The organism is Klebsiella ornithinolytica (assembly GCF_030505655.1).
Lineage (GTDB): Bacteria > Pseudomonadota > Gammaproteobacteria > Enterobacterales > Enterobacteriaceae > Klebsiella > Klebsiella ornithinolytica.
In genome coordinates, this window is the sequence record NZ_CP130153.1 from 3,301,276 (window position 1) to 3,530,012 (window position 228,737).

The 228,737-nt window shown below is 52.8% G+C and carries 230 protein-coding genes and 2 pseudogenes (2 of these 232 only partly in view); 80 read left to right on the forward strand and 152 right to left on the reverse strand.

What is annotated here, in order from left to right; translation table 11 throughout:
* The 3 genes from Q1L34_RS15775 to Q1L34_RS15785 form a co-directional block, all read right to left on the reverse strand.
* Positions 1-148, reverse strand: the beginning of a protein-coding gene (locus Q1L34_RS15775; protein WP_032717255.1) for a DASS family sodium-coupled anion symporter. 1,310 nt of this gene lie to the left of the window's left edge; the window shows 148 of its 1,458 coding nt (coding positions 1-148); its start codon is at positions 146-148; the stop codon falls past the left edge of the window.
* A gap of 98 nt (positions 149-246) precedes the next feature.
* A complete protein-coding gene (locus Q1L34_RS15780; protein WP_048024463.1) occupies positions 247-1,101 on the reverse strand; it encodes an aldo/keto reductase in 855 nt (284 codons plus the stop codon).
* Between the two features lie 124 nt (positions 1,102-1,225).
* Positions 1,226-1,972, reverse strand: coding sequence for a MipA/OmpV family protein (locus tag Q1L34_RS15785; protein ID WP_004860797.1), 747 nt, complete (start codon positions 1,970-1,972; stop codon positions 1,226-1,228).
* 427 nt (positions 1,973-2,399) lie between these two features.
* Here Q1L34_RS15785 and yeaG point away from each other — a divergent pair, with 427 nt between their 5' ends.
* From yeaG to Q1L34_RS15805, 4 genes are all read left to right on the forward strand, one after another.
* Entirely contained in the window at positions 2,400-4,334 is a 1,935-nt protein-coding gene (gene yeaG / locus Q1L34_RS15790; protein WP_004860792.1) for a protein kinase YeaG, read from the forward strand.
* 131 nt (positions 4,335-4,465) lie between these two features.
* Entirely contained in the window at positions 4,466-5,749 is a 1,284-nt protein-coding gene (locus tag Q1L34_RS15795; RefSeq protein WP_004860790.1) for a YeaH/YhbH family protein, read from the forward strand.
* A 135-nt stretch (positions 5,750-5,884) separates the two neighbouring features.
* The gene (locus Q1L34_RS15800; RefSeq protein WP_180553973.1) at positions 5,885-6,538 is read left to right on the forward strand and encodes a DUF1345 domain-containing protein; all 654 of its coding nucleotides are present in this window, start codon (positions 5,885-5,887) and stop codon (positions 6,536-6,538) included.
* Positions 6,539-6,931: 393 nt separating this feature from the next.
* Positions 6,932-8,263 (forward strand): carbohydrate porin, encoded by a 1,332-nt coding sequence (locus tag Q1L34_RS15805; RefSeq protein WP_064357156.1) that lies wholly within the window; start codon positions 6,932-6,934, stop codon positions 8,261-8,263.
* Positions 8,264-8,448: 185 nt separating this feature from the next.
* Here the strand turns inward: Q1L34_RS15805 and yajD are convergent, their stop codons facing one another.
* Together yajD and Q1L34_RS15815 are read right to left on the reverse strand one after the other, a co-directional pair.
* A complete protein-coding gene (gene yajD, locus Q1L34_RS15810) occupies positions 8,449-8,796 on the reverse strand; it encodes an HNH nuclease YajD (RefSeq protein WP_004860781.1) in 348 nt (115 codons plus the stop codon).
* Between the two features lie 268 nt (positions 8,797-9,064).
* Positions 9,065-10,240 carry a glycosyltransferase family 9 protein gene (locus Q1L34_RS15815; protein ID WP_237187990.1) on the reverse strand — a complete coding sequence of 392 codons (1,176 nt, stop codon included), beginning with the start codon at positions 10,238-10,240 and terminating at the stop codon, positions 9,065-9,067.
* 366 nt (positions 10,241-10,606) lie between these two features.
* Here Q1L34_RS15815 and Q1L34_RS15820 point away from each other — a divergent pair, with 366 nt between their 5' ends.
* Entirely contained in the window at positions 10,607-11,107 is a 501-nt protein-coding gene (locus tag Q1L34_RS15820) for a YbaK/prolyl-tRNA synthetase associated domain-containing protein (RefSeq protein WP_088402496.1), read from the forward strand.
* Between the two features lie 133 nt (positions 11,108-11,240).
* On the forward strand, positions 11,241-11,687 hold the full coding sequence (locus Q1L34_RS15825; RefSeq protein ID WP_004860772.1) for a DUF441 domain-containing protein: 447 nt from the start codon (positions 11,241-11,243) through the stop codon (positions 11,685-11,687).
* Here the strand turns inward: Q1L34_RS15825 and Q1L34_RS15830 are convergent.
* The gene (locus Q1L34_RS15830; RefSeq protein WP_162098178.1) at positions 11,671-12,465 is read right to left on the reverse strand and encodes an AraC family transcriptional regulator; all 795 of its coding nucleotides are present in this window, start codon (positions 12,463-12,465) and stop codon (positions 11,671-11,673) included. The two genes, Q1L34_RS15825 and Q1L34_RS15830, sit on opposite strands and share 17 nt — an antisense overlap.
* A 97-nt stretch (positions 12,466-12,562) precedes the next feature.
* Between Q1L34_RS15830 and Q1L34_RS15835 the strand changes: the two genes are divergently transcribed.
* On the forward strand, positions 12,563-13,747 hold the full coding sequence (locus Q1L34_RS15835) for a CynX/NimT family MFS transporter (protein WP_004860767.1): 1,185 nt from the start codon (positions 12,563-12,565) through the stop codon (positions 13,745-13,747).
* Positions 13,748-13,858: 111 nt separating this feature from the next.
* Here Q1L34_RS15835 and Q1L34_RS15840 read toward each other — a convergent pair whose 3' ends face one another.
* Positions 13,859-14,551 (reverse strand): CTP synthase C-terminal region-related (seleno)protein, encoded by a 693-nt coding sequence (locus Q1L34_RS15840; RefSeq protein ID WP_004860764.1) that lies wholly within the window; start codon positions 14,549-14,551, stop codon positions 13,859-13,861.
* Between the two features lie 191 nt (positions 14,552-14,742).
* Here Q1L34_RS15840 and Q1L34_RS15845 point away from each other — a divergent pair, with 191 nt between their 5' ends.
* Together Q1L34_RS15845 and Q1L34_RS15850 are read left to right on the forward strand one after the other, a co-directional pair.
* On the forward strand, positions 14,743-15,252 hold the full coding sequence (locus tag Q1L34_RS15845; protein WP_004860761.1) for a 2-thiouracil desulfurase family protein: 510 nt from the start codon (positions 14,743-14,745) through the stop codon (positions 15,250-15,252).
* Positions 15,239-15,604 (forward strand): DUF488 domain-containing protein, encoded by a 366-nt coding sequence (locus Q1L34_RS15850; RefSeq protein WP_004860757.1) that lies wholly within the window; start codon positions 15,239-15,241, stop codon positions 15,602-15,604. The genes Q1L34_RS15845 and Q1L34_RS15850 overlap by 14 nt, the downstream gene beginning before the upstream one ends.
* Here Q1L34_RS15850 and Q1L34_RS15855 read toward each other — a convergent pair.
* From Q1L34_RS15855 to Q1L34_RS15865, 3 genes are all read right to left on the reverse strand, one after another.
* Positions 15,594-15,845: a putative hemolysin gene (locus tag Q1L34_RS15855; protein WP_004860754.1), complete on the reverse strand. Its 252-nt coding sequence runs from the start codon at positions 15,843-15,845 to the stop codon at positions 15,594-15,596. The genes Q1L34_RS15850 and Q1L34_RS15855 overlap by 11 nt on opposite strands.
* Before the next feature lie 263 nt (positions 15,846-16,108).
* Positions 16,109-16,360 carry an ogr/Delta-like zinc finger family protein gene (locus tag Q1L34_RS15860; RefSeq protein ID WP_004213128.1) on the reverse strand — a complete coding sequence of 84 codons (252 nt, stop codon included), beginning with the start codon at positions 16,358-16,360 and terminating at the stop codon, positions 16,109-16,111.
* Between the two features lie 43 nt (positions 16,361-16,403).
* Entirely contained in the window at positions 16,404-17,543 is a 1,140-nt protein-coding gene (locus Q1L34_RS15865; protein WP_289180338.1) for a phage late control D family protein, read from the reverse strand.
* Positions 17,544-17,697: 154 nt separating this feature from the next.
* On the opposite strand from Q1L34_RS15865, the gene Q1L34_RS15870 reads away from it, so the two are divergent.
* The 7 genes from Q1L34_RS15870 (at position 17,698) to drt4 (ending at position 25,278) form a co-directional block, all read left to right on the forward strand.
* Entirely contained in the window at positions 17,698-18,870 is a 1,173-nt protein-coding gene (locus Q1L34_RS15870) for a phage tail sheath subtilisin-like domain-containing protein (protein WP_032442250.1), read from the forward strand.
* The gene (locus Q1L34_RS15875; protein WP_251354262.1) at positions 18,870-19,385 is read left to right on the forward strand and encodes a phage major tail tube protein; all 516 of its coding nucleotides are present in this window, start codon (positions 18,870-18,872) and stop codon (positions 19,383-19,385) included. The genes Q1L34_RS15870 and Q1L34_RS15875 overlap by 1 nt, the downstream gene beginning before the upstream one ends.
* A 45-nt stretch (positions 19,386-19,430) precedes the next feature.
* Complete coding sequence (locus Q1L34_RS15880; RefSeq protein WP_004131585.1) at positions 19,431-19,748, forward strand: hypothetical protein; 318 nt, start codon at positions 19,431-19,433, stop codon at positions 19,746-19,748.
* Positions 19,748-19,906, forward strand: a complete 159-nt coding sequence (locus Q1L34_RS15885; protein ID WP_032440702.1) for a GpE family phage tail protein — start codon at positions 19,748-19,750, stop codon at positions 19,904-19,906. Before Q1L34_RS15880 ends, Q1L34_RS15885 begins: the two co-directional genes overlap by 1 nt.
* The gene (locus tag Q1L34_RS15890; RefSeq protein ID WP_327204147.1) at positions 19,893-22,868 is read left to right on the forward strand and encodes a phage tail tape measure protein; all 2,976 of its coding nucleotides are present in this window, start codon (positions 19,893-19,895) and stop codon (positions 22,866-22,868) included. Before Q1L34_RS15885 ends, Q1L34_RS15890 begins: the two co-directional genes overlap by 14 nt.
* 15 nt (positions 22,869-22,883) lie before the next feature.
* A complete protein-coding gene (locus Q1L34_RS15895; RefSeq protein ID WP_065520898.1) occupies positions 22,884-23,375 on the forward strand; it encodes a phage tail protein in 492 nt (163 codons plus the stop codon).
* 292 nt (positions 23,376-23,667) lie between these two features.
* Positions 23,668-25,278, forward strand: coding sequence for an antiviral reverse transcriptase Drt4 (drt4, locus tag Q1L34_RS15900; protein WP_327204148.1), 1,611 nt, complete (start codon positions 23,668-23,670; stop codon positions 25,276-25,278).
* Positions 25,279-25,470: 192 nt separating this feature from the next.
* Here drt4 and Q1L34_RS15905 read toward each other — a convergent pair whose 3' ends face one another.
* The 17 genes from Q1L34_RS15905 to Q1L34_RS15980 all read right to left on the reverse strand — a co-directional run bounded on the left by Q1L34_RS15905 (position 25,471) and on the right by Q1L34_RS15980 (position 37,696).
* Positions 25,471-26,568, reverse strand: a complete 1,098-nt coding sequence (locus Q1L34_RS15905) for a phage tail-collar fiber domain-containing protein (RefSeq protein ID WP_065520900.1) — start codon at positions 26,566-26,568, stop codon at positions 25,471-25,473.
* Complete coding sequence (locus Q1L34_RS15910; protein ID WP_256797861.1) at positions 26,553-26,768, reverse strand: hypothetical protein; 216 nt, start codon at positions 26,766-26,768, stop codon at positions 26,553-26,555. Before Q1L34_RS15910 ends, Q1L34_RS15905 begins: the two co-directional genes overlap by 16 nt.
* Complete coding sequence (locus Q1L34_RS15915; RefSeq protein WP_256797863.1) at positions 26,765-29,791, reverse strand: phage tail protein I; 3,027 nt, start codon at positions 29,789-29,791, stop codon at positions 26,765-26,767. The genes Q1L34_RS15910 and Q1L34_RS15915 overlap by 4 nt, the downstream gene beginning before the upstream one ends.
* Positions 29,781-30,704, reverse strand: a complete 924-nt coding sequence (locus Q1L34_RS15920; RefSeq protein ID WP_256797864.1) for a baseplate assembly protein — start codon at positions 30,702-30,704, stop codon at positions 29,781-29,783. The genes Q1L34_RS15915 and Q1L34_RS15920 overlap by 11 nt, the downstream gene beginning before the upstream one ends.
* Position 30,705: 1 nt before the next feature.
* Positions 30,706-31,056: a GPW/gp25 family protein gene (locus Q1L34_RS15925; protein ID WP_040229558.1), complete on the reverse strand. Its 351-nt coding sequence runs from the start codon at positions 31,054-31,056 to the stop codon at positions 30,706-30,708.
* A complete protein-coding gene (locus tag Q1L34_RS15930) occupies positions 31,053-31,640 on the reverse strand; it encodes a phage baseplate assembly protein V (RefSeq protein WP_256797867.1) in 588 nt (195 codons plus the stop codon). The genes Q1L34_RS15925 and Q1L34_RS15930 overlap by 4 nt, the downstream gene beginning before the upstream one ends.
* Complete coding sequence (locus tag Q1L34_RS15935) at positions 31,637-32,272, reverse strand: phage virion morphogenesis protein (RefSeq protein ID WP_045854927.1); 636 nt, start codon at positions 32,270-32,272, stop codon at positions 31,637-31,639. The genes Q1L34_RS15930 and Q1L34_RS15935 overlap by 4 nt, the downstream gene beginning before the upstream one ends.
* On the reverse strand, positions 32,269-32,736 hold the full coding sequence (locus tag Q1L34_RS15940) for a phage tail protein (protein WP_256797870.1): 468 nt from the start codon (positions 32,734-32,736) through the stop codon (positions 32,269-32,271). The genes Q1L34_RS15935 and Q1L34_RS15940 overlap by 4 nt, the downstream gene beginning before the upstream one ends.
* Positions 32,737-33,012, reverse strand: a complete 276-nt coding sequence (gene lysC / locus Q1L34_RS15945; RefSeq protein WP_327204149.1) for an Rz1-like lysis system protein LysC — start codon at positions 33,010-33,012, stop codon at positions 32,737-32,739.
* The gene (locus tag Q1L34_RS28535) at positions 32,918-33,262 is read right to left on the reverse strand and encodes a DUF2570 family protein (RefSeq protein ID WP_491546668.1); all 345 of its coding nucleotides are present in this window, start codon (positions 33,260-33,262) and stop codon (positions 32,918-32,920) included. Before Q1L34_RS28535 ends, lysC begins: the two co-directional genes overlap by 95 nt.
* Positions 33,259-33,804: a lysozyme gene (locus Q1L34_RS15950; protein WP_256797874.1), complete on the reverse strand. Its 546-nt coding sequence runs from the start codon at positions 33,802-33,804 to the stop codon at positions 33,259-33,261. The genes Q1L34_RS28535 and Q1L34_RS15950 overlap by 4 nt, the downstream gene beginning before the upstream one ends.
* Positions 33,801-34,085: a phage tail protein gene (locus tag Q1L34_RS15955; RefSeq protein WP_200784037.1), complete on the reverse strand. Its 285-nt coding sequence runs from the start codon at positions 34,083-34,085 to the stop codon at positions 33,801-33,803. Before Q1L34_RS15955 ends, Q1L34_RS15950 begins: the two co-directional genes overlap by 4 nt.
* A complete protein-coding gene (locus Q1L34_RS15960; RefSeq protein WP_004131559.1) occupies positions 34,076-34,276 on the reverse strand; it encodes a tail protein X in 201 nt (66 codons plus the stop codon). The genes Q1L34_RS15955 and Q1L34_RS15960 overlap by 10 nt, the downstream gene beginning before the upstream one ends.
* Complete coding sequence (locus tag Q1L34_RS15965; RefSeq protein ID WP_256797879.1) at positions 34,276-34,791, reverse strand: head completion/stabilization protein; 516 nt, start codon at positions 34,789-34,791, stop codon at positions 34,276-34,278. Before Q1L34_RS15965 ends, Q1L34_RS15960 begins: the two co-directional genes overlap by 1 nt.
* 104 nt (positions 34,792-34,895) lie before the next feature.
* Entirely contained in the window at positions 34,896-35,762 is an 867-nt protein-coding gene (gene gpM / locus Q1L34_RS15970; protein ID WP_256797881.1) for a phage terminase small subunit, read from the reverse strand.
* A 49-nt stretch (positions 35,763-35,811) separates the two neighbouring features.
* Positions 35,812-36,846, reverse strand: a complete 1,035-nt coding sequence (locus tag Q1L34_RS15975) for a phage major capsid protein, P2 family (protein ID WP_020324085.1) — start codon at positions 36,844-36,846, stop codon at positions 35,812-35,814.
* 10 nt (positions 36,847-36,856) lie between these two features.
* Positions 36,857-37,696: a GPO family capsid scaffolding protein gene (locus Q1L34_RS15980; RefSeq protein ID WP_004131550.1), complete on the reverse strand. Its 840-nt coding sequence runs from the start codon at positions 37,694-37,696 to the stop codon at positions 36,857-36,859.
* A 156-nt stretch (positions 37,697-37,852) separates the two neighbouring features.
* On the opposite strand from Q1L34_RS15980, the gene Q1L34_RS15985 reads away from it, so the two are divergent.
* Together Q1L34_RS15985 and Q1L34_RS15990 are read left to right on the forward strand one after the other, a co-directional pair.
* Positions 37,853-39,580, forward strand: coding sequence for a terminase large subunit domain-containing protein (locus Q1L34_RS15985; RefSeq protein WP_256797888.1), 1,728 nt, complete (start codon positions 37,853-37,855; stop codon positions 39,578-39,580).
* On the forward strand, positions 39,574-40,635 hold the full coding sequence (locus tag Q1L34_RS15990; RefSeq protein WP_256797890.1) for a phage portal protein: 1,062 nt from the start codon (positions 39,574-39,576) through the stop codon (positions 40,633-40,635). The genes Q1L34_RS15985 and Q1L34_RS15990 overlap by 7 nt, the downstream gene beginning before the upstream one ends.
* A gap of 510 nt (positions 40,636-41,145) precedes the next feature.
* On the opposite strand, the gene Q1L34_RS15995 is transcribed toward Q1L34_RS15990, so the two are convergent.
* The 12 genes from Q1L34_RS15995 to Q1L34_RS16045 all read right to left on the reverse strand — a co-directional run bounded on the left by Q1L34_RS15995 (position 41,146) and on the right by Q1L34_RS16045 (position 52,575).
* Positions 41,146-42,942 (reverse strand): response regulator receiver domain, encoded by a 1,797-nt coding sequence (locus Q1L34_RS15995; RefSeq protein WP_256797891.1) that lies wholly within the window; start codon positions 42,940-42,942, stop codon positions 41,146-41,148.
* Complete coding sequence (locus tag Q1L34_RS16000; protein ID WP_251902154.1) at positions 42,935-45,904, reverse strand: ATP-binding protein; 2,970 nt, start codon at positions 45,902-45,904, stop codon at positions 42,935-42,937. Before Q1L34_RS16000 ends, Q1L34_RS15995 begins: the two co-directional genes overlap by 8 nt.
* Positions 45,901-47,112 (reverse strand): DNA cytosine methyltransferase, encoded by a 1,212-nt coding sequence (locus Q1L34_RS16005; protein ID WP_327204150.1) that lies wholly within the window; start codon positions 47,110-47,112, stop codon positions 45,901-45,903. The genes Q1L34_RS16000 and Q1L34_RS16005 overlap by 4 nt, the downstream gene beginning before the upstream one ends.
* Positions 47,113-47,278: 166 nt before the next feature.
* A complete protein-coding gene (locus Q1L34_RS16010; protein ID WP_327204151.1) occupies positions 47,279-49,315 on the reverse strand; it encodes a replication endonuclease in 2,037 nt (678 codons plus the stop codon).
* Positions 49,316-49,352: 37 nt separating this feature from the next.
* Complete coding sequence (locus tag Q1L34_RS16015) at positions 49,353-50,288, reverse strand: DNA adenine methylase (RefSeq protein ID WP_327204152.1); 936 nt, start codon at positions 50,286-50,288, stop codon at positions 49,353-49,355.
* Positions 50,285-50,512, reverse strand: coding sequence for a ParE family toxin-like protein (locus tag Q1L34_RS28485; protein WP_004131528.1), 228 nt, complete (start codon positions 50,510-50,512; stop codon positions 50,285-50,287). The genes Q1L34_RS16015 and Q1L34_RS28485 overlap by 4 nt, the downstream gene beginning before the upstream one ends.
* Positions 50,513-50,520: 8 nt before the next feature.
* Entirely contained in the window at positions 50,521-51,075 is a 555-nt protein-coding gene (locus tag Q1L34_RS16020; RefSeq protein WP_327204153.1) for a 3'-5' exonuclease, read from the reverse strand.
* An 8-nt stretch (positions 51,076-51,083) separates the two neighbouring features.
* The gene (locus Q1L34_RS16025; protein ID WP_004213098.1) at positions 51,084-51,308 is read right to left on the reverse strand and encodes a hypothetical protein; all 225 of its coding nucleotides are present in this window, start codon (positions 51,306-51,308) and stop codon (positions 51,084-51,086) included.
* Positions 51,309-51,376: 68 nt separating this feature from the next.
* Positions 51,377-51,649, reverse strand: coding sequence for a hypothetical protein (locus tag Q1L34_RS16030; RefSeq protein ID WP_004213097.1), 273 nt, complete (start codon positions 51,647-51,649; stop codon positions 51,377-51,379).
* A 15-nt stretch (positions 51,650-51,664) separates the two neighbouring features.
* On the reverse strand, positions 51,665-52,042 hold the full coding sequence (locus Q1L34_RS16035) for a hypothetical protein (protein ID WP_032432798.1): 378 nt from the start codon (positions 52,040-52,042) through the stop codon (positions 51,665-51,667).
* Positions 52,043-52,057: 15 nt separating this feature from the next.
* Positions 52,058-52,276: a hypothetical protein gene (locus tag Q1L34_RS16040; protein WP_004131515.1), complete on the reverse strand. Its 219-nt coding sequence runs from the start codon at positions 52,274-52,276 to the stop codon at positions 52,058-52,060.
* 20 nt (positions 52,277-52,296) lie between these two features.
* Entirely contained in the window at positions 52,297-52,575 is a 279-nt protein-coding gene (locus Q1L34_RS16045) for a regulatory phage cox family protein (protein WP_020806130.1), read from the reverse strand.
* Between the two features lie 120 nt (positions 52,576-52,695).
* Between Q1L34_RS16045 and Q1L34_RS16050 the strand changes: the two genes are divergently transcribed.
* The 5 genes from Q1L34_RS16050 (at position 52,696) to Q1L34_RS16070 (ending at position 55,930) form a co-directional block, all read left to right on the forward strand.
* Positions 52,696-52,995 (forward strand): helix-turn-helix domain-containing protein, encoded by a 300-nt coding sequence (locus Q1L34_RS16050; protein ID WP_004213095.1) that lies wholly within the window; start codon positions 52,696-52,698, stop codon positions 52,993-52,995.
* Between the two features lie 115 nt (positions 52,996-53,110).
* Positions 53,111-54,124 (forward strand): phage integrase, encoded by a 1,014-nt coding sequence (locus Q1L34_RS16055; protein ID WP_032414463.1) that lies wholly within the window; start codon positions 53,111-53,113, stop codon positions 54,122-54,124.
* A 234-nt stretch (positions 54,125-54,358) separates the two neighbouring features.
* Positions 54,359-55,372, forward strand: coding sequence for a sensor domain-containing diguanylate cyclase (locus Q1L34_RS16060; protein ID WP_327204154.1), 1,014 nt, complete (start codon positions 54,359-54,361; stop codon positions 55,370-55,372).
* A 115-nt stretch (positions 55,373-55,487) separates the two neighbouring features.
* Complete coding sequence (locus tag Q1L34_RS16065) at positions 55,488-55,589, forward strand: YoaK family small membrane protein (protein ID WP_004101234.1); 102 nt, start codon at positions 55,488-55,490, stop codon at positions 55,587-55,589.
* 215 nt (positions 55,590-55,804) lie between these two features.
* A complete protein-coding gene (locus tag Q1L34_RS16070) occupies positions 55,805-55,930 on the forward strand; it encodes a hypothetical protein (protein WP_088911622.1) in 126 nt (41 codons plus the stop codon).
* A gap of 42 nt (positions 55,931-55,972) precedes the next feature.
* Here Q1L34_RS16070 and Q1L34_RS16075 read toward each other — a convergent pair whose 3' ends face one another.
* The 3 genes from Q1L34_RS16075 to lpxP all read right to left on the reverse strand — a co-directional run bounded on the left by Q1L34_RS16075 (position 55,973) and on the right by lpxP (position 58,007).
* Entirely contained in the window at positions 55,973-56,236 is a 264-nt protein-coding gene (locus Q1L34_RS16075; RefSeq protein WP_004860746.1) for a DUF2534 family protein, read from the reverse strand.
* A gap of 126 nt (positions 56,237-56,362) precedes the next feature.
* Positions 56,363-57,001, reverse strand: a complete 639-nt coding sequence (gene leuE, locus Q1L34_RS16080; RefSeq protein WP_015584612.1) for a leucine efflux protein LeuE — start codon at positions 56,999-57,001, stop codon at positions 56,363-56,365.
* Between the two features lie 91 nt (positions 57,002-57,092).
* Positions 57,093-58,007, reverse strand: a complete 915-nt coding sequence (lpxP, locus tag Q1L34_RS16085; RefSeq protein WP_004860740.1) for a kdo(2)-lipid IV(A) palmitoleoyltransferase — start codon at positions 58,005-58,007, stop codon at positions 57,093-57,095.
* A gap of 790 nt (positions 58,008-58,797) precedes the next feature.
* On the opposite strand from lpxP, the gene fecI reads away from it, so the two are divergent.
* The 5 genes from fecI (at position 58,798) to Q1L34_RS16110 (ending at position 66,246) form a co-directional block, all read left to right on the forward strand.
* Complete coding sequence (fecI, locus tag Q1L34_RS16090; RefSeq protein ID WP_015584613.1) at positions 58,798-59,316, forward strand: ferric citrate uptake sigma factor FecI; 519 nt, start codon at positions 58,798-58,800, stop codon at positions 59,314-59,316.
* Positions 59,313-60,260: a ferric citrate uptake sigma factor regulator FecR gene (gene fecR, locus Q1L34_RS16095; protein ID WP_069476029.1), complete on the forward strand. Its 948-nt coding sequence runs from the start codon at positions 59,313-59,315 to the stop codon at positions 60,258-60,260. The genes fecI and fecR overlap by 4 nt, the downstream gene beginning before the upstream one ends.
* Before the next feature lie 98 nt (positions 60,261-60,358).
* Positions 60,359-62,689, forward strand: a complete 2,331-nt coding sequence (gene fecA, locus Q1L34_RS16100) for a TonB-dependent Fe(3+) dicitrate receptor FecA (RefSeq protein ID WP_064359537.1) — start codon at positions 60,359-60,361, stop codon at positions 62,687-62,689.
* 502 nt (positions 62,690-63,191) lie between these two features.
* The gene (locus Q1L34_RS16105; protein ID WP_104896265.1) at positions 63,192-64,379 is read left to right on the forward strand and encodes an HD-GYP domain-containing protein; all 1,188 of its coding nucleotides are present in this window, start codon (positions 63,192-63,194) and stop codon (positions 64,377-64,379) included.
* An 82-nt stretch (positions 64,380-64,461) separates the two neighbouring features.
* Positions 64,462-66,246 carry a diguanylate cyclase gene (locus Q1L34_RS16110; RefSeq protein ID WP_075808700.1) on the forward strand — a complete coding sequence of 595 codons (1,785 nt, stop codon included), beginning with the start codon at positions 64,462-64,464 and terminating at the stop codon, positions 66,244-66,246.
* Positions 66,247-66,272: 26 nt separating this feature from the next.
* On the opposite strand, the gene Q1L34_RS16115 is transcribed toward Q1L34_RS16110, so the two are convergent.
* Positions 66,273-66,881: a histidine phosphatase family protein gene (locus Q1L34_RS16115; RefSeq protein WP_032724345.1), complete on the reverse strand. Its 609-nt coding sequence runs from the start codon at positions 66,879-66,881 to the stop codon at positions 66,273-66,275.
* A 249-nt stretch (positions 66,882-67,130) separates the two neighbouring features.
* Between Q1L34_RS16115 and Q1L34_RS16120 the strand changes: the two genes are divergently transcribed.
* Both Q1L34_RS16120 and Q1L34_RS16125 read left to right on the forward strand, forming a co-directional pair.
* Positions 67,131-67,376 (forward strand): YmjA family protein, encoded by a 246-nt coding sequence (locus Q1L34_RS16120; RefSeq protein ID WP_004860717.1) that lies wholly within the window; start codon positions 67,131-67,133, stop codon positions 67,374-67,376.
* A gap of 186 nt (positions 67,377-67,562) precedes the next feature.
* Positions 67,563-68,039, forward strand: coding sequence for a cold-shock protein (locus Q1L34_RS16125; RefSeq protein WP_004860714.1), 477 nt, complete (start codon positions 67,563-67,565; stop codon positions 68,037-68,039).
* A gap of 141 nt (positions 68,040-68,180) precedes the next feature.
* On the opposite strand, the gene Q1L34_RS16130 is transcribed toward Q1L34_RS16125, so the two are convergent.
* From Q1L34_RS16130 to Q1L34_RS16160, 7 genes are all read right to left on the reverse strand, one after another.
* Positions 68,181-69,203: a C45 family autoproteolytic acyltransferase/hydrolase gene (locus Q1L34_RS16130; protein WP_285910457.1), complete on the reverse strand. Its 1,023-nt coding sequence runs from the start codon at positions 69,201-69,203 to the stop codon at positions 68,181-68,183.
* 21 nt (positions 69,204-69,224) lie between these two features.
* Complete coding sequence (gene glnQ, locus Q1L34_RS16135; protein ID WP_015584619.1) at positions 69,225-69,947, reverse strand: glutamine ABC transporter ATP-binding protein GlnQ; 723 nt, start codon at positions 69,945-69,947, stop codon at positions 69,225-69,227.
* 2 nt (positions 69,948-69,949) lie between these two features.
* Entirely contained in the window at positions 69,950-70,606 is a 657-nt protein-coding gene (gene glnP, locus Q1L34_RS16140) for a glutamine ABC transporter permease GlnP (protein ID WP_100662951.1), read from the reverse strand.
* 52 nt (positions 70,607-70,658) lie between these two features.
* Entirely contained in the window at positions 70,659-71,411 is a 753-nt protein-coding gene (gene glnH, locus Q1L34_RS16145) for a glutamine ABC transporter substrate-binding protein GlnH (RefSeq protein ID WP_064359540.1), read from the reverse strand.
* A gap of 150 nt (positions 71,412-71,561) precedes the next feature.
* Positions 71,562-72,116, reverse strand: a complete 555-nt coding sequence (locus Q1L34_RS16150; RefSeq protein WP_015584622.1) for a carboxymuconolactone decarboxylase family protein — start codon at positions 72,114-72,116, stop codon at positions 71,562-71,564.
* Positions 72,113-73,453, reverse strand: coding sequence for an aspartate aminotransferase family protein (locus Q1L34_RS16155; protein ID WP_048024547.1), 1,341 nt, complete (start codon positions 73,451-73,453; stop codon positions 72,113-72,115). Before Q1L34_RS16155 ends, Q1L34_RS16150 begins: the two co-directional genes overlap by 4 nt.
* Positions 73,454-73,583: 130 nt before the next feature.
* The gene (locus Q1L34_RS16160; protein WP_015584624.1) at positions 73,584-74,444 is read right to left on the reverse strand and encodes a MurR/RpiR family transcriptional regulator; all 861 of its coding nucleotides are present in this window, start codon (positions 74,442-74,444) and stop codon (positions 73,584-73,586) included.
* Between the two features lie 377 nt (positions 74,445-74,821).
* Between Q1L34_RS16160 and Q1L34_RS16165 the strand changes: the two genes are divergently transcribed.
* Positions 74,822-75,805, forward strand: a complete 984-nt coding sequence (locus Q1L34_RS16165; protein ID WP_004860711.1) for a DUF1852 domain-containing protein — start codon at positions 74,822-74,824, stop codon at positions 75,803-75,805.
* A 27-nt stretch (positions 75,806-75,832) separates the two neighbouring features.
* On the forward strand, positions 75,833-76,864 hold the full coding sequence (locus Q1L34_RS16170) for a methionine synthase (RefSeq protein WP_032717234.1): 1,032 nt from the start codon (positions 75,833-75,835) through the stop codon (positions 76,862-76,864).
* A gap of 172 nt (positions 76,865-77,036) precedes the next feature.
* On the opposite strand, the gene Q1L34_RS16175 is transcribed toward Q1L34_RS16170, so the two are convergent.
* The 3 genes from Q1L34_RS16175 to Q1L34_RS16185 form a co-directional block, all read right to left on the reverse strand.
* The gene (locus tag Q1L34_RS16175; RefSeq protein ID WP_004860706.1) at positions 77,037-77,513 is read right to left on the reverse strand and encodes a GNAT family N-acetyltransferase; all 477 of its coding nucleotides are present in this window, start codon (positions 77,511-77,513) and stop codon (positions 77,037-77,039) included.
* 105 nt (positions 77,514-77,618) lie between these two features.
* Positions 77,619-78,158 carry a DUF2058 domain-containing protein gene (locus Q1L34_RS16180; protein WP_004860702.1) on the reverse strand — a complete coding sequence of 180 codons (540 nt, stop codon included), beginning with the start codon at positions 78,156-78,158 and terminating at the stop codon, positions 77,619-77,621.
* 405 nt (positions 78,159-78,563) lie between these two features.
* Positions 78,564-80,108 (reverse strand): sensor domain-containing diguanylate cyclase, encoded by a 1,545-nt coding sequence (locus Q1L34_RS16185; protein WP_004860698.1) that lies wholly within the window; start codon positions 80,106-80,108, stop codon positions 78,564-78,566.
* 323 nt (positions 80,109-80,431) lie between these two features.
* On the opposite strand from Q1L34_RS16185, the gene Q1L34_RS16190 reads away from it, so the two are divergent.
* Positions 80,432-80,629, forward strand: coding sequence for a hypothetical protein (locus tag Q1L34_RS16190; RefSeq protein ID WP_015584626.1), 198 nt, complete (start codon positions 80,432-80,434; stop codon positions 80,627-80,629).
* Here Q1L34_RS16190 and Q1L34_RS16195 read toward each other — a convergent pair.
* Positions 80,620-81,258: a LysE family translocator gene (locus tag Q1L34_RS16195; RefSeq protein WP_044350709.1), complete on the reverse strand. Its 639-nt coding sequence runs from the start codon at positions 81,256-81,258 to the stop codon at positions 80,620-80,622. The genes Q1L34_RS16190 and Q1L34_RS16195 overlap by 10 nt on opposite strands.
* Before the next feature lie 1,294 nt (positions 81,259-82,552).
* On the opposite strand from Q1L34_RS16195, the gene Q1L34_RS16200 reads away from it, so the two are divergent.
* Positions 82,553-83,779, forward strand: a complete 1,227-nt coding sequence (locus Q1L34_RS16200; RefSeq protein ID WP_192225964.1) for an MFS transporter — start codon at positions 82,553-82,555, stop codon at positions 83,777-83,779.
* 245 nt (positions 83,780-84,024) lie between these two features.
* Here the strand turns inward: Q1L34_RS16200 and Q1L34_RS16205 are convergent, their stop codons facing one another.
* From Q1L34_RS16205 to Q1L34_RS16215, 3 genes and pseudogenes are all read right to left on the reverse strand, one after another.
* Complete coding sequence (locus tag Q1L34_RS16205; protein ID WP_164489316.1) at positions 84,025-84,828, reverse strand: MBL fold metallo-hydrolase; 804 nt, start codon at positions 84,826-84,828, stop codon at positions 84,025-84,027.
* A gap of 378 nt (positions 84,829-85,206) precedes the next feature.
* Positions 85,207-85,374: pseudogene (locus tag Q1L34_RS16210) on the reverse strand (isocitrate/isopropylmalate family dehydrogenase); the annotation flags it as partial.
* A gap of 152 nt (positions 85,375-85,526) precedes the next feature.
* Entirely contained in the window at positions 85,527-85,844 is a 318-nt protein-coding gene (locus Q1L34_RS16215; RefSeq protein ID WP_320431577.1) for a S24/S26 family peptidase, read from the reverse strand.
* A gap of 78 nt (positions 85,845-85,922) precedes the next feature.
* Here Q1L34_RS16215 and Q1L34_RS16220 point away from each other — a divergent pair, with 78 nt between their 5' ends.
* From Q1L34_RS16220 to Q1L34_RS28490, 4 genes and pseudogenes are all read left to right on the forward strand, one after another.
* Entirely contained in the window at positions 85,923-86,165 is a 243-nt protein-coding gene (locus Q1L34_RS16220; protein ID WP_320431576.1) for a DinI family protein, read from the forward strand.
* The gene (locus tag Q1L34_RS16225) at positions 86,165-86,407 is read left to right on the forward strand and encodes a hypothetical protein (RefSeq protein ID WP_320431575.1); all 243 of its coding nucleotides are present in this window, start codon (positions 86,165-86,167) and stop codon (positions 86,405-86,407) included. Before Q1L34_RS16220 ends, Q1L34_RS16225 begins: the two co-directional genes overlap by 1 nt.
* A 514-nt stretch (positions 86,408-86,921) precedes the next feature.
* A complete protein-coding gene (locus Q1L34_RS16230; RefSeq protein ID WP_327204155.1) occupies positions 86,922-89,003 on the forward strand; it encodes a hypothetical protein in 2,082 nt (693 codons plus the stop codon).
* Positions 89,004-89,268: 265 nt separating this feature from the next.
* Positions 89,269-89,483: pseudogene (locus Q1L34_RS28490) on the forward strand (IS3 family transposase); the annotation flags it as partial.
* A gap of 121 nt (positions 89,484-89,604) precedes the next feature.
* Here the strand turns inward: Q1L34_RS28490 and Q1L34_RS16235 are convergent.
* The 28 genes from Q1L34_RS16235 to Q1L34_RS16370 form a co-directional block, all read right to left on the reverse strand.
* A protein-coding gene (locus tag Q1L34_RS16235; protein ID WP_125041286.1) for an IS3 family transposase occupies positions 89,605-90,716 on the reverse strand; the annotation gives its coding sequence in 2 pieces (ribosomal slippage) (positions 89,605-90,455 and positions 90,455-90,716; 1,113 coding nt in all).
* Positions 90,717-91,017: 301 nt separating this feature from the next.
* A complete protein-coding gene (locus tag Q1L34_RS16240; protein ID WP_320431572.1) occupies positions 91,018-91,797 on the reverse strand; it encodes a hypothetical protein in 780 nt (259 codons plus the stop codon).
* 10 nt (positions 91,798-91,807) lie between these two features.
* Complete coding sequence (locus Q1L34_RS16245) at positions 91,808-92,542, reverse strand: hypothetical protein (RefSeq protein ID WP_327204156.1); 735 nt, start codon at positions 92,540-92,542, stop codon at positions 91,808-91,810.
* A gap of 151 nt (positions 92,543-92,693) precedes the next feature.
* The gene (locus Q1L34_RS16250) at positions 92,694-93,197 is read right to left on the reverse strand and encodes a peptidase M14 (protein ID WP_320431570.1); all 504 of its coding nucleotides are present in this window, start codon (positions 93,195-93,197) and stop codon (positions 92,694-92,696) included.
* A gap of 428 nt (positions 93,198-93,625) precedes the next feature.
* Positions 93,626-94,948: a tail fiber domain-containing protein gene (locus tag Q1L34_RS16255; protein WP_327204157.1), complete on the reverse strand. Its 1,323-nt coding sequence runs from the start codon at positions 94,946-94,948 to the stop codon at positions 93,626-93,628.
* Positions 94,949-94,964: 16 nt separating this feature from the next.
* Positions 94,965-104,594 (reverse strand): TipJ family phage tail tip protein, encoded by a 9,630-nt coding sequence (gene gpJ, locus Q1L34_RS16260; protein ID WP_327204158.1) that lies wholly within the window; start codon positions 104,592-104,594, stop codon positions 94,965-94,967.
* Between the two features lie 64 nt (positions 104,595-104,658).
* Positions 104,659-105,258 (reverse strand): tail assembly protein, encoded by a 600-nt coding sequence (locus Q1L34_RS16265; protein ID WP_327204159.1) that lies wholly within the window; start codon positions 105,256-105,258, stop codon positions 104,659-104,661.
* A 57-nt stretch (positions 105,259-105,315) separates the two neighbouring features.
* A complete protein-coding gene (locus Q1L34_RS16270; protein ID WP_327204160.1) occupies positions 105,316-105,723 on the reverse strand; it encodes a hypothetical protein in 408 nt (135 codons plus the stop codon).
* Positions 105,724-105,761: 38 nt separating this feature from the next.
* Positions 105,762-106,472 carry a C40 family peptidase gene (locus Q1L34_RS16275; protein WP_327204161.1) on the reverse strand — a complete coding sequence of 237 codons (711 nt, stop codon included), beginning with the start codon at positions 106,470-106,472 and terminating at the stop codon, positions 105,762-105,764.
* 1 nt (position 106,473) lies between these two features.
* Positions 106,474-107,229 (reverse strand): phage minor tail protein L, encoded by a 756-nt coding sequence (locus Q1L34_RS16280; RefSeq protein WP_327204162.1) that lies wholly within the window; start codon positions 107,227-107,229, stop codon positions 106,474-106,476.
* Entirely contained in the window at positions 107,226-107,564 is a 339-nt protein-coding gene (locus Q1L34_RS16285; protein WP_327204163.1) for a phage tail protein, read from the reverse strand. Before Q1L34_RS16285 ends, Q1L34_RS16280 begins: the two co-directional genes overlap by 4 nt.
* Positions 107,564-110,899 (reverse strand): phage tail tape measure protein, encoded by a 3,336-nt coding sequence (locus Q1L34_RS16290; protein ID WP_327204164.1) that lies wholly within the window; start codon positions 110,897-110,899, stop codon positions 107,564-107,566. The genes Q1L34_RS16285 and Q1L34_RS16290 overlap by 1 nt, the downstream gene beginning before the upstream one ends.
* Before the next feature lie 238 nt (positions 110,900-111,137).
* Complete coding sequence (locus Q1L34_RS16295; RefSeq protein WP_327204165.1) at positions 111,138-111,506, reverse strand: phage tail protein; 369 nt, start codon at positions 111,504-111,506, stop codon at positions 111,138-111,140.
* 63 nt (positions 111,507-111,569) lie between these two features.
* Positions 111,570-112,031 (reverse strand): phage tail protein, encoded by a 462-nt coding sequence (locus tag Q1L34_RS16300; protein WP_327204166.1) that lies wholly within the window; start codon positions 112,029-112,031, stop codon positions 111,570-111,572.
* A gap of 34 nt (positions 112,032-112,065) precedes the next feature.
* Entirely contained in the window at positions 112,066-112,458 is a 393-nt protein-coding gene (locus Q1L34_RS16305; RefSeq protein WP_434064502.1) for an HK97-gp10 family putative phage morphogenesis protein, read from the reverse strand.
* 5 nt (positions 112,459-112,463) lie between these two features.
* Positions 112,464-112,853, reverse strand: coding sequence for a hypothetical protein (locus tag Q1L34_RS16310; RefSeq protein WP_327204168.1), 390 nt, complete (start codon positions 112,851-112,853; stop codon positions 112,464-112,466).
* The gene (locus Q1L34_RS16315) at positions 112,834-113,172 is read right to left on the reverse strand and encodes a phage head completion protein (protein ID WP_327204169.1); all 339 of its coding nucleotides are present in this window, start codon (positions 113,170-113,172) and stop codon (positions 112,834-112,836) included. Before Q1L34_RS16315 ends, Q1L34_RS16310 begins: the two co-directional genes overlap by 20 nt.
* Positions 113,169-113,486 carry a head-tail connector protein gene (locus Q1L34_RS16320; protein ID WP_327204170.1) on the reverse strand — a complete coding sequence of 106 codons (318 nt, stop codon included), beginning with the start codon at positions 113,484-113,486 and terminating at the stop codon, positions 113,169-113,171. The genes Q1L34_RS16315 and Q1L34_RS16320 overlap by 4 nt, the downstream gene beginning before the upstream one ends.
* Complete coding sequence (locus tag Q1L34_RS16325; RefSeq protein ID WP_327204171.1) at positions 113,467-113,919, reverse strand: hypothetical protein; 453 nt, start codon at positions 113,917-113,919, stop codon at positions 113,467-113,469. The genes Q1L34_RS16320 and Q1L34_RS16325 overlap by 20 nt, the downstream gene beginning before the upstream one ends.
* 68 nt (positions 113,920-113,987) lie before the next feature.
* Positions 113,988-115,274 carry a phage major capsid protein gene (locus Q1L34_RS16330; protein WP_327204172.1) on the reverse strand — a complete coding sequence of 429 codons (1,287 nt, stop codon included), beginning with the start codon at positions 115,272-115,274 and terminating at the stop codon, positions 113,988-113,990.
* Positions 115,275-115,349: 75 nt separating this feature from the next.
* Positions 115,350-116,270, reverse strand: coding sequence for a S49 family peptidase (locus Q1L34_RS16335; RefSeq protein ID WP_327204173.1), 921 nt, complete (start codon positions 116,268-116,270; stop codon positions 115,350-115,352).
* Between the two features lie 36 nt (positions 116,271-116,306).
* On the reverse strand, positions 116,307-117,572 hold the full coding sequence (locus Q1L34_RS16340; protein ID WP_327204584.1) for a phage portal protein: 1,266 nt from the start codon (positions 117,570-117,572) through the stop codon (positions 116,307-116,309).
* Positions 117,550-117,747, reverse strand: coding sequence for a hypothetical protein (locus Q1L34_RS16345; RefSeq protein ID WP_159867254.1), 198 nt, complete (start codon positions 117,745-117,747; stop codon positions 117,550-117,552). Before Q1L34_RS16345 ends, Q1L34_RS16340 begins: the two co-directional genes overlap by 23 nt.
* Entirely contained in the window at positions 117,741-119,462 is a 1,722-nt protein-coding gene (locus Q1L34_RS16350) for a terminase large subunit (RefSeq protein WP_327204174.1), read from the reverse strand. Before Q1L34_RS16350 ends, Q1L34_RS16345 begins: the two co-directional genes overlap by 7 nt.
* A complete protein-coding gene (locus tag Q1L34_RS16355) occupies positions 119,462-119,896 on the reverse strand; it encodes a phage terminase small subunit P27 family (protein ID WP_128320805.1) in 435 nt (144 codons plus the stop codon). Before Q1L34_RS16355 ends, Q1L34_RS16350 begins: the two co-directional genes overlap by 1 nt.
* A 165-nt stretch (positions 119,897-120,061) precedes the next feature.
* Positions 120,062-120,472, reverse strand: coding sequence for a hypothetical protein (locus Q1L34_RS16360; RefSeq protein WP_327204585.1), 411 nt, complete (start codon positions 120,470-120,472; stop codon positions 120,062-120,064).
* Positions 120,469-120,819, reverse strand: coding sequence for a hypothetical protein (locus tag Q1L34_RS16365; protein WP_327204175.1), 351 nt, complete (start codon positions 120,817-120,819; stop codon positions 120,469-120,471). Before Q1L34_RS16365 ends, Q1L34_RS16360 begins: the two co-directional genes overlap by 4 nt.
* Positions 120,780-121,142, reverse strand: coding sequence for an HNH endonuclease (locus tag Q1L34_RS16370; RefSeq protein ID WP_327204586.1), 363 nt, complete (start codon positions 121,140-121,142; stop codon positions 120,780-120,782). The genes Q1L34_RS16365 and Q1L34_RS16370 overlap by 40 nt, the downstream gene beginning before the upstream one ends.
* Positions 121,143-121,418: 276 nt before the next feature.
* Between Q1L34_RS16370 and Q1L34_RS16375 the strand changes: the two genes are divergently transcribed.
* Entirely contained in the window at positions 121,419-121,826 is a 408-nt protein-coding gene (locus Q1L34_RS16375; protein WP_327204176.1) for a hypothetical protein, read from the forward strand.
* A gap of 72 nt (positions 121,827-121,898) precedes the next feature.
* Here Q1L34_RS16375 and Q1L34_RS16380 read toward each other — a convergent pair whose 3' ends face one another.
* The 5 genes from Q1L34_RS16380 to Q1L34_RS16400 form a co-directional block, all read right to left on the reverse strand.
* Positions 121,899-122,822 carry a hypothetical protein gene (locus tag Q1L34_RS16380; protein ID WP_327204177.1) on the reverse strand — a complete coding sequence of 308 codons (924 nt, stop codon included), beginning with the start codon at positions 122,820-122,822 and terminating at the stop codon, positions 121,899-121,901.
* A complete protein-coding gene (locus Q1L34_RS16385; protein ID WP_404684685.1) occupies positions 122,822-123,427 on the reverse strand; it encodes a DUF6932 family protein in 606 nt (201 codons plus the stop codon). The genes Q1L34_RS16380 and Q1L34_RS16385 overlap by 1 nt, the downstream gene beginning before the upstream one ends.
* 207 nt (positions 123,428-123,634) lie before the next feature.
* Complete coding sequence (locus Q1L34_RS16390) at positions 123,635-124,138, reverse strand: hypothetical protein (RefSeq protein ID WP_327204587.1); 504 nt, start codon at positions 124,136-124,138, stop codon at positions 123,635-123,637.
* A 17-nt stretch (positions 124,139-124,155) separates the two neighbouring features.
* Positions 124,156-124,695, reverse strand: a complete 540-nt coding sequence (locus tag Q1L34_RS16395; RefSeq protein ID WP_327204179.1) for a lysozyme — start codon at positions 124,693-124,695, stop codon at positions 124,156-124,158.
* A 1-nt stretch (position 124,696) separates the two neighbouring features.
* Entirely contained in the window at positions 124,697-124,945 is a 249-nt protein-coding gene (locus Q1L34_RS16400) for a phage holin (RefSeq protein WP_130573914.1), read from the reverse strand.
* Between the two features lie 284 nt (positions 124,946-125,229).
* On the opposite strand from Q1L34_RS16400, the gene Q1L34_RS16405 reads away from it, so the two are divergent.
* Positions 125,230-125,778: a hypothetical protein gene (locus Q1L34_RS16405; RefSeq protein WP_327204180.1), complete on the forward strand. Its 549-nt coding sequence runs from the start codon at positions 125,230-125,232 to the stop codon at positions 125,776-125,778.
* A gap of 187 nt (positions 125,779-125,965) precedes the next feature.
* On the opposite strand, the gene Q1L34_RS16410 is transcribed toward Q1L34_RS16405, so the two are convergent.
* The 15 genes from Q1L34_RS16410 to Q1L34_RS16480 form a co-directional block, all read right to left on the reverse strand.
* Entirely contained in the window at positions 125,966-126,475 is a 510-nt protein-coding gene (locus tag Q1L34_RS16410; protein ID WP_327204181.1) for a hypothetical protein, read from the reverse strand.
* A 145-nt stretch (positions 126,476-126,620) separates the two neighbouring features.
* The gene (locus Q1L34_RS16415) at positions 126,621-127,199 is read right to left on the reverse strand and encodes a DUF1133 family protein (protein WP_327204182.1); all 579 of its coding nucleotides are present in this window, start codon (positions 127,197-127,199) and stop codon (positions 126,621-126,623) included.
* A gap of 13 nt (positions 127,200-127,212) precedes the next feature.
* Positions 127,213-128,250: a DUF968 domain-containing protein gene (locus Q1L34_RS16420; RefSeq protein WP_327204183.1), complete on the reverse strand. Its 1,038-nt coding sequence runs from the start codon at positions 128,248-128,250 to the stop codon at positions 127,213-127,215.
* On the reverse strand, positions 128,250-128,453 hold the full coding sequence (locus Q1L34_RS16425; protein ID WP_327204184.1) for a hypothetical protein: 204 nt from the start codon (positions 128,451-128,453) through the stop codon (positions 128,250-128,252). Before Q1L34_RS16425 ends, Q1L34_RS16420 begins: the two co-directional genes overlap by 1 nt.
* Positions 128,450-128,842 (reverse strand): LexA family protein, encoded by a 393-nt coding sequence (locus Q1L34_RS16430; RefSeq protein ID WP_327204185.1) that lies wholly within the window; start codon positions 128,840-128,842, stop codon positions 128,450-128,452. The genes Q1L34_RS16425 and Q1L34_RS16430 overlap by 4 nt, the downstream gene beginning before the upstream one ends.
* A 341-nt stretch (positions 128,843-129,183) precedes the next feature.
* Positions 129,184-129,417: a DinI-like family protein gene (locus tag Q1L34_RS16435; RefSeq protein WP_327204186.1), complete on the reverse strand. Its 234-nt coding sequence runs from the start codon at positions 129,415-129,417 to the stop codon at positions 129,184-129,186.
* Between the two features lie 306 nt (positions 129,418-129,723).
* On the reverse strand, positions 129,724-130,128 hold the full coding sequence (locus Q1L34_RS16440; RefSeq protein WP_327204187.1) for a hypothetical protein: 405 nt from the start codon (positions 130,126-130,128) through the stop codon (positions 129,724-129,726).
* A gap of 18 nt (positions 130,129-130,146) precedes the next feature.
* Complete coding sequence (locus Q1L34_RS16445; RefSeq protein ID WP_327204188.1) at positions 130,147-130,761, reverse strand: hypothetical protein; 615 nt, start codon at positions 130,759-130,761, stop codon at positions 130,147-130,149.
* 661 nt (positions 130,762-131,422) lie between these two features.
* A complete protein-coding gene (locus Q1L34_RS16450) occupies positions 131,423-131,626 on the reverse strand; it encodes a hypothetical protein (protein ID WP_327204189.1) in 204 nt (67 codons plus the stop codon).
* Positions 131,623-131,889, reverse strand: a complete 267-nt coding sequence (locus Q1L34_RS16455) for a DUF977 family protein (protein WP_327204190.1) — start codon at positions 131,887-131,889, stop codon at positions 131,623-131,625. The genes Q1L34_RS16450 and Q1L34_RS16455 overlap by 4 nt, the downstream gene beginning before the upstream one ends.
* Before the next feature lie 2 nt (positions 131,890-131,891).
* Positions 131,892-132,332 carry a PerC family transcriptional regulator gene (locus Q1L34_RS16460; protein ID WP_327204191.1) on the reverse strand — a complete coding sequence of 147 codons (441 nt, stop codon included), beginning with the start codon at positions 132,330-132,332 and terminating at the stop codon, positions 131,892-131,894.
* 13 nt (positions 132,333-132,345) lie between these two features.
* A complete protein-coding gene (locus Q1L34_RS16465) occupies positions 132,346-132,891 on the reverse strand; it encodes a replication protein P (RefSeq protein ID WP_327204192.1) in 546 nt (181 codons plus the stop codon).
* Complete coding sequence (locus Q1L34_RS16470; RefSeq protein ID WP_327204193.1) at positions 132,803-133,786, reverse strand: DUF1376 domain-containing protein; 984 nt, start codon at positions 133,784-133,786, stop codon at positions 132,803-132,805. Before Q1L34_RS16470 ends, Q1L34_RS16465 begins: the two co-directional genes overlap by 89 nt.
* A gap of 54 nt (positions 133,787-133,840) precedes the next feature.
* Positions 133,841-134,395 (reverse strand): toxin YdaT family protein, encoded by a 555-nt coding sequence (locus Q1L34_RS16475; protein WP_327204194.1) that lies wholly within the window; start codon positions 134,393-134,395, stop codon positions 133,841-133,843.
* A 2-nt stretch (positions 134,396-134,397) separates the two neighbouring features.
* Positions 134,398-134,622, reverse strand: coding sequence for a helix-turn-helix domain-containing protein (locus Q1L34_RS16480; RefSeq protein ID WP_327204195.1), 225 nt, complete (start codon positions 134,620-134,622; stop codon positions 134,398-134,400).
* A gap of 106 nt (positions 134,623-134,728) precedes the next feature.
* Here Q1L34_RS16480 and Q1L34_RS16485 point away from each other — a divergent pair, with 106 nt between their 5' ends.
* From Q1L34_RS16485 to Q1L34_RS16505, 5 genes are all read left to right on the forward strand, one after another.
* Entirely contained in the window at positions 134,729-135,118 is a 390-nt protein-coding gene (locus Q1L34_RS16485; protein WP_128321250.1) for a helix-turn-helix domain-containing protein, read from the forward strand.
* Between the two features lie 659 nt (positions 135,119-135,777).
* The gene (locus Q1L34_RS16490; protein ID WP_327204196.1) at positions 135,778-135,972 is read left to right on the forward strand and encodes a DUF1482 family protein; all 195 of its coding nucleotides are present in this window, start codon (positions 135,778-135,780) and stop codon (positions 135,970-135,972) included.
* A gap of 173 nt (positions 135,973-136,145) precedes the next feature.
* On the forward strand, positions 136,146-138,194 hold the full coding sequence (locus Q1L34_RS16495; protein WP_327204197.1) for a 3'-5' exonuclease: 2,049 nt from the start codon (positions 136,146-136,148) through the stop codon (positions 138,192-138,194).
* Between the two features lie 52 nt (positions 138,195-138,246).
* Positions 138,247-138,492, forward strand: a complete 246-nt coding sequence (locus tag Q1L34_RS16500) for an excisionase (protein ID WP_131050564.1) — start codon at positions 138,247-138,249, stop codon at positions 138,490-138,492.
* A complete protein-coding gene (locus Q1L34_RS16505; RefSeq protein WP_325986111.1) occupies positions 138,473-139,600 on the forward strand; it encodes a site-specific integrase in 1,128 nt (375 codons plus the stop codon). The genes Q1L34_RS16500 and Q1L34_RS16505 overlap by 20 nt, the downstream gene beginning before the upstream one ends.
* A 119-nt stretch (positions 139,601-139,719) precedes the next feature.
* Here Q1L34_RS16505 and icd read toward each other — a convergent pair whose 3' ends face one another.
* The gene (gene icd / locus Q1L34_RS16510; RefSeq protein WP_004860652.1) at positions 139,720-140,970 is read right to left on the reverse strand and encodes an NADP-dependent isocitrate dehydrogenase; all 1,251 of its coding nucleotides are present in this window, start codon (positions 140,968-140,970) and stop codon (positions 139,720-139,722) included.
* Positions 140,971-141,203: 233 nt separating this feature from the next.
* On the opposite strand from icd, the gene rluE reads away from it, so the two are divergent.
* From rluE to Q1L34_RS16550, 8 genes are all read left to right on the forward strand, one after another.
* Positions 141,204-141,854 carry a 23S rRNA pseudouridine(2457) synthase RluE gene (gene rluE / locus Q1L34_RS16515; protein ID WP_015584629.1) on the forward strand — a complete coding sequence of 217 codons (651 nt, stop codon included), beginning with the start codon at positions 141,204-141,206 and terminating at the stop codon, positions 141,852-141,854.
* Between the two features lie 20 nt (positions 141,855-141,874).
* Positions 141,875-142,333, forward strand: coding sequence for an NUDIX hydrolase (locus tag Q1L34_RS16520; protein WP_004860645.1), 459 nt, complete (start codon positions 141,875-141,877; stop codon positions 142,331-142,333).
* Positions 142,334-142,389: 56 nt separating this feature from the next.
* Positions 142,390-143,496, forward strand: a complete 1,107-nt coding sequence (gene mnmA / locus Q1L34_RS16525) for a tRNA 2-thiouridine(34) synthase MnmA (protein WP_015584630.1) — start codon at positions 142,390-142,392, stop codon at positions 143,494-143,496.
* A gap of 59 nt (positions 143,497-143,555) precedes the next feature.
* Positions 143,556-144,197: a high frequency lysogenization protein HflD gene (gene hflD / locus Q1L34_RS16530; protein WP_004860640.1), complete on the forward strand. Its 642-nt coding sequence runs from the start codon at positions 143,556-143,558 to the stop codon at positions 144,195-144,197.
* 3 nt (positions 144,198-144,200) lie between these two features.
* On the forward strand, positions 144,201-145,571 hold the full coding sequence (purB, locus tag Q1L34_RS16535) for an adenylosuccinate lyase (RefSeq protein WP_004860634.1): 1,371 nt from the start codon (positions 144,201-144,203) through the stop codon (positions 145,569-145,571).
* 683 nt (positions 145,572-146,254) lie between these two features.
* Positions 146,255-146,929 carry a two-component system response regulator PhoP gene (gene phoP / locus Q1L34_RS16540; RefSeq protein ID WP_004860631.1) on the forward strand — a complete coding sequence of 225 codons (675 nt, stop codon included), beginning with the start codon at positions 146,255-146,257 and terminating at the stop codon, positions 146,927-146,929.
* Positions 146,926-148,392 (forward strand): two-component system sensor histidine kinase PhoQ, encoded by a 1,467-nt coding sequence (gene phoQ / locus Q1L34_RS16545; protein WP_032717229.1) that lies wholly within the window; start codon positions 146,926-146,928, stop codon positions 148,390-148,392. Before phoP ends, phoQ begins: the two co-directional genes overlap by 4 nt.
* A gap of 124 nt (positions 148,393-148,516) precedes the next feature.
* Complete coding sequence (locus tag Q1L34_RS16550; RefSeq protein ID WP_004860624.1) at positions 148,517-149,638, forward strand: ribosomal protein uL16 3-hydroxylase; 1,122 nt, start codon at positions 148,517-148,519, stop codon at positions 149,636-149,638.
* A 379-nt stretch (positions 149,639-150,017) separates the two neighbouring features.
* Here Q1L34_RS16550 and Q1L34_RS16555 read toward each other — a convergent pair whose 3' ends face one another.
* Positions 150,018-150,521: an REP-associated tyrosine transposase gene (locus Q1L34_RS16555; RefSeq protein WP_032717228.1), complete on the reverse strand. Its 504-nt coding sequence runs from the start codon at positions 150,519-150,521 to the stop codon at positions 150,018-150,020.
* A gap of 348 nt (positions 150,522-150,869) precedes the next feature.
* Positions 150,870-152,099: a peptidase T gene (gene pepT / locus Q1L34_RS16560; protein WP_004860623.1), complete on the reverse strand. Its 1,230-nt coding sequence runs from the start codon at positions 152,097-152,099 to the stop codon at positions 150,870-150,872.
* Between the two features lie 274 nt (positions 152,100-152,373).
* Here pepT and potA point away from each other — a divergent pair, with 274 nt between their 5' ends.
* From potA to Q1L34_RS16585, 5 genes are all read left to right on the forward strand, one after another.
* On the forward strand, positions 152,374-153,492 hold the full coding sequence (gene potA / locus Q1L34_RS16565) for a spermidine/putrescine ABC transporter ATP-binding protein PotA (protein ID WP_064357164.1): 1,119 nt from the start codon (positions 152,374-152,376) through the stop codon (positions 153,490-153,492).
* A complete protein-coding gene (gene potB, locus Q1L34_RS16570; RefSeq protein WP_004860619.1) occupies positions 153,476-154,333 on the forward strand; it encodes a spermidine/putrescine ABC transporter permease PotB in 858 nt (285 codons plus the stop codon). Before potA ends, potB begins: the two co-directional genes overlap by 17 nt.
* On the forward strand, positions 154,330-155,115 hold the full coding sequence (potC, locus tag Q1L34_RS16575; RefSeq protein ID WP_004860615.1) for a spermidine/putrescine ABC transporter permease PotC: 786 nt from the start codon (positions 154,330-154,332) through the stop codon (positions 155,113-155,115). Before potB ends, potC begins: the two co-directional genes overlap by 4 nt.
* On the forward strand, positions 155,112-156,158 hold the full coding sequence (potD, locus tag Q1L34_RS16580; RefSeq protein ID WP_004860611.1) for a spermidine/putrescine ABC transporter substrate-binding protein PotD: 1,047 nt from the start codon (positions 155,112-155,114) through the stop codon (positions 156,156-156,158). The genes potC and potD overlap by 4 nt, the downstream gene beginning before the upstream one ends.
* Positions 156,159-156,264: 106 nt before the next feature.
* Positions 156,265-156,786, forward strand: a complete 522-nt coding sequence (locus tag Q1L34_RS16585) for an isoprenylcysteine carboxylmethyltransferase family protein (protein ID WP_088884055.1) — start codon at positions 156,265-156,267, stop codon at positions 156,784-156,786.
* Between the two features lie 24 nt (positions 156,787-156,810).
* Here the strand turns inward: Q1L34_RS16585 and Q1L34_RS16590 are convergent, their stop codons facing one another.
* Positions 156,811-158,448 (reverse strand): long-chain fatty acid--CoA ligase, encoded by a 1,638-nt coding sequence (locus tag Q1L34_RS16590; RefSeq protein ID WP_327204198.1) that lies wholly within the window; start codon positions 158,446-158,448, stop codon positions 156,811-156,813.
* 305 nt (positions 158,449-158,753) lie between these two features.
* Complete coding sequence (locus tag Q1L34_RS16595) at positions 158,754-159,473, reverse strand: response regulator transcription factor (RefSeq protein ID WP_004860603.1); 720 nt, start codon at positions 159,471-159,473, stop codon at positions 158,754-158,756.
* 144 nt (positions 159,474-159,617) lie between these two features.
* Between Q1L34_RS16595 and Q1L34_RS16600 the strand changes: the two genes are divergently transcribed.
* Genes Q1L34_RS16600 through Q1L34_RS16610 form a run of 3 tightly spaced genes read left to right on the forward strand, consistent with a single transcriptional unit; the run spans position 159,618 to position 161,338 of the window.
* On the forward strand, positions 159,618-160,229 hold the full coding sequence (locus tag Q1L34_RS16600; RefSeq protein ID WP_064357789.1) for a cytochrome b/b6 domain-containing protein: 612 nt from the start codon (positions 159,618-159,620) through the stop codon (positions 160,227-160,229).
* A gap of 52 nt (positions 160,230-160,281) precedes the next feature.
* On the forward strand, positions 160,282-161,028 hold the full coding sequence (locus Q1L34_RS16605) for a molybdopterin-dependent oxidoreductase (RefSeq protein WP_434064503.1): 747 nt from the start codon (positions 160,282-160,284) through the stop codon (positions 161,026-161,028).
* A 49-nt stretch (positions 161,029-161,077) separates the two neighbouring features.
* The gene (locus Q1L34_RS16610; RefSeq protein WP_004860594.1) at positions 161,078-161,338 is read left to right on the forward strand and encodes a pentapeptide MXKDX repeat protein; all 261 of its coding nucleotides are present in this window, start codon (positions 161,078-161,080) and stop codon (positions 161,336-161,338) included.
* A 104-nt stretch (positions 161,339-161,442) separates the two neighbouring features.
* Here Q1L34_RS16610 and tkt read toward each other — a convergent pair whose 3' ends face one another.
* From tkt to pdxA, 7 genes are all read right to left on the reverse strand, one after another.
* Positions 161,443-163,446, reverse strand: a complete 2,004-nt coding sequence (tkt, locus tag Q1L34_RS16615) for a transketolase (protein ID WP_327204200.1) — start codon at positions 163,444-163,446, stop codon at positions 161,443-161,445.
* An 18-nt stretch (positions 163,447-163,464) separates the two neighbouring features.
* On the reverse strand, positions 163,465-164,415 hold the full coding sequence (gene tal / locus Q1L34_RS16620) for a transaldolase (RefSeq protein WP_004860586.1): 951 nt from the start codon (positions 164,413-164,415) through the stop codon (positions 163,465-163,467).
* 30 nt (positions 164,416-164,445) lie between these two features.
* Positions 164,446-164,904, reverse strand: a complete 459-nt coding sequence (gene rpiB, locus Q1L34_RS16625; protein ID WP_004860583.1) for a ribose 5-phosphate isomerase B — start codon at positions 164,902-164,904, stop codon at positions 164,446-164,448.
* 28 nt (positions 164,905-164,932) lie between these two features.
* On the reverse strand, positions 164,933-165,307 hold the full coding sequence (locus Q1L34_RS16630) for a PTS glucitol/sorbitol transporter subunit IIA (RefSeq protein ID WP_032717213.1): 375 nt from the start codon (positions 165,305-165,307) through the stop codon (positions 164,933-164,935).
* A 1-nt stretch (position 165,308) separates the two neighbouring features.
* The gene (locus Q1L34_RS16635) at positions 165,309-166,328 is read right to left on the reverse strand and encodes a 2-keto-3-deoxygluconate permease (protein ID WP_211843608.1); all 1,020 of its coding nucleotides are present in this window, start codon (positions 166,326-166,328) and stop codon (positions 165,309-165,311) included.
* A gap of 92 nt (positions 166,329-166,420) precedes the next feature.
* Positions 166,421-168,139: a four-carbon acid sugar kinase family protein gene (locus Q1L34_RS16640; RefSeq protein ID WP_088402228.1), complete on the reverse strand. Its 1,719-nt coding sequence runs from the start codon at positions 168,137-168,139 to the stop codon at positions 166,421-166,423.
* A 36-nt stretch (positions 168,140-168,175) separates the two neighbouring features.
* Positions 168,176-169,183: a 4-hydroxythreonine-4-phosphate dehydrogenase PdxA gene (pdxA, locus tag Q1L34_RS16645; protein WP_004860567.1), complete on the reverse strand. Its 1,008-nt coding sequence runs from the start codon at positions 169,181-169,183 to the stop codon at positions 168,176-168,178.
* A gap of 245 nt (positions 169,184-169,428) precedes the next feature.
* On the opposite strand from pdxA, the gene Q1L34_RS16650 reads away from it, so the two are divergent.
* On the forward strand, positions 169,429-170,223 hold the full coding sequence (locus tag Q1L34_RS16650) for a triose-phosphate isomerase (RefSeq protein ID WP_004860565.1): 795 nt from the start codon (positions 169,429-169,431) through the stop codon (positions 170,221-170,223).
* Between the two features lie 35 nt (positions 170,224-170,258).
* Positions 170,259-171,221, forward strand: coding sequence for a sugar-binding transcriptional regulator (locus Q1L34_RS16655; protein WP_004860563.1), 963 nt, complete (start codon positions 170,259-170,261; stop codon positions 171,219-171,221).
* A 182-nt stretch (positions 171,222-171,403) separates the two neighbouring features.
* On the opposite strand, the gene cobB is transcribed toward Q1L34_RS16655, so the two are convergent.
* The 5 genes from cobB to lolC all read right to left on the reverse strand — a co-directional run bounded on the left by cobB (position 171,404) and on the right by lolC (position 176,447).
* Complete coding sequence (gene cobB / locus Q1L34_RS16660) at positions 171,404-172,228, reverse strand: Sir2 family NAD+-dependent deacetylase (protein ID WP_004860561.1); 825 nt, start codon at positions 172,226-172,228, stop codon at positions 171,404-171,406.
* Between the two features lie 14 nt (positions 172,229-172,242).
* Positions 172,243-173,154 (reverse strand): N-acetylglucosamine kinase, encoded by a 912-nt coding sequence (gene nagK, locus Q1L34_RS16665; protein ID WP_004860559.1) that lies wholly within the window; start codon positions 173,152-173,154, stop codon positions 172,243-172,245.
* 155 nt (positions 173,155-173,309) lie between these two features.
* Complete coding sequence (gene lolE / locus Q1L34_RS16670; protein ID WP_004860557.1) at positions 173,310-174,554, reverse strand: lipoprotein-releasing ABC transporter permease subunit LolE; 1,245 nt, start codon at positions 174,552-174,554, stop codon at positions 173,310-173,312.
* Positions 174,554-175,255 carry a lipoprotein-releasing ABC transporter ATP-binding protein LolD gene (gene lolD / locus Q1L34_RS16675; protein WP_004860555.1) on the reverse strand — a complete coding sequence of 234 codons (702 nt, stop codon included), beginning with the start codon at positions 175,253-175,255 and terminating at the stop codon, positions 174,554-174,556. Before lolD ends, lolE begins: the two co-directional genes overlap by 1 nt.
* Complete coding sequence (lolC, locus tag Q1L34_RS16680; RefSeq protein ID WP_015584636.1) at positions 175,248-176,447, reverse strand: lipoprotein-releasing ABC transporter permease subunit LolC; 1,200 nt, start codon at positions 176,445-176,447, stop codon at positions 175,248-175,250. Before lolC ends, lolD begins: the two co-directional genes overlap by 8 nt.
* Before the next feature lie 565 nt (positions 176,448-177,012).
* Here lolC and mfd point away from each other — a divergent pair.
* Together mfd and ldtC are read left to right on the forward strand one after the other, a co-directional pair.
* The gene (mfd, locus tag Q1L34_RS16685) at positions 177,013-180,459 is read left to right on the forward strand and encodes a transcription-repair coupling factor (protein ID WP_032717210.1); all 3,447 of its coding nucleotides are present in this window, start codon (positions 177,013-177,015) and stop codon (positions 180,457-180,459) included.
* A gap of 169 nt (positions 180,460-180,628) precedes the next feature.
* Entirely contained in the window at positions 180,629-181,591 is a 963-nt protein-coding gene (ldtC, locus tag Q1L34_RS16690; protein WP_048023159.1) for a L,D-transpeptidase LdtC, read from the forward strand.
* Between the two features lie 213 nt (positions 181,592-181,804).
* On the opposite strand, the gene bhsA is transcribed toward ldtC, so the two are convergent.
* Positions 181,805-182,062, reverse strand: coding sequence for a multiple stress resistance protein BhsA (gene bhsA, locus Q1L34_RS16695; RefSeq protein ID WP_004860548.1), 258 nt, complete (start codon positions 182,060-182,062; stop codon positions 181,805-181,807).
* A 248-nt stretch (positions 182,063-182,310) separates the two neighbouring features.
* Here bhsA and Q1L34_RS16700 point away from each other — a divergent pair, with 248 nt between their 5' ends.
* Together Q1L34_RS16700 and Q1L34_RS16705 are read left to right on the forward strand one after the other, a co-directional pair.
* Positions 182,311-182,946, forward strand: coding sequence for a TetR/AcrR family transcriptional regulator (locus tag Q1L34_RS16700; protein ID WP_015584639.1), 636 nt, complete (start codon positions 182,311-182,313; stop codon positions 182,944-182,946).
* A gap of 244 nt (positions 182,947-183,190) precedes the next feature.
* Positions 183,191-185,377: a TonB-dependent siderophore receptor gene (locus Q1L34_RS16705; RefSeq protein ID WP_004860545.1), complete on the forward strand. Its 2,187-nt coding sequence runs from the start codon at positions 183,191-183,193 to the stop codon at positions 185,375-185,377.
* Between the two features lie 55 nt (positions 185,378-185,432).
* On the opposite strand, the gene Q1L34_RS16710 is transcribed toward Q1L34_RS16705, so the two are convergent.
* The 8 genes from Q1L34_RS16710 to hinT all read right to left on the reverse strand — a co-directional run bounded on the left by Q1L34_RS16710 (position 185,433) and on the right by hinT (position 191,574).
* A complete protein-coding gene (locus Q1L34_RS16710) occupies positions 185,433-185,972 on the reverse strand; it encodes a glycine zipper 2TM domain-containing protein (RefSeq protein ID WP_004860542.1) in 540 nt (179 codons plus the stop codon).
* 254 nt (positions 185,973-186,226) lie between these two features.
* The gene (locus tag Q1L34_RS16715; protein WP_004860540.1) at positions 186,227-187,531 is read right to left on the reverse strand and encodes an NAD(P)/FAD-dependent oxidoreductase; all 1,305 of its coding nucleotides are present in this window, start codon (positions 187,529-187,531) and stop codon (positions 186,227-186,229) included.
* A 240-nt stretch (positions 187,532-187,771) separates the two neighbouring features.
* Positions 187,772-188,314 carry an alpha/beta hydrolase YcfP gene (ycfP, locus tag Q1L34_RS16720; RefSeq protein WP_004860539.1) on the reverse strand — a complete coding sequence of 181 codons (543 nt, stop codon included), beginning with the start codon at positions 188,312-188,314 and terminating at the stop codon, positions 187,772-187,774.
* A gap of 26 nt (positions 188,315-188,340) precedes the next feature.
* Positions 188,341-189,363, reverse strand: coding sequence for a beta-N-acetylhexosaminidase (gene nagZ, locus Q1L34_RS16725; RefSeq protein ID WP_015584641.1), 1,023 nt, complete (start codon positions 189,361-189,363; stop codon positions 188,341-188,343).
* Positions 189,364-189,383: 20 nt separating this feature from the next.
* Positions 189,384-190,202: a thiamine kinase gene (gene thiK, locus Q1L34_RS16730; protein ID WP_097357549.1), complete on the reverse strand. Its 819-nt coding sequence runs from the start codon at positions 190,200-190,202 to the stop codon at positions 189,384-189,386.
* Positions 190,183-190,818 carry a penicillin-binding protein activator LpoB gene (gene lpoB, locus Q1L34_RS16735; protein ID WP_160873623.1) on the reverse strand — a complete coding sequence of 212 codons (636 nt, stop codon included), beginning with the start codon at positions 190,816-190,818 and terminating at the stop codon, positions 190,183-190,185. The genes thiK and lpoB overlap by 20 nt, the downstream gene beginning before the upstream one ends.
* A 21-nt stretch (positions 190,819-190,839) precedes the next feature.
* On the reverse strand, positions 190,840-191,214 hold the full coding sequence (locus Q1L34_RS16740; protein ID WP_015584643.1) for a YcfL family putative periplasmic lipoprotein: 375 nt from the start codon (positions 191,212-191,214) through the stop codon (positions 190,840-190,842).
* A gap of 3 nt (positions 191,215-191,217) precedes the next feature.
* Positions 191,218-191,574 (reverse strand): purine nucleoside phosphoramidase, encoded by a 357-nt coding sequence (gene hinT / locus Q1L34_RS16745; RefSeq protein WP_004860530.1) that lies wholly within the window; start codon positions 191,572-191,574, stop codon positions 191,218-191,220.
* A gap of 359 nt (positions 191,575-191,933) precedes the next feature.
* Here hinT and fhuE point away from each other — a divergent pair, with 359 nt between their 5' ends.
* Positions 191,934-194,129: a ferric-rhodotorulic acid/ferric-coprogen receptor FhuE gene (gene fhuE, locus Q1L34_RS16750; RefSeq protein WP_081351908.1), complete on the forward strand. Its 2,196-nt coding sequence runs from the start codon at positions 191,934-191,936 to the stop codon at positions 194,127-194,129.
* Between the two features lie 174 nt (positions 194,130-194,303).
* On the opposite strand, the gene ptsG is transcribed toward fhuE, so the two are convergent.
* From ptsG to yceD, 14 genes are all read right to left on the reverse strand, one after another.
* A complete protein-coding gene (ptsG, locus tag Q1L34_RS16755) occupies positions 194,304-195,737 on the reverse strand; it encodes a PTS glucose transporter subunit IIBC (RefSeq protein ID WP_004860526.1) in 1,434 nt (477 codons plus the stop codon).
* Positions 195,738-196,040: 303 nt separating this feature from the next.
* Complete coding sequence (locus Q1L34_RS16760; protein ID WP_004860525.1) at positions 196,041-196,826, reverse strand: metal-dependent hydrolase; 786 nt, start codon at positions 196,824-196,826, stop codon at positions 196,041-196,043.
* A 10-nt stretch (positions 196,827-196,836) separates the two neighbouring features.
* A complete protein-coding gene (holB, locus tag Q1L34_RS16765) occupies positions 196,837-197,841 on the reverse strand; it encodes a DNA polymerase III subunit delta' (protein WP_069476085.1) in 1,005 nt (334 codons plus the stop codon).
* The gene (gene tmk, locus Q1L34_RS16770; RefSeq protein WP_004860521.1) at positions 197,838-198,479 is read right to left on the reverse strand and encodes a dTMP kinase; all 642 of its coding nucleotides are present in this window, start codon (positions 198,477-198,479) and stop codon (positions 197,838-197,840) included. Before tmk ends, holB begins: the two co-directional genes overlap by 4 nt.
* Positions 198,469-199,491: a cell division protein YceG gene (yceG, locus tag Q1L34_RS16775; RefSeq protein ID WP_327204201.1), complete on the reverse strand. Its 1,023-nt coding sequence runs from the start codon at positions 199,489-199,491 to the stop codon at positions 198,469-198,471. Before yceG ends, tmk begins: the two co-directional genes overlap by 11 nt.
* Before the next feature lie 2 nt (positions 199,492-199,493).
* Entirely contained in the window at positions 199,494-200,303 is an 810-nt protein-coding gene (gene pabC, locus Q1L34_RS16780) for an aminodeoxychorismate lyase (RefSeq protein ID WP_004860517.1), read from the reverse strand.
* Positions 200,304-200,435: 132 nt separating this feature from the next.
* Positions 200,436-201,677, reverse strand: coding sequence for a beta-ketoacyl-ACP synthase II (fabF, locus tag Q1L34_RS16785; RefSeq protein WP_004860514.1), 1,242 nt, complete (start codon positions 201,675-201,677; stop codon positions 200,436-200,438).
* An 86-nt stretch (positions 201,678-201,763) separates the two neighbouring features.
* Positions 201,764-202,000, reverse strand: a complete 237-nt coding sequence (gene acpP, locus Q1L34_RS16790) for an acyl carrier protein (protein WP_000103754.1) — start codon at positions 201,998-202,000, stop codon at positions 201,764-201,766.
* 210 nt (positions 202,001-202,210) lie between these two features.
* On the reverse strand, positions 202,211-202,945 hold the full coding sequence (fabG, locus tag Q1L34_RS16795) for a 3-oxoacyl-ACP reductase FabG (RefSeq protein WP_004860512.1): 735 nt from the start codon (positions 202,943-202,945) through the stop codon (positions 202,211-202,213).
* Positions 202,946-202,957: 12 nt separating this feature from the next.
* Positions 202,958-203,887 carry an ACP S-malonyltransferase gene (fabD, locus tag Q1L34_RS16800; RefSeq protein ID WP_004860511.1) on the reverse strand — a complete coding sequence of 310 codons (930 nt, stop codon included), beginning with the start codon at positions 203,885-203,887 and terminating at the stop codon, positions 202,958-202,960.
* Between the two features lie 15 nt (positions 203,888-203,902).
* A complete protein-coding gene (locus Q1L34_RS16805) occupies positions 203,903-204,856 on the reverse strand; it encodes a beta-ketoacyl-ACP synthase III (RefSeq protein ID WP_004860509.1) in 954 nt (317 codons plus the stop codon).
* Between the two features lie 53 nt (positions 204,857-204,909).
* Entirely contained in the window at positions 204,910-206,007 is a 1,098-nt protein-coding gene (gene plsX / locus Q1L34_RS16810) for a phosphate acyltransferase PlsX (protein WP_071824628.1), read from the reverse strand.
* Between the two features lie 201 nt (positions 206,008-206,208).
* On the reverse strand, positions 206,209-206,382 hold the full coding sequence (gene rpmF, locus Q1L34_RS16815) for a 50S ribosomal protein L32 (protein ID WP_000290724.1): 174 nt from the start codon (positions 206,380-206,382) through the stop codon (positions 206,209-206,211).
* Positions 206,383-206,398: 16 nt separating this feature from the next.
* The gene (gene yceD, locus Q1L34_RS16820) at positions 206,399-206,920 is read right to left on the reverse strand and encodes a 23S rRNA accumulation protein YceD (RefSeq protein WP_004860507.1); all 522 of its coding nucleotides are present in this window, start codon (positions 206,918-206,920) and stop codon (positions 206,399-206,401) included.
* Positions 206,921-207,061: 141 nt separating this feature from the next.
* On the opposite strand from yceD, the gene Q1L34_RS16825 reads away from it, so the two are divergent.
* On the forward strand, positions 207,062-207,646 hold the full coding sequence (locus tag Q1L34_RS16825; protein WP_015584648.1) for a Maf family protein: 585 nt from the start codon (positions 207,062-207,064) through the stop codon (positions 207,644-207,646).
* 465 nt (positions 207,647-208,111) lie between these two features.
* Here the strand turns inward: Q1L34_RS16825 and rluC are convergent, their stop codons facing one another.
* Entirely contained in the window at positions 208,112-209,065 is a 954-nt protein-coding gene (gene rluC / locus Q1L34_RS16830) for a 23S rRNA pseudouridine(955/2504/2580) synthase RluC (RefSeq protein WP_015584649.1), read from the reverse strand.
* Between the two features lie 828 nt (positions 209,066-209,893).
* On the opposite strand from rluC, the gene rne reads away from it, so the two are divergent.
* On the forward strand, positions 209,894-213,190 hold the full coding sequence (gene rne, locus Q1L34_RS16835; RefSeq protein ID WP_327204202.1) for a ribonuclease E: 3,297 nt from the start codon (positions 209,894-209,896) through the stop codon (positions 213,188-213,190).
* 697 nt (positions 213,191-213,887) lie between these two features.
* On the opposite strand, the gene Q1L34_RS16840 is transcribed toward rne, so the two are convergent.
* Complete coding sequence (locus tag Q1L34_RS16840; RefSeq protein WP_160873617.1) at positions 213,888-214,916, reverse strand: LysR family transcriptional regulator; 1,029 nt, start codon at positions 214,914-214,916, stop codon at positions 213,888-213,890.
* Between the two features lie 16 nt (positions 214,917-214,932).
* Between Q1L34_RS16840 and Q1L34_RS16845 the strand changes: the two genes are divergently transcribed.
* Positions 214,933-216,147: an MFS transporter gene (locus Q1L34_RS16845; RefSeq protein ID WP_142631703.1), complete on the forward strand. Its 1,215-nt coding sequence runs from the start codon at positions 214,933-214,935 to the stop codon at positions 216,145-216,147.
* 54 nt (positions 216,148-216,201) lie between these two features.
* On the opposite strand, the gene murJ is transcribed toward Q1L34_RS16845, so the two are convergent.
* From murJ to rimJ, 4 genes are all read right to left on the reverse strand, one after another.
* Positions 216,202-217,737 carry a murein biosynthesis integral membrane protein MurJ gene (gene murJ / locus Q1L34_RS16850; RefSeq protein WP_015584653.1) on the reverse strand — a complete coding sequence of 512 codons (1,536 nt, stop codon included), beginning with the start codon at positions 217,735-217,737 and terminating at the stop codon, positions 216,202-216,204.
* Between the two features lie 112 nt (positions 217,738-217,849).
* Positions 217,850-218,773, reverse strand: a complete 924-nt coding sequence (locus tag Q1L34_RS16855) for a Gfo/Idh/MocA family protein (RefSeq protein ID WP_065906312.1) — start codon at positions 218,771-218,773, stop codon at positions 217,850-217,852.
* A 2-nt stretch (positions 218,774-218,775) separates the two neighbouring features.
* Complete coding sequence (locus tag Q1L34_RS16860) at positions 218,776-219,423, reverse strand: YceH family protein (protein ID WP_004860499.1); 648 nt, start codon at positions 219,421-219,423, stop codon at positions 218,776-218,778.
* Between the two features lie 9 nt (positions 219,424-219,432).
* Positions 219,433-220,017: a ribosomal protein S5-alanine N-acetyltransferase gene (gene rimJ, locus Q1L34_RS16865; protein ID WP_004860498.1), complete on the reverse strand. Its 585-nt coding sequence runs from the start codon at positions 220,015-220,017 to the stop codon at positions 219,433-219,435.
* Positions 220,018-220,246: 229 nt separating this feature from the next.
* Between rimJ and mdtH the strand changes: the two genes are divergently transcribed.
* From mdtH to Q1L34_RS16900, 7 genes are all read left to right on the forward strand, one after another.
* Positions 220,247-221,455: a multidrug efflux MFS transporter MdtH gene (gene mdtH, locus Q1L34_RS16870; RefSeq protein WP_004860497.1), complete on the forward strand. Its 1,209-nt coding sequence runs from the start codon at positions 220,247-220,249 to the stop codon at positions 221,453-221,455.
* A gap of 113 nt (positions 221,456-221,568) precedes the next feature.
* On the forward strand, positions 221,569-222,129 hold the full coding sequence (locus tag Q1L34_RS16875; RefSeq protein ID WP_004860496.1) for a lipoprotein: 561 nt from the start codon (positions 221,569-221,571) through the stop codon (positions 222,127-222,129).
* 122 nt (positions 222,130-222,251) lie between these two features.
* The gene (gene pyrC / locus Q1L34_RS16880; RefSeq protein WP_237184098.1) at positions 222,252-223,298 is read left to right on the forward strand and encodes a dihydroorotase; all 1,047 of its coding nucleotides are present in this window, start codon (positions 222,252-222,254) and stop codon (positions 223,296-223,298) included.
* 72 nt (positions 223,299-223,370) lie between these two features.
* On the forward strand, positions 223,371-223,622 hold the full coding sequence (gene dinI / locus Q1L34_RS16885) for a DNA damage-inducible protein I (RefSeq protein WP_004860494.1): 252 nt from the start codon (positions 223,371-223,373) through the stop codon (positions 223,620-223,622).
* A 386-nt stretch (positions 223,623-224,008) separates the two neighbouring features.
* Positions 224,009-224,263, forward strand: a complete 255-nt coding sequence (bssS, locus tag Q1L34_RS16890) for a biofilm formation regulator BssS (protein WP_004860493.1) — start codon at positions 224,009-224,011, stop codon at positions 224,261-224,263.
* Between the two features lie 125 nt (positions 224,264-224,388).
* The gene (gene solA, locus Q1L34_RS16895) at positions 224,389-225,507 is read left to right on the forward strand and encodes an N-methyl-L-tryptophan oxidase (protein ID WP_015584656.1); all 1,119 of its coding nucleotides are present in this window, start codon (positions 224,389-224,391) and stop codon (positions 225,505-225,507) included.
* A 76-nt stretch (positions 225,508-225,583) separates the two neighbouring features.
* Positions 225,584-225,697: a YceO family protein gene (locus Q1L34_RS16900; RefSeq protein WP_004860490.1), complete on the forward strand. Its 114-nt coding sequence runs from the start codon at positions 225,584-225,586 to the stop codon at positions 225,695-225,697.
* Here the strand turns inward: Q1L34_RS16900 and trhO are convergent.
* Complete coding sequence (gene trhO / locus Q1L34_RS16905) at positions 225,683-226,747, reverse strand: oxygen-dependent tRNA uridine(34) hydroxylase TrhO (protein ID WP_004860488.1); 1,065 nt, start codon at positions 226,745-226,747, stop codon at positions 225,683-225,685. The two genes, Q1L34_RS16900 and trhO, sit on opposite strands and share 15 nt — an antisense overlap.
* 210 nt (positions 226,748-226,957) lie before the next feature.
* Here trhO and Q1L34_RS16910 point away from each other — a divergent pair, with 210 nt between their 5' ends.
* Both Q1L34_RS16910 and mdtG read left to right on the forward strand, forming a co-directional pair.
* Positions 226,958-227,878 (forward strand): Kdo(2)-lipid IV(A) acyltransferase, encoded by a 921-nt coding sequence (locus Q1L34_RS16910; protein ID WP_004860485.1) that lies wholly within the window; start codon positions 226,958-226,960, stop codon positions 227,876-227,878.
* A gap of 150 nt (positions 227,879-228,028) precedes the next feature.
* Positions 228,029-228,737: the 5' portion of a multidrug efflux MFS transporter MdtG gene (mdtG, locus tag Q1L34_RS16915; protein ID WP_004860484.1), read on the forward strand. Its footprint extends 542 nt past the window's final position; the window shows 709 of its 1,251 coding nt (coding positions 1-709); it begins with the start codon at positions 228,029-228,031; its stop codon lies beyond the right edge, outside the window.

The window sequence follows — 228,737 nt, forward strand, 5'->3', positions numbered from 1 at the left end:
CAAAAATGGCAAACATTTGCCATGCGTGGAGGGCGAGTCCATCAGGCGGCGGAGTAAACCAGATAATCACGCCGAAGAGTATCGTGAGAATCGCTTTCCACAGCGGGAAAGCCAGCTTCACATCCAGAGGCTTGTTAAGTTCAGTCATGTAAATCTCCTTTTTCTTTTATCTTTAAGGAGATAATCACCACTGGACCTTGATGTTCATCAACTAAGCGCCAAAGTGTTTTGGCGAATAACTGTTCTTTACACCATATCGAGCGGGACTTTTTTGCCCGGCGCGGGAAAAGCACTATCCAGCCGCGCCAGCTCCTGCACGGTGAGCGTTATCGACAGCGCAGCGGCATTTTGCGTAACATGCTCTACGCTTGCCGCTTTCGGGATAGCCATAACGCCCGGATGACTGATGACCCAGGCCAGCAGAATTTGTGCCGCGCTCACCCCTCGGTCTTCAGCAATATTTTTCACAACGCTGTGATTTAAAAGTCCATCGCGCAGACGTCCGGCCTGAGCCAACGGGCTGTAGGCCATCACCGGCAGCGACCGTTGCTGACACCACGCCAGCAGGTCATGTTCAATGCCCCGCGACGCCAGGTGGTACAGTACCTGATTGGTCGCGCACCGTTGGCCCCCGGCAACCTGCCACAGCGTCTGCATCGCGGCAGTATCGAGATTCGATACGCCCCAACGGCGAATTTTTCCCTGCGCCACCAGCCTCTCCATGCCCTCAACGGTTTGCGCAAAGGAAAACTCGCCGGCCCAGTGCAGCAGGTACATATCGAGGTAATCGGTCCCCAGACGGCGCAGGCTGGCCTCGCAGGCATCCATCATCTGCTGTCCACCCGCATGCCACGGATAGACTTTAGAGACCAGTACGACGCGATCCCGCAGGCCGCGAATCGCCTCTCCCACCACCTCTTCCGCCCCGCCATCTGCATACATTTCGGCGGTGTCGATGACCGTCAGCCCGCGTTCCACGCCCGCTCGTAGTGCAGCCACCTCCTGCGTACGTCGGGCCCTGTCTTCACCCATATACCAGGTTCCCTGCCCGATAGCAGGAACCGCCGCACGATCGCCAAAAGATACTGTTTTTTCCATCATCGCCTCCTCCGGTTATGCCGTTGCACCACCGTAATGCAAAACAGGGCGTGACGCCCTGTTTTGATGCACGAATTTCTTCGTTATGGTGCACGATCGTCTGCTCGACGAACGCTATCGTGTGCGATCAGAAGGTGTAGGTAATCCCCGTGGAGATCAGACCGCTCCATGATTTGTCGACCATCGGACTGTCGGTGATTTCATTAGACAGGTGGGTGTAACGCGCCACGCCATACACGCTCCAGTCGCCGAGGAAACGATAGTTAGCCGACAGCTCAAGGTACGGGTTCCAGCTGCTATCCGGGTCGTAGCTACGCATGCCGCTACGATTAGACTCATGCTGAGAAACGCCGTAGTAGTATTCGTTCTGGTTATCGCTGTTCCACTCGAGGCCAATCCCCGGCGTCAAGGTCAGGTTGCCGTTGGTATAGCGATAAAGCCAGGCCGTATCCCAGGTGATACCGTTGCTGTTACCCAGCGTGTCGCCCGCAAGCGTCGTACGCAAGAAGCCGTACTGCGTGTTGTGGACATAAGAGAGCCCGGCCATCATGGTGGTTTTACGGCGATCCAGCTTGCGCATTTGCTCACTATCGCTGTCGCCCGGCTTGAAGTACATCGGCGACCAGTAGGCGGTCACGGACAGCTTATCGGTGTTGTCATTCCACAAATAGTAGCCGCCACCGAGGCCGTGAAACCAAAAGCTGTCGCTCTCATAGCTAATTGCCGGGACGGGGAAAACATCGGCATCGTATTGTTTATAAGGGTTCTCGACGATACCCACGCCGGCCCCTAACGTAAATTTCCCTTCCGCGTGGGCAGCCGAAACAGAGGCCGCAAGGCACACGCTGAGTGCCAGAGGTTTGATCTTATTCACAATCCATATTCCCGTTTGTCAATTAATACGCCGGGGCAGTTTACCGTCGTAGGCCTCATGCCTCAAATTCTTTACCCGTCATTACATAAACCATTCAATTTCTCATCAACAGATGACCATAAACTTGCAGCCGGATGACAGCCCCATGACGCGGCCTGGCAAGACGTGCGAAAAAGCGCCTTTTTTCCGGATGAGTTATTGATATGTCATTGAAATTGATTTTTGCCGGCATGCAAGTTTTCTAAATGCATCTACGCTTTAATTTAGAAGAAGTGATTTTGGCGCACGTTGTCTGTGTCGCTTCGTCAACCTGGCATAAGGGTTGCTGGAGAATCGATGAACGTCGCGCAGTTTACCTCTTCCGGGAGCTCCCACTATTCATATGAACGGCTCTCAACTTGTGCTAAAAACGAAAGGACGGCATGCCATGAATATATTCGATCACTATCGCCAGCGTTATGAAGCTGCCAAGGACGAAGAGTTCACACTGCAGGAGTTTCTTACCATCTGCCGGCAAGATCGCAGTGCTTATGCCAACGCGGCAGAACGGCTGCTGATGGCCATTGGTGAGCCAGTCATGGTCGACACGGCCCTGGAACCCCGGCTGTCCCGTCTCTTTTCAAACCGGGTTGTCGCACGCTATCCGGCATTTGAAGAGTTTTACGGCATGGAAGATGCCATCGAGCAGATCGTCTCTTACCTGAAACACGCCGCACAAGGTCTGGAAGAGAAGAAACAGATTCTGTATCTGCTGGGCCCGGTGGGCGGGGGTAAATCGTCGCTGGCTGAACGTCTGAAATCCTTAATGCAGCGTGTACCTATCTATATACTGAGCGCCAACGGTGAACGTAGCCCGGTCAACGATCATCCGCTGTGCCTGTTTAACCCGCAGGAAGACGCGCAGATTCTCGATAAAGAGTATGGCGTGCCTACCCGTTATCTCGGCACCATCATGTCGCCGTGGGCGGCAAAACGTCTGCACGAGTTCGGTGGCGACATCACCAAATTCCGCGTGATCAAAGTGTGGCCCTCTATCCTTGAGCAAATTGCCATCGCCAAGACAGAACCGGGTGATGAGAATAACCAGGATATCTCCGCGCTGGTCGGTAAAGTGGATATTCGTAAACTGGAGCATTATGCCCAGAACGATCCGGACGCCTACGGCTACTCCGGCGCCCTGTGCCGCGCCAACCAGGGGATTATGGAGTTCGTCGAGATGTTTAAAGCGCCTATCAAGGTGCTGCATCCGCTGCTGACCGCCACGCAGGAAGGCAACTATAACGGAACCGAGGGAATTTCGGCCCTGCCGTTTAACGGCATTATTCTCGCCCACTCCAACGAATCCGAATGGGTGACCTTCCGTAATAACAAAAACAACGAGGCTTTCCTCGACCGCGTGTATATCGTCAAGGTGCCTTATTGCCTGCGTATCTCCGAAGAGATGCGTATCTACGAAAAACTGCTTAACAACAGTGAGCTGACCCACGCGCCGTGCGCCCCGGGGACCCTGGAGACGCTGTCGCGCTTCTCCATACTGTCGCGGCTGAAAGAGCCGGAAAACTCGAGCATTTACTCCAAAATGCGCGTGTACGACGGTGAAAGCCTGAAAGACACCGACCCGAAAGCGAAATCCTATCAGGAGTACCGCGATTACGCCGGCGTCGACGAAGGGATGAACGGTCTGTCCACCCGCTTCGCCTTCAAAATATTGTCGCGCGTGTTTAACTTTGACCACGCCGAGGTCGCCGCGAACCCGGTCCATCTGTTCTACGTCCTGGAACAGCAAATCGAGCGCGAGCAGTTCCCGCAAGAGCAGTCGGAACGTTATCTGGAGTTCCTCAAAGGCTATCTGATCCCGAAATATGCCGAGTTTATCGGTAAAGAGATTCAGACCGCCTATCTTGAGTCCTACTCCGAATACGGGCAGAACATCTTTGACCGCTATGTCACCTATGCGGACTTCTGGATTCAGGATCAAGAGTACCGCGATCCGGACACTGGCCAACTGTTTGACCGTGAGTCGTTGAATGCGGAGCTGGAGAAAATTGAGAAGCCGGCCGGGATCAGCAACCCGAAAGACTTCCGTAATGAGATAGTCAACTTCGTCCTGCGCGCCAGGGCTAATATCAACGGACGGAACCCGAACTGGACCAGCTACGAAAAACTGCGCACGGTGATTGAGAAGAAAATGTTCTCCAATACCGAAGAGCTGCTGCCGGTGATTTCGTTTAACGCCAAAACCTCAACCGACGAGCAGAAAAAACACGACGATTTTGTCGATCGTATGATGGAGAAAGGCTATACCCGTAAGCAGGTCCGTCTGCTGTGCGAATGGTACCTGCGCGTACGTAAATCATCCTGATAACGGAAATTGCCCGGCGGTGCGTTGCCCGCCGGGCCTACAAAAACAGCGACCTGTAGGCCGGGTAAGCTCAGCGCCATCCGGCATTTCCGTCGCAGCGTAAGGTTGGCAATTGCAGCACAGGAGGGCATATGACCTGGTTCATAGACCGGCGCCTGAACGGAAAGAATAAAAGTGCGGTGAATCGCCAGCGCTTTTTGCGCCGTTATAAGGCGCAGATTAAACAGTCCATCTCCGAGGCGATCAATAAGCGTTCAGTGACGGATATTGACAGCGGAGAATCCGTTTCTATCCCGACGGATGATATCAACGAACCGATGTTTCATCAGGGACGCGGGGGGCTGCGTAACCGCGTCCATCCGGGAAACGACCACTTTGTACAGAATGACCGCATCGAGCGTCCTCAGGGCGGCGGCGGCGGTGGCGGGAGCGGTCAAGGGCAGGCCAGCGCCGACGGCGAAGGCCAGGATGGTTTTGTCTTTCAAATATCGAAAGATGAGTATCTGGATCTGCTGTTTGAGGATCTCGCCCTACCGAACCTGAAGAAAAACCAGCAGCGCCAGCTCACCGAATTTAAAACTCACCGGGCTGGCTTTACCGCCAACGGCGTGCCGGCCAATATCAGCGTGGTGCGATCCCTGCAAAACTCGCTGGCGCGACGTACGGCGATGACGGCGGGCAAGCGTCGCGAACTACGGGCGCTTGAGGAGGATCTGGACACCATAGCCAAAAGCGAACCGGCGCAGCTGCTGGAAGAGGAGCGTTTACGTCGGGAAATCGCCGAGCTGCGGGCAAAAATCGAACGCGTGCCTTTTATCGATACCTTTGACCTGCGCTATAAGAATTACGAAAAACGCCCGGAGCCGTCCAGTCAGGCGGTTATGTTCTGTCTTATGGATGTCTCGGGTTCGATGGATCAGGTTACCAAGGATATGGCCAAACGATTTTATATCCTGCTGTATCTGTTCCTCAGCCGGACCTATAAGAACGTTGAGGTCGTCTATATTCGCCACCATACGCAGGCCAAAGAGGTGGACGAGCACGAGTTTTTCTACTCCCAGGAAACCGGCGGCACTATCGTCTCGAGCGCCCTCAAGCTCATGGATGAGGTTGTTAAGGCACGGTACGATCCGTCGCAGTGGAATATCTATGCCGCGCAGGCCTCGGACGGCGATAACTGGGCGGATGATTCACCGTTGTGCCATGAACTGCTGGCTAAAAATATTCTGCCGGTGGTACGTTACTACAGCTATATAGAAATAACCCGCCGCGCGCACCAGACGCTGTGGCGCGAATATGAGCATCTGCAGGAAACCTTTGAGAACTTTGCGATGCAGCACATTCGCGATCAGGAGGATATCTATCCGGTGTTCCGCGAACTGTTCCACAAGCAGGGTTCCGAGGCCAGAAACTAGCCAATAAAAACAGTCAGTTACATTAAGATCCTGACTGTTTTCTTTGAAGGCTGGCCGTTGAGTTTTTGCGCTTCAATTCAAATAATGACGTCTGAATAAGCCTCAATCAGTGCCTGACTGGAAGCGACTGCCACTATGCGTCTGACCGCCCACCTCTACGTTCGTCTGCCCCTGCTGATTTCAATCGTTCTGGGCGTTGTCTGTTTTTTCTTGCTTCCGACACAGCTCGGGACCTTGCAAAGAGTGCTGATCGGCTGGAATACGCTGGCATGGCCTTATCTGGTTTTTATCTGGATCCGCATGTTGATTACTGATGTATCGGGCATTCAGCGCATTGCCCGGTTACAGGACCAAAGCGCGATGCTCGTGCTAACGATAGTCATTGTGGCCTGTGCGGCCAGCATCGTCGCCATTTTAAGCGAACTCTCTGCGTTGAAAGAGCTCTCCGGCACGCCGCGCGTGGTCCATCTCCTGTTGACGGTGACAACCCTCATTGTCTCCTGGGCCCTCGTGCCCAGCTCTTTCGCTATGCACTATGCCCATCAGCACTATCTGCATCGGACGCAGGAGGTCACCCCGATGATATTTCCTGAAAAGCCGGAGGAGCCTGGATACTGGGATTTCCTGTACTACGCGTTTACGATTGCGGTGGCCGCACAAACCGCCGATGTGGCCACCGGGACAACCGGGATCCGGCAAATCACGCTGCTACAATCGGTTATCTCCTTCGTGTTCAATCTCGCAATACTGGGTCTGTCGGTCAACGTCGGCGCAGGTCTGCTGAATTAGTCTCTCCGAATCCGTTTCAACTGGCGCAGCAAGAAAGCCGGCTGTCGTTCCAACATGACGCGACGAAGGTTGCCCTTCCCCCCGCCCCTCCTTCTCCCGACCGGTTCCTTAGGGTCAGCATTGCCGTTTAAAACGCTTATTTTTGTGCGCTAGTCCACAATTTAATATTCCGCAAGGGCAATATTTACTTTTAAATAAATGTGCTGTTTTAGAGCCAGAGGTTACACCATACACTATGCCTGAACGTGCAATGCTGCCTGAAAAATTAATATTCTTTTATAGCAATTAAAATATTTTACATTTTAACCGCCACCAGCCGCGGCTGAGATTTAATAATTAAATCCCGTGCAATTTGTTACGGAACTTATATTTTAAAACACCAGGAATTAATTAATGAAAAAATCTTTATTACCCCTTGCCATTGCGTCGTCACTTTCAATGGTGTCCACAGCCGTATTAGCAGATGATAAAACAGATGCCCCATCCAAAACCGTCACCGCCACCGACACCTTGGCTGGCATTGATTTTTATGGGTATTTCCGTTCAGGCATGGGGGCCAGTGACGGCGGTGGTTCGATGAAAGACGCAACCGGCGGCAGCTTCGAGAAAAATAAACTCGGTCGTCTGGGTAATGAATTTGACACCTACGCGGAAGTTGGTTTTGGTAAAGAATTATATCGTTCAGGAAGCCAGTCTGTATATATCCAGACGATGATCAATATGTACGACGGCGACACCAACAGCAGCCACGAAAATAAGTTTGGCTGGGAAAACATGAATATCCAGTTCCGTAATTTTATGGGCCTGGATGAAACAACCTGGGCGGGTATCCGCCAGTATAATAAATACAGCATTGACGCTAACGACTACGATTTCTGGAACCATACCAACGTCGGCGGCGGTATTGAAAAAATGAGTCTCGGTCAGGGAAAACTGTCTGTCGCCTTCTTACATCGCGATATTGATGAAGATCTTTCAGCCTTCGCCGAAGGCGAAGTGGACGCCCAGCAGCTGATCGATTCCAATCAACTTGAACTGATGTATGACAGCCAGCCTCTGTGGGATGGCGCAACGCTGGCGGTGGGTTATAAATACCTGCACGCAGATGCCAACGATGAGCAAGTAGAGCGAGCCAACCACGATTATGTCGATGGCCAAACCGCGATGGTGGTGTTGAAGCAGCAGATCTTCGACAAAGGCGTTAACAATACGGTTATTCAGTATTATGGCAAAGGCTCCGCCCTGCAAGGCGTGACCTTTGGTGCTGCGGACACGCTCAATGGCACGGTTAAAGAGGGTGAAGGTTGGGCACTGCGTAACTACGGCACTATCCCGGTTGCCGCGGACTGGGATGTCAGCCATGCGCTGAACTATGCTGCCGCCAACGATGTTGAGCTGTGGAATGGTGATAAAGGCGATGCGTCAACGGCGTCCGTCAGCGCGAAAGTGACCTATCACTGGTCTGATTACACCCGGACTTACCTTGAAATGGGTTATTTCGACGACAAGAAAACGGTTAACGGGACTGACTACGATCGCAGCGGGGCAAAATACACCCTTGCGCAGGCGCTGTCCTACGGTCGCGATAAGCCAGAATTGCGTGTATTCGTCAGCCATTACGATAGCGACCGGGATAACTGGACGGATGCCAGCGAATCGTCCTTCAACAATGGTCTGGACAACGATACCTGGGCTGTGGGTATTCAGGCTAACGTCTTCTGGTAATAATGGACTGTCCGCTGCGGGCGACTGGCATAAGCTGCCCGCAGTCGGCAAACCGGCGCAGGGTTCTGTCTGAGTGAATACGCCGGGCAGCACGGTCGCGGAGATAGCCGGATCGGAATCCACGCAAAGAGGCGCGTGGCAGGGCTGCTCAGACAGCCCTGAACCCGCAGGGAAGATAGCTGATTTTATGACTTCTTATTGAGCATCGATTTTAAATCCGCAAAGGGGTTATAGGTTGCGGCGGCCACATCTTTTTGCGCATCCTCCCCCGCCACCACTCGCGTCCCGTACTGGTCAGCCTCGGTGTATTTGGAGTGCTCATGATCGTGGCAGTACAGACACAATAACTCCCAGTTACTGCCATCTTCCGGATTATTGGTATGATCGTGATCGATATGGTGAACCGTTAATTCACGCAGGTTGGAATAGACAAACTCCCGCGAGCAGCGCCCGCATATCCACGGATAGATTTTTAATGCTTTTTCACGATAGCCGCTTTCCAGCCGGGCATAGTTTTTAGGGATCAGAGCCATTGGAGATGTTACCTGTTACAAAGAGATAATGGGTTAGATAGTACCCCCAATCTGCTCCGCAAGGGAACAGAAGGTCTGATGAAAGCGCAACAGGATATGGCGTATGACGGGTAATCCCTGCGGCGCAAATCCCCCTTGTCGCTCCTGCTAGCGCGCTGGCTGAGCGGAAATCTGACGCATAAAGACGCATAAAAAAGCCAGCGATCTTGTATCGCTGGCCACAGGATGACGCCCTGCTGCCGGACTGACTCTTTACCGGCAGCGACGATTATCGATCGTTCAGACAATCCCGCGCGAGCTCTTTTGCCAGCACGCCGCCTTCAATCTCACGCATAATCAGACTGGCCAGATTCTCCATTTGATGGACCTTGCCGCATTTGACAATGATCTGCCGCGCGTTGTCATATCCCGGCGCCCACAATCGGTTGTTCATGCGCACATCTTTATAGATAGCCACCAGCGGTTTTCTCCACGCCGCCGCCATATGCACCACCGAGGTATCCGGTGAGATAATCAGATCGGCCTCGGCAATCAGCGCCATGGCGTGATGCAGCGTTTTGAAGGGGTTAATGCTCACCTTTTCTGGCAGCGGGAGTCGGATCTCATTGCGGTGATCGAGCAAAATAATCTGTACATCGGGATAAGCCTCCTGCAGTTTGCCGATCAGGGATGACAACTGCGCCTGCGACAGACTGCGGTCCGGATGCCCGGCAAAAATATTAATGATGACTTTTCGCCCGACAAACCCCGCCAGATACTGCCGGGTTTGCTGATAAATATCCTCTGGAATATGGAGGTCATAGCGCTCCAGATGTTTTTTATCCAGATTCAGATACTCGGCGATAAACGTATAGGTTTGGCTGACATGCCAGTTTTCACAATCAAAATCAAAGGATTTTGAATAATGATTAATCGATGCCCATTTATTAAACCCCAGAACCGATTTTGCTTTTATTTGTCGCAATAACAGCATCCGGTGTATGGGCATATCGAATAAAGAGGGATCGATAACAATGTCATACTTATTATTCGCAAGCTCATTAATAACGGACTCAGGAACATTATGGGTAAATTTACGCAGGAAATCACCGGAGGCTACATTCTCAGCCTCATAGATCCGACGAATGCCCGGATGATACCGCATCACCTGGCTATTCGATTTTGTCAGCAGGAAATCCACGATAAACCCAGACTGATGAAGGCACTTAACCAATGCGGAATCGACAACCACATCCCCGATAGCGCCTTCATTGCGCATCAGCAGCACCGTTTTTGCCGATGATAAATCCAGCTCAGACCGCGCAGGGCTATCCCACAGCGTTTTTGCAATATAAACACGTAAGGCGTTACGCACTCTTTTTGTAAAATAATTACGGCGTCTGTTAAGTTCCCTTATTTTTTTAAACTTCTTTGGGGATACCCGCACCGCTGTGTTGTCCATCATCATATCCTCGTCACCACAATTAACCGCACCACTATCGATTTTGTTAAGGACTCAATAAAATGAGAAAAGTTCTATTGCTTAATAAATTCTTTCCATTTTGTTGGGATCGGTGCTTTGGCCAGCGATAAATTGAAGAGAAATTGCCTAAATTATGAATTAAATGCGAATAATCCGATGAGAAATACGAATTGACCCTCACCGCTCGCGGAGATATTCATCGTTACGCATCATGTCGTCTGTCTCTCTCCTCGGTCGAACATTCACCGCGCAAGAAATCAGCAGCAAAATGCCCCCTCAGGTTCCGTTGGTTCTCATCTGGTGTGAAGACGATTATGCTGACGACTTTGTCATGATGGAAAGAGTGAGATGAACATGCCGGAAAAACGCAACACCCACCGTCAGCTGCTCGCGCTGCTTGAACAGCACCAGGCCCACTATCGCGTCGTGGAACATGAGGCCGTGGGGAAATGTGAGGCCGTGTCGGAGATTCGCGGTACCGCTTTGGGCCAGGGGGCAAAAGCGCTGGTCTGTAAAGTCAAAGGGAACGGCGTGAACCAGCATGTCCTGGCGATCCTCGCCGCCGACCAACAGGCGGACCTGTCACGCCTGGCGCAGCATATCGGCGGCAGCAAGGCATCGCTGGCCAGTCCGGCGGAAGTCGATACGCTCACCGCCTGCGTTTTTGGCGCCATCCCACCGTTCAGCTTTCACCCGGATTTGCGGCTGATTGCCGATCCGCTGCTGTTCGATCGCTACCCTGAGATTGCCTTTAACGCCGGCCAGCTGGATAAATCCATTATCCTGAACACCGAGGATTATCTGCGCATTGCCCGGCCGGAGCTGTTCGCCTTTCGCCGCGAAAGCTGAGAGGTGATGGCTCACCGCCACGCCAAATTGTGCAGATGCCCGGAAACGCGGTCACTGGCCAAAAAAAGCCTGTCTATTCACGCTATTACGCGTAGAGTAGACAGGCTTATTATTTTGGCAAGGATCTCCCGTCATGTTCGATACAACCCTGTTTATTCTGCTCGGGCTGGCCGCGCTGGGTTTTATCAGCCATAACACCACCGTGGCTATTTCTATCCTCGTTTTAATCATCGTTCGCGTCACACCGCTCAACGTCTTTTTCCCGTGGATTGAAAAACAGGGGCTGACGATCGGTATTATCATTCTGACCATTGGCGTAATGGCTCCCATTGCCAGCGGCACGCTGCCGCCGTCGACGCTGCTGCACTCGTTCGTCAACTGGAAGTCGCTGCTGGCGATTGCCGTGGGCGTATTCGTCTCGTGGCTGGGCGGACGCGGCGTGGCGCTGATGGGCTCGCAGCCGCAGCTGGTCGCCGGACTGCTGGTCGGCACGGTCCTTGGCGTAGCGCTGTTCCGCGGCGTACCGGTTGGCCCGCTGATCGCCGCCGGCATTATTTCGCTGTTTATCGGGAAGTCGTAACCAGACTCGCCAGGTAGCGCCCTGGCGTCTGGCCCAGCCCCTTTTTAAACATCGTAATAAACGCGGTCGTCGAGTCATATCCCAGCGTTTGCGCGGTCTGCTGGACCGTTTGCCCGCGAATCAACATCTGCAGGGCCAGGATCAGCTGCAGCTGGTGTCGCCAGCGGCGAAAGCTCAGTCCGGTCTCGCGCACCACCAGCCGCGCCAGATTCCGTTCGCTCATCGCGAATTCTGCCGCCCACTGCGCCAGCGTCTGCCAGCGGGCCGGATCAACCGCCATGAAATCCGCCATCTGGCGAATCTTCGGATGTGGCGAAACCGGCAGCTGCAGATGTTCCTGCGGCTGTCGCGGGAGCTCATCGAACAGCACCTGCACCAGCCGTTGCGTTGTCGGATGGGCAAACGCCTCCCCGTGACGTCCGGCAAGGGTCAGGATAAGCTCGCGCACCAGAGGCGAAATTTTTAAGGTACAACAGTGCGCCGGCATTGGCGCAGCATCCGGTTCAATAAACAGAAAACTGATTTGTGCCCCCGGCGTGGCGCGGTTGCTGTGGGGCATCTGACCCGGTACCCACACCGCATACTGCGGCGGCACCATCCACATCGCGTTCTCCACCTCGCAGGTGAGCGCCCCATGCAAGGCGAGGATCAGCTGGCCTTTGCGGTGCTGATGGCGCGGGATGAACTGCTCGTCTTCCACCACCTGAATACGAAACGCGAGGGCCGATTCATGGCCGCTGTCCGGATCGTAGCCATCCAGGCCAAGTCCTATCATGATTTTGTCCGATATTAGCGATAATCTGTCATTTTAGCTTGATTTAAACCATCGGCAAACGCGCTATTGTAGCCGCCCTGTTTACTCGTCAGAGATTGCCATGAGTTCTGTTTTGCCTTCTACCGGCCGCCGTCATCTGCTGCTGATTGCCGGGATTTTATTCATTGCCTCCACGCTACGCGTGACTTTTACCGGCGCAGCCCCGCTGCTCGACGCCATTCGCGCTGACTATGGTCTCTCCACCGCACAAACCGGGATGCTCACCACATTGCCGCTGCTGGCCTTTGGCCTGGTATCACCGCTGGCGGCAGGCGTCGGTCGCCGGCTGGGCATTGAGCGCAGCCTGCTGGTGGCGCTAGTCCTTATTTGTCTGGGTATCGGACTGCGTTCGCTTCCTTCCACCGCCTTGCTGTTCGGCGGTACGGCGATCATCGGCTGCGGAATTGCGCTCGGTAACGTTCTGCTGCCGGGTCTGATCAAACGCGACTTCTCACAGCATGTTGCCAGGATGACCGGGGCCTACTCGATCACTATGGGCGGAGCGGCCGCGCTGGGTTCAGCCATGGTGGTGCCGCTGGCGCTGGCGGGTTTCGGCTGGCACGGCGCACTCTTGATGTTAATGGTCTTTCCGCTGCTGGCGCTGCTGGTATGGTTGCCGCAAACGCGCAAGACCGCGACCGCGCCGCTCACCGGGTCCGGCGCCATGCACAATCGCGGAATCTGGCGCTCCGCGCTCGCCTGGCAGGTCACCCTGTTCCTCGGCATCAACTCGCTGGTCTATTACGTTATTATTGGCTGGCTGCCGGCCATTCTGCAGAGCCTTGGCTACAGCGAAGCGCAGGCGGGCTCTCTGCATGGTTTGCTCCAGCTGGCCACCGCCGCCCCCGGGCTGGCAATTCCGCTGATTCTTCATCGCCTTAAAGACCAGCGTGCCATCGCGATCATTGTAGCGCTGATGTGCGCCATCAGCGCCTGCGGACTGTGGTTCTGGCCGGGACAGGCGGTAGTCTGGACGCTAGTCTTTGGTTTCGGTTCGGGGGCAACCATGATTCTGGGGTTGACGTTTATCGGCCTGCGCGCAAACTCTGCGCATCAGGCAGCGGCTTTGTCGGGGATGGCGCAGACTATCGGATATCTGCTGGCCGCCTGCGGACCACCGCTCATGGGGAAAATTCATGATGCCAACGGCGACTGGCAGATCCCGCTTCTCGCCGTGGCGCTGATTTCAGTCGTTATGGCCCTGTTCGGCGCGCTGGCCGGTCGCGACCGGGAGATAAACGGATAGCGCTTTGATAAGCCGCCATTACGATGGCGGCAATATTTTCCTGCTCACCCGCGCGTCCGGGGCGGCACCGGCAATGCGAACTGAATCCTGGAAGATTAACCGGCGGTGAGTTTATTGGCTTGCGGCATGTAAAAACGCCTGCACCAGCGGTGCGGGACGCCCTTCCAGGGCATGACGTTCATGCTGGAACAAGGTCGCCACAAAAAACGGATGCGTGACCAGCTCCACCGCGCGAATCTCCCCCTCTTCATCCCATCCGGTTACCCGCAGCTCTCCCTGCTCAAGTTCACGGGCAAAGCTGTCGGCGATACCATAGTTGCAGTGGTAGCCCTCTTCAATATGATCGCGGCCATACGCACGGGCTATCAGGGTATGAGCGCGCAGCTCAATGGTGTCCGACTTTTCAACCAGCGAACAGCTTAGCGGCGCTATCACCATCCGTCCTTCGGTATCGGTTTCAGCATGTGCCGCATCCTGCCAGCCCATCACGTTACGCGCATATTCGATTATCGCGTGCTGAAAACCACCGCAGGTTCCGAGGAAAGGCACGCTGTTTTCGCGCGCGTAGCGAATGGCGGTAAATGCGCCTTCGGCATTTTCATACGGGCTGGCGGGCACCACCCAGATAGCATCGTAATCCACCAACGCGTCGGCATGGTGAATATCACGAGTTGCCAGCCAGTCATAGCGCACGGGCAGTTCCAGCACGGCGGCGGCATCGTCGATAGCCAGGGGGATAGCTTTATGGGCAATCACGTCAGGATTGTAGTCGCCAACCAGGGCAATACGCAGGGGGGTGTTCATAGCAGGATCCTTATGTCAGAGCGATTTTCGGGCAACACAAGGAGCCTCAGATTAGCGATCTCCGTCGCGGAACACAACCCCTGTTTTCACCGCGCCAGAAGGTCCTTCGCGCTTTTGGATTGCTTTGTAGGCGGGTAATTTCCGCGCGCAGGCGCTATTGTATAGCGCAGAGAAACAATGATGGACCGCCTATGAAAAGCAAAATTTTAGTCAGCGCCTGCCTGATGGGGTTTCAGGTTCGCTATAATGGCAGCCAAAAAGCGCAGCTTGCCGACGCGCTGGCACGTTGGCAGCGCGACGGTCGGCTGGTGATTCATTGCCCGGAGCTCGCCGCCGGGCTGCCGGTCCCCCGACTCCCGGCCGAAATCCTTCACGCCCAGGGCACGGATGTCATGCAGGACCGCGCGCGTATCGTTGAGAGCGACGGTCAGGACGTCACTCCGCACTATCAGCTGGCCGCATGGCTGGCCCTGCGCACCGCACAGGAAGCCGGCTGTAAGGCCGCGTTGTTAACCGACGGCAGCCCGACCTGCGGCAGCCAGTTTATCTACGACGGGACGTTCAGCGGGCAGCGAAAGCCGGGGTCAGGCGTGGCGGCGGCGCTACTGCGTGAACACGGCATCGCCGTTTTTTCCGACCGACAGCTACCCCAACTCCTCGCCTGGATGCAACAGAGAGAAAATAGCGATGATTCACTGTAAACGCGTTTATGATCCGGCAGAACCCGGCGACGGTTACCGCGTCCTGGTTGACCGACTCTGGCCGCGCGGTATGAAAAAAGAGGCTTTGCGCTACGATGAATGGTGCAAATCGCTCTCGCCCTCTTCGGCGCTACGTAAAGCGTTCCACGGCGAGGCGATCGATTTTGCCAGCTTCAGTCAACAGTATCGCGAAGAACTCGACGCCCGGCGCGACGAAGGATTGCGTCTCGCCGGGCTGGCTCGCCAACAGCCATTAACCTTGCTGTATGCCGCCAAAGATACCCGGCAAAACCATGCGCTGGTGCTGGCTGAGTGGCTGGAAAACCTGTCTGCCGGCGAGGCTACGCCTTAGCGGGGTGATCCCGGCGCCACAGCTCCCATTCATCGAGGGTTTCCCCGCCGGGCAGCTTACAGTCGCTGCGCACGCCCTGCGGCGTCTGAACCGGTATCAACTTACCGCCCTTCTGACCGCAGTAAACCGAGGCCGGGTTCGCCATGCCGATAGACTTCGGCGGCGGCGGCGCATCCTGCGGCTGCGGCTGCTTCGCGCAGCCGGCCAGGGCCAGCGGCAGCAGCATTATCATCCACTTCATTTCTGCTCCTTCTTTGCACAGAGCACGTATTTGCCCTGATTCTTCATGGTTTCTCCATTTTAACTACACTTTTGCCCCGTAGAGTAGCGCTTGTTCTCGAACTGACCAGAGAACAGATCATTCCATAATCAATGAGTTTTCCCCGTCGCCCCCGACGGGGCTTTTTTTTGGGATTTAATAAATTGAAATAAAAGGATTTATTTCAAAAATGTCCACATATCGACCACATTGACAAGAATAGCCTCCTTTCCAGGGGGCTATTTTTATACTGCAAGACTAAGTTGACTGTTCCCGTAATGAGAAGCCGGGAAAGCGTCGCCGGGGATGAATCCTGGCGGCAATGGATCTGCGCTGGTTGAGCGCTTCGTTACTCTGCGCTCTACGGTGTTAAGAGTCGTGAATGACTCACTGCATTCAAGATTCTGGCATTGATGATATTGCCGGATAGTGAACTCGCTTAACCGGCGGCTGGTGCGGGTACGGGCGTTTGCGCCGCAGTAGGGACAAACAAACATGATGATCTCCCATAGGGAGTTGAACTCACGCCTATTATGGCCGCTACTGTTCAGTTTCTGCAATCCAGTCGATTATTTTCGCCTCAAGCTCCATTTTCGTGGTAAATCCATTATCACCGATCACATGTTCCGCTCTGGCAATGATCCAATCCTGATTATCGATTTCAGGCTTAAAGCCCGACACGTTCAGATGCATACCCGGATATAAATCGGCGCGGCCGCGCGCCAGGGTTATCGAAAACTGTGCCGCGCCTTTCTGGAGCTGTATCCATTTTGCCGCAGCTGCGCGCCTGGCCGCCGTTTCGTTCTGATAGGTTTTACGCAAAACATACACGTTACCTTCAGCGCCCTCCATGTAATCCCCCTCCGGCCGGCTGCTTTTCTCCTCAGCCTTTTTTCTGGCAGTATTTGTTTTTCGCTTAGTGACCTTGACCGGTTTTTTCTTGCCGAAATTAAGATCCAGCCAGTACGCCCTCACGCCGGTGTAAGCATCGCGATCGGCAATGCGGAACCTGTGACGATCTCCGCTGGCACGGGTTATCTCAGCCGATGGCAGCGCCCTGCCGGATGCACTGACGCCTCCCCCTGGCAGGATAAACAGCAGACAGCCATTTTTCACTGTGGCAATGGCCCCCAACATCTCCGCCATGCGCGTTAAAAACGACATGTCGCTCTCTTCGGTCTGATCCGCATGGTCGATCTCAATGTCGATCAAGGCCTCGCTAATCATCGGCTTCAGGTCATAGCGCCGGGCTATGGCCGATACCACCCGCTCTACCGTCAAATCATGCCAGGACACCTCCCGCCTGACGTTCATCTCTTCGCGAAAATCAGCGCTGTGCGCGGTGATGTCTATAACATCCGGCGGCCCGCTATGCCCCACCTCATCAACGGTGTAGAGACCTTTGTAAATCAACGCCTCACCCAGCCAGCCGATGGACACCGCCAGCTCCGCACCACGTGGGGGTAAATCTGTTACTCCGTCAGAGTCATCTACTGACAGGGTTAGCTGGTCAGCATCAAAACCGTTGTTATCTGTAACAGATAGCGAGGTGATGCGGTCGGCCAGTTCGGTCAGGGCAACCCCACCCAGCGTGATACTAAAATCCGGTGCCTTTACGACCTCACTTAATTTTTCTACATACGTTTCGGCTGCTGTTGTTAGCGTGTCTGCTATCGACATAACTCCCCCGTTTTTTGCTGATGATTCCATGCCCGCGCGCGGGGCTGAATCCCTTTTTGTTGTCAGCGAACGGGCAGACCGGCAACCAGGCGACGCCAGCAGACTTAACGTTGAATATTGCCCTGAACTTAAAGAGCAACATGATGGTGAACTTATGTCTGAAACTCGTTTTCACGGCGTCCGCTCTCGCGAAAATACCGACCTACAGCAGGCAATCAATGACATTGATTCCAGCGTGATCGGCATTGTTGCGGTTGCTGATGACGCCGATCCGGAAACTTTCCCGCTCAATACGCCGGTTCTGCTGACACGGGTGCGTAACGTCCTCGGCAAGGCAGGTAAAACCGGGTCACTTTACAAAGCCCTCAAAGCAATTTCCGATCAGTGCAGCCCGCGCGTTGTGATTGTCCGGGTGAAAGAGGCTTCCGGTAACGGCGCCAGCCAGTCCCAGGCCGTTATTGGCGGAACAGATGGCGACAGCTATACGGGAATGTATGCCCTGCTGACGGCGGAAGCCAAAACCGGCTATCGTCCGCGCATCCTGGCGGTACCGGACTACGACACCGAGGAGGTAACGTCACAGCTTTGCGTGATTGCCCAGAATCTTCGGGCTTTTGTTTATGCCGGTTGCAACGGCTGCGCGACCATGGCGGAGGCTATCGCTTATCGAAAAACCTTCGCTTACCGAGAGCTTATGCTTATCTGGCCGGACTTCATCGCTTACAACCCCCTGACGGATGATAACGAAACGTTTCCCGCCCCGGCTTACGCCTGCGGCCTGCGCGCCGCTATTGATAACAGCCAGGGCTGGCACAAATCACTGTCCAACGTTGTAGTGAATAACGTTCTGGGTATTTCGAAAGATGTGTTCTGGGCATTGCAGGCAGAAGACAGCGACGCCAACGAGCTGAACAACAACGAAATCACAACGCTTATCAAGCGTGACGGTTTCCGCTTCTGGGGTAACCGCACCACGGACACCGAAACTTACACTTTTGAGGTGTTTACCCGTACCGCGCAGATCCTGGCGGACAGTATCGCGGAGGCGCAATTTACCTCTGTTGACAGCCCGCTCACTCCGGCCAACGTGAAAGATGTGGTAAGCGGCATCCGCTCTGCGCTCAGCAAAAAAGTCACTGCCGGTCAGCTTATCGGCGCTGACTGCTGGTATGACACGCTGGACAACGGCACCACGGATTTGCGCCAGGGAAAACTGATTGTGCGCTATAGCTACAGCCCGGTCCCACCGCTTGAAGATCTGACGCTATACCAGACCTTTACTGATGATTTTTACGAACCGACGTTCGCGTCGCTCGGGGGTGAATAATGGCTATTCCTCACAAACTGCGGCTTTTTAGCTGCTTTGTTAACGGCGACAACTTTCTGGGAAAAGTGACCTCTTTCACTCGCCCCAAACTGTCACGAAAGGTAGAGGACTATCAGGGCGGTGGCATGCTGGGTGCGGTCGGTGTTGATCTCGGTCTTGAGGCTGGCGCACTTGATTCCACTGTTGTTTTTGGCGGCGTCATCAAAACTCTTTTCCTCGAATTTGGGGCAGAAATTGACGGCACGCGGCTGCGCTTTGCGGGTGAGTATTACACCGACGGCGACAGTCAGCTGGTTGAGGTCGAGTTGCGCGGGCGATTTACCGAGCTTGACGGCGGAGATTCAAAACAGGGGGAAGATACGGAGGAAAGCTACACCTTTAAATCCACCTATTACAAATTCTCCATTGATGATCAGCCCATTATCGAAATCGATCTGCTGAACTTCATCTACAAAAAGAACGGTCAGAACATGTTCCCGGACCGCATCACCTCCGCCCTTGGCATGGGCAATTAATAACCTTTCAGAGGGTGGCAAAGATGCCGCCCGGAGATTTTTAACATGGCTAAAAAAACTAAAAACCTGTTCACGCTGATGCAGCCGGTAGTTCGTAAAGACAGTGAGATCGGTCAGGTGGAAATCACCGGCGCCATCAGTCAGGCAGGATCGTTGCGCGGCCTGAATCTTATCCGCGTTGCCAATATGGATGCAGACTCAATTGCCACGCTGTTGACGCGAGTCACCGCGCCTGCGCTGACACAAAAAGAAATCAACGAAATGCACACTCTGGACTTTATCGGGCTGGCAGAGCTTCTGGTCCCTTTCTTGAATCCGCCGGAGCCTGGAGCGTCGAACGTGGCGGAGACGGAGAGCGAGTAATCACCGTTGCGTTTGACCAGATCGACGATCTGGTTGCTGATATTGCCGTTATTTTTAACTGGCCGCCCTCTGAAGTTTTCGGCATGGATCTTGGCGAGGTGATAGCCTGGCGCAAGCGGGCGGCGCTTCGAAGTGGTGCCAGTGATGAAGAATCTTGATATCCGCGTTGCTTTCAGCGCTATCGACAGATTTACCCGCCCCGTTAATGCTGCCCGCCAGAGTGCGGGCGGCCTTTCCGACTCCCTCAGAAAAACACAATCCACCCTGAAAGGGCTCGATAAGAGCAGTGCCACTTTTCAGCGAATGACCGCGGCCGTCGGCAAAACCGATCGTTCCATCTCACGTGCCCGTGCCCGCTTTGATGGCTTGTCAGAAGCGCAACGTAAAAACGGGACGCTGACAGAAAAACAGCAAATAATGATGTCGCGACTGGGTGAGCGGCTTGATCGGTTGACCGCAAAACGCGTGACGGAAGTGGCCCGCCTTCGTGAAAGTGCATCAGCCCTGCGCCAGCATGGCGTCATGCTTTCAGGTAGTAGTGCCACCATCGGTAACGCGATACGCCGCACAGAACAATACAACCAATCCCTTGAACGGGAAAAACGGCAACTTGCTGCGGTCACTCAAGCTCGTAAACGTTACGAGGGTGCACAGCAGATGGCCGGAAAGTTGCGCTCTGGCGGTGCCATAGCATTAGGTACAGCAACCGCTGCCGGGTACGGCGCCGGACGCTTCCTGTCGCCTGCGGTTGGTTTTGATGAGGAAATGTCAAACGTCCAGGCACTGACGCGGCTCGATAAAAGCGATTCACAACTGACCGCTCTGCGTTCCCAGGCAAAAAAATTCGGTGCTGAAACCGCCTTCACCACACGTGACGCCGCCAGCGGCCAGGCCTTTCTCGCGATGGCTGGCTTCACGCCAGATGCTATCCGTGCCGCACTGCCAGGCGTGCTCAATATGGCGCTGGCAGGCAGCATGGAACTAGGCGAAACGGCAGACATCAGCTCAAACATTCTTTCTCAGTTTTCCCTCAATGCCGGAGAAATGGACCGCGTCAGCGATGTGCTGACAGGTACATTTACCCGTACCAATACCACGCTTAGCAGCCTCGGCGAGACAATGAAAGTTGTCGGGCCAGTAGCAGCGGGACTTGGGATTAGCCTGGAAGAAGCCGCAGCCATGACCGGCACGCTGGCGCGCGTGGGTATTCGCGGTAGCGAGGCCGGTACGGCAATGCGTCGCTCGCTCTCCCGACTCGCCTCCCCTACTACGGCAGCAAAGAGAGCGCTTAAAGAGCTGGGTGTAGAAACCGCCGACGCAAGCGGGAAGATGCGTCGCCCATTCGATATTCTTCTCGATCTACAAAAACGCGTTTCCCGCTTCGGCGAGGTGGATCAGGTTTCATTTTTTAAAGATATCGCCGGAGAAGAGGGTTTTACGAGCCTCCAGTCTTTGGTCAACGGCGCAGGTGATGGCTACCTTCAGTCACTCTATGAACAAATCGCTGAAGCCCATAGAAACCAGGAGGCGCTCGCCGTCGCTAACAAAAAGAAAGACAATCTTGGCGGCGATTTAAAGGAGCTGGACAGCGCGTGGGAGGCGTTTCGCATTTCTGTGGCTGAGACAGTAGACGGTCCATTGCGCAGACTGACACAGGGGCTTAGCCGGGTTATTGGCACTGTCCAAAGCTGGGTAGAAGAAAACCCCAGACTTTCACAAACGTTGTTACTCGCCGGTGGTACTGCACTGGCATTAACCGCAGTAATTGGCGGTATGTCATTAGTTGCTGGTCTACTTTTAGGGCCGCTTGCAAAGCTCAGGCTGGGGTTTGCGCTGCTGTCCGGCGGGAGCGGCATCGGAGGTACGGTTTCAGCGTTCCGCATATTGAGTACTGTGGGCAGCAGTTCACTGGCAAAAATTAGCGGATGGGGTGCTTTACTCAGCGGCCTGGCCGGACGCCTCGGCGTATTAACCAGATTGATGGTACCACTGCGCGGCGCGTTACTTGGCGCCTTTACCTCTCCGGGGACTGCTATCAGCGCCCTGTCAAAAAGCATTGGCGGGCTGGCGATCCGACTAACGGGGATCCCTGCTCTCTTCAGCATTGTAAAAGGCGGAGTTGCGGCGCTGGGCGGCGGATTATCAATGCTGTTGAGCCCAATCGGTTTAGTGGGTGCTGCGTTTGTAGCGGCTGGGGTACTGATCTGGAAATACTGGGGACCAATTAAAGCCTTCTTTAGCGGTTTTTTTACAGGCGTCATCCAGGGGTTAGCGCCAGTTCATAACGCATTTTCCCGGCTGGCGCCCGTTTTCGGACTCATTGGGGATGGCGTCAAAAACGTCTGGAACTGGTTTAAAAAAGTATTAACCCCCGTCGAGGAGAGTCGCGAGGCGCTAAACAAATGCGCCAGCGCCGGGCAGACATTTGGAGAGGTCCTGGGGACCGCACTTAGCGTACTGCTTTGGCCGCTTCAGAAGTTAATGGAAGGCGTCGGCTGGTTACTGGAGAAGCTCGATCTCATCCCCGATGGCATTGAAAGAGCCAGGCTGGAAGCAGCCAGACTCAGGGCTATTCCGGTTATGTGGGAATGGGATGAAAAATCCGGACGCATGGTTAAAAGGGAGTGGCAATGGTCGTCTGAAAAGCCTGCAAGCAAAGGCAGCGCACCGCCGCCCAATGTGCTCGGGGTTAACTCTGGAACAGAGCGGCGGCTGGGCCAAATCGCTGATAACACCAAAGGCCTTTTAGATGAGGAAAAGCGCAAACGTATCGGGCCGGGTGACATTGTATTTAAAAATCTCCCTCCAGCCCTTGCAGTACGTGGTGAATGGCAGGAGTCGAAACTTGTCCGCCAGTCTGTCAGCGCTCGCCCGGTTATTGCCGCTGGCGAACCATTGATAAAACAGACGCAGGCATGGCAACCGGTACGCCGAAATCAAGACACCCACACGGCGGCTGCGGCTTCAGATAATAGCTTTTCCGGTGATATTCACATCCATCTGCATGGCATTCAGAGCAGCAATCCGCGCGAACTGGCGCGACTTGTTGGCGAGGCTGTCCGCGCGGAAATTGACAAACAGCAACGCGCTGCCCGGGGTTCGTTCCGGGATAACGATTAATTTGGAGTAATAACTATGATGATGGTATTCGGGCTCTTTGTATTTGAACTCAGGACACTGCCCTATCAGCAATTGCAGCTGTCCCGTAACTGGCGGCACGTTAAGAATGACCGTGTGGGCCGGAGCGCAAAATGGCAGTACGTTGGCGCCGGCGAGAACCAGTTGACGCTGGGTGGGCTGCTGTACCCTGAAATTACCGGCGGCAACCTGTCTTTGGGTGCAGTTTCAACGATGGCCTACACAGGGTTGGCCTGGCCACTGATCGATGGCGTCGGGTCCATTTACGGGATGTATGTCATCACGGATTTGCAGGAGACGCATCAGGAGTTCGATCGCTACGGCAAAGCAAAAAAAATAGAATTCACACTCTCGTTGCAGCGGGTTGATGAAGATATCAGGGAACGACTGCAAAGTGCCTCAGTGAGTGAGTTAATTGCCACCCTAAAAGAAGGCACTGAGATTGCCCTAAATAAAGCGATTAGTAATCTCGTAGGTCATGCATCCTGATGGCTTAGCTTGTTCAATTATAACGCTATTCTACACAAGTCATATAGCTTAGTTAACTTACACTCGTGGCACATTAAAAGTACAGATAGCAATAAATAAGCTGATTGCTATGATGGTTTAAGTGCTCTCACCTAACCTTGGATTATATTGACATAACATTTTTTCTGAAAACGTGCTTAAACAGTACGATAAAGACTCAAAAAGCCAGCTAAACATAAATCGAGAAATTGAGACTCGCACATGGTATGATTAATTTTCAAAGCTAGTCACCACCATAACACAGCGAGGCCATATGATTATTTTCGATGAAAAAAGACACTTGTACGAGGCCTTATTAAGGCATAATTACTTCCCTAACCAAAAAGGTTCTATATCCGAAATACCACCATGTTTCACGTCAAGAACATTCACACCAGAAATTGCCGAGATAATTACCAATACGCCTTCAGAAAAACGCCCACTAGGATATGATTGCGTTGAGTACTCTTCAACTAGATATAACAATTTCCCTAGAGTGTTATCATTAATTCACCCTAGACCATACTCACTACTGGCTAAGCACTTGTATAATTCTTGGGAAGAAATAAAAGTTATTAAAGAAAACCCGAACAGCATGATTAAGCCAGAAATGCACCCTGATGGGCGTATCTTTATCATGAACTATGAAGAGGCCGAAACTAAAACTCTAAGAGAATTAAATGATGGATTTGGAAGAAGATTTAAAGTTAACACTGATATATCCGGTTGTTACAACAACATATACTCACACTCAATACCCTGGGCAGTCTTAGGGATTAACACCGCCAAGAATTCACTAACAAAACGCCCCAAGAATCAAGAGAAACATTGGAGCGATCAACTGGATTTTTTGCAAAGGCACGCCCGCAGGAATGAGACACATGGAGTTCCAGTTGGCCCAGCGACTTCAAGCATTGTCTGTGAAATAATCCTAAGCTCTGTTGATAAGATATTAAATGAAAGAGGCTTTGTTTTTAGAAGGTACATTGATGATTATACTTGCTATTGCAAAACACATGAAGAAGCTAGGTTCTTTTTGCATGTATTAGGTGTTGAGCTTTCTAAACTTAAGCTTTCATTGAATTTGCATAAAACAAAGATAACTGCGCTCCCAAGCACTTTAAACGATGATTGGATTTCATTGCTAAACATAAACTCACCCTCAAAGAAATATTTCCGAAATCCAGACCTTGACCGTTTGACTTTGTCTGAGGTCATCAGTTTCTTAGATTATGCTGTACAACTCAATATAACCAATGGCAATGGAAGCATTTTGAAATTTGCAATATCATTGATAATAAACAAAATTGATGACTTAACTATCAATGAAACCTATGATTATATTTTGAATTTGTGTTGGCATTACCCAATTTTGATTCCATACCTGGAGACATTGCACTCTAAGATAGACATTGATGATAAAATCAAACTTAAATTAAACGAAATTTTAAGGATGTGCGCAGAAAACAAATATTCCGACGGGATGGCATGGATTCTATATTTTTTCTTAAAATACGACATTGCAATTGAAGAAGATATTATTGATAGGATATTCACCAATGGCGACTGTCTGAGCTTATGTATTTTAGACAAAATTGGAACTTATGAGGAAAAAATCCAAAATTTAACAAAAGACATTCTTGCGCAAGATTATCTATATGACATTGACAAATACTGGGTGTTATTTTACCAGCGCTTTTATGCTGGCAAAAGTGAAAATCCATATAAAAATGACAGTTGTTTTAAAATAATGAAAGACTATGATGTTAATTTCATGCCAAATAATGATGAACTAACAAAAGCTGAAACTTATTGTCACTTATTAAATAATCCGTTCCTTGAACCCGGTGATGAAGCAATCAGTTTTGAGAACTATTTCTCGTAACTTCACCTTAGCCTCTTTCAATAGAGGCTAATTTTTCATTAATGTTCAACATCCAATAACGTTTTCCATTTGATGTATTTTGAAAATTATAACCTCATATTTCATCGTGTGTGCATTTATTTTATTATTTAATAAACCATGCCCCCATACTTTTCTAAATGTTGTATTAAGTCTGGAACTGTCATGTGTTGTTCATACGGTGCGCCTCCACATGCACACAGAGACATATTCGTTAGTCACATCTATCTCTTTGTTTGCGGACTCCTCCAGGCCTGACGCATCAATATAGGTTCCCTCAGTAAGCGCCAGCGGTCCACTTTTCTGATTATCTGTTCCATGAGTTGTGTTCGGATCCCATGTAGCCCCCGGCGACCTGTCACCAGAGCGGTGCCAGTGTGGAGGCAAATTATCGGCTTCAAGCTTCACCTTGTTCCTTCCGCCGGTAACGCCATACTGAGAACTAATCCGCACCACCCTGTCAGCAAAGGTTTCACTTAAGTCAGCCCAGGTCTGCCAGGGAAAGCGCTCCGCAGGGCTTTTCTCACCTGCGACAACGATTCCGACATAAAAAATGGCGTCAACAATTGCCCTATAGGCCGTTCCGTCGCTGTTGAGTCCCAGTGCCTTCAGGGCTTCGGATGTATCACTCAGATCGGAAAGATTATTTTCTTTCTTAAGTGCGCCGGTGATGCGCGAGTCGTCTCCCGCAGCTACCATTCCCGCCTCGGTGCCAACGTCCCGCGTGGCTGAGTTTCCCAGCCCCAGATTATCCCGGGCCTCTTCGGTATCGTTTAAATCAGAAAGATTTTGTACTCGCCGCAGATAGCGTTTATCACCCGTTTCCTGCGTGAGAGTGGCAAGCGCCGGATCGATAACAAGCTGCACGCTTGAGGTATGGGTCAACGTCAGCACCAGCGTCAGAATGATCTCTTTGATAATGGAATCTGATTGCGCCGGGAGGTATGTCGCCGGGTATGTGCCGTAAGCGATGAGCGTCCCCTTAGCGCTGACCAGCCCCGCCTCTCTGAGCGTCTTACCCGGATAATCCCTGCAATTGATAACAATCTGACCACTGATAAACCCCTCATAGCTTGAGTCAGAGTCAAAGGTTTCACGGCCAAACTGACCAAAAAGCGCCGTCACCGCCGCCAGGTCATCGGGATCGGTCGGCAATGTCACGCCGCCACCATCACCGATCAGTACGGCGGTAATATCCACAACCTCCCCCGCCTGATACGCGGCCTCGATTTCAGCGGCGCCCGCCGTCGTTAGTGTCAGTCCTGTTGCCATAGTGTTTCCTCTGCTTCAATGCCATACACGCTGGCAAGACGATCATAAAAATCATCACTCACAGTCTTGCGCTCAGCATCGATATCGCCTTCATCTAGATAAATCACGCCAGCGATCTGAAGCCGGTTCAGGTGTTCCAGGAAAAACGCATCGGTCTGACAAAAGTCGATCAGGCTTTTTAATTGATTGAATGTTTTCATAGTTTGTTCGTTATCCAGTTGCCGGGTAAATCGTCGTAATCGTCCAGGCCCGCACAGGCATAAAACGCGTAATAGTGCGCGGTGACGTTCGGCACTTTGCCCATAAATGCCAGGCCTTTGCCGGCCAGTAATGCGCAGCTCCTGAATATTGCCGTTGTGGTGACAATCTCCGGGTAACTCGCAAAATTAAAGATCGTGTTAACGTCGCTGCGTAATGACGCGCAGCCGTCAAACAGATAACCCACCGTCGTGACCGCCGTGGTGTTGAGTAATCCCGCCCCGACGACTTCCAGCGCACCACATTCCGAAAAGACATTCGTGAATACCGTGGCACTTATGCTGGCGGCAAAAAGACCGGCTGGCACTGAGCGCAGGTTTTTACAGCCCCTGAAGGTCTGGCCGTAAGAGGTCACCAGCGGGTTGCCGCTGAACAGGTTTTCCGGTATTTCCTCCACTCCGGTATTCTGGAACGTGGCGCCAAACGAGGTAATAAGCGAGCAGGACGCGAACAGCGCCGGCGGAATGTTTACCAGTGAGGTACAACCGTAGAATGTTGATCCGGCACTGGTAAGCAACGTGTTGTTTTTCAGTAAATCGCCTGGCAATACCGCCAGTGAGGTACAGCCCGAGAATGTAAGCGTTAACGAAGTGAGATTAATGCAACCATCGAGCAGGCCGGATGGTAGCGCGATGAGTGAAGTACAATCCCGGAATGTCGATCCCATCCCTTTCAGGGACACCATGTCGCTGAATAGTTGTTTTGGCAGTCCAGCCAGCGCGGAGCACTTTTCGAACAAGAAATCGACGGTTGTCACTTTGGCGCAACCGTCAAACATATCTCCCGCGAGAGAAACCAGAGAGCGGCAACCTGAAAATGTATAGCCCAGGCTGGTTAACGCGCTACATCCCCGAAATGCGCCGTCCCCCACAGAAACCAGCGAAGTACAGTTTACAAAAGCGTATGTGAATGTCGTTACCAGCGCTTTCTCAGCAAAAGCATCAGCATCAATTTTCGTGAGCGAGCCACAGTTAGCAAAAGCGTATGAGAAAGTGGTGACTTTCGCGCAGTCAGCAAAGGACGGGAGCGCCGTCAGGCTGCTGCAACCATAGAATGTACTGGCAAAGGTTGTCACCTCTCCGCAGCCGCTGAAAATATCTTTCGCTGCAGTTTCAAGAGAGCGGCAGCTGTAAAATGCAGACGCGAATGTCTGCGCCAGGCTGCACCCGGCAAATAAACCCGCGCCGACCGTTTTCAGTGAACTGCAACCAGAAAAGACTGTCCCGAAATAGGTGACTTTCGCCAGACCTGCAAACAGGCCGGCAGGAACAGAAAGAAGCTGCGAACAGCCAGTAAATGCACCACCAAAATGATTCGCTTCAGAACATGTTTTGAACAGGTTTGCGGGGATTGCTGTCAGTGCCGCGCAATTCTGGAATACGCCGGTGAATGCGCCGCCCGGAACATCCGCAAACATATCAGTAGGCAAGGCAAGAAGATTTTTACACGCTCTGAAGCTATAAGAGAATGTCCCTGCTGAAGCGCATCCTGTAAATATTCCCGTGCCGATATTTGCAAGCATTGAGCAACCATCAAACGCATAACTGAAATTCACCGCAGAAACACAGCGGTGGAACAGATTATTGCCGATACTGTTCAGGCCGGTGCAGCCTGCAAATACCGATGAGAAGTCGATCGCATCAGGCTGGTTTGCAAATAGCCCCGATGGAACCTCAGTAAGCGATGTACACCCTCTGAATGCGTCTGAAAAATCCTCTATCTTCATGCGAGCAAACAACGATGCCGGAATACCTGTAAGCGATGAGCAGTTGGTAAAAATATTTTTGCAGTTTTTCACGTTTGGCAAATCGTCAAATGCTCCGGGACGAATAGCCATTAATCCGGTGGTATCCAAAGCGAACCCTGAAAGATGACCTCTTTCCCCTGTAACACTAATCAATTCCACAACAGGGTTCAGTTTCGAAGAATAGTTAGATAAACGGCTGCGCAGACAGGCGGTTTCCGTGTTCTTAACCGTGATGGTGTATTCCTCTCCTTGTACTAATTCACGTGTCGGAATAACCCAACCTGAAGCTTCACTGGCAGGATCGAAACGGTAATCCCGGCTGTCAATACCGTCGCCATAGTCAACCGTGAAACCCTCGTCCATATGAGCAAAGAATATTGGCCTGGTTGCACTGTCGATGCGGGTAATGAACTTCATCACCGCGACCACTTTCACGTTGATCACCGCGCTGACGCCGTTAGTCGTCGTGACGGTGACCGAACAGGTGCCCCGCTTCACACCCGTAACCAGAATAGCGCCGTTGACTATTCTGGCGGTCGCAATTGTTTTATCCGACGTGGTTACCGTAAAGGTTTTATCTTCCGCGTATTCAGGGAGGATGGTCACCATGACCGTTTCCGCGTTACCAGGGGCCAGATTCAACTCGTAGCGGGATAAAACCACCTGCAACGGGACAAAGCGCGGCGTGATTTTCTCCGTGGCGTACATGTAACCGGCCGCATATGAGGTTCCCTGAAGTCGGCCAAATACATGAACTGAAAACCAGCTGCGCAGATTCCTGGCGCGCAGCACCGCCAGTTTCAGATCCTGCTGGTCGTATTCCGTCACCGGCAAATCGTTCTGATACACGTTCAGGCGAAAGGTATACGGATCCCCTTTCGGGTTCTGATTGAACCATTCAACAATATCCGTCCCGAAAGGACTGTCCACCAGGGCATGACGGACGGCGGCGACCGTACCGCGATGGCGGTGGATGTAGTGGGCGCGCTTGATCGCATCGCGTTTTTTTTGCTCTGACCAGTTAATATTCCAGGTATCAACCTGATATTCCCACGCCAGCCACGGCAGGAGCGCCAGCGGGCAGCTGTCAGGATCTTTCACCCAACGGATCAGATATACCGGCAACCTCTCCAGCGCGGCGGCGCTGGCCCTGTCGATGGCCCGCTCCACGGCGGTGGCGTTGGGTGGCAGAATGCTGGCGGGATAATTAGCGGTCATAGTCCATCACCACAAGATTGATTTTCACAGAGGTGCAATGAGGCGCTTCGCCCATCGTCGCCACGACGTCGGCGGCCGGTGAATGCAAATCGACAGTGACAACGCCGTCCTGATGCAGCGCCCCGTCGATGCCCGACCGCGCAACGGTGGCGTTGATAAGATGCACAGAGGCGGTATATTCGTTCAGTGCGGCAGTGGCTTTTTCCAGCACCGTGGCGGTGTCCACGCCGTAAGGGACGTAAATGTCAGCAACCACCTGATAATTCACAATCACAGCGGAACGGACGTAATCAGCCACATAATCCGTAATCGGGCGCACGTCTTCCGGGTTTACCGCTGCCAGGACTTTATCGAGCAGCGCCTGCGGGGCGGTCCCATCTCCGGTACGTGACAGCACGTAAAGGAAAACGCGGCCCTCCTGATCATGCGTCTCCGGGCCATAGGCGCGCACGTCGAGCACATCCGCATCAGCTCCCAGTGCAAAATAGTGATAGGCATTACGGGCACCTGCCGTGCTCAGGCGCGCCCATGAGAGCAGCGTGCGGGCGCGCAGCTCTTCATCGCTTTCGTATACGGCGTCTGCCTCGTCGGTGGCTTCATTAATCAGCAGACGTTCAGTGTCAAAATTACCCGCGACCTGATCGAGATCCGCCCCCAGGGCGCTGGAAAGCAGCACCGCGCGCACGGCTTCATTGATACGTTGCAGCAGATTGATCTCGCGATAGGTGAATGCCTGAGCCAGCGCGGCCATCGGTTCAGATTCAAGCAACAGCGCAGCAGACACAGAAGCCTGAAGATCCGCAGGCATGGCCGCCACGATAAGCGCCCGGATATCAGCCAGCACCGTTTCAAAATCCGGCACCTCGACGATATCAGGCTGCGGGATCTGAGATAAATCGACGGACGTTTGCACGCTAGCTCCTTAACCTGATGGTGTTGCTGGTATCTGTCATGGTTTCCGTGATAGTGCCGGCCAGTTCAGCAGTCACCGCGCCTGTTTCTGAAAACACCACATTGACGGTGGTCAGACTGATCCGCGGCTCCCACTGCGCCAGCGCAATAGCGGTGGCACCCATCAGCTGCATGCGGGTCACGGTGTTCTGTGGCGCATCGAGTAAATCAGGTACCACGCTGCCAAAGTCCCGGCGCATCACACGGGAGCCTGTTGGCGTGGTGAGGATTTTTGTCACAGACTGCCAGAGCTGATCGTGATCGGTCAGCGAACCGGTGCCTTCCGGGTTCATCCCCGTGTAACTGGCTGTCACTGCGGGCCTCCTGTATTACTCCCACCAGACTGCACGCCACCGTGTTTATGATCATGTACGGTGATCCCGTTTGACTGCAACACGCCGCCGGAGTGGATCACATCACCGGCCATCGTTCCGCCGTGGGTCAGTTCGAAAGTGCGCGCTTTAAGTTTTTCTGTGCATTCCACCTCGGGCGCGTCCAGCGTGACGCGGGTCTCGGCCTGGATATGCGCGGTTTTAATGCCGGTCACGGACAGCGCTCCGGCATCGTCGGCAGCGTCGTAATGCAGGCGCGCACCATCCGGTGCGGTAATGCTGATTTCCAGCAGGCTGCTGCCCGTTGGCGGGTTATCTGCGCTGTATGCTGAACCAATCACAAACGCGTTTTCAGGGTTGCCGCCCGGGCAACCGATCCAGACTTGCTCCCCTATGGAAGGTGGCAGCCAGATGCTGAACGCTCCGGCGCGGGTCACGTTCCAGCGGATCCAGGTGGTCAGCAGCCTGCCGGAGCGAACGCGCACCGCTTGCTTGTCGGCGCTGATTTGCTCCACGACGCCCTGGCGCAGAATGTTTTCCAGCAGGCGCATCAGCTCGGCATTCATGACGCACCGCCCAGACTGCTGATAACGGCGTTTTCCGTAGCGATCAGGTCTGCCGGGGTCATGCCCAGCAGTCCACGCGCCGGGTACTGTGCGTAGGCGCCCGGGCCAACTTCATCCTGGAGGCCGTACTGGTGAATACGGGCAATGCGCGCAGCAATGCCGTCAAATCCTACGGTGACGCCGCCCGCGTCCGGTCTGACCTTCATAAAACGCAGGGTGCGCAGGCGGGTAAACATCGGCGTTTTTTTTGTCTCTGAATGCGTCGCTGATTGTGTTTTGATTTCCAGATAGCGCTCGATATCGGCCCGGTAAAATGTGCGGATATCCCGGCGTTTCTCGTCAAAGCCCGTGATTGTCCGGCCATATTTCCCGCGCCCGCCGCGCCAGTTTTTCAGCGCCCGCACCTCGTTATTCCACACGAACTTGATCCCCTGCTGGGTGCGGTAAACTTTGCGGCGGCGCACGGCATAGCCGCTGCCGTCCGGGTTTTTCTGTGACGCGATGCGGCGCTGCTGACTGCGGCGCACTGCCAGGCCAATTTTGCGCGCGGTACGGGTGCGCCCCGCCGGGCTGACGCCGTCGAGAATGTCCTGAAAGACCTGATCCAGCTCGCTAAACATGCGATCGCTCACGCTCCGCCCTCCTGAAGCATGCCTTCAAATACCAGCCCCCAGCCAGAGGCGTGAGGGACCAGCACGCGCGGGCGCGGCTCCGGCAAATGCTCAGCATACGGCACGCCGTTTTCATCCAGCTGCACCAGTACCCGCTGACGCACCGGCAGCTCAAACATCAGATCGGCGGTGTCGTCGTTGTTAATCAGCGTGGTGAATTTAATCTGCTGGTTTTTATTGGGGTTCAGCAGCAGATCGGGCTGATTAAACCAGAGCCAGGCCATCAGCGGCAGCGTGAAGTCGTCAATACTCCCGGCGTAGTTCATAAAAAACAGAACCAGAGAATAGCGGTACATGAACGACGGCGTTTCACCGGTGGTTTCAATGCCACCCTCTTCAACAAACACCGTCCAGGCCTCCGGGTTCGCCCGGCACCAGGTGTTCGCTTTCTCAATGGCGGCGCGGAGTGTGTTTATCTTCAGCATTTATGGCTCCTTTCGGGTGTTCTGGCGCAGGCTGTCCCACTGGCGGATCGCCGCTTTGTCAGCATTGCAGGCATCAAGTGCATCCATCAGCCTGTCGCTGAATATCGCCACCGCGCCCCAGGTCACCGGCTCATCCAGCGCCGGGCGCGGCGTCTCTTCGGTCAGGCTCTCCGGGACGGGTTCACGGTTCAGCTGAATGACCGTCGCGGGCGGTGCGTTTTTGCAGGCTGCGGCTGATAAGGTCAGGCACAGGAGCAGCAGCGCACGTATCACCATTGATCGCGGCCTGCATGGCTTCACGTCGGCGCTCCCCTTCTGCATTACGCTGTTGCTCACGGACTTTTACCTCTGCCAGTAATTTGTGGGTCTGTATGGCGGTCGCCTTCACTTCCTGAATAACCTGGTCGTAACCGGTCGCCGTTTCGGTCAGCAGCTTGTTGCGGGTCCGGGCCTCGCTCAGTTGGTCGGTCTGCCACCAGACAGCAGCCAGAAGGACAAGCATCACCATCATGCTGCCCGCCCTCATGACGGCGTACTCAGGCCCAGCAGGCACCAGGCCTTAAAATCGGTGCGCCGGTTAACCAGTCCGGGAGAGCGCTTACCGCCTGCATTGACAAAATCAGTCAATCTGTTGCACATCTGCGGCCATTGCTTAGCCTGGGCATGCCTCCAGATCGTGGTTCTCTGTTTGCGTCCGTTTTTATCGGTAAACCACATCAGCCCGGTACAACCCAGATTCAGGGCGGCATCCGTCATGGCCTCAAAGGTGTACTGTGGCATGTCGGCGCCGTGGAAATTGTTATTGATGCAGTTTTCTGCCCGTTGCAGATCGTTGATCCAGCGCCGCGCTATTTCCTGGTTGCTGTATTCGCGTTTTTCCACGCCGCCCGTGGAGCCAATGCCAACCGTCAACACCCCCGCCGTGCAGTAATAAGGCGTGCTGCGGCAGTCTTCCCAACCGGCAATTTTCTGCTGCCCTTCTTTCGATGTTCTGACGCTCCCGGGCGCCAGCGAAATGCCCAGGGCCACAATCACCGCGATCGAACATTTTTTGATGATGTTCTTCATGTCGGGTTATCTCCGTGCAGTTGCTCCAGCAGCTGTCGTTCGCGGTCCGACAGGTTGCGGGTTTCCGCCTGGCGGAGGATCTGCTCTATCAAATCATTACGACGCTGGCTGGCCTCCTCAATGCGTCGGCGGTGAATCGCCAGACGGACGGCGGAAACAATCCCCAGAAGAAGGCCTGCAAGCGCCAGCTTTTCGCTGACAGTCATGACGCCCACGCCGGTCACCAGGGCGGATGTTGCAAACGCAAAATATTCGTTAATACGATCCAGAGTCATTCCCATAACTGGACGGTTACCCGTTCCACCTCGCTGGTTATCACGGGCATTTCGATCTCCTGCCCGGCATTCAAAAAAATCTGGTTACTCAGTCCCGGATTGGCTTCGAGCACCTTCTCCGTGACACCTGCGGTTTTGCCGTAATGACGCCAGCAGAGCTGATCAACCGTGTCGTTTTGCAGCGCCCTGACTTTCATCAGAACAACTCCGCATAGATACGGGCTTCTTCCCGAATGTCAGCGATACTCCAGCGCCCGTCCCGCCAGAGATCGTCTATTTGTCTGTCCAGTGCTTCGGCGTCTTTATCCCCCTTTGGCGTGGTGCCGACGTCCCTGTAACCCTCCAGAACACTGGCGCGCGTGAAGGAGTAGACCGCACGACGGAAGCGGTAAACTTTTGCGCTTTCGCCGTTAATCTGCTCGACAGGTTCACCGGCGGAAGTCAGCAGGACGGAAGCCAGCGATTCCACGCCTTCCGCTTCCCTTTGCTTGCGCCAGTCCTTCAGCTGATCCGCGACATGCAGCGCGGCCTCCGTTGCCATATGCATTAATCGGGATGTTGTAATGTCACCGGCGATGCGGGCAGAGAGGCGCAGATCGTGGAGCTTCACTGTCGGCCAGAAAGTGCCGATGGAAATCTGTGCGCCGCCGTCGTCCACGTCTGTCACATCACTCTCTGCGGGCCTGACGGGGCGCTGTGCGATAAAACTCATCGTCGTTTCTCCGGTAGGTCAGGCGGTGGGTGTCCGGTGAAAAGACCGCATAACGGGCAGATCACCGGGCACGCCGCCTGCGGCGCTGGGCCAAGTCGTTACAGTCAGGCGTTTTCTCTGGCGGCGGTTTTCGTTGTCTTTTTTGCCGCCGTTTTGCGGGTGGCTTTTTGAGTGCCGGCCGCCGTTTTCGTCTGCTTGCGCGTTCGTGTTGCTTTTTCTGTTGCGGGTGTTTCGGTTGCTGCTGTATCGCTGGATGAAGTCTCATCTTCCGCATCACCACTTGCCGCGCTGGTCTGCGGCGCCTTTTTCAAAGCGCTGACCAGAGAAGCGATCTCCCGTTTCACACCTGCACCCGGGTTCAGGCTCATGGCTTCCCGGAAGAGTTTCAGCGCTTCGCCTTTGGTTTCCGCGTCTTCCGTGTCGCGCCGACAAAACGCCCGTACCTTGCACAGCTTCGCGCGGACTTCATCCGGCATATCACTGTCAGCCACAATTTCGGCAAGTTCGTCCAGCATGGCGATATAACCTGACAGCTCGGCCCCGGCATCCGTGGTGGCGATGTTCAGAATGGGGTTACAGATTTCTTCGGTCAGCACCGTGGGCGCCGGGCGGCGATAGTTGTCCTCCGGCATGCTCAGGCCATGCTTAACAACGTAGCGCCCGATACGCAGCGCCAGAGCATAATCGGAGCAGTCCACCGCCCAAACCATCAGCGTGGTGATAACCGGATCCGCGCGCCCGCTGTCGCCCTCGATAGTTCCGTCAATCCATCCCTGAAACTCAGGAAGGATGCTGGCCTTTACAGCAGCCTTCGCCTGGCGGGACTGGAGCTGGCTCAGCGATGATTTATGCATATGCAGGCGAAAGAGGATTTGCTCATGCGCGGTGCGCGTCTCCGCGTCACGCTCATCACTGGAGCCTCGCCTCTCTGCCATAACCTTCTGAAAGTGTCTTTGTGCCGGTGTCAGCATGCGTTCATTCTCCTGGGCGGGCTTGCTGCCCGCCATGTGATGGGGATTATCAGGCGAATGTCACGCCGTCGATCATGGCAATCATGCCGTACTCTTCAATGACATAGTCGTCATTGCTGGACTGGTAAGTCGCCACGCGGTTGTAATGCGGCTCTTCGCGGATAGAGCGACGCAGGGAGCCTTTCTGGTAGTACACAGAGAGGTTTTTCAGGTTGGTGATGAGCACGACATCTTCAGGAATGCCCGGGACAAAGACCGTCGGCAGGCCGCCGATCTTTTCCTGGCTAACAATGAGCTGCGCGGCCAGTAGTTCGGTATTCGGATTGGTCTGGCTGAGCGCGTTCACTTTCGGCAGGTTCACTTTCAGCAGCAGATCGGACGAGAGCACAGTCACCAGACCGGGAGCGCGGCGGAACCAGGGATCCATAAGGCTGTGGCGTGCATCGAGCACGGCGGCATCAATATTGCCGTAGGTGCCTGACGCAATTACCGCGTTATTCTCATCACGGGAAGTCAGCGTGATACCTGGCATAATGCGCTGCGGCGCCTCATTGCGGATCTTTTGCAGCCAGCCAACGCCGCAATCCTGCAATAACGGATAGGTCGTGCGGTCGGAGTTTTCAGAGTAATGCGTGCCATTAAAGCCAATCATCTGGCGATCCAGCCCCAGCTGACGGGCCATCGCATTACTGATTAATGACTGAAATTCAGGGTGACCGGCCCACGCGTCCAGCTCCGCATACGAAAGCGCATAGTCATAGTTGGTTTTGCGGCAGTGGTAGTTCTGCGGCTCTTTGTTATGGTTCGGTGCAGGGTTACGGCGGTTGGTGCCGTCCGAGCTGTTATTGGTGCTCGCCATCGGTCCCTTACTGCCAATTTTTACTTTCTGCCCTTCCTGCTCTTTAACCCCAAAGTGGTTAACCAGCTTCATGAAGTCATCCGACTCCATGGCGGCCTGTTCCAGTTTTTGCTGGATAGTCGGATCGACGCTGAAACGATTGGCAACGGCTGAGGGTGAGACACCGTTCAGATGTGCCTGGCGCACAATGTACTTATCAAATAATTCGCGGGTCAGGTTTTCCATTTTTTACCTCTTAGAATTCTGCAAGCTGCGCGCTGCTGTTGCCGGTTGCCGCCGGTCGTGCGCTGTAATTTTCTGCGGGCTGGAGCTGAAGCTGACCGCGCAGCTCGTTAAGTTCACTGGTCAGTTGCTGAATGGTGGCTTTATCCTGTTGGCGTTCCTGTTCCAGGGCTCTGAACCGGTCAATCTGGTCTGCCTGAGATTGAGCAACGGCTTCAACAACCTGATGCAACTGACTGAAACGCTGATCGTCGGTTTTCTGGCCTTTGCCAAGGATGCCCATCACGCGGTTGAACCAGTTGACGCCCTCCTCGCTGCGATGAGCTGCCAGTTCGATCACTTCAGCTTCAAGCGCATCAGAGAACAGCGGCGCCTCGATCTGCTGGTTATTGAAGGCCATCACCTGCGCGCGCTGCTGCGCGGCAAATTTAAGGCGCTCAGTCCCCAGACTTGCCGGGGTGTCCGTCATCGCCAGGCCGACCACATACGCCTTACCGTTAAGGGCAAACTGCGGATGCAGCTCAATACTGGAATAGATTTTTTTTCCTTCATCGGTGAGCTGCTTCATTCGTGCCGAAGCGTCGATCTCGGCATAGAGCGCCGTACGACCGGCCAGCGGCCCTTCGGTGATATCCTCCGCGCTTAAAGCAACAACATCCCCCATGGCGCCAAAATTGCTGTCAGGAAGCATGGAGAGATAGTGCTCCACGTTCACGCGGGCGCCGTAAACGGCCGGGTTGTAGCTCGCCGCCGCATCGCGGAGGTGCTGCGGCTGGATCTCGCGCCCGTCAACGGTGGCGCCGGAAACCGCAACGCGAAACTTTTTGCGGGCGGGTTTAGTCGTGCTGGCCATGTCGTTTTATCCTGTTGATTAATGTCAGTCGCTGCATCATCGCAGAGCCTGAAAGCCCGGCGCCACGCGGTTTTGTTGTCGGAGAACGGCCAGACCTGAAAGCCCGAGCCGCGGGGATCGCGCGCAGGTAATCTCCCTGCTCAAAAGGGGGAAGTGATGATTCAGGATGCGTTTATTCGATTAAGGGCAAAACAGCTCTACTGGCAGGGTTACCCGCCCGCCGAAATTTCGCGACTCATGGGCATCAACTCAAACACGGTTTATTCGTGGAAAAAGCGCGACGCATGGGATGACACAACGCCCATCAAACGGGTGACGCAATCCATTGACACCCGTCTCTGCCAGCTGAGCGCGAAAGACAATAAAACCAGTGGCGATTTCAAAGAGATTGACCTGTTAACCCGGCAGTTGAAAAAGCTAGATACCGGGCAGGCTTCCACTATCACCGGCGTAAAAAAAACCAGTCGTCGCAAGAAGAAAAATCACTTCTCCGAGGAGCAGATCGAGGCGTTGCGCTTAAAAATTCTCGACTCTCTCGCATGGCACCAGCGCGGCTGGTACGAACAACGAGATCAGCGTAACCGGATGATCCTCAAATCACGGCAGATTGGGGCAACCTGGTACTTTGCCCGCGAGGCATTGCTGGGCGCACTAAGAACGGACGTTAAGCACGACTATCAGCGCAACCAAATTTTTCTGTCGGCGTCCCGCAAGCAGGCGCTCCAGTTCCGCAACTTCATCCGTAAAGCGGCTGAAGAGGTGGACGTCGAACTTAAAGGCGGTGAGCAAATCACGTTGTCAAACGGCGCGGAGCTGCATTTTCTCGGGACGTCGGCGGCGACGGCGCAGTCGTACACCGGCCACCTGCGATTTGATGAGTTTTTCTGGACAGGAAACTTTATCAACCTGCGCAAAGTTGCCGGCGCCATGGCAACGCTCAAAGGCTTAACACGCACGTACTTCTCCACGCCATCCAGCGAAAGCCATGAAGCCTATCAGTTCTGGTCCGGCGATCGATGGAATGCGAAACGGCCTAAAGCGCAGCGCGTTGACTTTGACGTTTCATGGAAGAAAACCCATAGCGGCGTGCTTTACCCGGATAAAACGTGGCGGCAGATCGTCACTATTCAGGACGCTATCAACAACGGCTGGGACTACACCGACATTGATGAAATCAGGGACGAAAACAGCCCCGATGAATTTGAAAACCTGTACATGTGCGAGTTCGTCAAAGACGGCGAAAGCGCGTTCAATCTTAGCCAGTTACTGGGGTGCGGCGCTGACGGGTATGACGACTGGTCCGACTGGAAACCGTTCGCCAGTCGCCCTATGGGCCAACGTGAGGTGTGGCTGGGCTACGACGCCAACGGCGGCAGCGGCAATGGTGATGCCGGTGCTCTGTCCGTAACTGTCCCTCCCCTTGTGGCTGGCGGCCGGTTTCGCACGGTTGAATTGAAGCAACTGCGAGGGCTGGAGTTTGAGCAGCAGGCGGCGGTCATCAAAGAGGCTGCCGAGCGCTACAACGTCACTCACATCGCCATCGACGGACAAGGCGTTGGGGAGGCGGTCTGGCAGATTGTTAAAAATTGGTTCCCGGCGGCTATTTGCTACCAGATGAGCCTCTCTTCCAAGCGCGCCCTTGTCCTCAAAATGTTGCAGGTCATCCGCGCCGGCCGCTGGGAATATGACCGCAGCGAGCAGGGCCTGGTCAGAGCCTTTAACGCTGTTCGCAAAGTTGTTACGCCCGGCGGTTTCATCACTTACGAAACTGACCGATCGCGCGGCGTAAGCCATGGTGATATGGCGTGGGCAACCATGCTTTCGATTATTAATGAACCGTTGGGCCAGGAAAGTGGCGGCGGTGGTTTCGCAATGGGATGGTAACTGTGAAAAAGAAATACGGTAAAAAGCCGATAGCCAGCACAGCCGGTTCTGACATTGCGGAGTCACTGAAGGCCGATCCCGCGTTGACAGCGTTCAGCTTTGATGGCCCTTATCCCGTGCGTGATATGGCCGATTTGCTGGACAATCTCTATTGCCTGGACAACGGGCGATACTATGAGACGCCAGTGGATTTTTACGGGCTGGCTAAAGCTCCACGTCAGAGCGCCTGGCATGAGTCGGCGTTGTATTTCAAACGAAATGTGCTCACCGGCTGCTTTATCCCGCACAAGCTGCTCAATCGCCAGACCTTTTCCGCGTTTGCGCTGGACTGGTTCACGTTTGGCAATGCCTATCTCGAATTGCCGCGTAATCGCCTGGGCGGCCCGCTACCCTTCAAACACTCTCTGGCGAAGTACACCCGGCGTGGGAGCACAGATCTCGATCAATACTGGTTTATCCGGCGCTGGAAAGAAGAGCACACGTTCAAATCAGGAACGGTTTGTCACGTTCTGAACCCTGATATTAATCAGGAGATCTACGGTATGCCGGAATATATGGCAGCACTGCTGGCCGCCAGCCTGGCCCACTCCGCTGACATGTTCCGTAAGTTGTACTACGACAACGGATCGCATGCTGGATGTATTGTCTATATTGGCGCTGGACAGGTTGATGATAAAAGCATGAAGGCAGTCAAAGAGACGTTGACCGGTGCGCGTGGGAAAGGCGCATTTAAAAACCTGCTGCTGCATGCGCCAGGCGGCGGCAAAGACGGCGTGCAAATCCTCCCCTTCCAGCAGATCACGGCGAAAGATGAGTTTATCAACATTAAGAACGCCACACGTGACGACATACTCGCAGCGCACCGTATCCCGCCGCAGCTGATGGGCGCCATGCCAGAGGGAAACGGCTCATTTGGGGATATCGAGAAAGCCGCCCGGGTCTACGCTATCAACGAGCTGACGCCCGTAATGGAGGCGCTGAAGGTGGTCAATGAGTGGATCGGAGAAGAAGTGATCCGCTTTAACCCTTATGCGTTGCTTACCCCTGAGAAATAACCGCCAGAAATCTCAGTTTTTTAAACAACATCAGCCATTTATAACGGGCCAGCGTTTTGCTGGCCTCATCTTTTCTGCTTAAAGAATCCCACATCAGCGCCCCTCTGCGCGTCGCTGCTTTTTCTCTGCACAAGGGCATGCCGCCAACCAAAACGACCGCTCACCGTGACGCAGAAACCGTGAAATTGCGTATTCTGCCGCCTTACCTACCCTGACCCGTTTGCGGGGGCTTGTCCCCCGTCACCTGCGCACAGCTATCCTGTCATTTATCGTGCATGCACTTAATCCGCTCCAACCCTAGCACGTCAGCTTATAAGAGCATAAAGTTAGTTTAGAAAATTCGTGCAAAATATTGCACATCGATGCATAAAGGGGTGATGTATTATTCAACATTGATATGTTGAGACAAATGTGAATATAAGACATCTAAATTGCTCTAACGGTACTGAAACATAATATATTATCCAACATTTAGTGCCAGCTACTGCTGGCACACTTGAAAGTTAATAGTCAAGGCCACATGCTATCTTTATTTTGGAAATCAAGACCCACTCGGGTTTGTGATGCACCAAATTTATGCAATAGATTTAAAGCATACTCATATCGTAATTCTGCGATAGCCTTTGCAGGAAGTTTTTTCATAACGAGTGGTTTCTCTTGGTTCTGAATATCCTCTCTTACGGCAAATAATGAGACTATATTATTGCTATCATAAGCACCTAAGTCAGCAGCAAAAAAAGTATCCCAAGTTGGACTTCCATTGCCCACAGAAAAAGCTTGTGGAGAACCATCAATGTTCAAAAATATATAATCATTAGTGTTAGCATTTTTATTAGCTGTCGCCAGTGCAATGGCAGTAATCTTTATCGCCTTAAATACTAAATAATTTTTACCTATTCGCGATTGCCAATGTTCAACTTTCTGCCCAGGAACCAGATCGCAAGCTGGTGTTACACATACCCATCTTTCATCGTCAATTTCAAGAACCGTTCCCGTTATCAAATGATTATTGCTAACTGGCATTGAGCATGAAAATGCATTAATATGGCCCAGAGCTAGATCTTTATTACCCATGCATTCTTTAAAAAAGCTCTTCACAAATGCGCTATTAGATTCTGCATTATTACAATTAGCTGACTGTATTATTTTTTTAGAAAAATTACGCAGCTCTTGACGAGAGGCCATTGCTAATTGCTCCCAATGCAAATTAATAGCCTTATCATGAGCAGCATCGCTTGCCGAATTTTGTAGTAGGTTATATAACCATCCTGCTTGCGCTGGCCTATTAGCTATTATTTTCATTGCCTGCTCAATGCCTTTTTCATCAAGTTCATAACGCATTTTTGCCATTAGTAGATGCATAGGAGATGCATTATGTTTTTTAAGTGCAACCTCAAGATCACCTACAAGGTTATCCTGCGGATCATCTGGCTTTTTTTTAATTACTGAAATGAATGTTTTTCCTGTACTTATATAATTGGTGTCATCGTCCCATTCCCAACTGAAATCGGATCGTGAACTAGAATTGACTGGTACATGTTTTTTTATAAAATCGTACAAACGCCACTTAACGAGCTCATTAGTTTCCATGCCCAAAGTTTCGGCCAGTCCGACAACATCATTACTAAAGTCCTTTAATGGATTATTTGGATTCATCAAAGGCAAATATTGCTCAGGATTAAAACTAAAATAAAGTGGTAACACAGATAGAAGACGAAGTTCATTACTGATCCATGGATAAAGTCTACCATCTTCATTCTCATCCATCCAATCTTCCATTTTCGTGATTGTATCCTCAGATGGATTTAGAGGATGAGTTGATTCTATATGAGTAAATTCTTTTAATATCTCTATAAAAACCGACTCTATATCTCCTTTATAACCTTTAGTATGAACTAATATAGTGTTGTAATGCTTATTATTATCAAGGGCTCGGATTATCGCTCGGGCTCTTCTACCGTCATCTACTTCAGGCTCCCCGTCAAGGTGATAGTCTAAAATAATCAAATCACTATGATGAATATGTGCAGGCACCTCGTCATCTCCCGCTCCAAGGTTGGGAGATTTACCATTGAAAACGTCAATACTCCATTTATGCGTTGAATGACACATCGTAATAATTTTTTTTAATCTTTCAACGTTAACCGGTTTATAAGTTACATCACAAGGCTTTTGATCACTACAATAGTGGAGGTCTATTAGTGACGGAAGAGTAGGATATTCATCATCAATGACTGTGACATTACGAATAGGATCAATAAATGCTTCTTTTATCAAATCTGAGTAATTAAAAGTAGAATCAGTCATTTGTCAATCCTTTAAAGTTGATCGCAAAATTAGCGCCGCTAAGAATTTTAAAGTCATCTCTTGTCTCATAGCGGATACTATGACCACTGGCCAACAGGTTTTGTTTGCAAAGATATAGTCCAACTCCTCTTCCACCTTTCTGTTTTCTTGTAAAGAAAAGTGTGAATAAATTTTCCAAATCATCATTATCAACACCTGGACCATCATCACTAATGAAAACTTCCCCATCCTTATATGCCAAACATATTTCTCTTTTATTGCCATCCTCTCTTTGAACCCAATACAAAGAATTATTAACAATATTGATAAAGACTGGGTAAAGTCTGGACTGTAAATCAGATATTGATATATTTAAAAATTCCTTTGTACAGCCAAATGAAATATTAGCGTTTAAGAATTGCTTGGAGAAATACATACCAACATAGTTAAATATATCTTTTCCAGATATTTTTTGAATTTCCTTACGTCCCGACAATTTAAGCGGAGAAAGGAATTTCAACTTATCAATCAATGTACTATGACTTTGTAAAGCTATACCTAAATTATATTCTTGTGTCTCATCCAGCTTGCTTTCCCTTAAAGAGTTCAAGGCATACGTTAACTCTTGATCCAAACCATCAAGTTCATGCCCTATAATCTCAACAGTGATCCCAAGCTGGGCCAGTGAATGTAGTCTAGTTAGTTCATCGCGATAACGAATAGATTCATTCATACTATGAATGGCCAATCCCTCTAAATCTATCTGTTCATTAATTCGTTCTAAAGCTGTTATGTAGGGAGATAATTTTTGCTTATTTTCTATTTCAACCTTCTGCTGCTCAGAATCTAACTTATAAAGAACATCGGATAAAGATATTTTATTTAAATTGAGATCTTCAAGCGTATCTTCCATTAAAGATTTGTATTGCTCTCGACAAAGTTTAATTAACGCATCAAATTCAACTTGTTGTTTTTGAAGCATATCTTTGCCACGCGAAGCATATCTAGTAATTGAATTATTAATACTTGAAACTTTGCTTCGATATACTTCATAGGCCTTTTCATAGTCGTTTTTATCTGTGGACTTAGTTATTTCATCATTGATAAACAATGTTAGATTCTTGATAATCTCCCTACATTTTAATTCTTCCTTTCGATATGCCCTGTATTCATCTTCTAAGCGTCCTAAACTTGTAGGTAATGGGCTAAGAGAATAACCTTGTAATATTTCGGAGTAGTCATCGATAGATTTTTTTAGCGTTTGGAGTTCATCGATAGAATTCAAGCCTATCCTTCCGGATAAGGTGTTCTGAAATTCGGAAAGAGCTGTAACTAACTTTACAAGTGGTTGCATGTTATTTTTAATAGATAAACGTATACGACGGCGCTCCTTCTTCAATAGTTTATCTTTATCTTCTTCAGCTTTAAGTTGGGCTTTTTTGGTTCTTATATCTTCAATGGTACTTTTCCTATCTTTAGCATAAGAACCAAAAAATCTATCAGCTGAATCAAGTAAAATCTTTTCAACAATTTCTCTAAAGAGTTTCGATGCACGGTTTTCAATAAACCCTTCTCTGCCAGCCTTATCCTTAAGGTTGGGATTATACTCTCGTGAAATTGCAATGCGTCCAAACATACGTCGACTTGACCAAAAATACCGACCAGCATTTTTAGAACGTCGCTCTTCGATGGAAAAATAATCACTATCGACTCTTCCATAAGGCATTACTCGCAGACCGTCACGATAAACCCTGAACCCACCATATTTATCAGTTTGCTCAGAAATTTGAGCATGTTGAGTACTATTCAAGGAAGAACTATTAACATTTACTTCGAAAGTACCAATACGTATATAAAAAGGTCCGAAAGCGCTGTCTTTTCGAGTTTTGTAAGCCTGTTTAGGCTTTATTATATAGTCTTCTATCCACTCCCCGAAAACCCTGACTCTTCCTTTAAAGTAACCATCACCATCGACATATCCCTCAATGATATGTTCGAGCTCTTCAAGATTACGAAGATCAAATTCTCTGTCTTTACCAATAATTATTTGAGGGATATTATTCACCCAACCTGTAACACTGTAATTGAAATCAGTGATTAAAGGTTCACTACCTCTCGAAAATGGGTCAGTAAAATTGGATAATGTTTGGAAGAATCTTTCTCGAGTACTTTTCTCAGTATCTTCTGCTTGGTTTAAGGGAGTCGTAGATAATTGAACATGAATATCATATTGGACCTCCGCAATGTACATTGCTGTTCCATGTGATGACTCACCAGTCCATACAGACCATTTTTGGAAATGTTCTTCTTTGAATACATCTTTAATTAATGTTTGTTCAATTTTCTCTTGGGTTGTCTGTTCAGCTCCGTCACGAAGCTCTTGCTCACTAAAAGCTGCCCATGCTTGTGCGATTCTATTTGTGCGTTGAGGATCCTCCTTACTCCCCCAAATATTCCCCATCATTTGGTCAAAGAGTAATGGCAATGTTTCAGCCAAATCACTCTTGTGACTAAACTCTCTTACCGGTATTTGTACATCGCTCAGAAATAAGAACGGATTTTCAAATAATCGCCAGTCGATCAATGCAGCAACATAATCACTTTTTTTCCTTTTTGAGATTAATAAGAGAAGCGGCCCAATAGCCGCAGAAGATAAACGACCTATACCTTTTTGCCCCTGTTTAGGGCGTTCTGGAAGACCATCCCGATCCTCCTCAGGAATCCTAAAACCATTTGTTTTAGACTCTGTTCCAACAACTAACCATTTCGTCTCAAACTCATCACGATTCATTCCGTGACCGTTGTCTACAATGGCTGAAACTTTAGCTTCTCCATCAAAAATGTGCAGTGCTACATCACGAGCATAAGCATCATATGCGTTTTTCCATAATTCCGAGATTGCTGTCGGGCAATCGGCGATTTGTTCTCGTCCAAGATGGTCAATAGTTCTTGCTCTAGTTTGAAAAGTGACGTGGTCTGTCATCGAATACATTCCTTATCAAAATAAACCTTTTCACTCTGTGGTATATCACGTACAGATTGTTGTGTTAATAGTAATCTAATAATAGGTTTTAGCAGTGCTTCGCCTAGCTTTATGGGGACGGCATTACCAATTTGTTTAGCAACTGCCATGGAACCACCACTGAAAATATAATCATCTGGAAACGTTTGTAAGCGTGCAGCATGCCTTAGAGTAATCCCATGATTTAGCCAAGGATGGACAAACCTCCCTTTTGATGGATTGTTACATCCAGTTGTGATTGTATTTGATGGCAAATGTGGGTAAATACGACCATATACATCCAAATGACCATTATAATTTTTATGACATTCAAGCTGTCGACCTGACTCAGTACGATCACCTAATAATGGGGTTTTTTTGAACAGCTCAGTTAACTCAGCTGAGTGTTCCATATGGACATTACAAGGATCATCTGTAGCAATAGGTGAGCCCCAGACCAACTTTTCGATACAATGTTCAGCCTGCTCTAAGGACACGTGAAACTTTTCAACCAGTCGCTCTTTGAATTCAATTAGTACTGATTTAGATGGACTTTCAAAGACGCAGGATGATGTAACCCAAGAATTGTCACCGACTTTAGTGTGAGTTGGCTCCGGAGGCCATACAAAACCCTCGGTATCAATGTCTTCTCTAACAGCGAGGATAAAAGCACGCTTTCTGTTTTGAGGAACCCCGTAGTCTCTAGCATTCAAGATGAACGGTTTTTTACCAATAATCTTATAACCATGCTCATGTGATAATGCCATGAATCTGCTTAAATATTCGGCATGACGAGGCCAAAGCAATCCAGGAACGTTTTCAACCAGAAATACTTTTGGCCTAAATTTTTTAACAAAATCAAAATAGCGAATTAACAATAAGTTACGTGGATCATTCTTACCAGCATTGTTGATCCGATGTGTAGAGAATCCTTGACAGGGTGGACCACCTAGAATCAAATCAAGCTCACCAGCATTGATACCTTGAAATTTCATCAAAGAATCTATATCTACACTATTGATATCTTGAGAAAAAACCTGAGTTTGGGCTTTTCGCTTATCAACTAAATTCATGTAATATGTTTCTGAAGCTAGTTTATCCAACTCGATTGCAGCCTGGACATCAATGCCCACCTTGTAAGCTGCAAGAGAAAAGCCACCAGCACCAGCAAATAAATCAATAGCTTTCAATTTTTTATACTCAGTTCCCACGTTCATTTATAAATATTATACGCAGCATCATCCCCTTGTCCTACCCCTCAGGAACGATTACCTCACGACAAAGATGATCCTAGTATAACAAGCCTCTTTTTACCCAATCCCCCTCTGTCATTCCCTGTTCCCTGCACCTCACTTTTTAGGGCTGGGGACAGTTATTGCCACGAGTCCAAGGGGCGACGGGGTCGCCCTGGGCGGCGCTTTCAGCGCCTGGGTTAGCGGGAGCCTTCTTCACCATCTTCCAGGTATGGACATGCGTGCATATTTTGTTTTCCTTACCGGTGATTGGCGACCAAATGCCATAAATACGAATCCCGTGATCGCCATAGGTTCCTGGTTCGACTGTCGGCTCGTAGGCGGTATGAATGAGGTAATTTTTGCGGGGAACAAGTACACCGCCCTGCTTCATGATGTAAGTGGCAAAACAGCCAACATCAGCAGCAGCGAGCACAGCGTCCAGTTTTGGATCCATAAGTACCGGAGCGCCCGGTTTGCTGGTTTTCATTGCACGAGTTGCCTGCGATGCGAACAATCGTAACTCGCGGTACGCCTGGCGGCCTGGAATCCCAAAAAAACGAAATTGTTGAACACGGTGCAACGATGCCCACGCAGTGACGTGCTCGGCACTATCACGTAGTGATTTACCCGTCTCCTTGCTGACGGTGTCACCCAGCCCACGCCCATCGATGTTTTTACTGACGTACTTTGCAATATAACTGGCCGGAGTCCCCTTTCGCGGGTCTATCAGCTTTGACTTGAAACGAGCGCCAGTGTTATTGCCAAGTTCGGCGCGATCTTCTCGGATAGCGAAACGACGCAGCAGCTCTGTGATTGCACGTCGATGTTTTTTGCGCATAAAACACAATAAATGCCAGTGCACAGTGCCATCGTGATGTGGTTCGGCTACGCGGACGCCGTACCAGCGCAGCTCTTTTTTGTGCATTGCCTTACGGAATGCCGCAAACGTATCAACCAGATAGTCGCTGCTTTTCCTAACTGTCGAGTGATCCCATGTAGGGTTAGGCTTCCCGTTCATCAGTGTGGCGTGGTACTTAGAAGGACAGGTGATGGTATAGAACATGGCGCAGTCGCCACGCATTTCAGCTATCAATTCCAGGCCTTTAACACAGGCCATCATCTCATTACGGCGGTGCGCTGGATTGCTGGCACTTGCAAGCACCACATCCTCCATGCTGAGCGTATCGCCATCTTCGTTAATCAGATCATGATTGCGGAAAAAATCCATCGCCTTACGGCGTTGTTCCCGCTTCTGCAACAGAATGTCATGGCTGACATAAGGTGATGCGTGCCGATGAACAAGGCACGCAGCCCGAAGCAACTCTTCCCGCCATTCGTTGCGGAGTTGCCACAGCTTACGTTGCCACCAGTCAGCACAACGCATACGGGCAAGCGCGCCCGGTATCAGCTCGTAATTAATCGGGTTGCGGCGATAATGTTTGCTGCGGAGCGCTTCATAACCCGGCGGGATAACATCAAGGCGTGACACTTCGGCCGCCACACGACGATAGAGCTCCAGTATTACGATGGGAGAAGCTAATTCATCGGTCAGCATCTCACCGCAAAGCTGGATAAAAATCATATCAATGTGCGCTGCGACCAGCGTTGAAAGCCGCTTAACCTCCCGCTGATTCAGTTCAGCAAGTCGAAGGAGTTGATCAAGGCTATCCCTGCCAGCCATGGCCTGGAATGACAGCGACGCCTGGTTAGCACGGACCTTGTCAATTCTCACTAATGAGGGAGTAATGACCTCATTCAGATAGGTAGGCAAATGGCGCGGATCTTCTGATTTTTCCAAATACTTAATCCTTGTTTCCAGCGGCTTGCGCAGGAAACCAGGCAAGCTGGCGACGTCATCACGAATCAGGGTAAGAGGATCAACACGATGGAGTTCTGCATGTCGCTTAGCCTTCTCAATCAGCACATCATTCAATTCGTCATAGTGCCAGGGATCGCAATGTGCAACAGAAAAGAGGTACTCTTCTGCTGCACGACTCATTGCTTCAGCCTGCTCGCGTTGATCGCTTTTATCCTGCTCATAAAGAGCAATCCAGACGGCCAGCGCAGATGGTTTCCGTGCAGGCGCATCAACAGCATAAGGGTTTACTGGCTGCTTTCTGGCATTCCAGCTCCATGCCAGGGATGTGGAGTCAGGCATAACTTACCTTCGAATCTTATTTTGCAAAACCAATGCCTCAACAAGCCGGCGCGCCAAACATTTCGGCATATGCCGCATCGCCCATCACCGCCCCACAGTCCGGGCAACCTCCACCACCAGAACGACCGCAACCGCCACACACGCGAATTACGCCAATCACTTCACTGGCCATATCGCGGGTTTTGGCGCTAACGGAACGTCGAACTCTGAAGGCGTGGAGATTGAAAGCGGAGTAGATCTGGCGTGTTTCTGGTGTGTCGCTATTCGAGATGACCGAGCGAGTTCCATGCTGGCGATTAACGTCCAGCAACGCCGTAACCAAAGCGCAGTGATCACCCAGGGTAAATGGCTTGCCGTAAGCGGTAAAATTGGCTGTTTTGCTAGTCGGGATGTACGGCGGATCGCAGTAAATCACAGAGTCCAGGCGGTTCCTTGCAACGTACGGAATAGAAGTACGAAAATCATTACAAAGAAAGAGCGCGTGAGTATCCCGCGCCTTTTCAGCAAACAAGCGCATTTCTGCTTCTGGAAAATAAGGCGCCTTATAGCTGCCAAATGGAACATTGAAACCGCCATCCCTGTTGGTGCGATAAAGCCCGTTAAAGCAGTGGCGGTTCAGGTATAAAAATGAGGCCGCCCACCGTACAACGTAATCATCTGCACACTCGTCATCCCACGACAGGTGGTTGAACAACTTGCGCTCTTCGTAATAGCTATCTTCGTTATTGCCATTTCTGAATACGTTCCTGGCGATCAGTATCAATCTTTCAGGGTCTTCCCTGAGCGCGCGGAAGAAATTGATCAATGCGCGATTGCTGTCACAAAGCACATAGCGGCGGTATTCCGTATTCATAAAGACTGTGCCACTGCCTACAAAGGGCTCAATCAAGCAATCGGCTTTAGGTAAGTGCTTCAGCAGCTCCGGCAACACGCGGGTTTTACCGCCAGCCCACTTAAGAGGTGACTTAATCATTTGCGGCATTCCTGGTTATAGGTTTCATGGGTCATCAGTCGCCACTGCTTACCACCGTTTTTGCTGAGCAAACGCCAACGGAGGCCAATGCGGATCACGAGATAGGCGTGTGGCTTGACGCGGGTGTAATTACGCTGTCCACGAGCAAAGCAATTCAGGGCGGCAAGCGCCCTCTTACAAACCGGCAACGGCGCGTTACAAACAACAGATAAATGCGAATGCATGGCGGCCCTCACAGCGATCCAATGTGTGGGGAGGTTAAGCGCTGCCAGATTTCGCAGACTTGCTCCGCTTGATATCGCGCGTCAGTGAGCGTGTAACATGCCAGGGCGCTTCTCGCATGAGGCGCATAGTCTGTGGCAGCAGCAAGGTCGAGAAGTGAACGAATGCAGCGGTATTTTGTGCCTTCAGGTAAAATGCCTGACACCTCTAAGCGATCCACGGCATAACGAAGTGAAACCAGTTTTTCCGGGGCATCTTTGAACCATACGAATAACGCCGCGTTCCGGGGACAGGTGTTGTCGGCGATGAAAGAAGCAAGGCTGCAAAGTGCATCTTCTTCAGCTTCGGTTGCGCTCATTACTTCGGCGCGCCAGTGAGAGTCTTTTTTCATCCAATCGAATGCCGTACTAATGCTGATACGGCCCTTCAAGCTTTCAGATTTACGAATGTCTATCGAAGAATAAAAAACCTTTCCGATCTGCCCTGTTGAGGGCTCAAAAAACACAGCTTCAATGGCACACAGAGGTGATGACGGTTTCTTATTAACGTTAATCAAATCGATCATTACGTGATTCATGGTCTACTGCCCTCGCTGGTGATTGTTTCGTGGTTGGCTATCCACTGCTCAAGTGCTGAATAAATCTCTTCGGGGGTAAGGCCTTGCTCTTTCAGCAGGCCCATACGGATGCGCAGCAATCCGAGTAAATGGGCGCGCTCGCCTTTGCGCGCATTGGTGCTGATTCCCATAAACTCTGGATCGCTAATTCCGCCTTCCGGCTTTATTGACGTAACCGACATGCAACCTCCTGAAAAAGGCAAAACAAATCCCCGGCAAAATGAATGCCGTTATTTTTAAAGCGGGTTAATTAATTGTTTGGACGCGATTTTCTTTTAATCTGCTTAAATATCCTTTCATGCCAGTAATACATGAAATCAATAAAGGTCATTCGCGCGCGATCGTGATTACCGCGAATTGCTTTTTCGAGCCCGTAAATTATTAAATCTTTAGACGGGCTTTTTGAGCTAATTGTGATACGAGCACCATTTTTTAGATGTACAGTGAACCCCTGCTCGGCACTTTCCACTGCTTCTCGAATCAGCATTTCCTGTTCCCAAGATGTTTTTTCTTCGGTGAACATGGCGTACTCCGATGATCAGTTAAAGCGAGGGGGCTCCAGCCGCCAGGAGGCTCTAGCTCCCAGTTTCAGGTGTTCCAGGATCTCCGGGGTAACTTCTACGGTTACCGCCTGCGGCTGAACAAACTTCATAGCCTTCTTCAGTTGCTCAGCATCCAGAGATAGCAGGTCGTATGGTTTAGGGATATCACCATCGGTCACGGAAATAATGATGTTGCGGAGTTCTTCAAGAGTGCATTCATCATTCTCGCCTTGAAGCATTGCGAAATGATAAAGGTGGGATACGCCGTGGCGTAAAAGCTGGAGAGAGTAATCATGATTCCATTCCAGAAACTCTTTATTGAAATGGAAGCATTGTAAAAGTGAGTTAATTTTGTCTGCATATTCGAGTTTCATTTTCGCCCCTAGAGATTAAAAAGCAATAAACCGCTTTTTACTCATGATTCTGTCAATCGTTCGGCATGCTTCTGATAAAGCAAAGTCAATGCCGTAATAATGGCCTGTGTGCGTAATTTGATAGCGCTGGCGGTTGTACGGCTTTTTGCGTGGGAGTTTCAGAATAGTAAAACCACAGTAAAGGCTGGTTTTGCTATTGAGTTGTGATACTGATCCGCGGCTACCGTTCTTCATGTTTCCTCTCCTGAAACCGGCTATCGACCTGGCTCACCGAGACCAAGCCACATCAACCACCCTTCCCTGATCTCCTTTGGACGACTTTCGTAGGCCAGTTTCATGCCGTTGTTCCAGGCTGGAAGGTAAACCCAGTATTCGCCGGCACGGCCAGAAGTAGACTGGGGATCGGTCATCTCGATTACAGGAAGCTTCCCTTTTTCGATCATGCCCTTCACCGCAGCAGGGGTTTTCCCGATGAGTCTGGCGAACTCCTGATAAGGCACAGCATCCGTGCTACTTACAAGCTGTTTGCTCATCTGTTACATTCTCCTTTAGGGTAATTAATTGCTCTTAATGGGTTTTAATTGCCCGTTAAGACACTTGCTCAAATGAAAATTTATTATCCATACGCGTAATATTTTCCCAAAGAGGTTTTTATGTCAATCCCTATTTCAGAGAAGTTGAAGCTTATCAGGGAGTCAGAACGGCTTAATCGTAGGCAATTCAGCGAGTTAACAGGAGTAATTTACAGCACACTTTCTGGCTATGAGGCTGGTACAAAAAGTGCGAGCCTTGAACCAATCATGAAAATCTTCCAACACCCTAGATTTGTGAAATACACACTGTGGTTTATGACCGATCAGGTTTCGCCTGAAGCCGGTCAAATCGCACCGGCCCTCGCACACTTTGGGCAAGACTTAACAACCTCGCAGCACTCAGACCAAAAGACTGGTTAACAATTAACCAGTCCTACATACATTTCAAATGTCTATTATTGGTCGAAAAGTATTCATCACATAATTGCAACGCGTTGAGGCCGAAAGGCAAACGCACCCATCGGAGGGTTTTCTTATGACTATTAAGAAACTCGATGATGGTCGATATGAAGTGGACATCAGGCCTGCTGGTCGCAATGGAAAGCGTATCCGCAGGAAGTTTGATAAGAAAAGTGAAGCGGTAGCTTTCGAGAAGCATACCCAGTTCAACCACCACACCAAAGAATGGTTATCAAAACCGACGGATAAGCGGCATCTGTCTGAACTGATACAGCTTTGGTGGAATTTGAAAGGCAAGCATGAGGAGCACGGTCGGATAAACCGCAACAAGTTAGATATTTTTTGCAGGATTACCGACGATCCTTGTGCTTTTCAGATTACAAAAGCGCTGATTAGTCAGTATTACGCGGCAAGAAGAAGCCAGGGCATTAAAGCTTCCACCATTAACCGTGATCTCAACAGCATCAGTGGCATGTTCACAGCGCTTATCGAGGCCGAGTTGTTTTCGGGTGAACATCCGATCAGAGGGCGGAAGAAGTTGAAAGAAGATGTCCCAGAAACTGGCTATCTGACAGAGGACGAAATCAAGCACTTGCTCTTTAAACTGGATGGCGACAACAAGAAGATAGCTGTTCTCTGTTTAAGTACTGGTGCTCGCTGGGGCGAAGCGGCTCGACTCAAGGCGGAACACATCATACAGAACCGTGTGACGTTCGTTAAAACCAAGAGTAACAAGCAGCGGACTGTTCCTGTTTCAGCGGAAGTGGCAAAACTCATAGCTGATGGTAAGCGAGGGTTGTTATTTGGTAAGGCGTCTTATTCTGACTTCAGGCAGATACTCAGGGAAGTAAAACCTGATCTTCCGACCGGCCAGGCGACGCATGCACTACGCCACAGTTTCGCGACGCACTTTATGATTAATGGGGGAAGCATCATTACGTTACAGAGGATCCTTGGGCATGCGCGAATTGAGCAAACTATGGCCTACGCTCATTTTGCGCCGGAATACCTTCAGGACGCGATCTCACTTAACCCGTTGCGAGGTGGCGCTGATGTGCGAAATGTCCACATAATGTCCACAGATGGGTAATGTGTTATGGCTTTCAACGGTCTTGCGTGCCGCGCAATCCCGCATTGCACCGTTGAAAGCCGTTATATCTGCGATGGCTAACGCACCCGACGGGGCTTTTTTTCCCCGCTGCGATCGCAGGTATTCCCTTCATTAATGTGTTAAATTTGTTGTATCTATGTTTACTCTTCGTTGGTAGCCGTTTTCCAGCATAAATGACTGACGGCCCCACCCGCGATCGGGAGCCGTACATTCATGTCAGATTTTATTCTTGCTCGCGTCTCGCAAACGCTCGCCACTGAACATTCTCTCGAAATGTTAGTCAGGCAGCTGCTTGAGATGCTGGAGCTTGTGACCAGAATGGAGTCAACTTATCTGACTCGTATTGATTTAAAAGCGCAGCGCCAGCTGGTGCTGTACGCGCATAACAGCAGCGAAATGCAGATCCCGGAAGGGTTTTCGGTGCCGTGGAATGAGTCGCTGTGTAAACGTGCAATCGATGATAACTGCCAGTTCAGTAACGATGTCAACACCCGCTGGCCGTCGTGCATCGCTGCTCAGGGGCTGGGGATTATCACCTTCTTCAGCATTCCCGTGCGCCTCGCCGATGGCTCGCTGTACGGCACATTATGTGCAACCAGCCGCAATAAGCAGCCCTATAACCTCGAAGGCGAGCAGGTGATGGCGCTGTTTGCCAACTTAATTTCTCACTATGTTGAGAAAGAGACGCTGGTTGATCAGCTTCGCGCCGCCAACGTCGCGCTGGAAATGCACTCCTATACCGACGAGCTGACCGGTTTAGCCAATCGCCGGGCGCTGTTTAAGCATCTGTCGTCAATGTTTCCCCGCGAGCGCGAGCAGCAGCGCAATCTGCTGATGATCTTTATCGACCTTGACGATTTTAAAGCGATAAACGATCGCTTTGGTCATCAGTGCGGGGACAGCTTTTTGATCCAGATTGGCGAACGGCTGAAGGCGCATATTCGCCAGGGAGACCTGGTGGGACGTCTCGGCGGTGATGAGTTTTTAGTCGTCGGCACCGAACTGGACACGCTGCAGCAACAGTCCTTTGTTGCGACCCTGCGGCAGGCCTTATGTGGAGTTTACTTTCTTGGCGAACACCGAATTAACTATCCTGGCGCCAGTTTTGGTATCACAGAGGTAAATCCCCAGATTCTGGATGTCGAAAGTGCGCTGCGCGCTGCGGATGACGCTATGTATCAGGATAAAAAGTCCCGGCGGCGGGATTCCTTTCTGAATATTGATTAAAACCTGGCGGCGATATCCAGTATGATAGCGAGGTTTTCCGGTAAGCTGTTGCGATGCGGCGGCTTAATGGTTTTGTGGCAGGACAGGTCATATTTTTAGCTTCAGGGGTAACATCATGAGATTGGGTATTCTTTTCCCGGTGGCCATTTTTATCGTCGCCGTTGTTTTTCTCGGTTGGTTTTTCGTCGGCGGCTACGCGGCTCCGGGCGGCGCGTAATGAAAAAAAGCACCATTCTGATGATTATCATCGCGATCGTTGCCCTGGCCGGCGTTCAGTTTGGCTGGTGGTAGCATCGGCGGTCGGGGATCGTTCGTCAGAGCGTTATTGCGGAGTTATCCTATCCACTCAATAAGTTAACGCTATACACTCACTTCATCAGCCGACTCCGCACGCTCTTTGCCCGCGGACGGTGGACAACGGAGAAGTGAGAAATGAAAAAACCGATCGTGTTATCGTTGATTCTTGCGCTATGCACGCTGTTATCGGGATGTATTGTTGACGACGGCTATCACCACAGGCACCACCACCATCATCATTATGACGGCCGCGGCTGGTGACGGAAGGGTTAAGCAGGGCGAACGCGCGTTCGCCCCATAGCCTTAGTCCTGACGGTCAGAACCTAAAAAGAAGAAGCCCAGCGGAATGGAAAACAGCAGCGTGAACACGATGCTGTACACGGTCACCATCGCCCCCTGCAGGAAAAACATCGATGTGCTCCATTCGGAGTACGGCATATTGTATTCGCTAACGACCCCGCCAAACGTTGCGCGGCCCACCACGGTAAGCGCGATGGCAAACACAATCCCTATCGACAAGAAGAATTTCTTGCTGTTTTTGTTGCTGATGAGCTTTTGCAGAATCATCCGGGTTCCCTTTTCTCTGACCGATAATCGGCTGTATATGTAACATCAATGCAATAAAAATTGAAGGGTTTTTGTTACAAGCCAGAGGATAAAGCTATCAGGCCGGAATCACTACCGGCCAGCGGTTTACGATTGCAGGGTTGCCAGGCGCGCAGCAAAGCCGACAAACACCAGACCAATCAGACTGTTGCCGATTTTTGCCAGTTTCTTTCTGGTCTTCACGTAGCGCGTCACGAACGAGCCGGACAGGATCAGGAAGCTCATATACATAAAGCTAATCACTTCCAGCGTCAGCGCGAGGATAAAGAACGCCAGTCCGGGTGTTGTCGCGTTAACGTCGATGAACTGCACGAAAAAAGAGACATAGAAAAGAATGGCTTTGGGATTGGTCAGGCTAAGCGTCAGCGAGCGTTTCAGAATCGCGCTTCCCGGTTCAGCCCCGGCGTCCGCGTGCCCTTCCCGCTGAGTCAGAACGGAATAGAGCATCTTGCCACCCAGCCACAGCAGGTAAATCGCCCCCAGATAACGAACGATATTAAACAGCACCGGCGTGGTCTTAATCAGGGTCGCAACGCCGGCAAACGCCAGCAGCATCAGCACCGCGTCGCCGATGAACACGCCAGCCGCCGCCAGATAGCCCTTTTTAACGCCGTGTGCGATACCGGTTTTCAGAACAAAAAAGGTATTAGGGCCGGGCACCAGGATGATAAAAATAGCCCCGACCAGATAGGTCAGATAATTCAACACACCAAACTCAGCGAACACGCTGCACTCCTTCGCTTTCAACAAAAAACATGATCGCGCTCACGTTAACGCAACTGCCGCGATTTTGAAAGCGCTTACGGTGCTTGTTGGCTTAGTAGAGTGAGCCTTCGCCCAGCGGGCGGGTTTTGAAGCGCCGATGTACCCACAGATATTGCTCCGGCGCGCGCAGAATCTCTTTTTCAATCACCCGGTTGATATAGCTGGCCGCATCCTGTTTATCTTCGCCAGGATAGTCATTCAGCACATCGCTGATGTACAGGGTGTAACCTTTACGGTCCATCTTACGCACCATACTGATGCTCAGCATCTTCGCACCGGAGAGACGCGACAGGACGTAGGTGCCGTTTGTCGTCGCCGCCTGAGGGACGGAGAAGAACGGCGCAAACACGCTGCCTTTCGGGCCATAGTCCTGATCCGGGGCGAACCATACCGCCTCGCCGGCTTTCAGCGCGTGCACCAGACCAGATAAATTGCGGCGATCGATCATCGCTTTATTCGAACGCAGGCGTCCGCGGGTTTGCACCCACTCCATCAGCGGGCTGTTGTGCGGGCGATAGGTCGCCATCATCGGCCGACACAGACCCATGGTACGGCCACCGAGTTCCAGCGACATAAAGTGCACGCCAACAACCATAACACCCTGCCCGGCGCTTAACGCTTTGCTCAGATTCTCAAAGCCTTCAACGTCGAACCATTTTTTAACCCGCTCGTCGCTCCAGAACCAGGCCATACCGGTTTCGATAAGTCCCATGCCCAGCGACATAAAATTCTGCTCAATCATCTTTTCCCGCGCTTGCGGTGACATGTCCGGAAAACAGAGTTCAAGATTACGTCGGGCAATATGTTCGCGGCGCTTAAGGAAGCGGCGTGACGCCTTGCCTGCGCTGGTGCCGATGATGTGTAACAGAGGATAAGGCAATTGCACGATTAACCAGAGAATGGCAAGGCCAAACCAGGTCCCCCAGTTGCGAGGGTGCAGAAGACTTTTATTAAAAGCGCAAGGCATGATTTTTCCTGTAAACGTCTATAAATGAGTAGCGCTTAAGGAAAAAACGAAGTCCATTCATCAGTCGTTAGGCGGTACGTATAGCAACTATGACAATAGTAATCCGGCTAAATTCACTCCGGCAAGTAAAAAACACCTCCGCGGTGAAAAAAGCATAATACCCTCATAGTTGTAACAGAATGTAAAATAAAAAAGAAGATCCCATTACAAATATTTACTGTGACAACCCTTTTCTCGCTAATTATTTCGATCCGCTGATTGCACATTATTAAATCAATTTGTACTCTTCAGCGTCATATTGCTTCGCAGCCCCTGCCGTCACTGGCCGGCAACAACTTACCCACCCTGTCATCCTGCCCGAGGCGACGCGGTGGTAAAAAGTATAAACGTTGCTAAAGAATCGCGGCAATCAATATAACGCATCTCCATATATCAGAGTCAGAATCTATAAAACAGTATGCAACATATCTTTTCATTCCTTTTCTATATATCAAATAAGAATCACCTTATTTTATAAATCCGCACAATGTCTGGCGCTTTCGCTAAATAAATCATCCACTATTCGTTTACAACGAAAAATTACCCTTTTTTATCCCCGACCTTCAATGATAAGCCGCCCGTAACACGGGCCGGAGACCTGATGCCGTGAAATCAACAACATTTTCTAATCGCAACAGTCACTTATTGAAATTATTGTTGGCACGACCCATTTTTGCGCCGCCTTTTAATTGTAATGATAACCATTCTCATATTAACATGTCGCTATTGATAACCTGTTTTGAACCCGCTTATGTCTCAGCTTTCCGCCACCACGCCGTTCACGCTCGCGTCTCTGTATCAAGCCCATCACGGCTGGCTGACAACCTGGTTAACCGGCAAGCTGCAATCCGCCTTTGACGCCGATGATGTCACTCAGGATACCTTTCTGCGCGTGATGGGCAGCGAATCGCTGACGGCGATCCGCGATCCTAGATCCTTCCTGTGCACCATCGCCAGACGGGTGATGATCGATCTGTTTCGCCGTAACGCGCTGGAACGCGCGTGGCTGGAGATGCTTGCCCAGCTTCCGCAGGCCCTGGTCCCTTCGCCGGAGCGACAGCACATCCAGCTGGAGACGCTGCAGCAGGTCGATGCCATGCTTGATGGCCTGAGCCGGAAAGCCCGCGCGGCCTTTTTGCTTTCGCAGCTGGAGGGGCTGACGTATGCCGAGATTGCCGAACGCCTGATGGTATCGGTCAGCTCAGTAAAAAAATACGTCGCCAGAGCGACTGAGCACTGCCTGCTTTTTCGCCTGGAGAATGGCCTGTGAGTTCCGCATTAACCGAATCCCGTCGTCTGGCTCTGCGTTCCGCATCGCGCTGGTACGCGGTATTAAGCGATAGTCGCGTCAACCCCCGACAGGAGGTCCGCTGGCAACAGTGGTATGAACAAAGCCGCGATCACCAGTGGGCGTGGCAGCAGGTCGAAAACCTGCGCCAGCAGATGGGACAACTTCCCGGTCCCCTTGCCAGCCGGACGCTCAACGACAGTCGCCTGACGCGTCGCCAGGTGCTGAAAGGGCTGATGCTGCTGGTTGCCGTCGGCGGCGGCTGGCAGATGTGGAGCAGCGAACTGGCGGAAGGATTGCGCGCCGATTACCGCACGGCAAAAGGCATGCCCCTGCGGCAAACGCTCAGCGACGGCACTCTGCTGACGCTCAATACCGACAGCGCCGCCGATGTGCGCTTTGATGGCCACCAGCGCCTGATTCGCCTGCGCTACGGCGAAATTGCCATCACCACCGCCCGCGACCGCCGGCAACGACCGTTTCGCGTCCAGACCCGCGACGGTTTACTCACCGCGCTGGGCACCGAATTTACCGTCCGCCAGTTTGCCCGTGACACGCGCCTGACGGTGCAACAGCACGCCGTCGAGGCGCTGCTGCCAGACGGACAGCGCAAGATTGTCCACGCGGGCGAGAGCCTGTGGTTTACCCGCGATGCCTTCACCCGCCTTCAGGCGCTCAACAGCAGCGACGCCAGCTGGACGCAGGGCGTCCTCAGCTTCCGCGATCGTCCGCTGCATGAAGTGCTCGCCACACTCTCCCGCTATCGCCCCGGGATCTTACGCTGCGATCCCGCCGTCGCCGGTTTGCGTCTGAGCGGCACCTTTCCGCTGGGCGACACCGATGCGATTTTGCACATCATCGCGCAGACCCTGCCGGTAAAACTGCAATTTGCCACCCGCTACTGGGTCACTGTCATCGCAGCCTGAGAAAAAAAAAACAAAAAATTTGCCTTCTCCATTGTCCCTTTTCACCCGCTCGTTCGACTTAACAGGTGATGACAACCAAAAACGATTGTGGAGAACACATGACGCCTTTACGCGTATTACGCAAACCGATGCCTCTGGTGATGGCAATCCGTTTAAGCCTGCTGCCGCTCGCGGGGCTGGTCGCTGTCCCCGCATTGGCGGCAACGCAGTTTGATATTGCCGCCGGGGATTTAGACAGCGCACTGAACCAGTACGCCGCCCGCAGCGGCATTACGCTCTCGGCGGATGCTGGCCTGACGCGCGGAAAACACAGCGATGGCCTGCACGGCCGCTATGAGCTGGAAGAGGGTCTGCAAACGCTGCTCAGCGGGAGCGGACTGCAGCTGAAATCTCTGGGTAATCAGGCCTGGACGCTGGAACCGGCGCCGGTTAATACGGAATCCACGCTGACGGTGATCGGCGACTGGCTTGGCGACGCCCGGGAAAACGATGTTTTTGAACACGCCGGCGCCCGCGATGTTATCCGCCGCGACGATTTCGCCAAAACCGGCGCCACCACTATGCGCGAAGTCCTGAATCGCATTCCCGGCGTCAATGCGCCGGAAAATACCGGTACCGGCAGCCACGATCTGGCGATGAACTTTGGCATCCGGGGGCTGAACCCACGCCTCGCCAGCCGTTCTACGGTACTGATGGACGGTATTCCGGTGCCTTTCGCCCCCTACGGTCAACCTCAGCTATCGCTGGCGCCGGTATCGCTGGGCAATATGGATGCGGTGGATGTGGTTCGCGGCGCAGGCGCCGTGCGCTACGGGCCACAAAACGTGGGCGGCGTAGTGAACTTTGTCACCCGGGCCATCCCGCAGGACTTTGCTATCGCGGGCGGCGTAGAAGGCCAGCTCAGCCCGACCTCTTCGCAGAACAATCCCAAAGAGACGCATAACCTGATGCTGGGAGGGACCGCCGATAACGGACTGGGGGCTGCCCTGCTCTATTCAGGTACCCGCGGCAGCGACTGGCGTGAACATAGCGCCACGCGCATCGATGACGTGATGCTGAAAGGCAAATATGCGCCAAACGCGGTGCACACGTTCAACAGCTTGCTGCAGTACTACGATGGTGAAGCCGATATGCCCGGCGGCCTGTCCCGCGCCGATTATGCTGCCGATCGCTGGCAGTCCACCCGCTTAAAAGATCGCTTCTGGGGACGACGTCAGCTGGCCAGCCTCGGCTATCAGTTCCAGCCCGATGACCGGCACAAGTTCAACATTCAGGGCTTCTATACTCATACGCTGCGCAGCGGTTATCTGGAGCAAGGGAAACGCACCACGCTTTCCCCGCGTGAATACTGGGTGCGCGGTATCGAGCCGCGCTACAGCCAAAGCTTTATGCTTGGCGCTTCCGCGCATGAAGTCGGCGTCGGCTATCGCTACGTGAATGAATCCACGCACGAGATGCGCTATTACACCCCCACCGTCAGCGGCAAGTTGCCCGACACCGCCAGTCCGTACGACCGCGATACCCGCTCTGGCACCGAGGCTCACGCCTGGTATATCGACGATCGCATCGATATCGGCAACTGGACGGTCACGCCGGGGATGCGTTTCGAACATATTGAGTCTTACCAGGACGACAGCCTGAAAGGCACCCGTCAGCAGGTCAGCTATAACGCCCCGCTGCCTGCGCTTAACGTACTTTATCACCTCACCGACAGCTGGAATCTTTATGCCAATACAGAAGGATCGTTCGGTACCGTACAGTACAGCCAAATTGGCAAGGCTGTGCAAAGCGGCAATGTGGAACCGGAAAAGGCCCGCACCTGGGAAGTCGGTACCCGCTACGACAACGGCGCGCTGAGCGCGGAAATGGGACTCTTCCTGATTAACTTCAACAATCAGTACGACTCCAACCAGACCAACGATACCGTCACCGCTCGCGGTAAAACTCGCCATAGCGGACTGGAGACGCAGACGCGTTACGATCTCGGCGATCTCAATCCGCAGCTGGAAAATCTGTCGGTCTATGCCAGCTATGCCTATGTCAACGCCGTCATTCGTGAGAAAGGCGATACCTACGGCAACCAGGTGCCTTTCTCACCCAGACATAAAGGTACGCTCGGGGTAGATTACAAACCGGGTAACTGGACGTTCAACCTCAATAGCGATTTCCAGTCCAGTCAGTTTGCTGACAACGCCAACACCGTGGAAGAGAGCGCTGACGGCAGCAACGGTCGCATTCCGGGCTATATGCTGTGGGGCGCCCGCGTCGCCTACGATTTTGGCCCGCAAATGGCCAATCTCAATCTGGCGTTTGGCGTAAAAAATATTTTCGACCATGAGTACTACACCCGCTCATATGACGATAACAACAAAGGCATCTATGTCGGCCAGCCGCGTACCTTGTATCTGCAAGGTGCCATGACATTCTGATGATGACGTGGTGGTAATCAAAACGTTCGTCACCGTCCCGCCCAGGGGCGGTGACGGTGTTGTTTTACCGTGGGGCCGACGTTCGGCCCTGTACTGGCTTCACGCCGCCAACAACTCGCGAGACAACAGCGTCTCCGTCAGCGGCGACCGGCAAGCGTTCATCACACCATCACGCAGCCTGTTCTAAAATTCGTTTTGCCGACGATCGAATCAGATAAGCCTCATCCCGGCAGCGAGGTAACGCAAGCTACTCACGACAATGTATTTTCTTTTTATGAGCAAAATGATTAACTGACGCCTGTTAAAGACTTTTTTCACGCTTTTATGCGTCTTTGTCGCCACGCATTTCGGGCTTGAGTATGGCTATAAATGAAATTATTTCGGGATTTGCTCACCGATTATTTCGCCGCGAACTGGCGTCTCTACCCCCTGCTGGCGTTATCTGGATACAGGCCACCAGAATGAGCCGATATTATCCCAATCACGCGGATGGAGAAAAACGATGCGTCTCGCCTTAAAATCAGCATTGATGCTAACCACGCGCGTTATACAGATAATCAACCCGGAACTTCAGTTGCATATGCAACGCACGGCGCTAATTGCTCTCGAACTTTCGTTAGCTCTGGAACTGCCGCGGTCGCAGCAGCAGACCATATTTTGCGCCGCACTGCTTCACGATATTGGCGTACTCGGCGATAAGCGAATCGTCACTTCGCTGAATGACATTGATAATATCGAAGACCCTCACCAGTATCGGGGGGCCGAGATGCTCAGCGGCTTACCCACCTTCGCGCCTGTTTTGCCTGTTATCCGCCATCACCACTTTAACCCGGCGCATAAAGGTAACCTCGAAGAGCATATCGTTTTTTTTGCCGATGCTTTTGAACGTCTGCTCTCCACCGGAAATATCACCACGGATCACCACCCCGACATTATCATCGACACCTTCCGCACCTTGCATCATGAGATTGATCCGATGCTCTGTGACACCGTCTGCCAGCTCGCGCAAAAAGAGCATTTCTGGCTGCATCTTCATCCCGGACATATCCAAAGGATGCTGGAGATCATCGGCCCGATTAACGAGCTGTACATCGATATCGACGGGCTGAAAGATATTTGTTTGTTAATCGCCAAAATTGTCGATACCTACAGCAGTTTCACCGCCAGCCACAGTATTATGGTCGGTGAAATATCCTGCCTGCTGGCAACCTATATGCATCTGCCGGAACAGGAGTGCAAAAAAATCGAAATTGCCGGCTATTTGCACGATATTGGTAAAATTAATATCCCACTGGATATCCTGGAAAAGCAAAGCGAACTCACGCCTGATGAACTCCGTCAGGTGCGAGAACATAGCTATATGACCGGTGAAATTCTCAGCGCCTTTAGCGAACTGGGTGAAATCATTAACTGGGCGGCAAACCACCATGAAAAACTCGATGGCAGCGGCTATCCGCTGCATCTGAATCAGGATTATCTGCAACTCCCTGACCGGATCATCGCCATTGCCGATATTTTTACCGCTCTGACCGAAGATCGCCCCTATCGCGTCGCCATGCGTTATCAGGATGCATTACAGCTGATAGAGAACGATGTTATAAATGGCGCCCTGGATAAAGATGTTTTTTGTACCTTATGCCAGCATGCCGGCACGCTACATAGCACGATTATTCGCAAAAAACGCAGCTAACCCTCTGCCCGCAAGTGGGCAAAAGCGGGTTCTATAATTAGACGTAACGTCATTTGTTCATCTGCACGCAAGGAAAATTCGGGTGAGAATCGCCACCATGACCAACTGGGCCTACGGGATCACCGTTTGCCTGACCATCACTTCCGGTATTGCCATGCTGATGGCGTCCAACGCGGAGACGGCCGAACGCCAGGCCGTACAACAGCGGCAGATCTTCGACCAGTTAACCGAAACGGTTGAAACCGAGAGCTGGGAATTATCCGACCTCGCTCGCGCTTACGTCATTAACAAAAATCCGGATGTGTTGCAGGAGTACCGCCAGCAGGCCCGTTCGCTGACGACCATAGAGCACCGGCTGGAAAAGCTGAAAGATCGGGGAGCGACGCCGCAGGAGCTGATGTTGCTGCGCGAGGGGCTGCAGATCGCGGATGAGCTGCAGGATGAACAGCAGGCCGCGCTCGCCAGTATTGAACGCGGAGCAGACAGCGAGGCGCTCTCCCTGCTCTACGGCAAGCATTATGAACAGGAGCTGGACCGGGTACAGACACAGATCGATCACTTCCGCCTTATGCTGGAAGGCCGGGCCGCCAGCGCCATTACGCAAGCCACGGAAAAATCGCACACCTGGCGTACGTTATCAGAAATAATGGTCGCGCTGACGGCGCTGATGTTCCTGTTTGTCCTCGGGTTTATCCTTCAACGGCGGGTATTGTACCCGGTTGTTCGTTTAAGCGATGTGGTACAGCGTCTCGCCTCACAGGATTATGCCGTCGAAGCTCCCCAGTTCACGCAGATCGATGAGATTGGCGATATGGCGCAGGCGATCCGTATTTTCCGCGAAAATGGCCTGGCGCGTCAGCGTCTTGAACAAGAGCGCGATGCCGACTGGGCGATTCGGGAACTGCTGGCGCGCATGACGCAGCGTCTGCAAGGCTGCGAATCTTTTGACGATGTTATCAAGGTCGCCGAGCTCTTCGCGCCGAATATCGCCCCCGCAATTCCCGGGCGCCTGTATGTTCTCGAAACCAATCCCTGGCAGTTGCGCTGTGTGGCCCAATGGCTCTCGCCGCCGGATGAGCCCGAGGTCTTTTATCCTGACAACTGCTGGGCTGTCCGCCGTGGATTAAGCCATCCACCGGTCAATGGTGAGCCTGACATCGCCTGTTCACACCTGCCGGACGCCTGCATTCATCAATCGCTTTGCGTGCCGCTGGTTGCGCAAGGAGAAGCCATCGGCCTGCTCTCCTTCAGGAATGTCACCTCTGCTACCGCCCCTTCGCGTGCCTATCTGGAGCTGATGGCCGAAGCGCTGGGTCTGGCGCTGGCAAACCAGCGTCTGCGCAGCGCGCTGCTGGAGAAAGCGCTGTTTGATTCGCTGACCGGGCTGCGTAACCGTCATCATCTGGATGATGCCCTGCATACGCAAATTAATCTCGCGGTGCAAAACCATGCTCCGCTGAGCTGCCTGATGATCGATATCGATCACTTCAAGACGATTAACGATCGGTATGGTCACGAAGCCGGCGATCTGGTGATCAAGAGCGTGGCGGTCATTGTCCAACGCGCGGTACGCGACAAAGGCATGGCTTTTCGCTACGGCGGCGAGGAGTTTCTGGTGCTGCTGGCCGGCGCCAGTGAAGAGGCGGCCCGGGCCTGCGCAGAGGAGATTTACGACAGTGTCCGCAGCCTGACCCTGCGCGATGGCCTCACCGAGATTGGCCAGGTGGATGTCTCCATCGGCATTGCCAGCTTCCCGCAGCATACCCAGAGCGACAGCCTGCTGCGTGCCGCGGATGCCGCACTTTACCGGGCCAAAGAGCAGGGCCGCTCCAGAATAGTCAGTTTCGGCATGCTGAAATCCGACTAAACGCCATAAGGGGATAAGCTGTCTGCTTATCCCCGCAGCAGCAAATGGGTGGCTATCCCCCATTTCACCAGCGATAACCGACCTGCCGCATACTCCAGAACCGAGTAGCTGCCATTCTGATGCGTATAGCGGGGGAAGTGCTCCGCGCCATGGCCGTCAAGAATGGAGATAACCGCCTGTATGACCTGGCCATGAGAAACCACGCACACGCAGCGATCACCCGCCTCACCGGCTGCAAGCAGCGCCGCGGTTGTTCTGGCGGCGGCAGCGGTCAGCGACTCGCCGTTCGGCGGCGTCACGTGCGGATCGCCGGAGTAGATCGTATCGAACAGCCTTCGCTGCGCGTCGTTGAGCTGCGGATAGACCGTGCCCTCTAATGGCCCGAAACCCCGTTCAATGAGCCGTGCATCAAAGCGGATTGGACAGGCAAAATGGGCCGCGATCGGCATAGCCGCCGCGACGGCGCGACCTGCAGGAGAAGAGACCACCCGATCTATCTCCTCACCGTCAAGCGCGCGAATCAATGCCGCGATTTGTCGATGCCCACGCGCGGTTACCGGGCTATCAAGCTGCCCCTGCAGGCGGTTAACGCTATTCCATTCGGTTTCACCATGTCTGACGAGCAATATCTTCATTGACAGCATCGAGTTACGAGTTAGCAGGCAACATTACCCTCTGCAGAGAATAAAAAGAAAGTGATGCCCGGTCCAGCGTTCCCCTGACGCGCATCCTGTTGGCCGCGCGGTGGAACAGAAAATCAGACCGCCATACTCTCAGGGCGTTTTTCGCCTTCGGATCTCCGCAATGCGGATGGCAGAAAAAATGAAATAAGGATGATATGATCTCTGGAAAATGATGCCGGCATTAACCTAAGGGCCTACTGAATGAATAATGAAATACCGTTAAAGTATTATGACATCGCCGACGAGTACGCGACAGAATGCGCAAAGCCGGTCAGTGAAGCGGAACGCGAACCTCTGGCGCACTATTTTCAGCTGCTGCTCAGCCGTCTGATGAACAACGAGGAGATCAGCGAAGAGGCCCAGGCAGAAATGGCGCACGAAGCCGGTCTCCACCCGGATCGTATCGATGAGATCGCGACGTTCCTTAATCAGTGGGGCAATGAGTAGCCTGCCACCAGTTCTCTGGCCATGATAAACAGGCGTGTTGTTATTCTGAGGCACGCTATTTCCCCTCGCATAGCCAAAATTTATCGTCCAGACTGAAACCAAAGACGTGGTCTGCGCAGCCATTGTGCATTACACTGCGCGCTGCAAAAATTGAGTTAATACACGATTAAGTAGGTGGTAACGGCGATGAACGGAACAATCACAACCTGGTTTAAAGATAAAGGTTTTGGATTTATCAAAGATGAAAACGGCGATAACCGCTATTTTCATGTGATTAAGGTCGCCAATCCTGATCTGATTAAGAAAGATGCGGCGGTGACCTTCGAACCCACCACCAATAACAAGGGTTTGTCAGCGTACGCGGTGAAAGTGGTACCAGAAAGCAAATATATCTATATCGCCGGCGAGCGCCTGAAGCTCACGTCGATCAAATCCTACCTGGTCTACAGCGAAGAGGTACCTGCCGATACCCGCATTGATAAAGAAAATGCGGTGCTGTCCGTGGGGATCCTGATGAGCAGCATCAAGCCGAAATCCGACGTTAAGCCCGGTGACATGCGCTCGCTGAAAAAACTGGCGATCACCACTTTTCAGGGCACGACATTGATCTTCTCAGAAGATGAAATTGACATCGATGCCACGGTGAAACTGCTTAAAGTCTGATCGTACTCTGATCCAGGCCGGCAGGCTGCACCCTTCTGATGCAGCCTGCCGGCCCCTCAAACCGCTCTCCATACGCCCTCTCTTGCCCCTGTTCTGCAACCTCGGGTGCCAGAGTAACATCGGCGCATTCACTCACACAGGTCATGCATTTACCGCCCCTTGCAAGATAGCCTGCTGCCGATCCAGGGTGAAAATGCGCCACTCTACCTGGCGGGCATTCAGCACAAACAGGGCCGTAGCCAGGGTATTTTCCTCATCCGGATCCTGCGGCGATAAACGGTATATCGGCAGTGCCGCAACCTGCTGATCGGATAAGATAACCAGGGCGCCCGTTGCACCCAGTTGCGATGACGTTGTTAACTCGTCGATAAGGCGAGCCTGGCGCGAAGCGGAACTGTCGGTAATGACCTGCTGCACATCCCTGAGCGATTCGTGAATCAAATGGTTAGCATGACCAAATGTGCCATCCAGCAAACGCACTGAATGCCCGGCGCCTGTCGCTTCAATGCTGAACAGACGACTATCTCCGGACTGTCCCAGGGTGTGATGGAATGCACCTGAACGCGGCAGGGTGGTTAAAACGGCAATGGCCTCATCCAGCGTGCTGGCATTCAGCGCAGCGCGCGCCAGGATTTGCCGCGGTATACCGACGGGCCGGTGCAGCGCGCGAATGTTATTTACGGTATTCACGATCCCCATGGCATTGACTGCAAAAGTATGACCGCAAAGCGAACCTGGGTAAGCAAAGCTGGAAAAGGCCATCCCCTCGGTAGGTGAAATACTGACCCATGCGCAATCGTCGCGTAACTGCGGGAACCCGTCTTCGTTGTGGGCGATCACGCGTTCCCCCTCGCGGCTCTCCCCCACTACCGTGGTACAACCATCGGACGTTGATCGCACTAAATCACCCCGGCAGTTCCAGGCGAAAACTTCGTCAACCGGCGCTTGTAAACCCGCTGCCATACCGGTCAGCTCCTGCCAAATCAACGGAAACTGCTGCTCAACCAGGGTTCGCATCGCCCGAGTTTGCGCACTGTCTTTCATACCGATAACCGTTTGCCACAGCGGAATATGTACCAGCTTTTGATGCCAGGCGTCGCGACCGAATTCGCCCAGGCGTTGACCAACGGCAAACGAAGATCCACTAATTGTGATTTTTTTCATATTGTTATCATTCACTTCTATTCAGGATACGTGTTGCAAAAATTCTTTCAGGCGCGGATTACTGCTCGCGTTTAGCAGCATATCAGGTGATCCATCTTCGGCAATGGTTCCCCTGTCAATAAAGATCAAGCGCGATGCCACGTCACGCGCAAAGCCAATTTCGTGCGTGACAATGACCATAGTCATCCCTTCATCAGCCAGCGAGCGCATAACCTTTAACACTTCATGACGCAATTCAGGGTCAAGCGCGGAAGTAGGTTCATCGAACAGCATCATTTTCGGCTTCACCGCCAGCGCACGCGCAATCGCCACGCGCTGCTGTTGGCCGCCGGATAACTCCGATGGATAGTGATTAGCTCGGTCCTTCAGGCCGACGCGATCCAGCAATGCCAGCGCCTGTTCGCGCGCCGCTGCTTTACTCTGTTTACGCACCCGAATGGGGCCAAACATCACATTCTCCAGCGCGGTTAAATGCGGAAAGAGATGGAATTGCTGGAACACCATGCCTGCTTCACGGCGGATATCACATTCGCTGGCGTGCGGATCGGTAATATGCATCCCCGCCACCAGCAGCGTACCAGAGCTAATTGCCTCCAGTTTATTGATACAGCGTAGCAGCGTCGATTTACCCGACCCCGAAGGTCCGATAATCACCACCACTTCTCCGGCTTCAATTTTCAGATTGATATCATGCAGCACGGGCGTCGTGCCGAAGCTTTTAGATACTGCGCTAAATTCAACCATGCTCATAAAATATGGATCCTTTTCTCTAGTTGCTTCAGCAGAAAACTCAGGCACAACGTCACCATCAGATAAATCAACGCTACTGCCGTCCACACTTCCAGGGCGCGAAAGTTGCCGGCAATAATTTCCTGTCCTTGCCGCGTTAACTCAGCTACACCGATGACAATGAACAACGAAGTATCTTTAATACTGATAATCCATTGGTTACCCAGCGCTGGAATCATACGCCGCAATGCCAGAGGCATAATCACATACCACACGGTGCTGCGTTGGGATAATCCCATTGCCAGGCTGGCTTCTTTAAAACCTTTATTGATCGATAATATTGCTCCACGCGTTATTTCGGCAATATAGGCACCGGAGTTAATTACAATCGTCGCAATCGCGGCAGTAACGGGTTCGATACGCACAGGCAATATCATCGGTAATGCGAAATAAATAAACATCACCTGTACCATGATCGGCGTACCACGAATTAATTCAATAAACACTAACGATAGCGTTTTCGCTATGCGACCACCAAAAGCCCGGCAGGTCCCGGCGAACAAACCAATAATAAAACCGCCCAACAGACCTGACAGTGAAATAATCAATGTCAGTTGCAACCCCTGCAACAACAGTGGCAGGGATTGCCATATATAATGACTATCAAAATTCATAATAAAACCAGTTCAGATGGAGTATGGGCCGAATTTCTTCGGCCAGAAGATGTTATTTCGGTTGTTTATCGAACCACTTCACATAAATTTTGCTATAGGTACCATCTGCGCGTAATGCCTCAAGTGCGGCATTTATTTTTGGTGTCAGGCTGCTGTTTTTCTGCATCGCGAAGCCATACTGCTGTGGCAAAATGCTATCGCTTTCCCCTGTAGATTTAACTTTCCCACCGCCCGCCGTTTTTACGTAATAGAGCACGTTCGGCGAGTCATGTACCACGGCGTCGAGGTTCCCTGCCTGCAGATCGAGATAGGCATTGTCGATGTTCGGAAATTCAATATAGTTAGCTTTGTATTTTGATTTCATAAAGGTCGCGGCGGCGGTGCCTTGTTTAAGCCCTACTTTCTTGCCCGCCAGATCGCTGAAGCGGGTGATGCTATTATTACCTGTCTTCACCGCCATTAATAAATCAGCGTTATAATATCCATCGCTAAAGTCGACAACCTGTTTTCGCGCATCGGTAATGGTAATCCCCGCCATAGCTACATCTAAATTACGCGATTGCAAGCCAGGAATTAACCCACCGAAATCCATGGGGCGTAATTCGTAGCTTATATTCATTTTTTTGGCAATCGCATCCCACAGGTCGATATCAAAGCCCACGTATTTATCACCTTGTTTAAATTCAAAGGGAACAAATGCCGTATCAACACCCACCGTAATTTTATCCTGGGCTGCGGCCAGGAAACTGGTGGAAAACGCGACCAGAGCCAATGTGATTTTTAATTTGCTAAGTAAAGTAGACATAATAAACCTCAACGTCGATGAGAAAATATATATAACAAAACAGGTGCTGCGCCCGCTGAAAGGCTAACAACTGATGTGTGTATTCCATGACAAATTATGCCTGCCAAGAGGAATGAAGAAAAAATAGACTCCTGTTTGTCAGTCAATTATTTAAGCGGGAATAATCTCATCCCCGGTATCGGGTACTGGCGTCTGTGCACCGTTCATAAGCATAGAAAGTAAGCTGTAATAGCCGTTAATTCCCATCAAATCCACCACGCCCTTTTCTCCCCAAAGCGCTATGGCGTGTTGCCAGGTATCATCGCGGATTTTTTTCTCCTGGTGTAGCTGCTGGCAGAAATGATAAACCACCCACTCATCCGCTTGTAAATCCAGCGGTAGACGGCATTCATTAATAGCCTGTACCGCAGCGGCTGAAATTCCCTTCTCGCGGGCAATGGGCGCATGAATCGCCCATTCCACCGGCTGGGACCAATGGCGCGCGGTCATAAGAATGGCCAGTTCAGACAACCGTTGTCCGAGTGCGCTGCGATAACGCAGGTACTCCCCCATCCGCTGTGCGTGAGCCATCAATTCAGGGCTACGCAGCAACGGTTCAAAGGGCGGTAACAGCGCACCACGGGGGCCGTTGATGATCTCCTCCGCCAGCGGACGCTGATATTCATCCCACTCCTGTTCGGCCAGCGGCGGTAAGCGATTAATCATGCTGGCCTCGCTAACTTGTGCGTTTCTTCACGAATGACCTGGTGCAGCGTATCTACCACAAAATCAAGCTGCGGCGGGGTAATGATAAACGGCGGGGCTATCAGGATATGATCGCCATATTGCCCATCAATGGTTCCTCCCATCGGATAGACCATCAGGCCACGGGACAAACAGTTGGCCTTGATTGCCGCATGCAGCTTTAATGCGGGATCGAACGGAGTTTTGTCCCCTTTATCATGGACCAACTCAACACCGGCAAACAGGCCTCGTCCGCGGGTGTCACCGACATGCGGTAGCGCACCCAGCACATCACGCAGCGCGCTTTGTAAGTAATGACCCTGTTGTTTCACCGCTTCCAGCAGATTGTCACGCTCGATAACCTGCTGGACCGCCAATGCCGCGGCGGCGGCAGTGGCGTGACAGATGTAGGTATGTCCATGCTGGAACAGACCGCTACCAGCCTGAAGTGCGGCCATAATCTTCTCACCGGCCAGTACCGCGCCGATCGGCTGATATCCGCCCCCCAAACCTTTTGCGATGGTCACCAGATCCGGGACAACATCATCCTGCTCGAAAGCGTGCAGCGTGCCTGTACGTCCCATGCCGCACATCACTTCATCGGCAATATACAAAATGCCGTATTTATCGCACAGTTGACGCACGCCGCGCAGATAACCCGGGGTCGGTGGGGTCGCGCCGGTTGTCGCGCCGACCACCGTTTCTGCACAGAAACCGATGATGGTTTCCGGGCCGGCCTCAATCATTGCCTGCTCCAGTTCCAGCAGCAAACGATCGGTATACTGCTGCTGGCTCTCATCCTCGCGCCGATCGCGATATTCATTGCAGGCGGCGACGCGAATCACATCGATCAGCAACGGTGCGAATTGACGGCGACGCCATTCATTTCCTCCCACGGCCAATGCTCCCAGCGTATTGCCATGGTAGCTCTGCTTGCGGGCCATAAATTTGGTGCGCTCCGGCTGACCGATTTCGACAAAATACTGGCGCGCCAGTTTCAATGCGGTTTCGACCGCTTCGGAGCCCCCGGAGACGAAATAGACGTAGTTAAGGTCTCCCGGCGCCTGGCGAGTCAACTGCTCCGCCAGTTGCTCAACGGTATCGCTGGTAAAGAAACTGGTATGCGCATAGGCTAACCGATCGATCTGTCGATGCAAGGCGGCCAGCACGTCAGGATGCCCATGCCCAAGGCATGAGACGGCGGCTCCGCCACAGGCATCAAGATAACGTTTGCCGCTGGCATCGGTGATGTAAACACCTTGCGCGCTCGCCGCGACGGCGGGGGTGTGGCGTAAGCTGCGATGAATGATCTGACTCATGTTCTGTTCCTGCTCCTGAAAACGCTATTGCGTACTATGAGGATTATCTTGCAGGATTCATTTGAATCACGTCAACGCAATTATGATACACATGTATTTAATTTTCTTATCACAGAGACAAATGCTTCATTTATCCGGATTTGCCGGGCACCACATACGCGCCAGAGTCGATCAGATAACGCTCGGCGCTCTCGATTTTGCTGACCGCCTCGTTGCCGTGACGCGCCACCAGCATCGCCAGCAGGCATTCCGCCAGCCCCATCCCGGAGACGACCGACGGGAAAAATGAAGGGCTGTCAATTGAAAACAACAATGTACACTCCGCAGCCTGAGCTAAAGGGGAGACCGGTGAGTCGGTGATGGCGATAATGCGAGCACCAGCCCGCTGTGCCGCATGCAGGACATCCAGGGACTCTCGTGAATAGGGGGCAAAACTGGTGAGCAGAACACAATCGCGAGCGGTTAGTTCACGGGTAAACACTTCAATGTTGCTTGCCAGGCCATCAATCAATGACACCCGACGGTTGAATAAGCGGTAGACGTAATACAACGACCAGGCAATCGGGAAGCTGGCGCGAAACCCGCAGATATAGACGTTGTCCGCCTCATCCAGCAGCGTGACGGCTCGCGGCATCGCCTGCTGATTTTCACTCCCGGTGAAGACCAGATTCGCCTGATGCGCCTGAAAGACTTCCTCATACAGATTCGATTGCGTATCTTTGGCAACGAGCTTTTTTGCTTTAGATACATATGTATCATTGCGTAAGCCGAGATCGTCAATAAAGGCATCTTTCAGCTCTCCCCAGCCGCTAAATCCGAGACGCTGCGCCAGACGCAGCAGCGTGGCGGGCTTCACCCCGGCTTGTGCCGCGAACGCTCGCATAGATTGCACAACCAGTATATTCACGTTTTGCAGACAGAACTCCGCAGCCCGCTGTAACTCAGGGGAAAGTGTACTGAACTGACTGACAATATTTTCTTGTGGATTCATCATGTTGGTCACCGGATTTCAGAAGCAAATATCTAAACACATTTGTGATTGAGACTCTACTCTCCGGGTTGCTCAGCCCTGCAACTCACCTACTTCGCCCGAGAAGCTGCACTCTGACCGCCGGCTATCCGCAATGATGCTCCGGCACTTCGTCAGCCTTGCTGCCATGGGTTTGCTCATCGACCATGAAGATGACTCATGTTGTAATGAAATTATGTCGCTTTCACTCCTCCAGGGACTCTGGCATAAAATATGCTCTATTAATCAGAGACAATATGATGATCGCTGAATGAAATAACCAGATAAAAAGAAAGGATATACTGGGATTCAGGGAATAACTTCAGTTTTCATATCAGAACTTAGGGTGCACCATCGCGATGAATAAAGATTTTGCTTTTACTATTAAACGTAGTCGTTTTGACGCGCATTATAACCCCGCTGAAAATACGCGAATTACAACCAACTTCGCGAATCTGGCCAGAGGGGAAAATCGCGAGGAGAACTTGCGTAACACGCTGACGATGATTGACAATCGTTTTAATGCGCTGGCGTACTGGGATAACCCGAAAAGCGATCGTTATTCTGTTGAGCTTGAAATTATTTCAGTTGAAATGACACTCACTGACCAGCACCGCAGCGGCAGCTTTCCGGTCATTGAGATATTAAAAACGAACATTCTCGATAAAAAAACGCACGAACGTATTGACGGTCTCGCCGGGAATAATTTCTCCTCTTACGTACGCGATTATGATTTTAGCGTGCGACTGTTAGAGCATAACCAACAGCAATCCGCCTTTAGCATCCCGGATGGTTTTGGTGAATTACATGGAAATATCTTTAAACACTTCGTTAATTCAACGGTATACCAGCAGAACTTTAACAAACCGCCGGTAATCTGCCTTAGCGTATCGAGCAAAGACACCTATCAGCGCACGGGAAATCAGCATCCGGTACTGGGTATCGAATACCAGCAAAATGGCTCGTCGTTGACTGAACAATATTTTTCCAGAATGGGATTAAAGGTTCGCTATTTTATGCCGCAGAATAGCGTTGCGCCGTTAGCTTTTTATTTTTCTGGTGACTTGCTTAGTGATTACACTAATCTTGAGCTTATCAGTACCATCAGTACGATGGAGACGTTCCAGAAGATTTATCGGCCTGAAATTTATAATGCCAACGCCGCCGCAGGGCAATATTATCAACCGAACCTGAATCACCAGGATCATTCATTAACCAAAATTGTTTATGATCGGGAAGAACGCAGCCAACTGGCGATTGAACAGGGAAAATTTACTGAAGAGCATTTTATCAAGCCTTACCAGAATATTCTTGAGAAATGGTCTGCTGGCTACGCGCTTTAATTTACCGAACATACAAGGTTTTCTATTATGAAAAAATTATTACCCACGTCGACGGCTGGCAGCTTACCTAAACCTTCCTGGCTGGCAGAGCCTGAGAAACTATGGTCTCCGTGGAAATTACACGACCAGGAATTAATTGAAGGGAAAAAAGATGCGCTAAGCTTGTCGCTGTATGATCAGTTACGCGCAGGAATTGACATTGTCAGCGATGGCGAACAAACGCGCCAGCACTTTGTCACCACCTTTATTGAGCATCTCAGCGGCGTCGATTTTGAGAAACGCGAGGTGGTGAAAATTCGCAATCGCTATGAGGCGAGCGTGCCAACGGTCGTGGGTGAAGTGGCGCGTCAGAAGCCCGTTTTCGTTGAAGATGCCCGGTTTTTACGTCAGCTGACCAGACAACCTATTAAATGGGCTCTGCCAGGACCGATGACGATGATCGATACCCTCTATGATAACCACTATAAAAGCCGTGAAAAGCTGGCCTGGGAATTCGCCAAAATTCTCAATCAGGAAGCGAAAGAATTAGAGGCGGCGGGTGTCGATATTATCCAGTTTGATGAACCGGCATTTAATGTCTTTTTTGATGAGGTGAATGACTGGGGGATCGCCGCGTTAGAAAGAGCCATTGAAGGACTAAAATGTGAAACGGCGGTACATATCTGCTATGGATATGGCATCAAAGCCAATACTGACTGGAAAAAGACGCTGGGATCAGAGTGGCGCCAGTATGAAGAGGCGTTCCCAAGGCTGCAAACATCGAATATCGATATCATCTCGCTGGAGTGTCATAACTCGCGTGTCCCCATGGATCTGCTGGAGCTGATTCGCGGCAAAAAGGTGATGGTGGGAGCGATTGACGTGGCAACCCAGGCGATTGAGACGCCGGAAGAGGTCGCCGGTACGCTACGTAAAGCGCTTGAGTTTGTCGATGCCGATAAGCTTTATCCTTCGACCAACTGCGGGATGGCGCCCCTGTCTCGTCAGGTCGCCAGAGGCAAGCTCAATGCGCTAAGTGCCGGCGCAGAGATCGTCCGCCAGGAGCTGCTGGCGAAATAACGCTGGCAGAGCCAGCGCGCTGAAAGAAAGTCCGGGTCAGGCGTTCGGATCGCTATCCCCCTGGCCGGACCGAACAGCGCGCAATACGACCGGACAGAAAGCCTGAGGTGCCGTGCGTTCATCTCTCCCTTTAACCGCCGTGCAGCCCGTCGGAACGCTGTCTCCGCGGGCGTTAATCGGATAACGTCTTACTCATATTGATTCCCGTCACCCAAAAGCCGGTGGACTCGTAGACGTGGCGGGCGCGTTGGTTATCTCCGGCCACGCGAAGTCGAATCTGTTCGATCCCCTGCTCCCGCATCTCCCGCTCAAAAGCGCGTAGCGCCTGCGTGCCCAGCCCCTGCCCCTGACAGGCGTTGAAGATATAAAAATCAAAGATGAACACGGTTCGCGCGGCGGTATCGGGTTTGTACCAGAGGTAGCCGACGTGCTCGTCGCGATTGTCTGATTGGCTAAAAAGAGACAGCAAAACCTGCCCGGGGGTATTCACCCCCTCAGGAAGATCCTCGGCGATTTCACGCGTCGCTTTTGTCAGTGAATCCTCTGCGCTAAGCCGATAGTTGGCGGCAATTTCACGCGCATAATCCGTAATAAAGTATTCCAGATATGCCGGATATTCTTCTTCGCGCATGGGGCGGAACATCATCATTGATTCATCCTTTGAGGGGGCGATATTTTCGCAGCGAGACGATGCATTCATCCCTTTTCATTGACGCGGCCATCCACAGCGACAGATGACGAGCGGCGAGGCCAGCTACCACATTAAATCATCAGGTACTTTGAAATCAGCATACGGATCGTCTTCATCCTGCTCTTCCTGGCTGAGCGCGCTGTGTAACACAATGCTGTCCGCATCGCGCTGTGCAATCTTATCTGCGACGTTAGCCGGAATAATCGCGTATACGCTCTCGCCGCTGCTGTCTGGCACCAGACGCGCGATCGCCAGACGGCCGCTAATCAGTTGAGCCTGAATCAGCTTATCGACAAAAATTTTCTTGATGAGGTTGTTGTCGGTAAAGTTAAAGCCAATGTCGCCTTTTGCCGGAACAATCCGGTTCATTTCAATAAGCTGCTTCACCTGGGCTTTATATTCTTTGGCTAAAGCGGCCTGCTTTTGCTGTTCACCCAGCTGCTTATCACGCTCGAGCTGCGCTTTTTTGTTTTCTTCCACCGCTTCTCGCGCTTCACGTGCCTGAACCCGTGATTTTTTGGCCGTTCTTTGCACTTTAGCGACCTTTTTGCTGGTCACTAACCCGGCTTTCAGCAGCTGCTCTTGTAAGGTGAGTTTTGTCATTTCGTCTCTGAACCCGTTGAGAAATTTCTGCGATTATAGCGGGAATGTTGGCGGCTGTGCCAGATTGCATCGCCGCAAGGCGAGCTGGTTTATGGAAGCGGCGGCCTTACAGGTCGAGGGAAGCATGGCAGAATTCCATTTCGAAATGGGGCAAGGTCAAGGGTGATGCAGGCGGAACGTTGCGCCGGTTCCGGTCTGAAAACCACTCTCAGAATATGCGTAAACATCCGCGACATGTCGGATTTAAAGACGTTGGAAACCAACATGGCGTCCGCAGGCTTTTACCCGATTCACCGACGGTATTACTGGACATGCGTCGGCAAAAGTCCGGGCCAGCAACGCTGTGTTCATTAAGAAACAAACGAACACTCACTACTTGAGAGCATTACCTTCTGACAATCCTGGCTATTGGCTATGCCCACTGACCACGACTCTGTTTCGTCCTTGTCGTTTCGCTTGATATAACGCGGAATCAGCTTCCATGAGAAGCCGCTCGTAGTCACCCTCATAATCTTTTAGCCCCGCCACACCGATCGAGACCGTAAGGTGTCCGGCCTCAGAGAACTCGGTATCCGATATGACCTGGCGGATCCGTTCGGCTATCGCAGCAGACTCGGCGAGCGTGGTTTCCGCCAAAAGGATAACGAACTCCTCGCCCCCAAAGCGGCTGATAACATCCTCTTTTCGACATGTCAGTCTGAGCAAATCCGCGGTATGAACCAGCACGGTATCCCCCGCACTGTGCCCGAAACGATCGTTAATCGTTTTAAAATGATCGATATCTACTGCGATTGCGCACTGATTTTTAAGGTTCTTGATATACGTTAATTGCTCATAGAAACCACGCCGGTTATATAAACCCGTCAAAGGATCTGTCATCGCCTCATCACTGAGCGCTGCAAATTGTGCAGAGACTAAACGAAAACGTTTTTCCATCGCATCTCTGAGTAAATACGCCTCCTGGTACCAGGCCCTGATCGAAGAGAGTTTCTCTGGCGACATGAGACTGTCATTGGCCTGAACCAGCCGCGCAAGCTGCTCCAGCGGTTTTGCGATACGGGAAGAAAGAAAAGCCACCCCTGTAGTAATAAAGAACAGTATCGCCAGCACCAGTCCGGAAATTTTCTTCACAGTATTGAGCAACATACTGGTGACGACCTCTGACGGCGTCGACACAATAATATTCCAGTCAGATTTCTTAAGACCCGCATAGCCAACCAAATAATCTCGTCCGACAAAAGAACCGTTTAAGTTGTTGCTCATATACGTTTTCAATTGCGGCGTGAGATTGACGGGCGAGCGGGTCATCGTGGGAACAGTATTGAATATAACCTTGCCATCGCGATCGACAATAGTGACAGAGACATTATCTTTATAAAAATGAAGGCCAATAAGATCGCTGAGCATACTCTGTTTTTTCAGATAAATGCTGCCGCCGAGATACCCCAGATAGTGACCATCTGGCGAACGGAGTGGATGCGAGAGCATTATCATGTCATTTCCGGCAATCGACGTGAACGGACCAGAAATCAGTGGTTTTCGCGCAACCAGAGCAGCCTGGCTTGCTTCGGAATGTACTCTGACGCCTGTCAGTGCGGGCAAGTAAGGTGACGTGGCAACAATCACCGCCTTCGCATCAACCACCCCAACCGAGTTAAATACCGCTGACCGGATCCGCAGACGCTCGACCTCATCCCTTGCCACGGATGCATCGGTGCTCTGTAACTCAGACGCTGTCCAGGCTAATTCACGCTGGGCCATGGCCAGATATCGGTCTGTGGTATCCGCAATTTTCATCGCGTAAGCCAGGTTGCTCTCACGGAGAGAATCTTCTATTTCTTTCTTTTGAAAGAAATAGATACCGGCAAGGAGAAGAATAGTTGTCAGGATAGCTCCTCCGGAGTAGAGCGCAATAAGCAGAGGGAGGAGAAACGGTTTTTTTTGAAACATTTATCACCTGTATTTCAGAACATCCTGGCGACCTGCCGTCAATTTTATCTTATGTAGCTGGCGCAGCCCTCTAAGGGCTTCCCTTCTGACAGGATTTTCATTGCTGCTGTTTTGCCGTCATAGACAACATTCACGTGTTCATGTGGGGATGATAGCAAATACCTGAGCAGGTATTATCACTACTCTGTTTTCGCTCCACCTTATTGTTGATCATTGCGCCTTCCTGGTCATCAGCCGCAGCTTTTCAGGTATCACTATTCTGTGTCGGTGTACCCGGTTTAATAAATTCCGGCATCACGGCATACGGCCAGGGTCAGCGAGATATGTTCAGAAACGTTATCGCCCTGGTTTCTGCGGATAGCCAGGTTTGTCACGATGAGTCCAGCATTCTCCCCCCACCAGGCCGGGATATTCAATGGGAGGTGGTCAACAAGATGGATCGCAGGGTCATCAGCGATAGCCAACAAAATATCCATGTTCACGACGCCCTGGGCGATAAGGGAGCAGAGGTTCAGATGTAAGGCTGCAGAGCGGAAATGATGAGGCCTGCAGCAAAACACATGAACACCACCCCACCGGTTTTATTGAGTTTACTGAAGAGATGACCGGAAGACATCTTCATCTTTACGGAGTGTGCGAAAAATCCGTAAAGCGAGTGGATGACGATCACCAAAAGACAGAAAATAGCCGAGAGTATCGAAAACTGGGGGGCAAATGGCTGCTGCGGGTTAATGAACTGCGGGAACAGGGCCATAAAAAAGACGATGGCTTTAGGGTTCAGCAGAGAAACCAGCATCCCCTGGCGGAAGCTTTTACCGGTGGACGGCGCGACATCGCTTCCCGCAGTGGCCGCGTTATTGTTCATCGCCCGGGGTACTGAACGGAATAATTTGCTGCCGAGATAAATCAGGTAAGCGGCCCCGATGATTTTCACTGCCAGCAGGGCCAGCCAGGAGGTGGTAATGATCGCCCCAATGCTGCTGGCCGCGACGATCGATATCACCCCCATTCCGGCGGCGACACCAATGATCCCGGCCATGGCCTGGCGCAAGTTATAGTTGAGCGTGTTCGTCAGGGTGAACAAAACGCCCGGGCCGGGGCTGGCGATGGTCAGGCTGGCGATAAGAATATAAAAAGCGATTTGTTGCATGAGGATACATCCTGTCAGCTGCAAGGGCGCCTCTGCACCCCGGTAAGATCAGCGGGAATGATCCCGATATAGTGAGTCGACAAATACGGTGCTATCTGACAGGCACTCACTGGCAGCGTCAATTTCCCGCCGGAGCCAGCCCCTTTTTTCAGAAGTATTCGTGATACAACAGAACAGTGAATACACTAAATTTTACTTTATAGTAACATTTTATTCTTGTCACAAAATTTTGCTGATACCTTAAAAATCAATTGATTAAATTTTATATCTTACAAATTTTGCCCTATTTGCTGCTACTTTAATCACATCGATGACGATGAAGTCTATTTCGGAACCAGCGATGATAAATATTCCGAATTTCATTCCCGTATTTTATGTTATTGACTCTTGCAGCCTGCAAAAAAATCACTGCCTTTAACTCCGGCAGAACGCTATTGCAGGAGGATGCTCTGCGTTTTTCTCTGCGGCCTGCGCGATCGATGCGATCGTGATGCGACAGACGCAGCGTTGCGCCGCTTCGTTCCGAGAAGCGCTTTCAGGATGTTCGTAAACATCCGGCATATTTCGTCCTTAAATGCGGTAGAGCTCAACATGATTTCCCGCAGGAGTTGACCATACTCATTCAAGGCCTGACTGAGCATGCCGTCATTGGTTGAGGCTGGAACGCAGGGGAAGGATAATGACCGCTAAACCGGTTGGCTTCGGATACATTGTATTACGGCTGAACTTTATGATAAGGCCGCCGCGAGCTGCCAATGACTTTTTTAATTTAAATCCCGATCGGTAAATAATTTATCTATTTCATAATTAATAATAACGTTGTGTCATTAAGCGCGTTGCCCCGAGAATGATAACTTTGCTTGCGGACGGTGCAGGAGCGCCATGAATAACGGGTCAAATCCGCATTTTTTATGGCATCCATATTGCTTTATTTATTGCTCAGGCAATGGAGTGGCAATACCTATAGCGGACTGAGTGAAGGGATAACGGATGGAAGCTCAAAAAATGCACACCGGAACCTTCGCGTTAAAAGAGACGCCCGCCGGCAACCGCTGCTCTTTGCTCTTCCCTGTCCACGCCATGCGATTTATGCTCAGGAGCTGCCGCTTGATTACGGCGAGTTTTATTGTCTGTCGGTGAACATATCGAGACATCACAGGAAGACGTTGCGGCTTATAAACGCAATGTGCGGGGAAAAGTTCCTCCCGGCATCAGCCTGGAACAGTTAATGCAGCGTTTAACGGAGGATGCTTGCGCTTTACTTCCGTTCAGTTCATCCCTCCAGGAGGGCATCATGCGATACATACCAGGCCGCATCCCCGTTATCCTTGCGGTCAGTAATCTGTTTTTTACCTGTGCGGTCTCTGTTGACCTGACAATTGCCACTCTGGTGGGCTATCAGCTGGCCCCGTCGGATGAACTGGCCACCGTGCCATTTGCGCTCATCACTGTTGCCGGCGCGTTCTCGAGTCTGTTTGCTGCCGGCATGATCGGGCGGGGAAACGAGAAACTTGCGTTTATGTTGGGGTCTGGATGCGGTACCGCCGGCGGATTATTGTCTTTTGTCGCTGTGCTGAAGGGCAGTTTTTTACTTTTTTGCACCGGCTGCTTTCTTGTTGGCGTCTATCAGGCTTTCAGCCAGTACTATCGTCTGGTTGCCGCCGATCACTCCCCGCCGGAAGTGAAGGGGCAGTCTATCTCTCTGGTCATGGTTGGCGGTGTTGTAGCGGCAATCCTGGGGCCGCTGTTGACGATTGTTGCGCGGGATGTCCCGGGGCTACCTCGCTTTGCCGGCGTTTATCTCGTGGTGGCCGCGCTGGGTATTCTGTCTGCACTTAATCTGGCCCTGTTCTTCGGTCATGCGAAAAAATATTCCCCTACTCCGGACACCGCTGCGCCTTCAGAACGGTCACCGACCAGTCGGGAATTAATGAAACGCCCGGATTATCGCACCGCCTGGTTTCACCTGGTTGTTGGCTCCCTGGTGATGCTGTTTCTCATGACGGCGGCCCCGCTCTCCGTGACGCACCACCATTCAATGAATGATGGTGCCCTGGTCATTCAGCTGCATCTGCTGGGAATGTATGTCCCTTCGCTGTTTACCGGTCTCCTGATACGAAAGGTGGGGCTCACCGTACTGTTATATAGCGGGATCGCTCTCAACATGTCAGCTATCGTGGTTAACCTGACCGGGGAAACGATGCTGGCATACAGCTTAAGTCTGCTTCTGGTGGGGGTCGGATGGAACTTTATGTTTGTGGGGGGCTCTACGCTGCTCAGTCTCTCTTATCGTGATCATGAGCGAAAAAAAGCGCAGGGTCTGGCCGAAACCAGCCGCTTTATTTTCTCCGCGATCGCCACATCAGGGGCGGGTGTGATGCTGGCATTGCTGGGCTGGAAGCTGCTGGGCCTGATGATGTTACCAGTCTTACTGATATGTCTGGTATCCACCTGGCAGTACGATCAGGATATCAGGAAAGCACGCCGAACAGCGTCGCGTACTGCTGAAGACGGTTCTTAAATCCGCTCACTCCGGCCGGATGTCACATATTGGGCATTCTTGAGTGCCGGCCCGTTTCAGTGTTGTAAAGGCGCCTCTTGCGCAAGAAAGAGGTGAGCATTCCGCGGACGCTACCCGCCGCAAAAAGCTCATAGTTGACGGATCTGTTTTCGCATTATGCGTATTCAACAGGGCTGCTGGGTTGATAAACAAATTCGCCCTTCCGTAGACAGATGTGCCGGGATGACCGGCATGACAGAAAGGGGCTAGTCGTCAAAAAAGAGTGTGTCCCCGCAGGAAAGGCGATATTTATCCCTCAGCCACAGTCTGCCCCATCGTCCCGTACAGTGGCATCCGATGATTTTTTCAGGCTCTATTTCCCTGAGAAACTTCATAAGATTGATCAATTTTAATGGCGAGGCTGTACGCAGGTGCAGTCCGCCGATAACGGCATAAACCTTCTCTTCCCGCGTAATATTCCGACAATGGCGAACCGTGTTCTCCAGCCCGCGGTGACCGCATCCGGTAATAATGACCAGACCACGGGAGGAGCGCCAGATCAGGGCCCCTTCGTCAGCCACATAATCAAGTGCTCCGGTACGGAGATCGGTAATACCATATGCAACGGGCTTTTCGACGGGAATTTCACCTGTCCAGGTAAAGCGTTTTCCCACTGCCTGCGGGCCTTTACTGAACAGCACATTTTTGCCGGTGAAATTAAGGTGCCGTGAAAGCTTTTTCACCGGTATGGCCTTACCGGGGAGGCGTACACAGGCATATCTTTCCCGCCCAACGTCAGGATGACAGATAATCCTGGTCCCTGAATTGAGCCAGTTGACGCCTCCGATATGATCATAGTGGCCATGCGATAGCACCACCGCGCTCAGATTCGACAGAGGTTCATTCATCAGCCGGGCGTTGCGGATAAATGTTTCATCCGGGCCGGTATCAAACAGTATCCGGCTGTCGCCGTCATCCAGCAGAATACAGAGCCCCGTACGGGGTTGCATCCCAGGCACCGCCTGTGGGGAGAGATGGTTTTCAACCAGCATTGTCATTTTCAGCATCAGGTCTTCGGTTCCCTGGGTTTGGCTATCGTTTCAGGCCGGTTTAGCAGGAAATTTTAACTGCCTGAAAATAATAAGTGAGCCTAACACAATAGCCTGGTGACGTATCATGTTCAGTGAACCGATCTGCGGCAGATTGAGCGAGAAGATCACGTCAACCATCCGCCAGCGACATTGGCCTCTCTCGGTCGAGAGAAACCGGCAAGCCCAGCCTGCCTACCCCGCTAAATGACCCGCCGGATGTGTAGGTACAGTGAAGCAAAGGCTGAAGACTGCGGCCTGGTAAACCTGTTTTGCTAAAATTTTGATAACCGTCAGAAAACACATAATAAAAAAACGGGAGCTCCGAGGCTCCCGTTATTGTTTAACCCATCAAGTGGATTACATGTTCGCGATGATCGCGTCGCCAAACTCGCTACATTTCAGCAGCTTAGCGCCTTCCATCAGACGTTCAAAGTCATAGGTCACGGTCTTGGCAGCGATTGCGCCTTCAGTGCCTTTAACGATCAGGTCTGCGGCTTCGAACCACTGCATATGACGCAGCAGTAGTTAAGGGGAATTACCATTACTGATTGTTTTACATGAGTAAATTAGTATTTTAGCGGCTCACGAAGCACTTTTAGACTACATACTAACCCTTTGTTTTTACATTACCTCTTTTCGGTTTTGATAACCTGTTTTATACGTATGAGGGGCATCTATTACACCGGTAAACTATCCTGCCGAACGTCAATTATCGTATGCGTCACTACACCGACAACATGCACTTCATCCAGAGCATCGCCCTCGATCACCTCACCGTCTCTGGTTATGAACGACCGGCCCATTATCTTTGCAAAATCGGTAAGGCCGTCATAGGAGATCAGAACGGTACTTTGTTGCTTGGGTTTCAGCGAAATATCAATGACCGCATAACCAGACTCTGTTTCTATGATCCGGGTATTCGGACCGGTACCACACAAGGAGTCAGCCGAAAGGCGCTTCTCTACATAGTCTTTTGCCGGTGAAGGAAATCCCATTTTATTGCCCTCTCTTGATTACTGTATAAAAACACAGTATAAATACTGTATGCGTAACCAGCAAAGAGGAACTCTGTGATGTTTGTAGAACTCGTTTATGACAAGCGCAATTTCGAGGGGTTAGTAGGTGCTCGTGAGTCCATACTTAACGAACTGACAAAGCGAATGCACAAGATTTTTCCTGATGCAAATGTCCGGGTAAAGCCAATGATGACACTGCCGGCAATCAATACTGATGCCAGCAAGCATGAAAAGGAGCTGATTAGCCGCACTGTTCAGGAGATGTTCGAGGAAGCAGATATGTGGATGATGGAGGACTGATGACTATAGCCAGCATAATTGTATCTGGAGTCCGGATCTATTTGCCATCCGATAATCAGTTACCATCACCATCTCCTGATGTGCTGACATTTGCAGTCGTTCGAGATCCGGGTCTGATTTCAGATTACCTACTGATGGTACATAAAAATGGACGTTGGGAACTGGCTACTCCAAATTTTTACAAGGAAACCGGCCAGGCGATCCTTGCAGCTGTGAAAATAGGTGAAAAGGTTTGGCAGTAATTTATAAACAATATCTACATTTAGTGTTTCAGCTCAGACTTGAACGGACACATCTATGGCACAGAGCAAACCTAACCTGACAGGCAGGTCTGTGCCATAAGCGGACGTGGCTATCATTAGCTTGTGTTAATTTACGGAGAACAGGTCACACTGGCTCTGAAAAAGTATAAAAACAAGCAAGTTAAGCCGCTTGTGAGTTCACTGTAAGGAAAATCGGAGGTTGAGTTAAACGAAGATTGTATCAATGCATATTGTTGGACTTTGATTTTACATATTTTAAATAACAGATATGGCCAAAATAATATGAGATAGTGTTAACGATGTATTTGCTTGCGCTTGAGATTTTTTCTTATTATTCAGGTGTAAGCTTGGCTTATAATGCGCAATCTCCGGGATAATGTACCTTTTTCCTTCCCATTCTATCAAAAAACTTTAAATCCTTCATTATATGCTGTAGATTATAAGTAAACATCCCCTTATCACTTACATCCTAAAATCGCCAAAGGAAAGGAAAATGAAAGGAAATACCGCCACATTCATTAGAATGGTAAATGAAGTAATGGAGGAAAATAAAAATTACTTTAATTTTTTGACAGAGAAAAAATTAGAAAGCATTGAGGCAATTCAGAGGGAAGTTTATAGAACCCTTGGTTTACCTAATCCAAGTACGCCCTCATATACATTAGGGGAACTTAAAAACAGCATTCAAGAATACATCAAAGCTTACATTTCTGAAAATAAAGAAAAAGAAAAAATGGATTCAATCGTGCTCAAAAAAATATCCAGTCAACTAGAAGTTGAGTTCTTACAAAAAAAACTATTAAAAAAAGATGCTCAATTCTATTGTTCTTTTTCTGATGCACTTATACATTACGGTATTTATCGAGAAAGCAAAATAATATCATTTTTGTATGTTGATTTTTGGAAAGACCTTCTACGAATGTTGCATACCTTAAATTTAGTTAACCAAAACAATTACTCCACTCGCTGCGATGAGAATATATACAAAACGCCAGGGTATAGTAGACTTCCTGAGCTAGTGGCATCGGCAAAGTTGATAAATGAAAAACTGAAGGAACATATAGATATAATAGATGGGGATGTTGTTTTCAGAAAAAACCAAGAAGATGTAATTATTAAAAAAATTGAAATTAAACTTTCTAAATTGGATTTATTTGAGGCATTAAAGATCGTCTTTGCCATTTACGAAGACGATAAAAAGAACTTTAAATTCGAAAAAACAATACCATACAAATATATTATAAATATTTTAATAAAAAACATATCACAGTCCAGTCATAAGAATAACGATAAGAAAAAATGTATATATGCTGTTGAATTACTAACTTCTTTCATATCACTCTATCAATTAAAAGAAGATAAGTTTGCAATTGTAGGCATCTCCGGCGAAACCATAGTTAGACACTTAAAAAACCAAGTGCTTTATTCTAACTTCTACCCTATATACTCGTTAAAAACCTCGACGCTAATTAATTACATTAATTATATTGTAAAACAGAGCATAAATGAGGAGTCATTTTTTAATTCTTTTGGATTTAGAATTAACGATTTGATTAAATTTATTAATTTCTTAGATAATCACAATGGCGATATTATTAGAATCCCCACAACTGGCTTAATCAAGAGTGTCCATAAGATCTTAGAATCATTCTCTGTTGAAGCTGACAGTATAAATAGAAATTACTCATCTATCGAAAACCTAATTAAAAACAGTAATATCTTCGCCATGAACCCTATAATAAGATATCGAGGAAATTATTATGTCATTGGGTTTAGATATTTCAAACTAAACTTTTACAATTCGCTCGTAGATAGAATAAGAAACACAATCGATAAAGATGTAAACTCAAAAATTGGCTTGAATGTTGATTTGTTTGTTGAGAATTTATTTGGTTCAATTCAAAGTAAGCATGGTTATGAAATTTTCTCTGGCAATTACACCCCACCCAAAAAAGAAAATCCTGAAAGCGATTTGATAATAAAAACAAACAATGAAATTATATTTATTGAAAACAAAAATAAATATTTAAATCACGCTTCCTTTTCTGGTTCAGAATCTGAAATTTTAAAAGATTTCGCTTTATCATTTGCTTTCTCCCAAACTCAACTATTAAAACATGAAAGAAACATTAGAAACTACAAGAAAATAACATTCAAAACTGACAAGCGAAAGTTGGAGTTCACTGGACAAAAAATCATAAAGATATCAATATCCACGAATAATTGGTATAACATTATGAACAACCCATCATCAATTGTCCTACAATCATTAAGAAATCTGAGGTTTAATGTGCCGAAAGATGACAAAAGTGATTTTTCTAAAGCAAACAAATATCTCAGTGAACTCAACTCTGTAATTGATGATATAAGTATAGACACAAACGTTGATATGGCAACAGTTCTCACTCAAACGGTATTTTTACCTTTGGAATTACTGGTGGATAAATATCAAGATGAAGATTTTTTAATTACTCTAAAGAAGCTGGTTGTCGTTAAGATGAATACTGATAATATTTTAAATGTTTATGACTACTGTAAATATTTGAACTCAGCTTCAACAAGAGCTCCAGCTTAATCAACGGGCTGAAATTGGTGACCGTATTAATGACAAGTTTCTGCATACCAAAAATGGGTGGCTACCTTAACGGATAGCATGGTCTAGACAATCCAGACCATGCTTACTTAATATCAACTCCGCTTCGCATTCAAGCAGGTGATCCAAAGGTATAATTACAATTCAACACGTAAGTTCTTGGCTCCTCCATGCTTTGAATATAAACCATCAAACTCCATCCAAAAGGCCGAACCGCTTCTCTTCGCGGTTCGGCGGAGTGTTCCAGTCACCCAGCATGAGTCAGCGTGGCAACTGCTGGGATAACGCCGTGGCAGAATCCTTCCTCAACTTGCTAAAAAAGAGCGGATCAAAAACAGATATATAAACCCGGGGCATGGCCCTGATAACTTTGATAATATCTAAGTGTTATACAAGCGGACCCGACGCCACTGCCAACTGGGAGGCGTCAGTCCAGAGGCCTTCGAAAAGGCTTCGTCATGAGGACAGTGAATGTCTACTGGAACGGGGTGACTCCATAGTCCACATTCCAATGAATGTCGCTCACCGCGGACCTGCAGTTCTGTTAGCTTGTCCGCTTAGTGCCAGTGTAAGCGCACCCGTTTTAGTTCCACGCACTTTTTGAGATTTCCGGGGTTTCAGCCATCAGCCGGTATTCTTTCGGCGTCAGGTTATTCAGGGATTCATGAGGCCGCTCGCTGTTATATTCCGTCAGCCAGCGCTCTGTAATTTCCCGTGCTTCATTCAGTGTTCTGAACAGATAAAAATCCAGTATTTCTGTCCTGTATGTCCGGTTGAACCGTTCGATAAAGGCATTCTGCGTGGGCTTGCCGGGCCTGATAAATTCCAGCATCACACCATGCTCTTCTGCCCATTGTGCCAGCGCCAGCGAGACCAGTTCCGGGCCGTTGTCCATCCGCATCTTCAGCGGATATCCACGGTTTGCCACGATCCTGTCCAGCACTCTCACGACCCGCTGCGCCGGGATATTCAGGTCAATTTCGATCGCCAGTGCTTCGCGGTTAAAATCATCCACCACGTTGAAGGTCCGGAAGCGTCTGCCGCACACCAGCGCATCGTGCATAAAATCGATGGACCAGCTCTGGTTCATCGCTTCCGGTGTCGTCAGCGGAGCCGGATTGCGCACCGGCAGGCGCTGCTTTCCCTTACGGCGAAAATTCAGTTTCAGCAGGCAGTAAATACGGTGAACGCGCTTATGGTTCCAGATATTGCCCTGCCTGCGAAGTACCTGAAAAAGCTTTTTAAATCCGTATCGCGGATAGCGTTCAGCCGCCACGGTCAGCGCCATAATCACCGGCTCATCACGTCGCGTATCCGGCTGATAACGAAATACCGTCCTGCTCAGCGATAATGTCCTGCATGCCTGACGTAAGCTCATGGCAAACTGCGCGGTCAGATAGCTGACCAGCTCACGCTTTATCGCTGGTTTTAAAGCTTTTTTTCAATAACGTCTTTCAGTGCGCGGCACTCGAGACTCAGGTCCGCGAACATCTGTTTCAGCCGGCGGTTTTCATCCTCGAGGTCTTTCATCTTTTTGATATCGGAGGCTTCCATACCGCCGAACTTCGCTTTCCAGTTGTAGTACGAGGCCTCAGAGATCCCGACCTCGCGGCAGACATCCTTAACGGTGCGTCCGGCTTCGACGGACTTCAGAACGGCGATGATCTGGTGTTCGGTGAATCGTGCCTTGCGCATGGCGATCTCCTCCGGGGACATAATCAGTATGCCGGAAGATCTCTAAAAGTGAATGGTCCGGTTTATCGGGATACTTACACCAGGAGCAGACGTTCAGGTGTTTATTTTTTGGCATGAAACTGCGCGCTCTTTGGTTGTTCAGGTTATTCTGTCCATTACTAACATTCTTTCATCTGCAACTGCGCGAAATGCTGATGCGATCCACCCTTGATGACCGCCTACGGTTGCAGAACTACTGACGACCTCACATCTCTAAGTAATATCAGAGCCGCTTTAAGCACTCTGACTTTCCTGTAAATATTCAGAAATCATCTATGATTTTTTTTTGCTCATTCTCGTGATATTCAATCGCATCACTTATTATTTCTTTCATGCTAATGAGAAATCTCTTAACAATAGAAAATGTACTTTCAAGGTCTTTATATTCGAACAAAATGGCATCGCCATTTACAGTTTTACCATTGCGATGAACTATATCATGTCTGCGGCGAGTCAATTTAATAACGTCAGACATATCTACATGGATACGTTTGCCCGGTTGTAGTATAGCTTTATACACTTCGAATATTTTAGATATTTTATGATAGAGCAAACCTGACAAGTATTCCTGCACATATTTTTCTGGAGTGTTTTGCTTATTAAGCAAATCACTCAGTGGTATGTTTTTCCCTTTTAATTCATCAATATTTTTAATAGCATTAGACATATATATTTCATGTGATGCTACAACACTTTTTATCATTTCACTAAGACAACTCTCCATAATGGTAATACTATATGAAATCTGCATTTTAATGAATGTTTCATTTTTATGGATTTTTCCCTCTTCTTCAATTTCTTTTAATAAAGAAATTGAAGTATCAAAAATTGTTGTATGCGGATTTTCCTCTAACCATTTTTGCTCCTCATACTCGTTATAGGCCTCATCTTCTATAAGTTGTTGATAATCATCATACTCTTTCTCCAGTAACTGCCATTCCTCTGAATCCTCCTCAAGATCGGGACTGGAGAGTCGCGCCCGAATCCATTCCTCACGCTCACTTTCTACGCGAATCATTGCCCATTTTTTCATCGAACCCATTAGAATGCCCTTATAATTTATCCGTAATAAAGTCATGTTGTTTAAATGTTAATACAAAATCCCTGTAGCGTTCAATCAATATCCCAGACATTTCCCGCATATTATTCTGAAGTCTGCGATATGTTTTTTCACTCTCCCCCCCATTGTTCCTCCAGTCATAGGGTAAATCTAATCGGAGAGGGGTTCTATCCGGGTGGTCAACAGAAAGAAAATCGTTAATACAACAATTAAACGTCTTCACAGACTCAATAAGTAAATTCTTAGAATTATTGACTGAGGTATTAAAGAGACTGTATTTCTCTCCTGCATATTTCTCTGCATCTTCCAAATCACGAGAAAATTGATATAACATCCCGACGATATAACTACGTTCAACCTGGTCAATGGTTTCTTCGTATGGTAACAATGTCAGTATTTCTTCAATTATGTTTAAATCATGCGTCCTCTTTTTTTTTAGTAGTTCTGTATTTTCATCTACTCCTGCGTAATGGTTATTTGTTGTAGTGTTTATGTCACGCCCAGCCAGATTCAAATCACCCTGAATGTTCTTTACTTTTTGCTTAACCCTTATATTATTTGTTTTTTGTTTTAAAATTGGTGTTGCACGACATAACCCGTATAGGCTCACACCAACGCCTGCAATACCCAGAATCCAGCCCTGATAAGTTGCCCAGTCAGTGCCTACATGTGTGTTTAACCACTCAAGCATTTCATTTATCCCAGTGTTATCATTGACCTTTGTCATAGCAGAGTCCATTATCTACATTAAGAAAATTCTTTCCAGTGCTAGTTTATTTCAGTTGCGCGGCCAGTAGAGAAAGGCCGGCATATACCGCCCCTTATCTAGTTCCAGCGTACTATTAAACATCCTGGTTATTCTGTCTACATGTTCTGCCTTACCTCTCCCAGAACGCCCACCATGAATGTGGTTTGCCCTGAAGTGCTGTTTTATCCTGAAGCAATTCAGCACTCACCATCCCCTGAAGCACAGAAACGGAATTTCTTGCAGGATTACGATATAAATCTATATCATCATTAGGTTTTCTTAGCAGAATAAACTGCGATACCTTTGCCTGAGTATCAAAAGCATAGACTCGCAATTCTGATGAGGATGTGAGGCTCACAATATTATGCAACCGCATATAATCTGTATAATCCTCACCACACGGGTCGCATGATTCATAAAGATACTTTTGCATTAGCAATTGCGATGAAGAAAGGAAATCTATATAGCGGTCTGTTTTCTTATCTATATCCCGCATTCTTTGAGCCACTGCTTCTTTCCTGATTTCATGGCGGTGTGTTAATTTAAGTGTGATCCAACCTCCAACAATGGTGATTAACGCCCCCAGCCCGATTTTAACGGCACTATCAGCCACCTCCACCCACTCAACCGCCATCTGCTATCCCTTATCTTTCTGTGATAATAATGGCTGTGAGTATAAATCCCAGGCGGATTGGACAGACAGCACTTTCTGTCCATTACCCACATCCTTATCCCCACTTCTGGGGATAAACAACATCAGGTAGCCCCTGTGCCAGTCTCTGCCGTGATGATTGCACTCGCTCAGTACAAATCGTGGTTTTCAATCTGGGCGAAAGAGCACATGCTGAAAAAAATATCCAGTTACGAAGTAAGTTAGATCGGAATTAATCATCTTTACTTTATTGTGTAACTGTAAATAGAGCGGTTTCTAAACATCACATGTCCGCTGTTCGCTCCTAGCAGACTCGCGCTAAGTGATTTTTCACAAATTCTTTAACACCCACAGAGCGAGCTATTAATCAACCATCGTTGTTTGGCTGGATGACCACCAGTCGACTTAAATTAGTTATGTGATTTTTCTTCCAATGCCGACACTCGTGCTTCCAACTCCTTGTTATGTGCCAGCAGTAGACCAATCGCCGCCAGTGGATCGATAGACTTCGTGTCATCACTCATCGTCTGAATCAGGTCCGGTATAACCTTCTCCGCCTCCTGTGCCAGAATCCCAAAGCTGTATGTCTTGCCGACTGAGTATTCCGTATTTTTGAACTTGTAAGAAACCGGCCGCAGCTGCTTTATCACGTTGGCAGCCGCTCCAGGAACCGCATCACTGATATCTTCCTTCAGCCGAATATCGGAGTTAAAGAAGTTCACACCACGCGCCGACCCGTCAACATAGATCTCAAGGTAGTTCGCTTCAATACCAGTCCAGCATTTGGTTCGCCCGTTATTTAGGCGGATGGTGTCCACTTCAAGCGAGCGATCTGGCCTGAATATCATTGTCACGTTCTTACCGAATCCATCCATCATGAATACCATGCGGTGCTCGGTACCGACCTCCTCCTCCATATAAAAACCAGCCCACGCGCCAGAGGCATCACTGTGTGCTCCGCGTCCGTTCATGCGACAGCGTAGGGCGGAGCCTGACTGAAGGATTCCGACGTCCCCCTTATAGCCTCCTTTGTCGGTCAGCATATCCCCAACGCTCATCGCAGTACCCTGCGATCTGAAGTCACGCTCGATTCTCAGGTGTGAGCCGGTGATAGTCAGCTGGTCTGCTGCAGTGGCGATAATGCGTGCGGTGTAATCCGCCGTGCTGTTCCCGAAATGAAAATCGACATACGGCGTCGCACTGGTCAGCTCCAGACCGGTCAACGTGATTTTGTAGTTCGCCATAGCAATATTGCCGTTCACGGTCATCGGCCCGTAAAACGTCGCTCTACCGTCCGTGCCGATGCTCATCAGGTCCGTGAACGTGTCGGCAGGGGATAAGGTGGCTTTGTTACTGCGCTGTACCCTGAACGCTGTAGACAGCCCCACGGCGATTGTCCCGGACTGGCCGGTCTTCTTCATGAGCGCGAGGTCGTTATTCTTGCCCAGCACAATCATGGCGTTATCACCGCTCATGTTGATACCGGCGCTAAAGGTGTTTATCTGAGTGAAGGTGTTAGTCGTACCGCGCTGAGCTGCTGTGTCGACAACTCCGATGACTTTCCCCCATGAGCGGATGGTTGCTTTCGTCCCATCCTGGCGAGTGATGATGACATCCCCAACGCCGAAGAAAATCTGGTCCTGGTTCGTCAGGTCCGTATAGTATTTGCTGAACGCAGTATGAATATCTGCAGCCAGTTGATCGCTAATGTTCGCCATTTGATTTCGGGCCATTTCTGGCCAGTCTCCTTTAACTAAAACTGTTGCTATTGGTACGGAATGCGGTCGCGGTAATGTTCTCTATCGAGCACTGATAATCCCAGCCTGTATCACGCCCCGAAGCTCTGACGAAGAAGCTGACATTGTTATAATCAGCCGCAAGGTTCGCCGCAAAACGGAACTCTTGTGCATAATTGCCTGGAGTGGACATGTTGCCGTTAGCGAAGAAACGGCGGGTTACTTCCTGGCCGCCGATATTAAACGTGATGTCGACATAGTAACTTTGCGACGCATTGCCAGCGCCGAGAAGCTGATAAATCAGCGTACAGGACAGGACAATCGTCATCCCGTATCCTCGATTCTGATATGCCCCATTTCTTGTCACTGTGTTGTTACGGCGAAATGTCATGTCGTCGTAACGACGAGCAACAGCGATATCACCAATAAAGTTTTGCGCTTCCAGGGTTCCTTTGAACGTTCCGCTGCTCGCCTCGATATGGCCACGGAATATCGCATTGTTGAACTGCGCACCACCGCTCTTGTTGATAGCCCAACCCTGAGAACCGTCTACATAGTTTGTAGACTGGATGTTGTTAGTGATCTGGGCAAAATCAATAACCAGGTTGCGCGCCATCGCCTGCTGCATATAAGCGCCGTTCCCGTCAGTACCGAAGACCAGGTTGTTTTTGTCTCCGTTAGGCACATAAACGCCGAACTGGTCTGCCTGCACCAGAAACTGTGATTGCCCGCTGCCGTTAATACCCAGCTGGATACCCGCAACATAGTTCGTACCACCGTTAGAGGTATTAACCTTCACGCCCCACTGCGCCCCCAGCTTGCCGTTCAGGTCTGCCACGGTCGACGCCGTCTGCTGAACGGTCGCAGACATATCACCAACGCGCGAGGTCAGGGTTGTGACCTGCTCAGTGGTTGATTTCTCCAGATCGGCGAGAGCCTTGCTTGTTGTGGTGATTGACGACTGAACGTCGCCCACCTGCGCGCGCAGCTGCTGAAAGCCATTAGCCATCGCCAGCCCGTTTGCCGCCGTCGTTTCGTTCAGGCCATCAATGGCCGATTCCGCGTTCCCGACACGAGAAGTCATGTTGCTGATCGCCGTGGTGTTCGCGGTGATCTTGCCTTCTGCGTTGGTGACACGGGTAGTCAGGCTGTTAATGGCCGTCGCGTTTCCTTCAGTGGTCAGTGAGTCGGTCACATCAACAAAGAACACGTCATCAAAGTAAATCTCGCCTGCAGTCAGCAGGAAGTTAACCGAGAATGCGACGCTCATATCTGCCGTCGCTTTCCAGTCCTTCGTTAACAACGTCCATGCGGTAGCAATGTTTGACTGGCTGAAGTTCAGCTCTGAGATGGGACCGGCACCTGTATCCGCATTACCCAGCCGGAATTTATTGTTCCCGGTAGCCCCAATCGTCATGTCAGCATTACGACGAACGAAGCCGCCAAATCGATAGGTGCGATCCTTTGTCACGCCGATGATGTTCTGACCGAGTGCAGTGATACCGCCAGCCTTACCGCGCAGAATATTCGCCCCGGTTCGCGGGTTGGTTGCCGCGTAAACGTCAACATAGTTATTCCAGCCAGACCACAGCGCGGTGCCTCGCTCAAAGCCTGGGTTAACCAGCAGGTTCCCCGGACTTGTCGCTATCGCTGCCGCGTCGTTATTCAGTGACGAGGACAGCTGAGTCAGCGCGTTTGACTGTGCCGTGATCTGACTGCCTTGCTGTGTAACGGTATTGGTCAGCACCTGCAGGGCGTCAGAGGTGGCTTTGATATTGACTTCGTCAGTGATGTCATAAACCCGGAACGAGTCTATCCAGATCTCCGCGTTGGCCGGATGGCAATAGATACCGAACGACACACCATCGACGCCGCTTGCCTGTGTCAGGTTCGGTTCCCATGTGATGACCTGCCAGTCGTTTGTCAGCGTATTGTTCTTGTCCTCATAAGCACCTTCAGTGCTGCCGTTATAGTTCCAGCGGCGCAGCAGCATGTTCATCGCACCAGACACGCCTTTTGCCTTCACGACGTACCGGTATTTGCGGCGGCTATCGACGGGGACGGGCTTTTTATTATTCGCGAACAACCCCGGAGAGGTGCCGTTAACGCGAACCATCTGCGCACCCGGCTTGCCATCGCCAAATGCACCGATGTTCACCATGCTGCCAGTCGTTCCCTGATTCCGCTGGAAGTTGTACGCCGTCTCTCCCTGCGCAAAGTCGAAGTTCTGAACGAGGTTTTCTCCTGTGCTACGTGCGGCATCGATACTGTTACTGAGTTGAGTGATCGCCTGCCCCTGTGAAGTAATGCTGCCCTCCGCAGCTGTGACCCGCGTAGCCAGAGCGTTCACCGCTGACGCATCCGCTTTCTGGCTCACTTTGCCATCCATCATACTGACGTCATTCGCCAGCTTCGTAATCGCATCGCCCTGAGAGGTGATTTTCCCTTCGGCGTTGCTGACTCGCGTTGTCAGGCCGGTGATAGCTGAGGCATTCGCATCTGCGGTTACCTGCGCCGCGTTCGCGTCGGAGATATCCGTGATAACCACTTCATCCAGATAAATGGAATAGCCCGGACCACCCGACACGCCACGTGTCGAGATCCACACCACTCCGCGCGTTTTGCCGCCGGTCATAGCGGCTTTCCCGGTAAACTTGACCCACTTATCCCGACCGCCGCCAGCGGTCAGACCGGCTTCGGTAATGTTGACAGCGATGTTCCATGCGTTGTTACCGGACCGGTCCTGCACATTGATACCGACAGCGGTCGTCCAGCCGGTTGGCGGCGTCTCACTTTCTGGCATCATCGCCCACAGTTCAAAACGGTAGACAGCAGTTTCACGGATAGTCGTGCGGACGCCGATGGTCTTGTCGCTGTTTCCGGTCTCGCCATCAGCACGGCGACATTGCAGGGAACGGTAGCCGGCCAGTTTGTAAGATTCGGTGACGAAGCAGTTCGCGCCGGACAGCTGCTGGTTATTCGCATAGCTTTCGAGCGACCCGTCAAACCACGGGTTGCTGTTTGCATAGCGCAGGGTGTTCAGGGAGTTTGTCAACGAGGTCATGGCGTTGCCCTGCGACGTGATGTCGTTACCCTGTTGCGTCACTTTGGTGTTCAGTGTGGTGATGGCGTCGGCGTTCGCCTGGATCTGCGTATCATTAGTGATATCCACGACATAAACATCATCAAAGTACATCGCGCCAGCAGAAAGCCACGTTGTCAACTGGAAGGCCGCGGTCGTGTCTTTCGTCGCTGTCCAGTCCATGAAAACATGTTGCCATGTGCTGGTGAATGGCCCGTAGTTGGTGCCGATAAGCAGACCAGCAGAATCAGCGATACGGAATTTCGTGTTGCCTGCATCCTGGATGGCCGTTCCGTTATCCTGCTTGGCCCACACACCGAAGCGATACCGGTGACCCTTTATAATAACCACATCCTGCCCGATGCCAGCAGCGCCACCCGATGCCATCTTCAGCACGTTCTTCCCGAAGTGCGGTACCTGTGCGGTCATGACAGTTGAAAGCGCGTTCCATCCGTTAAATGCGGCCTGGCCGCGTTCAAAGGAGTTGTTCGCCAGCAGGTTGCCAGGGATTTTGCCAGCCGCATCGATTGACGCATCCGTGTTGCTCAGATTGTTAGTCAGCTGAGTCAGCGCGCTGCCCTGAGAGGTTATTTTCCCTTCAGCCGAAGTAACGCGGGTAGACAGCTGGGTGATTGCCGATGCATTAGCATTGGCGACGTCAAGCGCCGCCGCCGCCGCAGTGACATCGCGCACACTCCAGTCCGTGACATACCAGATTGTGCCAAACGGAGCTGACTGTCCGATCTGCAGGAATGGGCGGAAGTAACCGCGCGCTGCATGGGTCGCCGGAACCTTATAACGCCAGATGGTACGGGTCCACTGAGCGCCGGTTGCGGCGGTCACGAGACCCCCCGTCGCCAGCGGGGAGTTAACCCCCATTGTCGGGTTATCGGCGGTGCCGAGATAATGGCTGAATGATGCGTTACCCGCGCCACATGCGACCAGCACGGAGAACTCAAACACCTGCCCAAGATGGCACGGGATGTTATTGATCTGGATGTGGTGGTCACGGGCCGCCAGCTTAGCCGCATAGCCGAACGGACATCCAGCCGGAACACCTTCGGACGATGTCGCCACAACGGGAAGTCCCATCTGGCTGTACGCCGGGTCAAAGGTCGGATTCGGGATCAGGTTAGCGGCCTGAGACTGGCTCCCTTTGATGGATGAGCTGATCGAGGTGATGGACTGCGCCTGCGAATCAATCTTGCCCTCTGCTGCTGTGACACGGGTGGTCAGCCCGGTAATGGCGTTGGCATTCGCGGTGATTTTGCCGTTAGCGGTCGACAGGTCATTCGTCAGCTGAGTGAGGGCTGACCCTTGCGACGTGATTTTGCCTTCAGCCGTGGTGACCCGCGTAGTCAGCGCCTGCAACGCAGAGGCATCAGCCTTGCTGTTCAGCGTGGTATTGATGCCCTGAACACTGTTGTTCAGTTGCGTGATCGCGCTGCTGTTTGCATCGACTTTCCCGGCGGTCTGCTCGACCTGGGAGGACAAGACCTGCGAGGCAGAGGCCGCTGCCAGTTGACCGGCCCCGCTGAACATCTGGTCAACGTTGGCGGAGATTTTCAGCCCGAAGTTCAGGTACGACTGTCCGGTCCAGTTCATGGTGACGAACTCAACCGTGTTCCAGCCTTTTTTAAGCTGAATGTCGAACTTAACCAGCGCCGGACCCATCGTCGTGACACTCGTGCCGTTGATATACAAACGAGCAGTGTCGTCAGCAATACGCGCGCCAGGGTTAAGAGAGATCGTCTTGTCTGCTGTCACATAGGCCAGCGCTTTGACGTAGATAAACTTGTAATCGCCGTAAGACAGAAAGTCCAGACGGGTCGCATCGACCATTTCCGACACACTCAGCGGCGGGACACCGTTGAGGTCAGCCAGGGACGGGATATACGAGCCATCGGCTTTCTTGATATCGAACACCTTCAGCAGCCAGTAACCCTTCTTGCCGTTCTGCAGGTTGTTCTGAATATCGGTGATTGCAGACCCCTGAGAGGCCAGAGTCTGGCCCTGCTGGGAGACGGTCGTTTGCAGCTGCTGCAACGCGCTGGCTTCAGCCTTGTTTGCCAGTTGGCCCTGTACGGTGGAAAGATCGCCTTTCAGCTGGGTGATGGCCTGGCTGTTAGACGTGATACTGCCTTCTGCCGCTGTGACGCGCGTGGTCAGCGCCTGCAATGCGGTCGCGCTGGCATTGTCCGCCGGTGCTTCGCTCCATTCGGTCGGCACGGTGCCGTATTCGAATTTAGGCGAGCTGATGAACACCTCTTTATCTTTCAAGCCTTTTTGCAGACGACCGAAGATAACGCGCTGAGAGCCAGTCTGGCCCGCTTTGCGAGTGTACTTAACCCAATAACGTACCCAGTCGGTCGTGAGATCGATGGTCATGGAGCCATCGCCACCTGCTGACCAACTACCTTTCTTGCCCTGATTGCTGACGGCGGTTAGCGTCGCGTTCGGATTGTAGAGGTAGGTGTAAATCTGATTGCTGTCGACGTTACTGGCCTTCGCATAGAAGCTGATAACAGCTTCCGTGCCGTCAACCGGTGCATCAAGAATGAACTCTAGCTGGTCATACTGCGCCGATGACGCAGCAGCGATCGCCAGACGCTTAATCGCATTGCCTTTGTACGTCTGACCAGACACCACGCCACTCACACCGACCAGAGTACCGGAATTAGGGATCAGGTTAGTGCCACCAACACGGATATTATTCAGATCGCTTTGCAGGCCGGTAAGCAGCTGACTGTTCGCGGTAACGCGTCCGTCAATAGCGGTGACATCGGTCTTGAGCTGGTTAATAGCCGTCGAGTTCGCACCGATCTTGCCGTTGGCATCAGTCAGCCCAGATTGCAGCTGAGTCAGGGATTGCGCCTGCGCCTGGTTCTCTGAGGTCAGCGTGTCAAGGCGCTGAGTAACGGCGGCCTTGTTGCTGTTGAAGTCAGTGCGCAGCGTGGTGACGTCGGCAGCGATAGCCTGCTCTGCGGTAACGCGGGCCACACGTTCGTTGTACATGATACCGGTGACGAGCTTGTTCGGGTCCGTGCCTTCGTAGTTCCCACAGAGCTGCGCGGCCAGCTGACTGCGTTCCAGTGCTTCAGCAGCATCGGCGGTAGTCATGGCACTCTTCAGGTCCTGTATCTGTGCCTGAGATGCGCCCGGTGTCGGACGGCCCACGGCCAGCCAGTCAACCATGTAGTAATTTGCAGCGGTCTGGTTCGTGGAAAAATCAAAACGCAGACGACGAACGGTCTCAGAGGTCGCCCAGGCAATGTCCTGAATCGAAATAACGGTCACGCCGGTGGACGGGTCGAATTCAGGTTCTGGGATATTCAGCGTGCGCTGAGTCGACCAGCCGGTTTCGTTGACGCCGATCCAGAACAGTTTGCCGTTCCAGTTCGGATTACCGACGCGCTTTATACGCAGGCGCATGTACTTGTACGACTGGCCATCTATCGCCAGCGGGTTCGGTGAGCGCATGGTAGACGACGCGCCTGCCGGATAAACCCATCCATCAGGGTCAACGGGCAGCAGCTTCGTGTTGGCGTCATCCTCGGCCCAGCCTTCTGCACCTTTATCGAAGTACCAGATTTTCAGGCTGTCGAACTGCTCGCCGGTACCGGCAGAAATAGATGCCATCTGCTGAGCCAGACTGTCGAAACCATCCTGCATGGTGGTGTTTATCGTACTGATCTGCGAGTCGACTTCGCTCTTCGTATTCAGCAGATTGTCTGCGGCATTCTTCGCAACGTCAGCATCGTCCGTCTCGGCCTTCTTGATGGCGTTAGCAACATCGCTTGCAGCCTTATTGGCCGTGGTCAAATCACCCACCTGGCGATCAAGAATTTCCTGAGCCAGCTTATTCGCGTTTTCAACACCGGCTTTGGCCGCGTTGTTGATGTCATTGACGTTCTGAGCGATATCCTTCGCCTGCTCGTCGATCCGCTTCTGCTGCTCTGTATTTGTCGCTACTGCCCCTTCAGCGACACCCTTCGCTTCATCGGCGGCCTTCTGTGCGGCATCAGCGGCGGCGCTGTTGTCCTGGATACCCTTATTCAGTTCTTCATAGGTATCCGAGTCTTTAAGCGCATCATCGAGCTGCTGGTAGTAATCATCGACATTATCGCTGGATATTCCCTGTACCCAACCGGTCCACGGAGAGGCATTACCCAGACGGTCTACCAGCCGTGCGCGGTACCAGAACTGCGTGGCGATCTGCAGGCCCATTTGCTGATACTTTTTGCCAGGGTAAGCTAAATCGGTCAATGGCATCGCACCATTTCCGCTCTGGTCCGGGCTGTACTGCAGTTCGGTTCGTTGGGTATCCTCTGCGCCTTCAGGGAACTCCCAGCGGATCTCGATACCGGCGGTCAATGAAGCGGTCGTCAGTGCCAACGGCGACAGCAGCTCGCCGACTTTCCCGGTCAGGGTTTTCTCTTCCGAATAGGCCCAGCCGCTCGATACCTCTGCAGCGTTAATTGCGCGGACACGAGCCAGATAACGACCGGCATAAATGCCGCTGACTTCAAACGAGGTGGTCGAGCTGCGCGGCACATTAATCCAGTTGCCGTCATTTCGACGCCACTGCGCCTCATAGGCGATAGCGTTTTTCACCGCATCCCAACTGGCCTGCAGGGTTTCGACGCTGATACCCTGATTCACTACGGAGAAGGACGACAAAAGGATGCCATCAGGCGGTGCCTGGTTGCCTGGCGGAATAACGCTAATCGGGCGCTGGTCGATGATCGCGCCGGTATCAATTCGCGGGAATTTATCCGGGTCGTGGGCCACGCCGGTGATGGTAAACGTGGCGTTATTATTGTCCTTTACGCCAATGACGCGATACTGCTGCGCCACCAAATCGGTATATTCGACGATCCAGACACATTCCGCCTCTGGTGTCTCGCTGTATGCCGTGGTGACCGTCACCTGCCGGTTACCATTCACCGACTGAATGGTCCGGGCCTGGGAAATCCCCGATGGCAGATTCAAATGCAGGCGATCACCTTCTTTTGCATCGATATTCCGGTCAAGCGTGATTACCCGACCATTCACCGCGCTGATACGACCGCCATTAACTCGCCCGGCCAGACGTTCGTCGCCCAGCGCGATGATGTAACCCGGCTGCGGAATTTTGCCGTCCAGACCGACATCAATTTCGACCATGCGATCTTTGTTGTTGGTCAGAATGCCCCATAACCCTTTACGATGGGCTTCACTCTGCCGCGTACACCCGACGGCTGTCACTTCCAGCTGGTTAAAGCTGTAGCGGGAAACCAGTTCCGGGATAAAGGACGGCTCCATCGCATCAGCATACGCATTATCCGGATCAGACCACGATACCAGTGCATTGGTGTATCGGGCTTTACTGGTACTGCTGGAATAACGAGGACTACCGATAATATTCGCGCGCGTATAGTTGAAATCAACATCGCGCGGCATATCAGCCTGCACAACAATCTGCTCGCCACTCCAGCAGGTCATCCCCCGGAAAATAGCCGCGAAATCGCGCAGCACGGTATAGGCGTCATTGCGTTCCTGGACATAAACGTTACAGAGATAACGAGGCTCCGTACCGTCGCCCCCTCGTCCATCCGGAACCAACTGGTCGCAGTACTGTGCAATCTGGTATAGCGTCCATTTTGAGATATTAGCGCTGGTCAGCCGGTTACCGAGACCAAAGCGTTCCTCGACAACGATATCGTAATAAATCCAGGCCGGGTTATCCGTCCACGCCCATTTAAACCCGCCGGTCCACGTGCCGGTGTATTCACGCGTATCGGGGTTGTAGTTATCCGGTACGCGGACGACACGCCCGCGCGGCTCGCAGGAAATCTGGGGGATCGAACCATTGAACAGCCTGGAATCGAACTCGACATAAAGCAGGGCTGTATGAGGATAACGCAGCTTCGCATCAATCACTTCGGTATAGCTCTGCAGCGTCATCACATCGCCAATTTTGACGCTATTGGCGTCAGGCGTAATTTTCCGCAGGCGCAGGGTCCAGGTGCTGCCCGCCTGCGGCAGGTCGATACGGTGGCTTCGCTCATAGCCGGAGGTGGTTTTGCCTGTGACCGCTGTTTCCAGTACGGTCTGCCAGGCACCGCCATCCGTCTGCAGATCCAGCGCATATTTGACGGTATTCCCTACTACATCACCATCGTCTTCCTGCTTCATCAGGGACGGCCATTTCAGGCGAATACGAACGGCAGAAAGCTGGGTATTAGTAAACGTATGAGTCCAGGCTGTAACACTGGATACTTCTGTGCCTACGTTTATTTCATTTTCCGTTCCGGGAATACCCTGGATATATGTCTGGGCCTGCGTGCCGGGGCGAAATTCCCACACAACCCCTGGGAAGTTTTCAGAACCATCCGCATTTTCAAGTGGAGTGCCGTCAAGATAAATCTCTTTACCCGTTAACCCTCCCGCAAATTCCCCCTCACCTAATGCGATAAGAATTTTGGCTTTTGCTACAGACTGTAAATCGTCTGGCTGTTCCGTCGGTGTACGCTGGCTGGAGCCGCCACCCTTGCGCCCTTTAATTATGTTATTTGCCATATCGCGCCCATAAAAAAAGCCACCGCAAGGTGGCCTGAATTAGAAGAGATTACTGACTGATTACTTATTGCTGGTCTTCGACATAAATACCGGCGGAAATAATTGCTCCGCCAATTCGCCGTTTACCATAGAGAAGACCAACCGGATAACCCTGTGAAGCGGTATTGGTCACGCCACCAAAAGCATAACTGGCTTTGTTATCCGGGGATTCTTTACGGGCCAGGCCTGCGGGTTGTGGGGATAGCATTTGGACAACGCCCCCTAGCGCCATCCCCATACCCATACCAACCATCGCTTGCCCCACTGGAGCAGCCCACCCATAGGACAGCCCCGTCACAAGCACACCTGCTACAACAAGAACGGCACCTAAAATGGTTTGAAGAATACCTGCTTTTTTACTTCCAATAATAACGGGAACAATACGAATCACCTCCCCGGAGACAGGGAAAATCAAATCATCAACACCGAGATTTTTTTCACCTTTAAATACAGCATAGGTTAATCCGCGTTCCTCGCTGGATATCATGAATTTTTCGAACCCTGGTATCGTTTTCGCCAGCGCCTCTCCCGCCTCATGGATGCAGGAAATCAGCCGATGATGAATTTTCCCAAATCTTTTACCTAGTGGCCCGCTCAATTCAATTCGCGTCATCACTTCTTGCATAAAACACTCCAAATACAAAAGGCCGTTAATACGGCCTTTTGATTTCACATGGAATTACTACTTAACTTTCCACATCCTGTATTGCCCCCAAAAACCTACTTCCGTCAAATATTCTTGTGGGGTGCCGTCCGCAACTAAATCAAGAGTCTTTCTCATTCCCAAGCTTAAAACATTGCATTCATTACTTACACGAAGCTTATGAGGGCCATTAGCCAGGTAAGCTGTAACAAATTGATTTTGTCTTAAAAGAGCAACATCTTTATCATCTATAGCAACAAGAAATTTACACATACCACCACTGCCACCACCGATAAATTGTTTATTCCTTGTTACCGTAATTTTTGTTTGCTGTGTATCACTTTTGGGTGTAACTATTTCTTGGTTTAGAATTTTTTCTGCCTGTCCGTATGGACGAGCACATCCTGACAGAGTCAAAACCGTCAATACCAGAGCTATTTTTTTCATTGAATTATCTCTTGCTTTAAATATAAAACCGGCAAAGATTAACACAGTGAATGATAACGAACTATTTTCATTGTCCTGTCGAGATAATATCCACCATACGGCACCCGCTGGCTGAGATGGCCATACAGGTGATGCAGCAACATATTTCCTTCCAGTAAAATCCCGGCGTGGTTCCATTTATCGGCCTGCACCTGCATGATCACCATGTCACCAGGCTGCGGCGGGCCATCAAATTCACGGAATCCGCATTCATACCAGCAATCATGGTAAAAATTTTCGGGATAGTCGTTCTCCCACCAGGGATAATCAACGCGGTAATCGTGCAGCTCGATGCCGTGGGTCTGCCGGAAATAGCTCATCACCAGCCCCCAGCAATCGTAATGACCGAGCACAAACGGTCGTTCGAGGAGGGGTTGCTCGCCACGCGGGAGAATGGTGCGAAGGTCACCCTCTGGCCAGCTGATAATATGCCACGGCAGCTGCGTGGCATCGCACTGCGCCTTATCCAGTTCGCTGGGTTGCGTGGTCGCATCTGGATGACTGTGAACAATACCGATGATCGTTCCCCAGTCCTCAACCTCTGCGTAATCCTCCGGGGCCAGAACGAAATTATCATTCGACTCACTGGCCAGATTCCGGCACGGAAAATAGCGCTCAACACGGCCCTTCTGCGCGATCAGTCCACAGGCCTCGCGCGGGTAGTCAGCGGCAGCATGGGTCTGTATCGCCTTAATCGTTTTCTGTCGCATATTAGCTCCTGATAAGGCTGGTTCCGGGGAAGCCTCCGAACGGTAGCTCGTTGTTTTCACCAAAGCGCAATTTACACGCCGTGAGCGTCCCGTTGCAGACATCCCGTGACGGGTCGTCGACCGGTTTGTTGTTCTTATCGAAATACTTTGTACCGGCATAATCGCAGCCATCGCCGCTACGGTATTTGTTGCGGATACACCAGGTGCAAACCGAATGGTATTGCCGGGTGGGGATCATCATCCCCTGCACATCCATCGCGCTGGAAAGAGTGAACTCCACCTCGCCGTCGGTTTCGAGGCTTTTGGAGTCGATAAAATACAGTTGCCGCTTTTCCTGCGTCGGGTCCGCAGTGGGATTCCCGTCAGGGAAGTTGCGCGCATCCAGATACTGCTTTTGCGTCTCACGGATAGTGACCCGCGCCATCGCCATATCGTCGTAATGCAGGCACAGTGCGGTAATTTTCCCCTCTACGTTACCCACCCTGAGCGTAGGCTGTGCATCACTGCCCGTAGTAGAGGATTCGACACCGTCCAGTTCGCACGGCCAGGCTTTATATTCAGTACCCTGCCACCAGATACTTTTGGCAGGCAGTTCTGATTCATCGCCACCGGCGGCGATAATTTCCTCGGCTGAGTGCGGAACGTTATAGCCGTGGAAATACAAGACCTCATCCATGTTGAACGCACGGCCATCAATTTCCAGAAACTGAATTGAATCGCCTGGCTCAAGCTTCTGATAATTTGCATTAAGGCTCATGGTTTAAATCCCTGAATAAAGGTTGCCGACAGGGAATAGTTCCCCCCACCCATCGGTACTGGTTTATATTGCTTGCAGCGGAAAAGCCCCACATCTTCAAGAGGCGGGGTCCACTGAAATGACTTTGTACCTTTGTGCCGGTCCAGGAACTGCTTTATCGGGCGGATATAATCCTCGGTACCGACAAAATTCAGTTCCCATTCCTGTGACCGGGTATTTAATCCATCCCCTGATACCTGCGTATAACCGTCACCAAATTTCGCCTCTCTGACACGGAAATCGACGGTTTGCGTAGGGTTGACTCGGGGACTCCAGGTAAATATCTCAATGGCCATTAACGTTGTCCTTTTACGGCGTTCCAGATAACACCACCCGGACGCATGTCTTTCGCCTGCAGCTCGCGGTATTTCTTCTCGACGAATGACCCAATTTGCTGACCAAATTCCTCAAAACCTGATGAGCTATCAGTGGATGTTTTATCACCGGAGATAGAGATCCAGACCTTTGGCCCTTCGGTGGCACTGGCGTTCTGTCCGCCGCCGACCGCACGCACCCCCAGCGAGCCATCACCGGCGCGCGTCAGCGGCATAATGGCCTCTGGCCCCGCCTCGGCAAATACGCCCGCGCCTTTAGCAAAGGCGAAGAAGTGCGGAGTGTCGTGGACCTGGTTGCTGTAAGCGCTTAATGAAGGGGAATCGTAGACGCCACCTTTGGCGTTAAACTGGAAGTTACTGCCTGCATTCTGAATTGCCGTCCCTGAGCCAGCGCCAGCCGCCCCACCTGCGATACTGGTCCCTATGCCGACCACGCCCATGATGGTTTGCATGATCGAACTAGTGATCAGCGCCTGAGCAGCCATATCAACCAGGTTTTTAATGACAGCCTGCGTCAGGGAAGAGAACAGGCCAACCATGTTTTCTTTGAAGCTTTGGGTTCGTGTCAGCGTACTTGTTAAAAAGTTGGTTGAACGCTCATACGTCGTCTCAAATAACCCAACGGCCAGGCTCTGAAATACACCCTGCGAGCGATACAGCTCCAGCGAGGTCTGATACTGTGCATCAGCGGATTCTTTTGACGCTTTCTGCATCAGCATTTCGTACTGGTCTTTGCTGATCGCACTGCCCTGGTAGTACGCCTGCAGTAATGCCTGCCGTTGAGCTAACTGATTGCTCAACGCGACAAGGGGATCAACGTCACCGGCGATATCCAGTTCAGGAGCGGCGATTTCGTCGGCCTTCGCCTGCAAAAGCTCTTTCGCGGTCTCTCTGGCCAGCGTTATCCGGGCAGTCTGGTACTCTTTTTCCGTAAGCAGACGGGCTTTGAAAAGCCCGGAAAGGTCCCGGCTGACCTCCTGCTCCTTGCGTAAGCTTTCCTGTGCGGGTGAATACTGCGCGGCCAGATCCAGTCGCTGCTTCTGGTAGTTCTCCGCATTCATTAAGAGCGCGCGCTGCAGATCAGCATCACTGGCTCCGTTTTTCTGCGCCGCTTCCCGCAACTCCCTGTTGCTGTCTTTTTCCTGCAGGTTAATCCTGGCCAGGCTGGAGGCATGGGCTTCTTCAATTTGTTGCCGCAGCGTTTTGAACTGGTCGAGCCTGGCTTTATCACCCTTCCCTTTCCCGGTACCACCCTCACCGGTCCAGGGATTCCCGTCTCCGGTCTCTTTGGCGGGCTTATTCAGCGCGCCTTTCAGATCGTCAGTCAGCGACGTTATTTTCCCGGATAGCCCAAGCTGAGCCAGTGTTTTTGCGTCACTGACGCGCTTGATATTTTCCTCTGTTTTGCGCAATCCCTCATTAACGCTATCGAGGTCCGCACGCGCACGCGTCTGGTCTTTTGTCACCCCATCCAGCTGGCCAAAGGGGTCAAAGCTTTTGAGGCCGTCGAGGCGGCTGTCGGCATCCTGAATCTCTTTTATCAACTGGTTCCGCTGAACAACCTGATTTTCATACTGATCATTCAGGTCGAACTGCTTCACATTTAACTGATTAAGAGAGAGGCGCATCAGTGCTTCACTGGTTTCGACTACGGCGTCTTTTAAATTAATGGCCGATTGTCGCGCCTCTTTTGCTTTCTCATGAAAGTAAAGAATGGCCGAACCGGCCAGCATCGCGGCACCGAACGGGCCACCAATTAAATTAAACGCGCCTTTTGCCAGACCTACAGCAACGGATGCCGCACGGGCAGATATCGACACCTGCCGGTTAGCTGCCGCCAGCTTAGACTTCGCCTGGCTGGCCAGATTCGTTTGTTCAGTTTCCTGTCGGATAAGCCGGGTAAACTCGTCCTGGTAACTGATATTCATCCCGTACTGTTTAGCCGTCCGCTCCATCTGCCGGTAGTGACCAAACTCGGCATCGTTTTGTTTCAGGATAGCGGCTGTCGAATCCAGTGTTTTACGAGCGATATCAGCATCGGCAAGCGCTCTCGCTTTTACTGCCGCCTGGCTTTCCCGCCAGGCACTGATATTTTCCCGAAGCCCTGCGGTTAGCTTCGTGGACAGAACCGGGATCAGGCTGTAAAGCGCAATACTGGTGACGGTGTTGAAGTTATCCGCCAGGCCGTTCAGCGCATCAGTCGCGGTCTGAATCCCGCTGCGAAGGGGGCCGTTACTGCTCTGACCAATCTTAATCACCATCCCTTCAAACGCACTGCTCAACCCAAGCAGATCGCCGTTCAGGTTGTTGACCCTGATTGACGCCTGCTCATGCGCCGTTTTTGTGCCGGTCAACGAGGCGGTCAGTTCATCAACCTTTGAGCGATTCTGGACGAGAATGGAGGCCGCACTCAGGTTTTCCACACCAAACAGCTTCACCGCCTGGGCCGTTGAAAGGTTCTTGCCTGCCAGCGTATTGAGCGCCTGGCTCAGGCCAACAACCGAAGGTTTGAGGGTTTTATCTGTTCCCTTTTCCAGATTCAGGATGACGTTACGCAGCGCCGTTCCCGCTTCTCCGCCCTTCACTTCACGCTCGGCCAGAACCTGAATGGCCGCATTCAGTTGCTCAAAGCCGACACCAGCCTGCGCAGCGGCAACGCCGCCGTTTTTAATCGCCGCTGCCGTATCCGTGATTTCGGATGAGCCATACTTTGCGCCAGCGGCCAGAACGTTGATATAACGATCGGCCTCCTGCGCGCTCGCACCATACTGGTTTAACGACAACGCCAGCGTTTTTGTCGCATCCGGGAGCGTCGTTCCTGCGGCCTGCGCCAGGGTCAGGGCGCTGTTAGTCGCCTGCTGTAAGCCATCGGACGTTTTTAGCAACTCCGGTTTAGCCGATGCCATCAGCTTGAGCGCCTCAGCGGCCTGGCTGGCGCTGTACTCTGTTGTGCGCCCCATTTCCTGCGCGGCCAGGTCCAGCGCTTTCATTTCACCGGCGGTCGCGCCGGTGATCGCCTGCAGGTCTGATAATGCCTGTCCGTACTGCCTGGACGTTGTGATGATCGTGCTGACAGAGAGGCCAGCCCCAGCCAGCCCCGCCAGCCTGCTGGCCATCCCGGATATCGACAGGCCAACCTTCTTATAGGCGTCCTCCGTCTTTTTCGCGTCCGCCTGGGCATTGCGGTTAAACCGTTTTGACTGGTTCTCCGCATCGCCATACGCGCCCAGAAGCTGGGATTTAAAACTGGCTGCGTTAAGGTGCAGCCCGACCGCTAAAGATGCGACGTCTGCCATTACATTAATGCCCTCATGACTGCCGCGCATTCATCATCAATACTCGTCCGAGATGGCGCTGGGGTTGTTTCGGGAGGAGGCGCATTTTCATCGCCAGGGCGGCTGAAAATACCTTGTTTCAGGAAGTAGGCGCGCCAGTGGTACAGGGTGTTTGCCGGAAGTGCCGCAATTTTGGATGGGTCAGGCTCGCCCCAGCGGTCGGCCAGCCAGAAAATTAGCTCCAGCCAGGGCGAGTCATTTAGTTTTTTTCCGCTTCCTCCAGCTTGCCGATCGCGTGTAGCTTCACTTTGTCCACTGCGGCCAGCAGTTCGGGGTTTTCATGGGCCTTCAGCAGTTCGGCTACCGTGGGTTTAAACTCATCCGGAATGGCCGTTCCATCTGGCTGAACCAGTGCATCGATGACGATCTGGATTATTTGCTCCGATGCCTCTCGCACTGCGCCAGCTTCTGCGGTTTCAGCCATTTTCTCTTCGTAGCTGATGAGGTAATCCCCGGTCAGGCGGCGGATATAGACCGTTGCGCCGAACAACTCGGTTTTCACTACCGTCGGGACTGATTTAAGCAACGCGGATTTAAGCGCGGACAGGTCATAATTTTTATCTTTCACGGGTCGTCCTTAAAAATAAAAAGCCACCCGGAGGTGGCTGTCTGTTATGGATAGAAATGCTGCTTATTCGCCGCCAACTGCAACAGTGCCCCAGGTGATTTTGTTCTGTTTTCCCTGGACGGTGATCTGAATAACCTCGCTCGCCGGTGCGGTGATTTCGTTCATCTGCCAGCCAGATAGTGCCAGCAGCATTGTCGCGGTACGCTTGTTCGGCAGCTCAACATAAAGCTGAATAGTCTCGCGGGCTTCTGCCGCATTAAGTAACGCCGTAAAGCTCACGTTCGCAGGATCATCAATGAACCCCAGAGATTTTTCCGGGCCATCCGGCAGATCGCTGATGGACTGCTTTTGCTTATCCTTCAGCGTGGTGCAGTCAACGAACCCGCCGGTCTGGCCCATCGCACCCAGCGCTTTACAGTTATCAAGCGCCTTCAGCGCCGCCAGCGCGTCGCCGGGTTTCCCCCATTTGGTTAGCGTGCCTGCCGGCAGCATTGCATACTCAGGCGATGTCTGATTCTCAGCCATGATTGTTCTCTCTTATATGAATCGGTAGCGGTCGCTACCTGTTTTGAATACCGTTTCGAACGTCCACGGTCAGGACGCGTAAAACTGTCTGGACGTTGTAATCCAGGGCGGGTCGAATAAAGGGGTCTGCAACCTGTTTAACCGTGCCGAACTCCTGCGCCAGCGCCTTCATATAGTGTTGCTTGCTGGGGCCAACACGGAGCGTTACAACCGCGTTCCCTTTGGCCTTTCGGGTAGAAGATCGGATTTTGATTGAATCCCGCATGTGCTGCCCGGTCGACGTTTCGTCAAAGCCCGCATGCTGCCGCATGTCCTCTTCAACAACCTTCAGCGCCTCCCGGCCAGCGTCACGCAAAATCTTCGTACCGACTTTTTCTCCCAGGGCAATCAGCTGCCGTTCCAGCTCATCCAGCCCTTTCACTTCCATTCGTATCACGACGTATCCTCCGCGTAGTGAATGATGAAATCGCGGATCAAGCGGTACTGACTGCGGCGGTTCGTCAACGTCGTTTTGTCCTGCCGGATGCCGCTGCGTTCAATGAACTGAACCGGGATATTTTCCAGCTGGCCATGCACGATATTTTTCCATTCAGACCAGATTTTTTTGTCCATCTGCAGGAGGTCGGTGTAGTCGTCAATCCGGTAAATTGTCACCTGAAACCGCGCTGAAATGAGTCCGGTTCGCAGTGTTCCCGCGTACATCTCCGGGTCTGAAATTCGTTGAAACGTAACGCCTTCCTGCTCGTTATCCGGCAACAGTAGCGGGTAAGCATTCAGGCCGGTGATACGCTCCAGCGCAGTTTTAATCGCCAGTTCTATCATGCCGCCCGTCTGCCTCCCCCGTAATGATGATCTGGTCCGTTTTGCGGTCGATATTCCGGACGGTGTAAACCAGATCTTTCGTCGTGATTCTCCAGTCCAAATCGACCAGAACTCCCGGATAAACCGTAAATAACCGGGTTTCCACCACCTGCTCCTGATCCTGCGTTCGGACCTTTCGCCCCGATACCAGTTCAGGTTTCGCCCAGGCTTTTCCCACCTCGACCAGCGTTTCCGGTAGCGGTTCACCCAGCGGCCCTCGTCCAGACTGGATATAGCTGATCGCGATACGACAGTTCATCTCTCCCGGTTTCAGGCTCATACGGTATGCTCCTGAATAGGGAAAAGGAGATATTTCACAGCCGTAGTTTCCAGCCATTGCCCGGTATGGCCATTCAGATATGCATCACTGACCAGATACTGGATGGCCAGCTTGATATCTTCATCAGCAATGAATCCGCGTACCGTCTCCGGGAGCGCCTGCAGCTCTTCATCACTGGTGACCAACTTGCAGTAATAATCACGCTCGATGCTCCGTTGTGCGGCATTAACCATCTGCGTGAGCATGCCGTCATGCTCCGTGAAATCCAGCTCCAGGCGAAGCTGGGTTTTCACTTCAACCAATGTCAGTATCAAAGTCGTTATCTCCCGGTTTGGGTGTCATCGCGCGTTTGGCATCTTTCGGCCATACCGCAATGCCGCGAGAAACCAACTCGTCCGCGTAATGACTGTCAAAACAGGCTTTATCACCGCGTGAATAGCGATGGTATGGGCCGAGGAATACGACGGCTTTACGTTCTGGCACTTTTACCTCCGCTGGGGCCTGCGGCTCACTTTTACTATTACTGGTGCCGGTATTTTCCGGGCCATCCACGGGCGTGTCGGCATAGCTCCCCGATGCACTTTCCCCGCCTTCAGCACCGCTACCACCGTCGGCACCAACGGTGTCGTCACCGGTATTACGGCTGGCCACTTCAGCAGCAGTCCCACTCGTGCCGGAAGCATCCAGGGATGCATCAGTCGTTGTCTCATCTTTGCCTGCTGCGGATTTCGTTGTTTTACCTGCCATTGATTACCTCCTGCCTCTGAAACAGAAAAGCCCGCATATGCGGGCCTTATTTACTGTGGATGGATGGGTTAGAACAAGACGCCGGTACCCAGCACCAGGCCTTCCGGATGGCGGAAACCGATATCGTGTTCAGTCACTACGCGGATCAATGACTGATTGCGGGAGAACGCGGAAACCAGCTTGCCATCGCTGTCGATGTAAGAGGCCTCTTTGGAGAAATCGACCTTCATATTGCCATCTTCGCCGATGACTACATCGTTAAAGTCAGCGAAATAAATTTCGGATTCCTTCCCGCCATCACCGAGATTTGCCGGAATGGCGCTGGTTCGCTGGATCGGATACCCCTTCAGCATACCCTGCGCCATTTCCGGGTAAACTTTGTTGCCATTGCCGTCACGCAGGCCAAACAGTTTCATGTAAGTACGGTTCGACATACCCCAGCCACAAGAAATCATGTTGGAGTTTCCGTCCATCGCCATCAGCATAATGGAGTCCAGATACGTATCGATCGTAATCAGGTTTACTTCAGCCGCAGCCTCCCACGGCAGCAGACGATTCCACTGTGTCGCGCGCGCCTTCATACCAATCGGCGTATCACCGGTACCGTCATCACGCATAAACGCTTTATCTTCACGAACGGAGATGGCGGTCAGAATATCCTGCAGGACCAGTTGCTCGACGTTGAACCCCGCACGACCAATCAGCGCATTGGAGATCGGCACCATTGCAATCATGGTTTTCGCCGTCAGTTTCACGTCATCAAAACGCGACTCGGATACGGTGGCATCCTTATTTTCACCGGTATAACTTGCCGTTGCACCACCGGCCAGACGCGGCAGCGACATATTGCCGTTCGGCAGCGGGATAGAGCGGGCGCCCAGCTTACGAACGATAGTACGGTCGCGCAGCAGCTCAATCACTTCGCTGTGCAGATTCTGTGGGATCAGGACGCCACCAGAAGCCGCTGCGGTTGAGATGGCCATCGATACTGACGAATCATTCAGTTCCTCTGCGGCGAACGTTGCCGCGTCCTGCAGATTACCGGCCCCCGCTGCAACAGACATCACCAGGCGGGTCATCCCGGCACCGGTATATTGCTTCGGCTCTGATTTGACGATAACTGCCGGGCCATGCTGGGTCGCTTTTACAGGCTTCGCGACGACCGCGGCTGCACGTTCTGCCGCTTCCATGCGCTCCATTTTGGCGCTGATGTCGGTGAACTGCTGCTGCAGGCCGGAAAATTCTGTCAGCTGCTCTGCCGTCAGCGTACCGCCGTTCGCTTCAATGGTTGCCAGGGCCTGAACTTGTTCGTTGATACCCGCACGCTGACGACGCAATTCTTCAATCTGTGGCATTTTATTTCTCTCTTTTTTAGGTATAAAAAAAGCAGCCCGGAGGCTGCTTTCTGGTAGTGACGCGTTTGCGTCGGGTTACATTTTGGTTTGCAGGTCCATCGCGGCTGCCTGCGTCTGAATGGAGGTTTTTTGACGGGGTTGCTTATACTTTGCCGCGATAGCATTGATCGCCGTCTGAGGGTCAGAAATTTCATCAGCAAGACCGGCTGAAATAGCGTCAGCCCCGAAGAAAACTCCTGCTTGCGTATCAATAACAGCCTGTAAATCAAGACCACGATATTCAGCTACTGAAGAAGTGAATGTCTGGTACATGTCGTCAAGCATCTTGCCGTACATCGCGAGAGAGGATTCACTCAGCGGCTCATGCGAAGTACCGTTATTTTTGTTATCTCCACGATACAGAGACGTAAATTTCACACCGATATTTTCTTCCATCTTCGAAGTATCCAGGTGTTCCATTATTACCCCGATAGACCCCACACCGCTGGTCTGACTGATAACGACTTTGCTACAGGCAGAGGCGATAAAATAAGCTGCTGAAAAAGCATTAAAGTTCACAATCGCGGTAATGGGTTTGGTTTCTCGCGATTGATAAATGTAGTCAGCCAGTTCTTTACACCCTGATGCAAAACCACCACCGGAATTAATATCCAGAACAATTTCGCTAATTGAGGGATCGTTTAATGCGGCATATAGCTGGCTGCGGATTCGCTCATAACTGGTTAGCTCTGTACACGCCTGTGTAATTTGTCCACGTCGAGGAACCAGTAAACCGTGAGATGGGATAACGGCCACACCACCGGATGGCTGGACCTGCTCAGGGACGTTGGTATCATTCGGATTTAGCACCATCGTAATGACAGGGTCAGTCACCGTTCCCTGAATCCGAGGAAGCAATACAGCTTTTACAGCATCCATTGCCTGCCGTGACACATAATGCGGCACGCCAAAGACCATCTCCGCAAGGTGCGGAAGGTTAATTTGTTTCGTTGTCATGGTTTTTACCAGGTAAGCCCGCGCTGCGGGTGGTATTCAGGATCGGGACAGGATGGTGTTGATTTCTGACATCTGCTGCGCCGTCGGCTTTTTATCGCCAGGGATGATTTGTGCGCTGTCGACCATATTCAGCGGCGTCAGATATTTTTCACCTCCGGCTATCGGCGGCAGGTTCTCCATACGCCGGATATCGTTAACCGACAACCAGCCCCACTGGCGGCCAAGCGCATATGACTCATAACGCGATTTCTGGTCGCCACGCAGTAAGCCGGAAACATTGAATTCGATATACAAGTCACGGCGTTCGCTGGGCAACAACAAATCTCGCTGCAGAGCGCCTTCATGGCGCTTCAACCATGCCAGCAGCGTATACATCACGAACTGCAGGCCCTGGTGCTCGATGTTGTTGTTGGTCGCTTTTGCCAGCATTTGCACCATATGCGGCGGGATTTTGTAGAGGCGACAAACCTCTTCCACACCCCACTGGCGTGACTGTAGCAGCTGCGCTTTCTCGTTATCCTGCGACAGTTGTTTGTAGCTCATGCCCTCCTGAAGCAACGCCACAGAGAACATATTATGGATACCGGAATGACGTTCGGTCCATTTCGCCAGCAGGCGGTCAATGGCATCCTGGCTTTTAATAGTAGCGGCCTCTTTCGGACGCTCTATCACCCCGCTCATCGTTGTACCGCGCCGGAATGTCGCCGATGCATGTTCCTCAACGGCCAGATTCAGACCAAGAACGTCGGCGTTCGTCTGAATGGGGGAGGTGCCGATATAGCCATCCAGTGAAAACACTTTCACATGATGCATCATGCGCATTGGCAAAGTTTCGCCGATTTCCGGTATTTCGTAATACGGCATCCCATCCGGCCCCTTCAGGACAATCACCTTTTTCGGGCTAATCGGGATCAGCTCTTTCGGGTAGCCTTTTCCATCGCGGTCGATGATCGAGTAGCAATTTCCCTCCAGCCCCAGCAACCCCTGCTGCTGCTCAAAATACTCGAATGAGGTGTCTTTTTTGTTTGGCTGGGAGTGAATCAGGTCATAAATCGGGTGGTCTGTCGCACGTTGCCGTCCACCATTTTTATCTCGTCGATAAAGTTCGACAGGCAACTGCGCGACAGACTCTGCCAGGAGGGTGACACAGGCCCGTACAGCTGAAAGTGCCAGCGCGGTTTCAGGCGTAATCATGATGCCAGCTTTGCTCTGGCTTGAACTAACGCCGCCCAGCATAGCTTCCCAGAAACCGCCCCCTGATATAGACCGTTTTTGTCCTCTAAACATCTGGGGAATGAACATCATCTCCCCCATTTTTAGCGCTGACAACCGCCGTTCTGGCGATTAAAAACGACCAGACCATGCAAATAATGCCACCGGTTATCAGTCCCGCTGCGGGACAAAACAGCCAGGCGCCGGCAGACATCAATACAGCCCCGGCGAGGCCGATAATGAAACTCAGAATTGCAATTAACACGCTATATCTTCCTCATCGTAGACAGATTTGATGACTGAGCTGTTCAGCATGGCACGCCCTATGCCCATCATTAAACCAACCGCACCATCAATCTTGTTTTGTTTCCCCTCCTTTGTTGGGCGAACAATATCGTCGCTGCCCGGCAAATAGCGGCCTACAACGTTCTGAATACACCAGTTCATGATGGGATTTCCGTCATGGTGGAATCGACCCGATGCCAGTGCAGCTTCAATCTCTCTCATTGGGTCGCTCATATGTGTGAAGTTCTGTCTAATTTCGACGGGCTCCAGTCCCTCTTCCTCAAGCAGATGGCGTAAGGAAGTGGCACCATAAGGATCGATCGGGCACTGGGCGATTTTCACGTTCTGACGTAACTGCAGGATTGACTCGAAAATCAGCCGATAATCAACTTCTGCCCCATCAGTTGGAATTAAAGCGCCCTGACCCACAAAGGACTGATAACGTTCGGAGGTATGCTTAAGTTTGGGATCGACAGAATAGACTGTGTCTTCAGGCACCCAGAACATTGCCCCTACGCAATAGAAATGGGTAATGCCTTCAATATCACGACGAAAAACAGGAATGACGGCATTAAGATCGACCTTTGACGCGAGGTCTATCCCCAGCCAACATTCTTCATCGGCAAAATCAGACAATTTCAGGCGTTTGTCAGCGGCAGCCATCCATTTCTGTAAATCGTAAAAGACAGTTTTTGCACTTACCCAGCGATTAAAATGCTTGGTAAGAATCTTGTTAGTCTGACTGGGGTTCGAAATCGCCAGTAACTGTTTTGCGCGAAGAAAATTTTCTTTTACCGATATCCCGTAATTGGGATTGGCTTTAATTAGTGATTCTGGTTGAGTCCAGTCATCATCATCATCAAGACCATAGATAACGCCGAAAATACCCTCATTCTCTTCGCCCTTGCGTGTTTTGCGTAGGATTTCCACCACCTGTTCGCGCTTCTCATAACACGGCGAGGTAATGTCATAACCTGCTGTCGTGATAATGAGCGTAATGGGTTGCTCACGAGCCCCCATCCCTGTTGTCATCGTGGTATACAGGGCGTCGGTTATATGTTCGTGGTATTCGTCGATAATGGCGCATGATGGCGAGTCACCATCACCAGGATCGCCAATTACTGGCGCAAAAATGGAACCATCCGAGCGAGTCATTTTTTTCGCCCAGGGTTTTATAGAAAATTTCTGCCGCAATGCAGGCAGTTTTTTCACCATTAACAGGGCCGGTGCAAACACTTTCCATGCCTGCTTTTCGGTCGTGGCGCCGCAGTAAACTTCTGCGCCATGTTCACCATCAGCGCAGAACATATAATTACCGACAGCAGCAGCAATAGCTGATTTGCCGTTCTTTCTCGGAACTTCGATATAGATCTCAGTGAAACGCCGCAGGCCACTTTTTTTGTTCACCCAGCCAAACGGCACCCCCAGGGCAAATTTTTGCCAGGGTTCAAAATCAATTCTTAATTTTCTGCGGGCCCATTCACCGGCGGTATGTGGCATTTTTTGGGAAAAGCGGAGAAAACGCTCCGCCTTATTTTTATCGAACCGGTAAGGCCAGTTCGGATCCTTCGCGCGATCCAGATCATCAAGGTGTCGCTGGCAGGCAAGAATGGTTAACTGACATGCCAGAATCTTCCCGCCAACGATATCCCTCGCATACTGGTTTGCCGCATTGACGTTCGGATATGTGGCCATCAGTCAAACTCATCAAATTCATTCCCGTCATCGTCCGGATCATTTCTGCCGCTGGTCATTCGGATACGGCTGAGCGGATCTAACCCCAGTAGTGAGCCCAAACGGGCAATCTGGGAAACAGAGTCATTTCTGACGTTTACGGCAGGGTGTTTTTTTAACCCTCCCGTTTCACTTTCAGTTGTCAGTCCCGCAGCCAGTAACTTTTCAGCTTCGAGCATCAGATGGAAGGCGTTACAGTAGGCCAGGAGCAGAGGGGCATCCTCAAGTTCAAAGACACCTCTTTCGATTAGAATTTTGCTTTGGGTTTTCCATATTCTTACAGCCGCCTCCCCCATTAACTCAGCCGGAGGGGCGATGCGGGTCAGCTTGCTTTTTTGCCCGGCGGGTAAAACTGGTTTTCTCCCCCCTCCAGACGATCGAATTCCACCAGCCATAACTCCTCTTTTAATAGGTGAAGTCTGCCGGAAAAAAGATCCTTATTTCTGGCGTGTAAAAATGTCCTTCAAGCGGCAGTCCTGAAGCGCGAAAGGGGTCAGGGATTTTATCCCCCTACCCCTGGCTGATGCCAGCCTCAGTCGAGGTGGAGGTCGTCATTCTGGCTACGCACCATCAGCCTGCAGCACGCTTCCAGGGATATGAGTTTCCAACGGAGCGTTCTCGAATACTTTCAGACCATTGAAACCAATCCAGGTGGAATTATTATTCATACCGCCAGCAATGAAATCGGCTACGTCAGTCAGCAAATCGCTAACCACAGCCTCTGTGTTCTGACGCCAGTAGTTTTCAATAGCGACCAGTAACGGGTCGGAGCCGTTCTTCGTCATCTGCTCGCCTACGGAATAGGTCTTCTTCCTGGCTTTGTCAGTGGAGCAAAGCAACTGACTGGTTTGTACAGCCACAGATTCAGGATTACTCACCTGTAGCATGATGGCGGCAATTTGGTTACCATCATTGTCGGTGCTGGACGAGTAGAACATGGAGAGAGTTAGCTCATTACGGTTAAACATTATTGGCTCCGTTGGCGGTTACGGCGACGACGTCCGTGAGGTTTGGATTGTGGTACTGATGGAAGGAGCTCACCTTCCTTCGGTGGCTCTGTGCTTACTGAAACTACTGGATCCGTTTGCGAGTGCTGGTTCGGCTGAGATGATGTCTCATCGACGGGAGTCCCACCCATTTCAATGTTCAGCTGAGGTGTAGTTTTGAGGGTGTGATTGAAAAAAAGCCCTGTAACTCCGACATCCATGAAAGAAAGGCCATTGCGTTCCAGGGCCACTAATTTCCCATCTACGTATTCAATTTTCAGATTCAGGTTACTCATCGCGTTCTCTCTGTTGCTGTTTTCTTTCTGTGGCATGGCCAGCACAACGCCTCCAGGTTGGAGTCGTCATCTGTACCGCCGTGAGCTTTTGGGATGATGTGATCGATACTGGCTGCTTTCATTGCAATGCCCTGGCGCCGGCAATTCTGGCAAAGGTATTTGTCTCGCTGAAATATTCGAGGACGAATGAGTTCCCAGAGGCGACCATAACCGCGTTCCTGCCGGCTCTTTCCGGGCTGGTAATTCCTCCAGCCTTCACCTGCATGTTCCTGCTGGTGTGTATCGCAGTACCCACTTACGTTGTTCGTAACAGCAGCACATCCTTTATGACGGCAAGGGCGCTTTGCGCGTGGTGGCATGAATACTCTCTTATCCTCGATAAAGGACATTCATGATTTATGATTAGTAGGGATGATCATTACAGGTGCTGTAATGCGCCTTCACATAGAGACATCACCCCGGCCCTGTATACCATCACGATAGCCTTCCAGTCGTGTTGGCTAATTTATTACTACCATCGTTCTAATGTGCTGTATCAAGCCGTATAATCAAATGAATAGAATGCTTATCCACTTTTGAGTCTGTTAAGTCATGTTAAATAAAATTGTTCAAATCCAATTTCAGGAAACTGTGTAATGAGAAAAATAGCATTTATTTTGGTCTTTTTGTCTTTCAAGTCATTTTCAATCGGTCTTTCTGCAGAGGATTCGCAAAGGCTTAACTCAATAACACAATGTGCTTTTATCGCTAACACTTCCGTATCAAATGAGAAGATAGCGAATGCTGCCCAAAAACTAATGCAAATGTCGGTTGAATCTTTCAAAGATGCGCAACCACAGCTAACAGGTAGAGAATACAACCCGTCACCAAACGATTTAGCAATTGACTTTGCCATTTATTACCAATGGGTAGTGTCAGATCTTTCGGATGAAATGTATAAGTCGATTCTCAGTAATGGCTGGACTCCAGGACCTGAATCGTGGTCCAAAATAGCGCAAACCTTCTACTACCAGAAGAATTGTCAGTTCGTTGAAGGAAAATAACAGCAATATGCCATTATGAATGGGTCTAACCATAGTGATGGCAATAAAAAACCGCCCGGAGGCGGTTTTCGTTTATTGACTAATACTATCTAAAGTATATCGGGTACTCACCAGCACATCATTTCTGTATATATCTGTTACTAACAGTTGTGCATTCCAATCACGCCCTATAATGCTGTCCAAATCATTGGAATGGGACTCAAGAAATTGTTTAGTGATTTTACCACGAATAGGGGCATCCCTTCCTTCTACTCGCAGTTCAAATCTTTTTTCGTACGGGACGACATACAACCTTCCAAAAATAGTTGTCATTGTTTCATCTGAAAACCTAACTCGATCCATTCTATTTTTGGCATAGAAAATCTTATCTAAGCTAAGAATATACTCAGAACGATCATCAATTACTTTTAATGTCGCTTGAGACGAGTACAACTCCTCATAAAATGAGCGAACATCATTTAACGTCCTGTCATCTAAGTCTTCAATTACCTCTTCAAAGACAGAGTCTTCCGGAGAGGATATTTTGTTAAGAATATCGTTCACGTCCTCAACGACATGTTTCAATTCTGTATCAACCTCCAAGAGACTATCCTTTGGCGCTTCTTCTAATACAAACCCAAATGAACCTCGAGCAACATCACTTATCATTAGCTTAGCATTGTTGCTATTTCTTACTGGGCCCCTTGAAGACAATGTTCCGGATTCAAGAAAAGCATAGCGTTTATTAACGATAGACTGGAATTTATCAATAATGTTACTCGCAAAATGCGAATCTATTCCTTTTGAGCCAAATACAGGTGCCCCACCAAAAAACAACCCAACACTGGCGAAAGACGAAACAGCATTATTAACAGTAGCTATTTTCTCAAGTAATTTTTCTCTTCGCTTAATAAACTGTCTAGCGCCAATAGGATCCTCAACTGAACGCTCAGAAATGAGATAATCAAGCGAAGCTACTTCCGCCTTAAGGGTGTCTAATTCAAGTTTTTTAATCATTATTCCCTCCCCCCTTGAGCAGCCAACAGTTCGCTCTTCATATTGCCCAGTATAGCTATAGCCTCCGAATCATCCACGTTTAAATCTACTTGTAATATTCCTTTCCAAAGATTTTGTATTCTCGAATGGGAAAATAGATTACACCAATACGTCACTGCTGCAGCCAGCGTATGTGGTGCCTGGTTAAAATCAACGTAGTATGCATCGCACATGTAAGCTTGCTTAGCGGCTTCAGGGTCAAACAAATCAGGGTTCAAATCCATTAACTCAAGGAAAGCAACTGTATCAATAAAGTGCCCTTCTTCGTTTTGTGGTCGATAAGCGAACGTGATTAGATCAATGTCAGCGGGTGCTCTTCCACGAGTTCTTTCGCAGTCTTCAACAAAACTTCCATCTAGCCATTGATAACCCATGACATTTAGGGAACGCATCTTTGAACGATAGCCAAAGAGGCCTTCTAAAATCGCAATTCTTTCCAAGCTGATAGCAAATCTCTGCACCAAATCTAACATGGTGATTCGATAAGGCGCTTGCGCACTTGGGATAGCGGGTTCCTCACCTACGAAAGGTGGAAGTACTCCCGAGACTGAAAACGATGGAATCAACTGTTAGCACTCCAGCAAACAAGATTGGCTCGATTTTAAAATGACTTAGACCTGAACACAACCGACAACTGGCATTAGTGAACATTCCACGCTGAATTTATATCAGTGAATTAAGCGACGAAGGTTCTGGAGGTTCACCTCCAAACCACCTTAGAAGTGATCATGCACTTAGGACCATCTCGTAAATGCATGCTGTAAAGTGAATCTTCATTTTCGGGTCAGTTCAATTTTTCGGATGCTTGCAAAGTTGTTGTTCCCCTTCTCGATAACTGCCAGTAATGGCTTAATCCAGAGCACCGCCTGACAATATGTCATTGTGCTGGCGGCAGTGGCACGATCATCGGCTGAGTCAGTTCCTGCGGTATCGGCGTGCATTGCGCTGGTACGTAAACGGTAGGTGTATTCGAGCAACCCACCAGCGATAACAGCAGGAACAGGCAGATCACATGTTTTTTCACGACGTAATATCTCCCGATATTCGATAACCGTTTTATCGCTGTTCCCGGCCACAATTGCATTTGCCCGTGCGGCTATCTGAGCGGTTTGATTGAAGCGGTTAATGTTGAAGACCTGCGTTGCAATGACCTGCCCCTGCAATGCGTTGTCCGATTCAAGCAAGCGTTTATCGCTTTCCACAGTGTTAAGGTCTGACTTTGCGAGCACCAGCAGAACGGATAAAGCGGCGATAATAATCACGGCGGCCAGCGCCATAATCCAGGTGGTGCGGCTCACTGGTCTATCCCCCAGCACGTCAGCGCACTTTCCTGATCACGCCGTTCGACCTGACCATAACAACCATTCTTTTGCCCTTTAGTCAGACGGCAATCACGACCACCGTCTTTAATCCACCAGCGAATTGCCTCACATGCACCTTTACGATCCCCAGCATTGATACGCTTATAGAAAGTCGAGGGGTAGCATTTCCCGGGGCCGATGTTATACGGGCAGAAGCTGGCAATACCTACTTTCTGCGGAGCTGTCAGCGATATTTTGATATTCCGGTCGACCCATGCCAGCGCCTTGTCCCTCTCAATGGCGTTTACCTGCTTACACTGCGCCTCGGTCGCTCTTTGCCCCTTAATAACGGGCTTGCCATTGATGACCGTTACACCGTGGCACAATGACCACACTCCGCCGGGATCAATAACGGCCACCAGCGCATTACCTTCTTTCTCGCTAATAAACTGATCAAACAGCACCGGCGCTGATGCACCGGCAGCAATGAGCGCCAGCATGGCCGTACTGAGTTTTGTTTTCAGATTGGCCATATCAGTTATCCTGCGGAGGTTGCCCACCGTATCCACGATCCAGTGATTGCTGATACATCTTCGTCCAGCGGCGCTTGTAATACAGATTGGTCAGGTATGTCGCAACGCCGATTACTACACCGCTGGCCAGCGCTATAAAATTCCAGTCCAACCCGTGAAACCAGTCATAGGTTTGTGCCAATCCAGTACATATCAGGCCGCCTGACGTGCAGTACGAGGCCGCCGAAAAAATTTTGTCGGACATCTTCATAATCCCCACCTCGCGCAAATAGCGGGTGCTGTATTAGTTTGATAGTGTCAGGCAAGTCGATAAACGCTTAATAACAAGCTGCATACAACTGCACTTATAATGCTTTAAGTCATGCTTTAAAAAAATATTAATAAAGAAGTCACTGTTTTATACTTTTTAAACATAAACCCCTCCATCATTGCACTTCTTACTGCAATTCAAATCATGCCAAGAAAATTAGTTTGCGCCACACAAAACAAAAACATCAAATATAAGCCCAATATATACCTTTAGGAAAAACCAGCATGACTATACACGAAAAGTTCTTGGAGAGATGCAGAAACAATAAGCTAATTGTATTCATCTCCATTATATCCATCGCCATTACTGGACTATCTAATTTCTCCAGTTCAGTTAAAAACTTGGCATCATTTTTCCCTTGCAGTTTTATAAATGCACCGTTGATATGCAATACTGAATCACCCGCTTATCATATAAATGTAAACTCCGGTTGGATTTTTATCGGTTACTTAGATAAATCAGGTTCCAATTATATAACTGAACCTAGCTATACAATAAAAAAATCCATGTACCAATCCAAAGAACTCACACCCAGGCTGGGAGAAATACTTCGCTTAGCAAAAGAAAAAAAACTATACATAGTAGATTTCAAAAACCAAGGAACAACTAATGAATTTACATCCCCGATTAAAGCAAACATTGTAAGAAGTGAAGATCTTACTGGCGATATAATACCTAAGGGTGCAATTGTTGAGGTTAGAGATGTAGATATTTATGGACATGATGGAAATAACAAAGCCGTGTGGGCTAGAATTGCGCAGAGTTCACAATAGTTTTAGTATTACCATGATATCACAAGAGATATAACAAGCTATCCCCATGTACAACCATTGTTAATAAACAATGCTAGCTAATTCATAAGCTATGACTACCTACTTAAATATAAACCACCTCCCAAGAGGTGGCTTTGAAGTGAAAAAAAATGGTTTACTAAAGGAACCTGCATGCAAAAAAAACAAATTACAGGTTATCTGTACTTTTTGTCGTTTGGGATGCAGGAGTGTATCTAACCGTCACAAGTGAAGTCACCCCTGGGATATTTAGGTGTGATAATTCTATTGTTGTTCCTGGCTGATTCCAAACAACATTTTCGCCTTCAGCCTTAAAGCTAGGCTGTCCATATTTTTGCGTAAGGAGAGACTCAACATTCATGAATGATTGAATATTTATTCCTGAGTTCATATTTTCAATAGATTGAACAATAACCTGAGTTAAATGTTCATTAGTGAATTGATAAACCACTTTGAAGTCATGGTACCCTATAGACACCTTATCAATACCAACAGAACCCAGAGCCGCGTTATACTTTGCTGGCGGGTTAATAAAATGGGCTCGTCCATTCTCAGCTGAAACAACCTGACTAGGAGTCATCCCCCATCGACTCTTTCCATATCCTTCCATTTTTTCTCCAGCAAAAGCAATTGCTGGGAAAAGCAGGCAAAAAAACAAACTCAAGACCAACTGTTTCATGGCATCTCCTCAATAGCTTGTAACTAAATATTACCATGCCATGAAGAAACTGAGCACCAGGATCAGACATAAAAAAACCCCGCAAGAGCGAGGTTTAAAAGTTTTTGCTGCTCAGTTCGCTTTAACGTCCCGAGCCTATCACAATTCAAGCTTTTTCCGGCTCACATTGCAAGTAAAATTTACTTATATTTGTGTCGAACATGTCACACATTGGCACGTATAGCATCGATTCCGCCAAACTTATCCAAGTATCAATGCGGCGGCGGCAGGTCATATAACTCCACTCTGGGTGGTTTCCCTGCAGTTCTTCAGCAATACGTCTTTTACTCTTACGCAGTCGATAGCGTTCTACCAAGACGTCATACAATGCTTTATGCCCCGGCGATACCAGGACGGCCCCCAGGACGCTATCAATTTTCAAACCTTCATCATCAGTGCAGAACGATAGGCCGCTTTTGTTTTTCCCTTCTAAAATTTCACGGAAGAACGCCTCAAGCTCAGGTTTCGAAATTCCTGATTTCTTCATGCGGCGTAAGGCTTCATTGATAGCCGTTTTAGTTATCTTTCCGGATGCCAGTAATTGATTAAACATATTGCCACCACTACCACCGCCGATATATGACCAGCGGCCCCACATGCGCAGCTTTCCCTGTATCCAGATGCTTTCGAGAGTGCGGAGGCGAACCATTTCGCCAGATTTGCCAACTTCAGAGGGGTTAATCATCTTGAGTCTCCACTTACGCCAGAACCGCGAGCGCATAAGCCCGGTCCAGCAGTTTAATAATCAGCGCCGGCTGGGTGCCGTATTCGCGTTCGAATGAAAGAGGATCGTGATGTAGTTGCCGGTGGTGTTTTCGGCACAAAGGTAGCGTGAAAATATCGTGAGCTTTCGTACCTACGCCCCCCTGCCCCCAGCCAATCAGATGGTGAGCATCATCGGCAGGCTGGCCGCAGCACATGCAGGTTTGTGTTTTTACCCAAGCGATAAAATGCGGAGACTCCCAGCGAATACGTTTTGGACGAGCGAAATACGTTGCGGGAGCTTCAGGATCCACCAGTACACCAATAGCTGGGGAAGATGGTTCCCGGGCCGGGGATGGGGAACGTTTCGGTAATGAGGTCATCCGTTCCACCAGAATGCTGGTGGCCGGCACCGATGGAGTCAGCTCACTTTCCCGGTAAACCGATTGAAACTCTTCCGGCTTAAGCTTCAGAGAACGACGGGCCATCTCCTCTGTAATTTCGCTACTAACTCCAACGGATACCGCCCACCAGCACAGCTCTGCGAGAGATAGCATCCGCTCTTTGTTGTAGCCCAGATAACTCAGCGCTGTACCAATAATCCAGTCAGCCAAGTTCTGCGACATCAGACTATCGAGTGTTTGTACGGTCTGATTGCGTAGTTCATTATCGCAGTGCCAGCATGCCCGTATCGCGCCGGGGTCATGCCTGAAATTAACCAGTTCCTGGTGGTGATAGTTAGAATGTGGCCACTGACAGTGCTGGACCTCACGTTCTAGCCAGAGCTCCATAGCGTTTATCCCACCAGCTGCTTTGATGACACGCTCATTAACAAAAAATGGTCTGATCCCTGTGTCATCCCGGAGCGGTTGCCGTGCATCCGGCAGTCTGCCGCTCGGTGTTGAATCCAAATCATCCGGCGGCATCTCCACTAATACGCGACCTTTTCCAAAAAGCCGCATTAGCTCGCTTCCCGGCCTGAGTAATACAATGCCCAAATGCCGGGCAATATCCACGTTAAGCAGCGCCCGCATCAGTCTCTCCACATTTTCTGCAAGAAGGTTCTGTCGGCGCGGGGCTCCTTTTCTGATTCAGGCAAAAACACGCTAACTTCCCACGATACAAAATCACGGGAGAGGCATTTCTCTACCCGGTAGTTAGCCTTACGGTAACGCGCCACCAACTCGACTGCCTGCGACTCTTTCAACCCCGTATGCTGAAACCAGCTTTTCTTCATAGCTGGTCCTCATACAACCGGATGAACTCAATGGCGCGTTCACGTGCTCCCGGTTCGTTATGCAGCATTTCCTGCAGCAGTTGCACGCCGAGTGATGGCTCTTTATGCCCGACGATAGAAATACCCCGGGACATGTTTGGAGCGATGGTGATGAACCCTTTTCTGCGCAATGCCCGAAGGTGTTCGGCCGCAGCGTTCGGAGACGCAGCACCAATAAGATCTGACAGCTCTCTGGCCGTCGGCGGATAACCGTGTTTTGAGATAAACGCAACGAGGAGATCAAACACCTCCTGCTGGCGTGGGGTCAGTTTCTGGAATGAAGAAAAGCCAGCGTTGTCATTATGACCGCCAGTCTTTTTTGTTACTGGTTTTGCGATATTTTGCGCCATGGTTTGTCTCCGTGGCGCAGCAGGTATAGGTTGTTCAGGCCTATGACGGGAGTTTAACAGAACCTGACGGAACCTGGTAACCAACTCCAGACCTCGCCTTTTCTATCATCTGCGCAAATAACGAGAGAGTCCCCACGATCTCATCTTGCTGTAGTGGCATAAACGAAACTGTATCTCCGCGGCGATACATCAAAGCACGATCACCTACGGGAAAGGATTTGAGACGGGCTACTATTACCCCATCATCGCATCTGATAACTACATAGCCGGTGTTCGGCATTTCTTGTTTTTTTCCCACTACAAAATCCTCTCAACAAACTCGGTAACGTCCACGCAGTAATTCAATAAAACCAGTCGTCTGCGCTTTCCCATGTCTCCTGGAGAATCTCTTCGATAGTTTCTTTATCACCGTCTATGCCACCGAACACGCTGAGTCCGTCAGCCCCAGCACGGCGAATAGTTAACTTGCAGCCATCATATTTTTGATTTAAACGCCGCAGTAACTCGGCCTCAAGCGCATGCTCCGCGCCATCAGGCAATTTTTTGTTTTTGTCGATGGTTACTTCGATTTTCATAGTATTACCCTCCCTCGATATACTGTATAAATAAACAGTACACCCAACTTTCTCAATGAGCAACATCTTAAAGGCACAAACTGTTAGTTTTTTGTCAGGAATGCATATGAAAAACCCGCCGTAGCGGGTTGAATTAATAGAGTTTTATTAAGCAGTGATTTCTTTCTGCTGACAAATATCCGGTATGTTCTCCCTCACCAGTTCCCCAGTTCGAGCAGACTTGACAATTGCTCGGGCAATAAAAAACCCGCTCAAGGCGGGTTAGATCTTTGACGAAAATCAAATCATGAAATGGTCAAATATAGGTTAGCTTGCTTTTTCCAGATACTGTGGCTTCGGAAGATAAAACTGCCCGTCATAGGTATAATGATAACACATATCAACAAGATGGATGTGGTTTCCACGTTCTACCCATTGAAAATGAACCACCCAGTCTGACGTATAATATTTTGGATGTCGCTGCACGTACTCGGGTAACCCGACATGGTAGTGCCAGAGATCGTTACCTTTGGCATAACTGTAATTAGGGTCAGTTTCATCTAAATTCGACCAAGATGCAGAAATTTTCCCTTGATAACAAGAGAAATCCCGCAAACCACACCGTTCGAATTGTTCAGTAAAATCAAGAACTTTATCTTGGTCACTTTCAGTAAAGTTACCAAACTCTTTAGCAAAGAGTTTACCAAACGATGTGGTAAAATGTTGAGTCATCCAGCAGCAACCTTGATATTAAGATGCATGAGATAGAATGAAACGCCGTTTTTCCTCGCGCGACATCCCTGGTTTCATCTCAATTCTATCAGAGTTCAATGCCACAGACATCCGCTCTTGCTCAAATGCAACAACGGCCTTAGCCTGTCCTGATGCTTGCTTTGACAACTCTGGTATCTTTTTCATAGTCTCTATGCTGGCAGCTATACCAGCAATGGTTTTTGTCTGAAGTTCTTCCAGCATTGGTCGGCAAGCGACCCTCTCTACAGACAACACAAACCCGAAGGCTTCTTGAGCCAAAGCCATTGAGGCCTTAGCTGATTCGATGCTGGAATCGGCACTGTTAACTAACGATTGAGAGATCTCAACCCTTTCACCTTTCCCCAACGCAGTATGCAATACATCAATCCCTTCTTCTAAATCGCGATTGAAATCAAGCAACTGATTAAGCAAAGGTGAAATTTCACCGTTCAGTCTGAGAACATCTTCAGGGGTCATCCCCCGCCCTCTTGCCGCTGATGTAAGCTCGGCAGGTTGTACTCTTGTGATAGGTACGGCAACACTAGTGGCCTGAGCTTGCGTCGAGAGAAGAAGAGGCGCAAGTCCCACTCCTAAGGTTGTAAATAAATTCATATGCATTCTCCAATGATGAACGCAATACAACTCGGCATTCACTACGGCATCCCTACAATAGTAGTTATAACCGCATTTCAATTTTTTTTGCAACCAAGTTGTTTAACCAATTTGTGTGATGTCCAATTTTTCATACCACCACTACGCCCGTAACAAGGGGCGCAGTATTATAGACACACATAACATCTTAGTCAAAATCGATTAAACCTATTGGAACTAGAGATTCAACAATTTTTGGCCGTAAAGCATATCTACTATGGAAGTTCTTCACCCTAAACATAGATATTATAAGGGTTCAGGCCGTATAAAGTCTGGCCTTGAGCTGGGTAGACCCACGCTTCAGGTCACTGGTGCATTGACGAGTGCTGGCAGGAGGTCAGATTGGAACCTCAGGTCGTTACTCAAAACGGCCCTCCGCCATCTCCAGCAGTGTCTTTCTTGCGACCGTCACTATGAAAGGCAGTCAGCGTCCTCTGCTAATTTCTGGCCAGTTCCAGTGCTCTAGACCATTCCATTTTACCGAGAGACGCATATACAACGAGCCGTTGTTTAGGTGGAATCACACCAAGCAACTTGATCAGCATCGCCTAAGTATCTTTGCCGCCAGTGTGGTTTGATACGAACAGCGCCCCCAAGGTGATTAACAAATTAATTTCGGAGATCATCTGTCGGCCTCCGCCATCGGTCGAATTGGGTCCAAGATAAGCCGACGGCGCGTTTGCTCTGCAAAATGACGTCTGCCGGTGTCTTTGCGGTAGCACTCGGTTTTCCTAACGACCCACATTGATGGGGTTTCATGCAGAAGCTTTTGCTGCGGGCCATCTTTCGTTATTACGGTACCTGTATGGGTTTTAACGATGCTCATTTGGCTGCTCCTGCATTCTTCCGATAGTCAAATCTGCATAAGTCAAAATCGATGACCGCGCGCTGGTCGCGAAACAACCCCAGACGCCCATAACGAATAACTTTTCCGGTTTTGACGGCTGATCGGAAATACTTTCCAACCGTATCCCGACACATGTGCAACTCGCCGCAGGCTTCTTTGACCGTCAGCCGGCCCTTCTCCCGGGTCAGTTCAATAACTTTCCGGATACTCGCCTGCTGTTGCTCGCGTGATTTGTTAGCCATGATTAACACCTCGCCGCGTTACGTAGGCAGCGGCTGCGCAGTCGGGCGATATTCCACAACTCGCTGGCATTACTGACCATTCCCAAAATGGCTGTGTAAGTAGTCGCCGCGCGGCGGTATAACCCTTTTTCTTCAAGTTGGCGGGCGAGAATGATGGCATTGTTCATCAGTTGAGCTTTCTCCGGCGTAGTTTTGATGGCCGGTTCTGGCAATTTAACGTTCGGGATCTCAGTACCTGCAGGTACCTGATAAACGTACTGAGTGCCGTTGTGTATGCGCCGTAATTTGCCAGCAGCATGGAGGTGACGTAGAAGATTACCCGCGGAACTCGAGGGCAAATCCAGTACATCGCAAACATCCTGCAGGACACATTCTGGCGTTCTGTGCACAATGGCAATTACCATCTGTGCCTGGGTAACTCGTTCTTTAGATTTTTTGGTCATGGTCAAAACTCGCTTACTTGGTTAAACCTGCCGCTTTGCGGCGTTTGTACTCTTCCATCAAAATCTGTGCGGGTGTCGGCCCGGGTGGATGCCGTGGTGCTTCAAGCTGCCGGCGGATCGGTGGAATGGTGAATCCGTTGGCAACATGCTTTGTCCACTTCGTCAGTAGTTTCTCTGCCAGTTTTTGCAGCTCCTTCTCTGTCATCTGGCGCTCCACGCCAGCTCGCCGCATCTCAATGCAAATGTGATACAGCACGTCTTGTTTCCACGGATATTTTTCACTGCCAGCGTAGCGGTACGATTCGTTACGCCAGCGTTTGTACTCGGTCATGACCGTTTCGGAGGTCAGATTGAACGGATTTGCCCCGCTCTCTGAAACCAACGCGACAAACTCAGCCAGATCTGGCGGCCAGGTGTTCCCCATAGCGCACCGCTCCATGCACTGACGACAAACCAGCGTGATCTGCGCATCAGTCATCGACCCAATCTGGGCAATCCACATATCCGACGGCGCCGCCCCGTTCTTCTGGGTCCAGCGGTTCGAAAATATTTCCCCCATGACCGTCCAGAGCCTCCATGCCGTGTCCGCCGCCAGTAAGCCCGTTTTCCTGCTCCCAGCGCTCTCTGGCTGCCTGAATTTCCTGGACTGCCCGGGATGCGGTGTTAACTGGTTGAAGTCCTGCATGGCCGTTACCTCCGGTTACTGGTTGTGGTCTGGATTTAGCTCTGGCGTTCACGACGCTGCGGGCGAATTTTTGTTCCCACTGGACCTGTGTGAATACCTTCCGTTCTGATTCCCAGTAGGCGGTAAACTCGGCCAGTTCAGTCGGCAGGTAAGCCGGTTCAGGAAGCTCAATTCCCCAGGTGGCTGCCAGCCGTGGCCAGTCCTGCGATGGTCGCCAGTTTTCATGCATCGTGAATTTACCGATGGGGATATCCAGGCCTGCCAGGAATTGCGGCTCCTGAACATCTGGAATTTCGCTCCCGCGTAGAGAGGGGTTTTCTTTTAGATCTGTATCTATATCTGGATCTTTATTAGTTGGATTGCCGTTGCCATCCTGTTCAAACGGATTATCAACGCCCGTTGAACGGTCGTTACCTTCTCGTTGCTCTGTCGTTGATTTTTTGGCCTTTCTTGCTTTTGCTGAGGCTTTGCCGGCATCAGATTTCTGACGTTGAGAGGAACGAACCATCTCAAGATCCCTTTCAATGCGCTCATGAACCCATTCGGTACCGTTGTCGTTAAAAAACTCCTTTAACGAGGATTCAACGGAAGACCAACGGTCGTTGCTTAGCCGTGCTATTTTCGATAACCGACTTTTAGGGATCGCCCTCCCCGTTTGCCAGTAATTGAACATCAGCAGCAGGTAGGCGCCGTGCTCCTCAGTTGACAGATGCATGGTGTCCGCCAGGTAATCAGCAATGTAAAGTTGCATGTAGGGCAGCGCTGCCATGTTTACTCCTGATACCCGAGATAATCGGGCTTATAGTCATTGGTAAAAACTCGATTAAAAAAACTGCGGCGCTACGGCGCTAATGCTCGCCAGTAGTGGTCCCGCCGCATCTGCAGGGAGCATGTTAAATAGCGCAATTGCTGCCTCCCGTATTTCTCGCTCTAATTTCTGCAAAGGCGCGCCCAGCAATTTTGCCTGTTGCGCCTCGCTGCACTCTTTGATTGCATTAGCCACCAGCTCGGTTTCAGTTAAGCCTCGTTTTAAGCCATATTTGCGCGCGATCTCTATCGGCATGGCATCGGCGATCGCAGACGAAAGCTGGATGACATAGCTGGTGTACTTCTCTGAACTGCTCTCGTTTTTCAGGTAGCGGTAGAGATTTTGCTTGTTGACACTGATCCCTCTCCCGTTCTGCTTTACCCACTGTTCGTCCACCAGCTGCGCAATAGTTTCCTGTGCGCGCCCGGGTAAGGTTGACTCCCATTCCTGAACAGCCTCAAAGATGGATCGACACTTCATGCTGTCCCGGCGTCGAGGTGAATACTGATTTTCAGATTTCAGCTGAATAGGTTTATGCGAGGTAGGATGTTTAAAGGTGATAGATTGCATATTTAACTCCTGACCTGATTCTCACATTCCGTTGGAAATACACTGTCCAAAGTGCAGGAGGCTCCAAGATCGTTGAGTACATCAACAATTAACCGGCACTCAGTAAGTCCAGGTTCTCGCAGATTGGCCTCATAATTTGATAGTCGTGAGCGCCCCCAATTAAGAGCCTTAGCGAGTTGTGCCTGCGAAATACCTAACTTTTGTCGCTCTGTAGCTATGTTGTTCACGCTTTATCTCCTGAGTGGTTGAGGCAACATTTAGTCACGATTCGTGTCCATTGTCAACCTCAAAACGTGATCATCAATATGCCACAAAGCGTGGTAAAATTCGTTTATGAAAACTATGTCCGAAGTCATTGGCGAGAGACTGAAGGCTCTTCGCGAAAGGAAGAACATTAGCCAAGCGCAACTTTCCAAGATGTGCGGATGGGCTACGGCCTCACGAGTTGGAAACTATGAGCTAGGCACACGTAATATTGGCGTTGATGATGCGGTTGTACTGGCGAGAATACTTGACACGTCTCCCAGCTATTTACTCTTTGGAGATGAGGAAAACCGAGGACAGGAACTTCCTGAAAAACAAAGACGCATGCTACAGCTTTTCAATCAACTCCCAGAGTCGGAACAGGAGAGAATGATTGATCTGTTTGAAGTACGCCTGAAAGAAATCGACGATTACGTAGAAAAATACCTCAAAGGTCGATTTAAACCAGATTCTAAATAATCCCCCGCCCAAACCGGCAAACGCCGGTTTTTTCTCGCCCCCAACAGACACACTTTGTGTATTGACACACAAACACCAAATGTGACTATAATATTCTCAACGCAACACGTCATCGAGGCAGGACGCCCACGAAGTAGCTGCCGGCGGTATAGAAACACCGGATGAGATGACATCAATCATTGCGCAGCAGGTTTCACGTTCGGTTAGCCGCCTCAAGGCCAGATGAAAAAGATTAATCAGCAGGCTTTGCAATGCGGTGAATGCGGCTATGCGCACGCGGCTCAGTTAAAGCAATACCACCGTTTCCCTGGTGGGGTGGAAAAGAAGCTGCCGGCGGTAGTTGTTAACTGACTGCCGTCACCGGGAGGCACCCGGCACTGCATTGCAAAGCCTGACCACTGGTTAGTCAGCAAGTACCGTTAGCCGCGTTAAGGATAGGGCTGAAATGAGTGAGAATTGCATTTTCTCTATGGTCATTTCGGTAGTTATCGGGCTCATCTTTTGGGCTTCAGTTACAAAAATACTTACGGAGTTTGTCACATGGTTGATTTCGCTCGTGTAGCAACAGGCCGACAGGCTGTACGCCTTAGCTGGATCACCGCAAGGATTCGCCAGCTCTGCTACTTCCTCGCTCAGAAAGGGGATCCTGAGGCAAACGCATGAGCACGTTGTTTGCCTTAGTTATCAGTGTCTGCTCGCTGACCGGTGAATGCTCTGATGTTCTGATCGGCGTGTATGAAACGGAAAGGGTTTGTTCAGAAGCTGCTACAGAGCAGCACGTTAATGGCCATTGCTTACCCTATAAGCAAGCGTTCGCCGCGGCTGAAGACCAACAGCCGGCAGTAAATTTTTAAATCGAGTTTTAATCAATGACCATGGTTCATAAAGCACAAAACCCGCGCAAGGCGGGTTAAGTACCCGGTCAGCCGACCAAAGCTTTCCGGAATCGAGTTTTGACCAATGACCACCACCAGGGCGGCTGCCATCAGCTGCCGGGTATCTTACAATCCAAAGGAGCCCGAACGCAATGAACAACTATGCGTATCTTGTCAAAGCAAAAGCAAAATCAGCAGATGCCAAAAGCCTCTTTTGCTGGTTCCCTGCAAAATCCGACTCACGTGCCGAACGTGAAATCCTGAATATCCTGGAAGATGCTGGCATTGCTGTTGGCCGCGGCGCCGACCACCAGCTGCCGACCCGCACCCACTGGTATATCGTTGATGATCTGCCTGAAGAAGGCGCACTGGATGATACCTGGTGCGACCGCTACGAACTCGGCGGAGAAGACGGGATCACCTGGGGAAAAATTGCCGCACCTGAACCTGAAGAAATCGCAGAAGAGCCGGCGCCGGTAGACGATGCAGAAGATGCAGAAGATGCAGAAGATGCAGAAGATGCAGAAGATGAAGCATTACACCCACTAGCAACAATGCCTTTCCGCACTCAGCTGCTGGCGCAATATACGTCAGAAGATAGCCACGTTTATCACATTGACACCCCACGCCGTCATACCCTTTCCGCGTTAGAAATGGATGTCGATAACAGTGCTGTCCAGAATCTGATTCTAGCTGCAGAGAATGTGCCAGATATCAAGTCATACGACATGCCCGGGATCTGGAAATTTACCAGCGCTATGAAAAAAGTATTCCCGGCTGGTAAACGCCACGAACTGGGCAAGCAGATCCAATTCGCTAAATTATGGTTCGTGACCAGCCACCTTGACCGCGGGATCCTGACTAAAGAATGGGCTGCTGGTAATAGTATTTCAGCCGTAAATCGCACCCCCTCCGGCGCGAATGCCGGCGGCGGTAATGTGACAGATCGCCTGACTCCATTAACCGTTTTAGGATTGGAGTACGAAATAGCGCTGGGTCTCATCGCCCGTGTAAAAGAGTTCGATATCTATAACGTTCCGCTTGAGGTCGATATTCAGGCGAACAGCATGATGAACAAATATGACAACAAAGAATTTATTGCAACCAGAGAGCTATTCATGTCGATGCCAGGCGGGCGCGATTATTCCCGTGCGTGCAATATCGCAACGGTAAAAACCACGCCGGTAGGTCTGTGGGAAGATCGCATAGCTCACCGGGAACACCTTAACCAAGTAATGACGGAAACGGACCACGCCCACCCTGACGAACTCATCGTGGACATTGCCTGCGGACGATCTTCCATGCCAATGCCGATGCTACTACGTAAAGAAGATATTACCCACGAACTCACCAGCAAACTTTTGGCCACAGGGCGCGGCGAATACGTGGAAGGTATCAGCGATCCTAACGATGCTAAATGGGTTAAGGAAGATCTCACCAAACCAATCGCAACTGCGGAGACCACCAGTCATGTGCCGATGGAAAAAGCTATCAGTGATGAAGCCGCGGGTTCTGCTGAGGTATCAGAAGGCGAAGCGGCAATTGAGGACACTACAGGCAACACTGAGTCTGATAATACGCCGACTGCCGTAAATATTAAAACCGGTCATCACAAACATGATGAAGAATCACCCACTGATTATGTTCATGTAATGGTGGACATAGAAACTATGGGGAAAAAACCCAATGCCCCTATCGTCTCCATCGGTGCTGTATTATTTGACCCGGCAACAGGGATCCTCAGCGAAACATTTTACAAAGTTGTCAGCCTGGAATCTGCGGTTTCATGGGGCGCTGAGATTGACCCCTCAACGGTTATATGGTGGTTAAAACAATCCTCTGAAGCGCGTTCGGCCATTGCCAATGATGACGCCATAAAGCTGGATGATGCCCTGCTCATGTTTACTGATTTTGTTGAAGAGAACGTCACTGGTGGTCGCAAAAAAGCGCAGGTGTGGGGGAATGGCGCCACATTCGATAACACCATTTTGCGTTCGTCATTTGAACTCGCCTGCCTCGATTGTCCGTGGGACTACTGGAACGACCGCGACGTCAGAACGATGGTTGAACTCGGAAAAGCAGTTGGCTTCGATCCTAAAACCGCCATCCCGTTCGAAGGTGACCGGCATAATGCGCTGACGGATGCGAAGCACCAGGCCCGGTACATTTCCGCAATCTGGCAGCGCCTGATTCAAAACTGATTTCCCGTTTTCAGATAATGGCCCAGCAATGGGCCATTATGAGGTAAAGCATATGCTTCAAATGTTAACTCTTGAAGAGTGGGCAACCGAGAAATACAGAAGCAATCCGCCAAGTGTTTCCACTCTCAGAAACTATGCGAAACAGAATATGTTTTCTCCCCCAGCCAAAAAAGAAGGTCGGTTCTGGCGCGTCAGGGAGGATGCCGAGTTGGTCGGCGAACTGACCACTCCAATAGTAAAGAAAAGCGATCCTGTTCTATTGCAGAGGATTTTAAACGATGGCTGCCAGACCACGTAAAAATAACGTAACTATTCCAAATTTATACCCGCTTTATAGTCGTAAGGTTAATAAAGTCTACTGGCGCTATAAACATCCTGTTACCGGGAAATTCCACAGTCTGGGTACAGATGAGGCAGAAGCCATTGCAATAGCTATTGAAGCAAATAAAAGGCTGGCTGAGCAACAAACCCGCCAGATCATGGCAATCACTGACAGAATATCCACCAGCAAAGGTAAAGCAATATCGACTAACACCTGGCTTGAGCGTTACTGGAAGATTCAAGAGGAGCGATTGAAATCTGGAGATATCAAAGAAAATACCTTCAGACAAAAAGCTAAACCTGTCTCTCTCCTTAAAGAACGCGTAGGAATGAAATTAATCCCGACGGTCAGCGTTCGTGATATTGCCCAGATACTGGATGATTATTTAGCCGAGGGACAACCCAGAATGGCTCAGGTTATACGTTCAGTACTAATTGATGTTTTTAAGGAGGCTCAACATGCTGGGGAAGTGCCCCCTGGATATAACCCTGCGTTATCGACAAAACAACCGCGGCGGAGGATCACCCGCCAGCGTCTTACTCAGGAAGAATGGCAAAAGATTTTTGACATAGCCGATGCCAACCACAAGTACATGGGGAATGCCATGCTACTTGCCCTGGTAACCGGCCAGAGACTGGGGGATATTTCCCGAATGAAATTTTCAGACATTTGGGATGATCATCTTCATATCGAGCAGGAGAAAACCGGTAGCAAGATAGCCATTCCTCTGGCATTGCGATGCAACGCGATAAACTGGAGCCTTCGCGACGTAATAGGTCGTTGCCGGGATTATGCGGTTAGCCCATTTTTGGTGCATTTTTTCAGAACAACATCTCAGGCAGAACGTGGCGCTCAGGTTAAAGCCAGAACGCTGACGATGAATTTTAGCAAGGCAAGGGATTGTGCAAATATCGACTGGGGTGATGGTACGCCGGCAACGTTCCATGAGCAAAGATCACTTTCCGAACGACTTTATAAAGCACAGGGCATAAACACAAAAGATTTACTGGGGCATAAGACTCAACAACAAACGGACAGATACCATGATGACCGTGGGAAAGGATGGACCAAGGTGGCTATTTGAGGTTTTTGTGGCGGGGGTTTTGATAACTTGTTTTGATAATGTTTTGATAACCATTCGAAAGCTAATAATAAAAAACGGGAACTGTTAAGCTCCCGTTATTGTTTAACCCAGTAACTGGATTACATGTTCGCGATGATTGCGTCGCCAAACTCACTACATTTCAGCAGTTTAGCGCCTTCCATCAGACGTTCAAAGTCATAGGTCACGGTCTTAGCGGCGATAGCGCCTTCGGTGCCTTTAACAATCAGGTCTGCGGCTTCGAACCACTGCATATGGCGCAGCATCATCTCAGCGGACAGAATGATAGAACCCGGGTTCACCTTATCCTGACCAGCATATTTCGGTGCTGTGCCGTGGGTCGCTTCGAACAGCGCGCATTCGTCACCGATGTTCGCGCCCGGTGCGATACCGATACCGCCAACCTGCGCTGCCAGAGCATCGGAGATGTAGTCACCGTTCAGGTTCATACAGGCAATGACGTCATACTCCGCCGGACGCAGCAGGATCTGCTGCAGGAAAGCATCGGCGATCACGTCTTTGATAATGATCTCTTTACCGGTATTCGGGTTTTTAACCTTCTGCCACGGGCCGCCGTCAATCAGCTCGCCACCGAACTCTTCGCGGATCAGCTGGTAGCCCCAGTCTTTAAACGCGCCTTCGGTGAACTTCATGATGTTGCCTTTGTGTACCAGGGTCAGCGAATCGCGATCGTTGGTGATAGCGTATTCCATCGCCGCGCGAACCAGGCGCTTGGTGCCTTCTTCAGAGCACGGCTTGATACCGATACCGCAATGTTCCGGGAAGCGAATTTTCTTCACGCCCATCTCATCGCGCAGGAATTTGATCACTTTTTCTGCTTCAGCAGAGTCCGCTTTCCACTCGATGCCCGCATAGATGTCTTCGGAGTTTTCACGGAAGATAACCATGTCGGTCAGCTCAGGGTGTTTAACCGGGCTCGGAGTACCCTGGTAGTAACGAACCGGGCGCAGGCAGACGTAGAGGTCCAGCTCCTGGCGCAGCGCTACGTTCAGAGAACGAATACCGCCGCCAACTGGCGTCGTCAGAGGGCCTTTGATAGCAACACGATAGTCACGAATCAGATCAAGAGTTTCGGCAGGCAGCCAGACGTCCTGGCCATACACCTGGGTCGATTTTTCGCCGGTGTAAATTTCCATCCAGGAAATCTTACGCTCGCCTTTATAGGCTTTCTCAACGGCGGCATCCACCACTTTCAGCATCGCCGGAGTCACGTCAACACCGATACCATCACCCTCGATAAACGGGATGATCGGGTTGTTAGGGACATTCAGTTTGCCATCTTGCAGGGTGATTTTTTGACCTTCCGCCGGAACTACTACTTTGCTTTCCATTAACCTCTCCTTCGAGCGCTTCTGGTTCTGCTCTTCCTTTTCACACTAACCGAGCGTTGGCTTTATCCGCCCACTCCGCCACCGGGTCATCCCGCTAACCGGAGATTCGCGTCCGTGCCGCCTTCTAGTAGCGCGAATCAGTTTGAGCAATATTTTTGTTAAAAAATTGTGATGAGCATGTCAATACTACCTGAATGTTTGCGTCCATGAAAGGCATTCGTAATTAGGCTATAATGCGGCAATTGTCAGGACCTGAAAATACCATGCAGAAAACTTCATTTAGAAAACATCGCGTTGAGCGATTCAGCTCACAACAAGTCGCCAGACAACGCAAAGAACACGCGCCAAAACGCGTGATCTTGTTCAATAAACCCTACGATGTGTTGCCGCAGTTTACGGACGAAGCCGGGCGCAGCACGCTGAAAGATTTTATTTCCGTCTCCGGGGTCTACGCCGCGGGTCGTCTTGACCGCGATAGCGAAGGCTTGCTGGTGCTGACCAACGATGGCGCGCTGCAGGCTACGCTGACTCAACCCGGCAAGCGCACCGGTAAAATTTACTACGTTCAGGTTGAAGGCCTGCCAACGGAAGATGCGCTGGCCGCGCTGCGCGCCGGCATCACGCTCAACGATGGTCCTACCCTGCCCGCAGGTATTGAGCGGGTCGCTGAACCGGCCTGGCTGTGGCCGCGCAACCCGCCTATCCGCGAACGCAAATCCATACCCACCAGCTGGCTGAAAATCACCCTTTATGAAGGACGCAACCGCCAGGTGCGACGCATGACCGCTCACGTAGGTTACCCCACGCTGCGGCTTATTCGTTACGCCATGGGCGGCTATACTCTCGACGGACTGGCCAACGGCGAGTGGCGCCAGGTCGGCTAATCACACAAGGAACGGGAAGTATGTTTAAACCGCACGTCACCGTCGCCTGCGTCGTACACGCGAAAGACAAATTTCTGATCGTTGAGGAAACCATCAACGGCAAAGCGCTGTGGAATCAGCCGGCAGGACACCTCGAAGCAGATGAAACGCTGGTGCAGGCCGCCGAACGAGAGCTGTGGGAAGAGACCGGCATTCGCGCCACGCCACAGCATTTTATCCGCATGCATCAGTGGATTGCGCCGGACAATACGCCGTTTTTACGCTTCCTGTTCGCCATCGAACTTAACGATACGTGCGCCACACAGCCGCATGACAGCGATATCGACCGCTGCCTGTGGCTGAGTGCGCAAGAGATCCTGACGGCATCAAATCTGCGCTCTCAGCTGGTTGCCGAAAGCATCCGCAGCTATCAACAGGACCCGCGCTATCCGCTGTCATTAATTGGTGCGTTTAACTGGCCGCTCCTGGGGGGTGCCTGAGCCGCTCGTGCGTGCTAGAATATGCCGCCTTGAAGTTCAATGTGGTGAATATTCCAATGTCAGAAAGCCAAAAAAAAGTGATCGTCGGCATGTCCGGCGGCGTCGACTCCTCTGTTTCTGCCTGGTTGCTGCTTCAGCAAGGTTATAAGGTAGAAGGCCTGTTCATGAAGAACTGGGAGGAAGACGATGGTGAGGAATACTGCACCGCCGCTGCCGACCTCGCCGACGCGCAAGCCGTCTGCGATAAGCTCGGGATTGAGCTTCATACCGTTAACTTTGCCGCAGAGTACTGGGACAACGTGTTTGAACTGTTCCTGGCCGAATACAAAGCCGGGCGCACGCCGAACCCGGACATTCTGTGCAACAAAGAAATCAAATTTAAAGCCTTCCTGGAGTTCGCCGCAGAAGATCTGGGCGCCGACTATATTGCGACCGGTCACTACGTGCGCCGTGCCGATGTCAACGGTAAAAGCCAGCTGCTGCGCGGCCTGGACGGCAACAAAGATCAGAGCTACTTCCTGTACACCCTCAGCCATGAGCAGATTGCCCAGAGCCTGTTCCCGGTTGGCGAGCTGGAAAAGCCGCAGGTGCGCAAGATCGCGGAAGATCTCGACCTGATCACCGCGAAGAAAAAAGACTCTACCGGGATCTGCTTTATCGGTGAACGTAAATTCCGCGAGTTCCTCGGGCGCTACCTTCCTGCTCAGCCGGGCAAAATCGTCACCGTTGACGGCGACGAAATCGGTGAGCATCAGGGTCTGATGTACCATACCCTTGGCCAGCGTAAAGGCCTCGGCATCGGCGGCACCAAAGAAGGCAGCGAAGACCCGTGGTACGTGGTTGATAAAGACGTCGAAAACAATATTCTGGTCGTAGCTCAAGGCCACGACCACCCGCGTCTGATGTCCAGGGGCCTGATTGCCCAACAGCTGCACTGGGTCGATCGCGAACCGGTTACCGGCACTCTGCGCTGCACGGTGAAGACCCGCTATCGCCAGACCGATATCCCGTGCACCGTGAACGCGCTGGATAACGAGCGCATCGAAGTGCTGTTTGACGAACCGGTTGCGGCGGTGACGCCGGGCCAGTCGGCGGTCTTCTATCTTGGCGAAGTGTGCCTCGGCGGCGGCGTGATCGAGCAGCGTCTGCCGCTGCAGTCCTGACAGACAGTTTTTACCGCCGGTGAGACAAAACCCTCCCCGACGGTTTACAAGGAGTAGGTGTGGCGAAGAATTATTATGACATCACGTTGGCGCTGGCGGGCATCTGCCAGGCCGCCCGTCTGGTTCAGCAGCTGGCGCACCAGGGCCATTGCGACAGCGATGCCCTGCACGTTTCGCTGAACAGCATCATCGATCTCAACCCGGATTCAACGCTGGCGGTGTTCGGTGGTAGTGAAGCCAATCTTCGCCTCGGGCTGGAAACGCTGCTTGGCGTGCTCAACAGCGGCAGTCGCCAGGGCCTCAATGCCGAGCTGACCCGCTACACGTTAAGCCTGATGGTGCTCGAGCGTAAGCTTGACGGCAGCAAAGGGGCGATGGATACCCTTGGCAACCGCATCGCCGGTCTGCGCCGTCAGCTGGAACATTTCGACCTGCAGTCTGAAACGCTGCTCAGCGCCATGGCGGGCATCTATGTTGACGTCATCAGTCCACTTGGTCCGCGTATTCAGGTGACCGGCTCACCGGCCGTGTTGCAAAGCCCGCAGGTTCAGGCCAAGGTCCGCGCCTCCCTGCTGGCAGGCATTCGTGCCGCCGTGCTCTGGCATCAGGTGGGCGGCGGGCGCATGCAGCTCATGTTTTCTCGTAATCGTCTGGTTAACCAGGCAAAACAAATTCTTGCTCATTTAACCCCGGAGTTGTGATCTATGGAATTATCCTCACTGACCGCCGTTTCCCCTGTCGATGGACGCTACGGCGATAAAGTCAGCGCGCTGCGCGGTATCTTCAGCGAATTCGGTTTGCTGAAATTCCGTGTACAAGTTGAAGTACGTTGGCTGCAGAAGTTAGCCGCGCACGCAGCGATCAAGGAAGTTCCTGCTTTTGCTGCCGACGCAAACGGTTTCCTTGATAAAATCGTTGCCGACTTCAGCGTTGAAGATGCGCAGCGCATCAAAACCATCGAACGTACCACCAACCACGATGTGAAAGCGGTAGAGTATTTCCTCAAGGAAAAAGTGGCCGATATCGCTGAACTGCATGCGGTATCCGAATTCATCCACTTCGCCTGCACCTCCGAAGACATTAACAACCTCTCCCACGCGCTGATGCTGAAAACCGCGCGCGATGAGGTGGTTCTGCCGTACTGGCGCAAGCTTATCGACGCGGTGAAAGACCTGGCGGTTCAGTATCGCGATGTACCGCTGCTGTCCCGTACTCACGGTCAGCCGGCCACGCCGTCCACAATGGGTAAAGAGATGGCTAACGTCGCTTACCGTATGGAGCGTCAGTATCGTCAGCTGAACCAGGTAGAAATTCTGGGCAAAATCAATGGCGCGGTGGGTAACTATAACGCCCACATCGCGGCGTATCCGGAAGTAGACTGGCACCAGTTTAGCGAAGAGTTTGTTACCTCGCTGGGCATTCAGTGGAACCCGTACACCACGCAGATTGAGCCGCATGACTATATTGCCGAGCTCTTCGACTGCATCGCCCGCTTCAACACCATCCTGATCGACTTCGATCGCGACGTGTGGGGCTACATCGCGCTGAACCACTTCAAGCAGAAGACGATCGCCGGTGAAATCGGTTCATCCACCATGCCGCATAAAGTGAATCCGATCGATTTCGAAAACTCCGAAGGTAACCTCGGCCTGGCTAACGCCATGATGCAGCATCTGGCGAGCAAACTGCCGGTTTCCCGCTGGCAGCGCGACCTGACCGATTCAACCGTACTGCGTAACCTCGGTGTGGGTATCGGCTATGCGCTGATTGCTTACCAGTCGACCCTTAAAGGCGTCAGCAAACTGGAGCTGAACGGCGATCGCCTGCTGGACGAGCTGGATCATAACTGGGAAGTGCTGGCTGAGCCGATCCAGACCGTGATGCGCCGCTACGGCATCGAAAAACCATACGAGAAGCTGAAAGAGCTGACCCGCGGTAAGCGCGTGGACGCGGAAGGGATGCAACAGTTCATCGACAGCCTGCCGCTGCCGGAAGACGAGAAGGTTCGCCTGAAAGCCATGACGCCGGCTAACTACATCGGTCGCGCGACGACTATGGTTGACGAACTGAAGTAATCGCCTGGTCTCGCCTTCCTTCGGAAATCGGCGAAGAGTGAGTGAATGCAGAGAAACAGATGGCCGGGAATTATTCCGGCCATCAATTTGTCATGACGTCGTCAGGGCCCCCGTCACCCGCCTGAGTTTGCTTTTTTCGTCACATCCTCCATCGTCGCGCCGCTTTCCATTTCATCGTCTCTTAACCCAGCCTGAGTTTCCCCCTCCTCCTTCACCTGCGCGCTGCTGAGAGCTCCGTCGTCATCGCTGATACGATGCGGATTCTTTTAGTTGCTCTTTGTCGGCCGTTTCTGGCGGGGTTTTCAGCCAAAGCTGAAGAAAAGAAAACTAAGATTAAACATGCTGTTAGCATCAGAAAGTCGGTTCCAACCCACTCAGTCTCATCCCTGAACGCTCTGCGCCGGGATACTCTTCCCGGGCAGCCCCACCATTTTATCCACACAATGTTCGTCGGGCTGGCAACAGGAGGATAAACTTGCCAATATATGCCCACGATATGCCCCTTCTCTTGCCGGATGTATATCGGGCGCTGGCGCTACCGCCCTCTCTCTACCGGCGTGGCAGGCCAGAAAACAGGACGGCTGGCGAAGTTATATCGCAAGCCTTTCATTTACAGCCGTTTAAATTCAGTATATCTATTCAGCGCTACACTATTCGAAACCAAAATAAACGGGAGAAAAGGCATGCGCGTACTCGTCGTTGAGGATAACGCTTTACTGCGCCATCACCTGAAAGTTCAGCTCCAGGAATTAGGCCATCAGGTGGACGCAGCAGAAGATGCAAAGGAAGCCGATTACTATCTGGGTGAGCACGTGCCGGATATCGCCATTGTCGATCTGGGTCTGCCCGATGAAGACGGTCTTTCACTGATTCGCCGCTGGCGCAGTCATGACGTGTCGGTTCCGGTACTGGTGTTGACCGCCCGTGAAGGCTGGCAGGATAAAGTCGAGGTGCTGAGCGCCGGGGCGGACGACTACGTCACCAAACCGTTCCATATTGAAGAGGTCGCGGCGCGCATGCAGGCGCTACTGCGTCGCAACAGCGGCCTGGCGTCACAGGTTATTTCTCTGCCGCCTTTCCAGGTTGACCTGTCACGCCGCGAGCTATCGATTAACGAACAGCCCATCAAGCTGACCGCATTTGAATACACCATTATGGAAACGCTGATCCGTAACCGTGGCAAAGTCGTCAGCAAAGATTCGTTAATGCTCCAGCTCTACCCCGATGCTGAACTGCGCGAAAGTCACACCATCGACGTACTGATGGGACGGCTGCGGAAAAAAATTCAGACTCAGCATCCGCATGACGTCATTACGACCGTGCGCGGCCAGGGCTATTTATTTGAACTACGCGAATGAAAAGCCCGCTCCGGCATATTTTGCCGCTTTCTTTACGCGTTCGTTTTCTGCTGGCGACGGCGGCAGTGGTGCTGGTGCTTTCGCTGGCCTACGGCATGGTTGCGCTGGTGGGCTACAGCGTCAGCTTTGATAAAACCACCTTCCGCCTGCTGCGCGGCGAAAGTAACCTGTTCTATATGCTGGCAAAGTGGGAAAACAACCATATCGACGTGGATATCCCCGAAAACCTCAACATGCAGAGCCCGACGGTGACATTGATATACGATGCCAAAGGCAAACTGCTGTGGATGCAGCGCGATGTCGGCTGGCTGGCAAAACGCATTCAACCTGAATGGCTGAAAAGAAACGGCTTCCACGAAATCGAGTCCGACGTTGACAGCAGTAGCATGCTGCTGCGCAACAATCATCAGTTCCAGGAGGAGCTGGACGCTCTTCGCCAGCAGGATGATGGTTCCGAAATGACCCACTCGGTGGCGATCAATATCTACCCGGCAACCGATAAGCTGCCGCAGCTGAGCATCGTGGTGATCGACACCATTCCTGTCGAACTGAAACGCTCTTATATGGTCTGGAGCTGGTTTATCTATGTGCTGGTTGCCAACCTGCTGCTGGTGATCCCGCTGCTTTGGGTGGCGGCCTGGTGGAGCCTGCGCCCCATCGAGTCGCTGGCAAAAGAGGTCCGCGAGCTGGAAGAGCATCACCGCGAAATGCTCAATCCGAATACCACCCGCGAACTGACCCGACTGGTCAGCAACCTTAACCGGCTACTGACAAGCGAGCGCGAGCGCTACGACAAATATCGCACCACGCTGACCGATCTGACCCATAGTCTGAAAACGCCGCTGGCCGTGCTGCAAAGCACCCTGCGTTCTTTACGCGGCGAGAAGATTGACCTCAATGAAGCAGAACCGATCATGCTGGAGCAGATCAGCCGCATCTCACAGCAAATTGGCTACTACCTGCATCGCGCCAGTATGCGCAGCGGCGGTACCCTGCTCAGCCGCGAACTGCACCCCATTGCGCCGCTGCTCGACAAGTTGACCTCGGCGCTGAACAAGGTTTACCAGCGCAAAGGGGTCAATATCAGTCTCGATATCTCTCCGGAGATCAGCTTTGTCGGCGAACAGAATGATTTTATGGAAGTGATGGGCAACGTGCTGGATAACGCCTGCAAATACTGCCTGGAATTTGTCGAAGTTTCCGTGCGTCAGACCAACGACAACCACCTGCATATTCTGGTGGAAGATGATGGCCCCGGTATCCCGCTGAACCAGCGGACTGCCGTATTCGATCGCGGGCAACGAGCCGATACGCTGCGACCAGGCCAGGGCGTAGGACTTTCCGTCGCCCGGGAGATCGTTGAGCAATACGATGGCGACATTCTCACCGGCGAAAGTCTGCTCGGCGGAGCCTGCATGGAGGTCGTTTTCGGCCGCCAGCTGCCCGACGATACGGAAAGCTGAACCGCCCCGCTTCCCGCGCCTGGGCAAACTCTGTGACTGCGAAGCACAATCGCCGTCAACAAAGAGGCAGTTTGAAGCATGGCGTGTATAATCCCAGACAGACACCTGCTGTGGAATAAATAAAATGGATTATCAATTAACGCTCAACTGGCCTGACTTTATCGAACGCTACTGGCAAAAACGCCCGGTAGTCCTCAAGCGCGGCTTCGCTAATTTCGTCGATCCCATTAGCCCGGATGAACTGGCCGGGCTGGCGATGGAAAGCGAAGTCGATAGCCGCCTGGTCAGCCACCAGGACGGGAAATGGCAGGTCAGCCATGGCCCTTTCGAAAGCTACGATCACCTGAGCGAAAACAACTGGTCGCTGCTGGTACAGGCGGTGAATAACTGGCACGAGCCGACGGCCGCGCTGATGCAGCCCTTCCGCGCGCTCCCCGACTGGCGTATTGATGATCTGATGATCTCTTTCTCCGTGCCCGGCGGCGGCGTAGGTCCCCATCTCGATCAGTACGACGTGTTTATCATCCAGGGAACCGGCCGGCGTCGCTGGCGCGTGGGCGATAAAGTCCCGATGAAGCAGCACTGTCCACATCCGGACCTGCTGCAGGTGGATCCGTTCGACGCCATCATTGATGAAGAGATGGAGCCGGGCGATATTCTCTATATTCCGCCGGGATTCCCGCATGAGGGTTATTCCCTGGAAAACTCGCTCAACTATTCGGTGGGCTATCGCGCGCCAAATGCCCGCGAGCTGTTCAGCGGCTTTGCCGACTATATTCTGCAGCGTGAACTGGGCAGCCAGCGCTATGCCGATCCGGATGTGCCTTCCCGCGATCACCCGGCGGATATTCTGCCGGCTGAACTCGACCGCCTGCGCGATATGATGCTGGGGTTGATTAACCAGCCAGAGCATTTTAAGCAGTGGTTTGGCGAGTTTATCACCCAGTCCCGCCACGAGCTGGACGTGGCTCCCGCCGAGCCGCCGTATCAGCCTGATGAGATTTACGACGCGCTGCAACAGGGCGATCGCCTGGTGCGGCTGGGCGGGCTACGCGTGCTGCGTATCGATGGCGAGGTGTTCGTCAACGGCGAGAAAATAAATTCGCCGCACCGTCCGGCGCTGGACGCGCTGGCAACGCATCTGTCGCTTAACGCGGAACATTTTGGCGATGCGCTGGAAGACCCGTCGTTCCTCGCGATGCTGGCCGCGCTGGTCAACTGCGGCTACTGGTTCTTCGAGGACTAAACCGCGCGATGCCCGGTGGCGGCTCGCGCCTTACCGGGCCTACGGGCCGGACGCCGGAATGGTGTATCGCTCCGCATGTATTGCCCGGTGGCGGCTTGCGCCTTACCGGGCCTCCGGGCCGGGTGCCGGGATTGTGTATCGCACCGCATGTATTGCCCGGTGGCGGCTCACGCCTTATCGGGCCTACGGACCGGACGCCGGGATTGTGTATCGCACCACATATATTGCCCGGTGGCGGCTCACGCCTTACCGGACCTACGGGCCGGACGCCGGGATTGTGTATCGCACCGCATGTATTGCCCGGTGGCGGCTCACGCCTTACCGGGCCTACGGGCTGAATGTGAGGCCGGATTCTGTAGGCCGGGTAAGGCGCAAGCCGTCACCCGGCGTTCTGTCTGCGCTCTCCGGCGTCAAAATCGGCAACCTCCCCGGCCCAATCCGGCGGATACACCCCGAGACTCACATCACGATGAAACGTTGAATACGGCCAGTCAATCACCCTCTTCACATAGCCATGCTTCACCGGATTGATATAAACGTAATCCATATGCCGTCGGTAATCGTCTTCGTTACGTATCGCATGTTCCCAGAAACGATGTTGCCAGACCTCGCGCATACCCAGTTCGCGGGTGAACGTTTTTTTAATATCCCGCCAGCGTCCCGAATAATCGGTATCACCTTCCGGTAACGTCCAGATAGCGTGCATATGTTCGGGTAAAATAACCCACGCGTTAATCAGAAAGGGCTTTTTGCGTTTAATGGCGGCTGTCACAGTACGAAGCCGATCGATATGGCGGGTCAAAAGATCGCTTTGCCGATTTCGCAAATTGACAGTAAAGAACCAGGTGCCGCCGGGGATATTGCTGCGGCGGTAATTTGACATCAGAGGTTATCTCCTCTTCCGCAGGTACGGAGTCTTTGCCAACCGCACGTTTTTATATTGCCCGGTGGCGGCTCGCGCCTTACCGGGCCTACGGACCGGACGCCGGAATGGTGTATCGCTCCGCATGTATTGCCCGGTGGCGGCTCACGCCTTACCGGGCCTACGGACCGGACGCCGGGATTGTGTATCGCACCGCATATATTGCCCGGTGGCGGCTCGCGCCTTACCGGGCCTACGGACCGGACGCCGGGATTGTGTATCGCACCGCATATATTGCCCGGTGGCGGCTTGCGCCTTACCGGGCGTATAGCCCGGATAAGTGCCGCGCTATCCGGCGGCTCTCCGCGATCAGACGCCGCGTTTTGCCGTCAGCTCCGCGATGCGCACAATCACCTGAACCGCCTTCTCCATCCCCTCCAGCGTGACGAACTCATGCTTGCCGTGATAGTTATAGCCGCCGGTAAACAGGTTCGGACAAGGGAGTCCCATAAAGGAGAGCTGCGCACCGTCGGTACCGCCGCGAATTGGCTTCATTTGCGGTTCAATATCGCAATCCACCATCGCCTGGCGGGCAATCTCGACGACGTGCGGGTGCGACATCACTTTTTCATGCATATTGTAATAGCTGTCTTCAATCACCAGCTCAATATAGCAATCCGGATGCAGCCCTTTACCGACCTTTTTGGCAATTTCCATCATTTTGCGCTTGCGGGCCTCGAACTGCTTACGGTCAAAGTCGCGAATGATGTAGTGCATTTCGGCCCGGTCAACGCTGCCTTTCATGCTCGCCAGATGGTAAAAACCTTCGTAGCCTTCGGTGGTTTCCGGCACCTCGTCGGCAGGGATTTCCGCATGAATCCGTGCCGCCAGCGACAGCGCATTCACCATCACCCCTTTTGCGGTGCCCGGATGGACATTATTGCCCACGATCTTAATGGTCACCGACGCGGCGTTGAAGTTTTCAAACTCCAGCTCGCCCACGCCACCGCCGTCGACGGTATAGGCCCAGCGGGCGTCAAACGCGGCGACGTCAAAATGCTTCGCCCCTTTCCCGACCTCTTCGTCCGGCGTGAAGGCCACGCGAATATCGCCGTGAGGAATGTTTTTCGCCTTCAGCGTCGCCAGCGCGGTCATTATCTCGGCAATACCGGCCTTGTCATCGGCGCCAAGCAGCGTTTTGCCATCGGTGGTGATCAGCGTTTGCCCGAGCAGCTGGTGCAGGACCGGGAACATCACCGGGGAGAGCACTTCATCGCCAATCCCGAGAGCGATATCACCGCCACGGTAGTTTTCAACGATTTGCGGGTTTACGTTTTTGCCGCTGAAGTCCGGCGCCGTGTCGACGTGGGAAATAAAGCCAATGGGCGGAATAGCGCCGGCAACGTTGGCCGGAAGGGTTCCCATCACCGTCCCTTTCTCACTTAGCGTTACATTAACCAGTCCCATCTCTTCCAGCTGCGCCTGCAGCAGGCGTAACAGCTTCCACTGACCTTCCGTGCTTGGAACCTGACGCACGCCAGGCTTCGACTGTGTGTCCAGAGAAACGTACTGTAAAAAACGCTCAAGCAATTTATCCATGTAGCCACCCTCATCTTTTGTGACAACATTATTCATAAGCCCGAAAAGACAAATATTGCGTCAGGTCATTTTTAGCCCGGCAAATAAAAATTTAATACATGAACCGACGTATTGTTGTAAAGGTCGTGCATCCATATGAGACAGGCATTGGCGATCGCAAGCGATTGCCGTAGAATGCTTGCCCTCGTTTATTATGCGCAACCGCAAAGGTGGTTAACCACAAACCCCGCAACGGTCAATCGTCCGCTGCGTCTACATGGGACAGAGTTAAAAATTGAATATACAACCGCGTTCGCTTTCGCCGCTGGTGCAACTGGCGGGAATTCGCAAAAGCTTTGATGGAAAAACGGTTATCTCAGATCTGAATCTGACCATCAACAACGGTGAGTTTCTCACCCTGCTTGGCCCCTCTGGCTGCGGTAAAACCACCGTTCTTCGTCTTATTGCCGGGCTTGAAAACGTCGACAGCGGGCGAATTCATCTCGAAGATCAGGACATCACTCATGTTCCGGCGGAAAACCGCCACGTCAATACCGTCTTTCAAAGCTACGCTCTGTTTCCCCATATGAGCGTATTCGAAAACGTCGCCTTCGGTCTGCGGATGCAGAAAACGCCGGCGGCGGAAATCACGCCTCGCGTCCTCGATGCGCTACGCATGGTCCAGCTGGAGGAGTTTGCCCAACGCAAACCGCATCAGCTCTCCGGCGGCCAGCAGCAGCGGGTGGCTATCGCCCGGGCAGTGGTCAACAAACCGCGCCTGCTGCTGCTGGATGAGTCCCTGTCGGCGCTGGATTACAAGCTGCGTAAACAGATGCAAAACGAGCTGAAGGCGCTGCAGCGTAAGCTTGGCATCACCTTCGTCTTCGTCACCCACGATCAGGAAGAGGCCCTGACCATGTCCGACCGCATCGTGGTCATGCGCGATGGGAAAATCGAGCAGGACGGCACGCCGCGTGAAATCTACGAAGAGCCGAAAAACCTGTTCGTCGCCAGTTTTATCGGCGAGATTAATCTGTTTAATGCAACGGTCATTGAACGCCTTGACGAGCAGCGCGTCCGCGCCAGTGTTGAAGGCCGTGAATGCAATATCTACGTCAACTTCCCCGTCAAGCGGGGCCAGCGGCTGAACGTTCTGCTGCGCCCGGAAGATCTGCGCGTCGATGAAGTCCACGACGGCAGCGATGCCGACGGACTGATCGGCTACATCCGCGAGCGCAACTACAAAGGCATGACGCTGGAGTCGGTTGTCGAACTGGAAAATGGCAAAATGGTGATGGTCAGTGAATTCTTTAACGAAGACGATCCGGACTTTGACCACCCGCTTGACCAGAAAATGGCCATTAACTGGGTAGAAAGCTGGGAGGTTGTGCTGGCAGATGAAGAACACAAGTAAATTCCAGAATGTGGTGATCGCCACTATCGTGGGTTGGCTTGTGCTGTTTGTGTTCCTGCCCAACCTGATGATCATCGGTACCAGTTTTTTGACCCGCGACGACGCCAGTTTCGTCAAGCTGGTCTTCACGCTGGATAACTACACGCGCCTGCTGGATCCGCTCTATTACGACGTGCTGCTGCACTCGCTCAATATGGCGCTGCTGGCGACCCTGGCCTGCCTGGCGCTCGGCTATCCTTTCGCCTGGTTTCTGGCCAGGCTGCCGGAAAAAGTGCGTCCGCTGCTGCTGTTTCTGCTGATCGTGCCGTTCTGGACCAACTCATTGATCCGTATCTACGGGCTGAAAATATTCCTCAGCACCAAAGGGTATCTCAACGAGTTTCTGCTGTGGCTGGGGGTGATTGATACGCCGCTGCGCATCATGTACACCCCGTCCGCGGTCATCATCGGACTGGTCTATATTCTGCTGCCGTTTATGGTGATGCCGCTCTACTCCAGTATTGAGAAGCTGGATCGTCCTCTGCTGGAAGCGGCAAGGGATCTGGGCGCCAGCAAGCTGCAAACCTTTATCCGCATCATTATTCCACTGACGATGCCGGGCATTATTGCCGGCTGCCTGCTGGTGATGCTGCCGGCGATGGGGCTGTTCTACGTCTCGGATCTGATGGGCGGCGCTAAAAACCTGTTGATCGGTAACGTTATCAAGAGTCAGTTCCTGAATATCCGCGACTGGCCGTTTGGCGCCGCAACCAGCATTACTCTGACGCTGGTTATGGGCCTGATGCTGTTAATTTACTGGCGCGCGGCGCGTCTGTTGAATAAGAAGGTGGAGCTCGAATGATCGGTCGACTGCTGCGCGGCGGCTTTATGACCGCCATTTATGCTTACCTTTATATTCCGATCATTATTCTGATCGTCAACTCGTTTAACAGTTCGCGCTTTGGTATTAACTGGCAGGGCTTCACCACCCGGTGGTATAGCCTGTTGATGAACAACGATAGCCTGCTGCAGGCAGCACAGCACTCGCTGACCATGGCGGTGCTATCGGCCACCTTTGCGACGCTGATCGGCTCGCTGACCGCCGTCGCGCTGTATCGCTATCGTTTTCGTGGTAAACCGTTCGTCAGCGGGATGCTGTTCGTGGTGATGATGTCGCCGGATATCGTCATGGCCATCTCCCTGCTGGTGCTGTTTATGCTGATCGGCATCCAGCTCGGGTTCTGGTCGCTGCTGTTTTCGCACATCACCTTCTGCCTGCCTTTCGTGGTGGTGACGGTCTATTCTCGTCTCAAAGGTTTTGATGTGCGGATGCTGGAGGCGGCGAAAGATCTGGGCGCCAGCGAGTTGACCATTCTGCGTAAAATTCTTCTGCCGCTGGCGCTGCCTGCCGTGGCCGCCGGATGGCTGTTGAGCTTTACGCTATCGATGGATGATGTGGTGGTATCGTCATTCGTAACCGGCCCGGGTTACGAGATCCTGCCACTGAAGATCTACTCGATGGTCAAAGTGGGCGTATCGCCGGAAGTGAACGCCCTGGCGACGATTCTGTTAGTTCTGTCGCTGGTGATGGTCATCGCCAGCCAACTGATTGCACGTGATAAAACTCAGGGGACGTTAAAATGAAAAAATGGTCACGCCACCTGCTCGCAGCGGGCGCTCTGGTAATGGGTATCAGCGCCGCGCATGCGGACGACAGCAAAACGCTCTATTTCTATAACTGGACCGAGTATGTACCGCCGGGTCTGCTGGAGCAGTTCACCAAAGAGACCGGCATCAAGGTTATCTATTCCACTTACGAGTCGAATGAAACCATGTATGCCAAACTCAAAACCTATAAAGACGGGGCGTACGATCTGGTGGTGCCTTCCACCTATTTCGTCGACAAGATGCGTAAAGAAGGCATGTTGCAGAAGATCGATAAGAGCAAGCTGACTCACTTCAATAACCTCGATCCGCAGATGCTGAATAAACCGTTCGATCCGGGCAACGATTATTCCATTCCCTACATCTGGGGCGCTACGGCCATTGGCGTCAATAGCGATGCTATCGACCCGAAAACCGTCACCAGCTGGGCCGACCTGTGGAAACCAGAGTATAAGAGCAGCCTGCTGCTGACCGACGATGCGCGGGAAGTGTTCCAGGTTGCCTTACGTAAGCTGGGCTATTCCGGCAATACTACCGACCCGAAAGAGATTGAAGCCGCCTACAACGAGCTGAAAAAACTGATGCCTAACGTGGCGGCGTTTAACTCCGATAACCCGGCCAACCCCTATATGGAAGGCGAAGTGAATCTCGGCATGGTGTGGAACGGTTCGGCATGGGTTGCCCGCCAGTCAGGCACGCCGCTCGAGGTCGTCTGGCCGAAAGAAGGCGGGATCTTCTGGATGGATAGCCTGGCGATTCCGGCGAATGCGAAAAACGTCGACGGCGCGCTCAAGCTGATTAACTTCCTGCTGCGCCCGGAAGTGGCAAAACAGGTGGCGGAAACCATCGGCTACCCGACGCCAAACCTCGCCGCGCGTAAAATGCTCAGCCCGGAAGTCGCCAATGATAAGTCACTCTACCCGGATGCCGACACCATCGCCAAAGGCGAATGGCAAAACGATGTCGGCAGCGCCAGCACCCTGTATGAAGAGTATTATCAGAAGCTAAAAGCGGGCCGTTAATCCCGTCAGGCGGAGCCCCGGCTCCGCCGTTTTTTTGTCCTCTCTCTGCGTGGCTCAGCTACACTTTTCCTCATGACACCGCTGAATGTCCGGCTCGAGGTTAATCATGATGGCGACGGTATGGCTGTTTCTGGCACTGCTCAATCTGGTCGTATTTACCGCCTTTATCATTCCGCGCAAGCAGCCGGCCGAGGCCTCTCCTCTGTTTCCTGTCGCCGCGATCAAACTCTTAAGGTTCATGTGGCTGGTTCCGATCCTTATTTTTGGCTATAGCCTGTCTCTGGTGGCAACCATTAGCCTGATTGAATGGGGATGTCTGGCGATTGCCGTGATCGGTAATATCCTGATGATAAAAGGCAAACTTGATTTAGGCCGGTGCCATACCTGGGCGGGTTACTATCTGCCCGGCGTGTCGGCTATCAGAACCGGCATTTTTAGATGGCTTCCCCACCCTATGTATACCGGCATCGTTCTGGTCATTCTCTCGTGCAGCATGATTTACGTCACCCACCTGCCGGCTTACATCAGCGCGATGGCGTTGATCTGTTGTCTTTATATCATCATTTTTTTACTGTTCGCCGCTTACAGAGAAAGCAAAATGCTTATGCCCCTGGCTCACGGGGCATAAACCTTAGGGCGGCCAGAAACCGATTTAGCCCGCCTCGCGCCCATCCGCCATCAGAATCTGACCGAACTCGGCGCGCAGTCGGTTTTTCAGGACTTTACCGGTGGCGCTGACGGGGAGCGCATCGATGAACAGAATCCGGTCCGGCAGCTGCCATTTCGGCACCCGTGCCTGGTACCAGGCCAGCAGCTCCGGCTCTTCAATTTCGCCCCCTTCTGCCCTGACGCACAGCAGCACCGGACGCTCATCCCAGCGCGGATGCTGCGCCGCAATCGCCGCCGCGCTGCGAATCGCCGGATGGGCAAGGGCAATATTCTCCAGCTCCACCGTCGAGATCCACTCTCCGCCGGACTTAATGATATCTTTCGTCCGATCGTGAATCACCAGGTAGCCATTCTCATCAAGAGTGCCAATATCGCCGGTATCGAACCAGCCGTCATCGGTCAACGCCGTATCGGGACGACCATAGTAATTTGCCGCCACCCAATGGCCGCGCACCTGCAGATAGCCCTGACTTTCGCCATCGTTGGCCAGCGTCTGGCCCTGCGCATCCACCACCCGCAGATCGATGCCAAAAATGACGCGTCCCTGACCGTGCCCCCGTTTTTCCTGTGTCTCCTGGGTCAGGGCCTTATGTTTGCTCAGCGGCGTGTTGATGGTGCCGATGGGCGAAGTCTCGGTCATCCCCCAGGCATGAATCAGCGCAATATCATAATCGCGGCGGAAGACTTCAATCATCGACGGCGGCAGCGCCGACCCGCCGACAAAAGATCGTTTAAAATGCGGCAGGCGAATATCCGATTTACGCAGCGCGGCAAGCAAACCGGCCCAGATGACCGGAACGCCGAAGGCGACGCTGACCTGCTCTTCGCTCAGCAGCCGCAGCAGGCTGTCGCCGTCCAGATTCGGCCCCGGCAGAACCAGGCGAGCGCCCGCCATCGCGGCAATAAAAGGCGTGCCCCAGGCATTGACGTGGAACATCGGCACCACCGGCAGCAGCGTGTCCTGTGCCGATATACCGGCCGCATCCGGCTGATTGCCGCTCAGCGTATGCAGTACCAGCAAGCGGTGGGTATTCAGCACCCCTTTCGGCTTCCCCGTGGTCCCGGAGGTATAGCACAGCGAGGCTGGAGAATCTTCGCTCACCTCGGGCCAGCGATACGCCGGATCCGCTTCAGCGACCAGCTCATCAAAAAACAGCAGCGCATCCAGCGCGGCGAGCGCTTCGTCATTCCGCGGCGCCAGCAGAACAAAATGCTTTACCGTTGGCAATTGGGGCCGCAGCGCGCAGATAAGCGGCAGAAAGGTGTAGTCGAAAAACAGAATCTCGTCCGCGGCATCATTGATGATAAAGGCGAGATGTTCCGCGGACAGGCGTGGATTGATGGTATGCGTCACCCATCCCCCAGAACTGATGCCAAAATAGATTTCCAGATGACGGCGATTATTCCACGCCAGCGTGCCGCAACGGGCGCCTGCCGGGAGATCCAGCCGATGCATGGCGGAGGCCAGATGCCGGGCGTTATCCGCCACCTCTCCCCAGGTACTGTACTCCCTTCCCCCCAACGTCCCGACCGAGACAATTCCCGTATCGCTATGATATCGCGCGGCATGTTCAATGAGCGCCCGGGTCGTTAAATCCTGATACATCATCGGTGGATGCATGACTGATACTCCGCGACTGGCTGATATGTTGTGTAAGTGATGCGGTCCGGTGTGCACGCGAACTCTCACTAAATCTGGCAACAACCCGGGCAGCCAACCAAAACAGATGTGCAAAATTTAGCGTTCACGCACAACAATTCTCGTCTGGCGGCGGCGAATGTGATGGGAGATGGCTTTTCACCCGCCGCGACAGCGCGCGCTATCGGCAGAAGAGAGGCCGGTGAACGGCGAGCGAGACAGCGGCGCGCAGCGAAGAAAGTACGAGTGGTACTCGCGCCGCATTCGACTCGCGCCGGCGGACTGTTTCAGCAGCCAGGCTCGGGGTGCGGGGCCGTAAATTTGTAGCCTTTTCCCCAAACCGTCAGGATAAACTCCGGCTCCGCCGGATTATCTTCTATTTTCATCCTCAGCCGATTAATGTGCGTGTTGACCGTATGCTCATACCCTTCATGCTGATAGCCCCAGACCTGGTTGAGCAAGCTGATGCGGGAAAAGACCTTATCGGGATGCCTGGCAAAGAACCACAGCAGGTCGAACTCGCGCGGCGTCAGGTCAAGCGGGAGATCGCGCAGGCGCGCTTCGCGCGCAAGCGGGTCGATGGCCAGCCGGTCAATATGCAACATGCCGGCGTCCTGCATCAGATTCTGGGTCATGGCCTCCTGACGGCGGAAGAGCGCCTTCACTCGCGCCACCAGTTCAAGCATTGAAAAGGGTTTCGCGAGGTAGTCATCTGCCCCGAGCTCCAGCCCCAGGACACGATGGACTTCACTTGAGCGCGCGCTGATTATCACTATCGGCATGTAGCTTGCCATAGTGCGGGCATGCCGGCAGATCTCCAGACCGTCGATGCCCGGTAACATCAGATCGAGGATCAGCGCGTCCCAGCCGCCCTGCCTGACCATCGCCAGCCCACCGACGCCTTCAGCAGCATGGCTGATTTCATAGCCCTCTTCGCATAAATGTAGCTGCAGAAGCTCCGCGATATTTTCATCATCTTCAATAATTAACACTTTTTTGGGCTTCATCGCTGCCGCCTTATTGATCGCTTTCAGAGAAAGTCTATACGACATTTGCATCGCGAGTTATCACATTTAATTTAACTTTTCGTGATACATCGGCGAACAGATTCAGGCCACACTGTGATTAACGCAATAACCGGGAATATCATGATGAACAGCCCCTCAGGTCAGGTGAAACCCGCTATCGTTCATCCTTTGTGGTTAAGAATTTGCCACTGGGTCAATGCGCTTTCGATATTAATTATGGTGACCAGCGGCTGGCGTATTTATAACGCATCACCGTTGTTTAATTTTGATATTCCGGATGCACTGACTCTTGGCGGTTGGCTGGCCGGCGCATTGCAATGGCATTTTTCAGCAATGTGGTTATTTGCTCTTAACGGTGTATTTTACCTGCTGATGAATGTTGTCAGCGGACGCTTAAAAAAACAATTCTGGCCGCTGTCGCCACGAGGGGTCATTCACGATTTTATTTCCGCATTACGCGGCAGGCTGACACATGACAATCCCGGCCATTATAACTACGTCCAGAAACTGGCCTATCTCTTCGTCATGCTCGATAGCATTATTCTGGCGCTATCCGGTCTGGTTATCTGGAAGTCTGTGCAGTTTCCGCTGCTACGAACCTTACTCGGGGGATATGACAATGCACGGGTGATTCATTTCCTGGCGATGTCCGCACTGATGGGGTTTGTCGTTATTCATCTGCTGATGGTGCTGCTGGTCCCGAAAACGTTACTGGCGATGCTCCGCGGACGATAAGGAAAATACAGTGAACAATCATAAAAATTTACTCTCCGCAGCCGACAAGACAATCGTCGTTCAGGAGGCGAGCCGGGAAATTAACAAGCAGCTCTCATCGGAAGGCCGCCGCCGCTTTATCAGGCAGGGATTAACCTTTGGCGGCCTGATGCTGTTAACCGGTTGCGATATCAGCAATAACAGCGAGGTCGAAAAAACCTTAAGCCAGATCTCCCGATTTAACGATCGTATTCAACACTGGTTATTTAATCCTGATAACCTTGCGCCGGTTTATCCCGAAAGTAGGATCGCTCGCCCTTTCCCGTTTAATGCATTTTATAGCGAGGATCAGGCGCCTACGATCGATGCCAGCGATTATCGCCTTGAAATTACGGGATTAGTAACGGACAAACGCCCCTGGACACTGGCCGAACTCCATACAATGGCGCAGGTCAGCCATGTCACACGGCATATTTGCGTGGAAGGATGGAGCGCCATTGGTAAATGGGGCGGGGTTCCTTTTGCCCTCTTCCTCAAAAGGATCGGTGCCGATCTGCACGCCAGCTACGTCAGTTTTCGCTGTGCTGATAATTATTATACCAGTATTGACATGGCCACTGCGCTCCATCCCCAGACGATTATTGCATTAACCTACGATGGCCAGCTATTGCCGCGTAAATATGGTTTTCCGATGAAGTTAAGAATTCCAACCAAGCTCGGCTATAAAAACCCGAAACATATTATGGCGATTGAAGTGACCAATCGTTACCCCGGCGGCTACTGGGAAGACCAGGGTTATAACTGGTTCGCGGGTAGTTAATTTATAGCCGTCATCATCCGTTATTTATACAACATGAAGGAATTACCAAATGAAAAAAATGAATACCTTACTGATGTGCTCTGCTTTATTTTTCGGTATATCCAGCGTCTACGCTGCCGATAATATGGCGAAAGATAACATGGCCAAAGATAATATGGGTAAGATGTCTCACAACTGCACGAAAGATAGCATGAAAAAAGAGTGTATGTCGAAAGATGGGATGTCGAAGGATAGTATGAGCAAAGACGGTATGGCCAAAGATTCAATGTCGAAAGACAAAATGGGCAAAGACGCGATGGGTAAACAATAACCGCGCCGCCCGGCGACGAGGTCAAAGGGGTTGCCTGCCGGTTGGTCAGGTAACCCCCTTTTCATTTCATGGAGCCAAAGCCCGCGCGTTCTGCGACGCTATGACTACAGCAGCGCTTTCGCTTTCGCGACCACGTTGTCGACGGTGAAGCCGAACTCTTCGAACAGCTGCTCTGCCGGCGCAGACTCACCGAAGGTGATCATGCCAACGATAGCGCCATTCAGGCCGACGTATTTGAACCAGTAGTCGGCGATGCCGGCTTCAATGGCCACGCGAGCAGAGACCGCTTTCGGCAGCACCGATTCACGGTACGCCGCATCCTGCTTGTCGAACGCGTCGGTAGACGGCATGGAGACCACGCGCGCCTTCACCCCTTCGGCAGTCAGTTTGTCCCACGCGGCAACCGCCAGCTCCACTTCAGAGCCGGTGGCAATGAAGATCAGCTCCGGCTGACCGGCGCACTCTTTCAGCACGTAGCCACCGCGAGCGATGTTCGCCAGCTGCTCTGCAGTACGATCCTGCTGCGCCAGGTTCTGACGGGAGAGGATCAGCGCGGTCGGGCCGTCGTGACGCTCAACGCCATATTTCCACGCCACCGCCGATTCCACCTGGTCACACGGACGCCATGTGGACATGTTCGGGGTCACGCGCAGGGACGCCACCTGCTCTACCGGCTGGTGCGTCGGGCCATCTTCGCCCAGACCGATGGAGTCGTGGGTGTAGACCATCACCTGACGCTGTTTCATCAGCGCCGCCATACGCACCGCGTTACGGGCATATTCCACGAACATCAGGAAGGTGGAGGTGTACGGCAGGAAACCACCGTGCAGAGCGATCCCGTTGGCGATCGCGGTCATGCCGAATTCACGCACGCCGTAATGGATATAGTTACCGGCGGTGTCTTCGTTAATCGCTTTCGAACCAGACCACAGAGTCAGGTTGGACGGCGCCAGGTCAGCAGAGCCGCCGAGGAATTCCGGCAGCAGCGGGCCAAACGCTTCAATCGCATTCTGCGACGCTTTACGGCTGGCGATTTTCGCCGGGTTAGCCTGCAGCTTAGCGATAAATTCACTGGCTTTGGCGTCGAAGTCAGCCGGCATTTCGCCCTTCATACGACGGGTGAATTCAGCGGCTTCCTGCGGGAAGGCTTTGGCGTAGGCGGCGAACTTCTCGTTCCAGGCCGCTTCTTTCGCCTGGCCTGCTTCTTTGGCATCCCACGGTGCGTAGATTTCAGACGGGATTTCGAACGGCGCGTATTTCCAGCCCAGCTGTTCGCGGGTCAGCGCAATCTCTGCATCGCCCAGCGGCGCGCCGTGAGAATCGTGGGTGCCCGCTTTGTTCGGGGAACCGAAGCCAATGATGGTTTTGCACATCAGCAGGGACGGTTTGTCGGTGACCGCACGCGCTTCTTCTACCGCACGTTTGATGGCGTCTGCGTCGTGACCGTCAACGCCGCGCACCACGTGCCAGCCGTAGGCTTCGAAACGTTTAGCGGTGTCGTCGGTGAACCAGCCTTCCACATGACCGTCGATGGAGATACCGTTGTCATCATAGAACGCCACCAGTTTACCCAGTTTCAGGGTACCGGCCAGGGAGCAGACCTCGTGAGAGATCCCTTCCATCATGCAGCCGTCGCCCATGAAGGCGTAGGTGAAGTGGTCAACGATATCGTGGCCCGGACGGTTGAACTGCGCGGCCAGCGTTTTTTCCGCGATAGCCATGCCCACGGCGTTAGCAATACCCTGACCCAGCGGGCCGGTGGTGGTTTCTACGCCAGCGGTGTAGCCCACTTCCGGGTGGCCCGGCGTCTTAGAGTGCAGCTGACGGAAGTTTTTCAGCTCTTCGATCGGCAGATCATAACCGGTGAGGTGCAGCAGGCTGTAAATCAGCATCGAGCCGTGGCCGTTGGACAGCACAAAGCGGTCGCGGTCGGCCCAGGCCGGGTTGTTCGGGTTATGTCTCAGGAAGTCCCGCCACAGGACCTCCGCAATGTCAGCCATCCCCATCGGGGCACCGGGGTGGCCGGATTTGGCTTTCTGTACCGCGTCCATGCTCAGCGCACGCAGTGCGTTGGCGCACAGACGGCGGGGGGTTTTCGTGGTGTTCATGAGCTTCTTTCCCTGCCCTTACAGCATCTGCTGAATCTGGTTTTCCAGTTTGACCTGATCGACGGCGAACAGCCGGATACCTTCCGCCAGTTTTTCCACCGCCATCGGATCCTGATGATGCTGCCAGAGGAACGCCGCCTGCGTCATCGGGCTGGGGCGAGTTTCCGTGACGCAGCCTGGCGCCAGCTGGCGACTCAGCGTCCCTGCACTGGCGGCCAGCTCATCGAGCAGCGCCGGGGAGATGGTCAGACGGTCACAGCCCGCCAGCGCCTGGATCTGCTCAATGCGGCGGAAGCTAGCCCCCATCACCACGGTGTCGTAGCCGTGAGATTTGTAGTACTGATAAATCTGGCGCACGGAAACCACGCCCGGATCGCTGTCGACCTGATACTCAGCCTGCGGCTGGTTTTTCTGATACCAGTCATAAATACGCCCGACGAACGGCGAGATTAAAAAGACGCCCGCTTCGGCGCAGGCCCGCGCCTGTGCGAAGGAGAACAGCAGGGTCAGATTACAGTTGATGCCGCTCTGCTCCAGCTCCTCTGCGGCGCGAATGCCCTCCCAGGTGGCGGCGAGTTTGATGAGGATGCGCTCCGGCCCAATGCCGTTCTTTGCATACATCTGGATAAGCTTGCGCGCTTTCGACACGCACATCCCGCGATCCCAGGCAAAACGGGCATCGACTTCGGTAGAAATACGCCCCGGCACGTGACGTAGCACCTCAGTGCCGATATCCACCGCGACCTGATCACAGGCGTTAATCAGCTGGGTTTCTGCGCTGCCGCCCTGCTGACGCGCCTTGCCGATTGCGTCGGCAATCAGCGCCTGATATTGCGGGAGCTGCGCGGCCTTCAGCACCAGCGAAGGGTTGGTGGTGGCATCCTGCGGGGCAAACTTTTTAATCGATTCGATATCACCGGTATCGGCCACCACGGTGGTATATTTTTTCAGCTCGTCTAACTGGCTCATAGTCTGTTCCTTATATTACGACTGCGGATATTAATCTCTGGCGTGCTGGTGTTCGTAATAGTCGATACGCTCCACTTTTGACGCGGAGCCGCCGCCTTCATATTCGGATTCAAGCCAGGCCTGAATAATTTTTTTGCCCAGCTCCGGGCCAATCACGCGCGCGCCAAGGGTAATAATCTGCGCGTTATTACTTTTGCGCGCCCGCTCGGCGGAGAAAGTATCGTGGCATTGGGCGGCACGTACTCCCGGTACTTTATTCGCCACAATGCTCATCCCAATACCGGTGCCGCAAATCAGGATGCCGCGATCGTGCTCGCCCTGCTTTATCGACATCGCCACCGCATGAGCAACATCCGGATAGACCGTACTGCCCTGGCGTTTATCGCTGCTGTAATCCGCGACCTTCATCCCGAGCCCATTCAGATAAGCGACGATAGCGTCGCGGAAAGCATAGGCGGCATCATCCGCACCAATAGCGATTGTTTTCATGATAATTTCCTTAATTTAGCTCCAGGTCTTAATTTAGATCCTGATAGAAAGATATTCGGTCACCACGCTGGATATCATGTGGTGATTGACCACACAGATGTACCATCCCCGGTAATTCAGCCGTTGCAGCACCATCAAAATTTAAAGTGATATGGCCAAGCTGTTTTAAATTTGCCGTTGCAACACTACCTACCGCCGTCACCCGATAAATAGCCTGATTTATTTTCATTATCTGCCCGGGTGATAATTCAGCCGTTAGCTCACTGCCCCGGTGTACCGCGCAATACATCGCAATATCGTCAGGAACGGGCTCAGAGAATAAGATTAGCTTCTGTTCCTGCAGATAGTTTTCAACATACTCCCCGACAGCCGTGATAAGTAATGAATACAACGGCACAGTCATATTATTTGTTTCCTTTTGCGGCATGAGAAGATAATGCCACCTTCTCTTCACTGCTCTTTTCTTTCACCGGTTCAACCACCGGCGCGCGCTTTTTCAGACGTTTATCAAACCAGGCCACCAGTACCGGCGCGGTAATCATCGTGATGATGCTCGCCGTCGCCAGCTGTGCGGTGGCGGCATCAACGTACATCGTCAGCGAGGGGTCGGCTTGAGCGACCATTGCTGGCGTCAGCGCCGAGCTGGCTGCCGTCGTACCCAGCGCGGCTCCCAGCGCGGTTTTCTTCTTCAGGAACAGGTTGTAGATAAAATAGAACACAATGCCGGTCACCGCAGAGATAATGCCGAGCAGGATCCCCGACAGACCGGCGGTAAATACCGTGTTGATACTGGAATTGGCGCCGATAGCAAACGACATAATAATAATGATTAGCGGCTGAGCGGCGGCGCACAGCTGTTTAAAGCGCTCATCAAGGTTGCCCCACAGCATCCCAATCAGCAGCGGGATCAGCATCGACAGCAGCGCGGCGAAAGGAATATTGGCCAGGCCGCTGACCCCCAGCACCATCATAGTAACAAACGGGCCGTCCTTGACGCAGAAGACGGAGATCGCCCCGGCGTCGCTGGCATCGCCGTAGTTGCTGCACAGCGCGATATACAGCGAGCTGTTGGAGCTGGTTAAACAGGCAATCAGCGCCAGCGTGGAAATCCCGAGGAAACCGTTAGGGCCGAACAGCGCCCCCGCAGCCCACACTGCCAGCGCGCCGGCGAGACATTTAAGGAATAGCAGTACCGCACCTTTATAAAGCGGCAGCCCGGCCTGACGGATATTAATCGAGGTGCCGCAAATGAGTAGGAAAATCCCCATCATCGCGCTGGAACCGACTTTGAATAATGCGGTTGTCGGGCCACCGATGCCCAGCACTTCGGGGGCCAGGGTATTAATAAAAATCGCCGCAAGCAGTGGGATAATAATTAAACCGCCTGGCACCTTATTCATCTTTTCAAGTATATTTATGTTCATAGGGTAACTCATAAATTATGATTTGACAGAGATAACGACGCAATACTACCCAGACGACCATTACGCCGATTTTTATTTATATGAATTATTAATTATTGCTGTGCTTCTTTATAAATTCTTTCGACAATGGTGCTAATAATATCATCCGGCCCGGTTAAACCGCCTTTGCCAATGCAAATCAGGCCGGCATAATCGCCGCCGATAATACGCACCATATCGGTTTGCGGTATCACATAGTCAATCATTTCAATTCCCGTGGCGCCGAGTTCTTTAAGAACATTCACCATCGTGTCGCCACCGGTCATATACAGACCTTTAATTTCTCCCGACGCGCAGCTAAGCACTTCACGGACAATATTCCCCAATCCCTGGTTAATATTTTTCGCAGCCTGACCGTGCGCCAGACCAAAGCGCTGTTCTTCTTCCTGTAGATCCAGCAGTCGTCCGGTTAACGCTGATTCAAAAACGAATATGGCGTTCTGCTGCGCCGGTACGCACTGCCGGGCATGCTGTACCACGCGATTAACTTCGATTTCAGCGGCGTTTTTCCTGTCGACCAACAGCTCGGCGTCAACGGGGATGTGGCAAACCCTTTCATCATTGGCGATCAGATGCTGGAGCTGCTTTTTCGTCACCGGCGTTGCGCTGCCGGCAACCACAAGAATCGATCCGCGCTGGCTTTCCGCTGCCGTCGTCGCTGATACGCTACTTCGCGTCTCCCGCATCAGGCCACGACGCACCGCCAGTCGTTCGGTAAAGGGGCCCGGGTCGACCGCCAGTACGTTCCAGTTCAGCGCAACCACCGCCCCGGCAATCGCATCGACATCTTCCACGGTAATGGCATCGACCACAATCACCCGCACGCCGCGCTGCTGCTGTTCCTGGAGATCCTCCTGCAACTGCCCCTCGCCTTTCATCACCGAGGCCAGCGCGATATGTCCAACCTGATGATGAGTCTGCGCCGCCAGCAGCCCCGGCACCCAGGACTCGGTAACCGGAGTGCGTACATCGCGTGCCACATCTGTGCGTGAAAGCGCGACGGAGTCAATCACCGAGTAGCCGCCAACCAGAATACGCCGCGACTGCGGCATAGCCGGCACCACAACGGCAACCGTTTCCAGCGGCAGTTGCTCCAGCATGGCGTCGATTTCAAAACCTATGCCGCCGCGCAGGGTGGTATCGATACGCTTGGTAAAGTAGTGCGCGCCGCGGGTCTGCAGCTGTTTCACCGCGGCGCTGACCTGCTGCTGGGCTTCCGCTTTCGGCAGAGGACGGCTGTCGCTGCTGACCACCATCGCCGGATACTCCACCTCATTGCGAGCGAAGGATTCGGTATCGAAGAACGCGGCGGTTTTTAAACCGCTGCGCGCCAGTAATACCCCAACGGTGGTCGCACCGGTCAGATCGTCGGCGACGATCCCCAGCTTACCGCCTTCCCCTTGCGGCCAGACCATTTCGATGCAGGCCGGCGTCACGCCGGAAACATAGATGCCTTCATGAATAAACTCCGCCAGCGGACCGCTTTTACCGGTTGGATGCAGGTTGATAGTCGGAATACCCCGTTTCGGATAGAGCCCACAGCGCAACGTACCGCCGCAATCAATAACCATCAAACCAATTTCGTCTTCCGGTGGCTCGCCGTTCTTAAAGACGTCAACGGAAGGCCAGCCGGTCAGCTCACTCAGTCGTTCAACAACCGGGGGAACCAATCCCCCGGTGATATAAGCAATCTTTTTGCTCTGATGGATATCAATCGTCAGCGGCCCACCCCAGCCTTTACTGCCTTTGCTAATCAACAGATGCTTTTCCATCTCTTTGTCCTCATTGATTCGCATTAACGCCCGCGATTATTGATGTTTCATTTTCCAGTAACGCGCCGCGACCAGCGTCGATTCCAGCATGCTGACGGTTCCTGCTTTGCCAGTACCGGCAATATCGAAAGCGGTCCCGTGGTCAACGGAGCTGCGCATAAACGGCAGGCCGAAGGTGATAGTAATGGAGCGTTCAAAGTCGAGGGTTTTGCAGGCGATATGCCCCTGGTCGTGGTACAGGGAAAGGATCGCGTCATAACGTCCCTGCTTGCCAAGATGGAATACCGAATCCGCCGGAACCGGGCCAATCGCATTGATTCCCATCTCCTGTGCCGCCTTCACCGCCGGAATCAGGTTGTCCGCTTCCTCGTGACCAAACAGGCCGTTATCAGAAGCGTGCGGGTTAAGCGCCGCAACCGCGATACGCGGATTGGCAATTTTGAGGGCGGTGAACTCATGGTGAATTTGCTGTACGCAGGCCAGCACGCGTTCTTTGTTGGCATAATCACACGCCGCTTTCAACGCCATATGGCGACTGACGAAGAACACCCGCAATTTTTGAACATGAAACATCGTCAGGCCATAATCTGACTGCGTTTCAACCTGATAGATCTCGGTATGACCCGGTAATTTACAGCCTGCCAGCTTAATCGCTTCTTTATGAATCGGCGCCGTCGAGACCACATCAATCAGGCCTGCTTTACCTAATTCGATGGATTTCATCACATAATCTAGCGACATTTTTCCCGCCAACTGCTGCACTTTTCCCCATTCAATGCTGTCGCAATCGTAATCGCCGGTTTCCATCACATCGATGGTTCCCCAGCGATACAGCGCTTCCTCCGGGTGTGTGATTTTGTTCAACGCAAAATCACATCCCATGATCTTCATCGCCCGGGCGACAATGGGGATCGATCCAATCAGAAAAGGTTGGCACTCGTCATACACGCTTTTATCCATCATGGTGGCAACGGTGATCTCCGGGCCGATCCCAGCAGGATCGCCGATAGTGATTGCGACAACAGGTTTTTTTTCTTGTGACATCGTGGGCCTCTCGTAGTTGAACGTCATTTTGTTCATATGTTCACTTGCTAATCATATGAGCAAAACATTACCTGAGGATTAAGAAGATATTGGTGATCTTTGTCACATAAAAAAATCAACCGAATTATTTAATAAAAAAATGTGATCTAACATATGTTCACACGGTGATAAAAAGTTCAATCTTTCACAGCGGTGAATAAACCATGTTCACAACGCATTGATTTACTTACGATGGAGAACGAAAGATGAAGACAATTTGGTTAGGCACCAGTTGGAAGATGAACAAGCCGCTTTCCGAAGCGATGCAATGGTGCGAGATTTTGGCGCAGCGTCTGGGGCAGGTTGTTCATCCGGATATTCAGCCTTTTGTCATCCCTCCTTTTACGGCCATTCATCCGGTCAGCCGCTATTTGCAGGAGCGACATATTCGCTGTCTGACCGGCGCGCAAAATATGCATGAAGCCGACAGCGGTCCATGGACAGGTGAAATATCCGCAGACATGCTGCTGGAAGCGGGAGCGACGCTTGTTGAGCTCGGTCATTCCGAACGACGCGGTGCCTTCAACGAAACCGACGCCGCCATTAACAGAAAGGTCCATAGCGCGTTGCGTCATGGCTTGCGTCCGCTGATATGTATTGGCGACAGCGCCGAAGAGAAAAGCTGGCAGGTCTCGCGCGAAACGGTCGTCCGTCAGATGAAAATCGCCCTTCATGGCTTAAGCCGGCAGCAGGTTGTAGACACGCTTGTTGCCTATGAACCAATCTGGGCGATTGGCGAACAGGGTACGCCGGCCCGTCCGGAGCAAGCAGGAGAGATCCATCGGGCGCTACGCCAGGGGCTATGTGAACTTTTTGGTCAGGAAACCGGGCTGCAAATCCCCCTGCTCTACGGCGGCAGCGTTAACAAGCAAAATGCGGTGGAATTACTGCAACAAGAGGATGTCGACGGTCTCTTCATTGGCCGGGCGGCCTGGGACGCCACTGGCTATTGTGAAATCGTTCAACGCGTTACACAGGAATTTATTCTTAAGTCGCAGTAATATTAGGCGGACATCAGAGATGGAAACACCAAACGATGACTGAACAAGACCCAGATTATGCACTGCTGACCGAAATTGCCGTGGCCTATTATGACCAGGAACAAACTCAGGAAGAGATTGCCCAGCGATTCGGCATTTCACGGATTAAAGTCGGTCGGCTGCTGAAAAAAGCCCGACAGGAAGGGATTGTGGAGATCAGCGTGAAATATCACCCGGTCTTTAGCTCGCAGATAGAGCAGCAGTTTATTTCCCATTTCGGCATCAAACGCGCCTTAATCGCCCTGGACCACCATGATGAAGACGAACAACGTCAGCAGGTGGCGGCGTTGGTCAGTAACTACCTTGCCGGCATCTTAAAGAATGATATGACGGTGACCGTCGGACAAGGGCGCAATGTGGCTGCCGTCGCCAACCACGTTGGGATCTTCCCGGAGCGGCACTGCCGTTTTATCTGTGGAATCGGCGGAACCAAACGCGACAACCAGCTCATAGATGCCGATCACATCAGCCGTAACCTGGCACGTAAATTTAACGGCTTCAGTGAAACGCTCTACGCCCCTGCATATGTTGAAACTCCGGAGTTGCGAGCGGCATTTATGCAAAACCGCCTCATCAAAGCGACCCTTGAGCAGGCCAGCAAAGCTGACGTTGCGATAATTGGTCTCGGCGATATGAATGAGAACAGCTTTATGGTTCAGCTCGGCTGGTTTTCCCCCAAAGAGATTGCGACAGCCCGGCAGGATCAGGGAGTGGTGGGAGATATCGCCGGATACAGTTTTTTCAATATCCAGGGGAAACCGGTCGATACCGTTATGAACGATCGGGTTATCGGCCTGAGTCTTGAACAACTGCGGTCCATCCCCTGCGTCATTGCCATCGCCTCGGAAAGTACCAAAGCAACGGCGATACTCGGCGCCCTGCGCACTGGCGTCATCGATGTCCTCGCCACCAGCGCGTCCAACGCCCGCGCGGTCATCAATATGCACAAAGCGTTATAAAACGTGGCGCGTGGCGCGGCCTGCATAACCGGGGAGCGCTGGCCGTTGCTCCGGTTTGCCGCCTGCTCTGCTGTCATACCCGGCGGGAACGATCGGGCCGATATGAAACAGGCCGCCTATGAAAAACATAGAGCGGCCTGGTGTCTTTCGCGCCCGGCAATCAACGCCATCGCGCGACGGAATCAGAGATCTTTCAACAGCCGGTCGACGAATGCCGGTACAACCTCGCTCGCCAGACCGTAGTGTTTTTCGGCAAATTCGCTGCCGACCTGGCTGGGTTCGAGGTTGAGCTCCACGGTATGCGCTCCCTGCAGACGGGCTTCATGCACGAAACCTGCCGCCGGGTAAACGTGCCCGGAAGTGCCAATGGCGATGAAGATATCGGCATCGGCCAGCGCGTTGTAAATGTCATCCATCCCCAGCGGCATCTCCCCAAACCAGACCACGTGCGGGCGCAGCGGCGCCGGGAACTGACAGCAGTGGCACTTATCTTCCGCCGTGACGTCTCCGGTCCACTCCAGCACCTGTCCGCTCCACGAACAGCGCACCTTCAACAGCTCGCCGTGCATATGAATCACCCGGCGGTTTCCCGCGCGTTCGTGCAGGTTATCAATGTTCTGGGTGACCAGCACAAATCGATCGCCCAACGCCGCTTCCAGCCGCGCCAGCGCCTGATGTGCCGCATTCGGCGCTATCTCGGGGCTCTGCAGCTGCCGGCGACGGGCGTTATAAAATGCCTGCACCAGCGCAGGATCGCGGGCGAAGCCTTCCGGCGTCGCCACATCTTCCACCCGGTGCTCTTCCCACAAACCATCGGCCGCGCGAAACGTTTTAATACCTGACTCCGCCGAAATGCCGGCGCCGGTCAGCACCACAACCCTGGGTTTATCTACTGTTTCCACAGCCGCCTTATCCTCTTTAAAAAAAATCCGCTGGCGCAGACGTTCACGCAAGCGACGTTTATTGCGACGAAAACGGCTCAATCGGTGTAAGCGGCGCGACAACATAGCTCCCCCTGTGGTTAATGAGTCAAATGAAGGAAGGCCGCACCGCGCATACCTCCGGCATCGCCATGGCGCGCACGTTCAATACGCGGTACCCGGGCAACCGGAAGTAAATGTCGCGGCAGGCGCTGCGCCAGCCCTTCGCTTATGGCAGTAAAGTTAGACAATCCTCCGCCAAGCACCAGCAGATCCGGATCAACGATAGTCAGAATATTACCCAGACAGACCGCCAGCAGGTCAAGATAGCGTTCGACGTGCTCACGCGCCCGCGCATCGCCCTGCTGCCAGAGCGCCACGATGTCGGGTGAAGTCAGGGTGTGTTGATAGAAATGTTCATAGAGCCAGGCAAAACCGCGGCCGGAGAGATAGTTTTCAATGCAGCCCAGCTGGCCGCAGCCGCAGCGGGTGAGCGGGAAATCACGTCCCACCACCTCCAGCGCATCCACCGGCAGCCGGATATGGCCAAATTCACCGGTAATATAGCTATGTCCGGTAATCGATTTACCGTTGAGGACCAGGCCGCCGCCCACTCCGGTACCGAGAATCAGCCCCATGACCAGCGGATATTGCGTAAATTCATCGTCCCAGGCTTCGGAGAGAGCAAAGCAGTTGGCATCGTTATCCAGACGGACTTCACGCCCGAGCCGGGCGCTCAGATCGCTGCGCAGCGACTGACCGCTGGCTGCGGGAACATTGGCAGCATACAGCGTGCCGTCCGCAGTTTCCGGCATTCCCGGAATCCCAATCCCCACCGTCCCCTGACAGTCAAAGCGGCTGTCAGCTTCATGGACCAGCGCCTCTACCGCCTGCAGAAAGTCGGCATAACTCTCCTTCGGCGTGGCAACGCGTTTTTCCCACTGCAATCGCCGCGCGCTATCAAACACGCCCAGCGCTATTTTGCTGCCACCAATGTCAAATCCGTAGTACATAGCAATTCCTCTTTACTGACCGAAAAGGTCAGGACGTAAAGAGTGGACGACAGAAGTTCTTGTAGGTCCGCGCAAGCGAAGCGCCAGCGGGCGCAATGTCAGGCGGCGGCTTCGCCTTACCCGACCTACGAGTTCATCCCCCGCAATCCACTGAATTACTGGCCACTCAGCACCCTCGCCGGGTCTATGCGGCTGGCGCGGCGGGCGGGATACCAGCTGGCCAGCAAACTCAGCAACAGTGCCGTCACCAGCACATAAATAACATCCAGCCAGTGCAGTTCAGACGGCAGGAAGTCAATAAAATAGATGTCGCCGGACAAGAATTTGTGCCCGATCAGGTATTCGAGGCCGTTGATGATGGACGTCAGATTCAGCGCACAAATGACGCCGATCGCCACGCCAATCAGGCTCCCGACCGAACCGGCAAGCAAACCATACCAGACAAAAATGGCGCGGATCAGGCCATCTTTCGCCCCGAGCGTGCGCAGTACCGCAATATCGCTGCTTTTATCTTTCACCGCCATCACCAGGGTGGAAACGATGTTAAAGCAGGCCACGCCGATCACCAGCACCATCGCGAGGTACATAATGGCGCGGATCATCTGAATATCACGATACATATAACCGTAAGTCCCGATCCAGCTTTTGATGTAAACGTAGCTGTTGGTCACTTCGCCGGCATCACGCACCAGCGTGTTGGCGTGGAACACATCGGTAACTTTAATCGCAATCCCGGTCACGCTGCCAGCCATCTCCAGATACTGTTGGGCATCGCTCATCGGGATCATCGCAAAACTGTGATCGAGCTGGCCGCTGAGCTGCAAAATCCCGGTCACATGCAGCCTGACGCGTTTCGGCTGCAGGAGCTGATGTTCGGCGTCAGAGTTGGGGATCATGATGGAAACCCAGTCGCCCTGCTTCACGTGCAGCGCATCCGCCACCCCTTTACCGAGAATGACCTGCTGTTCGCCGGCTTTAAAATTAGCCCACGCGTTATTCTGAACAAACTGAGGCAGCGAACTCAGGCGGCTTTCCTGCTGCGGATCGACACCCTTGACCTGAATGGCGCGCATGTTGCTGCCGCTCTCCACCAGCCCGGTGAAGTTAATATACGGCGCCGCGGCAACGATCCCTTTAACCTTTTCCACCTTCGCCAGCGCGTCGTTCCAGTTGGTCCACGGCTGCTTCACCGGCTCGATTTCGCCATGCGGCACCACGGCCAGAATTCGGTTGTTCAGCTCACGTTCAAAACCGTTCATTGCGCTGAGGCCGACGATCAATACCGCCACCCCGAGCGCAATCCCGATGGTTGAAATCACCGAAATCAGCGACACCATGCCGCCACGCCGCCGCCCGCGGCTAAAACGCAGGGCAATCAATAACGATAACGGAGAAGTCATTACCTGGCCCCCATCAGGGTCAGTTCCGCGTCCAGATGGCCATCACGCATCTCCAGCTGGCGATTCATCCGTTTGGCCAGTTGCAGGTCGTGGGTCACCACCAGAAAAGCGGTGCGCTGGGCAACGTTCAGTTCCCCCAGCAGCTGAAAAATACTGTCGGCGTTGCGGGCATCGAGGTTACCGGTCGGCTCATCCGCCAGCACCAGCCGCGGCTTGTTGACCAGCGCCCGGGCAATCGCCACTCGCTGGCGCTCGCCGCCGGATAGCTCTGACGGGCGGTGGTTGCTGCGGTGTTCCAGCCCCACGGCATGCAGCATCGCCTTAGCCTGACGTTCAATATCCGCTGCTTTCTGTTTGCCAATCAGCAGCGGCATTGCCACGTTTTCAAGGGCGGTGAAATCCGGCAACAGGTGGTGGAACTGATAGATAAAACCCAGTTCACGGTTACGCAGGTCGGCTCGCGCGGCCGCAGAGAGCCGGTTCATCGACTGCCCGGAGAAGATCACATCGCCGGAGGTCGGCGTATCCAGTCCGCCGAGCAGATGGAGCAGCGTACTTTTCCCGGAACCCGAGGTACCGACAATCGCCATCATCTCCCCTTCCTCAATGCTGAAGCTGACATTGTGCAACACGTCGGTTTGCACAGTGCCTTCCTGATAGCGTTTGCACAGATTGTCGCATTGCAGCAGGATCTTATTCATAACGTAAAGCCTCAGCGGGTTGAGTGGCGGCAGCGCGCCAGGAAGGATACAACGTTGATAACAATGCCAGCACCATGGCCACCAGAACGATAATCGTCACCTGTAAAGGCTCGATTGCGACCGGCAGCGCAGCGCCGTCAAGGAACGCGCCGATAATCGGCATTAAATTATTTAACTGGCTGGCAAGCAGTACGCCGAATGCGGCGCCAAGCAAAGCGCCGACGATCCCGGCGCTGGCCCCCTGGACCATAAAGACCAGCATAATCTGTCGCGGGGTTAGCCCCAGGGTTTGCAAAATCGCCACCTCGCCCTGTTTTTCCATGACCATCATCCCCAGCGAGGTAATGATATTAAACGCCGCAACGGCCACGATCAGGCTCAGCAGCAGGCCCATCATATTTTTTTCCATACGCACGGCCTGGAACAGCTCGCCTTTCCGCTCGCGCCAGTCCTGCCACTTCGTTCCCTGCGGCAGCGCCTGCTGGCTGAGAGTATCCACCTGCAAAGGCTGACTCAACCACAGACGCCAGCCGGTAATGTTACCCAGCGGGTAGCGCATCAGGCGCGAGGCGTCGTCGATATTGGTCAACATCTGATAGCCGTCCACTTCACTGTTGGCGGCAAAGGTGCCGATAACGTTAAACAGTCGTTGGCTGGGCACCCGCCCCATTGGCGTGAACTGACTGGCTGAGGGCACCATGACCCGAATCCGATCGCCGCGGTTGACCCCCAGCTGACCGGCAAGCTGTTCGCCCAGAATAACGTTATATTTCCCGGCCTGAAGATCGCTTTGCTTCACGTTAACGAGATAGGGAGTGAGCGGATCGTTTTGCGTCGGGTCGATACCCAGCATCACGCCAACTGCGACGCTGCGGGCGCTTTGCAGCACCACATCGCCGGTCGTTAATGGCGCAATACGCGTAACGCCCTGTAATTTGATGGCGCTTTCCGGCAGTTGCTGAGGGTTCACCGAGCCCTGCTGTGCGCTGATCATGGCCTGCGGCATCAGCCCCAGGATGTTGTTCTGCAGCTCGCGCTCGAAGCCGTTCATGACCGAAAGCACGGTCACCAGCGCCATCACGCCAAGCGTAATGCCGATGGTGGATAGCCAGGAGACGAAACGACCGAAGCGGTCGGCTGCGCGCCCGCGCATGTAGCGAAGGCCGATAAAGAGTGCGGCAGGTTGGTACATGTAATCCATCTGGTTGCTGATAGCCGATGCACGAGTATATATGGCATAGCACAACGCGTAAATCACTGAAACGGTAAGTTTTTGTCGCGTAATAAGAAAAAAGTAAAGATAAATCAAATGGATATTTGATTAGTCAGCGCATATCTATCAGAATCTTTCCCCGTGGCGGGTCCTCTCACCGTCAATCAGGTTGGCGAATACGGGTCAATCGCGGATAATCATCAACATTGAATATTAGCGGTTTGCCCTTATATACCCGTCATACTTCAAGCTGCATGTGCATTGGCGACGCTGGTTTACCCGAATCATTTACCTGCGTAAGCTCATCGGGTCGCAATCGGCAAAATGAGGAACCACTTTGTCCCTCGCCAGAGGCATCGTCGACTGTTCAGGTTCGTTCCTGACGAATTTGTCGCTCACTTGCCGCGTAACCTGGCCTGTGGCCTTGTCCCTTCGGGGTCAGTGCAAGCGCTGTTCAACAATGCCTGAGGTGTTTTTGAGCAGCAATTCGAAATATTTAGGGTACACATATCGAGCGAATCAAGAAGGGATCCTGATAACAGCTATGCCTCAACAATACCGATACACACTGCCGGTCAAGCCCGGCGAACAGCGGCACCTCGGTGAATTAACCGGCGCGGCTTGTGCCACGTTGGTTGCGGAAATGGCCGAGCGCCACGGTGGGCCGGTTATACTCGTCGCCCCCGATATGCAAAATGCCCTGCGCCTGAACGATGAAGTTCGCCAGTTTACCGACAGCATGGTGACGGGCCTGGCAGACTGGGAAACGCTACCTTACGATAGCTTCTCGCCGCATCAGGACATTATCTCTTCCCGCCTCGCCACTCTCTATCAATTACCCACCATGCAGCGCGGCGTGCTGATCGTGCCGGTCAGCACACTCATGCAGCGCGTCTGTCCGCATAATTTCCTCCACGGACACGCGCTGGTGATGAAAAAAGGCCAGCGTCTGTCGCGTGACGCCCTGCGCACTCAGCTGGACAGCGCCGGCTATCGCCATGTGGATCAGGTAATGGAACACGGGGAGTACGCCACCCGCGGCGCCCTGCTTGACCTGTTCCCGATGGGTAGCGAACAACCCTACCGCCTCGACTTCTTCGATGATGAAATCGACAGCCTGCGCCTGTTCGACGTCGACAGCCAGCGTACGCTGGAAGAGGTGGCCGCCATTAATCTGCTGCCCGCACATGAGTTCCCGACCGATCAGGCGGCGATTGAGCTGTTCCGTAGCCAGTGGCGCGACCGTTTTGAGGTCAAGCGGGACGCCGAACATATCTATCAGCAGGTCAGCAAAGGGACCTTACCGACCGGGATTGAATACTGGCAGCCGCTGTTTTTCAGTGAGCCGCTGCCGCCGCTGTTCAGCTACTTCCCGGCAAACGCCCTGATCGTCAATACCGGCGATCTGGAAGCCAGCGCCGGGCGTTTTCAGAACGAAACCCGCGCCCGTTTCGAAAGCCGCGGCGTCGACCCGATGCGTCCGCTGCTGCCGCCGGAACAGCTCTGGCTGCGGATCGACGAACTGTTCAGCGAGCTGAAAAAATGGCCGCGTATTCAGTTAAAAACGGAGCGTCTGGCCGAGAAAGCCGCCAATATTAACCTCGGCTATCAAACGCTGCCGGACCTTTCGGTGCAGGCACAGAACAAAGCGCCGCTGGACAATCTGCGTCGTTTCCTCGAAGCCTTTAACGGCCCGGTTATTTTCTCGGTTGAGAGCGAAGGTCGCCGGGAGGCGCTGGGCGAAGTGCTGGCGCGCATCAAAATTGCGCCGAAACATATTCTGCGGCTGGAAGAAGCCACCGGCAACGGCCGCTATTTAATGATTGGCGCCGCCGAACACGGGTTTATCGATAGCCCGCGTAATCTGGCACTGATTTGCGAAAGCGACCTGCTGGGCGAGCGCGTGGCGCGTCGTCGCCAGGATTCACGCCGCACCATTAACCCCGACACCTTAATCCGTAACCTGGCGGAACTGCATATCGGCCAGCCGGTGGTGCACCTGGAGCATGGCGTTGGTCGTTATGCCGGTATGACCACGCTGGAAGCTGGCGGCATCAAAGGGGAATACCTGATGCTGACCTACGCCAACGATGCCAAACTGTATGTGCCGGTGTCATCATTGCATCTGATTAGCCGCTACGCCGGCGGGGCAGAAGAGAGCGCCCCGCTGCATAAACTCGGTGGCGATGCCTGGGCGCGCGCGCGGCAGAAAGCGGCGGAAAAAGTGCGCGACGTGGCGGCGGAACTGCTCGATATTTACGCCCAGCGCGCGGCGAAATCGGGCTTTGCCTTTAAGCACGATCGCGAACAGTACCAGCTATTCTGCGACGGTTTCCCGTTTGAGACCACGCCGGATCAGGCGCAGGCAATTAACGCCGTTCTCAGCGACATGTGTCAACCGCTGGCCATGGACCGCCTGGTCTGTGGCGACGTCGGCTTCGGTAAAACCGAAGTAGCGATGCGTGCCGCGTTCCTGGCAGTGGAGAACCACAAGCAGGTCGCGGTCCTGGTGCCAACCACCCTGCTCGCGCAGCAGCACTTCGATAATTTCTGCGACCGCTTTGCCAACTGGCCGGTACGCATTGAAATGCTGTCACGCTTTCGCAGCGCAAAAGAGCAGGCGCAGATTCTTGAACAGGCCGCCGAGGGTAAAATCGATATTCTTATCGGCACGCATAAGCTGCTGCAAAGCGAAGTCAAACTGCGCGACCTTGGGCTGCTGATCGTCGATGAAGAGCATCGCTTCGGGGTTCGCCACAAAGAGCGAATCAAGGCGATGCGTGCCGACGTCGATATTCTGACGCTGACCGCCACGCCGATCCCACGAACGCTGAACATGGCGATGAGCGGAATGCGGGATCTGTCCATTATTGCCACGCCGCCCGCCCGCCGTCTGGCGGTGAAAACCTTCGTCCGGGAGTATGACTCGCTGGTGGTTCGCGAGGCGATTCTGCGTGAAGTGCTGCGCGGCGGCCAGGTCTACTACCTCTATAACGACGTGGAGAATATCCAGAAAGCGGCGGATCGACTCGCGGAGCTGGTGCCGGAGGCACGTATTGCCATCGGTCACGGGCAGATGCGCGAGCGCGAGCTGGAACGGGTGATGAATGATTTCCACCACCAGCGCTTTAACGTGCTGGTCTGTACCACCATCATTGAGACCGGGATCGATATCCCGACCGCCAATACCATTATCATCGAGCGCGCGGACCATTTCGGTCTGGCTCAGCTGCACCAGCTGCGCGGACGCGTTGGCCGCTCGCATCATCAGGCCTATGCCTGGCTGCTGACGCCGCACCCGAAAGCGATGACCACCGATGCGCAAAAGCGTCTGGAAGCCATCGCCTCGCTGGAGGATCTCGGCGCCGGTTTCGCGCTGGCTACGCATGACCTGGAAATCCGCGGTGCCGGCGAGCTGCTGGGCGAAGATCAGAGCGGGCAGATGACCACCATCGGTTTTTCGCTCTATATGGAGCTTCTGGAGAATGCTGTCGATGCGCTGAAAGCCGGACGCGAACCTTCGCTTGAGGATCTGACCAGCCAGCAGACTGAAGTTGAGCTGCGTATGCCTTCACTGTTGCCGGACGACTTTATTCCTGATGTGAATACCCGACTCTCGTTCTACAAGCGGATTGCCAGCGCCAGGAATGAGCACGACCTGGAAGAGATTAAAGTCGAACTGATTGACCGCTTCGGCCCGCTGCCGGATGCGGCGAGAAACCTGCTGGATATCGCCCGCCTGCGTCAACAGGCGCAGAAGCTGGGTATCCGGAAGCTGGAGGGCAATGAGAAAGGCGGCGTGATTGAGTTCAATGAAAAGAACAACGTCAACCCGGTATGGCTGATTGGCCTGCTGCAAAAACAGCCACAGCACTTCCGCCTGGATGGTCCGACGCGACTGAAGTTCATGCAGGATCTTGGCGAGCGTAAAACGCGGATGGAGTGGGTTCGCCAGTTTATGCGTCAGTTAGAAGAGAACGCGACCGCATAATCGCAGCGCGGAGACGGTGCCCGTCGCCGTCTTCCGCGCCTGTTTTTCTTCCGTCGCGGTCACACCCGGTAAACTTTACAAACATTTTGCAATTCACCAGGGTTTCCCCACAGATGCCCGCGCGATAATCCCCGTCTGTTTCCTCATAAAAAATAACCACTTATTTATTATGACTACTCTCATATCGCGTTTCTCACTGTGGCTGATAATGGTGGCCGTTGCTGGCGTCCTGGCCCTTCCTGCCCGCGCCAATACCTGGCCCTTACCGCCGTCAGGCAGCCGCCTCGTCGGGCAAAATCAGTTTCACGTCGTCCAGAATAACGGCGGTTCGCTGGAAGCTATCGCCAAAAAATACAACGTGGGCTTTCTGGCATTACTTCAGGCTAATCCCGGCGTCGACCCTTACGTTCCGCGTGCCGGCAGCGTGCTGACCATTCCGCTCCAGACTCTACTGCCGGAAGCGCCGCGCGAAGGGCTGGTGATTAATCTCGCCGAGCTTCGCCTCTACTATTACTCGCCGGGGAAAAACGAGGTCACCGTCTACCCTATCGGTATCGGCCAGTTGGGAGGCGATACCCTGACCCCTACGATGATCACCACCGTCTCCGACAAGCGCGCAAATCCAACCTGGACGCCGACGGCGAATATTCGCGCACGGTATAAAGCGATGGGGATAGAACTCCCGGGCGTGGTACCTGCCGGGCCGGATAACCCGATGGGCCACCATGCTATCCGCCTTGCGGCCTACGGCGGCGTCTATCTGCTGCATGGCACGAATGCCGATTTTGGCATCGGAATGCGCGTCAGCTCAGGCTGTATCCGCCTGCGCGATGACGACATCAAAACCCTGTTTAAGCACGTCACCCCAGGGACAAAAGTCAATATTATCAACACGCCAGTGAAAGTCTCCGTGGAGCCTGACGGTAGACGCCTGGTGGAAATCCATCAGCCGCTGTCCAAACACTTAAATGACGATCCGCAGACGCTGCCGATAGTCCTGAATAGTGAGATGACGGCGTTTAAGCAGGCCGCGCAGACCGATCAGACGGTGATGGATCGTGCGATGACGCTGCGTTCAGGTATGCCGATTGACGTTACCCGCCACCATACTGCTGGCGAGCAGTCATTGTAAGTGCGTAGACTGAAATAAAAAAACCGCCCCTGGGGGCGGTTTTTTTATGGGATAACAAAGGGGTAAAACGATAGTGCGACGCTTCGCGGTTTCATAAAGGGGTGAAAACCGCGTCACGTAAGTGGCATAACAGGGAACAACTTACTGCTCGCGGCCTGATAAAGGGGTCAGGGGTCGCGTTTTGTCAGTGGCATGACAGGGGTAAAACGAAACTTATTTGTAGATAACCGCAGTGCCATGCAGGGTGTTTGGACCCGTGACTGAGGTGATACGGAAAGAGGTTGCGCCCATTTCTTCCGCTTTCTGCGCCAGCTGGTCTTCCAGCGAGCCCAGGTTTGTCCCGGCGGAGGCAGAAACAGTACCTATTTTGTGTTGGCCGGCAGGTGTGGATTGCACCTCAACAGCCGCGAAGCTGGCGAAAGAAAGAGAGCTTAGCACGGCGGCCAGCGTCAGCGTTTTGATGTTTTTCATGATTATTATACCTATGCAGATGATTTTTTTAGTAGGGTCGCAAGAATTAACTAACGATCGATAGGTAAATAATAATGTGACCTATATCACACGTCAATGAATTTTTATAACGATCGTTTATTTATTTATAAACAACTTAAAATTCATACATATATGAATTATTTATTTTTGCGGGTTCAGCGCTGGAAGGTTGTAACGTTTGTTTTTATAATGCCCCTTCAACAAACCAACATAGGTACAGCGGCATCATGACAACTGACGTTCAAAGTTGCACAAAAAAAAGCCGTGGCCGACCTAAAGTGTTCGACAAGGAAGCGGCGCTGGATAAGGCTATGGCACTTTTCTGGCAGCACGGCTACGAGGCAACTTCTCTTGCCGATCTGGTGGAGGCGACCGGGGCAAAAGCACCGACGCTGTACGCTGAGTTCGTCAACAAGGAAGGGTTATTTCGCGCGGTTCTGGATCGCTATATTTCACGTTTTGCCGCCAGACATGAAGCGCTGTTGTTTGCCGAAGAAAAATCAGTCGATCAGGCGCTGCGGGACTATTTCACCGCCATTGCCACCTGCTTTACCAGCAAAGACACGCCGGCAGGCTGCTTTATGATCAATACTTCCGCGGCGCTGGCGGCATCATCTACCGCGATCGCCAATACCATTAAGTCGCGGCACGCGATGCAGGAACAAACGCTGACCCAGTTCCTCCAGCAGCGTCAGCTGCGCGGCGAGCTGCCGGAAAACGGCGATGTGCGACAGCTGGCGCAGTTCTTAAACTGCGTGTTGCAAGGGATGTCCATCAGCGCACGCGAAGGGGCTGATTTCACCAGACTGATGCAAATCGCCGATACCACTCTGCGGCTGTGGCCGCAAATCCTCCAGCACTAATCTGCGCTTCCCCGGTGACGATCGCCACCGGGTTTTCACCCCTCTTTCCTGATTAACCCCAATTTTACTCATGTTTTCACGCTGTTAGGTGTCAATTTTGTTGTAAATGATATTGATAACAATAATCACTACGTGCAAAATCCGCTCTTAAGTTTTTCTGCTTATTTCCATCTGTAACATCCGATGCGCCCGCATCGAACACTAAAAACAATATGAATGCCGTTAACTCATAAAAGGAATGCGTATGAACAAGCGTCTCTGGGTGCTTAACCCACTGCTGCTGGCCACCGCCCTGCCCGCCTTTGTCGCGCAGGCGGATGAAGAAAACATTATCGTTAGCGCCAACCGAACTCACCGCACCGTCGCCGAAATGGCGCAAACCACGTGGGTTATCGAAGGTCAGGAGATAGAACAACAGGTTCAGGGTGGAAAGGAGTTCAAAGACGTCCTGGCCCAGTTGATTCCCGGCATTGATGTCAGCAGCCAGGGACGAACCAACTACGGAATGAACATGCGTGGGCGGGCCATCGTGGTGCTGATCGACGGCGTTCGCCTCAACTCTTCCCGTACCGACAGCCGTCAGCTCGACGCCATCGACCCGTTCAACATTGAGCATATTGAAGTCATCTCCGGCGCCACTTCGCTGTATGGCGGCGGCAGTACCGGCGGCCTGATCAATATCGTGACCAAAAAAGGGCAGCAGGAACGCCAGGTGGATCTGGAATTAGGTGGCAAAAGCGGGTTTGCCAACAGCAACGATCACGACGAACGCGTAGCGGCGGCGGTCAGCGGCGGCACCGACCATGCCTCCGGCCGGTTATCGGTGGCTTATCAGCGTTTTGGCGGCTGGTATGATGGCAATAACGATGCGCTGGTCCTCGATAATACGCAGACCGGCCTGCAGCACTCGGATCGTCTGGATGTCATGGGCACCGGCACCATCAACATTGACGATAACCGTCAGCTGCAGCTGGTAACGCAATACTATAAAAGCCAGGGCGATGATTACGGCCTGTATCTCGGCAAAAACATGTCGGCCGTCACCGGCGAGGGTAAAGCCTATACCACCGACGGACTCAATTCCGACCGCGTTCCTGGCACCGAGCGGCATCTGATTAGCCTGCAATACTCCGATGCCGATTTCTATGGCCAGAATCTGGTCAGTCAGATCTATTATCGCGACGAGTCGCTGACCTTTTACCCCTTCCCGACGCTCACCAAAGGTCAGGTCAGCAGCTTCTCCTCATCTAAACAGGATACCGATCAGTACGGTGCGAAGATTACCCTCAACAGCCAACCGCTCGACGGCTGGGATCTGACCTGGGGGCTGGATGCCGATCATGAGACCTTTAATGCCAACCAGATGTTCTTCGATCTGAACACCTCGATGGCATCAGGCGGCCTGCACAACGAGTCTATCTATACAACAGGACGTTATCCGGGCTATAGCATTACAAACCTGGCGCCGTTCCTGCAGAGTAGTTATGACCTGAATGATATTTTCACCCTGAGCGGCGGCGTGCGCTATCAGTGGACGGAAAACCGGGTTGATGATTTTGTCGGCTACGCCCAGCAGCAGGATGTCGCCAGCGGCAAGGTGAACTCGGCCGATGCCATCCCGGGTGGTAAAACGGATTATGATAACTTCCTGTTTAACGCCGGTATTGTCGCCCACCTCACCGACCGCCAGCAGACCTGGTTTAACTTCTCGCAGGGCGTCGAGCTGCCGGACCCGGGTAAATACTATGGTATCGGCAAATACGGCGCGGCGGTCAACGGCAACTATCCCCTGCTGTCGAGTGTCAACGTGGGTGATTCGCCGCTGCAGGGGATCAAAGTCAACTCCTACGAACTGGGCTGGCGTTACACCGGCGATAATCTGCGTACCCAGCTGGCGGCATACTACTCCACCTCGGACAAAACCATTGTTGTTAACCGTACCGATATGACGATCGACGTACAATCCGACAAGCGGCGTATTTACGGTGTGGAAGGGGCCGTCGATTACTTCTTCCCGGATAGCGACTGGAGCACCGGTGCAAACTTCAACGTGTTGAAATCCCAGGTGAAGAGTGACGGTAGCTGGCAGAAATGGGATGTGACTCTCGCTTCTCCTTCCAAAGCCACCGCCTGGGTCGGCTGGGCGCCGGATCCGTGGTCGCTGCGCGTGCAGACTCAGCAGGTATTCGACCTGAGCGATGCCAGCGGTAATAAGCTCGACGGCTACAATACCGTAGACTTTATCGGCAGCTATGCGCTCCCGGTGGGCAAACTGACCTTCAGCATCGAGAACCTGCTGAACGAAGACTATGTCACCATCTGGGGACAGCGCGCCCCGCTGCTCTACAGCCCGACCTACGGCAGCAGTTCACTTTATGAATACAAAGGTCGCGGGCGTACCTTTGGCCTGAACTACGCCGTCAGCTTCTGATAAAAAAAGCCCCTCAGCCTGAGTGCAGGAGGGGCAAATAACAGTCACGTCTTTTTTACGCTTTGTTGTTAAGGACCAGCTGGCCGTTACTGTCCAGCGGAATCTGCGTACCTGGATCGTGTTCCATGCGGATTTTTCCCTGCTGATCGCCGATTTTGTAGGTCACATCGTAGCCCAGCATTTTGTCCGACTTGTCGTACACCGTTTTACAGCGCTGCTGGGTGGTGGTGTAGGTATCCCCTTCCTGCATCGAGCCCTGAATCTGGTTACCGGCATAACCGCCGCCCAACGCGCCCACTACGGTCGCCACGCTGCGACCACGACCGCCGCCAAACTGATGGCCGATGACCCCGCCGGCAACGGCGCCAAGAACGGAGCCGGCGATGCGGTTTTCATCCTGCACCGGACGACGATGGGTCACGGTGACGTTACGGCATTCCTGACGCGGAGTTTTTACGGTCTCTTTTATCGGTGTACTGGACACCACTTGCGCATATTGCGGGCCACGATCTAAGACGTTAAGACCAGCGACAGCTGCAACACCCAGCGCGGCAGCCACGCCAATCCCTATACCCGCCAACATTGATTTATTCACGGGGTATCCTCCCTTGTTGCTGATAGAAACAATTCTGCTATCGACCCGGGAACCTTGCAAATGAGAAAGCGGATGAAAAATGCGAGGAAAAGCGGAAAACGGAGTGGATTCAGAGGAATCTGAGATGTTATGCGCTCAATGACAGACAGAAATTCTGTCGTTGAGCCGGCAAGGCGATAACCGGCTCAACGTTAGCCTTGTCACAATCCCGAACGCGCCTGGCGGCACAATCCGGGAATGAGGCAAACAGATAATCAGTGCAGCTTCAGACGGGGACGAATGATGCGGTTGATGCGACCTACCAGCATCATCAGGCCGGTCTTGCAGTAGCCGTGCAGCGCGATCTGGTGCATACGGTACAGAGAGATATAGACGAAGCGCGCAATACGTCCTTCAACCATCATCGAACCGCGCATCAGGTTGCCCATCAGGCTCCCGACGGTCGAGTAGTTGGAGAGCGAAACCAGCGAACCGTGATCTTTGTAGACGTAGGACTTCAGCGGTTTGTCTTTCATCTGCGCCAGAATATTATTCAGCGCGCAGGTCGCCATCTGGTGAGCCGCCTGGGCGCGCGGCGGCACAAATCCGCCTTCCGGACGCGCGCAGGATGCGCAGTCGCCGATCGCATAAATATCCGGGTCAAGCGTCGTTTGCAGCGTTGGCTGAACCACCAGCTGGTTAATGCGGTTGGTTTCCAGACCGCCGATCTCTTTCATAAAGTCCGGCGCTTTGATCCCCGCCGCCCAGACCATCAGGTCGGCATTAATGAACTCGCCGTCTTTGGTGTGCAGACCGTTGGCATCGGCGCTGGTCACCATGGTTTTCGTCAGGACGCGCACGCCAAGCTTTGTCAGTTCATTGTGAGCGGCGCCGGAAATACGCGGCGGCAGCGCAGGAAGAATACGCTCACCCGCTTCAACCAGGGTCACGTTCAATGCCTCGTTAGTCAGCCCTTTATAACCGTAGCTGTGCAGCTGCTTCACCGCGTTGTGCAGTTCAGCCGAGAGCTCAACGCCGGTTGCCCCGCCGCCCACGATCGCGATATTGACTTTGCCGTTGGCGCCGAGGTTAGCCGAGTATTTCAGGAACAGGTTCAGCATTTCCTGATGGAAACGACGCGCCTGGTGCGGGTTATCAAGGAAAATACAGTTCTCTTTGACGCCCGGAGTATTAAAATCGTTAGAGGTACTGCCCAGCGCCATCACCAGCGTGTCGTACGGCAGTTTGCGCTCGGCAACCAGCAGCTCGCCCTTCTCGTCACGCAGCTCGGACAGCGTAATGGTTTTCGCTTCACGGTTAATATCCGCCACTGAACCCAGCTGGAACTGGAAACCGTGGTTGCGGGCGTGGGCCAGATAGCTCAGCGCATCGACACCTTCATCGAGCGAACCGGTCGCCACTTCATGCAACAACGGCTTCCACAGATGGCTATGATTACGGTCCACCAGCGTGATTTTCGCTTTTTTGTTACGCCCCAGCTTTCTCCCCAGCTGAGTCGCCAGTTCCAGTCCACCGGCACCGCCACCTACGATTACGATTTTTTTCAATGGTGTAGTCACGAGACCCCCTAAAAATATTAACCAATTGTTAATTAAAAGTTATATAAATAGCTCTTATTTAACAACAAGTTACAGCAGTGAAACCATTCAGCGAAATTGAGAATACCATGAACGGGTCATTGGTCATACCAAAATTGATATGCATCAAGTTTTACCGCCTGTTTTTTAACCATGCCATCACCGGCGACATAAAAAAAGCCCGCCGTATTCACATACGACGGGCCGGAGGCCGGGAGCAGATCAGCCTAGCGTCTTAAAGGCTTTTATCCGCTGCAGATGGGGTGAGATGTTTTTGAATTTGTGGGTCTGCTCATGATCCCAGATGATTTCATAGTAGTGATGCAGCAGGTCGGCGGAACGCTGGCTGTCCAGCGCTTCGTCCTGGCGGGAGAGTATCACCAGACAACGATCGCGGTTTTTCTCGCGGAAATTGTTGACGCACTTGGTCCCGATATCAGCATACTCTTCAGGCCTGTCGATCTTCCCTTCCATGTTTTCCGCAGGAAACAGATTGGGGTTAAAAATAGCCTGACGCACATCGCAAAGGAAACCGATCCGTTCCGCCCAATAGCCGCCCAGACCGACGCCGCAAATCAGCGGCCGATCGTCAGTATTAAGCTGCAGCATTTTATCGACTTCTTTTAACAAGTGCTGCATATCATGTTTTGGGTGCCGCGTGCTGTAGCTTATCAGACGCACATCGGGATCGATAAACTGCAGCTGCAGCACCTTCTCATGGTTTCCGGGACTGTTTGAGTCAAAACCGTGTAAATAGATAATCATCGCATCCTCACCAGACTTCAGGTCAATTACGCAGACTTCGCCTCTTGCCAACGCGCGTGGAGCTGCTCCAGCTGCGCATTAACCGTCTTCCAACGGGCAGAATCCCTTAACTCCTGACGGGTAAATGAACCTTTATGATACAATTTCGTAACACGCTCTGCTTTGATCGGCGACAGGTTATCCAGCACGCTGACCGCACCCTTACGATTATTGCAGACCAGGATCATATCGCAACCTGCATCCAGCGATGCCTGCCCGCGTTCGGCATAGCTGCCCATGATCGCCGCCCCTTCCATCGACAGATCGTCAGAGAAGATCACCCCATCGAAACCCAGTTCACCGCGCAGCACCGTCTTGAGCCAGTGCGCTGAACCGCTGGCCGGGCGCGGATCCACATCGCTGTAGATAACGTGGGCAGGCATAATGGCGTCGAGACGATTTTCCGCCACCAGGGTGCGGAAAACCGCCATATCCCGGGCCCGAATCTCGGCTTCAGCACGCGGATCTCGCGGCGTCTCTTTATGCGAATCCGCGGTCACTGCGCCGTGTCCCGGGAAGTGTTTCCCGGTGGTTTTCATTCCCGCCTCGTGCATTCCGTCGATAAAGCGGCGGGCGATAGCCAGCGCTTTATCCGGATCGTCATGATAAGCGCGTTCACCGATCGCGGCACTGATGTGGCCGACATCGAGAACCGGCGCAAAGCTGATATCGATATCCATCGCGATCATCTCGCTGGCCATCAGCCAACCGGCCTGAGCCGCCAGCGCGCCGCCCTCTTCCATCCCCAGTAGCGCCGCAAAAGATTGCGCGGCCGGCAGTCGGGTAAACCCCTCGCGAAAGCGCTGAACGCGACCGCCTTCCTGATCGACGGCCACCACCAGATGATTGCGCGAAGCCTCGCGGATCTGGCGCACCAGCTCCCGCAGTTGGGCCGGATCGTGATAGTTGCGGGTGAATAAAATCAGCCCGCCCACCAGCGGATGAGCGAGAATCTCACGCTCTTCCGCATCCAGTTCAAACCCTTCGACATCCAACATTACCGGACCCACACTGACCTCTCTTATCCTTTTCATTCTTTGCCTAACTGACACCATGTTTCATCTGCCAGCGTGATAAATTGCCGGTCGCCGGTCTGCTGCCAGCGGCGTTCATACCAGCCCGCCATCAGCAATATGACCCAGGGACGCCAGCGTTGTACCTGTCGCCACAGCAGCCGCTCATCAATATGTGCCAGCCGGGAATATGCGGTGACCAGCTGGCGATGCGCCGTCGGCGCAATCCACACCGCGGCCAGCTCCAGCGCAATGTCGCCATCGCCCGCATATTCCCAGTCGATCAACCGCGGCCCCGCTTTCGTATGGACAATATTGCCGGCGTGCACATCCATATGTAGCGGCGCCAGCCGCAGAGGGCGAGGCTCGCCGCGCTGCAACAAACGTTTATGCCAACGCAACCACAGCGGCGTGCGCCGCGCAGGATCGCAGGCCAGCCAGTAGCGTTCAAGCAGCGGTGCCAGCGCCACACGCCAGCCCAGACGCGGCTGCCGGTGCAGATGATACAATAACCCTGCCAGCCGCGGGCACTCCGGAAGCGTGCTTTTCATCTCGCCGTCGCAATATTCCACCGCCAGCCATCCCGGCGAATAGAAAAGCGGCGCGGGGACGACGGTCTTCGGCAGGCGAGACAGGGTGCGGTACTGGCGGAGGAATTCACGGGCGGGAGCGTCGGGGTCGTGCGGCTGGCGCAGGACCAGCCGCCGGACGCCGTCGCTGATAATACAGCTGCCGCCGCTCAGGCCATTCTGGCCCAGGCCGGCGACAGGTGAATAGCGGGGAAAAAAGCGCGACAACACCTCATCGCGCGTCAGTTTACTGTTGCTGAACGGCACCTTTACCTGACCAAATAATCTCGCCGGTCTGAACCAGCATCAGCTGCATTTTCAGCTCAGGTGAATTGACGTTGCCGGTCGCATTTGAGTACAGCACGTACTGAGCTCCCACGGTACGGGCAATCCCCATCGCTTTGCTGCGGCTGCCGAGACTGTCCTGAGGGGATAAACCCAGCTGCTGTTTTGCCACGCCCAGCTGCTGGGCAGACACCAGCGTAAATTTGCCATTGCCGCTCAGGGCATTGCGCAACGCCGTCGTCGCCTCTCCGGCGTTTAGCGTGCCGTTGGTGCGGTTATTCACGCTGTCGACCAGCAGAATACTTCCCGCATTGACGCCGCCTGCCTGCAGCATTTGCCCCACCATCGGTTGTACCGCCGCATTCCAGTCATAATGACGCACGCGCGGCGCTGGCTGTGCCGGCTGCTGCTCGTGTTCAATCGGCCCGGGCTGCCCCGGAATAGTCGGAACCGTAGGTACGGTTGGTACCGTCGGCTGCGGCTGGGCGGGCTGCGTTGGCTTCGGCTGCGCCTCCTCAACGGGAGCGGGCTCCTGACGTTGCCCCACGCACCCAGCAAGGAATATCGCCAGTGCCGTGATTAACGCGTAGCGACACATTTTAATCATTACAATTACCCCTTACAGATAAAGATACAGGCGGGCCTTATGCGCCCCCAAAATATTCGCGCTACCGTACAAGGTGACAGAAGAGTGCGCAGGCACCGTGATACTCCGGGCCGGCTCCAGCGGATGCATTTCCAGTCCTCTGGCGTCATACCAGAAGAAGCGGTAATGCACGGTGATCGGTTCCTGTCGTTCATTAAACAGTCTGGAAGTGGCGGTTGCCTGAATCTCTGAGGCCGTGACCTCTGGCGCATCGGCGCTGATGCCCGCCGCCAGCACGTTGGATTCCATCACCAGAGTCTGCTGTTCACCCACGGGGATTTCCGCATGGGAACCGCACCCGACCAGGAGCACAGCCGCCAGAAGCGGGCCGAAATGAGCTGCGCGCATCGATTAACCTTTGTGAGCCAGCATCGGACCTAGCGGGCGACCGCCCAGCAGGTGCATGTGGATATGGTAGACTTCCTGGCCGCCGTGGCGGTTGCAATTGACAATCAGACGATAGCCATCGTCAGCAAGACCTTCATCACGCGCAATTTTTGCCGCCACGGTCATCATGCGCCCCAGCGTCAGTTCATGTTCAGCGGTCACATCGTTGACGGTAGGAATCAGGATATTGGGGACAATCAGAATGTGGGTCGGCGCCTGCGGGGAAATATCGCGAAAAGCGGTCACCAGTTCATCCTGATAAACCATATCCGACGGGATCTCCCGGCGAATGATTTTGCTAAAAATCGTTTCTTCTGCCATGACTGATTCCTTATTAATTTTTATACCGTGCTCTGGCCTGCCTCTGCAGATAAACGCGGATGCACAGGATTCGCCTAAGAGTATGAGCGAGTTACTCCTCCTCTTTCAACCTGAATGCGCTTTTTCTTATCCCGCAGCGCTGTTAGCTGCTGATGGATTAATCATATCTCCGGTGAATGCGTTTAACCGAAGCGCTAATTGCCGTTTCTGATAACACTTCTTACTTCTGTTTACACATTAAATACTAATGCGTATATTTCTCATTTGTATTCACTATTGGATGCGGTGCGCTTCCAGACACGATATGACCGTGGCCGTAGAGTCCCGGCACATAACAATAACTATTTGATTAAGGGTTTATGATGCTTCTCACGATTAATTCCCGGGATCGGCGTATCGCGCCGTCCCTGCTGGCCGTTGGTATTGCGCTGGCGCTTCATCCCGGCCTCAGCATTGCCGCCGCCGATACCGACGATACCATCATTGTAGAAGGTACAACGGAAATCAGGCCTGATGCCCAGCAGCAGGATTACAGCGTTAAAACCACCACCACTGGCACTAAACTGCTATTAGTACAACGGGATATCCCACAATCCGTCAGTGTCATCAGCCAGCAGCGCATGCAGGACCAGGAACTCAACACTATCGAACAGGTTCTGGATAATACGACCGGCGTGAGCGCATCCCGCGTTGACACCCATCGTACTAACTTTTATTCCCGCGGCTTCTTCGTCAGCAACTTTGCGTATGAAGATATGCCAACGTTCCTCGATAACCGATGGAACTTCGGCGATGCCGCTGGCGATACGGCAATTTATGACAAAATCGAAGTAGTACGCGGCGCGGCGGGGTTAATGAGCGGCACGGGCAACCCTTCAGCCTATGTCAACATGGTACGTAAGCATGCCGACAGTAAAGAATTTAAAGGCTCGGTTTCTGCCACCTATGGCAGCTGGAACAATCAACGTTATGTATTGGATCTCCAGGCTCCGTTAACCGAGTCGGGCAACGTCCGGGGACGGGTCATCACCGGCTACCAGGATAAGGATTCGTGGGTTGAACGTAACCACTATCGTAAAAAATTCATCTACGGCGTCGTGGATGCGGACGTCACGGATTCCACCACTCTTTCGTTGGGCTATGACTATCAGGAGAGTGAGGAAGACAGCCCGACCTGGGGCGGTTTCCCGTCAATGTTCAGCGATGGCAGCAAGACCCATTTCCGTCGAGGCTTTAACACCGCGGCCGACTGGACCTACTCTAACGTCGATTCAACCAAAATCTTCGCCAACCTCACACAGCGCTTTGATAACGGCTGGGAAGCCAAAATCAATACCATGCACGCGGAAACCAACTTTGACAGCAAGTTAATGTATATCGACGGTTATCCCGATAAAGCAACGGGACTGTATGACGCATCCAAATGGTATGGCGCCTGGGGCGGCTGGAACAAGGGTCAACGTAAACAGGACTCAGTGGACGCATTCGTACGCGGCGGGTACAACCTGCTGGGCCGCCAGCATGAAGTCATGTTCGGCGGCAGCTATAGCCGCCAGCGCAATAACTATGACAACGCCTATCCGGTTAACGATAACTATGGCCTGATGGACGTTGGCAGTATTTACGACTATAACGGTAAGCTGTCCGACCCGGCATGGTCCAATTTTGCGCTCTATCAGCGCGACGTGATCCGGCAGAAATCCCTGTATGCCGCGTCGCGCATCTCCCTTGCGGATCCGCTGCACCTGATCCTTGGCGCCCGCTATACAGAGTGGAGCGCTAAATATAACCTCGAGCGCCAGCCGGATGAAATCCGTCACGCAAAATTCGACGACGTGACCCCGTATGCCGGCCTGATTTATGACATCGACGATACCTGGTCCGTTTACGCCAGCTATACCTCTATCTTCCAGCCGACCGGCCAGCGCGATATCAATAGTGTGTTCCTCGATCCGACGACCGGTAAGAGCTATGAAACAGGCGTGAAAGGTGACTGGTTCGACACTCGTCTGACAGCAACGGTATCCCTCTTCCGTATTGAACAGGACAACGTCGCCGTGAATACCGGGACAACAATTCCAGGTTCTGGCGGCCAGACGGCATATAAATCTGTCGATGGCACCGTCAGCAAAGGGATTGAATTTGAGCTGAACGGTGCGCTGACCGATAACTGGCAATTAACCTTTGGCGGCAGTCGCTACGTTGCAGAAGATGAAGACGGAAATGCGGTTAACCCAAGCCAGCCGCGTACCTCACTGAAGTTGTTCACCCGTTACCAGTTGCCAGTGTTGCCGGCATTGACCATCGGCGGCGGCGCGCGCTGGCAGAATAAAACCTGGCAAGAGCTTGATAATGGCCCGAACAACGTCAGCACGATTACCCAAAGCGGTTACACGATTATCGATCTGTTCACCCGCTACCAGGTGAGTAAAAACTTTGCCGTGCAGGGCAATGTCAACAACCTGTTCGACAAAGAGTACTACGACTATCTGGGTAGCTACGGCGTGTATGGTGCGCCACGCAACTTCTCAGTTAATGCCAGCTACAGCTTCTGATCTATCGATTTAAGCTGTTCTCTACCAGTCAGTCCCCGCTCGTGAATAATACGGCGGGGGCTTTTTCATCCCCGATATCATCCATCTCGTCTCTTGTTCACCTGTTCATCCGCGGCCCAAGGCAGCAATAAAAAAGGCAGCCAGTTGGCTGCCTTAGTCTCCCCACATCACGACTTAGTTGCTGCGGATGTATTCATCCATTTCAGTTTTCAGGTTATCGGATTTGGTCCCGAAGATTGCCTGAACACCTGAACCTGCAACAACCACACCAGCAGCGCCCAGTTTTTTCAGGCCAGCCTGATCAACTTTCGCTACGTCGGCCACGCTGACGCGCAGACGGGTGATGCATGCATCAAGGTTAGTGATGTTGTCTTTACCGCCGAACGCTGCAATCAGTGCCGGAGCCATTTCGCTGGTCGCACCGGCTTTGCTGTCTTCAGTGGTATCTTCACGACCTGGAGTTTTCAGGTCCAGTGCTTTAATCAGCACGCGGAAGATAACGTAGTAGACGATGGCATAGCAGATACCGACGATCGGGAACAGCCACAGCTTGCTGCTGTTACCAGACAGGACGATGAAGTCGATCAGACCGTGAGAGAACGACGTACCATCACGCATACCCAGCAGGATACAGATCGGGAAGGCCAGACCGGCAAGAATTGCGTGGATAACGTACAGAATCGGCGCAACGAACATGAAGGAGAACTCGATCGGCTCGGTGATACCGGTCAGGAACGAGGTCAACGCTGCGGAGATCATGATACCGCCCACTTTCGCGCGGTTTTCCGGCTTAGCGGAGTGCCAAATCGCGATAGCAGCAGCCGGCAGGCCGTACATTTTGAACAGGAAGCCACCGGACAGTTTACCCGCAGTCGGGTCGCCTGCCATATAACGAGGGATATCGCCGTGGAAGACCTGACCTGCCGCGTTGGTGTATTCACCAATCTGCATCTGGAAAGGAACGTTCCAGATGTGGTGCAGACCAAACGGTACCAGGCAGCGTTCGATGAAGCCGTAGATACCGAACGCCACAACCGGGTTCTGGTATGCCGCCCACTGAGAGAAGGTCTGGATAGCAGTACCGATCGGTGGCCAGATGAAGGACAGGATCACGCCGGTGAAAATAGCGGCGAGACCGGAGATAATCGGAACAAAACGCTTGCCCGCAAAGAAGCCCAGATATTCAGGCAGCTTGATACGGTAGAAGCGGTTGAACATGTACGCTGCAATAGCACCAGAGATAATACCGCCGAGTACGCCGGTATCAGCCAGGTGTTTGGCCGCAATTTCTTCAGCAGGTAAATGCAGAACCAGCGGCGCAACGACCGCCATGGTTTTCACCATGATGCCGTAAGCAACAACGGAAGCCAGCGCAGATACGCCGTCGTTATTGGTGAAGCCAAGCGCCACACCGATAGCGAAGATCAATGGCATATTGGCAAAGACTGAACCGCCTGCTTCTGCCATAACGTGGGAAACAACGGCTGGCAGCCAGCTGAAGTTTGCGGAACCGACGCCCAGCAGGATACCTGCGATAGGCAGCACGGAGACCGGCAGCATCAGCGATTTACCGACCTTCTGCAGGTTAGCAAATGCATTCTTAAACATAATTGAGAGTGCTCCTGAGTATTTGGTGCTTTTTACGTTTTCACGCATTGGCACGGGGGGAGAACCGTGCCGTGGACAGGACATCTAAGCGCCCTTTATTTATTACACAGAGTAAAATAATTGACGGAATCATTGTTTGACGGCTATCACGTTTCAATCAGTCAGCGTTGAAAAATTTACACCAACTTACATAAGCCGTGTCTGGATGTTGCAAAAAACCCTTCACCGCCCATTTTGTGGCGGTGAACTTTACTCGCTTTACCTATTAATTACGAGCCTTAAAATAATAGAAAGATCGGCAGGTTACAGTCTGGCGGGGTCAATGTGGAACAGGCTGGCGAAATTTTGCGTGGTCTGTTGCGCCAGTTGCTCAAGCGAAACCCCCTTCAGTACCGCCATGTATTCCGCAACATCGCGTACCATTGCCGGCTGGTTCTCTTTGCCGCGATGCGGGACCGGCGCCAGGTACGGCGAGTCGGTTTCCACCAGCAGGCGGTCGAGCGGAACATAGCGCGCGGCATCGCGCAGCTGTTCGGCATTACGGAAGGTGACGATCCCGGAAAACGAGATATAGAAACCCATATCCAGCAGTTTACCTGCCGTCTCCCTGTCCTCAGTGAAACAGTGTAGTACGCCACCGCAATCCGTCACTTTTTCTTCCTGTAAAATCGCCAGCGTGTCGGCGCGCGCGTCGCGGGTATGCACGATAACCGGCTTGTTTAACTCGCGGCCAATGCGGATATGATCGCGAAAGGAAGCCTGCTGGCGGGGTTTGGTTTCCGGCGTGTAAAAATAGTCCAGCCCGGTCTCCCCCATTGCGACAACCCCCTCTTCCGCCGCCAGCTTGCGCAGCTCGTCAACATCGTACTCTTCATCCTGATTGAGCGGATGGACGCCGCAGGAGAAAACCACATTGTCGCGCGGGCCGACCAACTCACGCATTCCGCGGTATCCCGGCAGCGTCGTGGCCACCGCGAGGAAAAACTTCACGTCACGGGCAGCGGCTTTTGCCAGCACATCGTCCACGTCTTTGTGCAGCGTTTGATAATCCAGGCCATCCAGATGGCAGTGGGAGTCGACTAAAAACATAATGTCTCGCTCAGAGGTGGGATACGGGAAGTACCGTCCCAGGTTGCAGGTAATGTTCCCAGCGCAGAAGGCGCTCGGTTAGCAGCAGTTCGCGGTTGACGCCAACCACGTTCAACAGCTGGTCCCGGCAGGCGCTGACGTCGCGTGCGATCGCCTGCAAGCGGGCGGCAGGCAGCGCCTGCGCTAGCTGATTGACCAGCGTCCAGGCATCAGGGTTACTCACCAGGGTGATTCCCTGCTGCCGTTTTTGTGCATCCAGCAGCAGCGACGCCAGCCAGTGCAAACGAACTGCGGCCTGTTCGTGATTCAGAATCGGCAGCAGCGCCAGCCAGTCGCCGCTGCTTAACACGCTCGCCAGCGTCTGGACCAGCTGCTGCCGGGAAGCCCAGTGACTTTCCTGCAGCAGATCCAGCGCCGCCGCAGGCGCATTCGCGCTCAGGCGTAGCGCGGAGAGCAGCGCCTCCTGAGGCAGTGCCACCTCGCGTTCCAGCCACGCCAGCCCGTAGGACTCTGACGGTGGCGCAAGGTGATGGAGACGACAGCGGCTGCGCAGCGTGGCCAGCAACCGCGCGGGTTCCTGACAGGCGAGGAAAAACCAGGTGTTTTCCGGCGGTTCTTCCAGCGTTTTTAACAGGGCATTTGCCGCGGCATCCGTTAACAAGGCAGCATCGCCTATCCATACCACTTTGGCGCCGCCAAGCCGGGAACGCTCATACAGCTTTTCGTTAACGTCACGCACCGCGTCAATACCGAGGGCGCTTTTGCCTTTTTCCGGCGCCAGGGTGTAGTAATCGGGGTGCGTGCCAGCCTGCATCAGTTGGCAGCTATGGCACTGCCCGCAGCTTTTATTTCCTTCCGGCTGGCGGCACATGAGATAGCGGCACAGCGCATAGATCAGCGCCTCGCCCCCCATGCCAGGCAATGCCTGAAGCAGTAACGCATGGTGACCCCGTCCAGCCTGATAGCCGGCGACTAATTGTTCAAATGACGGGCGTAACCACGGGTACCATTTCATGCGCTTTGCTCCGCGACCCACCGACTGATAACCGCCCTGATATCGCTTGCGACGGCGTCCAGCGATTGCGTCGCATCGATGGTGTGAATAGTAGGATCCTGCGCCGCCAGCTCAAGGTAGCGCGCCCGGGTACGATTGAAGAAATCCAGCGACTCTTGTTCAATGCGATCGAGTTCGCCGCGCGCGCGCGCGCGCTTCAGACCCACCTCCGGCGTCACATCCAGATACAGCGTCAGGTGCGGGCGAAAATCGCCCAGTACCGCATCACGTAGCGTCGCCAGCATCGTCTGGTCGATACCGCGACCGCCGCCCTGATAGGCCTGGGTCGACAGGTCGTGACGATCGCCGATGACCCATTGGCCGCGAGCCAGAGCGGGTTTGATCACCGTCTCGACCAGCTGAACACGGGCGGCGTAAAACATCAGCACTTCGGCTTTGTCATTAATCACTTCATCGCCGGTGGATTGAATATCCAGCACCAGGCTGCGCAGCTTCTCGGCCAGAATAGTGCCGCCCGGCTCACGGGTAAACACCAGATCGCTGATACCCGACTCCTGCAGCGCCTCCACCACCAGATTGCGCGCGGTGGTCTTCCCTGCGCCTTCCAGGCCTTCGATAACGATATAGTTACTGCGCATTTTTTTCCTTAAGTACTTTCAGATAATCCTGTACCGAGCGGTTGTGGCTGGCCAGATTGGTATTAAACGTATGCCCACCTTTACCATCGGCAACAAAATAGAGATAAGGCGTTTTCGCCGGGTGCGCCGCGGCGTTCAGAGAGGCTTCTCCCGGTACGGCGATAGGCCCCGGCGGCAAACCGCCGATCGCGTAGGTATTGTAGGCCGTCGGCGTCTCCAGATCTTTGCGAGTCAGCTTGCCAGTATAACTCTCCCCCATACCGTAGATCACGGTCGGGTCGGTTTGCAGACGCATGCCAATCCGCAGACGATTGATAAATACCGACGCCACGCGGTCGCGTTCTGCGGCAACCGCCGTCTCTTTTTCAATAATCGACGCCATGGTCAGCAGCTGGTTCTGATCTTTGTACGGCAGATTATCCATCCGCCCTTCCCAGGCTTTTTCGACCTGCGCGACCATCTTCTGATGCGCGCGCTTGAGGATCGCCACATCGCTGGTATGGGCGGTATACATCCAGGTATCCGGCCAGAACCAGCCTTCAACCCAGTCCGCATGCTCGAGGTTAAGCGCCTGGGCGACGGTTTCGTAGCGATCGTCCGCCAGCGTATGTTTGATGTACGGCGCATCGCGCAGCTGACGCAGGTAGTCGCTCACCCGCATCCCTTCCACAAACCGCAGCGGGAACTGGGCCTCTTTGCCGCTGCCCAGCAGTTGCAGCATTTCACGCACCGTCATGTTCGGCGTGAAGCGGTAGGTACCGGCTTTAAAGTGGGATAATTCAGGCTCAAGACGTAGCAGCCACTGGAATACGCGCGGCCGGTTAATGACCTTATCGCCGTACAGCTGTTCCCCCAGCGCCATGCGCCCGGTACCGGCCTCTAAGGTGAAGATCGTCTCTTCTTTAATCAGCAGCTTGCTCTGGGCAAGCTGACGAACTTTCCAGATGCCCGCGCCTGTAGCAATGCCCAGCACGACCAATAACAGCAGGATAAAACGTAACATTTTCTTCATGACTAACCAGACAGCTCACACAGTGGGGCTAAAAAATGATAAAGCTCTCGCGAGGACCAGCATGTCTCGTCCCAGCGGCGAACCGGTACCAGCGGCATCAGCGCATTGCATATCAGCACTTCATCGGCATCACGCAAGGCATCTGCGCCCGCAGTGACTTCGACAACGCGAAACGGCGATTGTGCCAGCTGCGCGATGCAATGCTGACGCATAATGCCATTGACTCCGGCATGATCGAGACGTGGCGTAAACACATCCATCCCCTTGCGCCAGAACAGATTTGCGGCACAGCATTCCGTAAGCCACCCGTCGCTGTCAAGAACCAGCGCCTCATCGGCGTCCGTCTGCTCAAGATGAGACCGGATCAACACCTGCTCCAGTCGGTTCAGATGCTTCAGCCCGGCCAGCAATGGATTACGCCCCAGGCGAACCGGGCTTAGCGTCAGCGCAACGCCGGTTTCTTGCCAGCGCGCATAATGGGCGGGATAAGCTGAAACGCTGAGGATACGTGTGGGACTCTGACAGCTCGCGCCGCTGTAGCCGCGACCGCCCGCCCCCCGGGTCAGTATCACTTTCAGCACGCCGCTTTGCTGTTCAAGCGCCAGGCGCTGCATTTCAGCTTCCAGCTGCTGCCATTGCGCGTAGGGAATCATGAGCGCTGCGCAGGCCAGCTGCAAACGTCGGAGATGGGCCGGCAACATCTGCACTTGATGTCCCACGATACGTGCGGTGGTAAAGCACCCGTCGCCGAACTGGATTGCCCGGTCACTGGCGGCGAGGGTGTCCCGTTCAATGCCATTAATCAAGAACATAGCGGCTCCTTATCGGTGGCCTGTCAGTGTCTCAGGATGAATTACGCAGGACAAGCAGAGAAAGCTGAAGAAAAAAGAAGGCCCGCATTTTATGCAGGCCTGAGTCAGGATTTAGCGGCAGGCGCGACGGGCTTAGATCTTTTTAAAGATCAGTGAACCGTTGGTGCCACCAAAGCCGAAGGAGTTACACAGCGCGTACTCCATACCGGAAACCTGACGCGCTTCGTGCGGAACGAAGTCCAGGTCACAACCCTCATCCGGATTATCCAGGTTGATGGTCGGCGGAACCACGCCATCGCGCAGCGCCAGGATGGAGTAGATCGATTCTACTGCTCCGGCGGCGCCCAGCAGGTGCCCGGTCATTGATTTGGTTGAGCTGACCATCACGCGGCTTGCAGCATCGCCGAAGACAGATTTAACCGCCTGCGCTTCTGCTTTATCGCCCGCCGGCGTCGAGGTGCCGTGCGCATTGACGTAAGCAATCTGGCCCGGTTCAATCCCTGCATCGCGGATGGCATTCACCATCGCCAGGGCCGCACCGGCACCATTCTCCGGAGGAGACGTCATATGGTAAGCATCGCTGCTCATACCAAAGCCGACGATTTCCGCGTAGATTTTCGCGCCGCGTTTTTTGGCGTGTTCGTACTCTTCCAGCACGACCATACCCGCACCGTCGCCCAGCACAAAACCGTCACGATCTTTATCCCACGGACGGCTTGCCGCCTGCGGATTGTCGTTGCGGGTTGAGAGCGCACGCGCGGCACCAAAGCCACCCACGCCAAGCGGGGTACTGGCTTTTTCCGCACCGCCGGCCACCATTGCGTCAGCATCGCCGTACGCAATGATACGCGCAGCCTGACCAATATTGTGTACGCCAGAGGTACAAGCGGTCGCGATAGAAATACTCGGCCCACGCAGACCAAACATGATGGTCAAATGCCCGGCCACCATGTTAACAATTGTAGACGGTACAAAGAACGGGCTGATCTTACGAGGTCCGCCGTTGGTCAACGAACTGTGGTTTTCCTCGATCAGGCCGAGACCGCCAATGCCGGAACCAATAGCGGCACCGATGCGGGTTGCGTTCTCTTCCGTTACTTCAAGACCAGAATCCTGCATGGCCTGAACGCCAGCGACAATTCCATATTGAATGAAGGCATCCATCTTGCGCTGTTCTTTGCGCGAGATAATGTCATCACAGTTAAAATCCTTTACTAAGCCAGCAAATTTTGTTGCATAGGCGCTAGTATCGAAATGGTCGATCAGGCTGATGCCACTCTGACCGGCAAGGAGAGCTTTCCAGGTAGACTCTACGGTATTGCCGACAGGAGACAACATGCCCAGTCCGGTCACAACTACACGACGCTTAGACACGGTTGTCCTCCAGGGAGGGAAAATAGATTCTTGTGGGACAAAAAGATAAAACTCAGGCGGTCGAATGACCGCCTGGAGATGTTCACTTACGCCTGGTGACCGTTGATGTAATCAATGGCAGCCTGAACAGTGGTGATTTTCTCAGCTTCTTCGTCCGGAATCTCAGTATCAAACTCTTCTTCCAGAGCCATTACCAGCTCAACGGTGTCAAGAGAATCAGCGCCCAGGTCTTCAACGAAGGAAGCATTGTTGGTAACTTCTTCCTGCTTAACGCCCAGCTGTTCGCCGATAATTTTCTTAACGCGTTCTTCGATAGTGCTCATACTCTTAAATTTCCTATCAAAACTCGCTTTCGCGATGGTTTTCGTAGTGTATAAAATGTTGAAAAATTTGCAACTAAATCCCGGCAGGTCTTACCACGATTTTACGCTATTTTGCGGGTGTTTGCCCTCAGAACGCAAATCATTTTGCACAAAACCGCATTCGGGATCGCACAGACTGCGCGGTTCCTGAGCGTTTTGTGCAAATCTCGGTCAGACCATATACATTCCGCCGTTGACGTGCAGGGTTTCACCAGAGATGTAACCTGCTTCGTCAGAAGCTAAGAACGCAACCGCACTGGCGATTTCTTTTGCATCGCCGAGGCGACCCGCAGGAACTTGCGCCAGAATACCCGCACGCTGATCTTCAGACAGCGCACGCGTCATGTCCGTTTCAATAAAGCCCGGAGCAACAACGTTAACAGTAATACCGCGGGACGCGACTTCACGTGCCAGCGATTTACTAAAACCAATCAGACCCGCTTTCGCCGCAGCGTAGTTGGCCTGACCAGCATTTCCCATGGTACCGACCACAGAACCGATAGTAATAATGCGGCCGTGACGCTTTTTCATCATAGCGCGCATTACTGCTTTTGACAGACGGAAAACTGATGACAGGTTGGTTTCGATAATATCGTTCCACTCATCATCTTTCATTCGCATTAACAGGTTATCACGAGTAATACCGGCATTATTAACCAGGATATCAACTTCACCAAACTCTGCGCGAATATTTCCCAGAACAGATTCGATAGATGCCGGATCGGTCACATTCAACAGCATACCTTTGCCATTAGCACCGAGGTAATCGCTGATCGCCTGCGCACCGCTCTCGCTGGTGGCCGTGCCGATCACTTTTGCGCCACGGGCGACAAGCGTTTCTGCGATTGCGCGGCCGATGCCGCGACTTGCACCGGTAACCAGCGCGATTTTTCCTTCAAAACTCATGGTATTCCTCTTTTATTGCTCAAGCGCCGCAGACATCGCTGCTGGCTCGTTAAGCGCGGAAGCGGTCAGGGTGTCAACAATACGTTTGGTCAGACCGGTGAGGACTTTACCCGGCCCCACTTCATACAGATGCTCTACGCCCTGGGATGCCATAAACTCAACGGTTTTGGTCCACTGAACCGGGCTGTACAGCTGGCGAATCAGCGCATCGCGAATCGCGTCTGGCGCCGTTTCACACTTCACATCAACGTTGTTCACCACCGAAATAACCGGTGCGTTAAAGGTGATGTTTTGCAGTTCAACCGCCAGTTTTTCCGCCGCAGGCTTCATCAGCGCGCAGTGGGATGGGACGCTCACCGGCAGCGGCAGCGCACGTTTAGCACCGGCAGCTTTGCAGGCGGCACCGGCACGCTCAACGGCTTCTTTGTTGCCGGCAATGACCACCTGGCCCGGCGAGTTAAAGTTGACAGGAGCCACGACCTGCCCTTCGGCAGACTCTTCACAGGCTTTGGCAATAGACGCATCGTCAAGACCGATAATCGCTGACATGGCGCCGGTCCCTTCCGGAACAGCTTCCTGCATAAATTTGCCGCGCATTTCGACCAGACGCACCGCGTCGGCAAAATCAATCACGCCGGCGCAAACCAGCGCGGAATATTCACCCAGGCTATGACCCGCCAGCAGAGCCGGGGTCTTACCGCCCTGCTGCTGCCAGACGCGATACAGCGCCACGGAAGCAGTCAGCAGCGCAGGCTGAGTTTGCCAGGTTTTGTTCAGTTCTTCCGCCGGGCCCTGCTGAGCAAGCGCCCACAGATCGTAACCCAACGCCGCAGAGGCTTCACGGAAAGTTTCTTCGATAACCGGATACGCCGCTGCCATGTCAGACAACATGCCGACCGTCTGAGAACCTTGTCCCGGGAACACAAAAGCAAATTGCGTCATGTCTAAATCCTTATACTAAAAACGAACCAGCGCGGAACCCCAGGTGAAACCGCCACCAAAGGCTTCCAGCAGAATCAGCTGACCACGCTGGATGCGGCCATCGCGAACCGCTTCATCCAGCGCACAGGGAACGGAAGCCGCGGAGGTATTGCCATGACGATCGAGCGTCACCACCACGTTATCCATCGACATTCCCAGTTTTCTCGCCGTCGCGCTGATGATGCGCAGGTTAGCCTGATGCGGTACCAGCCAGTCCAGCGCCGAGCGATCGAGATTGTTCGCCGCCAGCGTCTCATCAACAATGTGCGCCAGCTCGGTCACGGCAACTTTAAACACTTCGTTGCCCGCCATCGTCAGATAGATCGGATTTTCCGGCTCTACGCGATCGGCGTTCGGCAGCGTTAACAGCTCGCCGTAGCGGCCATCCGCATGCAGGTGGGTGGAAATGATCCCCGGCTCTTCAGAAGCGCCCAGTACGACGGCTCCCGCGCCATCACCAAAAATAATGATCGTCCCGCGATCGTCAGGATTGCAGGTGCGCGCCAGAACGTCAGCGCCAATCACCAGCGCGTAGTCCACGGCTCCGTTTTTCACGTATTGATCGGCGATGCTCAGCGCGTAGGTAAACCCTGCGCACGCCGCCGCTACGTCAAAGGCCGGGCAGCCATTAATACCCAGCATAGCCTGAATCTGACACGCTGAACTTGGAAATGCGTGAGTACCCGAGGTGGTCGCAACAACGATCAGACCAATTTGCTCCGGTTTAACGCCCGCCATATCCAGCGCATTTTTTGCCGCTTCAAAACCCAGCGTAGCAACGGTTTCATTCGGTGCAGCAATACGACGTTCACGGATACCCGTACGAGTGACAATCCACTCGTCAGACGTCTCTACCATTTTTTCCAGGTCGGCGTTAGTACGCACTTGCTCGGGCAGATAACTGCCGGTACCAATAATCTTCGTATACATGTACGCTCAGTCACTCTTGGGTAATATACCCGCCTTGTTCAAACCGCTGGTCGTCAGCCTTCTTCGTTCGTCCCGCTTTGCTGCCGGGAGTTCCCGTTTCTGTCGCCCGTGGGCAGTTCGAAACCTGCTGGGTATAAAGATTCCAGGCGAGCGGCGATCCGCTGAGGAATTTGCCGCTGCACCGCCTGCACTGCCTGCTCTATCGCCACGCTGAAGGCGCGCTGATTGGCAGCACCGTGACTCTTAATCACGGAACCGCGCAATCCTAACAGACAGGCGCCATTATACTGGTCGGGGTTGAGGTGACTGAATCGCCTGGCCAGGCTTTTTTGTAACCAACGCTTCAATAACAGCAGCCACCACGACCGTTTTTTGCCCTCACCCTGTGATTTCAGCAGCGAGAGGAACATTCTGACAACACCTTCCATAGTTTTTAATGTGACGTTGCCCGTGAATCCATCACAAACCAGCACATCGGTTTTGCCCGTCAATAGTTCGTTGGCTTCAAGATAGCCGATATAGTTCAGCGACGGCAGTGTCTTTAGCACCGCAGCGGCATCGCGAATACTGCTGAGGCCCTTCATCTCTTCTTCGCCGATGTTCAGCAGCGCGACGCGGGGGTTCTCAATGCCGACCACTTCTTCGGCCAGTACGGCGCCCATCACCGCAAACTGCACCAGCATCGTACTATCGCAATCTACGTTGGCGCCTAAATCAAGCACCACCGTTTTGCCCTTTTGCTGATGCGGTAAGACCGTCACCAGCGCCGGACGCTCAATCCCTTCAATGGGTTTGAGTAATAATTTTGCCAGCCCCATCAGCGCACCGGTATTCCCCGCGCTGACGCAGGCTTCCGCCCGCCCTTCTTTTACTAACTCCAGCGCCACGCGCATTGAGCTTCCGCGGCTACTGCGGATCGCCTGAGCGGGCCGCGCATCACTAGCAATAACTGACTGCGCAGGGATCACCTGCAGTCGCGAACGTTGTTCGAAATCAGCTTTGGCAAGTAATGGCGTGATGGTGTCGGGGTCGCCGACTAAAAGAAGTGTGAGTTGCGAATTAGAGTTCAGTGCCTGCAGTGCTGCAGGCACTGTCACGGATGGGCCAAAATCACCCCCCATGACATCTAACGCCAGGGTTAGACGTGTCAAGGTATCGTCGCTGCCCGGTTCGGTTATTCCCCAGTCACCTGGGGAAATCCTCGCTAAGCTTCATCACGCTTATACTCTTTGTCTTTCACGCTGCAAGTATGTTGACTGCGCTTGTTCATCCCGATCGCATAGTTGTCTATGCTGCCGGCGATGTCCTCGCTTACGCCTCTTGCCGCGCGAAATCCATGGAGTAGTGCGTGATTACTTAGCGATAACCTTGCGACCGCGGTAGAAACCGTCGGCAGTGATGTGGTGACGCAGGTGTTTCTCACCAGAAGTTTTGTCTACAGACAGGCTGGTGACTGCGGTCAGAGCGTCATGGGAACGACGCATGCCACGTTTGGAACGGGTTGGTTTATTCTGTTGTACGGCCATGGACCTTACTCCTCAATTACTTATGCTTTAAGCTGGCTAATACGGCAAATGGATTTGGTTTTTGTGCCTCTTCAGGCAGTTCACCAAAGACCATGTCCGCGTCGGACACTTCACAGTGTTCAGAATCATGCACCGGAACTACAGGCAAGGAGAGAATGATTTCATCCTCAACCATCGCTTGCAGGTCGATTTCACCGAATTCGTTAACCTCAATCGGCTCATACGCTTCCGGCAGTGCTTCGGCCTGTTCGTCATTTCTGACGGGGCTAAAACAATACGTTGTGTGGACATGATGGGGGAACGGTTTCCCGCAACGCTGACATTCGAGGGTTACTGATACCTTTGCATCGCCGGTAATAACGGCAAGGCGCTGATTATCAATAGCGAACGACATGCTGCATTCCACATCGGTGTCCACGCTGACGACTGAATCGGCTACACGTTCAACCTGATCACGGGCATAAATACCTTCGTAATCGAGGCGTTTTTGAGCCGTGCGAACCGGATCGAGAGTCAGGGGTAATTTTACCTTTTGCATAGGGCGCGCATATTAACTTTGTAATGTCATAGAGTCAAAGAAAAAGGCAGCCTCAGGTTGCCTTTCGCCATTTATTCGCACACATTGCGGCCCATAGTTTAAAATGATGCTCTTCGAAGCGCTATATGTGGATGAAAAAATATGTCTGAGCTTATCCTGGCATCGACATCGCCCTGGCGGCGAATGTTGCTGGAAAAACTGGCGATGCCGTTTGACTGCGCGGCGCCTGACGTCGACGAAACCCCTCATCCAGGCGAACCCGCCCGCCAGCTTGTGGTCCGTCTGGCACAGGCAAAGGCGCAGGCTCTTGCCGAGCGCTATCCGCGGCACTTAATTATCGGTTCCGATCAGGTCTGCGTCCTCGATGGCGAAATTACCGGCAAGCCGCACAGCGAAGAGAATGCGCGCCTGCAGTTAAGGAAAGCCAGCGGCACGATTGTGACCTTTTATACCGGGCTGGCGCTTTATAATTCCGCCAACGGCCATCTACAAACCGAGTGTGAACCCTTTGATGTCCATTTTCGCCATTTAAGCGAGCAGGAAATAGACAATTATGTGCGCAAAGAGCGTCCGCTGCACTGCGCCGGGAGTTTTAAAAGTGAAGGACTGGGCATTACCCTCTTCGAACGCCTGGAAGGACGCGACCCGAATGCGCTGGTGGGCCTGCCGCTGATCGCCCTGTGTCAGATGCTACGCCGGGAAGGCTGTAATCCGCTGTTGCGCTAGCCGTTTATTCTGCCGGGCCGGAACCGCCGTTCTGGCCTGCTTCTTTGCCCTGGGTTTTCCCGTCTCAACCAGTCATCTCTTTTCCCCTGTCGACTGAAATGACCGTGGATTCACTCACGCGTCGACCCCGGCTGCCCATTACTCCGCCAGCCTGATTAGATGGCGCGGACTGTCGGTCTGTTTATCCATCCGCTGGTGGACGACACAACACGGCTATTGCCGAAGTCAGGATGGCGCTGACAACAGGTCAGTGGCTGCGGGGAGCGAGTCGACCGCTGTCTGGCGCCTGACCCGGAGGTCTGGCGATGGAGTACACCGGCAATCTTGATTGGTTGTGGTATGGGGATATCGCGCAGGCGCGGCATGCTGCGGATGAATTGACCCGGAAAGGTGTAAAGGTCGCGGTGAAGGCTGGCACAGCGACGCGGCAGATGACAGCGGCGGACTCACCGTCCGCCGGGACGATCATTTGCTATTACGTAGCACCTGCAGGCAGCGCTTCAGCTGGTTATCCAGCGGCGCTTCGACACGCATTACTTCCCCGGTCCCCGGATGAGTAAATTTCAGCGCGGCGGCATGGAGGAACAACCGATTCAGGCCGGTGCCAGCCAGCTGTTTGTCAAACTCGCGGTCGCCATAACGGTCGTCAAAAGCAATCGGGTGGCCCGCATACTGCGTGTGAACGCGGATCTGATGCGTACGCCCGGTAACCGGACTGCAGCGAACCAGCGTCGCGTGCGTATAGCGCTCTTCAACCTTAAAGCGCGTCTCCGACGGTTTTCCTTCCTGACTGACGCGAACGATACGTTCGCCGCTCTGCAGAATGTTTTTCAGCAGCGGTGCCTGCACCACTTTGGTGTGCGACTGCCACTGCCCGCGCACCAGCGCCAGATAATCCTTCTGCATTCCTTTTTCGCGCAGCTGTTCATGCAGCGAACGCAGTGCGGAGCGCTTCTTCGCCACCAGCAGTACGCCGGAGGTATCACGGTCAAGGCGGTGAACCAGTTCGAGGAAACGGGCTTCCGGACGCAGCGCGCGCAGGCCTTCAATGACGCCGAAACTCAGGCCGCTGCCGCCGTGCACCGCGGTACCGGAAGGTTTATTCAGCACCAGAATATGGTCATCCTCATACAGAATCACATCGGCCAGCGCCGACACCTTCTGCAGATGCGGGGAGACGGCTTCTTCTTCACGCTCGGCAACCCGAACGGGAGGAATGCGGATTTCGTCGCCGGCTTCCAGCTTGTATTCCGGCTTGACGCGTTTTTTATTCACCCGCACCTCGCCTTTACGCAGGATGCGATAAATCATGCTCTTCGGTACGCCCTTTAGCTGCGTACGCAAAAAGTTATCGATGCGTTGCCCCGCTTCATCGGCGGTAATGGCAACCATTTTTACGCTTGGAGTCTCAGTTTTCATGGTGCGCGATTCTAAATAGCCCGACGCATTAGCGCCACTCATTTTTATATGCTTATATTTATCATTATCCGGTTTTCATTGAATGCTTCATCAGCGTTTTGTTTGTTATTAGAACAATCTGTATGCGCTGGTGAAAAAACTGTGAGTAACCGGGTGATAAAAGGTAAAAGTCAACTTGCTATAACAAGGTTAGCAATGGAATAATGATGCCGTTTTCCGTGTTGAATCTTGTTAGAACAAGAAATTAGCGGAATGACCAATTTTGTCTGACCGATCATCCACGCAGCAATGGCGTAAGACGTATTGATCTTTCAGACAGTTAGCGGGCTGCGGGTTGCAGTCCTTACCGGTACAGGCCTCTATGGATTTCACGTCGCAGGAAGGCGTCGACTCCGGGTATTCCCGGGTGCTCTACTCAGTCCGCTGATTGAGATGAGCGGGTTAAGCCACTACATCTGTAACGTGAAAGACGACGAGATATACGCAAAATTATTCAGGATGCGCCAAGGCGGCGAAAGAGAGAATCTCCGGAACTGACATCATCAGTAGGTCAGCGACAGGGGTGAACGAGCAAGCCGAAGCAGAAGCAACCTGAAAAATGACGTGTATAAATGGAATCTTCTCTGGTGATACATCCCAGGCTGTTCCCCTGCTAATTGCGCTGTGTTTCCGTTTGAAATACAGGCGACCGACACTCTGCGCCTCTTAAGCGCGCGACAACCGTGAGGTTGGCGACGTGAAACAGACACGAGGCCATCGGTTTTCCCCGGCAAGGCAATACTCTGCCCGCAGCTTAGTCGTCAATGTAAGAATAATGAGTAAGTTACGATGAAAAGAATGTTAATCAACGCAACTCAGCAGGAAGAGTTGCGCGTCGCCCTTGTTGATGGGCAGCGCCTGTACGACCTGGATATCGAAAGCCCCGGGCACGAACAGAAAAAAGCGAACATCTACAAAGGCAAAATTACCCGTATTGAACCTAGCCTTGAAGCCGCGTTTGTTGATTACGGCGCCGAGCGTCATGGTTTCCTCCCCCTCAAAGAAATCGCCCGCGAATACTTCCCTGCCAACTACAATTCTCACGGTCGTCCGAATATTAAGGATGTTCTGCGTGAAGGTCAGGAAGTAATTGTTCAGATTGATAAAGAAGAACGTGGCAACAAAGGTGCCGCGCTCACCACCTTTATCAGCCTGGCGGGTAGCTATCTGGTACTGATGCCGAACAACCCGCGCGCGGGCGGCATTTCACGCCGTATCGAGGGTGACGACCGTACCGAACTGAAAGAAGCGCTGGCCAGCCTTGAGCTGCCGGACGGCATGGGGCTTATCGTGCGTACCGCGGGCGTCGGCAAATCTGCCGAAGCGCTGCAGTGGGACCTGAGCTTCCGTCTGAAACACTGGGAAGCCATCCAGAAAGCCGCTGATAGCCGCCCGGCGCCGTTCCTGATTCATCAGGAAAGCAACGTCATCGTGCGCGCCTTCCGTGATTACCTGCGCCAGGACATCGGCGAAATCCTGATCGATAACCCGAAAGTGCTTGAGCTGGCTCGCCAGCACATCGCTGCACTGGGTCGCCCGGATTTCAGCAGCAAAATCAAACTGTACACCGGTGAAATCCCGCTGTTCAGCCATTACCAAATCGAATCGCAGATTGAATCCGCCTTCCAGCGCGAAGTGCGCCTGCCTTCCGGCGGGTCAATCGTTATCGACAGCACCGAAGCGTTAACCGCTATCGATATCAACTCCGCTCGCGCCACCCGCGGCGGTGACATCGAAGAAACGGCATTCAACACGAACCTGGAAGCGGCCGATGAGATTGCCCGCCAGCTGCGTCTGCGTGACCTCGGCGGCCTGATTGTCATCGACTTCATCGACATGACGCCGGTACGCCACCAGCGCGCGGTTGAAAACCGCCTGCGCGAAGCGGTACGTCAGGATCGTGCCCGTATCCAGATCAGCCATATTTCTCGCTTCGGCCTGCTCGAAATGTCGCGTCAGCGTCTGAGCCCGTCGCTGGGTGAATCCAGTCATCACGTCTGCCCGCGCTGTAGCGGTACCGGCACCGTTCGTGATAACGAGTCCCTGTCGCTCTCGATCCTGCGTCTGATTGAAGAAGAAGCGCTGAAAGAGAACACCCAGGAAGTTCACGCTATCGTGCCTGTGCCGATTGCGTCCTACCTGCTGAACGAAAAACGCGCTGCGGTGAGCGCCATCGAAACCCGTCAGGGCGACGTTCGCGTGATCATCGTCCCGAACGATCAGATGGAAACCCCGCACTACTCCGTGCTGCGCGTACGCAAAGGTGAAGAGACCTCTACCCTGAGCTATCTGCTGCCTAAACTGCATGAAGAAGAGATGGCGCTGCCTGCGGACGAAGAACCGGCCGAGCGTAAACGCCCTGAGCAGCCGGCTCTGGCCACCTTCGTGATGCCGGACGTACCGCCTGCACCCGAGCAGGAAGTTCCTGTTGCCGCACCTGCCGCCGCAAAACCAGCGGTTGCCGCTGCCGCGCCGGCGCAGCCTGGTCTGCTTTCGCGCTTCTTTGGTGCCCTGAAAAACATCTTCTCCGGTGCAGAAGAAGCTAAACCGGCAGAACCTCAGGTAGAGAAGAAAGCCGAAGAGAAACCGGAACGTCAGCAAGAACGTCGCAAACCGCGGACCAACAATCGCCGCGACCGCAACGATCGTCGTGATAACCGTGATAACCGCGACGGTCGTGATAACCGCGATAACCGCGCTGAAAATAGCGAAGGCCGTGAACCTCGTGAATCCCGCGAGGAAAACCGCCGTAATCGTCGCGAGAAACAGCAGCAGAATGTCGAGCCGCGTGAATCTCGCCAGACGGTGACCGAGGATGCTGAAAAAGGCAAAGCGCGCGATGAGCAGCAGCCGCGTCGTGAGCGTAATCGTCGTCGTAACGATGAGAAGCGCCAGGCGCCGCAGGAAGCTAAGCCACAAACGCGCGAAGAGCCGGTAGTCCAGCAGGAAGCCGAGCAGGAAGAACGCGTTCAGACGATGTCTCGTCGTAAACCGCGTCAGTTATCCCAGAAGGTTCGCATCGAGTCTGCGGTCGCAGAAACGGCCGCTCAGGTTGCTGAAACCGCGGCTGCGGTCCAGCCGGAAGCTGTCGCTCCGCGCACGGAACTGGCGAAAGTCGATCTGCCTGCCGTCGTTGAAAGTAACGGCGACCATGACGACAACAACGAGTCTCGCGAAGCCAACGGTATGCCGCGTCGCTCTCGTCGCTCGCCGCGTCATCTGCGCGTCAGCGGTCAGCGCCGTCGTCGTTACCGCGATGAGCGTTACCCGACCCAGTCGCCGATGCCGCTGACCGTAGCCTGTGCATCTCCGGAAATGGCGTCAGGTAAAGTGTGGATTCGTTACCCGGTTGCCCGTCCGCAGGATCAACAGCAGGAAGAACAGCAGGTTCAGGCCTCCGTGACTGAAACTGTCGCTCCTGTTGCTGTCGCTGAAGCTGCCATTGCAGAAGTGGTCGCCCCGGCGGTTGCCGAAGCAGCGCCTGTTGCCGCCGAACAACCTGTCGTAGCCGAAGCGACCGTCGCTGAAGCCGCGCAGACTGTTCAGCCGGAGGTCGCCCGCGAAACCGAGGTTGCTCCGCAGGATATTATCGCCGCAGAAGCGCCGGTAGTTGAGGCAGAAAGCATTGTTGCGCCGGTTGTTGCCGAGCCGGAAACAGTAGCGGTAGACACGGCTGCAGAAGCCGTTGTTGAGGAACCTGCCCCGGTTGTGGCAGCAGAAGCTCCGGCACCGCAGGTCATTGAACCGGCGCCGGTGGTTGAAGCTACTCCGGTAGTTGAAGCTACTCCGGTAGTTGAAACTGCTCCGGTGGTTGAAGCTGCTCCGGTGGTTGAAGCCGCGCCGGTCGTCGAATCAGCGTCTGCTCCGGTCGTGGTCGCTACACCAGCGGCAGCGGTTGTCGTGTCTCATCGCCACGCCACCGCCCCGATGACGCGTGCTCCGGCGCCGGCCTACGAGCCAGAAGCGCCGCGTCACAGCGACTGGGTTCGCCCGTCGTTTGCCTTTGACGGCAAAGGCGCAGCAGGCGGCCACAGCGCAACTCACCAGGCGACGGCGGAACCTACCCGTCCACAACCTGCCGAGTAAACGCGGTACGTCATAAAAAACCGGCCACAGGCCTAATGCGGGTTACTTAAAGGTAACCCGCATTTTTTTTTGCTTTATCGCCGGACAGGGTGATGCCGGTAAACGGTGGTTGGCGCGAAAGGGGTCTGCCGCGGGGGTGCAGTGGAGTATTCCGTTCACTTTTGTGGCATGTTCCGTTCACGATAAATCCGCCACTTTTCTCCCCCCCGCTGCGGGTGAACGGCATTGCGCTGAAAACGGCCGCTGCGCGGTATGCTCCACTCCGTCTTCATCTGGCGGAGGCAAGCCTTACAGGGAGGTGGCCTCTTGCCGTCCCCCAACAGCCAGACGGCGGAGACAAAGGTATCGCGTCGCGACGATTTTCCTGCCGCAATGCCGGGTTCCCAGGGCCAGGCGAAACCGGCCTTGTGCCGTTCACCTGTCGCGCAGGAAACAGCAGCGTGCGGAATCTCACGTGAACGGAATATTCCACACAACACATGCGCCAGAGTACGAAGACCTCTTTCGCATAAACCAGCGTAAAAATGACATCCCTGGCTTAACAGCGAACGACGGGACAGAAACTCCTGCAGAGATGTTGAAAACCTGACCACGCCGCATAAAAAACGATAATCTCCGTGAGATGACGGATTCCTACACCTCTGCCGGATCGGTCAGCCGATCCTTAAACAATCGATATTAGCCTCTGGCCGTTTCTTTATTCCCCCTCCGGGCGCTGCATCCCGGCAACCTGCGGCATCACTTCGCGCATCAGATCGAGAAACTTCCGCAGGCGGGTCGGATAATAACGCGCCCACGGATAGACCAGGTGGACCGGCAGCGGAGAGGCCCGCCACTGCGGAAATGGCTCAATCAGCCGACCGGCGGCAATATCCTCCGTCACAGCCCAACTCGACACGATAGCAGCCCCCAGCCCCGCCAGCGCCGTATTACGGGCCACATACACGCTATCGGTGCTCAGGCACGGCACAATACCAAACGAAAGCTCCCGGCTATCCTCCTGATGCTGCAACTCCACTTCATGTTGATAAAAGGTACTGATGGCCACCCACGGCAGCCGCGACAGATCCTGAGGTATCGCTAATGCCGGATAGCGCGACAACAGCTCCGGGGCGACCACCAGACTACGCGGAACTTCGGCCAGCAGCACCGACACCGTGGCCGGGTCAACTTCAGCCCCCACCCGAATCGCACAATCGATATTGTCACTGAGAAAATCGACGGTTTTGTCATTCAGCATCCACTCCACCGCCAGCTGCGGATAGCGCTGCAGAAAACTGACCAGCGGCCCCAGCAGCTGCTGCTGACCAAAGGCATGAGGCGCACGCACGCGCAGTACCCCTACCGGCCGCTCGTCGGCGATACTCATCTCGTCCTCCAGCGCCAGCCAGGCATCTACCACCTGACGCGCATGCTGGTAACAGCGTTCGCCATCATCGGTGAGCTTCATCGCATGGGTTGTGCGCAGGATCAGCCGGCTACCGAGCATACTCTCCAGCGACTGCAGACGGCGGCTGACCGTCGCCTGGGTAGTCTCCAGCTGCCGCGCCGCCGAAGAGAGTGAACCGGCCTCGACGATTCGAATAAAGGTCCGCATCAGTTCGATGCGATCTATACGCTCCTGCCTCTTCATTATCATTTTCTCTATACGTGAAACGTATAACCGTTTTACCACCACGCTATCTACCGCGCCAGCGGCATTCGGGGAAGAATAGCGCCATCTCATCTACGAGGACTTCATCATGACCCCGACTCCACTATCCTCCCGCGAGGCAGGCTGGATCATTTTTATACTCGCTCTTGGCGCTGGTTTTAGCGTTGCCTCTATTTATTACGCCCAGCCCCTGCTCCCGCTGATGGGTGCCAACCTGCGCCTGAGCGTTGAAGGGATGGGTCTCGTCCCGACCCTGACCCAGGCGGGCTACGCGCTGGGCATTCTGTTTCTGCTGCCGCTCGGCGATCGCCACGACCGGCGGACGCTGATTCTGCTGAAAAGCGCGGCGCTGGCGGTCCTGCTACTGCTGTGTAGCCTGACGGACCAGCTCACTTCACTGCTGGTGGTCAGCTTACTGATCGGGATGGCCGCGACGATGGCGCAGGATATTGTTCCGGCAGCAGCGATTCTGGCCCCGGCCGGTAAGCAGGGAAAAATGGTCGGGACGGTGATGACCGGCCTGCTGCTGGGGATTCTGCTCTCGCGGACCGTCAGCGGCCTGGTCGGGGCGCTGTTCGGTTGGCGGGTGATGTATCAGGCGGCAGCCGTGAGTATCGCTCTCATCGGTCTGCTGATGTGGCGTATTCTTCCCCGCTTTGCGATTCACTCCACGCTAAGCTATCCGCAGCTGATGAAATCCATGGCGCATCTGTGGCAACGCTATCCTGCGCTGCGACGCGCGGCAATGGCTCAGGGCTTTTTATCCATAGCCTTCAGCGCCTTCTGGTCAACGCTGGCGGTGATGCTGCTCGCACATTATCAGATGGGCAGCGCCGTGGCCGGGGGATTCGGCATCGCCGGAGCGGCCGGAGCCCTTGCCGCCCCGCTGGCGGGTGGCCTGGCCGATAAATATGGCGCGGGAAGAGTCACTCAACTGGGTGCAGGCCTGGTGACCCTCTCTTTTGCCCTGATGTTCCTGATGCCGGTCCTGCCGCCACATGGTCAGCTGCTGCTAATCGGTCTTTCGGCCATCGGCTTCGATCTCGGTCTACAGTCCAGCCTGGTCGCGCACCAGAATCTGGTTTATAGCCTCGAGCCGCAGGCTCGCGGTCGCCTGAACGCCCTGCTGTTCACCGGCGTGTTTATTGGGATGGCGCTCGGTTCAGTACTCGGCAGTCGGCTATACGTGGTCGCCGGCTGGAACGGTGTTGTTGTTCTGGCCGTGGTCACCGGCGCGATTGCGCTCGCGATTCGTCTGCGGGAAAGCGCCCGTCTGGCATCCGTAGCGCGCGCAGTCCGATAAAAAAAGACCCGCTCCGCCATGCGGAACGGGTCTTTTTCAATCCGGCGAATGACCTCAGGCCGTACGTCGGGCAAACTCTTTTACCCGGAAGCCCAGCGCCATTAAGGTGGCAAAATACGCCACTACGCCCGCCGCCACAACCGCCATCAGGCGCAGCAGACGGAACGGCATGGAGCCCTGCGACCACTCCGGCATGATATACATCATACCCAGCAGCGCCGCCGACATCACCAGCACCGCAACCACCAGGCGCAGCAGGAAGGAGAACCATCCCGGCTGCGGAGTAAAGATCTTTTGCTTACGCAGCTGCCAGTACAACAGACCGGCGTTAAGACAGGCCGCCAGGCCGATAGAGAGCGACAGCCCGGCATGCTTCAGCGGGCCAATAAAGATCAGGTTCATCACCTGGGTCATAATCAGCGTAACGATCGCGATTTTTACCGGGGTTTTAATGTCCTGCCGTGAATAAAAGCCCGGCGCCAGTACCTTAACGACAATCAGTCCCATCAGTCCGACGGAGTAAGCCACCAGCGCGCGTTGGGTCATCGCCGCATCAAACGCGCTGAATTTCCCGTACTGGAACAGCGCCACGGTGAGCGGCTTCGCCAGGATCCCCAGCGCCACGGCGCTTGGCAATGCCAGCAGAAAGCACAGGCGCAGCCCCCAGTCCATCAGGCGGCAGTACTCATCATGATTACCGCTGGCAAAGCTTTTTGACAGCGATGGCAGCAGGATAGTCCCCAGCGCCACGCCAAGGACCCCGGACGGAAACTCCATCAGGCGATCCGCGTAATACATCCACGACACCGAACCGGATACCAGGAACGAGGCAAAGATGGTGTTGATAATCAATGAAATCTGGCTGACGGAGACGCCGAGGATCGCCGGCCCCATCTGTTTGACCACCCGCATTGCGCCGGCATCTTTCAGGTTAATGCGCGGCAGAACCAGCATGCCAATCTTTTTCAGATGCGGCAGTTGATAGGCCAGCTGCAGCACGCCGCCGACGGTGACCGCCCACGCCATCGCCAGCATAGGCGGATGGAAATAGGGTGCGGCAAACAGAGCAAAACCAATCATACTGACGTTGAGGAACGTCGGAGCGAAAGCGGGAACGGAAAAACGGTTCCAGGTGTTGAGAATCGCCCCGGCTAGCGACGCCAGTGAAATCAGCAGAATATAAGGAAAGGTGATGCGCAGCAGCTGGGTGGTCAGGGTAAATTTATCCGGGCTGTCGGCAAAACCGGGCGCGGTCACGGTAATCACCCAGGGTGCCGCCAGCATTCCAAGAACGGTAACGACCGCCAGAACCAGCGTCAGCAGGCCAGAGACATAGGCCACAAACACGCGGGTCGCATCTTCGCCCTGCTTGCTTTTATATTCGGCAAGAATGGGAACAAATGCCTGAGAGAACGCCCCTTCAGCGAAGATACGGCGCAGCAAATTCGGTAATTTAAACGCGACGAAAAAGGCATCCGTCGCCATCCCTGCGCCAAAAATTCGGGCGACGATAGCATCACGCGCAAACCCCAAAACGCGTGAAAACATGGTCATCGAACTGACTGCTGCCAGTGATTTTAAAAGGTTCATTAACGTGTTATTCCACAACCCTGAAGTAAAACGCCCGCGATTGCGGGCGCTGGAAAGTGGCGATAGTCTACCGGGTTCGTCATGAATTACTACTCCCAGATGTTACAACCAATTATTCACTCATTGCCTCGCGCCAGAGTTTTTCGACCACCCGTTGCGCCAGCAGCGCCTGTTCACCCGCAGTTTCCGGAACCGTCTGATTTTGCACGCATTCGATGAAGTGGCGAGCGCAGCCGGCAAAACCCCGTTGCTCGAGCGTGGTTTGCCAGCCCGGAACCGGGCGCATAATCACCCCCTGACCGCGCTCTTCCTGCCATTCACGCATATCACAGACGGCGTACAGTCCGCCGTCAGTCACCGCCTGCACCCACTCCCGCTGACTACCGGCACGCCGGTGCATGCTGGTGGTGACCTCCAGTTGAGGCGTGCTGAAGTGGTGTTCGGCGTAGAGCATTTCGCCCTGAGCCGTGGTGTGCAGCGAGCCGCCGCTCAGGCGCGCGGTACCGCCCGCCAGCCACAGCGCGGTATCCACCACATGCAGATAATCATCCAGCAACGTAAAACGCAGATCGTGGCCGATGCTGTCGCTGCGATGTTTATCCATGCGCAGCGATGCGGCGCCGCCCATCTGCGTTTTGAGTTCACGATACAGCGGCGCAAAGCGACGGTTAAAACCGACCATCAGCGTGAGCTTGCGGCGCGCCGCCAGTTCGACCAGCGACTCTGCCTCATTCAGCTTATCGGCCAGCGGTTTATCCACGCACACATGCACCCCGGCATGCAACAGGCGGCTCACCACCTCAAAATGCGAAGCCGTTGAAGTATGCACAAAGACCGCGTCACACTGCGCCGCCAACTGCTCCAGCGAGTCGGCATAAGGAATGCGCCAGGCGTCGCAGATGCGTAGCGCTTTCTCTTTACCCGGCGACCAGGCCGCCTGCAGCGTCCAACCGTCTGCGGCGCCCAGCACCGGCAGCCAGGCCTTCTGCGCGATGCCCCCTAACCCCACCACGCCAATGCGTAATTTCGCGGTCACGATTAATCTCCCAGGTGAGCCAGCAGCGAGGCCAGCCGCTCTTTCAGTTCCGCGACTTCGCCTTCCAGCGCCTCAACCCGCGCGAGAAGATCATCGGCCGGCGGCGAGACGGCCTCGACGGCGGTAATAAGCGAGTCCATATCATCGCAGAACAGATGCATATAGCGGGATTCTCGTTTCCCTGGCTCGCGCGGTAGACGAGCGACGAAAGGTCCGTCATCCCGGGTTGCCAGCGTTTCCAGCACGCTCTCCACTTCCGCCATATCGCTAAAGTCATACATTCGCTGCGCTCGGCTGCGCAACTCGCCCGGCGTCTGCGCGCCGCGCAGCAGCAGCGTCGTCACGATCGCCACTTCCGCCGGAGACAGTTTCAGATCGCCAAACTCGGAATTACAAAAGCGCTGTTCATATTTGGTCACCCGATTGCCGAAACCGCTGACCGTACGCAGGTAATGGCGTTTGACCAGGGCATCCAGCAGATCCTGAATATCACTTTCGCTCAGCGACATCACCGGCTCACGATTGGTTTTCTGATTGCAGGCGGTCACCACCGCATTGACCGACAGCGGATACTGCTCAGGCGTGGTTACTTGTTTTTCCAGCAGACACCCGATGACGCGCGCTTCGTGTGCGGTTAACTGATATTTCATGCTCTCTCCTCAGCGACCCGGAGTCCAGTCCGGTGTCGTCAACGCCGTCAGTACATGGTCACGCCACTGCCCGTCAATCAGCAGATAATTTTTGGCGTACCCCTCTTTTTCAAAGCCAAGACGAGCCAGTAAATCGCCGCTACGTTGATTATGCGGCATGTAGTTGGCCATGATGCGATGGATATGCTGCGTGCGCTGCATATAGCGAATCGCCGCGGTCAGGGCCTCAAACATCAGCCCCTGGCCTTGCCACTTCTCGCCAATGGAATAGCCGAGGTAGCAGGCATGAAACGACCCGCGAACCACATTGGAAAAATTTGCCACGCCGATAATCTCTTTCTCTTCCGGATCGAGCAGCGCAAAATAGAATGCCGAGCCCTGTTTATGAAACTCGGAAATCATCGATAAACGCGCCTGCCAGCCAGAGGGGTAGCAGTGGCTGTCATCGCGCACTGGCTCCCAGGGTTTTAAGAACCCTTTATTCTCCGCGTAATAATCGGCCAGACGCCAGGCGTCACGATCGTATACCAGCCGCACCACCAGCCTGTCCGTCGTCAAACGCACCTTAGGTACGTTACTGCGATAGCCAAACATTCCCTTCTCCTGTTCCCCTGACTGATTACCCTGCTCCTTTCACTATACCTGTCCTGAACGGTTGTGTGAAAACAGCAACATACCATTTTCTGCACCATCTCCCTTTTTCGATGAATAGACTCTATCGTTCTTGCTTTTTGATAAAAAAATATTGTCGCAATGATGCTGGGAAAGTCAGCATCTTCCCCGCACACTATCCGGGTAACTCTTTATTTTCCCTGGAGGGGAAATGTCCCGCGTATCGCAGGCAAGGAGCCTGGGTAAATATTTCCTGTTGGTCGACAACATGCTGGTGGTTCTGGGCTTTTTTGTCGTCTTCCCGCTAATTTCTATTCGCTTTGTTGACCAGATGGGCTGGGCGGCGCTGATGGTCGGGATTGCGCTCGGCCTGCGCCAGCTGGTACAGCAAGGATTAGGCATTTTTGGCGGCGCGGTCGCCGATCGCTTTGGCGCCAAGCCGATGATCGTCACCGGCATGCTCATGCGCGCGGGCGGTTTCGCGGCGATGGCCGTGGCCCATGAACCGTGGGTTCTGTGGCTCTCCTGCATTCTCTCCGGGCTCGGCGGCACCCTGTTCGATCCGCCGCGCGCCGCGCTGGTGGTCAAGCTGGTGCGTCCGCATCAGCGCGGGCGATTCTTTTCGATTCTGATGATGCAGGACAGCGCCGGGGCGGTGATTGGCGCCCTGCTCGGCAGCTGGCTGCTGCAATACGACTTCCGCCTGGTCTGCAGCGTGGGCGCGGCGTTGTTTGTCGCCTGCGCCGCGTTCAACGCCTGGTATCTCCCGGCGTGGAAGCTTTCCACCGTGAAAACACCGGTGCGGGAAGGCCTGGGCCGGGTGCTGCGCGACAAGCGCTTTGTCACCTACGTTCTGACGCTCACCGGCTACTATATGCTGGCCGTCCAGGTGATGCTCATGCTGCCCATTATGGTTAACGACATCGCCGGTTCACCGACCGCGGTAAAATGGATGTATGCCATTGAAGCCGCTATATCGTTAACCCTGCTCTATCCCATTGCCCGCTGGAGCGAACAGCGATTTCGCCTGGAGCATCGGCTGATGGCCGGGTTACTGGTGATGACCCTCGCCATGTTGCCTATTGGCTTGACCAGCAATTTACAGCAGCTGTTTACCCTGATTTGTATCTTCTATATTGGATCGATCGTTGCGGAACCGGCGCGGGAAACCCTGGGAGCCTCTTTAGCCGATGCCCGGGCGCGCGGCAGCTATATGGGCTTCAGTCGGCTGGGGCTGGCCTTTGGCGGCGCATTTGGCTACGCCGGCGGCGGATGGTTGTTCGATGCGGGTAAAGCGCTGAATCAGCCCGAACTGCCGTGGCTGATGCTGGGTGTTATCGGCCTGTTTACCTTCATTGCTCTGTGGTGGCAGTTCAGCCAGAAGCGGTCGACGTCCGGCATGCTGGAGCCACGTACCTGACCAGAGATTTAAGGTAAGGCCTGTTTTCAGCATTTTCCGCTAGTGCGTCGAATGCTGGCAGGCCATACTGCTTTATGTCAGGATAAGTCCTGGCATGACCGTTAAGGAATCTAATGAAAAAGATGTTTATCGTGGCCGCGCTCATTGTCAGCGGCCTTCTGAGCGGCTGTAACCAGCTCACACAGTATTCAGTTAGCGAGCAGGAAATTAACCAGGCGCTACAGAAACGTAACCATTTCGCCAAAGATATCGGCCTGCCGGGCGTGGCGGATGCCCATATTGAGTTACACGATCTGACCAGTGCGATTGGCCGTGAAGAGCCGAATAAAGTGACGCTGAGCGGCATTGCCAACCTGGATCTGAACTCGTTATTCGGCAATCAGAAAGCCACCATCGACCTGAAGCTCAAGGCGCTGCCGGTCTTTAATAAAGAGAAAGGCGCGATCTTCCTGCAGGAGATGGAAGTGGTTGATGCGAAAGTGTCGCCTGAGAAACTGCAGTCCGTCGTACAGACCCTGATTCCCTATCTGAATCAGTCTCTGCGTAGCTATTTTAACCAGCAGCCGGCCTACGTTCTGCGCGAAGATGCCAGCACCGGCGAAGCGCTGGCGAAAAAATACGCAAAAGGCATCGAGGTGAAACCGGGCGAAATTATCATCCCGTTCACCAATTAATACGACGGGCGCTGCCGCGCCCGTTTTTTTACGGAAATTGATGCAAAGGAAAACGTTTACGCTTATCCTTAGTGCCCGGCAAAAACAGCCCTGATGACTGACCCTATTAGCCGGAGCTTTCCATGACAGCACAATCCCAGGTATTGAAAATCCGCCGCCCTGACGACTGGCATATCCATCTCCGCGATGACGATATGCTGAAGACCGTCGTGCCTTACACCAGTGAATTTTATGGCCGGGCGATCGTGATGCCGAATCTGGTGCCGCCTGTCACCACCGTTGAAGCTGCGATAGCCTATCGCCAGCGTATCCTTGACGCCGTTCCCGCCGGGCACGACTTTACGCCGTTGATGACCTGCTACCTGACCGATACGCTCGACCCGGCGGAGCTGGAGCGTGGATTCCACGCTGGCGTATTCACCGCAGCCAAACTCTATCCGGCCAATGCCACCACCAACTCCAGCCACGGCGTCACCAGCATCGATGCCATCATGCCGGTGCTGGAGCGCATGGAAAAGCTGGGCATGCCGCTGCTGGTTCACGGTGAAGTCACCCACGCCGAGATTGACATCTTCGATCGCGAAGCGCGCTTTATCGAAACGGTAATGGAGCCGCTGCGTCAGCGTTTACCGGGCCTGAAAGTGGTGTTCGAACATATCACCACCAAAGATGCCGCCGAATACGTTCGCGACGGTAACGAACTGCTGGCCGCGACCATTACGCCTCAGCATCTGATGTTTAACCGTAATCACATGCTGGTTGGCGGCGTGCGTCCCCATCTTTACTGTCTGCCGATTCTGAAGCGCAATATCCACCAGCAGGCGCTGCGTGAGCTGGTTGCCAGCGGCTTTAGCCGCGCGTTTCTGGGAACCGACTCCGCTCCGCACGCCCGCCATCGTAAAGAGGCCAGCTGCGGATGCGCCGGTTGCTTTAACGCGCCGACCGCGCTGGGCAGCTATGCGACGATATTTGAAGAGATGAATGCCCTGCAGCACTTCGAAGCGTTTTGTTCACTCAACGGCCCGCGCTTCTACGGCCTGCCGGTGAATGATACCTTTGTTGAGCTGGTGCGCGAAGAGAGCACCGTCGTTGAAAGCATCGCCCTGCCGGACGACACCCTGGTGCCTTTCCTTGCCGGTGAAACCCTGCGCTGGACGATGAAAAAATAAAAGCGCTGCCCCTTGTTGTAAACGCAAACTGAATACTGTATAAATAACCAGTATATTACACAGGGGGCAATCATGCGCATCGAAGTGTCTATCGCCAAATCTACAGCCTTACCGCACGGCGCCTTAGAAGCGCTAAATAATGAACTCTCCCGACGCATTGAACAGCAGTTCCCGGCTCTTCCAAGCCAGGTAACCGTACGCTTTGCCGCCAATAACAATTTGTCCGTCATTGGCGGCCTGAAAGAAGATAAAGACCGGATAAGCGAAATCCTGCAAGAAACCTGGGAAAGCGCTGATGACTGGTTTGTCCATGACGCATCCTGACGCCTCTCTGGCAGCATGCCGCAGCAGAATGGCACGGGCTCTGAACAAACAGAGCAGGCCAGTCTGAAGCAAAAGCTGCCGGAACATCGCGTCAGGCACAGCAAATTCAATTTGCTCCCTCATTGTGCTTTTTTTGCCGGGTCGCCCCGGCTTTTTTATCCCCGTTGCAATCTCAGACTTTTCTTTTTCCTCCTGATTATTTCCTTTAAAAATAACGATGCACGGCACTAAATTTGCGCAAAAAAGCACCAAACAGATGAAAGCTCGCCCTGTTTGATTTAATTTCTCGAGTTTATTCTTAACAGCTGATATAATTAACTTGCTTCAAAAAATATGCATTAAACCTCGAGAATTGTTGTCTTTTAACATATGAATAAGGGGTTATGATGGAAAAGAATAATGAAGTCATCCAGACCCATCCCCTCGTCGGATGGGACATCAGCACCGTTGATAGCTACGATGCAATGATGTTGCGCCTGCACTACCAAAACCCCACTCAAGAAAGCAGTAACGAAGCTGAAATTGGCCAGACGCTCTGGCTAACGACGGAAGTCGCACGTCAATTTATTTCTATCCTGGAAGCAGGTATTGCGAAGATAGAATCAGGTGAATACCAGGCAAACGAGTACCGCAGGCATTAATGATTATGCCGCGATCGATATATGCTAACTAAACAGGCACCTGCGGGTGCCTGATTTATTTTCGGGCTTGTATATGTGCAGGTTGTTAATTACCCTGCTAATAAAGCAAAAAACCGGAACAGAACATGCAATACGACCTCATCATTATCGGCAGCGGCTCCACTGGCGCCGCTGCCGGCTATTATGCCCGCCGGGCTGGACTTAACGTGCTGATGACCGACGCGCACACGCCTCCGCATCAGGAGGGCAGCCATCACGGTAATACGCGTCTTATCCGTCACGCCTACGGTGAAGGAGAGAGATATGTCCCGCTGGTGCTGCGTGCGCAGGCGCTGTGGGATGAGCTTGCAACCCTCAGCGGCGAGGCGGTCTTCGAACGCACCGGGGTGATTAACCTCGGCCCGGCAAACTCGACGTTTCTCAGCAACGTTGCGAACAGCGCCCGCCAGTTCCAACTGAACGTCGAAGAGATGGATGCCCCGGCTATCATGGCCCGCTGGCCTGAGATTCGCGTACCGGATGATTATCGTGGCATATTCGAACCGGCATCCGGGGTTTTACGTAGCGAGCTGGCCATCGAAACCTGGATACGTCTCGCGCGTGAGGCGGGCTGCGCTCAGCTGTTTAATTGCCCGGTTACCGCCATACACCATCACCCGGATGGCGTGACAATCGACACCGCCGATGGCAGCTACAGCGGCAAGAAACTGCTGGTCAGCGCCGGTACATGGGTAACGCGTCTGCTGCCCGACCTGCCAGTCCAGCCCGTACGCAAAATCTTCGCCTGGTTCCAGGCTGATGGACGCTATAGCACTAAAAACCACTTCCCGGCATTTACCGGTGAGCTGCCAAACGGCGACCAGTTCTATGGTTTCCCGGCGGAAGACAATGAACTGAAGATCGGCAAGCACAACGGCGGGCAACTTATCTCCGCGCCGGAAGAACGCACGCCATTTGGCGCGGTGGCCACCGACGGCTCTGAGTCGTTCAGCTTCCTGCGTAACGTGCTGCCCGGTATCGGCGGCTGCCTGCATGGCGCCTCCTGTACCTACGATAATACGGCGGATGAAGACTTTATTATCGACACCCTCCCCGGCCATCCTGAAACGTTGCTGATTAGCGGGTTAAGCGGTCATGGTTTCAAATTCGCCCCGGTGCTGGGAGAAATTGCCACGCAGTTTGCCCAGGGGGAAACCCCCGCCTTCGACCTGACCCCCTTCTCGCTGGCACGCTTTCAGGGTTAGATGGCCGCCGTGCGCGGTGTTGATTTGAGCAATAAAAAACGGCCTCAGAGGAGGCCGTTCATCACAGAGAGAGTTTATGCGTCGCCTGTACGATTTACTGGTCAACAACGTCCGCGAGCACTTTATGATTTATCTCGCACTGTGGCTGCTGCTGGCGATCGTTGATCTTATCTGGTTATGGTTTTTCTGAGGTCTCAGGGTCCGGGATCCCCAGCTTCGTGTTCAGGCGGCCGCGAGATTTGTTGAAGATCTTATTGCCGTTTTCTCGTCCGGCACGCAGCTGACGCTGCTCCTCTTCCGGCAGCTTATGCTCTTCCATGCACGCCTCGCTACAGCAGCCGGCGAACTTCTCGGCGCAGCTCGGGCACTGGATAAACAGCAGATGGCAGCCGTCATTCAGGCAGTTCGTATGGCTATCACACGGGGTACCGCACTGATGGCAATGGGCAATCACATCATCGGAAATCCGCTCCCCCATCCGCTCGTCAAAGACAAAGTTCTTACCGATAAAGCGTACCGGCAGCCCCTGTTCGCGCGCACGACGGGCATATTCAATAATCCCGCCCTCAATGTGCCAGACCTTACTGAAGCCGTTGTGCTTCATCCAGGCGCTGGCTTTTTCACAACGAATACCGCCGGTGCAGTACATAACGATTTTTTTATCTTTATGTTCCTGCATCATCTCGACCGCTTTCGGCAGCTGATCGCGGAACGTGTCCGCCGGGATTTCCAGCGCCTGCTCAAAATGGCCCACTTCATATTCATAGTGGTTACGCATATCGATAAACACCGCATCGGGATCGTCCAGCATCGCATTCACCTCCGCCGCTTTCAGATAATCACCCACGTCTGAGGCATCAAACGTCGGATCATCGATCCCATCCGCCACGATACGATCGCGGACTTTCAGGCGTAGCACCCAGAAGGATTTTCCGTCGTCGTCCAGCGCGATGTTCATCCGCAGGCCATCCAGCGCCGGGTCGAAGGCGTAGAGAAACTCGCGTAGCGCATCGACCTGACTTTCTGGCACGCTGATTTGGGCATTGATCCCTTCGTGGGCCAGATAGATACGACCAAACACGTTTAATTTGGTGAGGGCAATCCATAATGCATCGCGCGTGGCTTTTGGATCCACGATGGTGAAATATTTATAAAACGAGATCGTTGTACGCGGTTCGCTCTCAGCTAACATCTGCGCTTTTAACGTCTCATTTGAAATGCGGTTATGTAACACTGGCATGGTGTACCTGCTCGACATAGGAAATGAGGTAAATAAACGGCCGGCATCATATAGCAAACGACGTTAATTTACATCCCCACATTTTGCGCTACATTCATTTCACTCCCGTTCGTTCGCGTTTAACAATAAATGCCACCTGGGACAGCCGTTTTGGCTGAAGCATGAAAAAATGCGATAATAGAATGAGTTGCTTATTTAAACAGGTATGAGATGACCCATTTACCTAAATTTTCCGCGGCGCTGCTGCATCCGCGTTACTGGCTGCTTTGGCTAGGTATTGGCCTGCTGTGGCTGGTTGTTCAGCTTCCCTATCCGTTGATTTACCGCCTTGGCAATGCGATTGGCCGCCTGGCAATGCGCTTTATGAAACGCCGCGCCAAAATCGCTTACCGTAACCTGGAGCTGTGCTTCCCGGACAAAAGCGAAGAAGAGCGCCATCAGATGGTGGTGCAAAACTTCGAATCGGTGGGGATGGGGTTAATGGAGACCGGGATGGCCTGGTTCTGGCCGACCCGGCGTATTGCGCGCTGGACCGACTCCATCGGCGTTGAGCATATCCGGGACGTTCAGGCGCAACAGCGCGGCATTCTGCTGATCGGCATTCACTTCCTCACGCTGGAAATGGGGGCGCGGATGTTTGGTATCAACGAACCCGGCATCGGCGTCTACCGTCCAAATGACAATCCGGTCATTGACTGGCTGCAAACCTGGGGCCGGCTGCGCTCGAATAAAGACATGATCGACCGTAAAGATCTGAAAGGGATGATTCGCGCGCTGAAAAAAGGCGAAGTGATCTGGTATGCGCCGGACCACGACTACGGCCCGACCGCCAGCGTATTCGTGCCGCTCTTTGCCGTCGACCAGGCGGCAACGACGTCGGGGACCTGGATGCTGGCAAAGATGTCGAAAGCCTGCATTGTTCCGTTCGTTCCGCGGCGTAAACCCGACGGTAAAGGTTATGAGCTGATTATTCTGCCGCCGGAATGCGATCCGCCGCTTGATGATGCGGAAACGACCGCGGCCTGGATGAACCGCATCGTCGAGAAATGCATCCTGATGGCGCCGGAGCAATATATGTGGCTGCACCGCCGCTTTAAGACCCGTCCGCCCGGCGTACCTTCACGCTATTAAGTGTGCTTCCTCCGGCAGCCCGATGCTGCCGGAGGCACTTTCCGCTTTAGCGTTAAGCGCTCTCCTCCATTGCGATGATCGTTACTCAGGCGCATAATTAGCAGGCTCATCTTTTGTTTTTTGTCCTGCATCGCAGGCCAATGGAAGCCTATGTCGTCTGCAGATAGTCCGATTAACTGGAAACGAAATCTCACGGTCACCTGGCTCGGCTGTTTTTTGACCGGTGCCGCTTTTAGCCTGGTCATGCCCTTTCTCCCGCTCTACGTCGAGCAGCTTGGCGTGACGGGCCACAGTGCCCTGAATATGTGGTCAGGACTGGTATTCAGCATTACCTTCTTGTTCTCCGCCGTTGCCTCTCCCTTCTGGGGCGGCCTGGCCGATCGCAAAGGGCGCAAAATTATGCTGCTGCGCTCCGCGCTGGGGATGGCTATCGTCATGATGTTGATGGGGCTGGCGCAAAACATCTGGCAGTTTCTGGTACTGCGGGCCTTGCTGGGGCTGTTGGGTGGTTTTATTCCCAATGCGAATGCCCTGATCGCCACCCAGATCCCGCGCCAGAAGAGCGGCTGGGCGCTGGGTACGCTATCTACCGGCGCCGTGAGCGGCGCGCTGCTTGGCCCGCTGGCGGGCGGCTTTCTTGCCGACCATTGGGGACTGCGCACCGTCTTCTTTCTGACCGCCAGCGTCCTGCTCGTCTGTTTTATCCTGACGCTGTTTTTCATTCGCGAGCAGTTCGTCCCGGTCGCGAAGAAAGAGATGCTTAATGCAAGGGATGTCTTTTCGTCCCTGAAAAGCCCAAAGCTGGTCTTGAGTCTGTTTGTCACCACGATGATTATTCAGGTCGCCACCGGCTCAATCG

What these genes read in the sequence shown, in the direction of transcription:
- Q1L34_RS15780 (WP_048024463.1), bottom strand. Translation starts at nt 1,101, where the DNA reads ATGATGGAAAAAACAGTATCTTTTGGCGATCGTGCGGCGGTTCCTGCT.
- yeaG (WP_004860792.1), top strand. Translation starts at nt 2,400, where the DNA reads ATGAATATATTCGATCACTATCGCCAGCGTTATGAAGCTGCCAAGGAC.
- Q1L34_RS15795 (WP_004860790.1), top strand. Translation starts at nt 4,466, where the DNA reads ATGACCTGGTTCATAGACCGGCGCCTGAACGGAAAGAATAAAAGTGCG.
- Q1L34_RS15800 (WP_180553973.1), top strand. Translation starts at nt 5,885, where the DNA reads ATGCGTCTGACCGCCCACCTCTACGTTCGTCTGCCCCTGCTGATTTCA.
- Q1L34_RS15805 (WP_064357156.1), top strand. Translation starts at nt 6,932, where the DNA reads ATGAAAAAATCTTTATTACCCCTTGCCATTGCGTCGTCACTTTCAATG.
- yajD (WP_004860781.1), bottom strand. Translation starts at nt 8,796, where the DNA reads ATGGCTCTGATCCCTAAAAACTATGCCCGGCTGGAAAGCGGCTATCGT.
- Q1L34_RS15815 (WP_237187990.1), bottom strand. Translation starts at nt 10,240, where the DNA reads ATGATGGACAACACAGCGGTGCGGGTATCCCCAAAGAAGTTTAAAAAA.
- Q1L34_RS15820 (WP_088402496.1), top strand. Translation starts at nt 10,607, where the DNA reads ATGAACATGCCGGAAAAACGCAACACCCACCGTCAGCTGCTCGCGCTG.
- Q1L34_RS15825 (WP_004860772.1), top strand. Translation starts at nt 11,241, where the DNA reads ATGTTCGATACAACCCTGTTTATTCTGCTCGGGCTGGCCGCGCTGGGT.
- Q1L34_RS15835 (WP_004860767.1), top strand. Translation starts at nt 12,563, where the DNA reads ATGAGTTCTGTTTTGCCTTCTACCGGCCGCCGTCATCTGCTGCTGATT.
- Q1L34_RS15840 (WP_004860764.1), bottom strand. Translation starts at nt 14,551, where the DNA reads ATGAACACCCCCCTGCGTATTGCCCTGGTTGGCGACTACAATCCTGAC.
- Q1L34_RS15845 (WP_004860761.1), top strand. Translation starts at nt 14,743, where the DNA reads ATGAAAAGCAAAATTTTAGTCAGCGCCTGCCTGATGGGGTTTCAGGTT.
- Q1L34_RS15850 (WP_004860757.1), top strand. Translation starts at nt 15,239, where the DNA reads ATGATTCACTGTAAACGCGTTTATGATCCGGCAGAACCCGGCGACGGT.
- Q1L34_RS15855 (WP_004860754.1), bottom strand. Translation starts at nt 15,845, where the DNA reads ATGAAGTGGATGATAATGCTGCTGCCGCTGGCCCTGGCCGGCTGCGCG.
- Q1L34_RS15860 (WP_004213128.1), bottom strand. Translation starts at nt 16,360, where the DNA reads ATGTTTGTTTGTCCCTACTGCGGCGCAAACGCCCGTACCCGCACCAGC.
- Q1L34_RS15865 (WP_289180338.1), bottom strand. Translation starts at nt 17,543, where the DNA reads ATGTCGATAGCAGACACGCTAACAACAGCAGCCGAAACGTATGTAGAA.
- Q1L34_RS15870 (WP_032442250.1), top strand. Translation starts at nt 17,698, where the DNA reads ATGTCTGAAACTCGTTTTCACGGCGTCCGCTCTCGCGAAAATACCGAC.
- Q1L34_RS15875 (WP_251354262.1), top strand. Translation starts at nt 18,870, where the DNA reads ATGGCTATTCCTCACAAACTGCGGCTTTTTAGCTGCTTTGTTAACGGC.
- Q1L34_RS15880 (WP_004131585.1), top strand. Translation starts at nt 19,431, where the DNA reads ATGGCTAAAAAAACTAAAAACCTGTTCACGCTGATGCAGCCGGTAGTT.
- Q1L34_RS15890 (WP_327204147.1), top strand. Translation starts at nt 19,893, where the DNA reads ATGAAGAATCTTGATATCCGCGTTGCTTTCAGCGCTATCGACAGATTT.
- Q1L34_RS15895 (WP_065520898.1), top strand. Translation starts at nt 22,884, where the DNA reads ATGATGATGGTATTCGGGCTCTTTGTATTTGAACTCAGGACACTGCCC.
- drt4 (WP_327204148.1), top strand. Translation starts at nt 23,668, where the DNA reads ATGATTATTTTCGATGAAAAAAGACACTTGTACGAGGCCTTATTAAGG.
- Q1L34_RS15905 (WP_065520900.1), bottom strand. Translation starts at nt 26,568, where the DNA reads ATGGCAACAGGACTGACACTAACGACGGCGGGCGCCGCTGAAATCGAG.
- Q1L34_RS15910 (WP_256797861.1), bottom strand. Translation starts at nt 26,768, where the DNA reads ATGAAAACATTCAATCAATTAAAAAGCCTGATCGACTTTTGTCAGACC.
- Q1L34_RS15915 (WP_256797863.1), bottom strand. Translation starts at nt 29,791, where the DNA reads ATGACCGCTAATTATCCCGCCAGCATTCTGCCACCCAACGCCACCGCC.
- Q1L34_RS15930 (WP_256797867.1), bottom strand. Translation starts at nt 31,640, where the DNA reads ATGAATGCCGAGCTGATGCGCCTGCTGGAAAACATTCTGCGCCAGGGC.
- Q1L34_RS15940 (WP_256797870.1), bottom strand. Translation starts at nt 32,736, where the DNA reads ATGCTGAAGATAAACACACTCCGCGCCGCCATTGAGAAAGCGAACACC.
- lysC (WP_327204149.1), bottom strand. Translation starts at nt 33,012, where the DNA reads ATGGTGATACGTGCGCTGCTGCTCCTGTGCCTGACCTTATCAGCCGCA.
- Q1L34_RS28535 (WP_491546668.1), bottom strand. Translation starts at nt 33,262, where the DNA reads ATGAGGGCGGGCAGCATGATGGTGATGCTTGTCCTTCTGGCTGCTGTC.
- Q1L34_RS15950 (WP_256797874.1), bottom strand. Translation starts at nt 33,804, where the DNA reads ATGAAGAACATCATCAAAAAATGTTCGATCGCGGTGATTGTGGCCCTG.
- Q1L34_RS15955 (WP_200784037.1), bottom strand. Translation starts at nt 34,085, where the DNA reads ATGGGAATGACTCTGGATCGTATTAACGAATATTTTGCGTTTGCAACA.
- Q1L34_RS15960 (WP_004131559.1), bottom strand. Translation starts at nt 34,276, where the DNA reads ATGAAAGTCAGGGCGCTGCAAAACGACACGGTTGATCAGCTCTGCTGG.
- Q1L34_RS15965 (WP_256797879.1), bottom strand. Translation starts at nt 34,791, where the DNA reads ATGAGTTTTATCGCACAGCGCCCCGTCAGGCCCGCAGAGAGTGATGTG.
- gpM (WP_256797881.1), bottom strand. Translation starts at nt 35,762, where the DNA reads ATGCTGACACCGGCACAAAGACACTTTCAGAAGGTTATGGCAGAGAGG.
- Q1L34_RS15975 (WP_020324085.1), bottom strand. Translation starts at nt 36,846, where the DNA reads ATGGAAAACCTGACCCGCGAATTATTTGATAAGTACATTGTGCGCCAG.
- Q1L34_RS15980 (WP_004131550.1), bottom strand. Translation starts at nt 37,696, where the DNA reads ATGGCCAGCACGACTAAACCCGCCCGCAAAAAGTTTCGCGTTGCGGTT.
- Q1L34_RS15985 (WP_256797888.1), top strand. Translation starts at nt 37,853, where the DNA reads ATGATTCAGGATGCGTTTATTCGATTAAGGGCAAAACAGCTCTACTGG.
- Q1L34_RS15990 (WP_256797890.1), top strand. Translation starts at nt 39,574, where the DNA reads ATGGTAACTGTGAAAAAGAAATACGGTAAAAAGCCGATAGCCAGCACA.
- Q1L34_RS15995 (WP_256797891.1), bottom strand. Translation starts at nt 42,942, where the DNA reads ATGACTGATTCTACTTTTAATTACTCAGATTTGATAAAAGAAGCATTT.
- Q1L34_RS16000 (WP_251902154.1), bottom strand. Translation starts at nt 45,904, where the DNA reads ATGACAGACCACGTCACTTTTCAAACTAGAGCAAGAACTATTGACCAT.
- Q1L34_RS16010 (WP_327204151.1), bottom strand. Translation starts at nt 49,315, where the DNA reads ATGCCTGACTCCACATCCCTGGCATGGAGCTGGAATGCCAGAAAGCAG.
- Q1L34_RS16015 (WP_327204152.1), bottom strand. Translation starts at nt 50,288, where the DNA reads ATGATTAAGTCACCTCTTAAGTGGGCTGGCGGTAAAACCCGCGTGTTG.
- Q1L34_RS28485 (WP_004131528.1), bottom strand. Translation starts at nt 50,512, where the DNA reads ATGCATTCGCATTTATCTGTTGTTTGTAACGCGCCGTTGCCGGTTTGT.
- Q1L34_RS16020 (WP_327204153.1), bottom strand. Translation starts at nt 51,075, where the DNA reads ATGATCGATTTGATTAACGTTAATAAGAAACCGTCATCACCTCTGTGT.
- Q1L34_RS16025 (WP_004213098.1), bottom strand. Translation starts at nt 51,308, where the DNA reads ATGTCGGTTACGTCAATAAAGCCGGAAGGCGGAATTAGCGATCCAGAG.
- Q1L34_RS16030 (WP_004213097.1), bottom strand. Translation starts at nt 51,649, where the DNA reads ATGTTCACCGAAGAAAAAACATCTTGGGAACAGGAAATGCTGATTCGA.
- Q1L34_RS16035 (WP_032432798.1), bottom strand. Translation starts at nt 52,042, where the DNA reads ATGAAACTCGAATATGCAGACAAAATTAACTCACTTTTACAATGCTTC.
- Q1L34_RS16040 (WP_004131515.1), bottom strand. Translation starts at nt 52,276, where the DNA reads ATGAAGAACGGTAGCCGCGGATCAGTATCACAACTCAATAGCAAAACC.
- Q1L34_RS16045 (WP_020806130.1), bottom strand. Translation starts at nt 52,575, where the DNA reads ATGAGCAAACAGCTTGTAAGTAGCACGGATGCTGTGCCTTATCAGGAG.
- Q1L34_RS16050 (WP_004213095.1), top strand. Translation starts at nt 52,696, where the DNA reads ATGTCAATCCCTATTTCAGAGAAGTTGAAGCTTATCAGGGAGTCAGAA.
- Q1L34_RS16055 (WP_032414463.1), top strand. Translation starts at nt 53,111, where the DNA reads ATGACTATTAAGAAACTCGATGATGGTCGATATGAAGTGGACATCAGG.
- Q1L34_RS16060 (WP_327204154.1), top strand. Translation starts at nt 54,359, where the DNA reads ATGTCAGATTTTATTCTTGCTCGCGTCTCGCAAACGCTCGCCACTGAA.
- Q1L34_RS16065 (WP_004101234.1), top strand. Translation starts at nt 55,488, where the DNA reads ATGAGATTGGGTATTCTTTTCCCGGTGGCCATTTTTATCGTCGCCGTT.
- Q1L34_RS16070 (WP_088911622.1), top strand. Translation starts at nt 55,805, where the DNA reads ATGAAAAAACCGATCGTGTTATCGTTGATTCTTGCGCTATGCACGCTG.
- Q1L34_RS16075 (WP_004860746.1), bottom strand. Translation starts at nt 56,236, where the DNA reads ATGATTCTGCAAAAGCTCATCAGCAACAAAAACAGCAAGAAATTCTTC.
- lpxP (WP_004860740.1), bottom strand. Translation starts at nt 58,007, where the DNA reads ATGCCTTGCGCTTTTAATAAAAGTCTTCTGCACCCTCGCAACTGGGGG.
- fecI (WP_015584613.1), top strand. Translation starts at nt 58,798, where the DNA reads ATGTCTCAGCTTTCCGCCACCACGCCGTTCACGCTCGCGTCTCTGTAT.
- fecA (WP_064359537.1), top strand. Translation starts at nt 60,359, where the DNA reads ATGACGCCTTTACGCGTATTACGCAAACCGATGCCTCTGGTGATGGCA.
- Q1L34_RS16105 (WP_104896265.1), top strand. Translation starts at nt 63,192, where the DNA reads ATGCGTCTCGCCTTAAAATCAGCATTGATGCTAACCACGCGCGTTATA.
- Q1L34_RS16115 (WP_032724345.1), bottom strand. Translation starts at nt 66,881, where the DNA reads ATGAAGATATTGCTCGTCAGACATGGTGAAACCGAATGGAATAGCGTT.
- Q1L34_RS16120 (WP_004860717.1), top strand. Translation starts at nt 67,131, where the DNA reads ATGAATAATGAAATACCGTTAAAGTATTATGACATCGCCGACGAGTAC.
- Q1L34_RS16125 (WP_004860714.1), top strand. Translation starts at nt 67,563, where the DNA reads ATGAACGGAACAATCACAACCTGGTTTAAAGATAAAGGTTTTGGATTT.
- Q1L34_RS16130 (WP_285910457.1), bottom strand. Translation starts at nt 69,203, where the DNA reads ATGAAAAAAATCACAATTAGTGGATCTTCGTTTGCCGTTGGTCAACGC.
- glnQ (WP_015584619.1), bottom strand. Translation starts at nt 69,947, where the DNA reads ATGGTTGAATTTAGCGCAGTATCTAAAAGCTTCGGCACGACGCCCGTG.
- glnP (WP_100662951.1), bottom strand. Translation starts at nt 70,606, where the DNA reads ATGAATTTTGATAGTCATTATATATGGCAATCCCTGCCACTGTTGTTG.
- glnH (WP_064359540.1), bottom strand. Translation starts at nt 71,411, where the DNA reads ATGTCTACTTTACTTAGCAAATTAAAAATCACATTGGCTCTGGTCGCG.
- Q1L34_RS16150 (WP_015584622.1), bottom strand. Translation starts at nt 72,116, where the DNA reads ATGATTAATCGCTTACCGCCGCTGGCCGAACAGGAGTGGGATGAATAT.
- Q1L34_RS16155 (WP_048024547.1), bottom strand. Translation starts at nt 73,453, where the DNA reads ATGAGTCAGATCATTCATCGCAGCTTACGCCACACCCCCGCCGTCGCG.
- Q1L34_RS16160 (WP_015584624.1), bottom strand. Translation starts at nt 74,444, where the DNA reads ATGAATCCACAAGAAAATATTGTCAGTCAGTTCAGTACACTTTCCCCT.
- Q1L34_RS16165 (WP_004860711.1), top strand. Translation starts at nt 74,822, where the DNA reads ATGAATAAAGATTTTGCTTTTACTATTAAACGTAGTCGTTTTGACGCG.
- Q1L34_RS16170 (WP_032717234.1), top strand. Translation starts at nt 75,833, where the DNA reads ATGAAAAAATTATTACCCACGTCGACGGCTGGCAGCTTACCTAAACCT.
- Q1L34_RS16175 (WP_004860706.1), bottom strand. Translation starts at nt 77,513, where the DNA reads ATGATGATGTTCCGCCCCATGCGCGAAGAAGAATATCCGGCATATCTG.
- Q1L34_RS16180 (WP_004860702.1), bottom strand. Translation starts at nt 78,158, where the DNA reads ATGACAAAACTCACCTTACAAGAGCAGCTGCTGAAAGCCGGGTTAGTG.
- Q1L34_RS16185 (WP_004860698.1), bottom strand. Translation starts at nt 80,108, where the DNA reads ATGTTTCAAAAAAAACCGTTTCTCCTCCCTCTGCTTATTGCGCTCTAC.
- Q1L34_RS16190 (WP_015584626.1), top strand. Translation starts at nt 80,432, where the DNA reads ATGTTCAGAAACGTTATCGCCCTGGTTTCTGCGGATAGCCAGGTTTGT.
- Q1L34_RS16195 (WP_044350709.1), bottom strand. Translation starts at nt 81,258, where the DNA reads ATGCAACAAATCGCTTTTTATATTCTTATCGCCAGCCTGACCATCGCC.
- Q1L34_RS16200 (WP_192225964.1), top strand. Translation starts at nt 82,553, where the DNA reads ATGCGATACATACCAGGCCGCATCCCCGTTATCCTTGCGGTCAGTAAT.
- Q1L34_RS16215 (WP_320431577.1), bottom strand. Translation starts at nt 85,844, where the DNA reads ATGGGATTTCCTTCACCGGCAAAAGACTATGTAGAGAAGCGCCTTTCG.
- Q1L34_RS16220 (WP_320431576.1), top strand. Translation starts at nt 85,923, where the DNA reads ATGTTTGTAGAACTCGTTTATGACAAGCGCAATTTCGAGGGGTTAGTA.
- Q1L34_RS16225 (WP_320431575.1), top strand. Translation starts at nt 86,165, where the DNA reads ATGACTATAGCCAGCATAATTGTATCTGGAGTCCGGATCTATTTGCCA.
- Q1L34_RS16230 (WP_327204155.1), top strand. Translation starts at nt 86,922, where the DNA reads ATGAAAGGAAATACCGCCACATTCATTAGAATGGTAAATGAAGTAATG.
- Q1L34_RS16240 (WP_320431572.1), bottom strand. Translation starts at nt 91,797, where the DNA reads ATGGGTTCGATGAAAAAATGGGCAATGATTCGCGTAGAAAGTGAGCGT.
- Q1L34_RS16245 (WP_327204156.1), bottom strand. Translation starts at nt 92,542, where the DNA reads ATGACAAAGGTCAATGATAACACTGGGATAAATGAAATGCTTGAGTGG.
- Q1L34_RS16250 (WP_320431570.1), bottom strand. Translation starts at nt 93,197, where the DNA reads ATGGCGGTTGAGTGGGTGGAGGTGGCTGATAGTGCCGTTAAAATCGGG.
- Q1L34_RS16255 (WP_327204157.1), bottom strand. Translation starts at nt 94,948, where the DNA reads ATGGCCCGAAATCAAATGGCGAACATTAGCGATCAACTGGCTGCAGAT.
- gpJ (WP_327204158.1), bottom strand. Translation starts at nt 104,594, where the DNA reads ATGGCAAATAACATAATTAAAGGGCGCAAGGGTGGCGGCTCCAGCCAG.
- Q1L34_RS16265 (WP_327204159.1), bottom strand. Translation starts at nt 105,258, where the DNA reads ATGCAAGAAGTGATGACGCGAATTGAATTGAGCGGGCCACTAGGTAAA.
- Q1L34_RS16270 (WP_327204160.1), bottom strand. Translation starts at nt 105,723, where the DNA reads ATGAAAAAAATAGCTCTGGTATTGACGGTTTTGACTCTGTCAGGATGT.
- Q1L34_RS16275 (WP_327204161.1), bottom strand. Translation starts at nt 106,472, where the DNA reads ATGCGACAGAAAACGATTAAGGCGATACAGACCCATGCTGCCGCTGAC.
- Q1L34_RS16280 (WP_327204162.1), bottom strand. Translation starts at nt 107,229, where the DNA reads ATGAGCCTTAATGCAAATTATCAGAAGCTTGAGCCAGGCGATTCAATT.
- Q1L34_RS16285 (WP_327204163.1), bottom strand. Translation starts at nt 107,564, where the DNA reads ATGGCCATTGAGATATTTACCTGGAGTCCCCGAGTCAACCCTACGCAA.
- Q1L34_RS16290 (WP_327204164.1), bottom strand. Translation starts at nt 110,899, where the DNA reads ATGGCAGACGTCGCATCTTTAGCGGTCGGGCTGCACCTTAACGCAGCC.
- Q1L34_RS16300 (WP_327204166.1), bottom strand. Translation starts at nt 112,031, where the DNA reads ATGGCTGAGAATCAGACATCGCCTGAGTATGCAATGCTGCCGGCAGGC.
- Q1L34_RS16305 (WP_434064502.1), bottom strand. Translation starts at nt 112,458, where the DNA reads ATGGAAGTGAAAGGGCTGGATGAGCTGGAACGGCAGCTGATTGCCCTG.
- Q1L34_RS16310 (WP_327204168.1), bottom strand. Translation starts at nt 112,853, where the DNA reads ATGATAGAACTGGCGATTAAAACTGCGCTGGAGCGTATCACCGGCCTG.
- Q1L34_RS16315 (WP_327204169.1), bottom strand. Translation starts at nt 113,172, where the DNA reads ATGAGCCTGAAACCGGGAGAGATGAACTGTCGTATCGCGATCAGCTAT.
- Q1L34_RS16325 (WP_327204171.1), bottom strand. Translation starts at nt 113,919, where the DNA reads ATGGCAGGTAAAACAACGAAATCCGCAGCAGGCAAAGATGAGACAACG.
- Q1L34_RS16330 (WP_327204172.1), bottom strand. Translation starts at nt 115,274, where the DNA reads ATGCCACAGATTGAAGAATTGCGTCGTCAGCGTGCGGGTATCAACGAA.
- Q1L34_RS16335 (WP_327204173.1), bottom strand. Translation starts at nt 116,270, where the DNA reads ATGACAACGAAACAAATTAACCTTCCGCACCTTGCGGAGATGGTCTTT.
- Q1L34_RS16340 (WP_327204584.1), bottom strand. Translation starts at nt 117,572, where the DNA reads ATGTTCATTCCCCAGATGTTTAGAGGACAAAAACGGTCTATATCAGGG.
- Q1L34_RS16350 (WP_327204174.1), bottom strand. Translation starts at nt 119,462, where the DNA reads ATGGCCACATATCCGAACGTCAATGCGGCAAACCAGTATGCGAGGGAT.
- Q1L34_RS16355 (WP_128320805.1), bottom strand. Translation starts at nt 119,896, where the DNA reads ATGGCTGGTGGAATTCGATCGTCTGGAGGGGGGAGAAAACCAGTTTTA.
- Q1L34_RS16365 (WP_327204175.1), bottom strand. Translation starts at nt 120,819, where the DNA reads ATGCCACAGAAAGAAAACAGCAACAGAGAGAACGCGATGAGTAACCTG.
- Q1L34_RS16370 (WP_327204586.1), bottom strand. Translation starts at nt 121,142, where the DNA reads ATGCCACCACGCGCAAAGCGCCCTTGCCGTCATAAAGGATGTGCTGCT.
- Q1L34_RS16375 (WP_327204176.1), top strand. Translation starts at nt 121,419, where the DNA reads ATGAGAAAAATAGCATTTATTTTGGTCTTTTTGTCTTTCAAGTCATTT.
- Q1L34_RS16380 (WP_327204177.1), bottom strand. Translation starts at nt 122,822, where the DNA reads ATGATTAAAAAACTTGAATTAGACACCCTTAAGGCGGAAGTAGCTTCG.
- Q1L34_RS16390 (WP_327204587.1), bottom strand. Translation starts at nt 124,138, where the DNA reads ATGGCGCTGGCCGCCGTGATTATTATCGCCGCTTTATCCGTTCTGCTG.
- Q1L34_RS16395 (WP_327204179.1), bottom strand. Translation starts at nt 124,695, where the DNA reads ATGGCCAATCTGAAAACAAAACTCAGTACGGCCATGCTGGCGCTCATT.
- Q1L34_RS16400 (WP_130573914.1), bottom strand. Translation starts at nt 124,945, where the DNA reads ATGAAGATGTCCGACAAAATTTTTTCGGCGGCCTCGTACTGCACGTCA.
- Q1L34_RS16405 (WP_327204180.1), top strand. Translation starts at nt 125,230, where the DNA reads ATGACTATACACGAAAAGTTCTTGGAGAGATGCAGAAACAATAAGCTA.
- Q1L34_RS16410 (WP_327204181.1), bottom strand. Translation starts at nt 126,475, where the DNA reads ATGAAACAGTTGGTCTTGAGTTTGTTTTTTTGCCTGCTTTTCCCAGCA.
- Q1L34_RS16415 (WP_327204182.1), bottom strand. Translation starts at nt 127,199, where the DNA reads ATGATTAACCCCTCTGAAGTTGGCAAATCTGGCGAAATGGTTCGCCTC.
- Q1L34_RS16420 (WP_327204183.1), bottom strand. Translation starts at nt 128,250, where the DNA reads ATGCGGGCGCTGCTTAACGTGGATATTGCCCGGCATTTGGGCATTGTA.
- Q1L34_RS16425 (WP_327204184.1), bottom strand. Translation starts at nt 128,453, where the DNA reads ATGAAGAAAAGCTGGTTTCAGCATACGGGGTTGAAAGAGTCGCAGGCA.
- Q1L34_RS16430 (WP_327204185.1), bottom strand. Translation starts at nt 128,842, where the DNA reads ATGGCGCAAAATATCGCAAAACCAGTAACAAAAAAGACTGGCGGTCAT.
- Q1L34_RS16435 (WP_327204186.1), bottom strand. Translation starts at nt 129,417, where the DNA reads ATGAAAATCGAAGTAACCATCGACAAAAACAAAAAATTGCCTGATGGC.
- Q1L34_RS16440 (WP_327204187.1), bottom strand. Translation starts at nt 130,128, where the DNA reads ATGACTCAACATTTTACCACATCGTTTGGTAAACTCTTTGCTAAAGAG.
- Q1L34_RS16445 (WP_327204188.1), bottom strand. Translation starts at nt 130,761, where the DNA reads ATGAATTTATTTACAACCTTAGGAGTGGGACTTGCGCCTCTTCTTCTC.
- Q1L34_RS16450 (WP_327204189.1), bottom strand. Translation starts at nt 131,626, where the DNA reads ATGAGCATCGTTAAAACCCATACAGGTACCGTAATAACGAAAGATGGC.
- Q1L34_RS16455 (WP_327204190.1), bottom strand. Translation starts at nt 131,889, where the DNA reads ATGGCTAACAAATCACGCGAGCAACAGCAGGCGAGTATCCGGAAAGTT.
- Q1L34_RS16460 (WP_327204191.1), bottom strand. Translation starts at nt 132,332, where the DNA reads ATGACCAAAAAATCTAAAGAACGAGTTACCCAGGCACAGATGGTAATT.
- Q1L34_RS16465 (WP_327204192.1), bottom strand. Translation starts at nt 132,891, where the DNA reads ATGGGGGAAATATTTTCGAACCGCTGGACCCAGAAGAACGGGGCGGCG.
- Q1L34_RS16470 (WP_327204193.1), bottom strand. Translation starts at nt 133,786, where the DNA reads ATGGCAGCGCTGCCCTACATGCAACTTTACATTGCTGATTACCTGGCG.
- Q1L34_RS16475 (WP_327204194.1), bottom strand. Translation starts at nt 134,395, where the DNA reads ATGCAATCTATCACCTTTAAACATCCTACCTCGCATAAACCTATTCAG.
- Q1L34_RS16485 (WP_128321250.1), top strand. Translation starts at nt 134,729, where the DNA reads ATGAAAACTATGTCCGAAGTCATTGGCGAGAGACTGAAGGCTCTTCGC.
- Q1L34_RS16490 (WP_327204196.1), top strand. Translation starts at nt 135,778, where the DNA reads ATGAGCACGTTGTTTGCCTTAGTTATCAGTGTCTGCTCGCTGACCGGT.
- Q1L34_RS16495 (WP_327204197.1), top strand. Translation starts at nt 136,146, where the DNA reads ATGAACAACTATGCGTATCTTGTCAAAGCAAAAGCAAAATCAGCAGAT.
- Q1L34_RS16500 (WP_131050564.1), top strand. Translation starts at nt 138,247, where the DNA reads ATGCTTCAAATGTTAACTCTTGAAGAGTGGGCAACCGAGAAATACAGA.
- Q1L34_RS16505 (WP_325986111.1), top strand. Translation starts at nt 138,473, where the DNA reads ATGGCTGCCAGACCACGTAAAAATAACGTAACTATTCCAAATTTATAC.
- icd (WP_004860652.1), bottom strand. Translation starts at nt 140,970, where the DNA reads ATGGAAAGCAAAGTAGTAGTTCCGGCGGAAGGTCAAAAAATCACCCTG.
- rluE (WP_015584629.1), top strand. Translation starts at nt 141,204, where the DNA reads ATGCGGCAATTGTCAGGACCTGAAAATACCATGCAGAAAACTTCATTT.
- Q1L34_RS16520 (WP_004860645.1), top strand. Translation starts at nt 141,875, where the DNA reads ATGTTTAAACCGCACGTCACCGTCGCCTGCGTCGTACACGCGAAAGAC.
- mnmA (WP_015584630.1), top strand. Translation starts at nt 142,390, where the DNA reads ATGTCAGAAAGCCAAAAAAAAGTGATCGTCGGCATGTCCGGCGGCGTC.
- purB (WP_004860634.1), top strand. Translation starts at nt 144,201, where the DNA reads ATGGAATTATCCTCACTGACCGCCGTTTCCCCTGTCGATGGACGCTAC.
- phoP (WP_004860631.1), top strand. Translation starts at nt 146,255, where the DNA reads ATGCGCGTACTCGTCGTTGAGGATAACGCTTTACTGCGCCATCACCTG.
- phoQ (WP_032717229.1), top strand. Translation starts at nt 146,926, where the DNA reads ATGAAAAGCCCGCTCCGGCATATTTTGCCGCTTTCTTTACGCGTTCGT.
- Q1L34_RS16550 (WP_004860624.1), top strand. Translation starts at nt 148,517, where the DNA reads ATGGATTATCAATTAACGCTCAACTGGCCTGACTTTATCGAACGCTAC.
- Q1L34_RS16555 (WP_032717228.1), bottom strand. Translation starts at nt 150,521, where the DNA reads ATGTCAAATTACCGCCGCAGCAATATCCCCGGCGGCACCTGGTTCTTT.
- pepT (WP_004860623.1), bottom strand. Translation starts at nt 152,099, where the DNA reads ATGGATAAATTGCTTGAGCGTTTTTTACAGTACGTTTCTCTGGACACA.
- potB (WP_004860619.1), top strand. Translation starts at nt 153,476, where the DNA reads ATGAAGAACACAAGTAAATTCCAGAATGTGGTGATCGCCACTATCGTG.
- potC (WP_004860615.1), top strand. Translation starts at nt 154,330, where the DNA reads ATGATCGGTCGACTGCTGCGCGGCGGCTTTATGACCGCCATTTATGCT.
- potD (WP_004860611.1), top strand. Translation starts at nt 155,112, where the DNA reads ATGAAAAAATGGTCACGCCACCTGCTCGCAGCGGGCGCTCTGGTAATG.
- Q1L34_RS16585 (WP_088884055.1), top strand. Translation starts at nt 156,265, where the DNA reads ATGATGGCGACGGTATGGCTGTTTCTGGCACTGCTCAATCTGGTCGTA.
- Q1L34_RS16590 (WP_327204198.1), bottom strand. Translation starts at nt 158,448, where the DNA reads ATGCATCCACCGATGATGTATCAGGATTTAACGACCCGGGCGCTCATT.
- Q1L34_RS16595 (WP_004860603.1), bottom strand. Translation starts at nt 159,473, where the DNA reads ATGAAGCCCAAAAAAGTGTTAATTATTGAAGATGATGAAAATATCGCG.
- Q1L34_RS16600 (WP_064357789.1), top strand. Translation starts at nt 159,618, where the DNA reads ATGAACAGCCCCTCAGGTCAGGTGAAACCCGCTATCGTTCATCCTTTG.
- Q1L34_RS16610 (WP_004860594.1), top strand. Translation starts at nt 161,078, where the DNA reads ATGAAAAAAATGAATACCTTACTGATGTGCTCTGCTTTATTTTTCGGT.
- tkt (WP_327204200.1), bottom strand. Translation starts at nt 163,446, where the DNA reads ATGAACACCACGAAAACCCCCCGCCGTCTGTGCGCCAACGCACTGCGT.
- tal (WP_004860586.1), bottom strand. Translation starts at nt 164,415, where the DNA reads ATGAGCCAGTTAGACGAGCTGAAAAAATATACCACCGTGGTGGCCGAT.
- rpiB (WP_004860583.1), bottom strand. Translation starts at nt 164,904, where the DNA reads ATGAAAACAATCGCTATTGGTGCGGATGATGCCGCCTATGCTTTCCGC.
- Q1L34_RS16630 (WP_032717213.1), bottom strand. Translation starts at nt 165,307, where the DNA reads ATGACTGTGCCGTTGTATTCATTACTTATCACGGCTGTCGGGGAGTAT.
- Q1L34_RS16635 (WP_211843608.1), bottom strand. Translation starts at nt 166,328, where the DNA reads ATGAACATAAATATACTTGAAAAGATGAATAAGGTGCCAGGCGGTTTA.
- Q1L34_RS16640 (WP_088402228.1), bottom strand. Translation starts at nt 168,139, where the DNA reads ATGGAAAAGCATCTGTTGATTAGCAAAGGCAGTAAAGGCTGGGGTGGG.
- pdxA (WP_004860567.1), bottom strand. Translation starts at nt 169,183, where the DNA reads ATGTCACAAGAAAAAAAACCTGTTGTCGCAATCACTATCGGCGATCCT.
- Q1L34_RS16650 (WP_004860565.1), top strand. Translation starts at nt 169,429, where the DNA reads ATGAAGACAATTTGGTTAGGCACCAGTTGGAAGATGAACAAGCCGCTT.
- Q1L34_RS16655 (WP_004860563.1), top strand. Translation starts at nt 170,259, where the DNA reads ATGACTGAACAAGACCCAGATTATGCACTGCTGACCGAAATTGCCGTG.
- cobB (WP_004860561.1), bottom strand. Translation starts at nt 172,228, where the DNA reads ATGTTGTCGCGCCGCTTACACCGATTGAGCCGTTTTCGTCGCAATAAA.
- nagK (WP_004860559.1), bottom strand. Translation starts at nt 173,154, where the DNA reads ATGTACTACGGATTTGACATTGGTGGCAGCAAAATAGCGCTGGGCGTG.
- lolE (WP_004860557.1), bottom strand. Translation starts at nt 174,554, where the DNA reads ATGACTTCTCCGTTATCGTTATTGATTGCCCTGCGTTTTAGCCGCGGG.
- lolD (WP_004860555.1), bottom strand. Translation starts at nt 175,255, where the DNA reads ATGAATAAGATCCTGCTGCAATGCGACAATCTGTGCAAACGCTATCAG.
- lolC (WP_015584636.1), bottom strand. Translation starts at nt 176,447, where the DNA reads ATGTACCAACCTGCCGCACTCTTTATCGGCCTTCGCTACATGCGCGGG.
- mfd (WP_032717210.1), top strand. Translation starts at nt 177,013, where the DNA reads ATGCCTCAACAATACCGATACACACTGCCGGTCAAGCCCGGCGAACAG.
- ldtC (WP_048023159.1), top strand. Translation starts at nt 180,629, where the DNA reads ATGACTACTCTCATATCGCGTTTCTCACTGTGGCTGATAATGGTGGCC.
- bhsA (WP_004860548.1), bottom strand. Translation starts at nt 182,062, where the DNA reads ATGAAAAACATCAAAACGCTGACGCTGGCCGCCGTGCTAAGCTCTCTT.
- Q1L34_RS16700 (WP_015584639.1), top strand. Translation starts at nt 182,311, where the DNA reads ATGACAACTGACGTTCAAAGTTGCACAAAAAAAAGCCGTGGCCGACCT.
- Q1L34_RS16705 (WP_004860545.1), top strand. Translation starts at nt 183,191, where the DNA reads ATGAACAAGCGTCTCTGGGTGCTTAACCCACTGCTGCTGGCCACCGCC.
- ycfP (WP_004860539.1), bottom strand. Translation starts at nt 188,314, where the DNA reads ATGATTATCTATTTACACGGTTTTGACTCAAACAGTCCCGGAAACCAT.
- lpoB (WP_160873623.1), bottom strand. Translation starts at nt 190,818, where the DNA reads ATGTGTCGCTACGCGTTAATCACGGCACTGGCGATATTCCTTGCTGGG.
- Q1L34_RS16740 (WP_015584643.1), bottom strand. Translation starts at nt 191,214, where the DNA reads ATGCGCGCAGCTCATTTCGGCCCGCTTCTGGCGGCTGTGCTCCTGGTC.
- hinT (WP_004860530.1), bottom strand. Translation starts at nt 191,574, where the DNA reads ATGGCAGAAGAAACGATTTTTAGCAAAATCATTCGCCGGGAGATCCCG.
- fhuE (WP_081351908.1), top strand. Translation starts at nt 191,934, where the DNA reads ATGATGCTTCTCACGATTAATTCCCGGGATCGGCGTATCGCGCCGTCC.
- ptsG (WP_004860526.1), bottom strand. Translation starts at nt 195,737, where the DNA reads ATGTTTAAGAATGCATTTGCTAACCTGCAGAAGGTCGGTAAATCGCTG.
- Q1L34_RS16760 (WP_004860525.1), bottom strand. Translation starts at nt 196,826, where the DNA reads ATGTTTTTAGTCGACTCCCACTGCCATCTGGATGGCCTGGATTATCAA.
- holB (WP_069476085.1), bottom strand. Translation starts at nt 197,841, where the DNA reads ATGAAATGGTACCCGTGGTTACGCCCGTCATTTGAACAATTAGTCGCC.
- tmk (WP_004860521.1), bottom strand. Translation starts at nt 198,479, where the DNA reads ATGCGCAGTAACTATATCGTTATCGAAGGCCTGGAAGGCGCAGGGAAG.
- yceG (WP_327204201.1), bottom strand. Translation starts at nt 199,491, where the DNA reads ATGAAGAAAATGTTACGTTTTATCCTGCTGTTATTGGTCGTGCTGGGC.
- pabC (WP_004860517.1), bottom strand. Translation starts at nt 200,303, where the DNA reads ATGTTCTTGATTAATGGCATTGAACGGGACACCCTCGCCGCCAGTGAC.
- acpP (WP_000103754.1), bottom strand. Translation starts at nt 202,000, where the DNA reads ATGAGCACTATCGAAGAACGCGTTAAGAAAATTATCGGCGAACAGCTG.
- fabG (WP_004860512.1), bottom strand. Translation starts at nt 202,945, where the DNA reads ATGAGTTTTGAAGGAAAAATCGCGCTGGTTACCGGTGCAAGTCGCGGC.
- fabD (WP_004860511.1), bottom strand. Translation starts at nt 203,887, where the DNA reads ATGACGCAATTTGCTTTTGTGTTCCCGGGACAAGGTTCTCAGACGGTC.
- Q1L34_RS16805 (WP_004860509.1), bottom strand. Translation starts at nt 204,856, where the DNA reads ATGTATACGAAGATTATTGGTACCGGCAGTTATCTGCCCGAGCAAGTG.
- rpmF (WP_000290724.1), bottom strand. Translation starts at nt 206,382, where the DNA reads ATGGCCGTACAACAGAATAAACCAACCCGTTCCAAACGTGGCATGCGT.
- yceD (WP_004860507.1), bottom strand. Translation starts at nt 206,920, where the DNA reads ATGCAAAAGGTAAAATTACCCCTGACTCTCGATCCGGTTCGCACGGCT.
- Q1L34_RS16825 (WP_015584648.1), top strand. Translation starts at nt 207,062, where the DNA reads ATGTCTGAGCTTATCCTGGCATCGACATCGCCCTGGCGGCGAATGTTG.
- rluC (WP_015584649.1), bottom strand. Translation starts at nt 209,065, where the DNA reads ATGAAAACTGAGACTCCAAGCGTAAAAATGGTTGCCATTACCGCCGAT.
- rne (WP_327204202.1), top strand. Translation starts at nt 209,894, where the DNA reads ATGAAAAGAATGTTAATCAACGCAACTCAGCAGGAAGAGTTGCGCGTC.
- Q1L34_RS16840 (WP_160873617.1), bottom strand. Translation starts at nt 214,916, where the DNA reads ATGAGATGGCGCTATTCTTCCCCGAATGCCGCTGGCGCGGTAGATAGC.
- Q1L34_RS16845 (WP_142631703.1), top strand. Translation starts at nt 214,933, where the DNA reads ATGACCCCGACTCCACTATCCTCCCGCGAGGCAGGCTGGATCATTTTT.
- murJ (WP_015584653.1), bottom strand. Translation starts at nt 217,737, where the DNA reads ATGAACCTTTTAAAATCACTGGCAGCAGTCAGTTCGATGACCATGTTT.
- Q1L34_RS16860 (WP_004860499.1), bottom strand. Translation starts at nt 219,423, where the DNA reads ATGAAATATCAGTTAACCGCACACGAAGCGCGCGTCATCGGGTGTCTG.
- rimJ (WP_004860498.1), bottom strand. Translation starts at nt 220,017, where the DNA reads ATGTTTGGCTATCGCAGTAACGTACCTAAGGTGCGTTTGACGACGGAC.
- mdtH (WP_004860497.1), top strand. Translation starts at nt 220,247, where the DNA reads ATGTCCCGCGTATCGCAGGCAAGGAGCCTGGGTAAATATTTCCTGTTG.
- Q1L34_RS16875 (WP_004860496.1), top strand. Translation starts at nt 221,569, where the DNA reads ATGAAAAAGATGTTTATCGTGGCCGCGCTCATTGTCAGCGGCCTTCTG.
- pyrC (WP_237184098.1), top strand. Translation starts at nt 222,252, where the DNA reads ATGACAGCACAATCCCAGGTATTGAAAATCCGCCGCCCTGACGACTGG.
- dinI (WP_004860494.1), top strand. Translation starts at nt 223,371, where the DNA reads ATGCGCATCGAAGTGTCTATCGCCAAATCTACAGCCTTACCGCACGGC.
- bssS (WP_004860493.1), top strand. Translation starts at nt 224,009, where the DNA reads ATGGAAAAGAATAATGAAGTCATCCAGACCCATCCCCTCGTCGGATGG.
- solA (WP_015584656.1), top strand. Translation starts at nt 224,389, where the DNA reads ATGCAATACGACCTCATCATTATCGGCAGCGGCTCCACTGGCGCCGCT.
- Q1L34_RS16900 (WP_004860490.1), top strand. Translation starts at nt 225,584, where the DNA reads ATGCGTCGCCTGTACGATTTACTGGTCAACAACGTCCGCGAGCACTTT.
- trhO (WP_004860488.1), bottom strand. Translation starts at nt 226,747, where the DNA reads ATGCCAGTGTTACATAACCGCATTTCAAATGAGACGTTAAAAGCGCAG.
- Q1L34_RS16910 (WP_004860485.1), top strand. Translation starts at nt 226,958, where the DNA reads ATGACCCATTTACCTAAATTTTCCGCGGCGCTGCTGCATCCGCGTTAC.